We start from the raw sequence: 216,168 nt of genomic DNA, 5'->3' as shown, positions 1-216,168 counted from the left end.
ATCTTTGCGGTGCAGGCGGGGCTGGGCGACCAGCTGGGCGGGATCGCCCTGTCGATGTCCAATGCGGCGCTTTTTCTGGCGCCGCTGATGCTGCGTTTCATGCAGCGGACCTCGCTGCGGATGGCGGTGCGCACCGGGTTTGTCGTGGCGGGCGGGCTGTTTCTTCTGGCCGGGCTGGCGTCGGGGCTGCCCTGGCTGGTGGTGCTGAGCCTGATGGTCGGGTCGGCCTTTCTGATCCTGCTCGACGTGAGTGCGGGCCTGCCGTTCCTGCTGGCCGTGAAGCCGTCTGAGCGGACGGAGATGTCGGCCATCTATTCCAGTTTCCGCGACGTCTCGGGCATCGTGACGCCGGGGGTGGCCTGGCTGGTGCTCTTCGTGGCGCCGATCACCGGCGTCTTCCTTGCGGGCGGGGCAGGGCTGCTGGTGGCCTGGGGGCTGGCCGGGACCCTGCCGGCGCGGCTGGGCCGGGCCCGGATCGCGGTGGAGCCGGCGGCCGCGCCGCTCACGGCGCATGGGCGGGCCGAAGCCGTCTGACGTGAGGGCAGGCCGGGCAGGGGTTGCGCGGCGCGGCGGTTGAGGCTCCAATAGCCTTACCCGCACGTCATCCGGTGCGGCGTCAGGAGGGAGGCCTGATCATGGACGATTTCCGTATGCCGACGCTGGACGAAGCCCGGGCGGAGGCGCTTGCGACCCCGCTGGAAGAGATCAACGTCGCCCGCGCATCCAAATTCGCAACCGACACGATGTGGCCCTTCTTTGAACGGCTGCGCAACGAGGATCCGGTGCATTGGTGCGAGACCGGCAATTACGAACCGCACTGGTCGATCACCCGCTATGAAGATGTGGCCGCGGTTGATCTGGACCACCGGCGGTTTTCCTCGGCAGAGGCGATCACCCTGCGCACCCATGAGGCCATCGACTTTTCCAAGGGGGACGATCATGACGGGGTGGGGTTCATCACCATGGACCAGCCGGCGCATGGGCCACAGCGAAAGGCGGTCAGCCCCGTTGTCGCGCCGCCCAACCTGACCTTGCTGGCGGGGCTGCTGCGGCAGCGTGCGGGGGCGCTTCTGGACCGTTTGCCGGTCGGAGAGGCCTTTGACTGGGTCGATCTCGTGTCCAAGGAATTTACCGCCATGACGCTGGCGACGCTCTTTGATTTCCCCTTCGAGGACCGGCGGAAGCTGACCCATTGGTCCGACATGATCACCAATTCGCCGGGTCACGGCCCGGTGGAAAGCTGGGACCATAAGCGGGCCGAGATGGCGGCCTGTTTTGCGGCTTTCGATGCGCTCTGGACGGCGCGGGCAGAGGGGGCCGGCGGGTCCGATCTGATCTCCATGCTGGCGCTGGGGGCCGAGACGGCACAGATGCCGCGAGAGGTTTTCTACGGCAATGTCATCCTGTTGATCGTGGGCGGAAATGACACGACACGGAACACTCTGTCGGGGTCCGTCTATGCGTTGAACCGGTTTCCGGACCAGTATGCGCGGCTGCGGGCGGATCCGGCGCTGGTTCCGGGTATGGTGAGCGAAACCATCCGCTGGCAGACGCCGCTGGCACATATGGCGCGCACCGCGACGGAAGACGTGGAGATGCACGGCAAGCTGATCCGCAGGGGCGACCGGGTGGCGATGTGGTATGTCTCGGCCAATCGCGACGACCGGCATTTTGCCGATCCGGATGCCTATGACATCACCCGCGACAAGGTCCGCTCGCACCTGTCTTTCGGCTTTGGCATTCACCGGTGTTTCGGCAATCGCGTGGCGGAGATGCAGCTGCAGATTCTCTGGGAGGAGATACTGGCGCGGTTTCCAGTGATCGAGGTGCTGGAGGAACCGCCCCGCACATTCTCGGTTTTTGTGCGCGGCTATGAGCAGCTGATGGTGCGGATCCCCCGGCGGGTCTGATCCAACGGAGGCCCCTGCGGGGCCATGCGATGTTTTGCGCCCCCTGGCGGGGGCGCGGTGCGCTCCGCGCGGGAGTATTTGGGGAAAGATGAAGGGGATTTGCCGTACTGCGGCCGGGGCCGCTGTCGCGGATTCCGTGGAACTGCTGCCGGCGTGTACTCGATGGGGAAGAGGAGCTCCTGTTCGACTGCGCAAGTGAGCTGATGCTTCTGGAGGGAGAGTGTTTGAACTCTCAATGCTCTCGCGGTTTCGGTGAAACCGCTGCCGCTGTATCGCGATGTTCAGATGACATCCACCTTTCCTGCGAAAGGTGCGTGGTGCTGCTGGACAGGATTGAACTGTCGACCTCTCCCTTACCAAGGGAGTGCTCTACCACTGAGCTACAGCAGCCCGCTGTGGGCCCCATATCGGGCCGTGGCGGGTGATTAGACGGAATGCTCTGGTCATGCAAGCGCAATCTGGACGGTTTTTTCCGGTTGCACTAAGGATTGTCTATGAGCAATGAAAAGACGTCTTCCGGGCGCAGGACGCCCCCCGGATCGAGCCGCGAAGATCGGCTCAAGGCCGCGCTGAAGGCCAATCTGGGGCGGCGCAAGGCGCAGGCGAAAACCCGGGCGCAGGGGCAGGCGGCGGATCGCGATGCGCCGGGGGAAGACCGGGGTGATGACGCAGGATAATAACAAGGGGTCGTGACCCCGGTTTTCGAGAGGTAAGCAGATGGACCAGATACTTGTGACGGGCAACGGCCCGCTCAACGGCACGATTCCGATCGCAGGGGCCAAAAACGCCTGTCTGACCCTGATGCCGGCGACCCTGCTGAGCGAGGAGCCGCTGACCCTGACCAATGCGCCGCGGCTGTCGGACATCCGGACCATGTCGAGCCTGTTGCAGTCCCTCGGGGCGGAGGTCTCTCTGTTGCAGGAAGGCAAGGTGCTGGCGTTGTCGTCGCATGGGATCGACAATCACAAGGCCGATTATGATATCGTGCGGAAAATGCGCGCCTCTATCCTTGTTCTGGGGCCTTTGCTGGCGCGGTTCGGCCATGCGGTGGTCTCTCTGCCCGGTGGATGTGCCATTGGCGCGCGCCCCGTGGACCTGCATCTCAAGGCGCTGGAGGCCATGGGCGCGGAGCTGGAGCTGCGCGAAGGCTATGTGCATGCCAAGGCGCCGGGCGGGCTGAAAGGCGGGACCTTTGAATTTCCTATCGTGTCGGTCGGCGCGACGGAAAACGCCCTGATGGCGGCGACGCTGGCCCGTGGGACGACCGTTCTGAAAAACGCCGCGCGCGAGCCGGAGATCGTGGACCTGGCGGTCTGTCTGCGCCGGATGGGGGCGCAGATCGAGGGGGAGGGAAGCTCCACCATCACCATCCAGGGGGTGGACCGGCTGGGCGGGGCGACCCATCCGGTGGTGACCGACCGGATCGAACTGGGCACCTATATGCTGGTGCCGGCCATCTGCGGCGGAGAGGTGGAATGCCTGGGCGGGCGGATGGATCTGGTCGCAGCCTTTGCCGAAAAGCTCGATGAGGCCGGGGTCGATGTTCTGGAGACGCCGACCGGCCTGACCGTGCGCCGCCGGGGCGACCGCGTGAAGGCGGTGAATGTCATCACAGAGCCCTTTCCGGGGTTCCCCACTGATCTGCAGGCGCAGATGATGGCGCTCATGTGCACGGCGGAGGGGACCTCGGTTCTTGATGAGAAGATCTTTGAGAACCGGTTCATGCATGCGCCGGAGCTGATCCGGATGGGCGCGCAGATCGATGTTCATGGCGGGACAGCCACGGTCACGGGTGTGGCGCGTCTGAAAGGTGCGCCGGTGATGGCCACTGATCTGCGTGCCTCGGTCAGCCTGATCCTGGCGGGGCTCGCGGCAGAGGGAGAGACGCTGGTGAGCCGGGTCTATCACCTCGACCGCGGCTATGAGAAGGTCGAAGAGAAATTGCGGGCCTGCGGGGCCAAGATCGAACGGGTACAGGCAGCATGACGCAGGGGCGGGGCGACGCAACCTTCGAAGACGGGCGGGAGGCGCCGCTCAATCTGGGCGCGGAGGATGCGGCAGATGTGCAGATCATCTCTGCCCTGATGCAGGACAGCGTCTTTACCCTGTCAGAGGTTGCGTGGCAGTCCCGGCGCCAGCGATTTTCGCTTCTTGTGAACCGTCTGCGATGGGAAGATGCCGGCGAGGGCCGTCACGGTGTGGAACGGGTCCAATCGGTTCTGAGCATCGAAACCGTCCGCAAGGTGTCGAGCATGGGCTTCGACCGGCGCGACAGCGACCTGGTTCTGTCGATCCTGTCGGTCACGTTTGAACCGGGCGAGGCGCCGCCGGGCGGGGCGATCGTCCTGACGCTTGCCGGGGACGGCGAGATCCGTATGGAAGTGGAGGCGCCGCAGATGGTTCTGCGCGATGTCACGCGGCCCTATCTCGCGCCGTCCGGCAAACGGCCCGATCACGGCTGAGCGGCGCGCATGAGGCCATGATCCGGCCTGTCGAATTTCCGCCCTGCGGGACAGCGAGGCCGGAAAAGGCCCGTCTTCGGCAAAGTCTCTTGCATTTCTTACGTCCCTGTCGGAACCAGAGTTGCACAAAGCCAGAGAGACTTGATGACCGACGCCGCTGCCGACCCGCATTCCGATGTGCCTTCCAATCGTCTGACCGATATCCTGACCGTGGAATCCCTGGAACAGAACTTCTTCCGGGGTCGCGAGACACCGGGCGGAACGGGCCGGATGTTTGGCGGTCAGGTTCTGGGCCAGGCCCTGATGGCCGCCTCGCATACCGTGGGCGAGGATAAGGTGAACCATTCGCTGCATGCCTATTTCATGCGGCCGGGCGATGCGACCAAGCCGGTTCTTTACCGGGTCGAGCGGGACATGGACGGCAACAGCTTTGCGACCCGGAGGGTGATCGCGGTGCAGAACGGGCAGCCGATCCTCAATATGGCGGCATCCTTTCAGGTTCAGGAAGAGGGGATGAGCCATGCCGATGCCATGCCCGAAGGTATTCCCGCGCCCGAAGACCTGCGTAATGAGGCGGAGCTGGTCGAGGAATATGCCGATGATCTGCCGGAGGCGTTCAAGGCATTTGCCCGCTGGGAACGTCCGATCGAAATCAGACCCGTGCAGCTGATGCCCCCGTTTGATTTCACACCGCATAACGGGCCCAGCTATCGCTGGATCCGGGCCAAGGCAGATATGGGAGGTGATATGACGCTGCATCGGGCCGGGCTGGTCTACAGTTCCGACATGGGGCTGATCGGGGCGGCGATTGCGGTTCACGGGCTGGGATTTTTCTCCAGCGGGATGCGGGTTGCCTCGCTGGATCATGCGATCTGGATGCATGCCGATTTTCGTATGGACGACTGGCTGCTGTTCGAAATGGAGTCGCCCTGGACCGGAGGTGGCCGCGGCCTGACCCGCGGCCGGTTCTTCACGCGGGACGGGCGGCTTGTGGCCAGCGTCGTGCAGGAAGGCATGACCCGGCGAAAACCGGCCAAGTAAGCGCCCGCTGCGCCGGTCTCAGGCCCGGTTGGCCGCTGCGTCGATCCCGTCCAGAACGCGGTCATAGACCTCGACCGGGAAGTTATGGCCCATGCCCTCGATCTCGAACAGCTGGGCTGTCGGGCAGTTCGCGGCGGTGTCGCGTCCGCCTTCGACCGGGACCAGCGGATCGTCCGTGCCATGGATGACCGACACCGGCATGGTCAGCTGCCGGAGCTCCGCGCGGCGGTCGCGGGTGGCCAGGATGGCGGCGTACTGGCGCGAAAATCCGGTGGGATGATAGGACCGGTCCAGGTTCTCCTCGGCCTCGGCGCGCAGGACCGCGTCTGGCACCGGATAGGCCGGGGAGCCGATCACCCGGTCGGTTTCCATGCGGCTGCGCAGAAACCCCTCGCGGTCGGTGCGGGCATCGGGCCGGGGCGTGGTCAGGGCCTGGCGTGCCTCCGGCGTGGCGGGGGGCAGGTCGGGGTTGCCGGTGTTGGACATGATGGATGTCATCGACAGCACCCGGTCGGTATGTTCGATCGCCATGAGCTGAACGATCATGCCGCCCATGGAAAATCCGCAGATATGGGCCCGGTCGATCCCCAGATGATCCAGCAGGCCGATCCCGTCGCCAGCCATGTCGGAGAGGGTATAGGGCAGCTGCGGCACCCGTCCCGCCTGTTTGTCATCCAGTATTTGCCGGAAATCGGGGATGCCCAGATCCGTGAACTTGGTGCTGAGACCGATGTCGCGATTGTCCATCCGGATGACCCGGTAGCCGCGCGCGACCATGCGACCGACTAGGTCGGCTTTCCAGCGGATGCATTGCGTGCCGACGCCGGAGACAAGCAGCAGCGGCCTGCCATCCTCCGGGCCCGCGACGTCGTAATAAATCTGGAGACCTCCGATATCGGCCTTTGGCATCACCTGTCCTCCTCAGTTTGCCGCCCGCTGGGGCCCGCGCGATGGTACAGATGGATGCGGCCAGCGAACAGACTGTTGCCGGAGATTGGTCAGGATTGTCTGTGAGGCCAATGGGGTCTCGCGATATGATCGGGGGGAGTTTCAGGCGATTTATGGCTGTCACCGGGGCCGGCGAAAGTTCGCCGTTGTCGCGGTGCAGGGGCCATGTCGGGGAAGCGCGGGGCTGTCTCAAAAGAATTGAGGCGGCGACTGGTGGGTCACCGCCTCTTTATCCGTACTGAAATTATTCGAAGGATATGCCAAGTTTTTAACACTTTTTTGAGGGGTTTTCCGCAATTATCTGACCTTTCGGTCAGGTTTTTTTAGGAGTGCTTAAATATTATTGAATATCAACCCGTCAGCGGAACTTTGCTGATCTCTTCGAAGCGTCCGTCGGCACGTTCTCCGACAAAGCTTACGTATCTTGCAATCACAGGTTGAATAACTATGCTTGCAATCCGCGAATCGATCCAGTCGAGGACCGGGCCCGCGATTTCCGCATCCAGCGGGCCGGTCAGCGTGCAGTGGAAGCGGAATTCCTCCATGACGTAGGGGTAGCCCCATTGCATCAGCAGCTCCTCCTGGCGTGGGCTCAGGCGCTGTTTCCGCCGCCGTGCCAGTTCTTCCGGTGATGGGGGCGCGCGAAACTGATCCAGCCCACGCACCAGCTGCTCTGCCAGCGCGGCGAGTTCCGGGGTCGGTCCCTCCGGAACGAGGGCAAGGAATTTGCCGATACGGGCGGGACGAAGGCGACCAAGCGGCACGGGGGCGATGCTGGCGCAGATCAGGCGGGCGGTCTCCTCGACATCCTCGGCGCGATAGCCGGGCGCCAGCCGGAAGGGCGGCTTCAGCGTGCCGTGCATCCCGTATTTGCGCGGCACCCGGGTGAGGGTTTCGACCGGGACCGGCAGATCCGCACTGTCCGGATGCGGGCAGGGCTGGCCCGTCGCGATATCCCAGCCCAGCCAGGATGACCCGAAATCGGCCAGCGGGCCGGGCTCCGGGACAAAATAGAGGGCGACTCTGCCATAGTCCTGCATGCGCATCTTCCACCGTGTTGCGGCGCCAGATGACATGACCGTCCGGGCCGGGACCACCCTCTATTTCAGGGCGATGCATGTTTTGTGACACCGGTTGCGAGAAGAGGCGCGCCGCAGGTGCCGCGCGTCGCGGCCATCGCGTCCCGGTCCCGCCCAGGCCAGCGCCAGTCGGAAAGCTGCCTGGGTGGCCTTGCAGCCGGTCAGCCGCGTCACTAAGATTCTGTTAGAACATGATCGTTACGGATCGAAACGGTAGAACAGGCAGGGTGCGGGATGAGCGACCTTTACGAAAATTATATGAATACCCTTGTGCCCATGGTGGTTGAGCAAACCAGCCGGGGCGAACGGGCCTATGACATCTTCTCGCGCCTGCTGAAGGAGCGGATCATCTTCGTCTCCGGTCCGGTGCATGACGGGATGTCCTCGCTGATCGTGGCACAGCTGCTGCACCTTGAGGCGGAAAATCCGTCGAAAGATATCTCGATGTACATCAACTCCCCCGGCGGCGTCGTGACTTCGGGCCTGTCGATCTATGACACGATGCAGTATATCCGGCCCAAGGTCGGTACGCTGGTGATCGGGCAGGCGGCCTCCATGGGCTCCCTGCTGCTCGCGGGCGGTGAGGGGGGCATGCGCTATGCCCTGCCCAATGCAGAGGTGATGGTGCACCAGCCTTCCGGCGGCTATCGCGGTCAGGCGACGGATATCATGATCCACGCCAAACATACCGAACGGCTGAAAGAGCGGCTGAACCAGATTTATGTGAAACACACCGGTCAGGATTTCGAAACAGTTGTGGATGCGCTGGAGCGGGACAATTTCATGACCGCCCAGGAAGCCAAGGACTGGGGCCTGATCGACGAGATCTTTGAAAGCCGCCCCAAGGGCGATGATGAGGCGAAGTAATCACGCTTCTGTCACGCGGCTCGCGTGACGAATTTTTGACATTGTGGTAGCCGGGGCCCTGTCCTAGGCTACCCTCCATAGAATAAAAAGGATGCCCGCCTATGATGCGGGCGAACCTCTTCGCGGTGCAGGGCAGCGCCGCGTTCCGGATGAAGACCCCGGGCGTCGGGGCGAAAGGTGTATGATGGCGAACAACTCAGGCGGTGACAGCAAGAACACCCTCTATTGCAGCTTCTGCGGCAAAAGCCAGCACGAGGTCCGCAAACTGATCGCCGGACCGACGGTGTTCATCTGCGATGAATGCGTCGAGCTCTGCATGGACATCATCCGGGAAGAGACCAAGGCGACCGGGCTGAAAAGCTCCGAAGGGGTGCCGACACCGCAGGAAATCTGCGGCGTTCTGGATGATTACGTGATCGGTCAGAAGGTGGCCAAACGCGTCCTCTCCGTCGCCGTGCACAACCATTACAAACGTCTGAACCATTCGGCCAAGGGCGGCGATATCGAACTGGCGAAGTCGAACATCCTGCTGATCGGCCCCACCGGCTGCGGCAAGACGCTGCTGGCGCAGACGCTGGCGCGCATCCTCGATGTGCCCTTCACCATGGCCGATGCGACCACGCTGACGGAGGCCGGTTACGTGGGCGAGGATGTGGAGAACATCATCCTCAAGCTGCTGCAGGCGTCTGAGTATAACGTCGAGAAGGCGCAGCGCGGCATCGTCTATATCGACGAGGTCGACAAGATCACCCGCAAGTCGGAAAACCCGTCGATTACGCGTGACGTGTCGGGCGAAGGCGTGCAGCAGGCGCTGCTGAAGCTGATGGAGGGCACCGTGGCCTCCGTTCCGCCGCAGGGCGGGCGCAAGCATCCGCAGCAGGAATTCCTGCAGGTGGACACGACGAACATCCTCTTTATCTGCGGCGGCGCCTTCGCGGGCCTCGACCGGATCATCGCGCAGCGCGGCAAGGGTTCTGCCATGGGCTTTGGCGCAGAGGTGCGGGATAATGACGACCGCGGCGTAGGCGAGCTCTTCAAGGAGCTGGAGCCCGAGGATCTGCTGAAATTCGGTCTGATCCCGGAATTCGTCGGCCGTCTGCCGGTTCTGGCGACGCTGGAGGATCTGGACGAGGAAGCGCTGGTCACCATCCTGACCCAGCCCAAGAACGCGCTGGTCAAACAGTACCAGCGTCTGTTCGAGCTGGAGGATGCGGAACTGACCTTCACCGACGATGCGCTGACCGCCATCGCCAAGCGCGCCATCGAACGCAAGACCGGCGCGCGGGGCCTGCGCTCCATCCTCGAAGACATCCTTCTGGACACGATGTTCGACCTGCCGGGCATGGAGAATGTGACCGAGGTTGTCGTGAACGAGGAGGCCGTGACCTCCGACGCCAAGCCGCTGATGATCTACGCCGAGGCCAAGAAAGAAGGCGCGACGGCGGGCTAAGTAGCCTGCCGTGCGGCGTCTGCTTCGCTGGGGGCTGACGGCAGTTCTGGCGGCTCTGGCGCTGCTCCTGCTTGCGTTTGTGCTGCTCTGGGCCGCCTGGACCTGGCGACAGCTGCGGGAAAGCTGGTCCCTTCATCGCACCGCGTTTGGAGAGGTCGCGCCGGGCGCCGAGCGGTTGGAAAGCCGCGCCCGGCTTGGCCTATTTCAGGGCTTTGGCTGCAGCTATTCGGTTGTCGACCTGCCCGATGGCACGCCGGATCAGGCGCCAACGCGGGACATTGCCATTCCGAATGCTGTCCTGCGGGCAGGCGACTGGCGCGCCGGTCCTAGCCCGTTTTTCGCACCGGGCGCGGGATATGAACGCGACCCGCTGAGCTTTTGTGCCCATGACCACTGGTCCGACACCCTGACTGCGCGCATCCGCGATGCGGCGCATGATCCCGCCAGCTGGTGGATCGAGGGGTATGAGGAAAGCGGGCTCTACGCCCCCGCACATGGCCTTGCCCTGATTGTGCGCCGGAGCGACTGATGTGCTGCATCATGGGGCTGGAAATTCCCGCGGCCCCGGGGAATCTTGGCGCGACATGGCATAGGGGGCCCATATGCAACGTATTTCTTCCGGTGGCGAATTCGAGGCGAAGATCGGCTATTGCCGCGCCGTGGTGGCGGGCGGATTTGTTCATGTCGCGGGCACGGTCGGGCAGGGCGATACGGTCGAAGAGCAGTGCCGCGCGGCACTGGCCATCATCACAGCGGCGCTGGAAAAGGCGGGCTCGTCTCTGTCGCAGGCCGTGCGGGTCACCTATTACCTTCCGGACCGCAGGGAATTCGAACCCTGCTGGCCGATCCTGGCAGAGGCGTTCGGACAGAACCCGCCCGCCGCGACCATGATCGAATGCGGGCTGATCGACCCGAAATACCGGATCGAGATCGAGGTGACGGCGTTGGCGGGGTGACCCGCTCAGCCCAGCAGGACCGACGGATCCGGCGCCGGCGGCTGTCCGTCAAACTGCGGCAGCCCGTCAGTGATATCGCAACAGGGCGATTTCTGCCCGACAAAGGCATGACGGAAGACGGGTAGTTCTGCCGTGCCATCCAATATTCCGGCCTGCAGGATCACGATCCCGGCCTCTGCAATCACCACTGGAAGCGGCGATCCGCAGCGGTCGCAGAAACACCTGCGGTAGGCGGGCGGTTCATGCAGGATCGGGGCGTCGTACTGCCGGATAAGGCCCTCGTCGCCGACCCAGCGGAAGGCCGCAGCGGAGGCCGCGACCTCCGGCGAATATAGCGCCCCGGTGGCCTTGCGGCAGCGGCTGGCGTGGCAGGCCTGAACGGGGCTCGCCCAGCCGTCGAGCTCAAATCCGATGCCACCGCAGAGGCAGCTTCCTGTCAGATGCATATCCATCTCCTCGTTACCTCCGGCAAGGCTAAAGCGCGGCCTGAGGTTAGACAAACAATGTCCGGACCAGTGGCGGAAAGGTGATCGCGCGCGTGGCGCACTCCGGGCTGGATCTCCGGCCCCGGATCGGTCATATCAGGGATGACTTACCGGAGGCGTCTTATGGGCATTCTCAATACCTTGCTGCGTGCGGCCACCTGGTGGAACGGGGCAACCCTGAACACCATGCTCTACACCCGCCGCAAAGGCACCAAGGTGGGCGAGGATGAATATGGCAATGTCTTCTATTCCGCCAATGACGGCAAGAAACGCTGGGTGATCTACAATGGTGAGGTTGAGGCGTCGCGTATCGGGCCCGACTGGCACGGCTGGCTGCACCACACGTTTGACGAGCTGCCCTCGGACAAGCCGCTGCCCCACAAGGCCTGGGAAAAGCCGCATCTTCCGAACCTGACCGGCACGCCGGAGGCCTATGTGCCCGCCGGGTCGCTGCGCCGTCCGGAGCCTGTCGCGCGGCAGGATTATGAGGCCTGGAGCCCGGAATAACCGGTCGAAATCGGCCAGAGACGGGCGGGGGCCATGTCGCAGAATACCACAGAGGTTATTGTCGGGGGCGTCGTACTGGCGCTGGCCATTGGTTTTGGCGTCTATGCGGGCCAGGCGGCCGGCGTGGGCGGGGCATCGGCCGGCTATCCGCTGACGGCTTCCTTCCGCTCTGCCGAGGGCGTCAAGCTGGGCACGGATGTCAGGCTTGCCGGGGTCAAGGTCGGAACCGTCACAGGCATCACGCTTGACCCGCAGACGTTTCGCGCGGTGACCGAATTTACCGTGAAGAATGGTATCGAGGTGCCGGATGACAGTTCTGTCGTGGTGTCCTCGGAAGGGCTGCTCGGGGGGAATTTTTTGGAAATCCTGCCAGGCGGGTCCACCTTTCCCCTCGCAGCGGGCGATGAGGTTGTCGATACCCAGGGCGCCGTCAGCCTGATCTCTTTGCTGATGAAATTCGTGGGCGGCGGCGGAGACAGCTGATGCGGCGCCGTAGAGTTCTGAGCGGCCTGTTGTCCGCGGCCATGCTTGTTCTGCCGCTCTCCCTGACTGCGCAGGAAGATGTCAGCGTCGGCGCGGGGGCTGTGCTGCGTGGTCTCGACAAGATCAGCGGAGAGACGCTGGACGTCACGATCCCCGCCGGATCCGCGGCCATGATCGGCAAGCTTTCCGTGACCATGTGGGAATGTCGCTACCCGGAGGGGAATCCCGCAGGCGATGCATATGCCTTCATGACCATTTCGGAACCGGCAAAATCGGCGGACCCGGTTTTTTCCGGATGGATGGTCGCGTCCAGCCCGGCGCTGAACCCGCTGGACCATTTCCGTTACGATATCTGGGTATTGACCTGTACGACCGCCTGACCTGATGCCGGCAGGGGGGCGGCTCTGATGTCCGCCGGATGAGGCAGGGCGTCGGCCAGAAGCGCACGATACTGGGCCCGGCTGACCTCGATCGCGCCCAGAGAGGCGAGATGACTGGTCAGAAACTGGGTGTCGAACAGAACGAAACCGGTGGTCCGCAGATGCGCCGTCAGCCAGGCCAGCGCGATCTTCGACGCATCGCGGCGGCGTGAAAACATGCTTTCGCCAAAAAAGGCGCCGCCGAGGCTGACACCGTAAACGCCGCCGATCAGCCCGTTTTGGTCGTTCACCTCCAGTGAATGGGCGTGGCCTCTTTCATGCAGCTGGGAATAGAGGTCGGCAATGCGCGTACTGATCCAGGTTTCCTCCCGCGCGGCGCAGGCGTCGACCACGCTTTCAAAATCTCGGTTGAGGGTCACGCTATAATCGTCGCGACGCAGCGCCCTGGCGAGAGAACGAGATATCCGGAACCCGTTCAATGGGAAAACGCCCCGCCTGCGCGGCTCAACCCAGAAGATTTCGGGATCATTTCGGTGGTCGGACATGGGAAAAACGCCCGAGGTATAGGCATGCAACAGCAGTTCGGGTGAAATGTCGTCGGGGTCGTGGTCTTTCATGTCCGGCTGCTTCTGATCGCTCTCACTCAGTGTGGCATGGATCAGAATAAATGACGAGAGGGGCTGCGCCTGCGGCAGGCGGGGCGGGGGGCCAGCCCCCCGTCGCTGACGCGACTCCCCCCGGGATATTTCGGGCAAGAAAAAGAACGGGCGGGCTTTGTCAGGCCAGTCCCATAATCTGACGGGCCTCTGCTTTTTCTTGCAGAAAATATCCCGGGAGGTCTGGAGGGCAGAGCCCTCCAGCCCCGCCGTTGGCACAGGCGTCAGCCGAGCTTGCCCTGTTCCAGCCAGTGTTCCAGCCAGTGGATATTGTAATTGCCGGTATGGATATCGGGCTCATGGAGAAGCGCATCGAAAAGCGGCACGGTGTTCTCTACGCCGTCCACGATCAGCTCGCCGAGCGCGCGGTGCAGGCGGGCAAGCGCCTCGGGGCGGTCGCGGCCATGCACGATGAGCTTGGCGATCAGGCTGTCATAATAGGGCGGGATGGAATAGCCGTCGTAGAGGGCGCTGTCCATCCGGACGCCGAGGCCGCCGGGCGCGTGGAAGGCCGTGATCTTGCCCGGGCGCGGCGCGAAATCGGGCAGCTTTTCCGCGTTGATCCGGACCTCGATTGCGTGGCCGTTGATCTGCAGGTCCTCCTGTTCGAAGGACATGGGCAGGCCGGAGGCCACGCGGATCTGTTCGCGCACCAGATCGACGCCGAAGATGCCTTCGGTCACGGGATGTTCCACCTGCAGGCGGGTGTTCATCTCGATGAAGTAGAACTCGCCGTTTTCGTAGAGGAACTCGATCGTGCCGGCGCCGGCATAATTGATCTTGGCCACGGCGTCGGCGCAGGTCTTGCCGATACGGGCGCGTTCTTCCGGCGTGATGCAGGGGCCGGGGGCCTCTTCAAAGACCTTCTGGTGGCGGCGCTGGAGGGAGCAGTCGCGTTCGCCCAGGTGAACAGCGCGGCCCTTGCCGTCGCCGAAGACCTGAATCTCGATATGGCGCGGGGTGGTGAGGTATTTCTCGATATAGACTTCGTCGTTGCCGAAGGCGGCCTTGGCCTCGGACCGGGCGGTCTGGAAGGCCGATTCCATTTCGCCTTCGTTGCGGGCCACCTTCATGCCGCGGCCGCCGCCGCCGGCGGTGGCCTTGATGATGACGGGGTAGCCGAATTCGCGGCCGATCTTCTTGGCCGCGGCCAGATCCGGCACGCCGCCGTCGGAGCCTGGAACGCAGGGCACGCCCAGGTCCTTCATCGTGTCCTTGGCGGTAATCTTGTCGCCCATGATGCGGATATGTTCCGCGGTGGGGCCGATGAAGGTCAGGCCGTGATCCTCGACGATCTGCACGAAGGCCGCGTTTTCCGACAGGAAGCCGTAGCCTGGGTGGATCGCCTGGGCGCCGGTGACTTCGCAGGCGGCAATGATCGCAGGGATATGCAGGTAGCTTTCGGTGCCCGGCGGCGGGCCGATGCAGACCGACTCGTCGGCCATGCGGACATGCATGGCATCGGCATCGGCGGTGGAATGCACCGCCACCGACTGTATGCCCATCTCGCGCGCGGCGCGGATGACGCGCAGGGCGATCTCGCCACGGTTGGCAATCAGGATTTTCTCGAACATCTGGCTGGGGGCCTTATTCGATGATCATCAGGGGGGCGCCGTATTCGACGGCGGCCTTATCCTCGACGAGGATGCGCTTTACCGTGCCGGATTTGGGCGCGGGGATCTGGTTCATGGTCTTCATCGCCTCGACGATGAGCAGGGTCTGCCCCTCGCTCACCTGATCGCCGACCTTGACGAAGGCGGGGGCGGTCGGTTCGGGCTGCAGATAGACGGTGCCCACCATGGGGGAGGTCACGGCGCCGGGATGCTGGGCCGGGTCTTCCTCGGGCGCTGCGGCCGGGGCGGCAGCGGCGGCCGGGGCTGCGGCTACGGGGGTCGCGACGGGCGCGGGGGCCGCCAGGGGGGGCGCATATTCGACCTTCTTGGAGACCCGGACGTTCAGACTGTCATCCTCGCCATAGTCGCGCTTGACCTCGATCTCGGTCAGTTCATTGTCGCGCAGCAGTTCCGCCAGCGCTTTGATGAAGGCCACGTCGGCTTCGGTCGTCTTGTTGGTCATGCGTGTCTCGCCAGTGGTTGCGGGACCGGTCATGGTTGCGCCACCACCGGGTGGCCCGCTTATAGGGCATGCGGTTCCGGGTGAAAAGCATTGCCGTTGATGATGCGTTAACCCTTGAGAAAAAGGGCAAAAGCAAAGGGCCGCCCCCGGATGGAGACGGCCCCTCTGCATATAGTCGCCTTGCGCGGTGCGGGGATTACGAGTCGCCCAGCTCCACCACGGCGTCACCTTCGATATCGGTGGCAAGCTCGGCATTGTATTCGGCCATGCTCTTGAGCTGCTCACGGGTGTAGCCCATCGCGACGATGGTATTGCCGTCATACATCAGCTCGGACACGGGCAGGGCGACGTCATGTTCGCCAATCCCGAGGAAGCCGCCCACACCGACCACGGCCATCGTCTCGCCGTTGATGTCAACGATGCGGTCGATCTCACCGATGCTTTCACCGGAGGAGGCGGCGACATTCGTGCCCACAACCGTATCTACGGTCATCGGGCCGGCGTCGGCGGTCACTTCGGCGTCGGCGCTCATGCTGCTGTCGGTATCAGTGGCCATGTCGGTGGCCTCTTCAGCGGTGTTTTCCATTGCGTCACCGGCGGCATCGGCGGTGTCGGTCACGGCGTCACCGGTCTCCTCGGCGGCCTCTTCGGTCGCGTCGGCGGTTTCATCGACGGCTTCGGCGGCTGCGTCGCCTGCCTGATCCATCGTGTTTTCAACCGAGTCAGCCGCCTGACCCATTTCGGTTTTCACGGATGCGTCGGCATCCACGGAAGTGTCCTGAGCGATGGCGGGCGCGGCAATGGCCAGCGCGGCAACAGTCGTCAGCAGAGTTGTCTTCAGCGGTTTCATGAGATGTCTCCTTCTCTCTGTTTCGCTGTTTCGATCGTCTGCAGGGAGAACGGGCGGGGCGGCGATGGGTTCCCATTGGCGTCAGGCTGGCGTGCGGAAAACTGCCGGTGCGGTATTTCTTACTGGGTTTCATGGGGTTGGCGCGAATGCCCCGTGGGGTGAAACAGAAAACGCCCGGGCGAAGCCGGGCGTTCTGGAATTTTGTGACGTTACGGAAGGCGCGTCAGCGGTTCGCGCGGTTCTCGATCAGGTCGTCGACCACCGAGGGATCGGCGAGGGTCGAGGTGTCGCCAAGCGCGCCGTAATCATTCTCCGCGATCTTGCGCAGGATGCGGCGCATGATCTTGCCCGACCGCGTCTTGGGCAGGCCCGGGGCCCACTGGATCAGGTCGGGAGAGGCGATCGGCCCGATTTCCTGACGGACCCAGGTGCGGAGCTCTTTCTTCAGCTCCTCCGACGGCTCTTCGCCGTTCATCAGCGTCACGTAGCAGTAGATGCCCTGACCCTTGACCTCATGCGGGTAGCCGACCACGGCGGCCTCGGCCACCTTGGCATGGGCGACAAGCGCCGATTCGACCTCCGCCGTGCCCATACGGTGGCCGGAGACGTTGATCACGTCATCGACCCGGCCGGTAATCCAGTAATAGCCGTCCGCGTCGCGGCGGCAGCCGTCGCCGGCGAAGTAATAGCCCTTGTAGTCGGAGAAATAGGTCTTCTCGAACCGTTCATGGTCGCCCCAGACGGTGCGCATCTGGCCGGGCCAGCTGTCCTTGATGGCCAGCACGCCCTCGCATTTCACCTCATGGATTTCGTCGCCGGAGGTCGGTTCCAGCACCACAGGCTGGACGCCGAAGAAGGGCTTGGTCGCCGATCCGGGCTTGGTGGGCGTGGCGCCGGGCAGGGGGGTGATCATGTGACCGCCGGTTTCTGTCTGCCACCAGGTGTCGACGATGGGCAGACGGCCCTTGCCGATATGGTCGTTGTACCAGTTCCAGGCCTCCGGGTTGATGGGCTCCCCCACCGTGCCCAGCACCTTGAGGGACGACAGGTCATGGCCTTCGACAAAGGAGGTGCCGGCGCCCATCAGCGCCCGGATCGCGGTCGGGGCGGTGTAGAACTGGTTCACCTTGTGCTTGTCGATCACCTGCCAGAAGCGGGAGGCATCGGGGTAGGTCGGCACGCCCTCGAACATCAGCGTGGTCGCGCCATTGGCGAGCGGGCCGTAGAGGATATAGGTGTGGCCGGTGACCCAGCCGACATCCGCGCCGCACCAGAAGACATCGCCCTCGTGATAGTCGAAGGTCAGCTCCTGCGTGATGGAGGCATAAAGCAGGTAGCCGCCGGAGCTGTGCACCACGCCCTTGGGTTTTCCGGTGGAGCCGGAGGTATAGAGGATGAAGAGCGGGTCTTCGGCAGTCATCGGGCGCACCGGGCAATCGGGCGCAACCTGCTCCATCATCGCTTTCACATCGACATCGCGGTCCTCGATCCAGGTGGTCTGGTCGCCGGTATGCTTGACGACAAGGCAGCGCACCTTGTCGGAGCAATGCAGCAGCGCGGCATCGGTGTTGGATTTCAGCGCGGTGCGGCGGCCACCGCGCGGGGCGGTGTCGGCGGTGATGACGACCTTGGCCTGGCAGTCGTTGATCCGGTTGGCGAGGGCGTCCGGGGAGAAGCCCGCAAAGACGACCGAATGGATGGCCCCGATCCGGGCGCAGGCCAGCATGGCATAGGCGGCCTCCGGGATCATTGGAAGGTAGATGATGACGCGGTCGCCACGCATCACGCCCTGCGCCAGCAGGACATTGGCGAAGCGGCAGACCTTTTCATGCAGCTCTGCATAGGTGATGTGCTGGGCGGGCGTCTCCGGATCGTCGGGCTCGAAGATGATCGCGGTCTGCTCGGCGCGCGTCGCGAGGTGGCGGTCGATGCAGTTATGCGCGACGTTCAGAACGCCGTCCTCGAACCATTTGATGCTGACTTCGCCCAGATTGAAATTGGTGTCCTTCACCTTGGTAAAGGGCTCGATCCAGTCGAGCCGCTTGCGCGCCTCTTCGCCCCAGAAGGCGTCGGGGTCGGTGACGGAGGCCTGATACATCGCCTCATAGCCGGCGATGTCCACATGGGCGTTCTTCACGATATTGGCGGACGGGGGGTAGGTCTGATCGGTCATGACAGATCCTCTGGTCTTTGCTGCATGGGGTCGCCTGCGCCGCTCCTCTACGGCACAGGCTGGGCCATCGTCAGATGGCGAGGTATTCGGCGCGGAGTTCGGCGTTCGACAGAACCTCCTTGGCGGAGCCGTCGAAGACAACCGATCCGGTGTCGAGAATAACACTCCGATCCGCAAGTTCCAGAGCGCGCACGGCATTCTGTTCGACAAGGATCGTGGTGATGCCCTGTTCCTTGATGATGCGCAGCGTCTTCTCGATCTCGTCGACGATCACGGGGGCGAGGCCCTCATAGGGTTCGTCCAGCAGCAGCACCTTGATGTCACGGGCCAGCGCCCGGGCAATGGCCAGCATCTGCTGTTCGCCGCCCGAGAGGGTCACAGCCTCCTGCTTGCGGCGTTCGCCGAGGCGGGGGAAGAGGTCGTAAAGCCGGTCGAGCGACCAGCCGATGGGCGGGGCGATCTGGGCGAGCTGCAGGTTTTCCTCCACCGTCAGGCCGGGGATGATGCAGCGATCCTCCGGCACGAGGCCGATACCGGCCTGGGCGGCCTGGTAGGAGGACATCTTGTGCAGCGGCTGGTGATCGAGCCAAATCTCGCCATGTGTCACCTGCGGATTGTCCATGCGGGCGATGGAGCGCAGGGTCGAGGTCTTGCCCGCGCCATTGCGGCCGAGCAGGGCGAGGATCTCGCCCTCATGGACGTTGAAGCTGACGTTCTGGACGATGTAGCTCTCGCCGTAATAGGCCTCCATGTTCCAGACGGAGAGGAAGGCGGGCGCGGTTTCGGCCAGGTTGTGGCCCTTGGAGAAGTCGGGTTTGACGTTCATGTCCTGTCCTTTCGGTGGAGATGGGTGCAGGCACCCATCCTACGGGCGTGGAGTATTGTGGCCGGGGCGGCGGGCCATGGCGTAGGATGGGTGATCTCACCCATCCCCGGGCCAGTCGGTTTTGCCGCCACGCGCCTCATCGTTCAGGCGGCAACCTGGGTTTCGCCCAGATAGGCTTCGCGCACCTTCGGATGGCCCTTGATGTTTTCCGGCGTGTCCTCAACCAGCGGTGTGCCCTGAGCCAGCACCGTGATCCGTTCGGCCAGCGAGAAGACCACATGCATGTCATGTTCGATGATGGCGATGGTGATGTCGCGCTCTTCCTTGATCTTCTTCAGCAGGTCGATCGTGTTGTTGGTGTCGGCGCGCGCCATGCCGGCGGTCGGTTCGTCCAGCAGCAGCAGGCGCGGCTCCTGGCTGAGGCACATGGCGATCTCCATCCGGCGCTTGTCGCCGCGGGACATCGACGCGGTGTGCATGTCGCGCTTGTCGGCGAGGTTCATGCTTTCCAGCATATGCTCCGCCTTTTCCACGACCTCCTTCTCCTTCATCATGTTGCCGATGGCCTGCAGGGTGAAGGCGCCGTCGCGTTTGGCGAAACAGGCGATCATCATGTTCTCCATCACGTTCAGATCGCCGAAGATCTCGGGCGTCTGGAACACGCGGGAGATGCCCATCTGGTTGATCTCATAGGGCGAGCGGCCCAGCACCGACTGGCCGTCGAACATGACCGATCCGGTATCGGGGATCAGCTTGCCGACGAGGCAGTTCAGCAGGGTCGACTTGCCCGCGCCGTTTGGTCCGATGATCGCGTGCACGGTGTTTTCGGCGACGCTGAGGTTGACCTCGGACAGGGCCTTGAGACCACCGAACCGCTTGTTGACGTTCTTGACTTCGAGAATGCCCATTGTCGTGTTCCTTATTCTGCGGGTTCGGTCTTGGTGGCGCGGGCCTCTTCACTGCGGGATTTACGCGAGAAGAGGTTGAGAAGACGTTGTCCGCCTTCGACAAGGCCACCGGGCAGGAAGATGATCACGGCCATGAAGAGCGCGCCCATCATCAGGTGCCAGCCTTCGCCGGTGAACTTCGACACGCACCAGACCACGGTCTCCTGCAGCCAGTGGGGCAGGAAGGCGAACCAGTGCTCCAGCAGGCTCTCGTTCATCTTGGAGAAGACGTTTTCGAGGTACTTGATCGTGCCTGCGCCCAGGATCGGGCCGATCAGGGTGCCGGCGCCGCCGAGGATGGTCATGATGACGACCTCGCCGGAGGCGGTCCACTGCATCCGCTCGGCGCCGGCCAGCGGGTCCATGGAGGCCAGGAGACCACCGGCCAGCCCCGCATACATGCCGGAGATGATGAAGGCCGCCAGCGTGTAGGGTTTCGGGTTGAGGCCCGTATAGGTCATCCGGGTCTGGTTCGACTTGATCGCCCGCAGCATCAGCCCGAAGGGAGAACGAAAGATGCGGATCGACAGGTAGAAGGAGGCCAGCAGGATGATGGCGCAGAGGTAGTAGCCCACCGGGAAGGTGAAATCCCAAGGGCCCACGGAGATCGTCTCCCGCGCCCGCATCTCCAGCCCGAAGAGGTGCGGCACATTGTTGACGCCGTTCGACAGGATCTGCGGATCGTCCGTGTAGACCTGCAGGCCGGTCTCACCATTGGTGAGCGGGGTCAGCACCGAATAGGCCAGGCGGAAGGACATCTCGGCGAAGGCCAGCGTCAGGATCGAGAAGTAGATGCCCGAGCGCCGGAGCGAGATGAAGCCGATCACGGCAGAGAAGAGGCCCGCGACGATGACCGACAGGATGATCGCCGGAATGACATTGTAGCTGAGCAGCTTGAACATCCAGACCGCCGCGTAGGAGCCCACGCCGAGGAAGGCCGCATGGCCGAAGGAGAGGTAGCCGGTCAGGCCGAAGAGGATGTTGAAGCCGATGGCAAAGATCCCGAAGATCACGAAGCGCTGCATCAGGTCGGGATAGCCCGCGTTGAAGAAGGCCAGCTCCGAATTCGTCGGGAAGAGGTTGAGGATGAACGGCGCGAAGAGGGTGAGCACCGCCACCACGGCCAGGATGAGAGAGTCTTTGCGGTTGAGTCCGAGCATTGGATTAGTCCTCCATCACGCCTTTGCGGCCCATCAGGCCACGTGGCCGGGCAAGCAGGATGACGATCGCGACAAGGTAGATGATGATCTGGTCGATACCGGGCAGCAGCTGTTTCACGGCATTCATCGAGGCAAAGCTTTCGAGAACCCCCAGCAGGAAGCCCGCGGCGACAGCGCCGGGCAGGGAGCCCATGCCGCCCACCACGACGACCACGAAGGAGAGCACGAGGAAATCCATGCCCATGTGGTAGTTGGGGCTGTTGATCGGCGCGTACATGACCCCCGCCAGTCCCGCGACAGCGGCGGCGAGGCCGAACATGATGGTGAAGCGCTTGTCGATATTGATGCCGAGCAAGCCCACCGTGGCGCGGTCCGCCATGCCGGCACGGACAACCATGCCGAAGGTGGTGAACTGCAGGAAGGCGAAGACGCCGCCGATGATGATTGCCGCGAAGGCAAAGTAGACCATACGCCAGTAGGGATAGATGATGACGTTCGGGTCAAAGCCCAGCATCGTGCCGAAATCGAAGGAGCCGCGGAACATCTCGGGCGCCGGGGTCTGGATCGGATTGGCGCCGAAGTTTGACTTGATGATCTCCTGCAGCACGATGGCCAGACCGAAGGTCACGAGGATCTGGTCGGCATGGGGGCGCTTGTAGAAATGCTTGATCAGGCCGCGCTCCATGATGAAGCCGAGGGCGATCATGATCGGGATCGAGAAGAGGATGGCGAGCGGCACCGACCAGTCGATCAGCGCATGGCCAAAATCGGGGCCGAACCAGCTTTCGACATAGGGAACCTTCACCTTCAGCGGATTGCCGAGGAAGTCCTTCTTGGTCGGATCGATCACCTCGTAGGAGAGGTTGAAGATCTTGTTCAGGGTCACGGCGCAGAAGGCGCCGATCATGAAGAGCGCCCCGTGGGCGAAATTCACCACGCCGAGCGTGCCGAAGATCAGCGTCAGGCCAAGGGCGATCAGCGCATAGGCCGAACCCTTGTCGAGGCCGTTGAGTATCTGCAGGATGATGGCGTCCATTGTCCCCCCTCAGGTCTGGCTTTTGAATGAAAGGTGCCGGCCCGGCCGCTGTGGCCGGGTCCGGTTCCGTGTCCTACGGAATGGTCTGTGTGGTGTAGGATGGGTGCTTGCACCCATCCTGTGTCAGGCTCAGGCGCCCGGGTTGCACTGCCCGAGGTTGCCGCCGGCAAACATCGGGTGATCCGGCGCGTATTCGACCTGGCCGCGGGGGGTGATTTCCACCACTTCCAGAAGGTCGAATTCGGAGGTCGGGTTTTCTTTCCCGCGCACCACCAGAACGTCCTTGAAGCACTGGTGATCCTCGGCGCGGTAGAGGGTCGGGCCATTGCCCAGACCGTCGAACTCGAACCCTTCCAGCGCCGCAGCCACATCGCAGGGGTTGAAGGAGTTCGCCCGGGTCACCGCATCGGCATAGAGCAACGCCTGGACGTAGCAGGTATGCGCTGCCTGGGACGGCGGGAAGCCGTATTTGGTGCCGAAGGAGCGTACAAAGGCCTGGGAGCCCTCGTCCTGCAGCGACCAGTGCCAGTTGGTGGAACCAAGGATACCCTTGATGTTCTCGCCGGCACCGCGTGCCATGAGGCGGGAGAAGAGCGGCACGACGATCTCGAAGTTCTTGCCGTTCACCTGCTTCTCGCGCAGGCCGAACTGCACGGCGTTGGTCAGGGAGTTGACCATGTTGCCGCCGTAGTGGTTCAGCACCAGCAGGTCCGCGCCTGAGTTCAGAACCGGGGCGATGTAGGAGGAGAAGTCGGTCTGCGCCAGCGGCGTCAGCACGTTGTTGACGGTCTCCCAGCCCATGGCCTCCGTAGCGGCCTGGATCGATTCCTGCTGGGTCCAGCCCCAGGTGTAGTCGGCGGTCAGGTGGTAGGCCTTGCGGTCGCTGCCATACTGCTTTTCCAGCACCGGCGCGAGGGCCGCGGCAGACATGTAGGCGTTGAAGAAGTGGCGGAAGCCATTGGCCTTCTTGTCTTTGCCGGTCGTGTCGTTGGAATGGGTCAGGCCGGCCATGAAGATGACGCCCGCTTCCTGGCAGAGACCCTGCACGGCCACGGCCACACCGGAGGAGGAGCCGCCGGTGATCATGATGGCGCCGTCCTTTTCGATCATGGACTTGGCGGAGGCGCGGGCGGCGTCGGATTTCGTCTGGGTGTCGCCGGTCACATATTCGACCTTCTTGCCCAGGATGCCGGTGCCGTCGAGCACCTTGGAGCTGAAGGTGTTCAGCATGCCGCCATCGCCGCCACCGTTCAGGTGTTCGACAGCCAGCTCATAGGCGCGCAGTTCGTCGGCACCCTCGTCGGCATAGGCGCCGGACTGGGGCACGTTGAAGCCCAGCGTTACGGTGCTGCCGGTCGGGTTGTTGGTGAAGGCATGGGCCGAGGGTGCGGTGAAGATCGTGGGCAGTGCAAGGCCCGCGCCGGTTACGGCACCGGTCTTCAGCAGGCCACGACGCGACAGAGTCGGTTTGGTCATGAGTTTCCTCCCAAGTGGTGGTTGCAGCGCATCTCCTCACGCGCTGCGGACACGAATGTGCAAAGGGTTTATCGCCCGGTTCGTGTAAACATCGCAACAACATCTTTTACTTGTTGTATTTTTCTGTAAATATTTCCACGCTGCATCTGCGGTATTTGTAAATTAATTTTTTCGCGCTGCAGAAAGGCGTTGAAATGCTACGGAAAACCACGTGTCGCGCGGGGGGCTGACTGGCAGCCGGATCCGCGAACGCCGGATGATGTCGGGGCTGCGTCAGGCAGAGCTTGCCCGGGGTGTCGGGATCTCTGCGTCTTATCTTAATCTGATCGAACATAACCGGCGGTCCATCGGGGGCAAATTGCTGCTCGATATCGCTGCGGCTCTGGGGGTCGAACCGGTTCATCTGACCGAAGGGGCGGAGGCGGCCCTGACGTCCAGCCTGCGGGAGGCCGCCGCGGCCCGTCCTGCTGCCGGGGCCGAGCTGGACCGGACGGAGGAGCTGGCGGGACGGCTGACCGGCTGGGCGCAGCTCATCCGCGACCAGCATCACCGGATCGGGGATCTGGAGCGGTCGGTCGAGGTGCTGACGGACCGGCTGGCGCATGATCCGCTTCTGGCCGCATCCATGCACGAGGTGCTGTCGACGGTCACGGCGATCCGGGCCTCCGCCTCCATTCTGGTCGAAACGGAGGGGCTGGAGCCGGAATGGCGTGACCGCTTCCATCGCAATATCCACGAAGAAAGCGCCCGGCTGGCGCAGGGCGCCCAGCGGCTGGTGTCCGAGCTTGATGCCGCCGACAGGGCCGACCGGGCGGGGATGGCCGGGCAGATGCCGCAGGATCTGGTCGATGCGTTTTTCGAGGCGCGCGGCTATCACATGGCGACGCTGGAGGACGGCGGGGATGTGGAGCCTCTGCTGGAGGAGGCCGGTCCGGAGGCCGCAGGGCCGGGGCTGCTGCGCGCCATGTTGCTGCAGTACCGCGATGATGCGCTGGCGCTTCCCTTGCCGCGATTGCTTGAGGCCGCGTCGGATCCGGGGCCGCTGCTGGACCCCAGCCGGCTGGCGGCAGAGCTTGGTTGCGGAACGGCGCTGGTCATGCGCCGCCTGGCCTGCCTGCCGGAAGAGGCGGGGGCGCGGCTTGGCGGGCCGTTTGGCCTGATTGTCAGCGATGTCAGCGGCACGGTGCTGTTCCGCAAGGTGCCGCCGAATTTCCCGATGCCGCGGTTCGGCTCTGCCTGTCCGCTGTTGCCGCTGTTTGAGGCTGTGCAGCAGCCGCTGACCCCGATCCGGGCGCATCTGGCCTTTGCCGGCCGGGGCAATTCAAGCTTTGTGGCCCATGCCGTGGTTGATCCGCAGGGGCCGCCGATGGTGGGCCGCGCGCCGCTGCTGCGGCCTCATATGCTGTTGCAGACCGATGTCACGGAGCCCGCCGCGCCGCAGTTGGTCGGGCCAAGCTGCCGTATCTGCCCCAAGGCCGGATGCCCGGCGCGACGCGAACGGTCGATCATGGACAGGGGGGCGTGACATCTTGGTCTTTGACTTGGCTCACATCCATGTGAATAACTGCTAGAACTTACGAAGAGGTGGCCTGAACGGGAGGGGAGGACCGGATGGGCAAAGACGTTCTGGTGATCGAGGACGAACCCAATATCAGTGAAGCAATCAGTTTCATCCTGTCCCGCGACGGATGGCGCGTCAGCACGCATGCTAATGGCACGGATGCGGTCGCGGCCGTGGTCCGGCGAAGCCCGGACCTTGTAATCCTGGACGTCATGCTGCCGGGCCGGTCGGGCTATGATATCCTGCGCGATCTGCGGGCGGATGACCGGACTGCGGCATTGCCGGTGCTGGTGCTGACCGCACGCGGACAGACGAAGGACCGGGAAATGGCCGAAAGCCTGGGCGCCAGCCGCTTCATGTCCAAACCCTTTGCCAATGCCGAGATGCTGGAGGCGGTCAACGCGCTTGTCACATCCTGAAGATAGCGGTGAAAAGGTCGGAGATATGACCGGGGGTGGGCAGGACAAGGCTCCGCCGCCGACGCGCCGGCAGGGCACGTTGTTTCTGGAAAAGGGGTCTTACCGGCAACGCCGGCTGGCCGATGCGGCGCGGTTGCTGCCTGTGCTGGGGGCTGTGCTGCTGGCGATCCCGCTGCTCTGGCCCGAGGGAGAGGCCGAGGGCGCGCCGGCGACCTCGACCGCGATCATCTATGTGTTCGGGGTCTGGTTTCTGCTGGTCGGGGCGGCGGTTCTGCTGGCCCGCTGGATCGATCCGGGGGCCACGCCGGGCCCGGATAGGCGGGAGGACGAGGTGTGAGGTGCCGCCGCTCCGGCCTGCTGCCGGCCTGCCATGGTGATCCCGGGGAGCCCCGGGGACGGACGGGATGTCAGGCCTGCCGGGCCGGGCTGGCGCGGGCGCATGCGGGCGGTGCGCGCCTATGACCTCGCTCAACCTGCTGATCTTTGTCTGTCTGCTTTACGTCGCCTTCCTGTTTGCGGTGGCGTTCGGCGCGGAGCGGGCGGCGTTGCGCGGGCGGGGGAAATGGCTCCGCTCACCGCTGGTCTATACGCTGTCGCTGTCGATTTACTGCACCGCCTGGACGTTTTACGGCGCTGTCGGATATGCGGCGCGGTCCGGGATGGAGTTCATGACGATCTATCTGGGCCCCAGTCTGGTCATGGTCGGCTGGTTCTGGGCGATCCGCAAGATGGTGCGCATCGGGCGGTCGCAGAACATTACCTCGGTGGCCGATCTGATCTCGTCGCGCTACGGCAAATCCAACAGCCTGGCGGTGCTTGTCACGGTGCTGGCCGTGATCGGGACAACGCCTTACATCGCCCTTCAGCTGCAATCCGTGACCCTGTCGGTCGCCGCCTTTAGCCAGGCCGATCCGACCATACGGCCGCTGGGCGATCAGAATTCCACAGCCCTTTGGGTGGCCTGCGGGCTGGCTTTCTTTACGGTCATGTTCGGGACCCGCAACCTGGATGCCAATGAACGCCATCACGGCGTGGTCATGGCAATCGCGGTCGAGGCAGTGGTGAAGCTGGTCGCGCTGCTGGCCGTCGGGCTGTTTGTGGTCTGGGGGATCGGCGGCGGGCTGGGGGCGACGCTCGACCGGATCGATGCCTCGGCCATGGGGCAGTGGCGGATCGAGGGCGACCGCTGGCTGGCGCTGACCGGGCTGTCGGCGGCGGCGCTTCTATGTCTGCCACGGATGTTTCAGGTGCTTGTCGTGGAGAATGAGGACGAGCGGCATCTGCGCACCGCCTCCTGGGCCTTTCCGCTGTATCTGCTGCTGATGAGCCTGTTTGTCATGCCCATTGCGGTCTGGGGGCTGGCGACGCTGCCCGAAGGGTCCAATCCTGACCTCTTTGTGCTGTCGCTGCCTCTGGCCGAGGGGCGTCCGGTGCTGGCGATGCTGTCGTTTATCGGCGGGTTTTCTTCGGCCACCTCGATGGTGATCGTGGCCTCGCTGGCGCTGTCGACCATGGTGTCGAACCATATCGTCATGCCGATCTGGCTGTCGTCGCAGGTCCAGGGGGCGATTGTGTCGGGCGATGTGCGCCATATCGTGATGCTGTCGCGGCGCTTTGCCATCGTGGGGATGCTGGCGCTTGGCTATCTGTATTACCGCGTCTCGGGCGGGGGGGCTGCGCTGGCGGCCATCGGTCTGATCTCTTTCTCGGGGGTTGCGCAGTTCCTGCCGCCGCTGATCGGGGGGATGTTCTGGCGCGGCGCCAACAAGACCGGCGCGCTGACGGGGCTGGCCCTGGGCGGGGCGGTCTGGCTGTGGTGCCTGTTCCTGCCGAGTTTCGGGGCAGGGGTCGTCCTGCCCGCGTCGGTCTGGGAGGCCGGACCGCTGGGGCTGGGCTGGCTGCGGCCCTGGGCGCTCTTCGGGATCGAGGGGATGGACCCGCTGGTGCATGGCGTGTTCTGGTCGATCCTGATCAACACGCTTGGCTTTGTCGGCGTGTCGCTGTTCACCTTTCCCACCCCGATGGAGCGGTTGCAGGGCGCGCAGTTCGTCAATGTCTTTGATCACACGGGCGCCACGCGCGGATGGTCCGGCGGCATGGCGCAGAGCGAGGATCTGATGATCATGGCGCAGCGCATTCTGGGGCCGGAAGATGCGCAGGCGCTGTTCCGGCGGGCGGCTGCGGTGCAGGGGTTGCAGGGCTATCTGCCGGAGCCGACGCCGGATTTCCTGAGGCTGCTGGAACGCGAACTTTCCGGTTCGGTCGGGGCGGCGACGGCGCATGCGATGATCGGTCAGATCACCGGTGGCACGTCAGTGTCTGTCGATGACCTGATGGCGGTTGCGGATGAGGCGGCGCAGATCATGGAATATTCCAGCCAGCTGGAGGCCAAATCGCAGGAGCTGCAGCGCACCGCCCGGCAATTGCGGGCCGCCAATGACAAGCTGACGACGCTGTCGGTTCAGAAGGATGCCTTCCTGAGCCAGATCAGCCATGAGCTGCGCACGCCGATGACCTCCATCCGGGCATTTTCCGAGATCCTGCGGGATGCTGCCGTGATCGAACCGGCGGACAAGGACCGCTACGCCGGGATCATCCATGATGAGGCGATCCGCCTGACCCGGCTGCTGGACGATCTGCTGGACCTGTCGGTGCTGGAAAACGGTCAGGTCAGCCTGAACCTGCGTCAGGTGCGGCTTGGCCAGATCCTCGACCGCGCGGTCAGCGCCGCCGGCGTTGCGGAAAATGACCTTTCGATTCGGCGGGAGGGGGCAGAGGATGCGCTGCTGGTGACGGATGCGGACCGGCTCTGTCAGGTCTTCATCAACCTGATCTCCAATGCGGCAAAATACTGCGACGCGGTGCCGCCGGAGCTGGTGATTACGGCGCGGCTGCGGGCCGAGGCGCTGCAGGTCGATTTCATCGACAATGGCTCCGGTCTCGATGTGACGGCGCAGGATATGATCTTTGAAAAATTCAGCCGTGTTGGCGAACAAAAGGCGGGTGGTGCCGGTCTCGGGCTGGCCATTTGCCGCGAAATCATGACCCGTCTGGGGGGGACGATCATCTATCTGCCGGGGCAGGAAGGTGCGGCCTTTCGGGTCACGGTTCCGGTGGCCGCGCCGCGCGTGGCCGAATAACCGCGAAACCGGGCAAAGGGACCTGCCGACACAGGGCCGATCGTGTTTGCCGGGCAATTACATGCGCCGGCAGTGGTGATCGGACAGGGTTCTAAACAGGATCGTAACCATCCCTCTCCTAGTGTTGCGCAAGGGGCGGGAAGGGTTGCCTGAGGTTATGGAACAACAGGGCTCAAACGCGATATTGCGCCGCAAAGCCGGCGCCGCGAAGGACGGGGCGCAGAATCGTGCGATGTCTCCGGCAAAAGCGCTGCGTCTGGCTTTTGCGCGGACGGCAGATGCGCTCTGGGATATGCCGCTTGTCGTTTCGGGGCTGGAGCAGACTGAGGTTTCGGCCGATGACCTGATTGCCAGCCTGGAGGAAGACGGGCTGCTGATGCTGCTGGACGGCCCAGATGGGGCCATAGGTGGTGCCCGGGTTGACCATGCCATTCTGTCTGGCGTGATAGAGGCGCAGACGATGGGCGCAGTCAGCACGTTTTCACCTGAAAAGCGGCAACCGACGCGCACGGACGCGGCCATGGTTGCGCCGCTGATCGACGGCGCGATGGAACGGCTGGAGGTGCTTCTGGGCGAAGAACCCGAAGCGGCCTGGATCAACGGGTTCCGGTTCGGCTCCATGATGGAGTCGCCGCGCATGCTGTCGCTGGCGATCAAGGCGCCCAGCTTTCACATGCTGCGGTTTACGTTAGATTTGGCGGGGCGCCGGGACGGGGAGGCGATGCTCATCCTCCCGGTGGCGGAAGAGGTATCGCAACGGCCACAAAACGGTGACCCCAACACGCGCCTGCAGTCACAGGTCATGCAGGCACCGGCCGAGCTGGAGGCAATATTGCACCGGGTGAAGATGTCGCTCGCCGGTGTTTCGCGGTTGCAACCCGGCGATGAGATCCCCGTCCCGCGTACGGCAATCACGCGGATGTTTCTGGAAACCGCGTCCTCTCACCGGGTGGCAGAGGCGACGCTGGGACAGTTACGCGGTATGCGCGCGGTGCGTCTGAAACTTCCCGATGGGGCGCGGGCAGAGGCGCAGGCGGGGGGGGCAGGCGCTGCCGCCGGTTCCGGGGCGCTTGCAGCCGAAGGTGTGTCCGATGCGGTCTCCCTGCAGGATGGGGAAGACCGCGCCGGGCCGGGCGGTCAGGCGACCGCCATCACCCCCGTGTCGGTCCAGAGCGAAGCGCCCGAACCGGCAGAGCCTGCCGCCAGCGATTTCGACCGTGACGGTGAGCTCGATCTGCTGGGGGATCTTCCGTCGCTTGGCGATTTGCCCGGCATGTCGGATCTGCCGACGCTCGCGCCTGACGAGGGTGACGACGACGGGATGGCGACGCCGCTGTCCGGGCTGCCGGCAATCGAATAGGCGGGTGCGGCGGGTCAGCCCTGTTCCAGCCGGGGCCGCAGTCCGGACAGATCGTATCCCGCCTTGGCGGCCGTGGCGAGGATCTCATCCGCCGGGGCGCCTTCACCGGCCTGTTGCAGCGACCAGATGACGGTGCTGCGCGTTCCGGAGGCGCAATAGGCCAGGGTGGTCGCTGCGGCTGCGGCACTTGCCTGCAGGGCGATATTGTCCGGTGTCATCGTCTGATGGGTCAGCGGAATATAGGTGAAGGTCAGACCGGCGGCCTCGGCCGCCGCCTGCATGGCCGCGGCCTGCCATTCCGGCGGGTTCTCCGCATCGGGGCGATTGCAGATGACGGTTGTGAAACCGGCCGCCTTGATCGCAGCCATATCTTCTGGCGCGATCTGGGGGCTGACGGAATAGCGGGGGGTGATCTGTCGGATATCCATGATCAACCGTTATTCCGCCGGGACCATCCTGTCCAGCCGGGCCTTGAGCGGCGGGGCGATCAGCATGCCGGCGCCCATGGCAAGGACAAAAATCAGGCCAGGGAGCCCCCCGAAACTGAGCGAGGCGATGCTGGGCCCCGGGCAGAGCCCGGCCAGGCCCCAGCCCGCCCCGAAGAGCGTGGAGCCGAGCACAAGCCGGCGGTCGATCTCGGGTTTGGGGGGCGCCGGGAAATTGCCGCCGGCCAGTGGTTTGCGGCCGCGAGTCAGCTGCCAGGCGACGGCCATCGGAATGATTGCTCCGCCCATCACAAAGGCCAGCGTCGGGTCCCACTGACCAAAGACATCCAGCCAGCCCTGCACCTTGGTCGTATCCGTCATGCCGGAGATCAGAAGCCCGGCGCCAAACAGCCCGCCGGAGAGAAGTGCGATCAGGATGCGCATCAGATGACCCCCAGGATGTGACGGAACAGGACAACCGACAGGCCGCCCGCCAGAATGTAGAAGACCGTCGCGACAATACCGCGGAGCGAAAAGCGCGAGATGCCACAGACGCCGTGGCCGGAGGTGCAGCCATTGGCGATGCGCGTGCCGGTCCCGACCAGCAGGCCGGCGGCGATCAGGACGAACAGGTTGCCGGTGGCATGTGTCTGCGTGTCTCCCATGAGCAGGGCGATCACGGCCGGTACTCCGAAAAGCGCTGCGACAAAGGCGATCCGTTCCGTCCGGTCGGATCTGCCCGAGCCATCGACAAGGCCGCCGATGATACCGCTGGCGCCCATGATCTTGCCATTGCCCAGCAGCAGGACCGCGCCGGCCAGGCCGATCATCAGCCCTCCCAGCAGTCCCATGATCCAATCGGTTTGCATGAACGTCGTCTCCTTTGACTTTGCTGGCGCTGACATCGGCACCGTCCGGGCCGTCCGTCCGGGCGGTGCTGACCGGCCCGGATGTGTCAGAGCTTGTTGACCGGAACCTTCAGGTAGACATTGCCCTGGGGATCGGCTTCGGGCATGCGGCCGGCCCGCATGTTGACCTGCAGCGAGGGGATGATCAGCTTGGGCATGGCCAGCGTGGCGTCGCGTGCGTCCCGCATGCTGACGAAATCCTCGGCGGATTTGCCGGCACCGACGTGAATGTTCAGCGCCTTCTGCTCGCCCACCGTTGTTTCCCAGGCATAGTCATCCCGGCCCGGCGCCTTGTAGTCATGGCCCACGAAGATCCGCGTCTCATCCGGGAGGGCGAGGATTTTCTGGATCGACTTGTAGAGGTCTTCGGAGGAGCCGCCGGGAAAGTCGCAGCGTGCAGTGCCAAAATCCGGCATGAACAGCGTGTCGCCGACAAAGGCGGCATCGCCGATGACATAGGTCAGGCAGGCCGGGGTGTGTCCGGGGGTATGCAGGACATCGCCGCGAAGCTGGCCGATGTGCAGGCTGTCGCCTTCGTGGAACAGCTGGTCGAACTGGGACCCGTCGCGCTGGAATTCGGTGCCTTCGTTGAAAACCTTGCCGAAGGTATCCTGAACGATCCGGATATTGTCGCCGATGCCGATCTTGCCGCCGAGTTTCTGCTGGATATAGGGGGCGGCCGACAGGTGATCGGCATGCACATGGGTTTCCAGAAGCCACTGAACGTCCAGCTCGTGTTCCCGGACATAGGCGATAATCGCATCGGCAGAGCGGGTGTCCGTTCTGCCCGAGGAATAGTCAAAATCCAGAACGGAATCGACCACCGCGCAGGCGCTGCCAGCGGGGTCGCGAACCACGTAGGATATGGTGTTCGTCGTTTCGTCGAAAAAGGCTGTGATGTCGGGTTGCATGGGTCTGTCTCCAAACTGCGCGACATTTCATATATACAAAATGGAATGTATTGCAAGTGGCTTTGGGCCGCATTTTTTGTCCGCATTTTTGCTGGGCCCGCCACGTTGTGGGTGCGCCGATGGTAAACGGCGTCCGATTGTGCCGGAAGAAGCCGAAGAACATAAAATTTGACTTGTCTGTTTGAATTCGGGGCCGGGGGTTATATGTTGGCTCCACGGCACCCGGCCGAAGGAGGACGGCCTGGCACCGATCCCATAATATTGCCGACGGCCGTCTTGCGGTGACCGATCGGCGCCCTGTCCAGTCTCCGGCCGGAGGCGGACCCGATGCAGGAGGAGAATAAAGATATGACCGCAGATCAGCTGGATCGTGTCACGAGCACCCTGATATCCGACATTACGGCCCATACGCCTGGGTACAGGCATCAGTATCTTGACCGCGTGCATGAGGTGATGGGCGCCTATTCCCGCGCCGGACTGGCCGCACCCGGCACCATGCGTCGCCTGCTGGAAGAGCTGACGGCAGAGGCCGTCGAAACCGGTTACGACCGGATGTCCGTCTGATTTCAGACGGGGTGCGCCCTGGCTGTCCGGGGTGCTGAGGGATGTGGCGGCGCGTGTGCCACGGCCACGATTCTGTGCGAATAATTTCTGAATTGTCCGATTTTGTTGACCAATGACCGCGAATGCCGGACATTCGTTTGCAAGCAAGAGCCCCGCAACAGGGGCCGCAGGCAATCGAGAGGGCGAGCGTGGCAGAGCATATCATTCGTGGTAACCGGCGTCGGATTGCGGTCCTGCGGATCGACAACCCACCGCTGAACAAGGTCAACCGGACCGTGCGCCTTGCGCTTTTGCGCGCCTGCGAAGAGATCGAGGCGGATCGCGAGGTGGACGGCGTGGTGCTGATGGGGGGGCGGGGTGTCTTTGCCTCTCTCATGCCGGACGAGGAGCTTGATGCCGGGGCTCCGGCGCCGCGACTGGCAGAGGTGTGCCGCCGGATCGAGGGTCTGTCGAAACCGGTTGTGGCGATGCTGTCGGGGCAGGTGGCCGGGGCGGGAACCGATCTGGCGCTGGCGGCACATGCCAGAATTGCCACGGAGTCGACCAGCTTCGGATTTCCGGAAGTGAGCCTTGGATATTGTCCGTCGGGCGGGGCGACGCAGCGGCTGCCGCGGCTGATCGGATGCCGGTCGGCGCTGCATCTGCTGACAGAGGGGCGGCCGATGCGGGCGGATGCTCCGGAATGCAGCGGTCTGATCGACCGGTTTTTCGAAGGCGGGGCGCAGCTGGATGGCGCGGTCACCTTTGCAGAGGAGCTGGCGCGCACCGGCGACTGGACCCGCAGCCGCGACCGCTGGGCGGGGCTGTCGGATGTGACCGCGCATTTCGAGGCGGCGGATGACATGATCCAGCGGTCCGAGGGGCCCCGGCTTCAGGCGCGCCGGTATGTGGCAGAGCTGGTCCGCGCAAGCGTCATGCTGCCTTTCGATGCCGGCTGCGCGATGGAGGAGTCGTATTTCGATGAGCTTCTGGCACAGCCGCTGAGCCGGGGGCTGCGCCGCGCCCAGTCGAGCGAGGCCGCCGCAATGCAGGCGCCCGGGCTGGCCTCCAGGGCATCGATCTTTGGGGTGACGCCGGCGAACGGGCTGGCCGAACGGCTGGCCGGAACGATCATCCTCGCCGGGAGCCGCGTCATCGTACAGGACCCGATGCCCGAGGTTCTGACCCGGTTTGTCGAGGATCTGAGCCCCAAGGTCGAGGCGCGGGTGGAGATGCGGGTGCTGGCCAGTGGTGTGTCCTGTCCCAGCCTGGTCAGTCCCGAGCCCGCGCCAGAGGCGCTGGCGGGGGCCGATATCGTCTTTGTCGCAGCGCCGGATGATGCGACGCATATGCAGGCAGCATTGCAGCGGCTGGCGCCGTCATTGCGCGACAGCGCCACGATCCTACTGTGCCTGACCGATCATCTGGACCCTGCGCCGATGGTTCCGGACTGGCTGCGGCCGCGGGTCATGGCACTTGGGTTTGCCGACCGCAGTTACCCGGCCCGGCTTGCCGAACTCAGCGTCGGGCCGCAGGTGAATCCGGCCGTTCTGGATACGGCGCGGACGGCGCTGCGGGGGCTGGGACGGCGCGTTGTCGTCAGCCGGGCCGGACAGGGCATGATCGAGGCCGGGCTGATCGATGCGCTTGTCCGGGCGGCGGATGCGCTGGTGCGGGCGGGGCTGGACCCGGCCCGGATCGAACAGGTGCTGCGCAGCCGGGGCTATGCCCGTGGCCCCTATGGCATCGTGCTGAATGTGGGGCCCAGCTACCAGCGGCGCGCCGACCGCGATTTTCACGTGGCGGGGTTGTCGTCGGCTCTGATCGATCAGGAGCTGTCGCTGACCCTGAACGAAGGGCTTATACAGGGCATGTCGCGGCTGGGCGCGTCCTTTGGCCGGCCAGAGCTGGCAGAGCATGGCGCCGCGCTGGACGATGCGGCGATCTTCGCCGCGATCGACGCCGCGCTGGTTGTGGCCGGGGCCCGTCTGATCGAGGCGGGCACAGCCGCGCGCAGCTCTGATATCGATCTGGCGATGCTGCACGGGCTGGGCTACCCCAGAGACAGGGGCGGGCCGATGGCTGCTGCCGATATCGAGGGATTGTTCCAAACCGTCCTGCGGCTCAAATCCCTGTCGGCCATTGATGCTGATATCTGGGGCGCGGGCGGGCTGCTGCTGGATCTTCAGCGCAACGGGCGGCGGTTCGGCGATCTGGACATGAGCCAGGCGGAGAAGGTGCCGGCCTGAGTTTGCGGCCTGTTTTCTAGGGGCAGGTTGCTGACCGGTCCGGTGCGGGGACTTAGGTGCATGCTACAGGACGCGAAGCGAGGGGCCCGGCGATAGACTTAGGGTCCGGTTGCTTGGCGCTTTTGCCTTGTCCGGGCGATCAGCCCAGGAAGATGCCCATTATGACCATCATCAGCCCGATGACGGACAGGAAAAGGGCCGCCATGTTCCAGGGCACGACCTTTGCGACCGCGGCCTTCAGCGCCTCGTCATCCAGCCCGGCCCGTTTCGCGCCGAGAACGCGCAGAATGCACCAGATCAGCCCGGCCAGCCCGGCCAGCGATACGGCTGCACCTGTCCAGATGAGGAATTGCATGGTCAAGGTCTCCGGTTTGGCGTTCGGATGGGTGCCTAAGCCATCGCCGCCGGCTTGCCAAGTCCCGGCTGTGACGCTAGTCAGAACGCCAATTCGGTGTGGCCCGGCAGGCAGGGGCGGCACCCCGATCATCCCCTTCGCAGAGCAGGAGCGAGACCCATGACCGATACCCCCGACGTGATCGACCAAGGCGAGGCCAATTACCGCGTGACCGCCGGTGAACTGCGTCAGTTCGTGGAGCGGATCGAGCGGCTGGAAGCCGAGAAGAAGGATATCGCGGATCAGATCAAGGAAGTCTTCGCGGAAAGCAAATCGCGTGGTTACGACCAGAAAGCCCTGCGCGCCCTGATCAGCCTGCGGAAAAAGGACAGCGACGAGATCGCGGAGCAGGAAGCCGTGCTTCAGATGTATAAAGAAGCTCTGGGGATGAACTGAGCAGCCGCAGGCGACATCCTGCGGTGGTTCGGGGTAACAGGCCGGGTGCAAAGCTGACGTCCATCCTGTGCTGAGACATGCCTGGCCCGGCTGGGTCGCCCTTGGATGAAGTTCCATTGCCGGCCCGGATTCCGTTCAATGTCCCTGAGAGGCATCCGAGGGTCATCCGGCGTTGCTCCGCGATGTCGGGGAACGGGGCATGTTGGCCGGGCAGGCGATGTCCCGGCAATAGCTCGGGAGGGGCCGGTTCAGCGACAGTCAGCGGCGATGTCAATTGTTCCTCCCGTCGGCGGCTCGATCCATTGAGCGGCGTCTGGTGATTGGCACGTAAATGGCTGACCAACCGCAATATCGCCGCATAGCCCCCCGTGTTCGGCACGTCAGGACGCAATGGCCGACCCCGGACCCGCGTCTGCATCAGGCGGGGTGTCAAACCGACCAAAGTACCTGCCCCTTATGCCGGCGAGGGGAGTTCTTTCAAATCTCCGCTGGTTCAGCGTTTGCCAAACTGCCTTCGAGCATGATGCCGAAGCAGCCCATAGAGCAGCCGGTTTATGTTACATTCCGGCGGCGGCTTTATGGAACGGCGATATCTCTTCCTGTTCAGGTCCTGTTGAGCTTTGATGCGGCGCAGTGAAAGGGGGCTGGGGAGGAGTGTATCGGTGCCAAGTGTCGCATTCCGCATGGCGATGACGATGAGTCATCGGAAATCGCGCTCTATTGGCGATGATCCAACATGTGCGACCGGGAAAAGAGAGGCTAGGCTGTCCGAATACGCATTGAGAAGGTCATGACGTGAAACACTTGTCCGATACCGATTTTGCCCGGCTGAGAACTCTTCGTCAGTCGCTGCACAAGATCCCGGAGATGGGATTTGAAGAGATCAAGACCTCCGATCTCATCGGCCAGACACTCGCCTCCATCGGCGTGCCCTTTGAGCAGGGCATTGGGGGGACCGGCGTGGTGGCGACGCTCTCTAAGGGGGTGTCGGGCAAATCCATTGGCCTGCGGGCCGATATCGATGCCCTGCCGATCCAGGAGGCGACAAACCTGCCTTACAGGTCGACGCATGAGGGGCGGATGCATGCCTGCGGGCATGACGGGCACACAACCATGTTGCTGGGGGCGATCCGGGCACTGAAGGATGTTCCCTTCGACGGGACCGTGCATTTCATCTTTCAGCCAGCGGAAGAACACGGCAAGGGAGCCTATGCCATGATGGAGGATGGCCTGTTCGACCGCTTTCCCGTGGAAGCGGTCTATGGGCTGCACAATATGCCATGGCTTGAGGCGGGCCGGATCGCGCTGAACCCCGGGCCGATCATGGGGGCGGAGGACAATTTTGTCATCCGGGTGCGCGGGCAGGGGGGCCACGCGGCCATGCCGCATAAGACAAAGGATGCCATGGTGATCGCGGCCTCGATCGTCTGCGAGCTTCAGACCATCGTCGCGCGCAATATAGACCCGCTTCAGGGCGGGGTTGTGTCCTGCACCGAATTCCTGACGGATGGCGCGGTCAATGTCATCCCGACAGAGGTGACGATCAAGGGCGATACCCGCAGCTTTCTGCCCGAGGTGTCTGAGTTGATCGAAGACCGGATGCACCGCATTGCCAGGGGGCTCAGCGAGGCGCATGGGGCCGAGCTGGAATTCAGCTACGCGCGCGTGTTTCCCTCGACCGTCAACACGGCGACAGAGGCCGGTGTTGCCGCCACCGCTGCCGTAAAGGCCATCGGGGCGCAGAATGTCGATGCCAATTGCCCGCCGATGATGGCGTCCGAGGATTTTGGTGCCATGCTGCGCCGCCGCCCGGGCTGTTACGCCTTTATCGGCAATCGGGGTGCCGATGGCCAAGGCGGCGTGATGCTGCACAACGCCTCCTATGATTTCAACGATGCGATCATCCCCGACGGGGTGGCCTATTGGGTGTCGCTCGTCGAAACGGCGCTGCCGGTATGAGCGGGCCGTCGGACCTGCTCCGCCTCTGCCCGATCTATCGGGAAACGCCGTTGTTCGAGGTGGTGATCGACGGGCTTTCGGTTCTGGTGAAGGACGAAAGCCAGCGCATGGGGCTGGGCTCGTTCAAGGCGCTTGGCGGGATCTATGCCGTGGCGCGCCTGCTTGAGGCGGCGACGGGGATCACGCTGTCGGCCCCCCAAGACCTCGACCGACTGCGCGCCGCCGCCGGGGCACAGGCCTTTGTCTGCGCCTCTGCCGGAAACCACGGGCTGGCGGTTGCGACAGGGGCGCGGCTCTTCGGGGCGCGGGCCACCGTTGTTCTGGCCGACCCGGTGCCGGAAGGTTTCGCGCATCGCCTGCGCGACCGCGGGGCGACCGTGCTGCGCCGGGGCGCGACCTATGAGGACAGCGTGGCGGCGGCGATCGACTTGGCGGAGGAGACCGGCGCGATCCACCTCGCCGACAGTTCCTGGCCCGGCTATACCGAACCGCCCCGGCTGGTGATGGAGGGCTATTCCGTGCTGGCGGCCGAGATGCAGGCCCGGTTCGAGACAAGCGGAGACTGGCCCGACGTTGTCTACCTTCAGGCCGGTGTCGGCGGGCTGGCGGGGGCGGTCGCGCGGGACATCCGGGCGAACTGGGCGGTGCAGCCGCGCATCATCGTGGTGGAACCCGAGGCCGCGGCGTGTCTGAAACAGAGCGCGGCGGAGGGGGCCATCGTCACAGCCGGGGGGCCGGTGTCCTCCATGGGGCGGCTGGACTGCAAGACACCCTCGATGCTGGCCTTCGACATTCTCAGATCGGCAGCGGACCGGTTCGTGACGGTCACGGACGCACAGGCCGAGGCGGCGGCGGGCTGTCTCGGGGATGCGGGCCATGCGACGACCCCTTCCGGTGCGGCGGGGCTGGCTGCGCTTCTGGCGGATCGGACCCTGGGCAAGCGCCCCCTGATAATCCTCAGCGAAGGGGCCGTGGCATGACGATCCGCGCCGGCGATACCCTGGCCTTCGATGTCTACGGCACGCTCATCGATACGCAGTGCCTTGTGCCACTGTTGACGGGGGTCGGGGCACGGGACGCGATCTCTCTCTCGGCACTCTGGCGGGAGCTTCAGCTGGAGTTCAGTTTTCGCCGCGCCCTGATGCAGGACTACCAGCCCTTCACCACGATCACGCGGCAGGCCCTACGCACGGCCTGGGCGCGTTCGGAGGGCGCAGAGATCCCGGTTCCCGCGGAAGAAGCTTTGCTGGCGGCCTATCTCACGCTGGCTGCGTTCGACGAGGTGCCGCAGGCTCTCACCGATATCGGTACCACAGGTGTTTCGACTGCCGCGTTCTCTAACGGGGATCCGGCCGACCTTGATCATCTGCTGCATGCCAACGGGTTGGCGGGCAGTCTGGGCCAGGTGATCAGCGTTGCCCCTGTGAAAACCTTCAAACCCGATCCGCGCGTCTACGCCCATTTTCTGGCGCAGAGCGGGACCACGGCAGACCGGACCTGGCTTGTTTCCGGCAACCCGTTCGACATTCTGGGCGCGGCCCGGTCAGGGTGGCGGACGATCTGGGTGCAACGCGACGCCAACCGCCCGTTCGATGACTGGGGCGCCGCCCCGACGATTACCGTGTCATGCCTGCGCGAAATCTGCGCCCATATCGTGTAACATGGCCCCGAGATTCCATTGATTGCCTGCCCCGAATGAACGCGCCACTTCCGAAATCGGACCTCGACGTCACGGACCTTGCCATCTTGTCAGCGCTGGCTGGGAATGCCCGTATGCCTTTTGCCGAAATTGGCCGTCAGGTCGGCCTGTCCCAACCTGCCATGTCCGAACGGGTTAAGCGGCTTGAGGATCGCGGCATTATCTCGGGTTATCGCGTTGTGGTGGATCTGGACCGGCTTGGGCTTGGGCTGACGGCGGTCATACGGCTGGCCACGGATCACAGTCAGATCCGGCCGTGCCTGGAAACATTGCGGTCGCTGCGCGGCGTGACAGAGATCCTTCGCACGACCGGGGAAGATTGCCTGCATGTCCGCGTCAGCTTGCCCAACACCAGAGAGTTGGAGCGGGTAGTGGACGCTGTTGCGCGGTTCGGGCTCGTGCGGACGTCGGTCGTCCTCAATCGCGAGGGATTTGATTACCCGGATTTCGATATGCGGTGACACGACCTGATCCTGACCGCAGGCGCAATGGTTCAAGGCCGCCCGTTTTGTCATCTGCACGACGGCGATGGCTAAAAGGGGCGCTCTGCGGTCCACGCCGGCTCATACCGAACGGTCGGGCACCGTGAAGGCGGGCATGGCGCCAGGACCCGGTTCATGGTCAAGGTTCAAGACGTGGAGCGCGCTCGGCTTCTGCCCGGTGCCTGTCTGCCACGCGGGGTGTTCCGGGACATGACGGCGTAGAGCCTCTGCCCATTTGCCGCGCCGGGCTTGTACGGTCCCGAACCGGGCCCATATTTTTTCTGTCCGGTATCTGGAGGCGGAAATGGGCTATGTGAAGACAGCAATGCTGATGGCAGCGATGACCGCGCTTTTCATGGGCGTGGGCTATCTGATCGGCGGGGCTGGCGGGGCGGTGATCGCCCTTGTGGTCGCGGCGGCGATGAATGTTTTCACCTGGTGGAATTCGGACCGAATGGTCCTGCGCATGCATAATGCGCAGCCCGTTATGCCCGGCGATCGTATGGGATTGCATGACATGGTGGCAGAGCTGTCGCGCAATGCCGGCCTGCCGCAGCCCAAGGTCTATCTGATCGACACGGCCCAGCCCAATGCCTTTGCCACCGGGCGCAACCCGGCCAATGCCGCTGTTGCCGTCACCTCCGGCCTGATGCGGGTCCTGAGCCGGGAGGAGCTGGCGGGCGTCATCGCGCATGAGCTGGCGCATATCCGGAACCACGACACGGCGATCATGACCGTGACGGCGACCTTTGCCGGGGCAATCTCCATGCTGGCGAATTTTGCACTGTTTTTCGGCGGATCGCGCGAAAGACTGGGGCTGGTTGGCACGCTGATGATGATGTTCCTCGCGCCGATGGCGGCCGCGCTGGTGCAGATGGCGATCAGCCGGACGCGGGAATATGCGGCGGACAAGGCCGGCGCCGAGATTTGCGGACAGCCGCTCTGGCTGGCCTCCGCGCTGGAGAAAATCGCGCAGGGGGCGGCGCGGATCGACAATGACGCGGCAGAGCGGAACCCGGCCACAGCGCATATGTTCATCATCAACCCGCTGCATGCCCACAAACGCGACAACCTCTTTGCGACCCATCCGGCGACGGAAAACCGGATCGCCGCGCTGCGCGATATGGCGGGGCAGGGCAGAGGGGCGGCGCGATCCGTGCCTCAGGCCGCAACATATTCCGCCAGCCGTGTGCCCAATACGCGGCGGCGGCGGCAGACCGGGCCGTGGTCCTGAGCCGTCGCGGCCCTCAGGGTGACAGCAGCGTCACACCCGGAATGGCCTCGATCACGTCAAGGTCCTGTTCATAGGCGTCGGAGATGAAATCGAAGATCTCTGCCGGCCAGTCGGGCAGTTCGACATCATCCTCGATCGCCTCTTCGCGGGCGTATTTGTCCAGAAAGACCATCATGACCCGTCGTTTGTAGTGATCGGCCATGACGGGATGCGCCTTGAAATAGGTGCGGAAGCGTTTCATCCCCTCGGGCGACATGATGTCCTTGAGCAGATCGAACCCGCCCTTGATCTTTTCGCCGACGGGCAGGCTGGCCATGTCGCGGATGATCTCGGGCCAGATCAGCGGGCTGTCTTCACTGCACCAGACGGTGATCGGCATATCGGGCGCCACGCCCCGGATCCGGGTAATCAGATCTGACCAGCGCAGCCGGGCCGGTTCCGTCCCGTCGAGTATTTCCGACATGGAGGCGCCGGAGGCCGCATGCGTTGCGGCAATGAAGGGGCCGGGATCGCGGATCGCCATATGCAGGCTGATCTCTTCGGTCGGGAAAAGCTGGCGCAGATCGACGATGCGCTGTTCGGCCATCGGATAGAACTGATCCTCCTTCATGACCATGCGATGGGTTCCGAAAAAGCTTTCATTGGTCAGCACGACGCGATCCGCGATGTCATCCTGCAGAATGGCATCCATCAGGATTTCATGCGCCTCCGGGGCAGGGGGGCCGTCGAGCAGCGCATGCAGGGATTCGCGCAGCAGCACCTGATAGCGACGCAGCGGCGGCACGGACACGCGCCGTTCCAGAAAATCCTCGCGATTGTTCAGAAGTGTCGCGGCCAGTTTTCCGTCGTCCGTGCAATGGGCGCCGACATGGAGGGCAATCTGCATAGGCTGGCAATCCTTGTCCGGGTCATTGCGGCGTGGCGGTCCGGCCAGACTATAAGGCATCGGCTGGACAGGAAAACCCGTTTCAGGCAACAGGTTCACATGGATAGCGTTCAGAACACACCGGCCGCGCCGCGACGGCATTTGCGGCTGTCACCATGGACATTGGGGGCATGTGCCATTGCCGCGGTGGTACTGGTGCCGATCCTGTCGGTCCTGTGGATTGCCCTCAGCCCGAAGGGCGATACCAGCAGTCTCGAACTGTGGTCACATCTGTGGAGCACAACCCTGCCGCGCTATCTGCGGACGACGCTCTGGCTCATGGCGGGGGTGGGGCTGCTGACGGCGATGGTGGGAACCGGCGCCGCCTGGCTGGTGGCGCGATACCGGTTTCCCGGCTCTGGCTGGATCGCGCCGGCCCTGCTGATGCCGCTGGCCGTGCCGGCCTATATCGGCGCCTATGCGCTGGTGGATTTCCTGGAATATGCCGGCCCGGTGCAGAGCTTTCTGCGCGACCTGATGGGATGGCGGTCGATGCGCGACTACTGGTTTCCCGAGATCCGGTCGCTGGGTGCTGCGATCATCGTGCTGTCGGCCGCGCTTTACCCTTATGTCTATCTGCTGACACGCGCGGCCCTGCGTGAACAGTCGGGCGGCGGTGAAGAGGTCGCGATGTCGCTTGGCGTCGGGCCTCTGGCACGGTTCCGCCGGGTGGGGTTGCCGATGGCGCGTCCGGCCATCGCCGCGGGCGTGGCCATTGCGATGATGGAAACCGTAAACGATTTTGGCACGGTGGATTATTTCGCGGTGCAGACGCTGACCACAGGTATCTTTACGACCTGGCTGGAAAGCAATTCTGCCTCGGGCGCGGCCCAGATTGCGGCTGTGATCCTGCTGCTCATCGTCGCTCTGGTCCTGATCGAGCGGCGGTCGCGCCGCCGGTCGCGGTTCTACAACCTGTCATCCCGGCACCGGCCTGTCGCGCGACAGCAGCTGTCGGGATGGGCGGGATGGATGGCAACCCTCCTGTGCCTGATCCCCATCTGCGTGGGCTTTGTCCTGCCTGCGGGCGTGATCCTGAGCCATGCGTTGGACCATAGCGGCGCCTGGACCGATCCGGGCCTGCTGCTGGCGCTGTGGCACACGGTCGCCGTGGGCGGGATCGCGGCCGGTCTGACGGTGCTGGCGGCGGTGTTTCTGGTCTATGGCGTGCATCTGTCGGGGCAGCCGCTGCCGCGACGGCTGATGCCGGTCACGACAATCGGATATGCAGCGCCGGGCGCAGTGCTGGGCGTGGGTATCCTGCTGCCGCTGGCCCGTGTGGATCATGCGCTGGCCGACGGGGTCGAGGCGCTGACGGGGCGCGACATCGGGCTGATTCTGACGGGGTCTGCCTTTGCGCTGGTGCTGGCCTATGCGGTGCGGTTCTTTGCCATTGCGCAGGGGGCGGCGGACGGGGCGTTTGGCCGGGTCTCGCCGTCGCTGCCGATGGCGGCGCGGTCGCTGGGCCGGAGCCGGGGCGGCGTCCTGCGCGAGGTCTATGCGCCGCTGATGCGGGGCTCGCTTGCCTCCGCCATGCTGCTGGTGTTTGTCGACTGCGTGAAAGAACTGCCGGCGACCCTGCTGCTGCGGCCGTTCAATTACGATACGCTTGCCACGCGGGTGCACGATCAGGCCAGTCTTGAACAGCTGGGGCTGGCCGCGCCGGGGGCCATTCTCGTGATGCTGGTCGGGCTGATGGCCGTGGCGCTGCTGGTTCGTGCAAATGCGGAACCGAAATTCACTTGATCGCCCCGATCGAAGCGCTTAGACAGCCGCCTCAGGCATGCCCCTATAGCTCAGCTGGTAGAGCAACTGATTTGTAATCAGTAGGTCCGCGGTTCGAGTCCGTGTGGGGGCACCAACTTTCAGAACATATCGGCTCATTCTGGCACATTTCGGTGCAAAACATGTGGATATGAGCCAAAAGCTGTGCATATCGGATTGCCCCGGTGCACTGCGGTGCACTCAATTCACTCACGCATCACGCAGCGTGAGGGATTCGGTGGCCAGTATCATCAAGCACGGAAAGAAGTGGCGGGCGCTCATAGATCGGAAGGGCGTCCGAAAGTCGCGCGTATTCGCGTCTAAGCAAGAGGCCCGCGATTGGGCAAATAGCGAAGAGGCCGCGATTCTAGGCGGGGCCGGGGCGTCATCCAAGGCGGTCCTTCGGGATGTGCTGGATCGTTACGCGCGGGAGGTTTCCCCAGCGAAGAAGGGCTATCGCTGGGAGGCAATCCGGCTGGAAAAGATCGGCAAGGGCGATCTCGGCGACAAGCGCATGTGCGATATCAAGCCCGAGGATATCGCGAAGTGGCGAGAAGACCGGCTGAAAGAGGTCGCGCCCGGTTCGGTCATCCGGGAAATGACGCTGCTTTCGTCGGTGTTTTCTGTCGCGCGCCGCGAATGGGGCATGCTGGACAAAAGCCCGATGAAGGGCGTTCGGCGCCCTGCCCAGCCGCCCAGGCGCGACCGGCTTGTGACAGCGGACGAGTTGGACCGGCTGCGACTGGTGGCCGGTGACGACCTGACCCACGCACGTGCCCGGGCGTTTCACGCCTTCCTTTTTGCCATCGAGACGGGGATGCGAGCGGGCGAGATTGTCGGGCTGACGGTGGGGAATGTGGATTACTCGGCCCGTGTCGCGCATTTGCCCCGCACGAAAAACGGCGACCCGCGCGACGTGCCCTTGTCGTCTGAGGCCGTGCGGCTGCTGCGGGCGCTTCCCCCTGCCGATCCGCTCTTTGCCATCACGTCTCGCGACTTGGACGCATCATGGCGGGCTGTGAGGGATCGGGCGGGCATCGAGGGGCTAACATTTCATGATAGCCGCGCCTGTGCCGCCACTCAGTTGAGCAAGAAGCTAAACCCGTTGGAGTTGGCCCGAATGCTTGGGCATCGCGACCTAAATATGCTAATCAAACACTATTACCGAGAGACTGCCGAAAGTATTGCACGTCGCTTAGATTAGCGGGGTAGGTGCGCCCATGTCAGCCCCTTCATAATCTTTGTAATGCAGGAGGGAGACACACCAAAGCGAACAGCTACCTTTGATCTCATCCCCCCTGAATTCATTTCGGATATAATCTCCTTAACATCCTCTTCGGTGAGTTTGCTTCCGGGTCTTTCGCCATGCTTCGGCGCTTTCTTTCGTATCGGCCCTCCGCAGTGCGGCCAAAACTTTCCGATCAATATGCCTGACAATTGCGCTGAGGATATGGAGAATTTTTCCGCCAATTCACTCCGAGATTGCGCCGTTCCGTCAAAATTGTTGCGAATATACAATACATCCGATACGGTGATTTTGGCACTAGGATTCCGTTCCCCCAAAGCTGTCGTCCCGTGTCTCTTGCAGTCGGCCATGTTGGCAGCCCGATCACCGTACCTAAGGTTCTCAAGCCGGTTGTTGTGCTTATCTCCATCAATGTGGCAAACCTCTGTTCCTTCCTTCGGTTGCCCTAAGAATGTCAGCGCAACAAGCCTGTGAACAAAGGCGTTGTGCGATTTCTCTACGCTTGAAAGCACCACTTGGAAATAACCGGACCCGTTTTTGTTTTGCCTGAGCACGCGGCCCTTTAATTTCTTCCTGACCCCATGAGAGGTAACTACAGTTCTATCCAAGGATCGAACGCGACCAGTGCTGCTCACCTCGTATGCGGGCCAGCCATCTATTCCCTTCCAAGCCTCCATACGGATCATCCATCTAGTTAGACAATATGCGGTAACTATACCGCTGTGCCAGAGTGGCAGCAAGATGCTCATGACCTACTACGACGAAAGCGCGGAGGACTTGGCAAAGCGGCTGGATTAGCACGGTCGAACCCGACGCATCTTGCCGCAGCCTTTCGCCTTCCATCGTCCGTCGCGCACCCAGCGATTGACCGTGGCCGTGGATACGCCATGTGCCTCAGCGGCCTTCTGGACGGTCTGCCATTCCTCCGGCGGGGACAGGCGGCGCAGTTGTTCCTCCATGCGGGCCAGCCGGTTGGCGATGTCGCGCATGGTGGCGTCGGTGGCTATGTTGATCGGCGCACCCATCGTCAGCCCTCGAACTTCATTTCAACAGGGTTCCGCATTTCGACAGACACCGTGGGGCGTTCGCTATCTCCGGCGGCGTGGATCTGGGCGAACATGCCATGCCGGTATGTATCGGCCAGAACCTCGTTTAGATCGGCCACGGCTTTTGCCATGCGGAGCTTCAGAAGGGTTTTCTGGGTTTCGCTTAGCTGTGTCATCGTCAGCCCTCCCCCTTCCGCCCGCACTCGGGGCAATGGTGGTTTTCGAAAACGTAGCTGGCCCACGGCTCGTAGCGCTCAAGGGCGGTCTCTGCGGCTTCCAGATCGCGGCGCTGAATGGCGTCCCGAAGGTCGTCGTAGGCGTTGCGGATTTTGCCGATGCGGGTGCGTCCGTAGCGGGGTGTCATTCGATCCTCCCGAAATCCACGACGCGGCCTGTCTGCGGGCATTGCGCCCACATCGTCCGGCCCAGCGGGAAATGCCATTGCCAGTCAATGTACCGGGTCACGATCATGGCGCGCTTTTGGGCGAATTTGTCGGTCATCACACCGCCCCCTTGTCGCTGGCGAGGGGCGGGGCAAGAAGAGGCGTCCAGTGCGAGTAGTCGGACGGGCGGAAAGAGAATTCCTCCCCCTCGTAGTTAACAAAATATCCGTATTCAGTCAGATACCCACTGTCGGCCTGCCAGTAGGTAGGTCGGCCCCCGAAATCGCATATCCATGTACCGCGAATATGAGGGGTGTCGTCTTTCGGCGCGGTCTCAATTGGCTGCCACTTTTCCACGCTCGGCCCGCTGGACGTGAGGGCGGAGAGAGGCACCATTTCGATTATTTCACCGTCAGGATGTTCTTTCGCGTGAGCAAGAGCGGCGATTTTCCCATCGTCCCACATGCCGACATGAGCGCCGGTTGCGGACTGCAGCGCGAAGTATCGAGGCTTCACCCCTGGCGCACCCTCTGCGGGTTCGGGCTGGCTGTCCTCGGGGAGGCGGAGGGCCGACAAAGCAGCTTTTGCATCAACGACCCTCTCGACCGGCAGGGCGGTCTTAGTCATCAGGAAGTTGTCGATCTTGTGGATCGCCGCATCTATCGCGGCGTTGTGGGTGCGGGGGTCAGTCATAGGCATCTCCGACAAGACGGGTGTTCATCGGCTTTTTCTGGTGATAGCCAATCTCCCTGATGAGGTTGGCCGCGTCGTTCCGCAGAGGTTCGTCACTGATCCACCACCTGCGGAAAAATGAGCGCCAGCCCGTTCGCTCGACGGCCATATTGTGAAGGATGCAAAGCGCGCGCTCTTGTTGATAGCTGTTCATCCCTGCTTCTCCTGTAGGGCGGCGCGGGCGATTGCGGCCATGTGTTTTGCGGCCAATCCCGTGTCGGTGTAATGATCCTTGATCCGGCTCAAAGCCTCCTCCAGCCGCTCCACCCTTGCCGCCAGAGCATCGCGCTCGGATGGGAGGGCGTCGAAGTCCACGAGACGGACCCACGGGCCGTAACCGGCAACGGTTTCGGCGTCCATATAGTGCCAGACCGAGTTCTTTAGGCTGACGTCGGAGGGGTCATATTTCGGCATATCCGTCATGCCTTCGTCTCCTTCTGTGCGACGACATAATAGTCGCCATTCTGAGGGTCGATCACGGTCACGATCCGGAATCCCTCGACGGCTAGCCAAGATACCATCGTTTGCAGTTCGTGGACGCCTCGGGCGGTGTAGACCCCGGCCTCGCGCTCCGGCGCTGTCGTGTCGGTCATTGGTCGGTCTCCTTGCGGGCGGCGGTCAGTATTTGTAGACACCGCTATCGCCCCATTTGTCGTCGGCGGTTTCGCCAAGGTCATCCATGATGGCTTCATGCTCATCCATCTGATCCCAGAACTCTTGATCCTTGCGCTTGCGTTCTTCGCGGTTGAAATCTCGCCACATGGCTCTGGTTTCTTTTGATGCAGGCAGTCGGCCTTGCTTTTTTGCCTTGCAGGATTTGGAGCAGAATTTGCCCCATCCCCGATTTACGTCAGCAGTTCGCGCCTGAAATTCCTTGCCACACTTCTTGTTGTGGCATTTTACGGTTGTCATGCTGGGCATCACTCACCTCCCTCAGCGCGGCGGATGGCGGCGGTGAACCCAATCCAAGCACCATTTCCAGCGGCCACGATGCGCCGTTCTTCGTCTCCAAAGCGGTCGATACGGGCACGGGTCAGCATGTCATCACGCAGGGCCTTTGCTGCCTCCAGCAGCTCCGGCGCAGCCTCCCGCACAGGGTCGCGCGGGGTGGGGGTGGACTGGTAGGCGGCGAGGGCGGCTTCCAGTTCTTCCCAGACTTCAAAGACAAACTCGTAATCGTCTGGCGAGGCCGTGTCGTCTGCGGCCGATTCCGCTTGTTTGTAGCTTTCGAGATTCGATACCAACCGATCCGCCGCAGCCACCTTCGCCTCAAGCGCCTCGATCCGGTCGGCGTAGGCAAGGATGCAGGATTCCATTTCTTCAAAGCGCCCTTTGCGCCGGAACAACAAATACCCAGCCTCTTCCGAGGCCCCATCTCGGCTTGCCGCTTCGAACGTAAGCTGGTCGCGCTTGATCGCTTCAATCAGTTCATCGGTCATCACAGCGCACTCCAAAAGATCGCCGCCCAAAAGAGACAGCTGAGAAAAGCTAACGGCAGGATCCACCAACCCGAGGGCTTCACATCAGGCATCTGATAACCTCCGGGTCACGATCACGCGGCGCGTCCACCAGGGGCGGCATGGCGGGCAGGGCCGGGGGCACCTGGGCGAGGGTGACGTTCATCGGCCCGGTGCGCTCCTGTAGCAGCAGGCGACAAACCCGCTTGGCTTGGGTCAAAGCGGCCCGGCGGGTGTCGCCTTGGCCTTCGGGGGTCATGCGGATGGTCATGGGTATCTCCGGGTTTTCTTGATTTCTTTCGGCTGACCGGGCGCGGGACGGTCCGGCCAGACCTCGTGGAATGTCTCGGGGTCGGCGGCGTAGATCATTTCTCGATCCTCGTGGTCCATGTCGCAGACGTTGAGCAGGCAGTCCTCTTCGCCGCTGATGTCGCGGTCCCAGAGGATTTCACCAGCCTTCTGGCAGGCTAGGTGGGTCTTCCATGTCCACGCCTCGCCGCCGTCTACGCACCTCGCCCGGCGATATGCCGTTCCGGCTGCGATCTCGCGCAGGCAGCTATCGCAGCGGTGCGACTTTCGGGCGGTCGGTGTTGACGATCCTATGACGGTGACCATTTGGGCCTCCGGGTTAGCTTTGGTATCCGCACACCCCCGCCACCACGGCGAGGGCTACGGTCGCGACAAGCACAACGGCACGGCGGCGGGTCCAGATTTCGGTTACGGCGTCACGGCGCATCTGCGGCGCGTTGCGGGCTGTCAGGTAGCGGTGGGAGGCGGGGGTCATTTCGGAGGCCTCGGAAGAGGCATCCAGTGGGTGGGGCCGTAAGGCTTGACCCAGTAATTCAGTTCAGCGCACAGGTCGCGCATTCCTTCCTCTGGCCAAAACACATCGCCGTGGTCCCCTTCCCAGAAACACCAGTTTCCGTCGAACCAAGCGCCCATTGCGACAATGCCGCCACCGTCTGTCAGGAGAATTCCTTCTTCCTTCGGCGCGGTATCAATCGGTTGCCACTCCATCCCCTCACACTCCCCAGACATGCGCCCAGACACCCACAAGGGCGATCAGAGCGGCTACGTAGAAGACAGCGCGGGGGCTGTCGGTGAAGGCGGTGATAAGGGTCATTGGGTGGCCTCCGCTTTGGCTAGGGCGGTTCGGATGCGCTTAAGAACGTCATCCGTGACTTTACTTCTGCAGGTCGGGTCCGGCGCGTAGGACGCAAGTTCATCTTCCGCCCACTTTAGCGCGTCGTACATGTCGGGTGCGGCGGCGATCAGGCGGGCATTCGCGTGGATTTCTTCGTCACCCCTCGCGCTTCGCCAATAGGGTTGAACAAACCCATCCCAGTGAACAATTCCGCAGTCCAATTCTTCGGATGACATGACGCTCGGACGCCCGGATAGCGGGTTTCCGTCGTCGTCTATGACAACTCGCCAAGGCCCCGGTGTGTGCTTCCCACTCATTCCGCAGCCCACCCCATATCCCATGCCCGATCCGCAGCGTCCCCAGCGGGGAAGGCGGAGAGGATCAGTTCCTCCGCAACGCCTTCCTCGATCCGTTCAACGGTCGCCTTGTCCAGCGCGTCGATCATCTGCCAGCGGTACAACCTGAGCGTGCCAATCTTGACGTAAACCAGTTCGCAGAGGTCCAAGGTGCCGCCGCTCCATGCGGTGCTGTAGACTGCGGTTCCGACGATCATTTGCCCGCCGTCGCCTTCAAATTCGGCTTGCTCTTCGATGTGGAGGGTCATCTGTCTTGCTCCTTCGGTTAGGAGCGCCCCCGCAAGGGCGCGGGGGTTACCAGCGTTCGAATTCTTCCCGCGCGGCCTCAAAGGCGAGATCACGGTATTCGCGCTGCATCTCTCGGATTTCCGCGTTGTAATCGGCTTGGCTGATCAGGCCGTTTGCCAAGTCTTCGGCAAGTCGGCCCTCTTCACGTTCCATTTGGCTGGCTGCTTGGTCAGGATTCATCTCTCATTCCCCTCTTTGCCTTCCGGCGTGGTGCCGCGATCTGCTGTGCGTCTCGGCGGGTTGTAGGGGAGGCGGCTATTGCCGCTTCCCGTTTTCTTGAAAAGCCGCAAGCTTGGCGGCGAGGTAGACGAGGCCCACGACTATGAAGTCCAAAATCCAGTCCATGAATTTTGGGGCCACCATCTGCGCCAGCGTTAGGGTCGCCGCCGCAGAGGTTGTCCACGCCAGTACGTGAGCGCGGAGCCAATCCATCAGAGGTAGTTGGACGGGTTGAGGCCGAGGCGCTTGCCGATCTTGTCGATCATCGCTTTTTCGGAAGCGTCGACCTCGCCGTCCGCGTCCGCGATATCCAGCGCGGTCAGAAAGGTCATTTCGGCGTCGTCGGTATTGCCCGCGATATCGTCCAGTTCCTTCATGAGGTTCATCTGGCCGACGCGACCACCTCCAGCGCGATCGAGCATCCGCTGCATGCAACCTTCGATCTGGCGGGCGTCGAACGCGGTGTTTAGCGCCTCATTTGCGGTAACCGCTTTGATCGTGGCCTCGATTTCGCTGTCATCAACAGAGCCATCCGCAGCGGCGACGAGCGCTGCGGAGGCGCAAACAGATTCGAGAAGGTCCGTGCGGCCTTGCAGGCGGTTCGCGCCGCCAGCCATGCGTTCTTTCAGCATCTTGAGCATTCAACTCTCCATCAAGCCTAGCGGTGCGGGGTGCAGCGCTTACGGCGGCTTGTGGGGGTGAAGGTAATCCACAAAAAGTGGAGCATCAAGATAAAAATTCACAGATAGTGGATTATTTTGATATTCACAGTCTAAGCGACTGTTCTGTGACGGTTTCTTAAAGGCTGCAAACAGGTGATCGGAGGAGATATCAACATCTTGATTCCGAATCAGTGGAAAACAATATGTTGTGTCAAAAAGCCTTCATGGTTAAGAATCGTCTAAGTGTCGCGGCTTTCATTTTTTCCCCGTTCACCTTATGTTCCAGATGCTGCCAGGAGGTATTGATATGAAGGTAGTGGACCAGCGTTTGGACCGTATGATTGAAATTGCAGACACGTTGAACTGCCCGCTAGATCACGTCGTGTCCCACATGGGGCGGTGCGATCAAACTACGTTTGACGCCCTCTCAGACAACCCTGACCGCCTGCCGCGATATATAAAATCCAAATCAAGCCCGTAAGTATCCGCTAAACGCTCTGCATCATCCACAGTGATGCGCCGCGTTCCCTTTTCCCAGTTGTTGTACTGGGTAACGGAGAACCCGTGCTTGGCGGCCCAATCCTTTTGGCTGAGGTCTGAGAACCCCTCTCGGATAGCTTTAAGCCTTTGGCCTATCTCTATGTATGGCGCGTCTGTCATGGCCATATAATCCACCGGAAGTGGGTTTTTTCGCAAACCACCATTTGTGGTCTTGCAGTGATCCACCAAATGTGGATATGATGCGCTCATGACAGCCATCAGAGATATCGCAGACGCCATTGGGCGCAAGCAGATCGCAGACGCGGTTGGCGTTGGCGTAACTGCTGTGAGCAACGCTGTAGCGGACCGCAAGAGGTTCCCGGCATCGTGGGTTTCGATAGTTCGCGGCCTCGCCGCCGAGAAGGGCATTGAGTGTCCAGATGAAGTCTTTGGCATAAAGCCATACGATCCGTCTCCTTCGTCTGACAGCGCCCCCTCTGATCGGAGGGCTTCCTGATGCTCGAAGGTCGCCTCGCACAAAAACATGATCACGCCGATTTGAGCAATCAAGGTGCGGCAGTGCAGAAAAATTCGCCAGACGCCCTACCGGCGATGGTGCAGCGTGCTGCTGATGCGCTGCTGGCAGCAAAGGACAGTGCGGAGGTGCTTGAGGCCCGTGACCTTGCGCGGGTTGTCTATGACGCAGCCAAGAGCACCGCCCGAATGGCTCGCGCCAAGAAGGCGCATGATAGCCTCGTCGCGGAGGTTCACCGGGCGCAGGCGAACGCTCTGGCGATCCGCGCCCGCGCTGAAATGCGCTTGGCGGAAGAGTACGACGCGGCGCAGGAGCGGGGTGAGGTTGCGGGTCACGGAGCCACATCGGGTGGTCGCGGAAATCAGCATGGTAAGGTTGAGGACCACAACGTTAGCACTGCCGCCGACCTTGGGCTTCGCCGCGACGAAATCTACGAAGCCCGCCAATTTCGGGATGCCGAACGCGAAGAGCCCGGCACGATCCAGCGGGCTATCGACAACATGGTCGAACGCGGTGAGGAGCCGACCCGCGCCGCCTTGCGCCGGGAGGTTGCAAAACCGAAGCCGCAGAAGGTCATGGACCCAAAGGCGCTTTGGATTTGGGGCAGGCTAAAGGACTTCGAGCGCGACGGCATCTTGAGTGCCGACCCCGATCATCTGCTTTCCGAAATGACTGAACCCATGCGGGCTGACGTTAAGCGGCTGCTGCCTCTGGTCCGCGACTTCATCGAAAATATGGAGGTTCGCGCATGAACCAGCACCAGCGCATTATGTCCGAAATGGCTGTTCAGTACGGCTATTTTTCCGAAGCCGTAATTGTTGCCCCCTCCGGTCTGGCCCACCGGGTATTTGAGGCGTTCTGTGTGGGCGATGAGGAGGCGCATATCCAATATGCCAGCCTTGAGCACTTGAAGCACATGGCTCGCGTATTCCTTGCCCGTCGAAAAGATGCTGATGGTGATGAAGGCGAGGCATATGTGCGGCAAGGCGAATTTGACCTTGGCACCGCTTTCTCTGGGCAGTTGCAGGACCGCTATCCATTGCCGCGAAAGCAAGGCGAGGAACCCGTTTACAAGCTGCGCCGCGACCTGACCGCTGACGAACGCGCATGGAACGTCGCACAACTGCGCAAATCCGGCAAAGCCCGCCTTGAACACGCTGACGCTCTGGAAGCGGAAGGTCAGCTTTCGGGGGCCGCATGACCCCCACACACCACACCCCCGCTTACGCCGCCCGCGCCTATCGCGCTGGCACAGCCATTTCCCCCACCGCAAGCCCGGGCCTCTCACCGGTTACCTCCCCGTCCTCAGGCGGGTCGCTTGCGGCAACTGGAGGCACTCCCTTTTCCTCCTCCCTTGGGGGTGCCGCCTTTTTTGTTCGGGGGGTGGCATGACCTTCCTCACCCGACTTTTTCGCCCTGTCATCGCACAGCCTGACATTGCCGCCCTCACAGAGGCCCGGGAAGCCGCCCTGACGCGCCTAGCAGACGCACAGCGCCGCCGGGACAGCCGGGGCATCCACTACGCCAACAAGGCCGCTCAGCGGGCCACGTTGGCGCTTATGCGGGCATGGGGGTGAGATGCGTAGGGCTGCGAAGGTTGACGCCAATCAGCGCGAACTTGTCGAACAGCTTCGCGGCATCGGCATGTCCGTGCAGCCACTGCACTCAGTAGGGGGCGGATGCCCTGATCTTCTCTGTGGCTGGCAGGGGCAAAATTTCTTGCTGGAAGTGAAACCGGAGGGGGTGGGCGTATCGAAGCAACGCCAGAACCTGCGCGGGGACCACCAGCCGAAATGGCATGACGAATGGCGCGGCCAAGTGGCTGTTGTCCACAACGTGACCGAGGCGCTGGAAGCCTGCGGCATCCAATTTAGAGGGCAGATTTCGTGATGAAATCCTTTGTTTCTAAGGCAAAAAGTGCTATAAACGAAACGAGCCGAGGCGACGTTGGCGCGTCATCCCCGGCTCTTGACATAACGACCTACTGAGGAGGTTCGAGCTATGCCCGTTGATGGGAAATATAGCGATTCTGTGCGTCAAATCAATGACGCTGATCGCCAGCAATTCAAAGACAGTCAGGAAGCCGCGTTTCGCCGTCTTGTACGGGCCACGATCCGCAAAGGGCCGTTCACCAAGTCAGAGCGGGACGTGATTTTGGCGTTCGTGAACCACTGGTTCAAGCACCGGGCAAAGGGCGTCGTTCATCCGGGCCGCAAGAAACTTGCGAAGCGGGCAGATGTTGCCGTCATCACTGTGAAGCGGACGCTGGCGAAAATGCGTGACGCTGGTGTGATCAATGCAGAAGCACACCTGCACGGATTGCGGGGGAAAGCCACAGAATACACCGTCGATACGGTGGCCCTTTTTGCCTTCTGTGGGTCGAAAATTCCCGGCGATTTCGTAAACGGTGGGTCAAATGAGCCTACTCGCGGGTGGGTCAAAATGAGCCCCCGTATAAACAATATCATCACCTTCCCTAGCCAAGAATTGGAAGGCTGAAATGTTCGATCTCTTTTCTCAAACGGGATCGGCCCCGAAAACCCTTCGCCCCCACCAGTCCAAGGCGATCAATCTGATCCGTCAATCCTTGGTAAGGGGAAACCGCCGTGTCGTCTGCCAAGGGCCGACAGGCTTCGGTAAGACGCTCACCGCTGCCAAGATCATCGAAGGCGCTCTGGAGAAGCGTAACCGGGTGATCTTCACCGCACCGGCAATCAGCCTGATCGACCAGACCGTTTCGGCTTTCGAGAACGAGGGCATCCGCGACATTGGCGTGATGCAGGCGAAGCACCCGAGAACTGATGCTCTGGCACGGGTTCAGGTTGCATCGGTCCAAACTCTGGCACAGCGGGAAATCCCCGATGCGGCTCTGGTGATCGTGGACGAATGCCACATGCGGTCCAAGGTCATCGAAACGATGATGGATGAGCGCGAGGATGTTTATTTCATCGGCCTGTCCGCAACGCCTTGGGCAAAGGGCATGGGTCGCCGTTGGCAGGATTTGGTTATCCCCTGCACCATCGGTGATCTGATCGAAGGCGGGTATCTGTCGCAATTCCGGGCGTTCGCCCCTGACGTGCCTGATCTGTCTGGCGTGGCGTCCCGTGCCGGGGACTATGCCGAGGACGGCGCGGCTGAGGTCATGGAAGGCAAGGCGCTGATGGCGTCGGTTGTCGAGACATGGCTTGAGAAGGGCGAGAACCGGCCCACACTGCTGTTCGGCGTGAACCGCGCTCATGCCAAGGCGCTGTCCGAGGAATTTGAACGGGCGGGTGTTTCAACGGCATACGTCGATGCCTTCACCGACACGGTGGAGCGGTCCCTGATTGAACGTCAATTCCGGGCGGGCGAGGTCAAGATTGCCTGTTCCGTCCGCACCCTGACAACCGGGATCGACTGGCCGGTGTCCTGCATCATCGACGCGGCCCCGACGAAATCCGAAATGCTGCACGTCCAGAAAATCGGGCGCGGGCTTCGGATCAATCCTGGTACGGAAGATTTGCTGATCCTCGATCATGCTGGAAACAGCCTGCGTAACGGCTTGGTGACGGATATTCACCACGACACGCTGGACAAGACGGAACCGGGTGAGCGCCAGCCGCGCGAGAAGGCCGAAAAGCTGCCCAAGGAGTGCGCCAACTGCGCCGCGCTGCACACTGGCCTGACGTGTCCATTCTGCGGCCATGAGCGCAAGCCGGTGGCGGGCGTTGAAACGGTTGATGGCGAATTGGTCGAGCTGACGCCGAACAAGAAGCCTGAGGCGACGAAAGCCGAAAAGCAGCGGTTCTATTCGATGGCTCTCTGGATGGCTGATCAGCGTGGCTACAAGCCGGGTTGGGCGGCGAACCTCTACAGAAAAAGGTTCAGTTGTTGGCCTCGGGGCTTGTCTGAGGTCCGTGCCTCACCAAGCCAATCATTCCTGAATTACGAAAAGTCTAGGCGGATTGCCTACGCAAAAGCCAAAGAAAAGCAGGGGGCAGCGTGATGTTTCACAATCGCACGGCAGACGTGGCACGGGGAAAATGGCGCGGCATCCTTATGACGCTTGGGGTGCCGGAGGCATCACTCAAGAACAAGCACGGCGCATGCCCGCTTTGCAATTCCAAGGACAACTTCCGGTTCGACGACAAGGACGGTCGGGGAACGTGGATCTGCACCTGTTCCGCTGGAGACGGGATGAAGCTGGCAATCGAATACACCGGCAAATCCTTCTCCGAAGTTGCCAATATCATCGACGGCATGGTGGGCAATCTGAAGCCGGAGACGCCCCGCCCTGCGATGACGGAACAGACGAAGCGCGAGGTGCTGCGCGACACCTACAAGGCTACCCGTTCGGTTTCTCCCGGCGACTTGGTGCACGCCTATCTTGAGGCGCGTGGCGTGGACGAATTGATTTACCCTGACGCGCTGCGGTTCGCCCCGAAGCTGACTGACGGTGAAGGTGGGTTGCGGCCCTGCATGGTGGCGATGGTTCACGGGCCGGACGGCGCGCCGGTTTCCATGCATCGGACCTTTCTGCGGCCTGACGGCAAGGCTAAGGCCGAAATGGCATCGCCGCGCAAGATGATGCCGGGTGAGCTGCCCGACGGTGCCTGCATTCAGCTTTGCAAATACGTGTCTGGCGGGCCTCTCGGAATTGCCGAGGGCATCGAAACGGCAATGTCCGCATCGGCCCTGTACCAGATGCCTGTTTGGGCTGCGATCAACAGTTCAATCCTCAAAAAGTGGACGCCGCCCGAAGGATGTGAGGAGGTCGCGATTTTCGGGGACAACGATCCGAAGTTTGGCGGACAGGCGGCAGCGTGGGGCTTGGCTCACAAGCTGGCCGTAAAGGGTATCCGCGTGACGGTTCACATTCCGCCCGAGGTCGGAACGGATTGGAATGATGTTTTGCTGAAGCACGACAAGGAGAAAGCCGCATGATGCTTGCAACCTACACCAGAGAAGAAGGCCTGAGAATGCAGGCGGCACTTGCCCGGCTGATGCAGAAAGAGGCGCGCTCTGTAATCGCTAACAAGGATCACATGCCCCGTGAAGGCAGGCCAATTGCGACCATAAAAACGAGCGAGGCTCAGGCGCAAATCCACAGCCTTCTATTGGCAAGGGGGCCGATGATCGTTTCGCAGATAGCGGAGGCGCTTGGCCGCACCGGCCCTTCTGTCTCATCGCGCCTTCAGGACATGCGCCGCCAGGGATCGGTCAAGATGATCGAGCGCGGCGTGTGGGCAGTTTCCGAAATTTAACGACCGACGCGGGCTGCATCCCGCGCCAGTCACATCACCAGCCCAAAGGAGGGGCCAATGACTGACCAACGTGTAATTCAAACCGCCGGATCGGAGCAAGTGCCGTTCTACAACCCAACACAGGGCGAAATCCGCCTCGCCATCAGCACGGTGTTCCTTGAGGACCAGCGGGAGAGCGACGAGGCCCCCATTCCGGCGCGCGTGTTCCGGCTGATCCGTGAAGCCCTCGACCGGGCCAATGCAGGGGAGTTCCGCTGATGAACGTGCGTGCAGACCTGAAACTGATCGAGCGCGTCTCTGCGGAGTTGCGGGACATGCTCGGCGAGGACTTCGACGGCGAAACCTTCTGGGACAGCCTGGACGGAGAAACCGATGCCGTCGATCTGGTGGACCACCTTCTGCGGAAGGCGCTGGACGACAAAGCTTTGTCTGAGGCGGCAAAGGTGCAGGCGGCGGATATTTCTGAGAGAGCGCGACGGATTGCTGCCCGATCCGATGCCCAGAAGCGCGCAATCCTCTCCATCCTCAGGGCGACTGGCGAGAAGAAGCTGGAGCGGCCATTGGCGACTGTGTCTCGCCGTGCGGGTGGCGTGTCCCTGAAAATCACTGATGAGGCCGCAATCCCGTCGCAGCTCACGGTTACCACCACGTCGCCCGACAAGGCGGCGATCAAGAAGGCCCTGCAAGCGGGCGAAGCCATTCCCGGCGCAGAGCTGGTGACGGGTGATGAAACGATCAGCCTGAGGACGAAGTGATGGACTGGGACAAAGCAACCGCAGAGCTGTCCAAGAAGCTGGACCCCTCGCACGTTAAGAGCCGGTCGCAGGGCGGCGGGAGCGTTTCGTATGTTGAGGGCTGGCACGCCATAGCAGAGGCCAATCGCATCTTCGGCTTTGGAGAGTGGACCCGCGAAACTCTCGAACTGCGCCAGCTTGGCGATCCTCGCGAGGTAGGCGGAAAGATGCGAGTGGAGTACATGGCCCGCGTCCGCGTCACTGTCGCGGGCGTCGTCCGGGATGGCTGCGGCTTTGGGCAAGGGATCGACAAGGACGTGGGGCAGGCTCACGAAAGCGCGCTCAAGGAGGCAGAGACCGACGCGATGAAGCGGGCGCTGATGACCTTCGGCAACCCCTTCGGCCTCGCCCTCTACGACAAGAGCCGGGAGAATGTCGGCACGCCAGAAAAGCCGTTCGATCCTGCCGAAACCCGCGACCGGATCAAGAATGCGCTCTCTAAAGCCCGTGATCTGGCGGAACTGGAAAGGATCTGGAAGCACCCGGCCACCGAAGAAGCGTTCGGCAAGCTGCATCCCGCGATGCAGGGCGAGCTTACGAAAGCGCACACCGACCGGGTGGCCTTTCTCAGCCAAGCACCGGAGGGCACGCATTGAAACAGGCCGTTCTCACTGGCGATGTGCAAAGACGCTACGCTCACACCCTCATCAATGACGCTCCCGACGACGCGTTGGTCACGATCACAGAGGCCAAGGAGGCGCGGACGCAGCAGCAGAACCGCCTCCTGCACCGCTGGTTTGGCGACATAGAGCGGGCGCTGATTGGCCAGACGGCAGCGGAGGTCAAAGCCCACTGCAATCTGGCGTATGGCAGGCCCATTCTCGCCCGCGATGATCCAGAGTGGGAAAGCGCGTTCGGCTACATTTTCGACAGCCTGAACCACGCGGCCAAACTCAAGGCCGTGCGGGTTCTGGACGTACCATTCACCCGGCGGATGAGCGTCAAGCAACTGTCGGAATACATGGACCAGATGCAGCGGGATTACCGGGAGCTTGGCGTGATCCTGACGGACCCGGAGCTGCGCGGATACGAGGGGAGGGCGGCATGAGAATTCTCGTCTGCGGAAGTCGTCATTGCGACGAACGCCTATCCGAACTGGTCTGGAACAAGCTGCAAGAAATCATCCCGATGGATGAGCCGTGCACAATCATCCACGGCGCCGCAACTGGCGTTGATACTCAAGCCATGATCGTCGCCGACATGCTGCCGAACTGCAAACACCTGCCCTTCCAGGCCGACTGGAATGCGCACGGACGCGCCGCAGGGCCGATTAGGAACAAGAGAATGCTGGATGAGGGCAAGCCTGACTTGGTCGTGGCCTTTCCCGGCGGTCGTGGCACAGCGAACATGGTCAAGCAGGCCAAGGAACGCGGATTCAAGGTGATCGAGGTATCAGAATGACCTTCGCAATCAACACCGGACGCCCGATCTTCCAAAAGGGCCAGAAGCCCGCCAAGCCCAAAACGCAGCGCCACCCACTCCGGGAAAACGCACGGGGCCAGCGGTGCGCCCTACGCCTCGACTGCTGCAACCATGACCCGGAAACGACCGTCCTTGCGCACCTTCGTCATTTCGGATGGGCCGGGACCGCACAGAAGCCAAACGACATGCTGGCGGTGTTCGCCTGTTCCGCTTGTCACGATGTGATCGACGGACGGCGCAACGACGCAACCTTTGGCTATGACGACCTTCTCCGCGCACTTGGTGAAACCCTGATGGCGCAGGAAGCCGATGGAGTGATCCGCACATGACCCGCCCCCGCAACCCCGCCGAACGCCTCATCCTGGACGCCATGAAGCCGGGCCGCGAATACACACTGGACGACATGATGACCCGCATGAAGGGCCACGGGAAGTTTCAGCCCGAAGCCCTCAAGACCGTGCTGGACGGCATGGCGAAGTCCCGGCTGCTACAGCGCGACATGGTGAAGGACGGCAAAAAGGACCTGCCGACGTGGAGGGTGATATGACCGAAGATGAATTCCGCACCCGCGCACTTGTCGCCCGCTACGCATGGACCTGCGGAAGCCTGACGCTGGACCGCGTGGCGCAGGACATGGGCATATTCCCTCGCCGCGAAAGCCCGGATGCGGGGAAGCCCTATACCCCGGTAATCGCAACAGCGGAGGAAGCGCATGACTGACAACATCGTTGATATCTCACCACAGCGCAGGGTGTGGGTCTGCAACTGCGGATGCAGCTCGTTCCGCCTGTTCTCAGATGGTGTCGCTGAGTGCTGTCACTGCTGTTCACCTGTCAGCGGGGCCACGGACGGATGGCAGAGCGAAACAAAAGACGCCGGGGTCCGGGGAAACGCATCACCCGAAAAGACCAGTATCGAATTCAACAGCAATGCGGATTTCGCCCTCTATCACATCCGAAAGAGGGTATCCGCCGACGATGTGGCTTTGATCATCGTGGCAGCGGAAGACAGTCGCACATCCATTTGGGCGCAGGCGCAAAACATGGCCCAAAAGAAGTGGACGGAAGACCGTATCGCGGACGCGGTTGGCCTGCTGAATGACTGGCAATTCGAAGCCTCAGACATCGAGGGGGAGTGATGATAATCCCAGCCGAAAGATGCCCATGCTCTCACTGTTGGCCAGACTACCCATATTTTCGCGTCTGCCCTGAATGCGGCAACAAGCGATGCCCTAAGGCCAAACACCACGATCACGCCTGCACCAACTCAAATGAGCCGGGGCAGAAGGGCAGCAACTACGAATAACCACCAAGGGGACAGAGCAGATGGGCAAGGGCGACCGCAGAGGCGGACACAACCGAAAACAGGGCAAGCGGACGTCATCCGGGCAGCTATCCCGGTCAGCGACCGCGCTGGCGGAAAATCAAGACCGCGAGCAGCGCACTCAGTTCGAAGAGGGGCCGACACAAACCGTCTTGAAGGCAAGGCGAATGCATCGTACCCCGTTCAAGGAGCCTAAGAGGCCTGAAAAATGGCGCGAGAAGCACGACAAGCCCGTTTCCAAGCAAGAGGTGCGCGAAAAGCGACTTGACGCTGTAGGGTCGGTCCTAGGGCGTCTGTGGGCAGACAAGCACATCACCGACCAGCAGCTTGCCGCAGGGCAGGACTACTGCGAGAGATATCTGCGCTACTCATCCCTCAACGGACTGCCCCGCGTGACACCCAAAATCGCGAACTACGGAGAGGTCACGGGCGGCAGCAGGCCAGACCGGATCAAGGCGGCAATCGCAGCGAAGGCGGCGCACGACGCCGATCAGCGCATTCTGCGCAAGTGCAGCGCAGGAACGCTGTGGGCCATGAAGCGGGCATGTGTTGCGGATGAGGCTGCGCCGATCCACCTCATCAGGGAAGGTCTTCAAGCGCTTGTGGCGAATGGCCGTTGACAACATAGTCAGCGCACGGCAAAATATAATCGCACGCGATTTTGCGCCCCGCCGGATGGTTGGGGCGTATTGCTTATCCACCAATCACCTCTCTGAAAAAATATCAGGAGAAATCAACATGCCTGCAGGCGGTAAGCGTCCGGGCGCTGGCCGACCCAAGGGTGTGCCGAACAAGGCAACCCAAGCGCAGCGCAAAGCGATCAAGGAAAGCGGCCTGACGCCACTGGAGCACATGCTCCAAGTGATGCGTGACGAGGATAACGATCCGGCTATGAGGCTGGATGCTGCGAACAAGGCTGCGCCCTACGTGCATTCGAAGCTGGCGACCGTTGATCACAAGTCGAGTGACGGCAGCATGTCGCCTCAGATGCCAGCGGTCATCCAGATTGTCGGCGTGGATGCAGACGGCGAGGGTTGAGCTTCCGCGAAAGATCACCAAGGTTTTCGCGCAGCCACGCGGGGCTTTCCAGTATCGCTGGCTGAAAGGTGGTCGGGGGTCTGGAAAGTCATTCGGCGCGGCCAAGGTCGCGGCAATATGGGGCGCGGTGGAGCCTCTGCGAATTCTTTGCGCTCGTGAGTTCCAAGTCAGTATCGCCGAGAGCTTCCACGCGGAATTGAAAGCGGCCATCGCATCTGAGCCTTGGCTAGACGCGGCCTACGATGTGGGTGTCGACTACCTCAAGGGTAAGAACGGAACGCAGTTCATCTTTCGCGGGCTGCGGCGGAACGCGCAAAGCATCAAGTCCCTGGCTGGGATCGACCTCACAATCGTGGAAGAGGCCGAAGACGTGCCTGAGGAAAGCTGGCTGGCTCTTGAAGCCACGGTGTTCAGAAAGCCCAAGTCTGAACTGTGGGGAATCTGGAACCCGCGCGATGAAGGTAGCCCGGTTGATAGCCGGTTTGTGCAGCACCCACCTGAGAACGGCATCGGGGCGCATGTAGACTGGGCGGACAACCCTTTCTTTCCGCCGCTGATGGAAGACCTGCGGAAGCGGGAGCAAGAACGCCTTGACCCCAGCACTTACGCCCATGTTTGGGAAGGTGCTTATCTGGTCAACAGCGACCGTCAGGTGTTCGGCGACAAGGTTCACGTGCAGGAGTTTACCCCCGGCAAGGACTGGGATGGCCCATATCAAGGCGTGGACTTTGGCTTTCGCCCCGATCCTTTGGCGGCGGGTCGTGTCTGGGTTCACGATGATCGTGTCTGGATCGAATACGAGGCATACGGCGCTGGCGTGGAGATCGACGGGATGGCGGGCTTCATCGCGGATCGCATACCGGACTTTCATAGCTACGCGACGCGGGCAGACAGTGCAGAGCCGAAAACAATCAGTTATGCGCGGCGGAATGGTATGCCGCGAATTGAGCCGGTGAAGAAATGGCCGGGCAGCGTGATCGAAGGCGTTCGCTTTCTCCGTAGCTTCCGGGAAATCGTCATCCACCCCCGCTGCAAGGGCAGCATCAAGGACTTTCGCCTCTACAGTCACAAGGTCAACGCCGCAGGAGACATCCTGCCTGAGCTTGTGGATGCGGACAACCACGCGCCCGACATGGTTCGGTACGCGCTGGCACCTCTGATCAAGCACAGAGGCGAAACCAAGACAGCACACGTGGTCGGGATGTACTGATGAGCGTAGAGACGAGACACCCCAAATATACCACCGCGCGCATTGCTGACTGGCAGCTATGCGCGGATGCGTATCAGGGGGAGGGTGCGGTAAAACAGGCGGGGGAAACCTATCTGCCGAAACCTTCGGGCTACAGCACCGCAGGCGGGCACAGCGACAACGGCGAAGCGGCCTATCGAGCATATAAAGACCGCGCCCAATTTCCCGAAATCATGGCGATCACGGCCGGCGCAATGGTTGGCATCGTGCATCAGCGCGAAATCACGATAGAACTGCCGGACGCGATGACGTTCCTGCATGAGAACGCGGACGGCGACCGTACAACGCTGGTGGACTTCCACAAGGAAATCACACGCAACCTGCTTATCTCGGGCCGCTACGGTGTTCTTGCGGATGCGCCAGAGGGCGGCGGCGATCCTTACCTTGCCGGGTATTCCGGGGCCTCCGTCATTAACTGGGATCGTGACTTCTACGTGCTGGACGAGAGCGGCATGGTTCGAGATGGCTTCAACTGGACCCACCAGAGCCGCTATCGGGTGCTGTCGATGGCGGACGGGGCTTACACCCAGACGATTTATCAGGACGGCGCGGAAAACGACGTGACGCCGGGTGCGCTTGGCGGTGGCTCCCTTTCGCGCGTTCCGTTCACAGTGGCATCCGCAAAGGACATTGGCCCGGACATTGAAACGCCACCTCTGGTCGGCGTGGCGCGGGCGTCAAAGGCGATCTATCAGCTTTCGGCTGACTGGCGGCTGCAACTCTACATGAGCGGGCAGGAAACGCTTGTCGCGATCAACGGCGACGCCCCCAAGGCGGTCGGCGCGGGCGTTGTGCACGAAATGCATGGATCGGAGCAAATGCAGCCCGATCTGAAATACGTCAGCCCAACATGTGCGGGCATTGAAGCGCACCAAAGCGCAATGGAGACGAACAAGGAAACCGCCGTTCAATCCGGCGCACGGCTGTTTGAGCAATCACAGCAGGCGCAGGAGAGCGGCAACGCCCGCAAGATGCGGTTTCAGTCCGAGACGGCGAACCTGATGACAGTAGCGCAGGTATCTTGCTCCCTCTTGGAGCGGGGCCTGCGGGGTATCGCGATGATGCTGGGCCTGAATGAGGCGGAAGTCATCGTGAAGCCGCCTGCCGATCTGCTGGATCCAACTATGGATGCGGCAGAGGTATCTGCCCTGTGGGCGATTGTCGTTGATGGCGGCATGTCTTGGGAAACCTTCTACGAGCGTCTGCAAAAGGGTGGCGTTATGTCGCCCGAGCGGGACGCAGAACAGGAATACGCGCTCATCAGCGGGCGTGAATTCGCAGGGGCTGACAGCCTCTAACCCGCGCCGATGGCGCATCCCCACAAAAGGAAACTGAGCGATGCTCAAAACCGTGCTGGAAAGCCTAGACGGCCTCGATGATGCTGTCAAATCCCTCTACGCCGAAACGGATGGTAAGTTCATCCTGCAAATCGAAGGCGTGGATCATCACCCCGACGTTGCGAACCTTAAGAGCGCATATGAGCGCGTGAAAGCCGACAAGGCGACCGCTGTGCAGGAGCGCGATGCGCTCAAGGCCAAAACCGATGCCTTCCCCGATGACTTCGACGCCGACAAGTGGGCGAAGCTGAAGGACGGCAAGCCGGATGAGGCCGCGCTGATCAAGCTGCGTCAGACCCTCGAAGCCGATCGCGACGAGTGGAAAGGCAAATTCGAGGCATCGCAGGAAACGGCGCGGAAAAACGCCGTGGAGCGCGATCTGACGGACGCTCTGAACGCGGCAGGCGTGACCAAACCCCTCTATGCGAAGGCGGCGCGAGACATGCTGTCGTCGTCTGTGAAGGTAGGTGAGGACGGGAAGCCCTTCGTCGAGACAGACATGGGGCCGATGCAGCTTTCCGAACATGTCAAACGCTGGTCCGCTGGCGAGGGCAAAGACTTCGTTACCCCGCCCACTGGTGGCGATGCTCCGGGAAGCAAAGGCACGGGCAAGGGCGGAAACGCTCTGATCGACAAGGTTCCTGCACTGGCAGACCTCCCTGAAAAATAGACATGAAAGGATAACCACATGTCTCTCTCCCAAATGCAGGTCTTCAATGATTACATCATGCCTGCGACCATCGTTTCGCTCGCTCAGCAGATCGACAAGTTCAACGCTGCATCCGCTGGCGCTATCGTCCTTTCTTCGGAGGGGATGACCGGCGACTTCATGCGGGAAAGCTTCTTTGCTTCGCTGGCCTCGGCCCGGCGTCGCGTTGATCGCTACGCTGCGCAAGCGTCTGTGACCCCGACCGACCTGACCGAACTGGTCGGCTCCAAGGTCAAGATCGCGGGCGGTTTCGGCCCGGTCCGATATGAGCCGTCGCAGATGACTTGGCTGCAACGTCCGACGCAACAAGGCGTTCAGGCCGCAGCATCGGCGTTTGCTGAACTGCTGGTACAGGATCAGCTCAACACTGCAATCGCTGCGCTGGTGGCCGCAATCGAGAACAACTCGGCTGTGACCAACGACGTGTCCGGCTCCGCAGGGATCACCTACGGCGCGATCAACGGCGCACATGCCAAGTTCGGCGACATGTCGGGCCAGATCGTTGCGAACGTGATGACCGGCACCACGGCGCACAACCTGATTGGCGACAACCTCGCCAACGGTCAGCGCCTGTTTGAGGCGGGCAACGTGAACGTGATCGACATTCTCGGCAAGGCCGTGATCATCACCGATGCACCGGCCCTCTACGAGAGCGGCACGCCGAACCTGTCCAAGGTTCTGGGCCTTGTCTCTGGCGCTGCTGTCGTGGGCAACACGTCCGACATCATCACCAACGTCGAGACCACCAACGGCCAGACCCGGATCGAAACCACGTTCCAGGCGGACTACAGCTTCTCGCTTGGCCTCAAGGGTTACTCGTGGGACGAAACCAACGGCGGCAAATCCCCGACCGACGCCGAAGTCGCGACCGGCACCAACTGGGACAAGGTGGCGCAGTTCGACAAGATGACCGCTGGTGTCATCGCGGTCGGCGACGCAGACGCCTGATAAATCCGGGCGGCGGGGGCAACCTTGCCGCCTCCTTGATAACAGGAGGCCTATATGGGTCGTATTCCGAATATGGGCCGCTCCTTTGCGGCTGTCACGCCGCACGACACCAATCGGCTTGCGGGCGGATCGGCTGATGCCTTTTGGATCGGTTCGCCAGGGGACGTTGCCTTGAAGGGTGAGAACGGCGAGACCGTTACTTTCATAGATGTGGCCGGTTTGCTTCCTGTCGGAGGCAGTTTCGTCCTCTCTACCGGCACCACAGCGACGGATATCGTCGCAATCTACGGGTGAGAGATATGAAGATCATCTACGAGCCGCACCCAGTTTCCCCCGAGCGCAAAGCAGAGCTGCGGGCACAGGGTTTCAAGATCATTGATGCGCGATTTGCCCCAGATGGCGAGGAGCCGAAGGCGCTGGACGTTCCGGAAAGCCCCGAAGATATCGACGCAATCACCGACAAGGAAAAGTTGGGCGAATGGCTGGACGCGCACGGAGTCGAGTATGACGGCAGGATCGGCGTTGAAAAGCGTCAAGAGCTGCTGAAAAAGGCCATGTTCGTCTGATGGCCGTTACCGTCGAGGATGGCTCCAACGTTGCCGGGTCAAATGCTTATACCAATGAAGCGGCATACATCGCTTGGGCATCGCTGACCTTTGACGAAACGGTCACGACGAGTGATGCCCTAAGCGCAGCTATCGTGCGGGCCTGCCAGCGCCTTGACAGCCTGCCTTGGAAGGGGTGGCGCACCTATGGGCGGGCGCAAGCCATGGCTTTCCCCCGGTCCGAGATGACGGACGGCGAAGGCAACGAGATTTCGGAAGATGAAATCCCCGCAGAAGTGATCGAAGCGCAGCATTACATGACGCGGGCTGAATTGGCTTCTCCGGGAAGCCTGTCGCCGTCTATCACCCGACAGGGGCAGAAGGTTCTGAATAAGGTCGGCGATCTGGGCTGGGAAGTCACCGGCGCACCCAACACGATTGACTCTTACCGGCCTGTCATGACGGCTGTTGACGATCTTTTGGCTGGACTTCTCATAGGGGGCGGCGCAACCACGCTGTTACTGCGTGGATGAGCGGCGCTGACATTGCCGCAGAGGTTGCCGCCGCTATCGCTGAGGCTGGTGCGGAGGTCGGCAACGGAGCCCCGCGTACAGGCACCATCACCCGAACCACCGGCGCAGACGAAACGACATATCCCCCGACGCCGGGGTCTACCACGGATTACGCCTGCACCCTCATCCTGAGCGAGTACAGCGCCCGTGACCGCGACGGAGCGCAGATCACTGCCCGCGACGTGAAGGCCATGATTGCGCCGGATGCTGAGACAGACCCGCGCAACGGCGATACCTTGACCGTGGCCGGGAAGGTGTTCAGCATCGTAAACGTGGATGCGATGCAGCCGGGTGGCGTGGTGCTTTACTGGGAATGCCAATGCCGGAAAGGTGAGGACTGATGCCCCGCGACACCCGCCGCGCCTTCCTTGCCGAACTGGATAAGGTCAGCCCTCAGATCGCCCGCGCGTTTGAGGAAGCCATTCAGGACGTTCGCAGCACGGCGCAGATGCGGGTGATCGAGGAAGCAATCGAGCGGGCAATTCGGACAGGTAACATCGGGCAGGGCGTTCGAGAAGTCACAGCGGCCTTGCAGCTTGGCGCAGAGTTCTTCGCGCCTTTGGACCAGTCGATAGACGCGGCATTCAGGGCGGGGGCGGTTTACCAGCTGAGCACGCTCCCAAAGCCGTCCTCAAATACCGCGCCTTACTTGCAGGTGCGGTTCCAGGGGAGACATCCCCGGGCGGAAGCGTGGACGCGGACAGCAGCGGCCCGGTTGATCACGGAAGTCACTCTGGACACGCAAGAGGTGATCCGGGGGACGATAGCCGAAGCGGTTGAGCAGTCCCGCTCGTATCGGAAGGTCGCTCAAGACCTGATCGGTCGCACTGAGGGCAACCAGCGCAAGGGCGGGCTGATCGGCCTTCACAGCAGGCAGGCCGCAGCGGTGCGGAAGGCACGGGCTGAACTTGAGGAACTGGACAGCAGTTATTTTCGCCGGGAAAAGCGAGATCGTCGGTTTGATCCGATGATCCGCAAGGCGATCAAGGATGGCAAGTCGCTGGCGCGGGCGGACATCGACCGGATCACTGGGCGGTATTCGGACAGATTGTTGAAGGTCAGGGCCGACACCATCGCGCGGACTGAGGGCAACGGCGCAATGAACGCCGGACGCCACGAAAGCACGCAGCAGATGATTGATGACGGCAAGGTGCCGGTCGAAGCCGTGACGAAGATATGGGACGCAACACCCGGCCCGCGTACCCGCGACAGCCACCGGGCATTGAACGGGCAGGAAATCAGGTGGGGCGAAATGTTCGTCTCGCCCGTCACCGGGGCCTTGCTGGCGCATCCGCATGACGAGAACGCCCCGGCTGCAGAAACGGTCAACTGCCGGTGCTCGGAACGCATCCGCATCGACTGGGCCATGGTGGCGCGGATCGCGCGGAGGGCTGCGTGATTACATTCGCAGCGTCGGTTCGCGGCTGGACGCAAAAGGCAACTGAGAACGCCGAGCACATCATCCGTGGAGCGACCCAAGACGTCGGCGAACTGATGACCCGGCGACAGGCCAGCGTAAAGGACACGGGCGGCACCTTTCAGGTCGGCTTTGTGCCGGTCGATACCGGCGAACTGATCAACTCGCAGCAGGTCAGTATCAACGGCGGTGTGATCGGACAAGGCGATGTGTCCTATGCCGCGCTCGTGGCTGGGATGGACCTTGGCGATGTGTTCGAGGCGGTATTCACCGCGCTCCACGCCAGACCGCAGGAATACGGCGTGACCGGCAAGTTCGCAGGACGGTTTTTCGTACGTAACGCGGTGCAGCAATGGTCGGTGATCGTTGCGCAGAACGCGGCGCAGTTCAAGGACTGACCCATGAGCATCACAGCGGGCCAAGCGGCCCTGATCCGGCGGATCGTCACCATGACGGACCCGCCCAACATCGTATTGCCCAATGGACCCGGTAAGGGTTTGCCGCGCTACGTGGTGCAGGTATCCGGCGGGGCGCAGCGCACCATGGGCGTGAATGGATCCACAGAGGCCCGCCCGGAAATCGTCGTGCGCGTTGAAACCGGCACCGACTACAGCACCGAAAACGACGCCCTCGTTTCCGCACTGGTTGCCCGCTTCGCCGTTGGTGACCTCTTCGACGGCGTGAAGATCACCGCCGCACCTTCGCCCCGTGCCGCCTTGCCGGTGACTGATGGCGTCTACAGCGTCCCGGTCGTCATCCGGGGCAACTACCATTTTTGACTGCAAATAGGAGGGCGATATGCCACTAGCAGGACTTGAGAACGTCACCGGCTCGTCGGTCTATGTGGCGGTCGGTGAACCCACGGCAGAGACTGCCGCAGCCTACAAGACGCTGTTTGCCAGCGCCGAGGAAATCGTCGGCCTGGTCGAATTCGGCGAGTGGGGCGATACGGAAAACGACGTGGCCGAAGGGCTCGTTTCGGAAGGCCGTATTTACCACACCAATGGCGCATCTGATGGCGGCGAAGTCACTATCACGATCCAGCAACGCGACACCGATGCAGGCCGCGATATCATCACGGCGAATTCCGGCGGCAATACCCTGCTGACCTTCTTCAAGGTATATTCGGACAGCGGCGATTATGAATGCGCTTCCGGTGTCTGCACCTCGCCGCGCTACCGTGCGCTAACGCAAGACAGCATTCGTGGCCAGATGTGCACGGCGCGGATCAACACTGCCGTTCTGCCGATCACCGCTGCCGCGTGGGCCGCTGCATGACGGATATCAGCAATCTGAACCTGTCGGAGGCGTCCAAGGCGGGTGCCTTCGTTGACTTGGTGGCCCCGGGCACCGGCACGGACCTCGGCATCAAGATCGGCGTGATCGGCTATGACAGCGAGGCCGTGAAGGAAGCCGAGCGGGCTTATCTGCGCCAGATGCAGGACCGCAAGAAAAAGGCTGATGCATCAGAGTTCCTGACGGGCCGTCGCGTGGCCGTGGCCGCTGCTGCCGTGGCCTCCGTAGAAGGCATGGAGATCGGCAAGGAAGCCGTCACCGTGGACAAGCTGCGGTCCATGCTGGCGGAACCGGCTTGGGTCTGGATCCTTGAGCAGATCGAGGAGGTGGCCGGGGATCGCGCCTCTTTTTTCAAGAGTGCCGGGAAGCCCTGACCCTCTGGGCGAAGCATCTCGGCTTTCTGAACGGAAAGCCGCCTAGCTGGATCAACCATCGGGGGCATAAGTCGCCCGATCTGCCGCCGGTCCCGAAAGAAGCCGAATACATCGCGGCGGCTTTCAGCGACATGGGGCGAGTGCATCAAGGCGGGTTCGGCCCGGTCCCGCTGCCTTACTCTGAAATCGCTTCGGCTCTGCCTTGGGCGAACGAACGTGAACGGCACGTCATCCGGGGAATGTCAGCGGCGTATCTGCGGGGCAAGGAGATCGGGGATGACCCGCTAGGGCGGCCGCCTTGGGAGGGTTAGTCGGGATAGACGATTTTGCCGCACTTCCGGAGCCAATCCGTCGCATCCCGCAACTGTTTTAGCCGCTCCTCAGAATCCTTCGCCAGAGGGTTAACCCTCAGCGCCACTTGCGTACCTGCGACCTTTAGGCGCTCTAGGGCATCCTTTTTGCCCTTCATGAACCAAGCGTTTTCGCAGTCGGAAAACGCCTTTCTGGCGTCCTCGTAAGGCTCTGATGTCGCGCTGAAGGGCAACAATATCACGATGAATAGAAACACTTTTTTCATGGGGGTATCCTTGTGACCGATATCGCAAGCCTCGGATTTGCCGTCGATTCCTCGTCCGCTGTCAAGGCCACGTCTGACCTTGACCGGCTTGGGGACCAGGCGGCGATCACCGAAAAACAGGTGGTGAAGGCTGGGAAGAACTCAAGCCGTGCCTTCAGTTCGATGTCCGCACCGATGCGAGACATATCGAAAGCTAGCCGGTCTTTCGATAGTCGCGGCATCGCGATGCAGCTTTCGCAGGTGGCACAGCAAGCCAGCGCGACAGGGCAACCGCTGCGGGCGCTGGCGATCCAGCTTCCCGATATTGCGATGTACCTTGGCGGACCGCTGGCGATTGGTGCCGGTGTGGCCGCTGGTGCGCTTCTGCCGCTGGTCGGGAACTTCATTTCCGCAGCGTCTGGCGCAACCGATTTCGATGACGCCATGGACCAACTCGCCAGCACAGCGGAAGGACTTGAGGCTGTTCTCAGCACTCTAAAAATGGACGTGGTTGACCTATACGAGGAATATGGCAACGCCGCTGGTCGGGTCCGTGAATTTGCGCTGTTGCAGGCCGAACTGCGGGTAAATGCGGCGCAAGATGTGTTTAAACAGCAAGCCAGCATTCTGCGAGACACGGCAGGGGCATACTTTACTGCATCTCATTCTCTGCGTGATCTGAGAAATGCCCTGACAAGGATCGAGGCAGACTTTGGCCTAACCAACGCGCAAGCGAAAGAGTTCGAGGCGATCGTGCAGGCTTCCGCGACTGCCGACACATTCGACAAGCAGCAGGCTGCACTACAGGATATGGTGCGTTACCTGGACGATGCTGGCGTATCTTTGCGTGATATTCCTCCTGAATTTGCTGCTGCGCTAGACAAGACTATCGATCTGTCCAATGAGACTGACCGGCTCGCAGCTCTTGCTGATGCCGTAGTGGACGCAACAGACGGCCTAGCGCCCTCGATTGGTGCTGGTGCCAATGAGGCGTCCCGGTTGGCTGAGAACCTCGCCGTTGCCGCGATGAATGCCCAAGCTGCGCAAACTGCCCAATGGAAGGCCCTTCAAGGCCCAGTTTTGGGAGGCCGTGGCAACGTGGTTCCGGATCGCACCGACGTGGCACTGATGGGTCTCGGGGGAGTACGCGTCACCTATCCGAGCAAGGGCCGTTCCGGCGGACGCAAGGGCGGAGGCGGACGTTCCGCAGTAGACGAACAGGCCCGCGAGGCCGAACGCTGGATCAGGCGCGCCGAAACCGCGCTGGACAAATACAACCGCGAGATTGCCGACCTGAACGAGTTGCAGGAGGCCGGGTATCTATCGGCGGAACAATTTGCGCAGGCGCAGGCCCTCGTCACAGAAGAATTCGAGCGCACCGAATTTGGCCCGATCCGCGATGGCATCCAAGGGCTGACAGAGGATTTGCTACAGGCGGCGGTTGCTGGCGATAATGTCGGCAAAGCGCTTCTCAGGTTTCTTGCTGACGCTGCCATTCGATCCGCAGCGCGTGATTTGTCCAATGCGCTGTCCGGGCTTTGGGGTTCGGGATCGGGTGGCAGCTTCCTTGGCAATGTGGCTGGTTGGCTCTTTGGCGGCTTCCGCGCATCTGGCGGGCCGGTTTCCAGCGGCACAAGCTATATCGTGGGCGAGAAAGGTCCGGAGCTGTTCACGCCAACGGCCAGCGGCACTATCACGCCAAACCACGCCATGGGCGGCAATTCCAAAGTCACCGTTGAGCTTGCCGTGCCGGAGGGTGTGACCATCGGGCAAGTCCGGCAGGTGGCCGGGGACGTGGCTGTGCAGGTTGTCACCCGCAACAACCAATCGCAGGCGCGGCGCATGTCGTCTCAGCCCAAAAGTATGACGGGGATTGCATGACGAACGTTTACGCATGGCCTCCTGTCGGCTTGACCGGCTGGGAACTGACGACGGTCGATCCGGTTTCGCGGTCGGTCGAGTTGTTCAGTGGCCGCGCGCGCACATCGTCTTTCCAGCGGTCGCGGCGATACGCGACGGCGCATGTCACCGGCATTGGCAAGGATCAGAACGGCGCGGGCTATATCGAGAACCTGAAACGGCTCCTGGTAGGCGGCGAACATCTGGTGCGCATAGATGCCTTTCCGCACCTTCATCCGGTTCGGGGGCAGATATCCGCAGAGGTGCAGTCGATCCTTGAATGGACTTCGAGCGGTACGGAAATGCTCTGGACTTCGGACGGCACGTCCATGGTTTGGGGCGCCGGGGATTACGCTGTTTCCGGGACGCCTACGACAGACGGGGGCTGGCTTGCCGTTTCGTTGACGGGCTTGCCGCCGAATGTGCAAGTTGCCCGCCCGTCGCAGCGCATTGTGATATCGAACGGCACCGACACAGAGGCCAGCACGGCACTGGCGGCGGCTACGTCTGACGGTTCCGGCAATGCCGTGATCCGGCTTTTCGAGGCATTCACGATTGAGGGCCTTGTCAGCATCGGCGCGCGGGAAAGCATCGTATTTGAGGCACTGGACATGCCCCGGTCTGTCATGCCCGCCACTGGCACCTTCGGATATCAGTGGGACTTTCGCGAGGTTTTCTCCGACGAATATGAAAGCTGGACGGAGCTTAACCCATGGCCCTGACGCGCAACGCCCCCGCCGGTCTGATTTCTGCGCTGGCCGGTCACTTTCATCCGGTTATGTTGATCGAGGCGGAATGGCCGGATGGCACCGTGCGCATGCATACAGGCACGGGAACGCTGACATGGGGCGGCGAGGACTGGTCCGGCACAAGTGTCGATATCGACGGGGCGCTGGTGTCTCTGGTGCAGCTTGAAATCCCTGCGGAAACGGGCGGGCTGGCCACGGGGGACGCGGTGGCGCATGTCGCGGCGCGCCTTGAGGATGTTATGGATCAGCGTGGCAAGTCGATCCGTAATCTGCCTTTCACCGTCTGGTTCGGCGTCACGACGGAGCGGGGCGGCACGACGCTTGTGACCGATCCTGTTTCGCTTTTTACCGGGTATTTCGCCGGGCAGAGTTTCCGGTTTTCGGGGCAGGGGATGGAGTTTCTGCACGACATGACGTTGCCTCTCGGGACCGGCCCGTCTGCCCGTGCCAAGGCATCCATCACACATGGATATGAGGATCAGATTGCCGCTTATCCCGGCGATACGGCGGGGCGGCAGGTGCAGAACGCAATCAAGCGGGCGCGCAACCCGGCGGTGTGGTGATGAGCGGCAAGTTTTGGCTGAACAACGTCCCGGCCTTCGCGACGATCACCATAGCGCAGTCGGCAAACCTGCAACTGATCAGCGCCGGAGTGCGCAAGGTGACAGTGCCGCTTGACGGCGTGACGAAAGGCAGGCCCTATCTCCTACTGCCGGTGGAGGCGCTGCCTGCGGGCTATGCTCTGCATCACGCGGTTGCATCGTCGGATGACGCCTTGTCGGTCACGCTGACAGCCCCGCTTCTGTCGCTGGGCCAGTCCTACGCAATCACGGCGCGGGTCTATTCGCTGTGACGGTAATCGAGGCTGTGCGGCTGCACATGGCGGGGCCTTTTGAGTGGGTATCTGCTGACTGCTTTTCGGCCACGGATGAAGTGCTGTTTGCCCTCTTCGGAATTCGCCCGTTTGCCAGCCTCCGGGACGCATATTCGGGGCCGGTCAGCGCAGCACGGCTGGCACGCCAAAGAGGCGGATACGTGGCGGGTGTTACGGCGCTCTGCCGGGATGCGGGGATGCGTGAAACGGACGATCCGCAGCCGGGCGATCTTGTGATGATCGCACACAATGGGCCGCTTGGTGCGGTCCTGGGGATTTGTGTCGGCGGCGGATGGACGGCGACCAAAGGCAAGTCGGGAATTCGGTATCACCGGGGGCCGATTTTGGGGGCAATGACATGGGTTTCCTAGCTCCGGTGGCTCTCGGCTGGTTTTCTGGCGGCGGCTTTCTGACGGGCCTTGGTATCGGGGGCGTAACTGCGACGGGTGTGTCTTTGAGCGGTATTGCGCTCAGGATAGGCGGGTCGCTTCTGTTGAATACCGCAGTCAATGCCCTTTTGGCATCTTCTCAGCGCTCACAAGACATCGAGCGGGAGCTATCCGCCCCAACAACTGCACCGGGCTATCGGTTCGTCTATGGTGAAGCCCGCGCCACGGGGACGCCAGTCGGGACGCCGGTTCGCGATGACTACATCTGGGGGTGCTGGATCCTCAATTCCCGGCCGTCTGCGCTGCCAGACTTCACGCTGTTCTTCGACAAGCGCGAGGTCACGCTGACGGGCGATGCCTTTGACTTCGACGGCACACCGGACGGCGGCGGCACGGGGGGCGACTTCGGGGGCGCGGATGCCGATGCCGACCCGTTCGACGGCTACGCGCGCGTCTGGATCAGCCGGGGCGATCAAACATCGCCGCCGCGTCAGTTTCTGGAAGAGGCTCCTTGGGCTTCCGGTGACGATGAAGAGCTTTGGAAGGATACAGACGGCTGGCAGGGTCGAACGGTCATCTGGTGCCGCCTTGATCGGGGGCCGAACCGCAGCCGACAGGAACGCTGGCCCGCTACGCCGCCGCTTGTCGAGGTAGAGGGTAAATTCAGTCTGGTATGGGATCCACGCGACGGGGCGCAGGACGCAGACGATCCGGATACTTGGGAATGGTCGGACAACCACGCGCTCTGCACGCTGGACGCGCTGCGGCAAAACCCGATCCGGCAGTACCGCGATGCCAACCTGCATCTGGATAGCTTTATCGACGGCGCGGATATCTGCGAAGAAAGCGTTGATCTCAAATCAGGCGGAACCGAGGACCGCTATACCGCCGCCGGGACAATGCTGTTTTCGACCGGCGAAATCGAGGACCAGATTAACCCGTTGGTGGCATCCGGTGCGGCTGACCTGATCCGGATTGGCGGGCAGCTTGGCTATGCTGCCGGGGCGTATCGGGCACCCTCTGTGACGGTCACAGACTTTCTTGAAGACGGGTTTGAGGAGCAAATCCTAGCGCACGAAACCGAACTGGTGAACGTTCTGCGGGTATCCTACCTGTCACCGGCGCGCGGCTATGAGACTGCCGATCTGGAGCCATGGGAAATCCCCGGCGCACTGACAGAAGACGGCGGGGTTGAGGCGGTGCGCGATCTTGCGTTGTCGTTCTGCCCGTCAGCCACGCAGGCCATGCGGGTGCGCAAAATCTCCGGGATGCGGTTGCGGCGGCAAAACCGGATCACATGCGTATTGCCGCCGGAAGCTTTCGATCTGGTAGGCGGTGCCACCGTGACGCTGGATATCGACCACCCGGAATTTGATGCTCTGAATGGAATATTCGAGGTTGAAAGCATCACGCCGGGGATCGACCCTGTGGGCGCGACTGGTGGTGTCGCCATGCGCCTGCCCGCGACTTTGGTTAAGCACACGTCCGATATTTACGATTGGGACGAAACGACCGAAGAAGAAGAGGTTGTAAACGAGCCATACGACGGCACCCGAGAGGGTGTTGCCCCGCCCGGCGCAATCACGGCCACCACGGGCGATGCGGCGAACCAAGACACCGGCGGCTATATCTCGCCGCGCGTGCTTTACGAATTTGCGCCGTCTCCGTCGTCTGGCGTCGATCTGTACGAATGGCAAATCCGGGCAACCACGGGCGGCATTTGGGGTGAATTGCAGGGCGTCATAGATGCTGAAACGATCAACGGCTCTGGCGATGTGTTTGTCTATGTGCCGGGCGTGGCCGGGGATGCGCAGGACTTTCGGGTGCTGGCCGTGTCTGCATCCGGCAAGTCCGAACATGTGAGTATTACCGGCGTGACGCCTGTTGTCGATATTGATCTGGATATCCCGACGAACGGCGCGGCGGCAGAGACAACACCGGGAACTATCGAGGTGAGCTTCCGCGTCCCAAATGATCCGGACGTACGGGCAATCGAGATTTACGCCGGTCCAACGAGTGATCCGGACGATGCGGCCCTGCTTTCCGGGCCCGTCTATGCTTCGCAGAATGCCACCGTCACGGCGGAGGAAACCGGCCTTGGTTCCGCAGTGACGCGATACTATTTCGCCCGGTCGCGCGGGGACTATGCCAGCGCCTCCGACTTCACCGCTGCGGTCTCCGAAACCACGGCCTGACGATCCTGAACATCTGAACGAACTGCCCCGCCTGCGGGGTCTTTGAGCATGGAGGCAATATGACCATCACCGTAGGCGAACTGACCATCCCGACGACTGGCACCGATCCGAAGATCGCGACCAGAGGCGGCACAGAGAATGCGATTGAAGATCTGCTTCAAAGCGTGGTGGATCAGCTTGGCACGGCGGCGGAGGTGGATACCGGGGATTTGCCGATCTCCACCGCCCAGCAAGCCGCTCTTGATCTGAAAGCCGATGCGGACAAGGTGCCGGGACTCATTGACACCGACGCGTACGGATCGGTCTGGGTTGACGCCAATGGCTATGCGACCCGCGTCGATTTGCTGGACGGCACTACCCGCTCCGCCGGATCATGGTCCGAGACGGATGCTTATGACCGTGTGACCGTCGATGCGGCCGGCTATGCCATATCGGGCTTTCATACGGACGGTGCTGAGATCGGCGCCACCGCCGACAGCGACCTCGACCGGGCGCGTCTGACTGGCGGCACGGCGTTCCTGATCCTTTACGGGCAATCGGTGCTGCGAGGGTTTTCGACTACTCCGATCAGTACGACGCCGGTTCCAAATCTGAAAATGTTTGAATGCGGCACGGTTCCATCGTCTACCGCCTGGGCCGATCCGGAAACCTACATGGATGAGATGGTCGATCACGTCACCATCGGAACCGCCGAAGAGGCGAGCCGGGGCGTTGCGGAAAGCTTTTTGTCGGCATTTGCAGACGAGGCCGGGTTTGCGTTCAGCGCGGCATATGATCAGGTCGTGTCGATCAACTGCTGTGAAAGCGGGCGACGGGCCGATGAGCTGGGGCAGAACGGCGCCTACTGGTATCGCATCACCACGGCTATCGATGCGATCGCGGCCTATGCCGACGCGCAGGGGATCACGGTGGGCATCCTGCCGCTGGTGTACACCCAGGGCGAGGCCGACAATACCGAAAATCCTGAAATCTGGCTGCGGCGGATCGAGGACGATATCCGCCGACCCGCCGAGGCATATGCGCAAGCCGCTCTGGGCTATCCCGTGACGCTGGTCATGGTGATGACACAGGTGGCGTCGCATCAGTACTACGGAAACAGCTATCCGACACTCGCCGAGGCCGTGCTGGACCGGTGCATTTCTGACCCGAATTACGTATTCGGCGGCACGATGTATCAGTACGAATACGGCGATGGCGGCGGCGTCGGGTCGCATTTGGCCACTGCGCAGGAGGTCAAATGGTGCGGCGCGATGATCGGGCGTGCAGTGGCGCGTGTGTCGCTGGGAATGGACGGCGAGTATATTCGCCCGATCCGGGCCTGGGTGCAGGGCGCCCGGACAATCCAGATTGAATATGACGTGCCGGTCGAGCCGCTGGTGATCGACACCACGAATGTCGCGGCTCTGGCGGCGCGCGGGTATCAGGTCTATCGGCGCGACAGCAATCTGGCGCTGACCATCGCATCGGTTGCGGTGGTGGCGCGGCGGTTCGTGCAGATCACCATGTCTGCCGATCTGCCTGCCACTGACATACAGGTCCGGTATGCATGGCAGGGCGGGGCCACCGGCGTAAACGCTGGCCGCACCACAGGATCACGCGGCAACATGCGCGACAGTGATGCCGCGACATTCGGGATATCGGGTGACGATTACGCGCTCTGGCATTGGGCGCCCATCCATCATTTTGACATCGACGCCTGAGGAGGCAGCACCATGGCAATACAGACAATCATTCCCGGCGCTGACTTCAGCGAAAGCGGTATCGGATACTACGGCGAAAGCTGGCCACCGATTGGTGCTCTAAAGTGGGCGGGCATGTTTGGGCATGCGTACCCGGAGGACCCCAGCTACGATTATTCACTGCGGGGAAAGCGCGCTACCATGCACGGGCTGGTCACGCCGCTGACGGGCAGCTATGCGGAGCCGGATCAGGTTGCGTGGTGGACATTACCCTACACCGACGAGGAACTGCTGGAGTCCGGTGTGCCCGGATCACTGACCATTGCGGCGGTGGTTAAATGGCTGAACAATGGCGAGGATGGCGTGCCCGCGTCGTCGTACAACACATCGACCACGCCCGGCCTGAAGATGGAGGTCGATAAGGCCGCTGGCACCATGCAAATGCACACCTACGCCGGGGGCGTGTCTGCTGATACAGTGTCGCGGGCGCCCGGACTGTCTGCTGGCGGATGGGAGTTCATGGCTTCGGTCTGGTCTCCCTCGGGCATGGCGCTCTATCGCAAGGGAGCAGCGGACAGCGCCATGTTGGTATCGACTGGATCTTACGTCAACGGGTCTGCGCCGGGCACACAGAACCCGCGTGCTTTCCGGGTTGGTCGCGACTGGAATGGCAACGTCGCAGGTGGTTGTGCCGTGGCCGGGCTGGCGGTTTACGACATCGCCGCAAATTCCGCCCAAATCGACAAAATCTATTCCGGCATTAAATCATGGCTGGCGGCGCACGCCGGACCGGTGATTTAGAACAGGATCGGGGCGTGGATGCTGGCCAATGTCGGGCCGTCGATCACCAGCTAACCAAGCGCCGCCGCCCTATCGTGCAGGATCGGGCGACGGCTAACCGACACGCGACACTAGGAGGCCGCGCATTGGCTAAGAGATCAAATCGGCGTGAGGCTGTGATTCTGCAACGGTTGAATTCCGCCGACGAAACACCACTGGGGCAACTTTTTGCGCCGGAGGTGCGTTTTTATGGTGAGCTGTGATGGAGCCTTCGATCATTTCCCCGGTGGTGGACATGCTTCTGGGGCAGGGGCTTTCGGGATTGGTGATCCTCTGGCTCGGCTGGGACAACTACCGGAAGTCGCAGCGGATCGACGCACTGACGGACAAACTCTACGAGGTGAGCATGGCCGTGAAGGATGCAATGAACGACCTCAAGAACAGCGTGGATCGTCGGTGATGCGCTTCTTTCGTCGTGAAAGCACGGATGAGAAATTCGACCGCGCCGTGAAAGCTGCGCAGGCCGCCAAAGCATCATCCGATGAGTTGAAGGAAGCAATCGCCAAGCGCGACCGCGACCTGGACCGCCTCTTTGCGGAACTACTCCCTAAGCACCGGGACGACTAATGCTCTACCATCTGAACGAAATTGCCGCCCTTCTGGCGGTTCCTACGCTTGTCCTGTCGTTTCGGGGGTTTTGGCCGCACATGATGCGGATGCTGCGTAATCGGCAAGACTATCCGCCCCAGATTATCGCCATGGTTCTGATGATCCTTATTGTCGATATCAAGGGTGTGGCGCGAATGGCCTACTGGGATCTATGGCGGTCCTTTGTGCATGGCAGCGTCGGCAGCCTGCATGGCACGCTGGTGAATGCGTCCCTGAACATGGCGGCTTTCGCGGCTGGTTTGGCTGCTTTGGCCGCGCTGTTCTACACGATCCCGGCAGAAGATCGGAAAGGCTGGAGTTGGTTTAGCAGCCCATTCTATCCGAAGCCCTGCAAAATCTGGATTTGGCGGAAGTAGAGCGCGGCGACCGTTGCCAGCCCTTTGCGTCACGACCGGGGAAGCCCAGTCCGTTCCGCGCTCTGGTGGATGCACCCGGTAAAGCCTCGATCAGTCGTCACAAGGGCGATGCACCCGCCAGAAGGCGTTTTGAGCGCGGGCCGGGCGCTACTCCGGCTCTCAGCTTTTACGGTCGTTACACCGTCGCCCGCTTGGGTGGCGTTAACTGAGTCTAAGTTCGTCTGCGGGTCTGCTTTCCCCGCCGCCGCGCTCCCCCACACCATACCCCACATCACCCAAATAAGGGAATCCCCCATGAAAGTCTCCGACAAGGGCCTCGTGTTCATCGCGGGGCATGAAGGCATTGTGCCTGCGCCTTACTTCGACAGCGTGGGCGTCCTGACCTACGGCATCGGCCACACAGCCGCCGCAGGAGCGCCAAACCCGGCCAGCATGGCCCGTGGGATGCCCGCTGACATGGATGCAGCCCTAGCCAATGTCATGGCGGTTTTTGCGCGCGATATTGAGCGGTACGCGGCTGACGTGCTGGCGGCGGTAAAAGTGCCGATGGCGCAACACGAATTTGACGCGGCGGTCAGCTTCCATTTCAACACCGGAGCGATTGCCCGCGCATCGTGGGTCAAGCACTGGAACGCGGGCGACAGGGTGGCCGCTGGCAAGGCGATCATGAACTGGTCGAAGCCCCCCGAGATCATCCCGCGCCGTTCGGCAGAGCAAACGCTCTGGCGGTCTGGCAGCTACGGCAGCGGCAAAGCAACGGTCTGGCCCGCGACTGAGGCCGGGAAAGTCATCTGGAAGCCCGTCACGACGCTGACGCAGGCGCAGTTGATCGACCTGATGCAGCCTGCACCCCCCGCCACCGAAATCCCCGCCAAAGCCCCCGGCCTCTGGCGGCTGATCCAGCTTATCATCGAAGGCTTTCGCAAATGACCTATGCACCTTTGGCCCGCATTGCCCTGCGATATCTCTCCGGCGCTCTGGTGGCCTACGGGCTGGCAGCGGAGGGCACAGACCTTGCCGCTGATCCTGACATGGTGGCCGTGGCTGGCATGGCCCTCGCTGGCGTCGTGGAGGTGGTCTACGTGCTGGCAAAACGGCGCGGTTGGTCGACGTGATCGCCCGCTACCTCCTCCCCGGCGCGCTCCTGCTGGCCTGCCTAGCCGTTGCCACTGCCGGATACCTCGCATGGCGCAATGCCGCCCTGCGGGCCGAAAACGAGACGCTGACGATCCGCGTGAACGGATGCAGCGCCCGCCTTTCCAACATCATCAAAGACAGGGTTTCCGATGAAGAAATCGACCGCATTCCTGATGACGGCCTGCGCTCTGTGCCTCCCAGCTGGCTCCTGCCTTCGCCCTGACGTGATCGAAAGCACCGCGCCGCTGTTCTGCGACGTGGAAGAGCCGCGCCGGTTCACGCAAGCGGAGGTTGACTGGCGGGCCGCGAATGCCCCCGCGAACCTGCGCCGCGACTTCAAGACAAACACCACTTGGGACCGGGAGTGCGACGAATGATCAGCATCGGCATCAACCTCTGGTTCCCTGCACTTCACGGCGGCGGGGGTGGATCCGCCCCCCAGCTATCCAACGACAATAGCACGATTACGGCGACTGGCGGTCAGAACGCAGCGCCGACCCTCACCAATGACAATTCGAGCATCACAGCGGAGGCCGCATAATGGTCACTTTGCCCACCACTACCTATTACTGGCGCGTTCGCGGCGGCGCTGACAGCAGCTGGACAGAGGCTTCATCGGGCGACTTCGATCCGACAGACGGTGATGAGGTTGAGGTTGTCTCCGTAGGCGCGTCTGCCCCCGCCTACATCGTCGCCGACACCGTGATCGACGCAGGCACGGCCATTGCCGACCAGTCGCTGGAATACGGCGATAGCGTCAGCCTGAGCGCATCTACCGGCGTGACCGGCACCAACCCGGTATATTCGATCACTGGCGCGGATTGGCTCTCAATCGACAGCAACACGGGCGCGATCACCGGCACGGCACCGGATGCGGATGCCAGCGGCACGGCCACTGTGACTGTGCGGAACAGCAAGTACAGCGATACCAAGGCTTTCGCATACACCGTGACCGATCCGGCGTCTGTTACATTCACCGGCCTTGTCGGCTCCGGCAAAGAGGGGCAGTCGAATGCGGATGGCACTTGCGCCCTCGCCGACGTACCTGATGCCATGCAGGGCGTCTACGACCGCGCGCTTATGGCCGAATTTGACAACCTCGGGGATACTGCTCCGCTGACCGTGGTTAAGGACGGCTTCACCGTGGATGGCGTGACCGGCCCTGTCGCAGAGGCGAAAGGCGGCGGGCAGGGCATTTCCACCCTGTTTGGCTTTGCGCAGTTCATCACTGACACCGCCGCAGGTTCTCCGCTTTATCCGGGCACTGCCGGGGCGCTTCTGCAAAAGCGGGCAATTGGTGGTCAGCCGCAATCGGGCTTTGTCCCGAATGGCGCGCACTGGCGCACATCTGACAGCATCTATCGCCAGACGATTGACGTGGTTGTCCGCGCCAATGACGTGCGCTGGTCGCACTTCGATTATGCACAGGGTGAGCGGGAGGCCGAATTGGCCGTTTCGACCGCTGAAACGACCACGGGCAACAGCAACGTGGCGGAGGTTATGCCGCTTGCCCTGGCGGACGCACTTGTCACCGGATGGGCGGCAAATCACGTCGATATCATCCGCAGCAAGCGCGAGTATTTCGATACCGCCGCAACCATCCCCTATATTTTCTTGGGCTTTGTGCTGCCGGGCGACAGCGGCGACCCCTATGCAGACAACCAAGAGCGGGTGCGCGAAGCGGTGGCGGCACAGCAGAAATCGCTTGCGCGCTGGCATGTGCGTCTGAACGAGGCGGGTGATGCGATCACGGTGACGGACGCTGCCGGTGATGAGGGCTACGTCACAAGCTGGAACACGGTGGACGACGAGCCGACCTATGCCGACGCAGCCGCACCCTATCGCGACGACAACTGCTATTACATCGACATGTCGGGCTATGCGTCTTCGGACAGTCTGCACCACAACACCCTGACCCATATCGAGAAGGGCGGTGTCGCGCTCAAGCTCTTGATCGAGCATATCCACGGGACCGGCGGCATTCCATCGGCGGATTACGCGGTGGACCGGGTTCTGCCGGTCTGGATCACAGAGCCTTATGTCTCGGCATCCACGGCCACGTCTCGGACCTATACCTTCAACGCTTCTGAGACCGGCGATATCTACGTCGGTGCATGGCCCGAAAGCACGCCGCAGCCCTCTGCCGCTGACGTGAAGGCAGGGACAGGGGCGTCCGTCACGGGAACCGCTATCGCGACACGTCGCGTTGATCGGACAGTGACGCTTTCCGGACTGACGGAAGGCGCGGGCTATGAGGTTTACGCAGTCCTCGGCATGGACCCGGATGCGGAAACCTCTGTTGTGAAGCTGGCGGAGAGCATCGCTGCGGTAGAGGCCACCGTGCCGGATGCATTTGAAAGCGGCGACTGGACCCTGACGAATGCGGGCGACGGTGATGCGCTGACGGTCGGTATCAGCAGCCTTCCGGACAATGGCGGCGCGACGATAACCGATATTGAATACCGCGTTGACGGCGGCACATGGACAAGCTCCGGCGGCACCAGCGGGTTCGATATCACGGGCCTTACGGAAGACGTTGAAGTGGACGTTGAAATCCGCGCGGTGAATGCGGAGGGTGAAGGCGACCCGTCTGACACCAAGTCGGAAACCCCGTCAGTCGTGGCTGCAGCGGCCTCTACGTGGGATGCGACGTTTGAAACGTCCCAGATCACGTATTCCAGCGGAAACCTTGTGGCTACCCGTACGGCGTCCGGCGCGGATAATATCCGGGGTCAGACGCCTGTTTCTTCCGGCAAGCGGTATTTCGAGGTTTACCACAATGGTTCCGGCGCGACGGTTCGCTGCGGTATCGGCGTGACGACCGCGCCGCAGGGTACATCCGTCTCTGAGCCGACCGAGTTCGTCGGTCTGTCCGGTGGCAATGTCGTGCATGCGGGCGGGTCGACGGCAATCAGCCCGGCGCTCTCTGGTGACAACTCCGGCGGCTATGTCGTGCAGGTCTGTATTGACCCGGCGACAGAGGAGTTCTGGGTGAGGCTGCATAATATCGGCGCGGCGCTCTCCAGTAATTGGAACAGCAATGCCTCTGCCGATCCGGCAACCGGTGTAGGTGGCCTCAGCTATTCCACCCTGACGAGCGACCCGGTCCCGATGGCATCCATGAACGCGCCCGGCTCAGAGGTTACTTTGCGGGTGGCGTCTGGCGATTGGGACTATTCGGCGCCGACCGGGTTCGATCCTCTGCCGTGATCTACGGTGACAACCCCATCACCGCCTGCGCTGCGGCTTACAAGCTGACATGGGCGCAGGCGGTGGTCTTTTATACCCTGGCGGTTTCGCCGGGGCGCACCGTGACCGTGGCCACAATCGTCCGGCATCTACACCATGGTCGTAAGGTACAACATGCGCGAAGCGGGACGTACAAGCACATAAGAGACCTCGGGCGCAGGTTGCCGGAGGGGTTCGCAGTCGAGAACCTACACGGCGTGGGCTATCGGCTGACGGTGCCGGAGGGCTGGGAGCCGCCGTGGGAGTAGGCTATCGCACATAAGCCGCTGCCAGCTTCCGCCGCTGCTTTTCGCGATCACGGGCGTGTACCAGCACTGCGCCAAGAAACACCTGCACCGCTATGCAGCGGAATTTGAGTTCCGTTACAACAACCGTTCGGCCAATGGCGTTGAGGATGCGGAGCGTGGCGAGATTGCGCTGCGTGCGGTAGTCGGAAAGAGGCTGACGTATGCAGCGCCTATCGCATAAAACCATTGATCCCGCTGGCAATATAAAAATTGCCAGCGGAATCACTATATTGTATGAAGGTGGTGCGGATGACCGGGATCGAACCGGCACGGGCGTCAGAGCTGTAGGAGGCTCGCCCGGTGGCATCCAAAGCCACTGTGTCTACCTATTCCACCACATCCGCAGTGTGGCCCGCCCCTCGCCAGCATATCGCGTGGCAGGAGCGGGATGGTCCCTCCGCCGTGAGGCGGTCAGGCGATCAATTCAAGGCGGCGGCATTGGATTTACCTCCATAGCTGTTTCCTCAAGAAGAAGCGGAGGTGTCACCCTCCAAGGTATCGTCCTCCGCTTCTTCAAAATCCTCACCGGGGAAGGGGCCGGGATATTCCAACTGAAACCCCCAAAAATCACGCAAATACTTCATAAGTAATTGAAATAAATAAATATCCGGTGCCGTGTGGGGGCACCAACTTACTTTCGCGCAGCGAAAGTAAGGCGCCGGTTTCCAAGCAGAGAAGAGCGGCAGCGGTTTTGGAAAAACCGCGAGAGCCCTGCCGGTATGAGTATTGTCCGCTTAAGCGCACCACTTTTTCATGCGCTACCACTTCGTTACTTGAGCGCGATGGCGTTTGCGAACTTTGTTCGTTCAAGCGCACCAACATTCCGCAATCCCGGTAGCGGCGCAGGTCATGCAATGGATGCTTGCAGGGGTTCGTTCGCCGGAGTGGCCTGCCAACTGAATCGCAGGCGATCATATGCCGGACAGCGTCCCGCCGGATGGTTGGGGCGTATTGCTTATCCCTGAACCGCGAAGTTCACGAAGATCAAAACAATGATCGCCACTGACAGGGCGATGGACAGGTTCACTTTCCAGTTCGGCATGAGTTTACCTTTCGTATTCGTTCCAAGGCTTAAGCCCCTGAGCAATGGCTGACATGGCAAGGGACATATATGGCGCAAGGTCCAGTTCCTCACCGGCTCTTGCGGAGGCAACATACCGTGTCGCGGTGTTTCGCCCGACACCAAGTACACGCTCGACATCGCGGGCAGTTCTGCATCCCGTTCTGGTCATCCAGTCCAGAAAATCTTGAGAAGTCATGTCGCCTCCGTTATATTTGCTATGCTGTCCCCGGTTTCCCGAGACCAGCCGCCAGACTTACCATTGGTGGACGATGTTTGCGACCAAAGCCACCAAGGTAACAATCTGGAGGATCAAGGCGATATCTTCTCGCTTCATGATACCCTCCGTGCGTTGGGGCAGGGCCATCCTGCCCCTTCTTGCATGTTTAGAATGCCGCAATAGTGACGGAACGCAAAAACCAAACACCCCAAAGGGTGACTTTTGCGCCTATTGGCACTTTCCTCCATAGAACAGGTCGGGCGGTCGGGCCTCGTCATTGCCTCGTATCGGGAGAGAACGGATTGAGCCCCGCGGCCGGTTCGGGTTAACCTGAAACAATAAGACGGAGGGGACGATGAAGGGGCCTTACTACGATGCGCTCCGGGCGGAAATCCGGAAACTGGGCGGTTATCACAATGCCCATACGCATCTTGATCGCGCCAATACGCTGGCGGACGGCTATGTGGAGCATGGCGCGCTTCGGGTGCTTGAGGCATCGCATATTTCGCTGCAGCAGAAGCACAAGCTGATCGCGACGGTTCATGACGGGCCCGCCTATGATCCGGCGGATCTGGAGCGCCGGGTGCGGGAGACGCTGGATGTCATGGTCGGCTGCGGCACGGCTCGGGTCGACAGCATGGTCGATGTCACGCCGGATCGCGTCGGGACATCTGCCCTGACGCTGTTGAGATCGATCGCAGAGGCCTATTCGGGGCAGATCGACATGCGACTGGCCGCCTATACGCCCTTTGGGTTTCGCGATGACATGCCCCGGCAATGGGCGATCTTCGAAGAGGGCGTCGCGCTTGCCGATTTCATCGGCTCGCTTCCCGAAGCGGACGATACACGCGATTATCCCGGCCATATCGGGTTTGATGAACATTGCCGCCGGATGCACGATCTGGCGCGGCGCAGCGGCAAGATGCTGCATGTCCATACCGATCAGCTGAATATTCCGGAAGAGGACGGGACCGAGCGGCTGATCGAGGTCGTCCGTCAGGAGGGCGTTCTGGCTGCAGGGCAGGAGCCGCAGATCTGGGCGGTGCATGCGATCTCTCCCTCGACCTATGACGACCGGCGCTGGCAGCGCTATGTCGAGGGGCTGCTTGAGACCAATATCGGCGTGATCTGCTGCCCGTCGGCGGCCATTGGCATGCGTCAGATGCGCAGCCGGCCGGGACCGACCTACAATTCCATCGTGCGTGTGCTGGAGCTGGCCGAGGCCGGCGTTCCGGTGCGGCTGGGTTCGGACAATATCGCCGATATGTGTTCGCCGTCGACCACCGCCGATCTGGGCGATGAGGTCTTTATGCTCTCTGCCGCGATCCGCTATTACAAGGTTGAGATCCTTGCGAAACTTGCCGTGGGACAGGTGTTGACCGCCGAGGAGCGCGCGGTGGTGTCCGAGCATTTGAGGTTGAATGATGCTGAAATCGTTAAGCGGCTGGATCGCTGGTCGTCCCCGGCGAACCGGGGGGCCGCTCGCGCTCCCGTTCGATCCACTGTGTGACGCTTTCGTCTCCGACCCCGCGCCGATCTATGCACAGTTGAGGCAGGATCATCCGCTGGTTCCTCTGGCGGGGGGCGGATATCTGTTAAGCCGGGCGGCGGATGTGGAAGCTGCGTTCACCGACCGGCGGCTGGGAAACGCGCCGTCGCGGTTTTCCGTTCTGGCCGAAAAGAACCGGGGGCAGAGCGTTGCCGCCGATCTCTGTGCCAATATACCGCCGTTTCTGGATATGCCGCGCCATGCCGATCTGCGGCGACCGCTGTCTGCGGCCTTTCACGCCACCTTTGCGGGCAGCGCGGATTGGCTGGGGGCTCTGGCAGAGGAAGAGCTGGACGGGCAGGCGGCGGAATTTGATGTGGTTGCGGATTTTGCGGGCCCTTTCGCGGCGCGCGCGATGGCCCGGTTTCTGGGGCTTGCCGCTGATGCAGAGCTGATGCGCCGCAGTTCGGCGGCGCTCTTCCGGTTGTTCGCGCCCATCACCAGCCGCAGCGATCTGGCGCAGGCGGATGCGGATCTGGCCCGGGCGCGCCGCGCTATGACGCCGGTCGCGGGCGGTGCGGGGCTGATTGCGGCGATGGCGGAGACGGGCGCGATGACGGATCAGGAAATCGCCGACAATGCCATTCTGGTTCTGGCGGACGGGATCGAAAATATCGAGGCCGCCGTGGCGCTTGTTCTGCTGACCCTGGAGCGCGTGCCGCAGCTGCGCGACGACTGGCTGGGCGGCAGGCTGGGCACGGCGGAGATGCTGCCCGAGGCGCTGCGGCTGAACAGTCCGGCGCAGATCATTCCGCGGGTGGTGCGCGACGGGCATGACCGTCATGGCATCCGGCTGGAGGTCGGAACGCCGCTGTTCCTGGCGCTTGGCTCTGCCAATCTCGACCCCGATGCCTTTGACGGACCAGAGAAGTTCGATGCCACGCGGGCCGATCCGGGCCGCTATGTCTTTGGCCGTGGCCGCCACAGCTGCATCGGCGCGCCACTGGCGCGGGCCATGATCGCGGCCGCGCTGGAGGCGTTGCGACAGCGCGGTGTCGGTCTGGCCGGGCAGGCGGACCGCGTGCGGTACCACCGACGGTTCGGGCATCGCTGGCCCGAGGCGCTGCCGGTGCGGCTGGAGGGCGCGCGCGCCGCGGGTTAACGGCCCGGGGCAGGCATCACGAGGCGGCGCAGACGGCCCTGTCCGGTGCTGTCGAAATCGGCGATGCCGTCATCGACCATGCGCAGGCACAGAAACAGCGGTGCGCGCCTCTGCGTGGCCGGCCAGTGCAGCTCGATCTCGGCCGAGAGGCTTTCGCCGGGGTGCAGCGGCTCTGTCAGCTCGATAACCTGGCGGCGCGGCAGATAGGGCCGGCGATGCAGCAGGCTTTCGTATCCAAGGTTCAGGGCGATCCCGCTCAGTGCTGTGGGCGGCCATGTTTCATGGCTGGTATTGGTGACGGTGACGCGGACCCGTGCCGGGCGCCCGGCGGACAGCAGGCGGGGGATGCGGGCCCGGATGCGGGCGGAATAGCGCGCCTTTCGATCCGCCTCCTCCAGGCTTTCGGGGTGGGGTCGGCGCGGTGCCGGCAGGCCGGCCAGGACCGGCGCAATTCCGGCCCGCACGGCCTGGGTCTGTTCGGGGTCCTGCAGCAGCTTGATATGATCGGTGGGGCAATGGACATAGGCGGCGCCTTCGGGATGCAGCCAGCCGAACCTGCGCCAGGGCTCCTTGTAGAGAGCGGCGGCCGAGAATTTCGGATCGTCCGACCAGATATAGAACACAGGATAGGGCGTCGGGCGGTCCAGGATCACGTCGATGCCCACAAAATGGCTCGGCGGGCGGCCGCGGGCGGTCATTTCATCCGCGACACGCTGCATGACCAGCCCGCCGGCGCAGTAGCCCCCGAGGATGAAAGCCTCACCCGGGTCGAGGATGGACAGGATTTCCTCGACATAGATGGCGGCCAGCGCATCCGAATGCTGGTGCCGGTCGCGTCCCATGCCATGCAGCGAGCGCAGCAGAAAGACCGGGTGTTCGGCGAGGATCTTCTTTTCGAACCGGTTGGGCAGCATCAGCCCGTTGGCGCAGAAAAACACCTTTGTCCCTTTGCGGTAGGTATTCCTTGCCACGACAAGTCCACGCGCGCCCACCGGCTGGCCACGCCAGCCCGCGATGCGGCTGCGTACAAAGCGCAGATAGTCCGGCTCTGCCGGGGCGGTCGTATCCGCCATGTGCTGGTCCAGCCGTGCGGCCAGATCGTCAAAGCGCGGCGCCTCGAACAGAAGGTTGGGCGGCAACGGGCGGCCCAGGGCCTTTTCCAGCCGCATCAGAAATTCGGTGGCCGACAGGCTGTCGCCGCCATCGTCGAAAAAGTCGGACCCTGGCTCCGGGGGCTGTCCGTTCAGGGTCAGCTGCCAGATGCGGGAAACCACGGCCTCGATGGGGGATGCCGGCGCCTTTTCCGTGGCGGGTTTGACCGGCTGGGCCCGCGCGGCCAGGGCGCGCCGGTCGGTCTTGCCGCTCGGCAGGCGGGGCAGGCTGGCCTCGAAACTGACGTGGCGCGGCATCTCGTGCGGGCTCAGCCGGGGTTTCAGCACCGCCAGCACCTCTGCCTCGGTCAGCGGGCGGCTGGTCACCACCGCCAGACCGGGCTGTTCGCCAAGCGTCGGATGCGGCAGGGCAAAGGCGGTGGCCTCCAGCACGCCGGGCAGGGCACGGGCGGCGCGTTCTATGACCAGCGGAGAGATCTTTTCACCGCCGCGGTTGATCATCTCTTTCAGGCGGCCGGTCAGGTAGAGATTGCCGGAGCTGTCCAGCCGGCCAATGTCGCCTGTGCGCAGCCAGTCGCCGTAGCGCGCCGTCTGCTCTGTGCCCTCATAGCCTGCCATGACCGTGGGGCCGCGCACGCAGACCTCGCCATCCCGGCCCTGTGCCACGATCGCGCCCTCTGAATCGATCAGGGCCAGCTCCGGGCCCGCCGACACGCCGACAGAGCCCAGCGTCCGCGCCGCGCCGTCCAGCAGCTGAGAGGTGATCTGCCCTGCGGTTTCGGTCATGCCGTACATCTGGATGATCTCGGTCAGCGGCAGGCGGTTTTCGGCGTCCTGCAACAGATGTTCAGGCAGATCCGCCGACACCATACGCACCAGCCGGAGGGTTTTTGTGACCTCTGCCGCCTCTGCCGGGGTCAGGGCTTCCAGAAAATGCTGCAGCGAGGTCGGCACGAGCTGAATCCAGGTCGCCCCGAATGTCAGCACGGCGGTCCTGAGCCGCGCCGCCGCTTGACCGCCCGACACAATGGCAGAGCCGCCCGCCAGCAGCGGGGCCAGCAGCAGGTCGACCACGGCGCCGACATGGAACATCGGCAGGGCATGCACGGCACGGTCCTCTGGCGTCAGCGCCAGGTGCCCGGCGATATTGCGGGCCGAGAGCACCAGCTGATCCGGGCTGAGCGGGACGCGTTTCGGCGTTCCCGTACTGCCGGAGGTGTGCAGGACAAGGCCCGGCCCGCGCGGGCTGCGCGGCGCCTTTGCCGCCGGGCCGGTGAGATGGATGCGCGACCGCCTGCGACGCCAGGAGAGGCCCGTGGCGCCTGTCTGTTGCTCCAACTGGTCGCGCCAGTGACTGTCGCGGTCTTCGGGCCAGATGATCAGATCGGCCTCTGCGGCCTCGATCTGTTCGATCAGGCGGGCGGGGCTGGCATCTGGGCTGAGCGGCACAAGCGAGACATGGTCGATCAGCGACAGCAGGGCCGCGGCGGTGGCCGTATCGTCGGGGAGCAGCAGAACCACCCGGTGCTGCGGCGTCACCTCCAGATGGTCCAGGGCGCGGCGCCACTGGTCGCGGATCGTCAGCAGGTCCGAATAATGCAGGACATCGTTTTCAGATAACAGGGCGGGCCGGTCGCCAGCGGCCTGAAGGCCCGCCACGAAGGCATCCCATTCCGGAAAGATCTGCATGTCCTGGCTCAGGGCGGTCATAAAGGCGTGTCGCTCTCGATTGCGTGATTCCGCTCTAGTGAACACGTTTGGCCCGCCCGGAGGCAAGCCCGGCCGGATCATCCCCCTCGCGGGGTTCTATTTCTGCATGCTGGACATTTGTTCCGCAGTGGTAAACCCTGCCGGCGCGGCGGGGGGCCGCAGGAAGAGGAGGAGCCATGTCAGAGGCAGCCCTGGAGCGCGACCACGCGGTGTTGCGCTATGTTCTGGAACGCCACGCGGCAGAGCGCGGGTCCGAGACCTTCGTGCATTTCTACGGCGGGCCGGTCTGGGATTATGCAGAGGTCTGGGCGCGGGTCTGTCGTCGCGCGGCGGCGCTGAAGGCGGCGGGCGTCGGGCAGGGCGATGCGGTGCTGACCTTTCTGGGCAATGGCCCGGACTTGCTGACCACATGGTTCGCGATCAATACGCTGGGCGCGGTCTATGTGCCGCTCAACACCGCGCTGGTGGGGGGCGCGTTGGAACACATCCTGTCGGATGCGGGCGCCAAGGTCATGGTGGCGCGGCCCGATCTGGCCGTACGGCTGGGCGCCGTGAACAGCGGCACGGTGGAGACGGTGCTGATCGTCGAAGGAGAGACGCCGCCGGACCTGCCGGGGCTCGTCGTTTCGCTGCTGGTCGATCCGGCTGAGGCGGACCCGCCCGTTCTGGACCGCCCGCTGGAGCCCTGGGATACCTTCGCGATCATGTATACCTCCGGCACCACGGGCCGGTCCAAGGGGGTGCTGTCCTCCTACACCCAGATCTACACGATGGGGCCGGATGCGTTCGATTGCGTGGGGCCTGAGGATCGCTGCATGATCTCCGGCCCGATCTTTCATTGCGGATCAACGCTTTACGTCTATGCCATGCTGGCGCGGGGGCTGTCGATCGGCATGATGGCCGACTTCAAGACCGACCAGTTCTGGCCCGCGATGCGGGAGACGGGCTGCACCTATGGTCTTCTGCTGGGCGTCATGGCGGCCTTTCTGCTGAAGGTCCCGCCGTCCGACGACGACCGCAACCACCCGATGACCCATGTTTTCATCACGCCGTTCGGCGAGGATGGCCCCGCGTTTGCGGAGCGGTTCGGGGTGGAGGTCTACACGATCTACAATATGACGGAGATCGCCAGCCCGATGTATGCGGGCCCCGGCATCACCGCCAAGGGCATCGCCGGCAAGCCCCGCCCGTGGTTCGAGGCGCGGGTGGTCGATGCCAATGACATGGAGGTGCCGCGCGGCGAGGTGGGCGAGCTGATCCTGCGATCCTCGCGCCCCTGGGCCATGATGAAAGGCTATCTCAACCGGCCCGAGGCCACGGCGGAGGCGATGCAGAACGGATGGTTCCATACCGGGGACAGCTTTCGGCAGGATGAAGATGGAACGTTCTATTTCGTCGATCGCGCCAAGGATGTAATCCGGCGGCGGGGGGAGAATATCTCCTCCTTCGCATTGGAGGGCGAAGTGCTGGTGCATGAGGCGGTGCGCGAATGCGCCGCCGTTGCCGTGCCGTCGGAGGTGTCGGAGGACGAGGTGCTGATCTGCGTGACGCCGGTCGCGGGGGCGTCCATCGACCCGGCGGTGCTGATCGGCTGGCTGGCACCGCGGGTGCCGAAGTTCATGGTGCCGCGCTATGTCCGGGTGATGGAAGAGCTGCCCAAGACGGCCAGTGGCAAGGTGCAGAAACATGTCATGCGGTCCGAAGGCGTGACCCCCGACACATGGGAGCAGCCCGCGCGGCGCTGATCGGCGGGCATCAGAGGAGGTGTGAGATGGAAAGCAAGGCAATCGTGCTGCGCGAACTGGGCAAGGACGGCCCCTATGCGGAAAGCAAACCGCTGCTGATCGAGACGGTCACGCTGCTGCCGCCGAAACCCACGGATGTGGTGGTCAAGGTCATGGGCGGGGGCCTGTGCCATTCCGACCTCTCGACGATCAACGGCGCGCGGGGCCGGGTGGTGCCGATGGTGCTGGGCCATGAGGGCGCGGGCGAGGTTGTGGAGGTCGGCGCGGGCGTCGATGACGTGAAGGTTGGGGACAAGGTGGTCTTTCAATTTGCGCCCTCCTGCGGGCGGTGCTCGAATTGCCAGTCGGGGCGGCCGCAGATCTGCGAAAGCGCGTTGCAGGCGCGCAAGACGGCCGGTTTGCTCTCGGGCGGCACCCGGATCCGGGGCGCCGGGGGCGAGGAGATCTTCCACCACACCGGCGTGTCATGTTTTGCCGAATATGCGGTGGTCAACCGTGGCTCCATCGTGGTGATCGACGATCCGATCTCTGCCGTGGATGCGGCGGTCTTTGGCTGCGCGGTGATGACCGGGGCCGGGGCGGTGCTGAACACGGCGCGCATTCAGGCGGGGGAGACGGTGGCGATCTTCGGCCTGGGCGGCGTGGGCCTTTGCGGCGTCATGGGGGCGGTGTCTTCGGGCGCGGAGACGATCATCGCCGTCGATCTGACGGAGGCGAAGCGGCAGAAGGCGCTGGATCTGGGCGCAACCCATGCCTTTGACGCCGCCGATCCGGAGCTGGCGGTCAAGGTCGCCGATCTGACGCGCGGCGGCGTGGATGTGGCGGTAGAGCTGGCGGGCGCGGTCAAGGCCATGGAGGGCGCCTATTCCGTGCTGCGCTCAGGCGGGCGGCTGGTGACGGCGGGGCTGTCCCCGGCGGGGGCCAAGTTCGGCTTTGAACATGGCGATCTGGTCAGCAACGAAAAGGCCGTGATCGGCTCCTACATGGGATCCTGCGTACCGGTGCGGGATATTCCGCGCTTCCTGCGCATGTTCCATGCCGGTTCGCTGCCGGTGGACAAGCTGATCGACGGCTACCTGACGTTTGAAGAGATGAACGACGGCTTCGACAGGCTGGCCGCCGGGACCGCGCTGCGCCAGATCCTCGCGCCGCATGGGGTTCCGGCATGAGCGTGAAACTCTTCGAACCGCTCATTATCCGGGGTGTCACCCTGCCAAACCGGGTCGTGATTTCGCCCATGTGCATGTATGCGGCGGAGGAGGGGCATCTGACCCCTTTCCACCACACGCATTACGGCAAATTCGCCTTTGGCGGCGCCGGGCTGACCTTTGTGGAGGCGACGGCGGTCACGCCGGAGGGGCGGATTTCCAACGGCTGTCCCGGCATCTGGTCGGACGATCATATCGAGAGCTTCCGCCCCGTCACCCGCCAGATCCGCGAGATGGGGTTCAAATCGGCGCTGCAGCTGGCCCATGCCGGGCGCAAGGCCGCGACACAGCGGGCGTGGCAGGGCAACGGGCCGCTGACGCAGGAAAATCTGGATGCAGGTGACAAGGTGTGGGAGGTGATCGGGCCTTCGCCGGTGCCGTTTGACGCCGGCTGGCTGATCCCGCGGGAGATGACGCGCGCGGATATGGACGCGGTGCGCGATGCCTTTGTCGCGGGGGCGGGCCGGGCGATGCAGGCCGGGTTTGACCTGGTAGAGCTGCATATGGCCCATGGCTATCTGATGCAGAGCTTCCTGACGCCGCTGGCCAACCACCGGACCGACGATTACGGCGGGTCGCTGGAGAACCGGATGCGCTTCCCGCTGGAGGTGGCGCGGGCTGTCCGGGCGGTGCTGCCAGAGGACGTGCCTCTATTCGCGCGCATCTCTGCCACCGACTGGATCGACGGCGGGTTCGAACCCGAAGATGCCGTGGTTCTGGCCGCCGCGCTAAAGGCGGCGGGGGTGGACGTGGTCGATACTTCGTCGGGGGGGAACATGCTGCACGGCGCGACCAATGCGAACCTCAAGCGCGGCCCGGCCTATCAGGCGCATCTGGCGCGACAACTGCGGGCAGAGACGGGGGTGATGACCCAGACCGTTGGTCTGATCCGCACACCGGAGCTGGCGGAGGAGCTGTTGCAGGAGGGCGCGGCCGATCTGATCGCCATCGGGCGGCAGGCGCTCTTCAACCCCTACTGGGCGCATCACGCGGCGGAGCGGCTGGGCGTGACGGACTGGGATCACTGGCCCGCCCCCTATGCCTGGTGGCTGTCAAAATGGGCGCGCGGGCTGGAGCATACGGGCGAGGCGCCGCTGGCGTGACAGAGGGCGCCGTCCCTTCTGTCCCGGCAAGGCAGGGCCCCGAACCAGATACACATTTCTGTGAAGGCCAGGGCCCCGTCGCTGGCCCGGTTTCCCCGCTTTTCCGGCAATTTCCTTACAACCTTCGCTAAAGAGCGTCATATCATTTCCGCATTGCGGAACTATTTTTTGCGGTGGTAATCTGGGTATTCCTTATGCTCATCAAGGTGATGATAATATCTCCAGTTTCCTTACGCATGACGTTGACGCGTATGAGCGAAAGTGGTCTCCTTCCGGTCGAGGGGGAGGAGAATGGGACGAGGACTCCAGGCTATCTCCCGGTGACACAGGTGCCATTTGGCGCTGTCTCTGAAAAAACTGGTCTAGGGAGGATCATATGACCGAATCCAAATCTCTCAATCGCCGTGCGTTGCTGCGCGGGGCTGGCGTTGCGGCAATTGCCACGCCGGCGCTGGTCGGTAAGGGCATCGCCCAGGGCAAGGCGACGTGGCGCGTTCAGTCGCACTGGCCGAAATCGTCCAGCTCTTTCGAAGGCAGCCTGGGTGTGATTGCGAACCGTCTGGAAGAAAAAACGGACGGCGCGTTCAAGCTTGAACTTTTCGGCGCGGGTGAATTCGCCAAAGGCCCCGACATCTTTAACATCGTGCGAAAAGGCGTCGTATCGATGGGGTCCATCGCGGCCTCCTACATCCAGGACCATGCGCAGACCGCGAACTTCGTTTATGGCATCCCCGGCACGTTCCGTGAAAGCTGGGAGTTCCAGCACGCGACAAAGAACATGGGCCTTGAGGCACTGATCAACGAGGAACTGGCGGAAGACGGTATCCTCCTGATGGCCGACAAGGTTCTGCCGGTGGAGATGGTGCTGAAGAAGAAGATCGAAAGCGCAGATGATTTCCGCGGCGTGAAAATCCGTTCTTCCGGTGCGATGCTCGACTATCTGCAGGCGGCGGGTGCTGCACCGCAGTTCATTCCCGGCTCGGAAATGTATCAGGCGCTGGCCTCCGGCGTGCTGGACGGCGCGCATTGGGGGGCGGCCGTCGGCGCGAAATCCATGTCGCTTTGGGAAGTCTGCCCGTATCATTACAAGCCGCCATTGGGCTTCACCACCGACAGCTTCATCTTCAACATGTCCGAGCTGGACAAGCTCGACCCCGAGCTGCGGGATGTTCTGCTTGAGACCGTCGATGTCCGGTTCTACCAGCGTTCGGCCGAATATCAGCTGGGCGAGGTTGTGGCGCTGCAGTCCGGCATCACCGAAAATGACCTTCAGGTCATGACCCTGCCGGACGATGTGCTGGAAATCCTTGCGGCAGCTTCGACCAAGATCCTCGAAACCGAGGGTGCCAAGGGTGAGTACGCTGCAAAGGCCAAGGACATCTACCTGTCCATGATGGGCGACCTCGGCTACGTCTGAGCCCAGGCGCATAGGACTGAAACCGGGGCCGGCGCGGGGAACTGCGCCGGCGCCGCCGTCCTCCGGAAGGCCGGAGGCGAGGACATGCTCCGCGCGGTCGTGCGGAGACCTTTTCTGAGAAGGACCGGAAATGCTCAAGCTTGCGCGGGGTATCACCACGTTTAACAGGTTTATCGGGCGGTGGGTGTCACTGCTCGTCATGGTTATTTTTGTTCTGCTTCTTGCCGATGTCGTTATGCGCTACATCGTTGGGCAGCCTGCTATCTGGACATCGGAACTGGCGACGCTGATTTTTGGCGGATACGCCGTGATCGCGGGCGGTTTCCTGCTCTCCGAACGTGGACATGTGAATGTCGATATCTTTTACGGCTCGCTGTCAGCCAAGCGTAAAGCGCTGGTGGATATCATAACCTGGCCGCTGTTTTTCGTGTTTGTCGGTGTGCTGCTGTGGCAGGGCTACGATATCGCGCACGAGGCCATCGTCGATATGGAACGGTCGAATTCCATGTGGAAAGCGCCGCTCTGGCCGACGAAGTCGCTGATCCCGATTGCCGCGATACTGCTGTTGCTGCAGGGCGTTATACGGTTGTGGGGCGATATCCGCGTCTTGATGGACCTGCCCGTGGACGAGGCGACCTTCGGCAAACTGATGAAAGATGACGAAGAGGTGCACGCATGAGCGTCGAACTTCTGACCTTTCTGTTCTTCGGCTCGCTCCTGGTCTTTGTCCTGCTGGGCACGCCGCTGGCCTTTGTCCTGGGCGGTATTTCCGTCGTGTTTCTCTATTTCGAGATGGGGCCGATCGGGTTCTACCTCCTTGCCTCGAAAATGTGGGAGAGCATGGCCAATCCCACGCTCATGGCCATACCGCTTTTTGTCTACATGGCAATTCTGCTTGAGAAGTCCGGGGTGGCCAACGACCTCTATGACATGATGCATATCTGGTGGGGTGGCCTGCGTGGCGGGCTGGCGATCGGGACGGTTCTGATCTGCGTGATCTTTGCCGCAATGTCCGGGATCTCGGGCGCGGCGGTGGTCACGATGGGAACCATTGCACTGCCTAAGATGCTGGAGCGCGGATACGACAAGAAGATGGCACTTGGTGCGATCAATGCCGGCGGTGGCTGGGGGATCCTGATCCCGCCGTCGATCCTGATGGTGTTGTATTCGCTGTTGACCGAAGTGTCGGTCGGGCGGCTTTTCGCGGCCGGTGTCGGGCCGGGCCTCACGCTGTTCGTGCTGGTGTCGATCTATATCGGCGGGCGCTGCTGGCTGCAGCCCGAGATGGGACCGGCGCTGCCGCCGGAGGAACGTGGCAGCTGGGCTGACAAGTTCCGGGCACTGAAATCGGTGATTCTGCCGATCGGAATCGTGGCCTTTGTGCTGGGGTCCATCTTTGGCGGTTTCGCGACCCCGACCGAGGCTGCGGCCATCGGTGTCTTCGGGGCGCTGATTGCGGCTGGTGTGAACAGACAGCTGAACCTGCCCATGTTGCACGAGGCGGCGATCGCGACACTGAAACTGACGGCGCTGATCATGTGGATCCTGTTTGCGGCGCATGCCTTCTCAACCGCCTACACGGCGCTTGGCGCGCAGAGCTTCATCAGTGATTTGATGTCCTACATTCCGGGCGGGAAATGGGGCGCGCTGGCCTTTATGCTGCTGGTGCTCTTCTTCCTGGGCATGGTGCTGGACCCGGTGGGGATCATGCTGATCACCCTGCCGGTGTTTCTGCCGGTGGTGCGGGAGGCGGGGTTCGATCCGATCTGGTTCGGCATCCTTTTCATCATCATGATGGAGGTGGGCTATATGACGCCGCCCTTCGGGTTTAACCTGTTCTACCTCAAGGGGGTGGCCCCGCCGGGGGTGACGATGGGCGATATCTATGCCTCGGTCATTCCCTATGTGCTGGTGACGCTGCTGGGGGTGCTGCTGATCATCCTCTTCCCGGGGATCGCGCTCTATCTGCCGGGGGCGTTCTTCGACTAGCTTTGCCTTCTGGTGTGTGATTGGCCGCGTCCCTTCGGGGGCGCGGTTTTTCTTTGCGCCCCCTGTGGGGGCTGAGCTGTGTATTGCGCCCCCTGTGGGGGCTGAGCTGTGTATTGCGCCCCCTGTGGGGGCTGAGCTGTGTATTGCGCCCCCTGTGGGGGCCGAGCCTTGTATTGCGCCCCCTGTGGGGGCGCGGGGGAAGGGAGGGCGCTGCCCTCCCTCGGCGCGTGCCGCGCCTCACCCTCCCGGAGTATTTTGGGAAAGATAAAGGGGGGGGGAGGGTTTTGTCGGATATGTGTAAATGGGTCCGGGTGTTTTCCGAGATGACTAGATATTTTGCTGTCTTTGTGATGTTTTGGTTGGTGCTTTTGAGGTGGGTGCAGGGGCGCGAAGGGCGGCTGTTCAGGGGGGCTCCCTTGCTGGAGCCCCCGGATTTTGCGACCTTCCCAGACGAGTCTCGAAGAGCGGGCCATACCCATGGAGAATGCCATGCCGATCACCCAGTCGAACCGCCGGGGCCGGGTTGAAGATCATCGGCTGATCACCGGAGCCGGGCACTATACGGATGATCTGAGGGCGGAGGGCGCGCTCTGGGCGGTCTTTGTCCGCTCGCCCTATGGCATGGCGCGGATCGACGGGATTGATGTGGCAGAGGCGGCGGCCCTGCCGGGAGTGGTGGCGGTGCTGACGGCGGCGGATCTGGCGGCGGATGGCGTCGGGCCGGTGCAGGCGGCGGCGGGGCTGGCGGGGCCGGACGGGCGCAGCTGGGAGGCCACATCGCGACCGCTGCTGGCCAGGGACATCGCGCGGTTTGTCGGGGAGCCGGTCGCAATGGTCGTGGCGGAGAGCCGGATGGCGGCGCTGGACGCGGCGGAGGCGGTTCTGGCCGATCTGGAAGAGCTGCCGGCTGTGGTGAGCGTGACGGAGGCGCGGGCGCCGGGGGCGCCGCTGGTGCATGACACCCGGCCGGGCAACCTCTGTGCCGAATGGGAGCGCGGCGACGGGGCGGCGGCGCGTGCGGCGCTGGAGGCATCGGCGCACCGGGTGCGGATGGTCGCACCTGTGACGCGGGTCGCGGCGATGACGATGGAGCCGCGCACGGCGCTGGCGCGGGCGGAGCCGGGCGGGCGTATCGGGCTCTATCTGAGCCATCAGAGCCCGGCCGCGCTGCGAGATGCGCTCGCCGGGGCCTTCGGGATGGAGGCCACGCAGATCCGGGTTGTCGCCGGCGATGTCGGCGGGGCCTTCGGGATGAAATCGGGGCCTTTGCGGGAGGAGATGCTGGTTTTCTGGGCCGCGAAACGGCTGGGGCGGCCGGTGCGCTGGCGGGCGGACCGGAGCGAGGCGTTTCTGTCCGACGAAGGGGGCCGGGCGCTGGAGTTCGAGGCGGAGCTGGGGCTGGATGCCGACGGGCAGTTTACCGCGCTGAGCGTGCTGATGCGGATCGATGCCGGCGCCTATATGTCGGCGCGCAGCCTGCCGCCGGTGCTGAACATGGGCGGGATCGCCGGGGTCTACCGGACGCCGGTCATTGCAGGCCGGATCGAGGGTTATCTGACAAATACCGTGCCCGTGGCGCCCTATCGCGGGGCCGGACGGCCGGAGGCGACCTTTGTCATCGAGACGCTGATCGACAAGGCGGCGCGGGAGCTGGGGATCGACCGGGTCGCGCTGCGGCGGCGCAACCTGATCGGGGCGGATCAGATGCCCTGGCCCGCCAACTGGTATTTTGGCTATGACTGCGGGGAGTTCGAGACGGTGCTCGACCTCGGGCTGGCGCGGGCTGGCTGGGAGGGGTTCGAGGCGCGGCGCGCGGCCTCGGAGGCCAAGGGGCTAGTGCGGGGGCGCGGCCTTGCGCTCTGTATCGAGACGGCGGGCGGCATGTGGGGCCGCAAGGGGCAGGACTGGGCCAATCTGGAGCTGCAGGCGGATGGCACGATCTCTGTCGCCGCCGGGGCATTTTCCGCCGGGCAGGGCTGTGAGACGACGATGACCGATATCGCGGCGCAGATGTTTGAGGTCTCTCCGAGGCGGGTCACCTATTCTCAGGGCGATACGGATGTGCTGGCCAAGGGCGGCGGCATGGGCGGATCGGGGGCGACGATCAAGGTGGGCTCGGCCGTGCGGGGCGCGGCGGAGCGTATCCTGGTGGAGGCCAAGGCCATGGCCGGGGAGGAGCTGGAGGCCGATATCGCCGATATCGAATATCAAGGCGGGGTTTTTACGATCGCCGGGACGGATCGTTCGATTGAGCTGACGGAGATTGCCCGGATCGCCGCCGACCGGGGCACGCCGCTGCAGGCGGAGGGGAATTTTGCCCCAGATGCGCCGACCTTTCCCAATGGCTGCCATATCTGCGAGGTGGAGCTGGACCCGGGGACCGGGCAGTTCACCATCGCCTCCTATGCGGCGGTCGAAGATATCGGGACCGTATTGCAGCCGCAGATGGCGGAGGCGCAGATCCAGGGCGGGGTGGCGCAGGCTCTGGGGCAGATCTTCATGGAGGAGATGCGCTATGGCGAGGGCGATGCGCAGCTGCTGACCGGATCGCTGATGGATTACGCCATGCCGCGCGCCAAGGACCTGCCGATGTATGACTGTGGCTTTCACGAGGTGCCGACGGGGATGAACCCGCTGGGCGTCAAGGGCGTGGGCGAGGCCGGGTCGGTTGGCGGCATGGCGGCGGGGATGAGCGCCGTCATGGATGCGCTGGCGCAGCTGGGCGTGACGGAATTCACCATGCCCGCGACGCCGGGCAGGGTCTGGCAGGCGATCCGGGCGGCGGAGTAGCTCTGCCCGCGCGAAAATGGCGCCAAAGCCGTTGACGCATGACAAACGCATGGATTAGCGTGGCCTCAGCGTGCAAAATCAATTTCTGCAATGCGGAAAGGCGCGCCGGGAGGATGATATGCGATATGAGGAGGAGGACGCCCGTCGGGGCGGCCGTCCGGCTTTGTGTCTGACCGCGTCGGGGGGGAGCCCGGCCGGTCAGGGTCTGAAGCTTAATGACATGATGGCGGACTGGGGGCGGCGGCGCGCGGAGACCAGCGCACGGGAGATGGTCGCGGCCATCCGCAGCCCGGCGCGGGAGGACAGGCCATGACCCGGCTGGAGAGGCCCTGGTACAAGTGGTATGCCGAGGGCGTGGACCCGCATTTCACGCCTGTGCCGCAGACCGTGAACGACCGGCTGGCGCATAGCTTTGCCACCTGGCCCGATGTTGTCATGATCGAATATTATGGCACGGAATACACCTATACCCAGATGCATGGTCTGGTGTCGCAGGCTGGGCGGGCCTTGCTTGCGGCGGGCATCGGGCGGGGCGACCGGGTGGCGCTGCATCTGCCGAACTGTCCCTGGCATCCGATCTTTTTCTTCGGCGCCCTGTGGGTGGGGGCGACAATCACCCATCTGTCGCCGCTGGATGCAGAGCAGGAGCTTGAACACAAGCTCCGCGATAGCGGGGCCAAGCTTGTGATCTCGCTGACGACGCCGGAATTTTCCGGCCGGTTCCCGAAGCTGCTGGCGCGCGGCAGTTGTCCGCCGCTTTATCTTGCGCCCGATCCTGTGTCGGCGCGCGGGCGTGACTGTCCGGTGATTGACGGTGCGTATAGGGTCGAGGATTTGCTGGCCGGACAGAGCGTACAGCCGATGCCGCCGGCCGATGTGGCCCCGGGCGAAGTTGCACTATTACAATATACCGGTGGGACAACTGGGATTCCAAAGGCGGCAATATTGACGCATTCGAACCTTTCTGCGACGGCGCAGATGTATTCGGAAATGGGCAAGAATGAAGCGGCGTCCGCCCCGGGCAAGGCGGCTTTGGCCTATTCGCCGTTGTTTCATATCATGGGGCTGAGCTCTGGCATGATCAAACGGGTGAGCGAGGGCGGCACGCTCTGCCTGCGTCTGCGGTTCGATGCGGCCGCTGCCATTGACGAGGTCGAGCGGTTGAAGATCGTCTCGCTCAGCGGTGTGCCCACGACCTGGATTGCCATCCTCGGCTTGCCCGATATCGACCAGCGCGATCTGTCGTCGCTCGACTATGTCGGCTCTGGCGGGGCACCTCTGCCGGTGGAGGTCTATAACCGGGTGAAACAGCTGACGGGGCTGAAGATCCGGGGCGGCTGGGGCATGACCGAAACCTCACCCGCGGGCACCACGGTGCCGCGTGGTATGCCCGACGACAAGCTGGGCACCATCGGGGTGCCGGTGCCGGGGCTCGACATGAAGATCGTCGATGTCGACGATTGCGAGAAGGTGCTGGCGCCCGGCCAGTCAGGCGAGATGGCGATCAGGGGCCCCAATGTGACGGCGGGCTACTGGAACCGGTCGCCGGAGGAAAACGCGCAGAACTACAGCGCTGACGGATATTTCCTGACCGGCGATATCGGCTACATGGATGAGGATGGCTGGTTTTACATCGTGGACCGCAAGAAAGACCTGATCCTGTCGGGCGGGTTCAACGTCTATCCGCTGACCATCGAGAATGCGATCCACCAGCACCCTGACGTGTTGGAGGCGATGGTGATCGGCGTGCCCGATGCCTATCGCGGCGAAAGCGCCAAGGCTTTCGTGGTGCTGAACGCCGGCGCCCGAGAATTCACCCTGGAGCAGCTGCAGGATTTCCTGGCCGACAAGCTGGGCCGGCATGAGATCCCGCGCCATCTGGAATTTCGCAGGGACCTGCCCCGGACGGCCGTGGGCAAGGCATCGCGCAAGATGCTGAAGGACGAGGAGCTGGCGAAAGCCGCCGAAGAGACCGCGTGAGGAGCAAGCGATGGAATTGACGTTCACCCCCGAGGAAGAGGCCTTTCGTCAGGAAGTCCGCAGCTTCATCGAGGCCAATCTGCCGGCCGAGACCAAAGAGCATCTGCTGCGAGGCCATGCGCCCACCAAGGAGATGACGGTCCAGTGGCACAAGGCGCTGCATGCCAAGGGCTGGGCCACGCCGCGCTGGCCTGCGGAATGGGGCGGGCCGGGCTGGTCGGTGACGCAGATGTACATCTTCCAGCAGGAAAACCAGCGCGCGGGCGCGCCGGATCCGCAGGGGTTCAACGTGGGCATGATCGGGCCGGTGCTGATCCAGTTCGCCTCTGACGAGATGAAGAAGAAGTTCCTGCCCAAGATCGCCTCGCTCGACTACTGGTTCTGCCAGGGGTTCTCGGAGCCGGGGGCGGGGTCGGACCTTGCCTCGCTCAAGTGCAAGGCGGAATGGGACGAGGCCGGGCAGCAGTGGATCGTGAACGGCCAGAAGACCTGGACCACCTATGCCCAGCATGCCGACTGGTGTTTCCTGCTGGTGCGGACCTCGAACGAGGGCAAGAAGCAGGAAGGGATCTCCTTCCTGCTGGTGGATATGACTTCGCCGGGGGTTGAGGTGCATCCGATCCAGACGATGGACGGCGGGCATGAGATCAACTCCGTCTTCTTTACGGATGTGAAAGTGCCGGGGGAGAACCTGATCGGGGAGGTCAACAAGGGCTGGACCTATGCCAAGTTCCTGCTGGGCAATGAACGTCTGGGCGCGCCGCGTGTCGGCGCGTCGCAGCAGAAGCTGGAGCAGCTGAAGGCGATTGCCAAGGAACGGATCGTGCGGGGCAAGCCGCTCTGGGATCATCCGCGGTTCCGCGACCGCTTCGTGGAGGCGCAGGTGGAACTGAAGGCGCTGGAGATGACGGTCCTTCGCGTGCTGTCCTCGATGCAGGCGGGGGCGGATACGGGCAAGCCCGATCCCGCGACCTCTGTCATCAAGATCAAGGGGGCGCAGATGATCCAGCGGATGACGGAGCTCTATCTGGAGATGGCGGGCGAACAGGCCGTGCCATGGACGGATGGCGAGGAGGGCGACAATGCCCGGGTGGGCCCGGACTGGGCCGAACGCGCGGCGCCCAACTATTTCAACTACCGCAAGTCGTCGATCTACGGCGGGTCGGATCAGGTGCAGAAGGGCATCATCTCCAAGGCAATTCTGGGGCTGTGAGGGTAGCATGGATTTTGAACTGAATGACGAGCAGCGGATGCTGGCGGACAGCCTGAACCGGCTGCTGGCGGATCGCTATGATTTCGAAAAACGCCGCAAGTACATGGGCGGAGAGACCGGGATGGAGCCCGCGATCTGGTCCGCCTTTGCGGAGATGGGGCTGTTTGCCCTGCCGTTTGCGGAAGAGGATGGCGGGCTGGGCGGCTCTGGCGTGGAGGTGATGATCGTGGGGGAAGCCATGGGGCTGGCGCTGGCCAATGAGCCCTGGGCGGAGGCGATGGCGCTGGCGCCGTCGCTCTTGCAGGCGGCATCCCCGGAGCAGCGGACGAATATCGCGGAAGGCATCATCGCGGGCGAGGTGTTGACGACATGGGCCCATGTGGAGCCCGGCATGATCGACCGCGACGAGGGTGTGGCCACGGCAGAGGTGGGCGGCAGGCTGTCGGGCACCAAGACGGTGGTGGCCTTCGGGGCGGAGGCGGATCTGCTGTTTGTCACCGCGAAGGACGCGGGCGGTGCGCTGGCGCTCTACGTGGTGGAGAAGGGCGCGGCTGGGCTGGAAGCCCGACCCTACAAGACGCAGGACGGGCGTCGCGCGGCGGAGCTGACCTTTGACGGCACGCCGGCGGAGAAGCTTTCGGGCGGTATTGCCGCGGCGGAGGCCATTGCGCTGGCCGAGGCACGGGGGCTGGCGGCGGCAGTGGCCGAGGGTTTGGGCTGCATGGAGAAGGCGATCGATCTGACGGTTGAATATATCAAGGGGCGCGAACAGTTCGGCCGCGCCATCGGATCCTTCCAGGCGCTGCAGCATATCGCGGCGGGGGCGGTCGTGGAGAAGGAGCAGGTGCGGTCCATGGCCATGTATGCCTCTGTCATGTGCGACGATCCGGATCCGGAGGCGCGCGACCTCGCGCTGTCGGCGGCGAAGATCAAGATGATCGATGCCTCACGTCATGTCGGGCAGATGGCAATCCAGCTGCATGGCGGTGTGGGGATGACGATGGAATATGCCATCGGGCATTATTTCAAGCGGCTGACGATGCTGGAGATCGCCTATGGCGACCGCGATTACCATATGGACCGGCTTTGTGCTGCGGGCGGGCTGGCCGCCTGAGCGGCGGCCCTGCCTCCGGCGGGAGTATTTTTGCCAAGATGAAGAGGGGGGCGGCGCGTTATTGTGCTGTCTCCGCCAGGCTGCGGCGGTAGTCGCGGGGCGTGGTTTCCATCACCTCGCGGAAGGCGGCGTTGAAGGCCGAGAGGGAGCTGTAGCCGGTGTCGAGCGCGACCTGTGTCACGGGGGCATCGGTGGCGGCCAGGAGTTCGACGGCGCGGATGATGCGCAGCCGCCGCAGCGCCTCCCGCCAGGTCATGCCCATTTCGCTGGCAAAGCGGCGGGCGAGGCTGCGGGAGGACAGGCCCACGTTGCGGGCGATGGTTTCGAAATCGGGCGCCTCGGCAAGCTGAGCTTCGGTGAGGTCCATGGCGCGGATGAGGGCGGTGCTTGTCGGGCGCGGAAGGGAGCAGCGGCTGGGCGTGGCGGCGAGGCGGGTCACCTCGGCGGCCATCATGGTGAAAAGGGTTTCGGCATAGGCGGTCTGAGGCGCGTCTTCGGTCCAGGGGCGGGCGGCGGTGGTGAGTTCGCGCGCCAGCGGGGACATGTCGAAGACGGTGACCGGATGCGGGACCGTGAGCATATCGGGGGCGAAGAGGGTGGAGGCGGTGGTGAGCCGGGTGAGCAGCGTGACCTCGATCTGGGCCCCTGCGCGGATCAGCGCGGCCCGGGCGGGGGGCAGCGTCCAGCGCCGCCCCTCTGCCTCCAGCCGCATCACGCCGGAGAGGGCATAGAGAAGATAGTGCCGCTCCATCAGGAAGGGCGCGGGGGGCGCCGGGTCGAATGTGGCGTGAAAGCAGTAGGCCGGGGGTGTCATGCGGTCAGTTTATGACCTCAAGCCTCTCGGCGTGGAAGCGTTTGCTGACCGGCGGTGCGGTCATGAGGGGGCGCAGGGTGGTGCCGGAATTTTTGAAAGCGTCGGAGGCGAGGTAGGCGTTGAAGGCCTCTTCGCTGTCCCATTCATGGAGGACGCCGATTGTGGTGGCATCCTCGGGCAGGGCGAAGGGGCGGAAGGTCAGGCAGCCGGGCATGGAGCGGACCGTAGAGGCCTCTGCCAGCAGGGTGTTGACCGCCATGGCGCGCTGGTCAGGTGCGACGGTAAAGGTAAGATGGGCGATGAGCATGTCTGTCTCCTGTCGGGGGGGCATGTAGGGAGAATATGGCGGCGCGGGGTGTCCGGTCGCCCGTGGGTCTGACATTGATAGGCGCGGGCCGGACAGAATGGCCCGGGAAAGGGAGAGAGATGAAGCTGGATGAGGCAATGGCGGAGCGGCGGTCGATCCGCGGGTTTACGGATGAGCCGGTGAGCCGGGCGCTGATGGAGGAGGTGCTGGCGCTGGCCAATCTGGCGCCCTCGTCGATGAACACGCAGCCCTGGCATTTCCATGTGCTGTCGGGCCCGGTGCTGGAGGCGGTGCGCAAGGGCAATACGGAGCGGATGCTCGCCGGGGTGCCGCCCTCGCGGGAGATTGCGGCGCATGGCAAATACGAGGGCGTACACCGGGACCGGCAGGTGGAGATCGCCAAGCAGCTGTTTGCCGCCATGGGCATCGCGCGGGAGGATGCGGAGCGGCGGCAGGACTGGGTCATGCGCGGCTTCCGCCAGTTCGATGCGCCGGTGTCTGTCGTGGTGACCTATGACCGGGCGCTGGAGGAACACGGGCCCATCGGGATATTCGATGCGGGGGCGGCGACCTATGGGCTGGTGCTGGCGGCCTGGTCGCGGGGGCTGGGCGCGGTGATCAATGGGCAGGGGATCATGCAGTCGCCGGTGGTCCGCGAATGTGCGGAAATCCCGGAGGATCAGGTGATCCTGACCTGCGTGGCGCTTGGCTGGCCGGATGAGGGGTTTGCGGCGAACAATGTGAAATCGCTGCGCCGGGAGGTGGCGGAGAATACGACCTTCCAGGGGTTCGACAAAGACGGGCAGGGGCGGCGGATCAGCCGGTCGTGATGGTGACGGCGGGGGCGGAGCGGGCGGTGACCCGCTCGTCCAGCTTGGCCTCGATATTGTTGCCGTCTGGGTCGAGCAGGAAGGCGGCGTAATATCCGGGATGGTAGGGGCGCAGGCCCGGCGCGCCGTTGTCGCGGCCACCGGCGGCGAGGCCCTGCGCATGGAAAGCGTCGACGGCGGCGCGGTCACGTGCCTGAAAGCAGAGGTGCAGCCCCGTGGTCACCGGGCCGCCGGGGTTGGCGGCGGTGATGTAGACCTCGTCGAGGTTGATGGCGCCGTCGAGCACCTCGATCTCCGCGCCATGGCCGAGGGCGGTCCAGATGGCGCGGTAGAAGCGGTGGGAGGCCGGTGCATCGCCCACCCGGATATCCAGATGGTCAATGAGCCGGCCGAGGCGATAGATCACTCCGCCGCCTTGGACATGGCGGGCCAGCCGAGGGTGGCGGCGAGGCGCTGCTGCGCGGCCTCGTATTCGCTGGCAAGGCGGTCGATCATCTGGGCGGCGGGGACCACGTCGCGCACGGCGCCGATGCCCTGGCCGGAGCCCCAGATGTCCTTCCACTTCTTGGCCTTGGAGCCGTCGCCGGAGCCGAAATTCATGGTCGACGGATCGGAGCGTTCCAGCGCATCCGGATCCATGCCCGCATTGGCGATGGAGGGTTTGAGGTAATTGCCCCAGACGCCGGTGAAGAGGTTGGAATAGACGATGTCCGACGCGCCGTTTTCGGTGATCATCTTTTTGTAGCCATCGGCGGCATTGGCCTCCTCCGTCGCGATGAAGCAGGAGCCGGCATAGCCGCCATCCGCACCCATGGCCTGAGCGGCGAGGATCGAGTCGCCCTTGGCGATCGCGCCGGACAGGAAGAGCGGCCCGTCGAACCATTCGCGAATTTCCTGCACCAGCGCCAGCGGCGACAGGGCCCCGGCATGGCCACCAGCCCCGGCGGCCACGGCGATCAACCCGTCGGCGCCCTTGTCGATGGCCTTGTGGGCGAACATGTCGTTGATGATGTCGTGCAGGACGATGGCACCGACGGAATGCGCGGCCTCATAGACCCAGGGCTGCGCGCCCAGCGAGGTGATCCAGACCGGGACCTTGTGCTTGACGCAGATCTCCACGTCGCGTTCCAGCCGGGCGTTCGATTTGTGCACGATCTGGTTGACGGCATAGGGGGCGGCGGGGCGGTCGGGATTGGCCTGATTATGGGCGTCAAGCTCCTCGGCGATGCGGGTCAGCCATTTGTCCAGCTCGATCTCCTCGCCTTCCTTTTCGCGCGCGTTGAGCGCGGGGAAGGAGCCGACGATGCCCGATTTGCACTGGGCGATCACGAGGTCGGGGTTGGAGATGATGAAGAGCGGGCTTCCGATCAGGGGGATCCGCAGGTTCTGGAGTTGGGCTGGCAGCGTCATGTCTTTAGGTTCCTCCCTCAGGCGCGTTGCGGCAGTGTGCGACCGGCGGGGCCGGAATGCAATTGCCTGCATGTGCATGTTTTTGGCAGGTCTCGGTCGCGCTGTCACGGGGGGCGTTACGTAAAGGTCAGGCTTGCGCGGACCCGCGTCCGGGGGCAGCGTGGCGGTCATGAGTGAGGTGCATGTCCATTCCGTCGAAACCCCGTTCGGGCCGTTCAGTCTGCGAGAGGCGGGCGGGGCAATCACGGGTGCCGGTTGGCGGCAGATGACCGGTGCCGCCCCGACGCCGCTGCTGGAGGAGGCGGGGCGGCAGGTCGCGGCCTATTTCGACGGGCGGCTGGAAGTGTTTGACCTGCCGGTTCACATCGAGGCCTCTGCGCTGGTGCAGGCGGTCTGTGCCTGTCTGATGGCGATCCCCTTTGGCGAGACGCGAACCTATGGCGATCTGGCGAAGGAGCTGGGACAGCCTGCGCAGGCCGTGGGGCAGGCCTGTGGCGGCAATCCGATCCCGGTGATCGTGCCCTGCCACCGGGTGTTGTCCGCGACGGGGCTGGGCGGGTTTTCGGCGCCGGGCGGGGTGGAGACGAAGGTGGCGCTGCTGCGGCTGGAGAAGGCGGCGGGGCTCTTGATCTGAGGGTGCCTCAGCGGCCCTCTTTGGCCAGCCGGGAACCCAGGTTTACAACTGAATAGAACAGTCTTTGCGGGTCCTGGATCGTGTCGATCAGTGGATACAGCGTCATGCTATCGGCAAGTGTCTTGGCGTCGCGGAGGCTGTCGGTAATGCTGTCGTCGCGCCGTGGATGCGTGATCCCAGACAACATGGACAGGGCCAGGTGCATTTGGCCGCGTCGGGTGAAGGCTTTGGCAAAATGTTCCAGGTCGGATTGCGTTAGTGGCAATGACACGATGACATCCTGAAGCTTGTCCGCACGGGCGCTGTCACCGCAATTGTCGAGCTGGAATAGGAGAGTGCTGGCATTGTATCGCCAGGAACGCCCGGCCTCGACATCCTGGCCAACCTGGTTGATCGCGGCCCGCAGAAATTCGATGCCGTCCTGTTTCCGGCCCCACCGGCACAGGGTGCCTGCGATGCTGATATTGTTCTCTGCCGTTTTGGTCTTCCAGCGCCGGTTGACAAAATCTGCCGCCTCCGCGTCCCGACCGGTTTCCAGCAGCGTATCCAAGACCCATGAATAAGTATCGCTCGGGTCTTTGCCAGTCAGCCGCGCATATCTGTGGAGATAGGCCAGCGCGGGCTCCAGCCCTTCGTAGCGGTTCAGCAGATAGACGGCACGTCCTGGCCGGGCGTCTTTTGGCGGGGGGCTTTGCAGATGATAGGCGATCTCCTGATAGGCGCGCAGGGCCCCTCCTTCGGTTTCAGCCATCCGGACATAGTCGTAGCTGGCTTGAATCGCGGTTTTGCCGGTGTTGCGCTTGGCTATGGCCAGCGCGGTAGACTGCAGGTACCTGCGGACCTTGCGCGGAAAATTCGCGTATCTGCTGTCCTTGTCTGCGGACGTGAACGCCAATGAAAGTAAAGCAAAATTTCGGTCGCGGTCGTCCTTGGCGGCGGCAAAGGCAGCCTCGACGATATCCAGCCTGCCTTTGCGGGCGGCCAGTAACGCAATATTTCGCAGGGCGGAGGGACGGTCGGAGGCAGGCAGGGTGTCGCGGATATAGCGTTCGGCGCGACGCAGATCCTCGCGTCGGATCAGATGGACCAGGTAGCTGGACCTGATTGCGCGGGCCAGTTCGGCGTCACCGCGTTGCTGGGCGAGCACGGCCGTGCGCACCAGCAGATCCTCCGCTTCGTCCCGGCGCCCCATGTCGCGCAACAGGCCGGCGATGGACAGGACAAAAGATCGTGGCGTGATCCGACCGGGGTTCTGTTTGAACAGCGTGCGGGCGTATTCCAGCATGCATTGCGATGTCGGCGTCAGTGTGCAGCTGCGCACAAGGGGGCCGTCGGCAGCCGTGGTCGGGGTGGGACCGGCGGTCGCAACCGCAAAGGCGAGAAGGCAGGCAGAGAGCAGCCGAAAGGTCTTGGTCATCGGGCCCTCCGGCCGGGAAAACACTTAGGTCGTTGCAAATTGAGGATGAGAATGGCCGAAGGCCGGGCCTGTGGCAAGTTTTGCGCGGACCGGCCTGTGATCGTGAGCCGCATCATACAAAAGGCCCGGCGGTGAGGCCGGGCCTTGATCGGGCTACACTGGTCAGTGCCAACCCTTCGCGAGTTAGCCTGTCGGTTGCCCAGTTTCGGTTCAGACCGCCTTCAGGTCCGGCTTTTTGGCTGCCGTCTTGCCGCGCGAGCGGGTCTTGGCAGGGGCCTTGCCGGCATTGGCGTCGATGAAATCCAGCACCAGCGGGCGGATGTTGTTCCGCCAGGAGGAGCCGGCGAAGATGCCGTAATGGCCAGCGCCGGGTTCGAGGTGCGAGGCCTTCATGCTGTCCGGCAGGCCGGTGCAGAGATCGAGCGCGGCAACACACTGGCCGGGGGCGGAGATATCGTCATTCTCGCCTTCGACCGTCTTGACCGCGACATTGGTGATCGCCCCGATATTGACCTTGTGGCCGTCCACGACGAATTCGTTATGCGCGATCTCGTTCTTCTGGAAGATACGCTCCACCGTGGTCAGGTAGAATTCCGCCGTCATGTCCATCACGGCGAGATATTCGTCGTAGAAGCGGTTGTGCTGGTCCTGATCCGAGGCCTCTCCGCGCATCTCGCGCATGATCTGGTCCTGGAAGGCCTTGGAGTGCCGCTCTGCATTCATCGAGATGAAAGAGGTCAGCTGCAGCAGGCCCGGATAGACCCGGCGACCGATGCCCTTGTAGGACATGCCGACGCGCTGGATCATCGTCTCTTCCAGCTGGCCCATGGTGACGGAATGGCCGAAATCGGTCACTTCGGTGGGCGCGGCGGCGGTGTTGATCGGGCCGCCGATCAGGGTCAGGGTGGAGGGCTGGTTCTCAGGTTCCTTCTCTGCCAGATAGGCGGTGGCGGCGAGGGTCAGCGGCGCGGGCTGGCAGACGGCGATGACGTTCACATCCGGCCCCAGCTCCTTCATGAAATCGACGAGGTAGAGGGTGTAATCCTCCACGTCGAACTTGCCTTCGGAGACGGGGATGTCACGGGCATTGTGCCAGTCCGTAATATAGACCTCTGCATCGGGCAGCAGCGACACGACGGTCGAGCGCAGCAGCGTGGCATAGTGGCCGGACATCGGCGCGACCAGCAAAACCTTGCGTGCGACCTCTTCCCGGCCCTGGACGTTAAAGTGGATCAGGTCGCCGAAGGGGCGCTCGACCACGGTGTCTATCGACACGAGGTGGTCGCGCCCGTCTTCACAGGTGACGGAATGGATGCCCCAGCCGGGCTTCGCAATCATCCGCTCGAAGGACCGTTCCGTGACCTTGCCCCAGGCCGCGAGCCAATGCAGGGCCGGATTGGGCACCAGAGCAAAGGCGGGGTAGGAGGCCATCGACAGGGCCGTCGCGCCGAGCCACTGGTTGGTGTTGCGGATCGACTCCATTAAATCGTAAGTTGCCATATAGCGCATGAGCGTCTCCCGGCAGTGAGGTTCGGGGCAGCCGTGTGTTGATCCGTCTCCGGCGGCTATTGTCGGGTCCGACAGCGTCGCGCGGCGGATCATGCTGCGTAGCAGCGAGACTAGGGGGGAACAGCCGTTATGGCAACTGATGATGAGTCAAACGGTAAAAATTCCGATATGCGTGACACTGAAACCATGCGGGAGGAGGCGCAGGCGCTCACCCGCATGCAGGAAAATCTCGACCGGATAGATGCGCTGGTTCAGCGGCTGACCTCCGCGATGAGCAAACGCAATCCGGTCCATGCCGCGCTGAACGCCCCCGATCCGGAGGTGTTCACCAAGGCCGCCGGTGCCTGGTGGCAGGAGGCCATGCAGAATCCGGCACGCATTTTCGAACATCAGGCCACGTTCTGGACCAAATCGGTGCAGCATTATCTGGAGGCGCAGCAGGCGCTGGCCTCGGGGCGTCTGACTGCGCCCGAAGATACGACACCGGATGATCCGCGCTTTTCCAACCCTTTGTGGAAATCGCATCCCTGGTTCAATTTCATCAAACAGCAGTACATGCTGAATGCCGAGGCGATCCGCGCCGCCGTCGCCGATGCCGAAGGGCTGGACGAGACAGAGCGCAAGCGGCTCAGATATTTCTCGCAGCAGATCATCGATATGATGGCTCCGACGAATTTCCTGGCGACCAATCCGGATGCGCTGGAACGCGCGGTCGCGACCGAGGGTGAGAGCCTGGTCAAAGGGCTGGAAAATCTGGTCGCCGATATCGAGGCCGCGGATGGCGAATTGCAAATCCGGCTGGCCGATACCGATGCTTTTCACGTCGGCGATAATGTCGGGTCGGCCGAGGGGAAGGTGGTCTATCGCAACCGGATGATGGAGGTGATCCAGTATGTGCCGACAACAGAGAAGGTGCATGCCACCCCGCTGATCGTCTTTCCGCCCTGGATCAACAAATTCTATGTGCTCGACCTCAAGAAAGAGAATTCCTTCATCCGCTGGGCGGTGGATCAGGGGATCACGCTGTTTGTCGTGTCCTGGGTCAATCCGGATCGGAGTTATGCGGCAACCGGGCTCGAACAATATGTCGAAGAGGGCTATCTCACGGCTGTGCGCGAGGTCAAAGCGATCACCGGGCAAAAGCAGGTCAATGCGATCGGATACTGCATTGGCGGCACAACGCTTGCCCTGACCCTTGCGCTGATGAAAAAGCGCGGCGATCGGTCGATCAAATCCGCGACCTTCTTTACGGCGCTGACCGATTTTTCAGATCAGGGGGATTTCACGCCCTTCCTGCAGAATGATTTTGTCGACGGAATTGCGGCGGAAGTGGAAGAGCAGGGGATCCTGCGCAGCCATATCATGGCGCGCACCTTTTCATTTCTGCGGTCGAACGATCTGATCTACCGCCCTGCAATCCGCAGCTACATGATGGGCGAGGCGCCGCCGGCCTTTGACCTTCTGTATTGGAACGGCGACGGAACTAACCTGCCCGGCAAGATGTGTGTGCAATATCTGCGGCGGCTGTGTCAGGGCAATGAATTCGCAACTCAGGGCTTTGCAATGCTGGATGAGGTTCTGCACGTGTCAGACGTGACCCTGCCGGTCTTTGCCGTCACCTGCGAGACAGATCATATCGCTGCCTGGCGTGCCTCTTACAGTGGCGTGCAGAAAATGGGGTCGCGGGACAAAACGTTTATCGTGTCGCAATCCGGGCATATCGCCGGCATCGTCAATCCTCCGTCCAAAAAGAAATATGGCCATTACACCAATGAGGACCTGACGCTCGGCCAGGACGATTGGCTGGCCGGCGCGACATTCCATGATGGCAGCTGGTGGCCGCGCTGGTATGACTGGATCGCGCCGCGCTCCGGCCGGATGGTCAATGCCCGGACGCCGGGCGATGCGACTCACCCCGCGCTTTGCGATGCGCCCGGAGATTACGTTAGGGCACCTCTGCCGGCGTGAGGCACCTCAAGATCCGGGTGGCATCCATCGGAAAGCACTGAAAAATTCTGCGCTGCAGCAAAACTTCTTGATTTTCTGCGTCGCAGCATCCATATTCCTTCTCGGAGACGCAATACGGGGGCGAATGGTTGCTCCCACCCGCCAGAGAGAGGAAAGATCGATGGCTACCACTCAAGATTTTACCACCATGATGAAAGATATGATGGGCGCATTCCCCGTCGACACCAAAGCGTTTGAAGAGGGCTTCAAAACCCAGGCCGCTCTGGGCGAGAAACTGTCCGGTGTCGCGCTGTCCGCTGCCGAACAGTCCAGCGAGCTGTCCTCCAAATGGACCAAAGACACGCTGTCCAAAATGACCGAGCTGGCCAAAGTGAAATCCGAGCCCGCCGACTACGCCAAGGCGATGTCCGATTTCGCAACCGCTTCTGCTGAAATGGCTGCCGAAAACCTGGCCGCCTTTGCCGAGATCGCGAAGAAGGCCCAGACCGAAACCGTCGACCTGATGATGGCTGCCGGCAAGGACATGGCCGAAGAAGCCTCTGCCACCATGCAGAAGGCCACCAAAGAGACCACCGCCGCTGCCAAAAAGGCCGCTGCGAAGTAATTCTCGCCGCACCCGCTCCTCCCTCAGGGTGCGACAGTTAGGGCGGGTCCTTCGGGGCCCGCCCTTTTCTTTGTGTTGTGGGCCCGAATGATCGTCCGTCTGCCGGGGGATGCTCAAATCGCTGGGTGTGGGTATGACTTATGTCTCATGTGATCCGGGCGATTGCGGTGGCAAGGTATATGCTCTCGCCCAAGAAATCCGGCACGTCAGAACAATCCCTGTTGCCGCCGCGACAGGAAAAAGCCGTGGCCGCTCTGATTGCGGCAGGTCAGGCCGGTCTTTTCGGATGTGCAGCGGATGGGCCCGAAATCGGCGGATTGGCCGTAGCCTGCGATATTCGTGTAGGTCGATTTGCGGGGGCGGTAGCTGGAACAGCTCATCCGTGCCGGACCTGTGCCGTCCATTTCGAACGTATGCCCCCAGATACCATTGCAATTGCCCGGTTTCGGTTGCAGGGGGGCGCCGTTGAATTCGACAATATTGCAATCGATCGCCCCGTCGATCACGGTTCCGTTGCAGTAAATATTGCCCGAGGGCGTGCGGAAACCATAGCCATCGGCGAGGGCTGCTCCGGGCAGCAACAGAAATAGCAGTGCAATCATACGCATGAATTATTCCTTTCTGACTCTGTGGACCGCTCTGTCGGGAGCCTATCGGAAATGCTGTCCCCAGGCGGTTTTTGCAATTTTCAATGTCAGATCACGCGGGCTGTACCATTTCAGTTCAACGGTCACGCTGGTTTGATCGACGGCCGTAATCACCCCGGGCGTGCCTTTGGGCAATGAGGGCGGCGCGGCATTGGACAGGGGCTTGACGTGAATATTGCCAGTAATGCGCAGGGTCTGGGTCAGGCTGACCTTGTCGCCTTTTTTCGGCGGCAGGAAAGGCGCGCTTTTGCCGGCCTGCTGAGAGCAATAATCCCAGTGTGCGCAGATAATTTTCGGTGTGTAGCGCTCCACGGTTTTCTTGATGAACCGGGCGGCCACGCTGTCTTTGTTTCTATAGTCCAGAACGAAACTGACCGACCTGGCCTGCCACTGCCGCGTGATCCTTGCCGCACAGACCATGTCCATTTCGCCGTCGATCGACTTGCAGGCCGAGAGCAGGTCGCTTTCAAATACTTTCAGCGCACCGCTGGCCTCCGCCGCCGCATTGCCGATATCCTGCCCCGTACTTACGGCGATCTGCAGCCTGTTGATTGATTTTTTCAGCCCATCGGGGATGGTGCCGCCCATGGCTTCGATGTCTCTGAAGAACCGCTTTATGTCCCCGATCTGCCGTTGCATTTTCTGAAGATCTTGATCGGTCACAGGCATTGTCCCGCCCCCCCTAAAGCTGCGCCCCTAACGGGGCGGCAGAGGATAAAATCTGGCGGTGGCGATGGCCGGAATAGATCGGGTGCAACCGCTGCGCCGTTTGGAATCGTATTATAATATGTGTCCAACTCTGTGCGGGGCGGCGGCTTTTCACAATAGTTATTCCGTCCGCCCAGCAGGGGTGCTACCTGACTGACAAGCTGATGCGCATGTCCGTGCGCGCCTTGCAGGAGACATTGATGCAAGCGATTTCCGACATGTCCGAACTGGAGGGCCTCTACGGGGAGCCGGTCAGGCGGTCCATTGATAAGGTCTTGACCCGTCTCACACCGAGCTATCAGCGCTGGATCGCGGCCTCGCGCTTTGTGATCCTCAGCAGTGTCGGGCCGGAGGGTACCGATGCCAGCCCGCGCGGTGACGATGGCCCGGTTGTGCGGATCCTCGATGACCGCACTGTCCTCCTGCCGGACTGGATGGGGAATAACCGGATCGACAGCCTGCGCAATATCGTGCGCGATCCGCGGGTCAGTCTGATGTTCATGGTTGTGGGAAATATGAACGTGGTCCGCATCAACGGGCGGGCCATCGTGACGCGGGACAGTGCCGTCCTGGCTTCATTTGACCGGAGGGGCAAGCAGCCGCGTACGGTTGTCGCCGTCACGGTCGACGAGGTCTATTTTCAATGTGCCAAGGCGCTGATGCGCGCCGGGATCTGGGGGGGCGGGGACGATAGTGCCACCGTACCGACAGCCGGCGACTTTGTCCGCGAGGTCGATGCGGTCTTTGACGGTGAAACCTATGACAGAACCTATGCGGAATATGCCAAGCCCCGGCTGTGGTGACGGCAGCATGAGCCGACGGCCGCTGCCGTATGGTTCCGCCGCGGAAGGTGGAAAACCTTTTACAAATCAAAGCCGGGCGCCTAGGCTGTGCTGCAGTGCTGCATAGGGAGGGATGGCCTGTGGCTGACACCGACAAACCGCTGCTGATCAAACGCTACGCCTCGCGTCGACTGTATAATACCGAGACCAGCGATTACGTGACGCTGGAGGATATCGCGGGTTTTATCCGGGACGGCCGGGAGGTGCAGATCGTCGATCTCAAGTCCGGGGATGATCTGACGCGGCAATATCTGCTGCAGATTATCGCGGAACACGAAAGCCGGGGCGAAAACGTTCTGCCGCTTGGCGTTCTGACCGATCTGGTGCGCAGCTATACCACGCAGGCGCAGTCTGTGGTGCCGCAGTTCCTGGCCCAGAGCTTTGACATGCTTCGTGAAAGCCAGTCGAAGATGATGGAAAACATGACGGCGATGAACCCGATGGCGAAGATGCCGGGGTTTGAAGCGCTGCAGGCCCAGCAGGAAGCCTTCCTCAAGGCCATGACCTCGGGCATGTCCGGCTGGACCTCCGGCGGTGATGCGGGCGCGCGCCCGAAGACGTCAGAGGATGCCGACGATCTGGATACGATCAAGCGGCAGCTGGCCGAGCTGCAGGGCAAGCTCAACAAAATGAGCTGAGGGAATGCAGTCAAGCCCGGGCCGGATCACGCTCTGGGGGATCGAGGTTTTTGTCGCTGCGGTGGAGGAAAAATCGGTCACCGCGGCGGCCCGGCGGCTGGGGGCCAGCGCCTCGGCCGTATCGCAGCAGCTGACCAATCTGGAGACGGCGCTAGGCGTGACCCTTCTGGTCCGCAATTCCCGTCCCTTGACGCTGACACCCGCCGGTGAGGCGTTCCGCCGTCGTGCACAGTCCATTCTGAACGAGGCGGCGCAGGCGCGGGCCGAACTGGCGGTGGCCGGCGGGCCGCTGCGGCGGTTGCGGCTGGGGATGATCGACGATCTGGAGGCGGATGTGACGCCAAGTCTGCTGGTGCGGCTGGCGGATCGGCTTGAGGGCTGTCAGTTCCTGCTGGATACCGGGGCGTCGCACTGGCTGATCGATCAGCTGGAGGCCGAGGCGCTGGATGCGATCGTCACCGCCGAGATGGGCCCGGCGCCGTCCTGGGCCGAAGTGCATCCGATATTGTCAGAAGGCTTTATCGTCGCGGCGCCGAAAGGAATGGCCGATCCGGCGCAGCCGCTGTTGCCGCAGCTGCAGCGCCATCCGCTGATCTCCTACACGACGCGGCATCATATGGGGCGGCTGATCGCGACGCATCTTGCCCAGCAGAACCTCACGCTGACCCACCGGTTCGAGCTGGACAGTTATCATGCGATCCTGGCGCTTGTCGGGCGTGGCATGGGCTGGACGATCCTGCCGCCGCTGGCGCTGATGCGGGCGCGGCGCCTGATCGGGACACTGGATCTGATGGAGCTGCCCTTTGCGCCGCTGTCGCGCCGGATTGTCCTCATGGCGCGGGACGGTGTGCTGGAAGAAGTGCCCGGCACGATCCTTGCGGAATTGCAGTCGCTGCTGCAGGAGGTGGTGATCGCCCCGGCGGTAGAGGCCTATCCGCATCTCAGCGCCAATCTGCGTCTGCTCTGATCCGGCCATGCCAGCCGGCATTGCGTGGGCTGGCCGGCGCGCGTGGTCTCACCGGCGCAGCATCAGTCTTTCCAGCCCATGGAAGTGGTAGCTGTCGGCATAACGGGGCGTCTCGGTCAGCCGGAGCGTGGGGCAGCTCCGGAAGAGGGCCGGGAGGGCCATCCGCAGTTCCAGCCGGGCCAGTGGCGCCCCGATACAGAAATGCAGCCCGCCGCCGAAACTGGCGTTCGGACGGGCCGGCCGCGTCGGGTCGAACCGGTCCGGGTCCGCCCAGACCTCCGGGTCGCGATTGGCCGCGCCCAGCAATAGCGCCACCTGATCGCCGCGCCGGAAGGTATGCCCGTCCAGCTGCACCTCTTCATACGCCCAGCGGGTGAACATGTGCAGCGGCGGGTCATAACGCAGGATTTCCTCGACAGTGGTGTCGATGGCATCCGGCGCGGTGGCATCCAGCGGGTCCAGACCGGAGGACAGCAGGGCGGCCACCCCGTTGCCGATCGTGTGGACCGTGGCCTCGTGCCCGGCATTCAGCAAAAGCACGCAGGTCGCGATCATCTCGTCGGTAGAGAGCCGTTCGCCGTCTTCCTCGGCGGCGATGAGCTCGGTGATCAGGTCGTTTGCGGGGCGACGGCGGCGGCTGTCGATATAGCTGCGCAGGTAGTCCGAGAACTCGGTCGCGGCGCGGGCCGCCGCATCTTCGATCTGCCGGTTCCGGCGGGCCTGGTACATGGCGACCATGGTGTTGGACCAGCGCAGAAGGTCGGGCGCCATATCCTCCGGCACGCCCAGCAGGCGGGCGATGACAATGACCGGAAGCGGGGTGGCGAAGGCGGGCAGAAGATCGGTGTCGCCCTCGGGCAGGGCCTGCGCCAGCCGGGTGGCCAGCGCCTCGATCTCGGGGCCGAGGGCGGCGATGCGGCGGGAGGTGAAGGCACGCAGGACGAGGTTTCTGAGCCGCGTATGGGCGGGCGGCTCCAGCTCCAGCATGGAATGGTCGTCGATGGCGTAAAAAGGCGCCAGGTGGTCCGGCACGGGTTCGGCCAGTTCCGCCGGGACGGCGCGGCCGAACCGGCGGTCGCGCAGAATGGCCTGGACGGCGGCATGCGAGACGGCGGCGGTCATGCCGTAGTCTTCCCAGTAAAACAGGGGGCCGGTCGCGCGGGCGCGGTGGTAGAAGGGGTAGGGGTTCTGAACGAAGGCCGGATCCGTCGGCGACTGGCTGAGGCGATGCATGGGCGTTCTCTGCGCCGGCAGGCTTTCCAAGGCAAGGGGCGGGACGGTATAAGGCGGAATGAACTCAGGCGTCTGGCGGCGAACCGCCCTCATTGCGGGATATCTTGCGGTTGTGCTTGCCCTGGCGGCCGGCGTCTGGCGCATGGGCTATCTGCGGGCGCTGGAGCCGTTGCGCGACCGTGGCCTGTCGGATCTGGCGCTGACCGTGGACCGTCTGACCGGCCAGTTGCAGCGCTATCAGGACCTGGCGGTGATGATGGCGCTGCATCCGGCGCTGGCGGCCCTGGCCGAAAGCCCGGACAGCCCCGCGGATCAGAGCCAGGCGACCGGCGTTCTGGTGGCCGCGGCGGATCGCACGACCGCGCTGACCCTGGCCTTTGTCGACCGGCAAGGGCGGGTTCTGGCGGATGCGCGGGAGGTGACGGCAGGGGCCGAACCGCTGGCCGGATTTGCCAAGGGCGCGATTTTCCGGCGGGCGTTGTCCGGCGCTCTGGGCAGCGGTATCGGCCCGTTCGCGCCGGGGCTGGTGCGGAGCTACCTGTTCGCGGCGCCGGTCTTTGGGCCGGACGGCAGTGTGCGCGGGGCGCTGGTCGTGGCGGTGGATATCGATCATCTGGAACAGGCCTGGCGCGGAGAGCGTCCGGCTGTGTTCTTTACCGATGCGGGGGGGCAGGTCTTTGTGACCAACAGGTCGGAACTGCTCTATTGGCGCGCGGGCGAGGCGGCGTTCGAGGCGCCTGACGGAAGGTCTGTGGCGCTGAGCCGGATCGCGGTTGCGGGGCTCGATCTCTGGCGGGCGCCGCTGGGGGATTACGTGCCGAACCCGGCGCTGCTGCTGCACCGCAATCTGCCACAGACCGGCATGCAGGCCGTGGCCCTGATCGATGTCTCGCCGGCGCGGCGGGTGGCGCGGCTGCAGGCCGCGCTGGCCGGGTTTGTCGCGCTGGCATTTGGCACGGTTCTTTTCTGGGCCGTGGAGCGCCGCCGGGTTCTGGCCCGTGCCAATGCGCAGCTGGAACATCGGGTTGCCGCCCGGACGGCCGAATTGTCGGGGGCCAACCTGTTGCTCCGGCGGGAGGTGACAGAACGGCAGGAGGCCGAGGCGGCGCTGAAACAGGCGCAGAGCGATCTGGTTCAGGCAGGCAAGCTGTCGGCCCTGGGGCAGATGTCCGCCGGGCTGAGCCATGAGCTGAACCAGCCGCTGATGGCGATCCGGCAATTCGCCGAGAACGGGGCGCTGCTGCTGGAACGGGGCAAGCCCGATCAGGCCGCCGCCAATCTGGGGCGGATCGGGGATCTGGCGGGCCGGATGGGGCGGATCATCCGCAATCTGCGCGCCTTTGCCAAACAGGAGAGCGAACCGGCGCGCCGCATCGATCTGGGGCAGGTCGTGGCCACGGCGCTGGAGATGACGGAGGCCCGGCTGGCCAAGGACGGGGTGCGGCTGGACTGGACGGCGCCGGTGACGCCGGTGCGGGCCATGGGCGGCGAGGTGCGGCTGGCGCAGGTTCTGGTCAATCTGATCACCAATGCCGCCGATGCCATGGCGGGGCAGGAGGAGAAGGGGCTGGTGATCCGCGTGCGCGGCGGGGCCCGGCCGCAGATCACCCTGGCCGATACCGGCCCGGGCATTGCCCAGCCCGAGCGCATTTTCGATCCGTTCTATTCGACGAAGGAAGTGGGCGCGTCGGAGGGCATGGGGCTGGGCCTGTCGATCTCCTACGGGCTGGTGCAGAGTTTCGGCGGCGCGATCCGGGGCCGGAACCGGGCCGAGGGGGGCGCGGAATTCACCGTGGAGCTGGAGCCGGTGGCGGGCGATCTGGCGGCGGAATAACGGCGTGATCCAAAGGCGCGCCTGCGGCGCATTCTATCTATGAGGGGATGAGGGGCGCGGCCCCTCAAACTCCCCGGGATATTTCAGGCAAGAAAAAGTCGGGGATCGTCTATGCGCCGGGCCAGCCGCTCAAACCGCAGGCAGGAGGGCAGAGGATGTCACGGCATTTGGCCGGTTCATAAAACTTTCGTCAAAACGATACATTTCCGTCTCCGACCGGGCCTAGCACCGCCTCGACAGGTAACGGGGGTGACCTTTGCTTCGCATCGAGCAGCTGACGAAATCGTTCGGCAAAAACACGGCCGTGGATGCGGCCAATATCCATGTCGACCGGCCCATGATGATCGGCATCATCGGGCGGTCGGGGGCCGGAAAATCGACGCTTCTGCGGATGCTGAACCGGCTGACGGATCATACCTCTGGCTCGATCATGTTTGAGGGGCGCGATGTGGGCTCTCTGACCGGCCGGGACAAGCGGCGTTGGCAGGCAGATTGCGCGATGATCTTCCAGCAGTTCAACCTGGTGCCGCGGATGGATGTGGTGTCCAACGTGCTGCACGGGACGCTGAACCGGCGCTCGACCTTTGCGACGCTGTTCAATCTTTATCCGACCGAGGACATCCACAAGGCGATCGATATCCTCGACCGTCTGGGGATCGCGGAACATGCGCCCAAGCGCGCGGAGGCGCTGTCGGGCGGGCAGCAGCAGCGGGTGGCGATTGCGCGCGCGCTGATGCAGGATCCGAAGATCATCCTGGCCGATGAGCCGATCGCGAGCCTTGACCCGATGAATGCGCAGATCGTCATGGATGCGCTGCGCCGCATTCATGAGGAGGATGGGCGCACCGTCATCGCCAACCTGCATACGCTGGATACGGCGCGGCGCTATTGCGACCGCGTGATCGGCATGCTGCACGGACGGATCGTCTTTGACGGCACGCCGGAGCAGCTGACCACGGGCGTTGCCCGTGACATTTACGGGGCCGATGCCTCGTTTTCCGAAGAGGCGACCTCGACCCAGATCGACGCGATCGGTCGCGCCAAGGTCACCCCCCTTCACGCCTGAGTTTCATCTGCCCCCGCCCGATCCGAGGCGGGGTTTTACTATGGGAGCTACCACGATGAAAAAACTGATCGCCGCCGCACTGGCAACCACCGCCCTGACCTCCGCCGCCATGGCAGAGGACATCACCGAGTTCCGTCTCGGCATCCTGGGCGGGGAAAACGCCCAGGACCGTATGTCCTCCAACCAGTGTTTTGCCGACAAGATCGCCGAAGCGCTTGGCGTCGAGGTGAAGGTCTTCACCCCGGCCGATTACAACGGCGTGATGCAGGGCCTGCTGGGCGGCACCATCGACGCGGCCTGGATGGGTGCCTCCTCCTATGCCGGCACGTATATTGCCGATCCGGAGGCCGTTGAGCCCGTGCTGGTCAAGCAGAACATGGACGGCTCCATCGGCTATTACTCCATCGGGTTTGCCCGCGCCGACAGCGGTGTGACCAAACTGGAAGACCTGAAGGACAAGAAATTCGGCTTTGGTGACCCGAACTCCACCTCCGGCTACCTGATCCCGTCGATCGAGATCGCGGAAGCCGGGTTCGACATGACCCCCGGCACCTTCTTTGGTGACGTGGTCTTCACCGGCGGTCACGAGCAGACCATCGTTGCCGTGAACAATGGCGACGTCGACGGCGGCGTGACCTGGGCCGACGGCCAGGGCAACTGGGAAGACGGCTTCAACTCCGGCGCGCTGCGCAAGGCGGTTGATGCGGGCCTCGTCGACATGAACGACCTGGTGCAGATCTGGCAGTCCAAGATCATCCCCGAAGGTCCGTTCGTGCTGCGCAAGGCGCTGCCGGATGAGGTGAAAGCGAAAGTGACCGAGCTGACCGCGAACCTCTGGGAAGAAGATGCCGACTGCGCCTATGGCGTGGCTGCGGGCGAGGCAAAAGACTTCATCCCGGTGACCCATGCCGAGTACGAGTCGATCGTCGCGGCACGTCGTTCCAAGATCAACTGATCCCCGTCTGGGAGGGTCTGCCAAAGCGGCAGGCCCTCCACTTTTTCCGAGATAGCCTATGTCCGAAAGTTCCGCCTTTTTCGGCGCCAGCACGGCGCAGATCCGCGAGAATTACGTGGCGCTGACGCGCCGCCGCCGACTCTACGGCGGTATTCTCCTTGCGGTCTTTGTGGCGCTGATGGCGTCCGGCTTCATCGTGGCGGACGGGCGCAATGCGGGGGGATTCTGGAATGGCCTGCCGCAGCTTTTCGATTTTCCCGAGGCGGTGCTGTCGGAGGCGTTCGCGAAGATCGCCGAACTGCCCGCCAACCTCGTGACCTATGTTCCGGCGCTGGTGGAGACGCTGAATATCGCTGCTGTCTCGACCCTGATCGGGGCCTTTGGCGGCACGGTGCTGTCGATGCTGGCGACGCGGGGCATGGCGCTCTGGCCCGGGCTGATCCCGGTCTTTCGTCGTATCATGGATGTGATGCGCGCCGTGCCCGAGATCGTGATCGCGCTGGTGCTGATCTTTGTGCTGGGCGGCGGGCCGGTGCCGGCCATGATCGCGATTGCCTTTCATACGACCGGTGCGCTCGGCAAACTCTTTTCCGAGGTGAACGAGAATGCCTCCCTCAAGCCCGTTGAGGGGCTGACCTCCGTCGGGGCCAACTGGTCGCAGCGCATGGTGCTGGGGGTAATGCCGCAGGTGGCGCCCAACTATCTCAGCTACGCGCTCCTGCGGTTCGAGATCAATATCCGTGCCTCCGCTATCCTGGGTTTCGTCGGCGCGGGCGGCATTGGCTATGAGCTGAAGAATGCCATGGCCTGGGGGATCGGGCGATATGACGAGGCCTTTGCGATCTTCCTGCTGCTGTTCCTGACCATCGTCGCGGTGGACCAGATATCGAGCGTGTTCCGCGACCGGCTGACCCATGGCCGCAGACAGGAGATGCTGGCATGAGCCTCGCCGCAACCGATGTGAAACTGGGCGATCTGAAGGGGGGCGCGGAGCGGCTCTTTGCCACCAAGCGGCTCTGGTCCTTCGGGATGCCGGCGCTGGTGCTGGCCTATCTCGCCTATGCGGTTTTCGCCTTTGACGTGCCGGGACTGCTGGGCCGGGCCAACCCCGAAAACGCGGGCATCCTGCTGCGCGACAGCTACAGCTACAAAACCCATGTGACCCGCGACAACCGGTCGGGCGAGGTAGAGGTGGCGATCGAGGGCGAGCGCAAGGGCACCTATCCGCAGGGCGAGGCGCCCGACTGGGTGCGCCTGGGCGAGACGACCACCATCGCGCTGCGCGACGGCAGCATGGTGACCTATGCGCCGGATCAGGTGCGGCTCGAGATCCCGGATTACGGAGTGATCACCGCCGCGCCGGGACGGGGCGGCGTCGATGCGATTTTCCCTGAGGGTGATCTGCCCGACTGGATCTCTGCCTCCAAGAACCGGGTCATGGTGACCCTGCCGGATGCCCGGCTGACCATCACCCGCAACAAGACGGAGCTCTTCCGCTATCAGGCGGGGTGGGAGCTCTTCTTCTTCACGCTCGACAGCCCCTATCACGGGCTGAGCCTCGGCGCGCTTGCGACGCGCGCCATGAATGGCGAAGCGGGCGCGATCTGGCATGACTTCTGGTTCAACCCGATGTGGCACCATGCCGATACGGCCTGGGCGCTGTTTGAGACGATCCTTATGGCCTTCCTCGGCACCTTCGGCGCGGCTGTGGTGGCACTGCCGCTGGCCTTCCTCGCGGCCCGCAACTTCGCGCCGCTGATGATCGTGCGGCAGTTCTTCCGCCGCCTCTTCGACCTCTTCCGGGGGGTGGATGCGCTGATCTGGACCATCGTCCTGGCCCGCGCCTTCGGGCCGGGGCCCATGACCGGGGCGCTGGCGATCCTCGTCACCGATACCGGCAGCTTCGGCAAGATGTTCTCCGAGGCGCTGGAGAATGTTGATGGCAAGCAGATCGAAGGGCTCCAGTCCGTCGGCGCCAAGCCGGTGCAGCGCTACCGCTTTGGAGTGATCCCGCAGGTAACGCCGGTGCTGCTGAGCCAGGTGCTCTATTTCTTCGAATCCAACACCCGCTCGGCCACGATCATCGGCGCCATCACCGGCGGCGGCATCGGCCTCCTGCTTACCCAGGCGATGATCACGCAGAAGGACTGGGAGGAGGTGAGCTGGTACATCCTCCTCGTCATCCTGATGGTCTTCCTCATGGACTGGTTTTCCGGCTGGCTTCGCCGCAAACTGATCGCCGGAAACGAGTCCGGGCACTGAGCCTGCTCTTTTTCTTGCTGAAAATATCCCCGCCGGAGGCAGGCCGGGCGTTCGCGCCCGTGCTGGCGTCGCAGAAAGAGGCACCATGGCCCGCCTGAATGAAGACACCCCCACCATCCAAGACGGATGTTCGATCACCGAGACGACCTTTGGCCGATATGTCGAAATCGGGCAGGGCAGCCGGATCGCCCATTCCGAAATCGGTGACTATTCCTACTGCGACCGCTATGCCGATATCGCCAATGCGACGGTTGGCAAGTTCGCCAATATCGCGGCCTTCGTGCGGATCGGCGCGACGGATCACCCGCTGGAGACGGCGGCCTGTCACCATTTCCTCTATCGCTCAGCGGATTACTGGGAGGATGCGGAATTCGACGCGGAGTTCTTTGCCCATCGCCGGTCGCGGCGGGCCTTTGTGGGGCATGATACCTGGCTGGGGCATGGCTCGATGGTGAAGCCGGAGGTGACGGTCGGGCACGGCGCTGTTGTGGCCTCCGGCGCGGTGGTGACCCGGGATGTCGCGCCCTATACGATCGTGGCGGGGACACCTGCGAAGGTCCTGCGGCTGCGCCAGCCGGTGGAGATCGCGGAGCGGCTGGTGGCGCTGGCCTGGTGGGACTGGGACCATGCGACGCTGCGGGCGGCGCTTGCGGATTTCCGGGCGCTGAAGGCGGAGGCTTTTCTGGAGAAATACGGCGGGTAGAGGTATTTGGGCGGAGCTTTGGCTCCGCCGGATTATTGTGTTGCGCGGAGCTTTGGCTCCGCGCGGGGGGAAGGGGGACATTCTGTCCCCCTCTGCCGCCTTCAGGCGGCATTCACCCCCTGGAGGATATTTTCAGCAAGAAAAAGAGCTCGGCAGGAAGGCTGCTGAGGGTGCGTCAGAGGGGCTTTTTGAGCCATTTGCTGAGGACGCCGATGATGCCTTCTCGGAAGAGCAGCACGCCAAGGACGAAGATGATGCCCTGGATCACCGTCACCCAGGCGCCGAGATAGGCGAGGTAGTTCTGCATCGTCACCACGATGGCCGCGCCGACGATGGGGCCAAAGACCGTGCCCATGCCGCCCAGCAGCGTCATGAGAACAACCTCGCCCGACATGGACCAGTGCACATCCGTCAGGGAGGCCAGCTGGAAGACCTGGGATTTCGTGGCGCCCGCAAGGCCCGCGAAGGTGGCCGAGAGCACGAAGACCATAAGCTTGTAGCGGTTGACGTGGTAGCCCAGAGAGATGGCGCGCGGCTCGTTCTCGCGGATCGCTTTCAGCACCTGGCCGAAGGGGGAATGCACGATGCGGTAGAGGAAGAGGATGCCGCCGAAGGTCACGCCCATCACCACCCAGTAGAGCCAGCGGTTGTCGCGCATCGGCACCATTCCCAGCAGTTCGTTGCGGGGGACGGACTGGATGCCGTCCTCGCCGCCGGTGAATCCGGCCTGCAGGGCGAAGAAATAGACCATCTGGGCGAATGCCAGCGTGACCATGGCGAAGTAGATGCCCTGGCGGCGGATGGCGAGATAGCCGATGGCGAGGCCCAGAACGGCCGCAACGGCGGTGCCGGCGAGGATCGAGAGCTCCAGCGAGAGGCCCCAGACCTTGGCGGCATGGGCGGCGACATAGCTTGCCATGCCGAAATAGGCGGCATGGCCGAAGCTGAGCAGCCCGCCGAAGCCCAGCAGCAGGTTCAGCGCGCAGGCGAAGAGCGCAAAGCACATCACCTTCATCGCGAAGACCGGGTAGACGAAGAAGGGCAGGGCGGCGAGGAAGGCGAAGAGGCCAAGGAAGATCGCCTTGTGCAGCAGCGGCATGCCGGCCTTTTTCGCCTTGGGCAGCGTGTTGGGGGTGGTGTCGGTTGCGGACATCAGGCGGCCCTCCCAAAGAGCCCTTCGGGCTTGAGCATGAGGACGATGGCCATGATGACGAAGATCACCACGGCAGAGCCCTCGGGATAGAAGACACGGGTCAGCCCTTCGACAATGCCGAGGCCAAAGCCGGTGAGGATGGCGCCCATGATGGAGCCCATGCCGCCGATGACGACGACGGCGAAGACGACGATGATCAGATCCGCGCCCATATTGGGGTTGACCGAGTAGATCGGCGCGGCCAGCACGCCCGCGAAGGCCGCAAGGCCCACGCCGAAGCCATAGGTGAGCGTGATCATGCGCGGCACGTTGATGCCGAAGGCGCCGACGAGCTCGGGGTTCTCGGTCGCGGCGCGGAGATAGGCGCCGAGGCGGGTCTTTTCGATCATGAACCAGGTGCCGAAGCAGACGATAAGCGAGGCGACGACAACCCAGCCGCGATAGTTCGGCAGGAACATGAAGCCGAGGTTCTGTCCGCCCGAGAGCGAGGCGGGGATCTGATAGGGCAGGCCCGAGACGCCGTAATAATTGCGGAAGAGGCCCTGGATGATCAGCGCCAGCCCGAAGGTCAGCAGCAGCCCGTAGAGATGGTCGAGCTTGTAGAGCCGGGAGATCATCGTGCGTTCCAGCGCGACCCCGATCGCACCCACCACGATGGGCGAGAGGATCAGCGCCGGCCAGTAGCCGATACCCACGTAGTTCAGCAGCATCCAGGAGACGAAGGCCCCCATCATATACTGCGCGCCATGGGCGAAATTGATGATATTGAGCAGGCCGAAGATGACCGCGAGGCCCAGTGACAGAACGGCATAGAAGGAGCCGTTGATCAGCCCGATCAGCAATTGCCCCATCAGCACCTGTGGCGGTACGCCGAGAAGTTCGAACATGCGGTCCCCCTTGATGTCGGGGGCGCGGCAGGTCTGGCAGCCGCGCCCCGTCCAGGTCACGTGATTAGTCAGCCAGTGCGAATTCGCAGCCGCCGTCTTCCATGGGCAGGAAGGCATCCTCGCCTGCGATGGTGGCCACCGGCTTCAGCAGGTCCCAGGGGCCGGTGGATTCATCCGGCGACTTGACCTCCATCAGGTACATATTGTGGATGACGCGGCCGTCCTTGCGGATGTAGCCCTTGCCGAAGAGCGGATCGTCGGTCTCCATCTCCTTCATCTTGGCGATGATGGCTTCGGGGTTGTTCTCACCCACGGCCTCGACCGCCTTAAGGTAGTGCAGGGTGCCCGCGTAGACGCCGGCCTGCACCATGGAGGGTTTGGCGCCGATCTCTGCCTCGAACCGGTCAGAGAAGGCGCGGGTGCCGTCGTTCTGGTCCCAGTAGAAGGCCAGAGTCATTTGCAGGCCCTGCGCGGTCTGGGTGCCCAGCGAATGCACGTTGTTGATGAATAGCAGCAGGCCCGCCAGTTTCTGGCCCGCCTGGACGATGCCGAACTCGGCCGCCTGCTTGATGGAGTTCACCGTGTCGGCACCGGCATTGGCGAGGCCAATCACCTTGGCGCCGGAGGCCTGGGCCTGCAGCAGGAAGGACGAGAAGTCGTTGTTCGGGAAGGGCACGGCAGAGGCGCCCAGAACCGTGCCGCCGGAGGCTTCGACAACCGCCGTGGTGTCACGCTCCAGCGCGTGGCCGAAAGCATAATCGGCGGTCAGGAAGTACCAGGTGTCCCCGCCTGCCTCGGTCACGGCCTTGCCTGTGCCGTTGGCCAGCGAGGCGGTGTCATAGGTCCAGTGGATCGTGGTGGGCTGGCAATTGCCGCGCGTCAGGTCCGACGTAGCTGCACCCGAGTTGATGAAGATCTTGCCGAATTCGGCGGTCACATCGGCCACGGCCAGCGCAGTCGAGGAGGTCGGCACGTCGAGGATCACGTCGACGCTGTCCTGATCGTACCACTGGCGGGCGATGTTCGATGCGATGTCGGGCTTGTTCTGGTGATCGGCGGAGATGAGCTCCACGTTGATGCCCTTGTCGGCGGCGCCGAAGTCATCGATCGCCATCTGGGCGGCCACGACGGAGCCCTGGCCGGACAGGTCGGCATAGACGCCGGACTGGTCATTGAGCACGCCGAGTTTGACATCCGTGGCGAGTGCGGGCAGGGCCAGCGCGGCAAAAGCCACCGTGGACAGAGCCATTTTCTTAAACATTTTAGTCCTCCCTTGGGTTGGGTGCAGGGCCTCCCCCCGATCACCCGGTTGATCGATCAGACGCCCAGATAGGCGTGCAACTTGTCGATATTCGCGTCGAGCTCGGCATTGGGGATCATGTCGATCACCTTGCCCTGTTCGACGACGTAATGCCGGTCCGCGACGGAGGCCGCGAAACGGAAATTCTGCTCCACCAGCACGATGGTGAACCCCTCCTGCTTCAGCGCCTGGATGGTGCGGCCGATCTGCTGGACGATGACGGGGGCCAGCCCCTCTGTCGGTTCGTCCAGAAGCAGCAGCTTCGACCCGGTGCGCAGGATCCGGGCGATGGCCAGCATCTGCTGTTCGCCGCCCGACAGCTTGGTGCCCTGCGACCGGCGCCGTTCCTTCAGGTTGGGGAACAGGGTATAGATCCGGTCCAGATCCAGCCCGCCCGGCTGCAACGTGGGCGGCAGCATCAGGTTCTCCTCTACCGAGAGGGAAGAGAAGATGCCGCGTTCCTCAGGGCAGATGGCGATGCCCAGCTTGGCAATGTGGCGCGCCTGCAGGCCGATGGTTTCGGTACCGTCCATTTTTACGGACCCGGCGCGCTTGCCCAGCAGGCCCATGATGGCCTTGATCGTCGTGGTCTTGCCGGCGCCGTTGCGGCCCAGCAGGGTGACGACCTCGCCTTTTTTCACATGGAAGGTCATGCCGTGCAGGACATGGCTTTCGCCGTACCAGCCTTCCAGCCCATCGATATCGAGCAGGGCGGTGGTCGCGGCGGCGGGGGGTGTTGCTGTCGCTGTATCAGTCATGTCCGGCTCCGATATAGGCGTCGATGACCTCGGGCGATTTGGAGACGGTGTCGTAATCGCCCTCGGCCAGGACCTCTCCGCGCGCCAGAACCGTGATCCTGTCGCTGAGATTTGCCACGACCGAAAGGTTATGTTCCACCATCAGGATCGTACGGCCTTCGGAGATGCGTTTGATCAGGGCCGAGATCAGCTCCACATCCGCCTGCGCCATGCCCGCCATCGGCTCGTCGAGCAGCAGCATGGCCGGTTCCAGTGCCAGGGTGGTCGCGATTTCCAGCGCGCGCTTGCGTCCGTAGGACAGCTCGCCCGCCCGGGTATGGGCAAACTCGGTCAGGCCCACGTCCTCGACATATTTCAGCGCATCGGCGTCAAACTGGCTCAGCACGGCCTCTGACCGCCAGAAATCATAGCTGTCACCGCGCTGGCGCTGCAGGGCGATGCGCACATTCTCCAGCACGGTCAGATCGCCGAAGACGGCGGAGATCTGAAAACTGCGGACCAGACCCAGCCGCGCGATATCGGCCGCGCTCATCGCGGTGATATCCTTGCCATCATAGGTGATGGACCCGCGCGTCGGCTGCAGGAACTTGGTCAACAGATTGAAGCAAGTCGTCTTGCCCGCGCCATTGGGGCCGATCAGCGCATGGATCGTGCCCTTCTCAACGACGAGATTCACGCCGTTGACGGCAACGAACCCAGCGAATTCCTTGGTCAGGCCCCGCGCCTCCAGCATGGCACTCATGCCACAGGTTCCCGATTTGCAGATTGCAAACGTGCCAACTCAATATCCTCCCTGACAGTTTCATACTCAGCGGTATGTTCTGCTGTCTCTCGGGAGGGACCGTACGAAGGCAATATGCCCCTGTCAATCTCCTCCCATGAACCGAAACTTAATGACTTCCAAAGGTTTGTCGAGCCGTTCTATTTCCTGAAGAGAGGCGCCGAGCCACCGGATCAGGCGGGCTGAGCTGTACTTTCGGGCGATGATTGCGCGTGTGGTTTTGGGGGCGTCAAAGGCGCGTGCGCAACAAAATTTCGCGCATTGGCAAGGGGTTGCAAGCCGCTGTGCGGATTAATTTTTCGCCTATCGAAATTTGATCACGGGATCGTTGTGTGGGACAGTACGCTTAAAGCTAGCCCGTGGCGCTAAAATTTTTGCAAAGACGCGTTTGCGAATATTGTTGGTCGCTGATTGGCGACGCCGCACATGTAAGGTGCGAATGCCGCGGGGAAATTCCCGATATACGTGTACGCTATTCTGCAGCCAGGGTTGTGGCCAGACCGCCGGACCAGGCCAGCCTGTGCGCGACTTCGCCTGCCATATGGCTGATCCGGCCGCCGGAGATCGTCGCCTCGATCGCGCGGGTGCGGGCATTGACGACGATCAGGTCGGCCCTGCGGCCCGGGTCAAGCCGTCCCCGGTCGGGCATGCGCAGAATATCGGCCGGCCGCTCCGAGATCATGGCCCAGGCCTGGGGGAGCGTCATGACGCCGGTATCGGCCAGGTGAAAGGCGGCCAGGTGCAGGGCGGGGTAGTAGTAATCCGACACCAACGCATCGCAAAGCCCGAGACGCACCAGATCCTCGGCCGCGATATTTCCGGACTGCGACCCGCCGCGTACCACGTTGGGGGCGCCCATGAGGATGGGGTCGCCAACCGCACGGGCCAGCGAGGCGGCAGAGCGTGCCGTGGGGAATTCGCAGATCTTGGCGCCGATCATGGAATAGGTTTCGCGGGTCTCCCCGTCGGGATCATCGTGGCTGCCATAGCTGACCCCCATTTCGTCAAAGGCCTCGGCCAGACGGCAGAGATAGCGCGGGACTTTGGTCTTCTGCGACATGGCGGTGCGGATGGCGGCTTCGTGCTGCTCCGGTGTCCTGCCGGCATTCTTGGCCCAGCTGTACAGCTCGCCGGGATTGCTGGCGAGGATCTGTTCGGCCTCGGTCAAGTGGTTGTTGAAGACCACATAATCGATCCGGTGATGTTCGACGGCCTCCAGCAGGCGGTCGGCCGTGTCCACCGTATGCGTCTCGCATCTGATCTGCATGCGGAGATCGGTCAGGGCATGGCTGCGGTAGCGATCGAGCGCGCGCATCATGGCCAGCGCATGGTCCGGACCGCGACGGCCGCCTTCCCAGCTCCAGCTCTGGGCGAGGTAGGCGGTGGTCACGCCATTGGCCGCCGCATCGCGGTCACAGGCACGCAGCCCGATCTCTGCCGCAAAGGGGGCGGAGGGGCGCGGGGCGGTATGGCGTTCAAAGGCATCGCCGTGCAGGTCGATGATACCGGGCAGGATAAGATAGCCCGAGAGGTTCACCTCGGGCAGCGGGCCGCGGGTGATACGGCCATCGGCAATCGCAATCGAGCGCGTCTGAAGTTCGCCGTCGCGCAGGATCTCGGCGCCGGTAAAACGCAGGGCGGGGTATGCGGGTAGGGTCCGGAATGACATGGATTCGGGCTCTGCTCGGCTGAAGTTTTCCTGTGGATAAGCTGTTTCTGTATCGCTCACATGACAATTTACGGATGTATTCTTGTCGGTCCCCGATGGTGGTTCGGTCATCTCACGCCTCCAGATCGAGCGAGAGGGTCACACGGTCGCCGACAAACCAGGTATGGCCGTATTCCACCGGTAGGCCCTCTGCGTCGATATTGACCGATACGGCCCGCAGCAGCGGCGTCCCCTCCCGGCACTGTAGGTGCAGTGCCTGTGTGGCGCTCGCCAGGGTTGCGTTGAGACGGGTGTAGGCGCGGGTGTAATCGGGCACGCCGCAGGCTTTCAGCGCCATCGTGACGGAGGTCAGTTCCGCCAGATGGTCGAGGATGCCGGGCAGGCGCGCGGCGGGGAAAACGGACCGGTAGAGCGCCATTGGCACGTCATCGGCCAGCGATAGCCCTTCGGAGACATGGACCTGCGCGCCCTCGGTAAGCTGCAGCTCTGTCGCTTCGGTCGCGTCGGCAGCGCGGGTTTCGCGCAGGAAGGAGGTCCGGCTTGGCAGGCGTCCGGCCGCGCGCAGGTTCTGGTGGAAGCGCACCCGTTTGCCGATGGGATACTCGGCGGGGGTCTGGGTGACAAAGACGCCTGCACCCCGGCGGGACAGGACTAGCCCGCGGGCCGACAGGTCCTTGAGCGCATGGCGCACCGTATGGCGGTTGACGCCGAAGCGGGCCGACAGATCGGCCTCCGTCGGCAGCTTGTCCCCGGGGCCGTAACGCCCGGCGGCGAGGTCTTCGGTCAGGGCGTCCGCGATGGATTTCCAGAGCGGTGTCTTTTCGCCTGTCATCAAAGTTTCACGCATTTCGGGCTGGTCCGGGGTTGTGCGACTCGGCGCGATGTGGGTATCACTTGTCTAGTTGTATAGATGTATAGACAACTCTGCAAGGTGTCTAGATGAAAGATTTCGTAAGCGATCCGAATGGCGATCCGAACGGGGCCCGGAAGGGCTGGATGTCCACCCTGGCCAAGGCCCCGGCAGAGGCGCTGCTGGCTGCGTGGCAGGGCTACGGGCAGCAGGTGCCCTTCAGCTGGCTGCGCGCGCCGGAGGTTGGTGCTGTCATGGTGCGGGGCCGGGCCGGGGCCGTGGGGGCCGCCTTCAACCTTGGCGAGATGAGCGTGACGCGCTGTTCGCTGAAGCTGGAGGATGGCCGGGTCGGTCATGCGGTGGTGCAGGGGCGCGACCGCAAGAAAGCAGAGATCGCCGCGCTGGTCGATGCGCTGATGCAGGGGGCAGAGGGTGAGGCGGTCGAGGCGGCTGTGCTGGCGCCGCTGCGCGCGACTGCGGCGGAGAAGGCCGGGGCGCGGGCCGAGAAGGCCGCCGCCACCAAGGTCGAGTTTTTCACCATGGTCCGGGGAGAGAACTGATGGATGCGCTGATGCTCGAAGGCGGGTTCGCGGAGGCGCCGGTGCAATCGGCCCATGCCTTCCGCGCCGCGATGATGGCCATGGCCATGCCCGGCCGGATCGAGGCGATCTCCGGCGCCCGGGGCCCCGCGCCGCTGTCCGAGGCGGCCGCGACGCTGATCCTGACCCTCTGCGATCCGGAGACGCCGGTCTATCTGGCCGGTGCCCATGACACGGAGGCGGTGCGCGGCTGGATCACCTTCCATACCGGCGCGCCCTTTGCCGGGCCTGAGGCGGCGAAATTTGCCGTAGGGGACTGGGCCGCTTTGCACCCGCTGGATCGCTTCGGGATCGGGACGGATCAATACCCCGACCGTTCCGCCACGCTGATCGTGGAGATGCCGGAGCTTTTGGCCGAGGGCGCGGAGCTGACCGGGCCGGGGATCAAGGACAAAGCCGCGCTGAACCTGCCCGATGTGGCGGCCTTCCAGCGCAACCGGATGCTCTGGCCGCTTGGCTTGGATTTCTTCTTCACCTGCGGGGGGCGCGTCGCCGCCCTGCCGCGTTCGACGGAGGTGCGCTGATGTATGTGGCGGTGAAAGGTGGCGAACGGGCCATCGACAATGCGCATCGCTGGCTCGACGAGGAGCGGCGGGGCGATACCTCCGTCGCAGAGCTGTCGGTGGCGCAGATCCGCGAACAGCTGGCGCTGGCGGTGAACCGGGTAATGGCGGAGGGCTCTCTCTACGACCCCGACCTGGCCGCGCTGGCGATCAAACAGGCGCGCGGTGATCTGATCGAGGCGATCTTCCTGATCCGCGCCTATCGCACGACCCTGCCGCGCTTTGGATATTCTGAGCCGGTCGAGACTGGCGCCATGGCCTGTGACCGCCGGATCTCTGCCACCTTCAAGGATGCACCGGGCGGGCAAGTTCTGGGGCCGACCTTTGACTATACCCACCGGCTGCTGGATTTCGCGCTGGCCGCCGAGGGGCTGGAGGTTCGGGGCGCGGAGCGCGGCGCCGCGCGGGAAGAGGCCACGCCGCATGTGATGAGCTTTCTCGATCGCGAGGGGCTGGTGCAGGGCGATGCCCGGCCCGAGGTGGACGTGCCGCGCGACCTGACGCGGGAGCCGCTGGAGCTGCCTGCCGGTCGGCCGCTGCGCCTGCAGGCGCTGACGCGGGGCGACGAGGGGTTTGTGCTGGGCATGGCCTATTCGACGCAGCGCGGCTACGGGCGCAACCATCCGTTTGTGGCGGAGCTGCGGATCGGCGCTGTGCCGGTTGAGATGGAGGTGCCGGAGCTGGGCTTTGCCATAGAGATCGGCGAGGTGGTGCTGACCGAATGCGAGACGGTGAACCAGTTTGTCGGCTCGAAATCCGAGCCGCCGCAATTCACCCGGGGCTATGGGCTGGTCTTTGGCCAGACGGAGCGCAAGGCGATCTCCATGGCGCTGGTCGACCGGGCGCTGCGCTGGGAAGAGCTGGGCGAGGACAATGTCGGCGCCCCGGCGCAGGACGAGGAATTCGTGCTGTATCATTCGGATAATATCCAGGCGACCGGGTTCCTCGAACATATCAAGCTGCCGCATTACGTCGATTTCCAGTCCGAGCTGGAGCTGATCCGCAAGCTGCGCCGGGAGGCGGAAGAGGCCTCTGTGGTCAGGGAGGCGGCGGAATGATCGGCGGGACGCGCGTGGTGGGGGCGGATGCCTCCGGCGGGGATATTTTTGGCAAGAAAAAGAAGGGGGCGCGGTGATGGGTGTCGAGGCGCGGGCTTATAATTTTGCCTATCTGGACGAGCAGACCAAGCGGATGATCCGGCGGGCCATTCTGAAGGGGCTGGCAGTGCCGGGTTATCAGGTGCCCTTTGCGAGCCGCGAGATGCCGATGCCCTATGGCTGGGGTACGGGGGGCGTGCAGGTCTCCGCCGCCGTGATGGTGCCAGAGGATTGCTTCAAGGTGATCGACCAGGGGGCCGATGACACGACCAATGCCGTGTCGATCCGGAAGTTTTTCGAGAAGACCGCCGGGGTGGCGGCGACGGAGCGGACGGCGGAGGCGACGGTGATCCAGACGCGGCACCGGATCCCAGAAGAGGCTTTGGCGGAGGGACAGGTGCTGGTCTATCAGGTGCCGATCCCGGAGCCTTTGCGGTTTCTGGAGCCGTCGGAGGTGGAGACGCGGAAGATGCATGCGCTGGAAGAATACGGGCTGATGCATGTGAAGCTTTATGAGGATATCGCGCGGCACGGGCATATCGCGACCGCCTATGCCTATCCGGTGAAGGTGGAGGGGCGCTATGTGATGGATCCCTCTCCGATCCCGAAGTTCGACAATCCGAAGCTGGAAATGGCGGCGGTGCAGTTGTTCGGCGCCGGGCGGGAGCAGCGGATCTATGCTTTGCCGCCTTACAGTCAGGTGGTGTCGCTGGATTTCGAGGATCATCCGTTTGATCCCAGCAAGGCAGAGGCGCCCTGTGACCTCTGCGGGGCGGAGGACAGCTACCTCGACGAGGTGATCGTGGATGATACGGGCGGGCGGATGTTCGTCTGCTCCGACACGGATTTCTGCCGGGGACGGCGGGAGGCCGGGTTCAGAGGCCGGCTGGCGGGAGATGCGGCATGAGGGATTTCGGAACAACGGGGCCGCTGCTGCGGGTCGAGGGGCTGGCCAAATATTATGGCGCGCGTGTGGGCTGCGAGGGGGTCGGGTTTGACCTCTGGCCCGGCGAGGTCATGGGGATCGTGGGGGAGAGCGGGTCGGGCAAGACGACGCTGCTGAATTGTCTGGCCGGGCATCTGGCGCCGGATGCGGGGCGGGTTCTCTTCGATCAGGGGGGCGAGATGGTGGATACGGTCACCATGTCGGAGGTGCAGCGCCGGGTGCTGGCGCGGACCGACTGGGCCTTTGTGCATCAGCATGCGCATGAGGGGCTGCGGATGAATGTCTCGGCCGGGGGGAATGTGGGCGAGCGGTTGATGGCGGTGGGCGCGCGGAATTACGGCGATATCCGCGACAAGGCGCTGGACTGGCTGGGCCGGGTCGAGATTGCCGGCGACCGTGTGGATGACCGGCCGTCGGCGTTTTCTGGCGGGATGCGGCAGCGGCTGCAGATTGCGCGGAACCTCGTGACCGGGCCGCGGCTCGTGTTCATGGACGAGCCGACTGGGGGCCTCGATGTCTCGGTGCAGGCGCGTCTTTTGGATTTGCTGAGGGGGCTGGTGCGGGAGATGGGGCTGTCGGCCATTATCGTGACGCATGATCTGGCGGTGGTGCGTTTGCTGGCGGACCGGCTGATGGTGATGAAATCGGGCCATGTGGTGGAGCAGGGGCTGACCGATCAGGTTCTGGACGATCCGCAGCATGGCTATACCCAGCTGCTGGTGTCGAGCGTGTTGCAGGTGTGAACGCCTTTGGTGGGGGGGGGGCGGGGGGGGGGGGGGGGGGGGGGGGGGGGGGGGGGGGGGGGGGGGGGGGGGGGGGGGGGGCCCCCCCCCCCCCCAGTCCTGCGGACTTCCCCCCCGGGATATTTGAGGCAAGAAAAAACATGGGCCGGGGCGCTGGGCGGGGCCGGTCAGGAGATGGGATGATGATCCGGATCGAGAATGTGACGAAGACCTTTACCCTGCATAATCAGGGGGGCGCGGTGATCCCGGTGATGACCGGGGCGGAGCTGGTTGTGGCGCCGGGGGAATGCGTGGCGCTGACCGGCGCCTCGGGGGCCGGGAAGTCGACGCTGATGCGGATGATTTACGGCAATTACCTTGCGGCCTCCGGGCGGATCATGGTGGGCGATGTGGATGTGGCGCGGGGCGATCCGCGGGAGATCCTGCAGATGCGGCGGCATGTGCTGGGCTATGTCTCGCAGTTCCTGCGGGTGGTGCCGCGGGTGCCGACGCTTGACGTGGTGGCGGAGCCCTTGCTGGCAGTTGGTGTGCCGGGGGATCAGGCGCGGGAGCGGGCGCGGGATTTGCTGGGGCGGCTGCGCATTCCCGAGACATTATGGGGGCTGTCGCCGACGACCTTTTCGGGGGGCGAGCAGCAGCGGGTGAATATCGCGCGCGGCTTTGCCCATGAATTTCCGGCGATGCTTCTGGACGAGCCGACGGCCTCGCTCGATGCCGCCAACCGGGAGACGGTGCTGGGGCTCATTGAGGAGGCCAAGGCGCGGGGGGCGGCGATCGTGGGCATCTTCCATGACGAGGCGGCGCGGGACCGGGTCTGTGACCGGGTTGTCGATGTGACAGGCTTTTCGCCTCAGGTGGCGGCGTGACGGGACGGCTTTACGGCGTGGTCGGGCCTTCGGGTGTCGGCAAGGACACGGTCATGGCGGCGGTGGCGGCGCGGCGGCCCGGGTTGCATATCGTTCGGCGGGTCATCACGCGGGCGGCAGAGGCGGGGGGCGAGGTCTATGAGGCCGTCGACCGGGCAGAGTTCATGGCGCGGGTCGCGGCGGGGGACTTCGCGCTCTGGTGGGAGGCGCATGGGCTTTGCTATGGCGTGCCGGCCTCTGTCGGGGATGAGCTGGCGCGGGGCGGCGATGCGATGGTCAACCTCAGCCGGGCGGTGCTGGGCGAGGCGGAGGCCCGTTTTCCAGGCTTTACCGTGCTGTCGCTGACCGCAAGTCCGGAGGTGCTGGCCCGCAGGCTGGCGCAGCGCGGCCGGGAGAGCGAAGAAGAGATCGCGCGGCGGCTGGCCCGGGCGGGCTATGCGCTGCCCGAGGGGCTGGCCCGCGTGGTGGTGATTGGAAATGACGGGCCGCTGGCGCAGACGGTCGGTGCCGTGCTGGCGGCAATGGATGCAGGCCGGGTATCGGCCAAGGAAGAGGTGACGGAATGAAGGATGTGGTGAGCGGAGAGCTGGTTCTGTCGAACGCGCAGCTGGTGCTGCCGGGCGAGGTCATTGAAGGCCACATCGTTATCCGCGACGGCGTGATCGCCGAGGTCGGGCAGGGCGCCGCGCGGGGCGAGGATTGCGAGGGCGATTACCTGGGGCCGGGCCTTGTGGAGCTGCATACCGACAACCTTGAGCGTCACATGGTGCCGCGCCCCAAGGTCAACTGGCCGCATGATGCCGCCATTGTCGGCCATGACCGGGAGCTGGCGGGCTGCGGGATCACGACGGTCTTTGATGCGATCCGGGTGGGCTCTATCGTGTCGGACGGCGGCAAGAAGCGCTACGGGCGTTATGCCCGGGCCATGGCGGATGAGATCCTGTCGATGCGCGACAAGGGGGCGCTGAAGATCAGCCACCATCTGCACCTGCGGGCAGAGACCTGTTCGGAGACGCTGCTGGAGGAGCTGGCAGAGTTCGGGCCCGAAGATCGCGTGGGGATCGTGTCGCTGATGGACCATACGCCCGGCCAGCGGCAATTCCGCGATATCCAGAAGTTCGAGGATTACGTCTGCGGCAAGAACGGCCTGCCGCGCGAGGGGTTTGGCGAGTATTGCGACTTCCTGCTGGACCTGCATGCGCGGCTGGGGGCGACGCATGAGGCGGGTACGGTGGACGCAGCGCAGCGGTTTGGTGCGGTGCTGGCCAGCCATGACGATACGACCGCCGAACAGGTGGGCGTGTCGGCCGGGCATGGCATCCGGGTGGCGGAATTCCCGACAACGGTGGAGGCGGCGCGGGCCTGCCATGCGCATCACATCCAGGTGATCATGGGGGCGCCGAACCTTGTCCGGGGCGGGTCGCATTCGGGCAATGTGGCGGCGTCGGAGCTGGCAGAGCTGGGGCTGCTCGACATCCTGTCGTCAGACTATGTTCCGGCGGCGCTGCTTTACGGGGCGGTGATGCTGGGGGATCTCTGGGGCGATCTGGCGCGGGGGCTGGCGACGGTCAGCCTCAATCCGGCGCGGGCAGCGGGGCTTGATGATCGGGGCGCGCTGGAGATCGGGCAGCGGGCGGATGTGATCCGCTTCGGGCGCAGCGCGGGCGTGCCCACGCTGAACGGCGTCTGGGCGCAGGGGCGGCGGATCGGCTGATCCCCCGCCGCGGGGCTGCGCCTGCAGCATGGGAACGGTGCGTAACGCATGCTGAGAGCAGACAAATTTGTCTTTGAATTTGCGGCGTGTTTGGGTATCCGCGATATGTGTTTTGAAAAAAAACCGGCCGTGTCAGGGCCGGATATCGGGAGGATACCTATGACCAAATATCTTCAGGGTGCGGCTGTGGCTGCACTGAGCGTGGCGATTGCGGCTCCGGCCGTGGCCGAGGAATGGAATGTCTCTGTCTGGGGCAAGCGTCGCGCCTTTACCGAACATGTTGAAAAGCTGGCGGAACTCGTCTCCGAGAAGACCGGCGGCGAATTCACCATGAACATCTCCTACGGCGGTCTGTCCAAGAATACCGAAAACCTCGACGGGATCTCCATCGGCGCCTTTGAGATGGCGCAGTTCTGCGCGGGCTACCACGAGGACAAGAACCCCACGATCACCGTTCTGGAACTGCCCTTCCTGGGCGTGATGAACCTCGATGAAGAAGTGGCGGTGTCGAATGCGGTCTATGCGCATCCGGCGGTTCAGGAAGACCTCGCACGCTGGAATGCCAAGCTGCTGATGACCTCGCCCATGCCGCAGTACAACCTCGTCGGCACCGGCGATCCGCGCGAGACGGTCGAGAGCTTTGACGGCATGCGGGTCCGCGCGACCGGCGGTCTGGGCGAGGCGTTCAAGGCTGTTGGTGGCGTGCCGACCTCCGTGCCCTCGAACGAGGCTTATAACGCAATGGAAGCGAATGTCGTGGACACTGTGGCCTTTGCCCAGCATGCGCATCTGTCCTTCCGCACCATCGACCAGGCGACCTGGTGGACGGAGAACCTGAACCCCGGCACCGTGAACTGCCCGATCGTCGTGAATATCGACGCCTATGAGGGCCTGTCGGATGCGCATCGCGAGGCGCTGGACAGCTCTGTTGACGAGTCGATCCAGTACTATGTCGACAACTATCGCACCTCTGTTCTGACCAAATGGGACGAGATCCTGGCCGAGAAGAACGTGACCAAGGTCAACTTCTCCGACGAGGAGCTGCAGAAATTCCGCGACGCGACCAAGGGCATCGCCGATCAGTGGATCGAAGAGAAAACCGCGCAGGGCCTTCCCGCGCAGGAGCTTTACGATCTGGTGCAGGCCAAGCTGAAAGAGCTGCACGGCATGTGAGACCCGCAAGGGTCCGTTTCGAAGGCCCCGCATTGTGCCGGGGCCTTCGGGCTTTCCGGCCCGAGGGCCGGGCGTGCAGTCCGGTCATGAGGCCGGGGGCGCAAGACCCGGTCACATGGCCGGTGACAAAAAAACCGGCCAACCGGTCGGGGCGTATCCGGATGTGATGCCGGACAGGTAACAGGGGGCGAAAATGGCAGGATCTCAGGCCGTTCTAGAAGACGGCAGTGTACTCAGCCGGCTGGACCGGGGATTGTACCGGCTGGAGAAGGTGTTCGGCGTGATCTCGGGGCTGGCGGTGCTGGCGCTGATGATGCTGGCGGTGGTCTCTGTCGGGGGGCGGAATTTCTTCAACTCGCCGCTGCCGGGCTATGTGGACTGGATCCAGATGGTCATGCCGCTGATCGCCTTTCTGGGCATTTCCTATGCGCAGCGCGATGGCACCCATATCCGGATGGACATCCTGATCGGGCGGCTGAAGGGCCGGGGGCTGTGGTTTGCGGAATTTCTGACGACGCTGGCCACGCTGGCGCTGATCGTGCTGCTGATCTGGGGCAGCTGGTCGCATTTCGGGCGCAGCTTCGACTGGGGCGCGCCGAACTGGAGCCGGGACAGCACGATCGACATCGGCCTGCCGCTCTGGCCCGCGAAACTGCTGGTGCCCGTCGCCTTTTCGGTGATGGCGCTGCGGCTTGTGCTGCAGCTCTGGGGTTATGTGCGGGCCATAGTTGTGGGCGGGGATGAGCCCATCGGGGTGCCGCTGATGAAATCGGCCGCAGAGCTTGCGGCGGAAGAGGCCGAGCATGTCTCGTCGCTCGACAGGTAAGGGGTAGGACATGACCAGCATTGATATCGGCCTCTGGGTCACGGGCGGGCTTTTTGTCCTTGTGCTTCTGGGGATGCGGGTGGCCTTTGCCGCCGGTATGGCGGGCGTCGCCGGCCTGATCTGGATCTTCTGGGAGAAGAAGGATTACGCCTGGGACCAGCTGGGCTGGGCCCTGGGCGTGGCGGTGAAGACGGCGGGGCAGGTGCCCCATTCCAAGATCGCCAGCCAGGAGCTGTCGCTGATCCCGGTCTTCATCCTGATCGGCTATATGGCCTATTACGCGGGGCTGACGACGGCGCTGTTTGATGCGGCCAAGAAATGGCTGGGCTGGCTGCCGGGCGGCATGGCGGTGTCGACCGTCTTTGCCACGGCGGGCTTTGCGGCGGTGTCGGGTGCCTCGGTCGCGACCTCCGCCGTCTTTGCGCGGATCGCCATTCCGGAGATGCTGAAGGTGGGCTATGACAAGCGCTTTGCGGCGGGCGTCGTGGCGGCGGGTGGCACGCTGGCCTCGCTGATCCCGCCCTCGGCCATCCTCGTGATCTATGCGATCATCGTGGAACAGGACGTGGGCAAGCTGCTGTTGGCGGGGTTCATCCCGGGCGTGTTTTCGGCCGTGGTCTATGGTGCGATCATCGTCGGGCTGGCGCTGGCCATGCCGCGTCTCGGGCCGCCGGTGGGCGGGTTCGGCTGGGGCGAGCGGGTGAAGTCGATCTTCCCGGCGCTGCCGATCTTCCTTGTGGTCTTCATCATCATCTCCTTCATCTACAATCCGTTCGGGGGCGATCCGCTGGGCACGCCGACCGAAGGGGGCGCACTTGGCGCGGCGCTGATCTTTGTGATGGCGCTGGTCAAGGGGATGCGCTGGTCGGAGCTGAAGGATGCGCTGCTGGAGACGGCGAAGCTTGCCACGATGATCTTCACCATCATCTGGGGCGTGCTGGTCTATGTGCGCTTCCTGGGCTTTGCCAACCTGCCGCGGGCGTTTTCGGACTGGATCCAGGGGCTGGAACATTCGCCCATGCTGACGCTGGTGCTGATTCTGCTGGCCTATGCGGTGCTGGGGATGTTCATGGATGCGATCGGCATGCTGCTGCTGACGCTGCCGGTGGTCTATCCGGCGGTGATGGCGCTGAACGGGGGCGAGCTGGTGTCGGCGGCGGATTCGGCCTTTGGCATGTCGGGGCCGATGTGCGCGATCTGGTTCGGCATCCTGGTGGTGAAGATGGCAGAGTTCTGTCTGATCACGCCACCAATCGGTCTGAACTGTTTCGTGGTGGCGGGTGTGCGGCCGGAGCTGTCGGTGCAGGATGTGTTCCGGGGCGTGACGCCGTTTTTCATCGCGGATGCGCTGACGATTGCCGGGCTGGTGGCCTTTCCGCAGATCGTGCTCTGGCTGCCCTCGCTGGCGTGAGCTGATTGCGCGCGCTGTCGCGCGCAAGCGATGTTTTGCGCCCGCATCCGCGGGCGCGGTGCCGGAGGGCGTTGCCCTCCGGACCTCCCAGAGTATTTTAGCCAAGATGAAGCGGGAACCTGTCGGTTTCGGGCTGCGTTGCTTCGGCTCAATGGAAGGCGGTGGTTCATGCGCATTTTTCAATGTCCGGCCTGCGGGCAGCGGCTTTATTTCGAGAATTCGGTCTGTGGGGCCTGCGGTGCCGAGGTCAGCTATGACCCGGAGCGGCGCGATATGGTGGCGGGTGGTGCGGGCTGTACCAATCGCGGCGAGATCGGGTGCAACTGGGTGGCAGAGGCGCGCGGGCTCTGCCGGTCCTGCGGGATGACCGAGACGGTGCCCGACTTGCGAGCGGCGGAGAACCGGGACCTCTGGGCCTGGACGGAAGCCTCCAAACGCTGGCTTCTGGCGAATCTGTCGGAATGGGGGTGGTTCATGGCGCGGGATGCCGGGGCGCGGCCGCTCTTCCGTCTGTTGTCGGAGAAGACGGCGGCGGGGGCGGAGAACGTCGTGATGGGTCATGCCGACGGGGTGATCACCATCAATGTCTCGGAGGCCGGGGAAGCGGAGGTGACCCGGCGGCGGGAAGAGCTGGGCGAGCTCTACCGCACCATGCTGGGTCATATGCGGCACGAGATGGCGCATTTCCTGTTCCTGCGGCTGGCCGAGGATGCCGAGTTTCTGCCGGCCTTCCGGGCACTATTCGGGGATGAGCGGGCGGATTACGGGGACGCGCTGAAGCGGCATTATGCGCGGCCCGGTCAGGCCGGGTCGCATTACGTGACCAGTTATGCCAGCGCCCATCCGCATGAGGACTGGGCCGAGACGACAGCGCATCTGCTGCATCTGATCGATCTGCTGGACAGTGCCCAGGCGGTGGGACTGACCCTGGGCGCCGTGCCCGCCTATGCCGTGCGCGAGACGGAGCATCTGATCCGCCAGGCCATCGACGTGAGCATTGCCGCGAACCATGTGAACCGGGCGATGGAGGTGCCGGACCTTTATCCCTTCGTGCTGGGGCAGGGGGTGGCTGAGAAGATGGCCTTTGTCCATGGCTGGCTGCGGCGCGGGGTCAGCTGAGCCTCAGACATCGCGCCACTGACCGGTGGGCAGCTCGCCCAGATGCCAGTCGCCGATGCGGATGCGGATCAGGCGCAGGGTCGGGTGGCCGACATGGGCGGTCATGCGGCGGACCTGGCGGTTGCGGCCTTCGGTGATGGTCAGTTCGATCCAGCTGTCGGGGACGGATTTGCGGTAGCGGACCGGGGGCGTACGGGGCCAGAGCCAGGCGGGTTCGTCGACACGGCGGGCACGGGCCGGGCGGGTCGGGCCGTCCTTAAGCGTTACGCCCTCCGCCAGCGCGGTCAGCGCCTCTGGCCCGATATCGCCCTCGACCTGCGCGAGATAGCTCTTTTCGGCCTTAAATCTGGGATGCGAAACGCGCGCCTGCAGGCGCCCGTCATCGGTAAGGACCATCAGCCCTTCGCTGTCGCGGTCCAGCCGGCCCGCAGGATAGACGCCGGGCAGGGAAATGAAATCCGACAGGGTCCGACGGGCCGTGCCTTCGGTTCCCCGGTCGGTGAACTGGGACAGCACGTCAAATGGCTTGTTAAAGAGGATCGTCCGGGCCATGGCATAGCCATACCAACCTTTTCCGCCTTCGCAATAGCCGGACGAACGCGCCGCGCCCCCCTTCTCTGGGATAAAAATATCCTGGGGGGAGTCTCGGAGAGACGGGGGGCAAAGCCCCCCTCCACCCCTCAGCCTTTGCCGTCTCCGGCAAATGGGTCCCCTTCCGGCAGGATGTCCCGGATATAGTCGCGGGTTTTCCATTCCGGCGGCGGCGGGCGATGTCCGTCGCGCGGAACATTGGGAGAGGGCGCGGCCCCGGCAATATCCGGCAGGTAGCGCGGGCAGTTGGGGTAGATCTCGTCGCAGGTCACGCGGACGGCCATGTCTGTCTCTCCCACCCTGCCGGGGCCGGGACGGGACAGGATCTCGGCCCGGCCGCTGATGCGGATGCGGCGGCTCTTACCGTCGAAGCTGACGAAAAGCAGGCCGACATGGGGATTGGCAGAGATATTGCCCAGCGTCCGGTACATGGAATTGCCGTCGAATTCGGTCCATTCCAGCTGGTTTTCTCCGATCAGACGGACAAAGCCCGGATCGCCCGACCGCATCGAGCAATCGGTATAGCTGCCGTCCGTGGTTGCGATAAAGAAGAAGGGCGCGGCGGCGATCATCTCCCGCTCGTCGTCCCAGAAGCTCTGGTGCAGGCGGTGCTTTTCCAGGGCATCGGCCACGCGACGGCCGTCGCGTTCGTCCTGCAGGCGGCGCATCGGTGGGCTGTAGAAGTCGCGGGTCACGGCTCAGGCCTTTTCGGTCAGACTGGCGGAGGATACCGCGTGCTTCGGGCGGTCGTCTACCTTGAGTGAGAAGACATCTGGACGGGCGTAATGGCCCGCCACGTCGAAATCAAACTTGCCGCGCGGGATCTCCGCCAGGTCGAGATCGGCATAGAGCACCGTCTCGCCCGAAAAATCCGGGCCGGCCAGCACCTCTCCCAGCGGGCTGATGATGACAGAGCCGCCGCGCATCAGCACCGCGTCTTCATCGTCGCTGATGCGGTTCGCCATGCCGGAGGGGTAGCGGTCGCGGGTCAGGTACTGGCAGGCCGACAGGACAAAGCAGCGCCCCTCCAGCGCGATATGGCGCATGGTGGCGGCCCAGCTGTCGCGATCGTCCGCCGTGGGGGCGCAGTAGATTGCGACATCCTGCGCATACATGTTCATCCGCAGCATGGGCATGTAATTCTCCCAGCAGATCACCGCACCCATCTTGCCCCAGGGCGTGTCGACCGCCTGCATGGTCGAGCCGTCGCCAAAACCCCAGCAGAGCCGTTCGGCCGCCGTGGGCATCAGCTTGCGGTGTTTGCCCAGCAGCCCTTCGGGCCCGAAGTAAAGCGCGGTGCAGTAGAGCGTGCCGCCCTCGCGTTCGATCACGCCGACGGTGGCGTAAACGCCGGCCTCCGCCGTGGCCTCTGCCAGGCGGCGGGTTTCCTCGCCCGGGACGGGGATCGCGGCCTCAAGGTAAAGGCGGTATTCGTCGCGGCCTTTCAGCGTGCGCTGGCCGATCGCGATCTCGAAATCGGCGCCCTTGGGATAGCCGCCGATATAGGCCTCCGGAAAGACGATGATCTTGGCGCCTGCGGCGGCACAGTCGGCGATCTGGGTCAGGGCGCGATCGAGCGTCGCCTGGGTGTCGTCGCCATGGCTTCCGGCCTGGATGACGGCGGCTTTGACTTTGGTCATGTGGGTCTTCCTTTATGATCGCAGCGGGGCTCACATCCCCAGGTAGCTGCGCTTTACGTCCTGGTTGGTGGAGAGCTCTTCCGCCGTGCCCTCCATCACGATGCGGCCGGAGGAGATGACATAGCCGCGGCTGGCAATACGCAGGGCGCTTTTCAGGTTCTGCTCGACCAGCAGCACGCCGATCCCTGCGGCATTGACCTTGGCGATGGCGCCGTGCACCTCCTCCACCATGAGCGGGGCGAGGCCGTGGCTCGGCTCGTCCATCAGCAGCAGTCGGGGTTTCGCCATAAGCGCGCGGCAGACCGCGACCATCTGCTGTTCCCCGCCGGAGAGCGTCCCCGCCATCTGGCGGCGGCGTTCGCGGAGCCGCTCGAAGAGGGTGAAGCACTGCTCCATATCCTCCGTCAGATCCTCGGTCCGGCGGTGATAGGCGCCCAGCATCAGGTTCTCCTCCACGCTCATGCGGGGGAAGACGTGGCGGCCTTCGGGCACACAGGCCAGACCGGCAGCCACGCGGTCGAAGGGGGCGCTTTGCGACAGGTCCTGCTCGCCCAGCCGGACGGTGCCGCGACAGTCCGGCAGGATGCCGCAGAGCGCCCGGATGAGGGAGGTCTTGCCGGCCGTGTTCACGCCCAGCAGGGCCACTGTCTCTCCCGGATCGACATGCAGGGTGAGGTCGTGCAGGACGGGGCGGCCGCCATAGCCGCCGGTCAGCTCAGTGATGCTCAGCATGGTCTGCTCCCAGATAGGCCTCGATCACCAGCGGATCCTCGGCGACGGCCTGCGGTGTGCCGTTGGCGATGAGCTTGCCGAAATGCAGCACGAGGATGCGTTCCGACAGGGACATGACGGCCTGCATGTGGTGTTCGACCACGACAAAGGCGACGCCCTGCCGGGCCCGGATATCGCGAATGGCGTCCATCACCTCTGTCATCTCGACGGGCGTGAGGGCGGCCATGACCTCATCGAGCAGCAGCAGCTTTGGTTCGGTCGCCAGCGCCCGCGCCATCTCGCCCAGGGCGCGTTCCGGGAAGGTCAGGTCGTCGACGTCGCGGTCGGCGGCGCGGGTCAGGTCCAGCTCTGCGATGCAGCTTTCGGCCACCGCGCGCGCCTCGGTCAGGTTGCGGTGCGAGAGCGCCGCGGTGACCACGTTTTCGCGCAGGGTCATGCCGGGGAAGAGGGCGGTGTTCTGAAAGGTCTTGGTCATGCCCGCCCGCGCGATGCGATGCGGTTTCTGTCCCAGTACCTGCTGGCCCTTGAAGTGGATCGTACCGGATTGCGGCCGGTTGAGGCCCACGAGCGCCGAGAAACAGGTGGTCTTGCCCGCACCGTTCGGACCGATCAGGCCCACGATCTCTCCCGGGGCGAGGTCAAAGGTCACGTCGGAGAGGGCCTGCAAGCCGCCGAAGCGGATGGAGAGCCCCGCGACGCGGAGCAGCGGCTCAGTCATCGCTTGCCCTCCGTGTCATGAGTTTGCCGATGGACCAGAGCCCGTCGGGCCGGGCCACAACCACCACCACGAGCATCACGCCGAAGAGGAAGGGCGAGACGCCGGGCAGGGCATCGGAGAGGGTGGAATTCAGGATCTCCTCGACCGACACGACCAGCACCGCGCCCAGGATCGGCCCGCCCACCACGCCGACGCCGCCGACAATGGCGATGAGCGCCGCGCGGATGGAGATCTCCGGGATGGAAAAGACCGAATCCGGATCGATGAAATAGGTGAACTGGGCAAAGAGCGTGCCCGCCATGGCCATGAAACCCGCCGATATGACGGCCCCCGTCATCTTGACCCCGAAGGTGTTGACGCCCGCGACCTCTGCCGCCTCCTCGTTCTCGCGCACGGCGCGCAGGAGGTAGCCCATCCGCCCCGAGGCCATCAGGGTGAAGGCGGCCGAGACGGCGAAGAAGAGCAGGGCGAAGAGCGGCACATAGGCGCCCGGCTGTTTGAACTGCATCATCGCCCAGCTGTTGCCGTAGAAGGGCACGGACAGGCCCTGCGGCCCCCCGGTGACGCCCGGCATGGCGGTGGCAAGGATTCGGCATATCTCTCCGAATGCCATGGTGGCAAGGGTGAAATAGGGCCCGTGCAGGCGCATCGTGGGCAGGGAGATGGCAACAGCGGCGGCCATGGCCAGCGCGACGCCGACCCAGATGCCGACCCAGGGCGTCAGCCCGTACTGGACCTGCAGGATCGTGGTGGCATAGGCGCCGATCCCGAAGAACCCGGCATGGCCCAGCGAGATCTGGTTGGCGAGGCCGCCGACGATGTTCCAGCTCTGCCCAATCGCGGCTGCCATGAGCATCAGGCAGAGCACGCGCACCCCGTAGGAGCGCGGGTCCATCATCAGCCCGGCCGCCACGGCGGCGAGCGCGAGAAGGGCGAGGATCACAAGTGTCCGGGTCATCGCGCGATCCTCCCCAGAAGGCCCTGCGGACGGAAGGTCAGCACGGCAATGAAAATGGTGAAGAGCGCAAGGTTCTGCAGCTGGATCGGCATGATCAGCGTCGATGTCGACTGCACCACGCCCACGATCACGCCCCCGATCAGCGCGCCCAGCACATTGCCCAGCCCGCCCAGCACGACCACGGTGAACATCAGCACGACATATTGCGCGCCCACCGTCGGATAGGCGGGCGTATTGGACAGGATCACCCCGCCGCCAAAGGCCGTCAGCGCGGTGCCAAGCCCAAAGGCCACGGCATAGATGCGCGTCGTGTTGATCCCGAAGAGCCGCGCTGCGGTCTCGTTCTGCGCAGTGGCGCGGATGGCCCGGCCGGTCCAGGTCCGTGCCAGAAAGAGCCACAGCAGAACGGAGGCGACCAGAGCCGCGACAAAGGCATGGGCATTCGGGGCAGAGATGAAGATGGGCCCGGCGCGGTAGGAGATCATCTGCGCCTCTGTCCGGACCGACCGGAAGTCGGGGCCGAAGATCATCAGCGCTGCATTCTCCATCACCGCCAGCAGACCGACGGTCAGGAAAATCTGCGCCAGAGGCGAGGCGCCCATGACCCGCTGCACCAGCAGGCGCTGCGTCAGGTAGCCGATCGCGAAGCCTGCGGCCAGCGCCAGCAGCGCGCCCAGAACCGGGTCAAGGCCAAGGTAGGCCCAGGCAAAATAAGCGGTGTACATGCCGATCATCATGAATTCCGCCTGGGCGAAGTTGATGATGCCCAGCACGCCAAAGACCAGCGACAGGCCGACGGCGATCACGCCGTAGACGCCGCCGATCAGGATGCCGTCGGTGACGGCCTGCACGAGAGCGATGAACATATCTAAGTCCTGTAGGGGACCGGCCCCGCGCGGGGCCGGTCAGATCGGGGCTCGGGTGGTGGCTCAGTCGGCCTCGGGCCAAATCGGCTCTGCTTTGGCGGATTCGGGCGGATAGACCGTCACCAGCCCGTCGCCGCGCCACTGCACAAAGATGGGTGTGGCGACAGAGGTCAGGCCGGTGTCGTCAAAGGCGGTGCAGCCGCCGGGCAGGCCGGTGGCGAAGCCCTCGCAGTTCTCCAGGCTGGCGATAGCGTCCCGGATTTCCGCTGTATCATCCGTGCCCGCCTCGGAAATCGCCTTGACCAGATGTTCGAAGGCCGCGCCGTACATCAGCGCCTCATGCGCCATGAAGACGCCGTGGTCTTCCTCATAGCGCGCCGCGATATCGGGCGAGAGGTCGTAATTGGTCGGGGCGATGGAGAAGACGTCTTCGGTATATTCGCCAAGACCTTCCTTGAAGGCGGGGATGATATAGCCCGCCGCACCGCCGATCACCGGCGTCGACAGACCCTGCTGGCGCATGGTGCGGATGATCAGCAGAGAGTCGTTGAGGTAGGAGACCGGAAAGACGAGATCGGGCTCGCCGCGACGGATGGCGTTGACCAGCGGCGCGGCATCGGTGATGCCCAGTGGATAGGCCTCGTCCATGACCACTTCGATGCCGGCCTTTTCGGCGGCGGCACGCAGGCCGCCGGCCTGGGCGGTGCCATAGGCGGTGTCCTCGTAAAGGATCGCGATCTTGCTGACGGTGTCACCGGCGGCCTCGGCGATGGCCACGGCCTGATCGAGCTGGGCCGCACCATAAGTGGTGGCCTTGTTCGACACCTGGAAGATGTATTCGAAGCCACGCCCGGTAATCTGGTCGGCGAAGGAATGGGTGATCATCGGCACTTCGGCCCGTTCCGTCAGTTCGGAAGCCGCCAGCGTGATAGAGCTGGAGAAGGAGCCGATCACGCCCAGAACGCCGTCCTCGTTGATCATGCGTTGGACGGCGGCGGGGGCATCGCCGGGGGAGGGGGCATCGGCGATGACAAGCTCCACGTCATCGGCCAGGGCCGCGCCGCGTTCTTTCATCATCTCCAGCGCCAGCTCGATACCGTTCTTGCTGTTCTGGCCGAATTGCGCGGTCGGGCCGCTGAGGGGGAAGAGCAGGCCGATTTTCACCGGATCGGCCTGGGCGGCCACCGGGGCCAGAAGCGCGACGGCGAGGGTCGCTCGGATCGATATGGATGCAGTCATTGTCAGGCTCCCTGTTTTGGTGACCCCAGTTGCTGCGCTGCGGAAAGTGGAGTCAAACAATTCTGACAGTTTGATCTGAGATGATGGAAATATCCCAAAATATTAGTTGAAATTTGACAAAAATTCGAGCATCTAGTGTGTCATAAATCTACGACAGTTGATGTTTCTGGCGGATGTGGAGCGGAGAGCGATGGAAATTGCACTCGAAGCCTTCGGGCTGGGAGACAAGGAACGGCGGTTCTATGTCGCGGCGCTGGAGCTGGGTTGCGCCCCGGTATCGGCGGTGGCTGCGCGGGCGGGAATCGCGCGGACGCAGGGCTATGATGTTTTTGCACGTCTGCAGGAGCGGGGGCTGCTGTCGCAGATGGAAAGCGCGGAGGGGCGCATGGTGGCGGCGGAAGATCCGCGCCATCTGCTGGCCGAACATGACCGCGCCCGCGACAGGATCGCAGAGGTCATGCCGATGTTGCAGTCGCTTTATGCCGACAGCAGCCGCAAACCCCGCTTCCGGGTCTATGACGGCGTCGAGGGTATCCAGCGCGCCATGACGGAGGCGCTGGACTGCCCGTCGCGGCAACTGCGCGGAATTCTTTCGATGCGATCCCTGGCGCTGGTGCCGGGGTTGCAGTTCATGGACCAGTTCATCGCCGACCGTCTGCGGCGGGCGGTGCATCTGGACGTCATCCGTGCGCGCAGCAGTGAGACGGATGCGATCTGGCCCGCCTCGGATGCGGAGCGGCGGGCGCTGCGGTTTGCGCCGGGAGAGATGGATCTGAAGATGACGATGTTCGTGGCGGATACACGGGTGGTCTATGTGTCCTCTCAGAAAGAGAACTACGGCATCGTTATCGACTCGCTGGAGCTGGCGGAGTTCCAGCGCAGCCAGTTCGATTTCCTCTGGGCGCAATGTGAAGCGGGGGAGGGGTGATCGCAAGGGCGAGCGGATCGTGACCCGGCGGGTTGCCCCGTGCTCTTGGCTGACCATGAAAAAAGGCGGCGGCACTTTGGTGCCAGCCGCCTTTTTCAAGTGTTAGGTCGGCGTCACGCCACTGATTTCAGCCGCGCTTCGCCGTCAATAAAAGCGCCGTGCAGCGCCTTTATGGCGGGCTTCAGAATATCGCGTTCCATCACGAACTGGACGTCGACATTGCGGGGGCCCTGAGTGGCGCCGATCGTCTCCATCCCGGCATCGGCAATGGCGCAGAGGCCGCGCGTCAGCACCGAGAGCCCGCTCAGGTCGCGCCCGATCACCGAGGCCAGCGCCAGCGTGCGGGATTTCACCTCCGCCGCGGGGTAGAGGTCGTTCAGGTCCTTCTCCACCCGGCGCATGATCTTGAGCGAGGTGTCGAGGTAATGGGTGATCGTATTGGCATTGGACACCTTTGACACGATCCGCACGTCATGGCGTTTCAGCACGTCGAGGATCGCGGCGTCATAGCCTTTGACGCCCACCATGTCCTGTTCGAAGACCTCCAGCGCGATGATGTCGAGGCCGGTGACGATCTCCACCGCCGGGCTTTCGGCTGGCTGGTCGTCGATCAGCGTGCCGGGATCCTCGGGCTCAAAGGCATTGGTCACACGCAGCGGCACTTCGGCCTGGCGCAGGGTCTTGGCGGCCTTCGGATGGATCGCCTCCATCCCCATATTGCTCAGCTGATCGGCCACGTCGTAATTGGTCCGGCCCAGCTTGCGCACGGCCTCCTGTCCGACAAGGTTCGGGTCGGCGGAGCTCAGGTGGAATTCCTTGTGGATGATCGCCTCCCGCGCGCCGGTCAGCGCGGCGAGCTTGGAGAAGGTGACCTCGGAATAGCCGCGGTCGAACTCCTTCATCAGCCCTTCGGCACATTGGGCATAGCCGGTGACGATGGGCATTTCACTGGCGGGGTCGACGCGCGCCATGGCCGTCTCGATCCGTTCCTCCAGCGTCACATCGCCTTCGTCGCGCCAGCCGGAGAGATCGACCAGACGGGCATTCACCCCGGCGCGCTGCAGCATCAGGACGGTAGTAAAGGCGGAATGCGCTTCCCCCATGCCCGAGAGCAGCTCGCGCACCTGCAGCATGTGGGAGGCGAGGCGGAAGTGGCCGTAGGCGCAGATACGCTGCAGGTCGATCAGGGCGTTGCGCGCGTCAGACACGCGGCCGCGTACGAAATCCGTGGCGCGTTCGATATCTGCGGGATGGTCCAGCACCTCTTCATGGGCGGCGATCATCGCGTCAGCGACGCGGTCCAGCGCCTCCTGCCAGCCGGGGCCGGTGTCCGAATTGGCGAACTGGGCGTAGACGCCCGGTTCCCCGGATTTCTTGTGCTCCAGCAGCAGGTTGGTGATCCCGCCAAAGGCGGAGACCACGAAGATGCGGCCATAAAGGTCCGCCCCTTTGCGACCCCCGATAAAAAGCGTGTCGCGCAGGTCATGGACGCGGGACATCGACGTCCCACCGATTTTTTCGACTGTATGGGTCATGAGACCTCTCAGCTCCTTCAGGCGTCTTCGGTCGCCGGGGCGTAGGAGCCGTCTGCCTGATGCACTTCCGTCCCGGTGACGGGTGGGTTGAAACAGCAGGCCATGACGAGTTCCTCGTCAGCCACCAGCGTGTGTTTGTCATGTTCGTTCAGCGCATACATGACGCCGGGCGTGATCTCATGCGTCTCGCCGGTGGCGAGGTCAGTGATCCGGCCCTTACCCTGCATGCAGTACACGCTCTCGAAATGGTTCTTGTAGTGGAACGTATGCTCCGACCCGGCTTCGAGGAATGTGATGTGGAAGGAAAAGCCCATGCCGTCGTCGGCCAGCAGCATCCGGACCGAGGTCCAGTTGGCGTCCGACACGACGCGGTCTTTCTCTTCCTTAACGATCTTGTTGAAATCACGTACAATCATGGGGGTTACTCCGCTGCAATCTTTTTGGTTTCGAGTGTCTCACGCGCGGCGTCGAGCAGCAGCTCGAAGCCCTTGCGGAACGTCTCTTCGGATGTGGTGAGGGGGGCCAGCACCTTGACGACCTCGTCATGCGCGCCCGAGGTCTCGATCACGAGGCCCTTTTTGAAGGCATGCGCACAGATGTCGCCCGCAAGCTCACCGGAGCCCACATCGACGCCCTGCATCAAGCCGCGACCCTTGAGCTTTGCGCCCGGGATCAGGTCGGCCAGCTGTTGCAGGCCGGTGGTGATGAGCGTCGCCTTGTCGGCCAGTTCGCGCTGGAAATTATCGTCCTTCCAGAACTTCTCGATCGCGACGCGGCCTGTGACAAAGGCATGAGTGTTGCCACGGAAGGTGCCGTTGTGTTCGGCCGGCTTCCAAGTGTCATATTCCCGCTTGATCAGCAGGGCCGCGAAGGGCAGGCCAAAGCCCGAGAGGCTTTTTGCCTGGGTCACCATATCCGGGTGGATGCCGGCATTCTCGAAGGAGAAGTAGCTGCCGGTCCGGCCGATGCCCGCCTGAATGTCGTCGACAATCAGCAGGGCGCCGTACTTCTTGGCCAGCCGCGCAATGCCGCGCATCCAGTCGTCGGAGGCGGCGTTCAGCCCGCCTTCGCCCTGTACGGGCTCAAAGATAAAGGCCGCAGGGGCGTCGATGCCCGAGGACGGATTGTCGAGCAGCTGCTCGATCACGTCGACGGTGTTCAGATCACCCATGGAGCCCTCATAGGGCATGTGGGTCACATCCGTCAGGGCGCCGCCACCGGCACCGCCGCGCTTGCCGGCGTTCCCGGTCAGCGACAGCGAGCCCATGGTCATGCCATGGAAGCCGTTGGTAAAGGCGATGATATTGCGGCGGCCGGTATGCTTGCGGGCCAGCTTCATCGCGGCCTCAACAGCATTGGTGCCGGTCGGGCCGGTCATCATGACCTTGTAGTCAAAGCCGCGCGGCTTGAGGATGACCTCCTCAAATGCCGTCAGGAAGGTTTCCTTCGCGTCGGTATGCATGTCGAGCCCGTGGGCCACGCCATCGTTCGAGATGTGCTCGATCAGCGCCGCCTTCATGTCGGGGTCGTTGTGGCCGTAGTTCAGGGAAGAGCAGCCGGCGAGGAAATCGATGTATTCCTTGCCCTCTGCATCCCAGAGTTTGGATCCCTGCGCCTTGACGAAGGTCACGGGGAAGGAACGGCAGTAGGAGCGGGCTTCGCTCTCGCGGCGGGCATAGATATCTGGTGTCTGATTGGTCATCTGTTGGATCCTTTCAGGACAAATGAAGGCCGCGGCGGAAAGGTTCCGCCGTTCAGGCCATGTTCAAGTTCGGGGATTCAGGTCAGGCGGCTGCGCGGATGTCGGTCACATTCGCGTCGGAGGGCAGGGTGATGGTCACCATATGCTCCGTATCGTGCTTGCCGCCGAAGTGGTCGTCTTCGTGGAAATGAGGTTCATCGGTCAGTTCGCCACCGATCTTGCGGGCAAAGCTGCGGAAGAGGCCCCAGGAGGCGTCGTTATCTTCGGTGATGGTGGTCTTCAGGGCCCGGGCGTCGGCGCATTCGTCACGCTCGATCAGATGCTTGAGCATCTTGCCGCCGAGGCCGAGGCCACGTGCCTTGGGGCTCACGGCGACCTGCCAGACGAAATAGGCATCCTGACCGGGGATCATGTGGCCGGAGATCCAGCCAACAATATTGCCGTCCAGTTCGGCCACGACGCAGGTATCCGCGAAGTGATCGGCCTGGATCAGGTTGCAGTACATGGAGTTTTCGTCCAGCGGCTTGCAATCGCGCACAAGTTCCCAGATCGCAGAGCCGTCGGTGCTCCGGGGTTTGCGCAGGATCGGTGCGCGGGTTTCGGTCTGGGTCATGTCTTTCGGCATTGCTGCGTCGCCTCTTTTGTTTCCTTCGTTGATCTAACTAATGGAGCGGCGATAAAGTTTCAACCGTCTAAGTATTTTTCTTTCTTATGAGCGGAAGTGGAAAGAAATCTCAAGATTTATCGTTGAAAATCGCAAATCACCTCTCATGTCAAAGAGGGTCATGGCAAAGTAAAATGGTTTGTCGTGGCTGCATGATATAGGCTCTTCTGGCCTGTATGCTTAGCTTCTTGAACCATTTTGCAGGGAATGCGATACTATCGGACATGAGTGAAACCGACCCCGACCGCGTAGATGAAAGCCTGATCGCCCTGCGCCGCATCCTGCGGGCGACAGAGCAGTATGAGCGTGACCTTGCCCATTCGGCAGGCCTGTCACCTGCGCAGCTGCGCGTGCTGCAGATCATTGCGGGCAAGCCGGGAAAGTCGGCCACCTCGAAAGAGCTGGCGCAGCAGATGGGTGTGACCCAGGCCACAGTGACATCGGTCGTCGACAAGCTCGTCGCGCACGGCCATGTCCGGCGCGTGCCCTCCGAAACGGACCGCCGCCAGACCAATATCCTGATGACCGTCACGGGCCGGTCCGCGCTGGAAGATGCGCCAGATGCGTTGCAGCAGCGCTATGTGCGGGAATTCGTCAAACTTGCGGATTGGGAGCAGGCACAGCTTGTTGCCTCTCTCGAACGGGTGGCGTCCATGCTCGACGCCCATGATCTCGACGCCTCACCGGTGCTGACGATGGGGGAGATCGACGGGGCCGGGAAGCGCAAGTAACGCCCTTCGCCCGGTCCCGGTAAAGGGGCGTTTTTGCCGGACGCTGTTTCCCCATCCGCGCTGCGGTGGCTGATCCGGATGCCTCCGGCGGGGATATTTTCCGACCAGAGAAGACAGGGTCGCCTTATAGCCGAACGGCCCCCCTCTCTCTGGTCCGGCAAATATCCCGGGGGGAGGGCGGCGCAGCCGGCCGTGGGGGGCAGAGCCCCCCGCCCGTCGCGTCGGGAAGGCGAAAATCCGGGTCATTGTGCACCGTGGTATGCAATAAAGTGCCGCAGCTCCGGCTGTGGCTGTAGATCTCCGGCGCGCCGTAGGTTAAGCGTCGCTCAGGACAACCGGAGGCTTGGACATCAATGGCTGACAGCAACACCCCCGACATCATCTATACCAAGGTCGACGAAGCGCCGGAGCTTGCCTCCGCCTCGCTGCTGCCGATCATCCAGAAATTCGCCTCCGCCGCGGGCGTTTCGGTGGGCACGATGGATATTTCCCTCGCCGGTCGTATCATTTCAACCTTCCCCGAATACCTGACGGCAGAGCAGCAGATCCCGGACGATCTGGCGATCCTGGGCGAGCTGGTGAAGACGCCCGAAGCCAATGTGATCAAGCTGCCGAATATCTCGGCCTCCGTGCCGCAGCTGGAAGCGGCGATCAAGGAGCTGCAGGCGCAGGGTTACAAGCTGCCCGACTATCCCTATGACCCCGCCACGGACGAAGAGAAGGCCGTGCGCGCGAAATATGACGCGATCAAGGGGTCGGCTGTGAACCCGGTGCTGCGCGAGGGCAATTCCGACCGCCGCGCCGCTATCGCTGTGAAGAAATTCGCCCAGGCCAACCCGCACCGGATGGGCGAGTGGACCAAGGACAGCAAGACCCGCGTCGCCTCTATGTCTACCGGCGATTTCTGCTCCAACGAAGTCTCGGCGACGCTGGACAAGGCCGCGACCGCCAAGATCGTGCTGGAGACCGCGTCGGGCGAGACGGTTCTGAAGGATGGTGTATCCTATCCCGCGGGCACCGTGGTTGATGCGACCTTCATGTCGGCCAAGGCGCTGGATGCCTTCCTGGCCGAGGAGATCGCCAAAACGAAAGACGAAGGCGTGCTCTTCTCCCTTCATATGAAGGCGACGATGATGAAGGTCTCCGACCCGATCATCTTTGGCCATGCGGTCAAGCAGTGGCTGAAGCCCGTCTTCGATCAGTATGGTGACAAGATGGCCGAGCTGGGCGTCGATCCGAACGGCGGTATGGGCGCGCTGCTGGAGAAGGTGAAGGGCGATGCGGAGATCATGGCCGCCATCGATGCCGTCAATGCCGAACGCCCGCCGATGTATATGGTGAATTCCGACAAGGGCATCACCAACCTGCATGTGCCGTCTGACGTGATCATCGACGCCTCCATGCCCGCGCTGATCCGTGACGGCGGCAAGGGCTGGGGCCCGGACAACAAGCAGCATGACACCGTCTGCGTCATCCCCGACAATTCCTATGCGCCGGTCTATGACGAGACGATCGAGTTCTTCAAAGCCAATGGCAAGCTGAACCCGGCCACCGCCGGCACCGTGCAGAACATCGGCCTGATGGCGCAGAAGGCCGAGGAATACGGCTCCCACCCCACCACGTTCGAGATTGCCGAAGCCGGGACGGTGAAGATGATCCTCGACGATGGTGCTGTGCTGCATTCCCATGCGGTTGAGGCTGGCGACATCTGGCGCTCCGCCTCCGCGCGCAAGGCGCCGATCGAGGACTGGGTGAACCTGGCCATCGACCGTCAGAAGGCCGAGGGCTGCGAGGCGATCTTCTGGCTGGACGAGGACCGCGCCCATGATGCGGAGCTGATCGCCTATGTGAAGCCGATCCTTGAGGCCAAGGGTGTGGCGTCCAAGTTCAAGATCATGTCGCCCGCCAAGGCGACGGTCGAGACGCTGAAGACGATCACCGCTGGCAAGACCTCCATCGCGATTACCGGCAACGTGCTGCGCGACTACCTGACCGACCTCTTCCCGATCCTGGAACTGGCGACCTCTGCCAAGATGCTGTCCATTGTAAAGCTGATGCAGGGCGGCGGGCTCTTTGAGACCGGCGCCGGTGGGTCGGCCCCGAAACACGTGCAGCAGCTGCAGGAAGAGAACCACCTGCGGTGGGACTCGTTGGGCGAATTCTGCGCGCTTGGCGAGAGCTTCAAATTCCTCGCCGATGCCAAGGGCAATGAGAAGGCGCGGATCCTGGGCGAGGGCGTCGATGCCGCCACGCAGGGTATCCTCGACCATGACCGCAGCCCTTCGCGCAAGGTGGGCGAACCCGACAACCGTGACAGCCACTACTGGTTTGCCCGCTACTGGGCTGAGGCGCTGGCGCGTCAGGACAAGGATGGCGAGCTGGCCGATTTCTTTGCCCCGATCGCCGAGGCGCTGGTGGATGGAGAGGCCGATATCGTTGCGGAACTGGCGGCGGCTCAGGGGTCTGCGGCCGATCTGGGCGGCTATTACCACGGCGATCCGGAAAAGGTCGCGAAGGTGATGCGCCCCTCTGCGACGTTGAACGCGATTATCGGCTGATCTTCGGCCGTGGCGTAAGACATGACGGGCCCGTTCCCTGATCCGGGGCGGGCCCGTTATCCTGTCTGGATGGGCCGGGGCTAGCGCGGGGCAAGCCTCCGCGATACCCGGCACCCTTTGATGGCGGGGCGGACATGCGGCTCACCGCTTGTATAATGCGCTATCCGTGGCCCGCGGCCGCGCGCGGTTCGCAGCGGCGGGTCAGACGAGTTCCGTGTCGAAGATTTTCATCCCGCCATCGGGCTGGATCAGAACGGCGGAGAGGCGGTTCGTCAGATAGGCGCCGGTATCGACATTGATCCGGCCCTGTATCGGCTTCACCAGGTCGATCACGGTATGGCCATGCAGGACCCAGATGGAATCGCGCCGGATCTGCTGTTCGAACTGGGGATGGCCCCAGATCAGATGATCGCGCTCCTGTTCAAAGATCGGCAGGGTGGGGTCGCATCCCGCATGTACCACGGCGATATTGCCGTTGGCGAACACCGTCCGCATATTGCGCAGCCATTTCAGGATGTCCGGACCGATCGCCAGTGTCAGCCGGTCGCGCAGCGTATCCAGCAGCTCCTGAACGGGGGGGGTGTCCTCCGCTGGGCGTTTGGCCAGATGTGCCGGGGCCTCGATCCCGTAGCTTTCCAGCGTGGCCATCCCACCGTGCCGCAGCCAGCGCAGGCCAGCGACGGGATCGGCCAGGAACTGCAGCATCATCTCTTCGTGATTGCCCAGGATGCAGAAGGCTTTGCCGGACCGTGACAGGCTGTAGAGCCGGTCCAGCACGCCGCGGCTGTCAGGGCCCCGGTCGATCAGGTCGCCGACAAAGACAAGCTGAGCCTGCCGTGCCACCGGATTTGCATCGATTGAGGCCAGCAATCTTTCCAGCAGGTCAGCGCGGCCATGAAGGTCACCGACAACGCACAGGGGATTTTCCGGCGCAAGCGGCGCCGTGAAACGTGGCCGTCTGTCCCGAGACGGCGAAAATAATGTCTTCAGCACCCAGATACCCCAAACATCCCGGTTTCAGAATAAAACCCGGGGGGGATGGCTTCAAGCTTGGGGATAAAAAGGGTGCGTTTCGTGTCTGGCACCAATCGCGATTGCTCACGGCGCGCTCATATGGGCGCGCCGGGGGGTGAAGATCACACCTCGACGGAGACTTTGCCCATCGGGTGGGAACAGCAGGCGAGGATGTAGCCGTCCTCGATATCCTCTTCGGTGATGCCACCGTTATGGACCATATGGACCTGACCTTCGGTCTTCTTGATGCGGCAGGTGCCGCAGACGCCGAAGGTACAGCCGGAGGGGATGACGATCCCGGCGGAGCGGGCGGCGGCCAGGACGGTATCGGTCTCTGCGCATTCGACGGTGACGCCGGAGTTCGCGAATTCGAGCATCGCCTTGGCCTCTTCGTCGGGGGCCACGTCGTCTGGCACATCCTCGGTCGAGCCGACGGGGGCATGGAAGCTTTCCTGATGGTAGCGGTCCATGTCGTAGCCGAGGCCCTGAAGCGCCTCGCGCACGGCGGTCATGAAGGGCTCCGGCCCGCAGCAGAAGACCTCCCGCTCCAGGTAGTCGGGCGCGGCGAGGCCCAGCAGCAGCTGGTTCAGCTGGCCGCGATAGCCGGTCCAGGGCTGGAATTTGTCGGTGCTCTCGACCACCCAGGCCAGTTCCAGCCCTTCGATCCGGGAGGCCATATGTTCCAGCCGTTCGCGGAAGATGATCTCCGACGGGCGGCGGGCGCAGTTGATGAAGACGATGTCGGGGTTGCGGCCATGGTCATACATGTCCGTCGTCATCGACATCATCGGCGTGATGCCGGAGCCTGCGGAGATGAAGAGGAACTTCTCCGCCGGGTGATTGATGTAGGAAAAGGTGCCGCCCGGCCCGATCGCCTTGAGCCGCATGCCGGGGCGGAGGTTGTCCAGCATCCAGCGCGTCCCGATGGAGCCTTCCTGCGCCTTGACGGTGATCGACAGCGATGTCGGCCGGGAGGGCGAGGAGGAGATCGTGTAGGTCCGGTGCAGCGGCCCGCCCGTAACCGGCAGTTCGAGCGTCACGAACTGGCCGGGCTTGTAGAGGAACATGGCACCCGACGGCGCCTGAAAAGTGAAGGTCACCACATTGGGCCCTTCCGGCAGGACGCCTACGCATTCGAGCGGTTCCTTGTCGTCCCAGAAGGCGAGCGTCGGGGTCATGGCCGTCATCAGATCACTCCGCCGCGACGGCCTGGGGGCCGAGGTTGCGCAGCATGGTCTTCACGTACCAGTCCACGAACTGCTCCACGCCGTCTTCCTGCAGGGGCGAGTAGGGGCCGGGGGTATAGGCGGGGGAGTTGATGCCCCACTGATTGCCCTCGACGATCTCGCGATCCTCGTCATTGGTGGCGATCCAGACCTCGGTCAGGCGCTTCATGTCGTAATCCACGCCCTCGACCGCATCCTTGTTGACCAGCCAGAAGGTGGTGACCTCGGTCTGCATCGGGCCGATCGGGATGACTCGGAAGGTCAGGGAATGGTCGGGCAGGAAGTGGTTCCAGGTGGTTGGGTAGTGGAATTTCAGCAGCGTGCCGGCATCGGGCAGGGTGACGCGGCCCAACGGTTTGGTCACCGCCGCCTTGCCGTCCATCGTGTAGGACAGCGCGTTTTCCTGCAGCGGCATCCGGGCCAGTCGGTACTGGCCGGCATAGCCCGCCATGGCGAATTGCGAGGGCGCTCCGGCGGCTTCGCAGCGGTCGTAATGGGCCTGCAGGCGCGGCGGGACCGAGCCGTCGGCGGCAACGCCCACGACATCCGGATCCAGCGGGAAGGACCGGCAGAGCGCCGGATGGGTGCCCGCGCAATGGTAGCATTCGCGGTTGTTTTCCCAGACCAGCTTCCAGTTGCCATTCTCGATGATCGAGGAGGAATAGGCGACCTTGGCATTGCTCAGGTCGTGCACCTCCAGGTAGGGATGCGCGAGCTTGGCGAATTCCTCGAAATCCGGCGCGTCCTTGGCCAGGCAGATGTAGATCAGCCCGGCGAGGTTGCGGGTGTGGACCGGGTGCAGGTTGTGCTTGGACGGGTCGAAATCGGGGCCCATGTCGCGCGCCCACATCAGCTTGCCGTCCAGATCGTAGGTCCACTGGTGATAGGGGCAGACCAGCTTGGCCACGACGCCGTCGCGCGCCTTGCACAGGACCGACCCGCGGTGGCGGCAGGAATTGTGGAAGCCGCGGATTTCGCCGTCCGCGCCGCGCACCAGCACGATATTGTAGATGCCGATGGTCATCTGCACATAGGCGCCGGTCTTGGTCAGCTGGGCCGCCGGAATGGCGAACAGCCATTCGCGGTACCAGATCGTCTCCAGATCCTGCTGGTAGATATCGGCATCGGTGTAGAAGGGCCGGTCGAGGGACTGGCCGGGGATGCGGCGGGAAAGGAGATCGACGAGGGGCTCGGACATGTGAAGAACCTTAGAAGAGCGAGTCAGGCATTACCTTATTTGTTGCATTGCGCCCGGCGGTGTCAGGCTGCAATGTCAAATATTCTCATCTTGAGTTAGTTCATCTCAACTGTCTCCAATAACGACTCCCTTGGCAACAATTGCGACTCCATGCCCCGACCATATGACCTTCCTTCGCTTACCGCCCTTGTCTGTTTTGAAGCTGCTGCCCGGAATTTGAGCTTCAAAGCGGCCGCGGCAGAGCTGAACGTGACCCCCGCCGCCGTCAGCCATCAGATGAAAGGGCTTGAGTCGTCGCTGGGCGCCGCGCTCTTCCGGCGGCAGCATCGCGGCGTCGATCTGACGGAGACGGGGGCCTATCTTTTCGTCTCTCTCCAGCGCAGTTTCGAGAGCATTTCCGACACTGTGCGCGATATCCGGGGCGCGTCGGAGGATGTGACGGTACAGGCCACAACCGCCGTCTCGGCCTTCTGGCTGACGCCGCAGATCGCGGAGTTCTGGAAGGCTCATCCGGAGATCACGGTCAGCCAGATGGTCAGCGACGGCGCCACAGCTGGGACGCGCGCCGACCTGACGATCCGCTATGGCGACATGGGCGACGAGGAGGGCGACTGCCGCTTGCTCTTCCATGACGAGATCATCGCCGTGGCGACGCCGGATTTTGCCGCGCAATACGGTGTGGGGTCGGTGGAGGCCCTGCGCTCCGTCCCGCTCATTCACATGGAGGCGGCGGAGACGGGCTGGACCACCTGGGCCGACTGGTTCGCCGCTTTGGGGGCGGAGGGGCCGACCGGGCGTCGGGTGGCCGTGAACAACCACATGATCGCGCTGCAGCTGGCCCGCGACGGCGCCGGGGCGGTGCTGGGCTGGACCGGGCTGATCGGGCCGCTTCTGGAGCGGGGAGAGCTGGTGCGGCTTGTCCCCGACAGCATGCCGTCGCCGCATCCGTTTTATCTGCGGATGCAGCCCGGCGCCTCTGCCCGGGCGCTGGTCCTGCGGGACTGGCTGGCGCGGGGGCGGGGGTAGGGCGCCTGTCCTTGCGACTGCTCCGGGGCATCTGACCACATGGGCGTGGTTCAGGCGCGGCGGGCCAGGGCCTCTGGCCGGACCACCGCCAGCGTCTGCGCGGCGATCACCGCCTCCTCGTCGGTCTGGATGGCCAGCACCGGGACGGTGCTTGACGGAGCGGAGACGACCTCTGCCCCCGCATCATTGGCCGCCGCGTCCAGCGTCACGCCAAAGAGCGCGAGCTTCTCGCAGACCGCGGCCCGGACCGGGGCGGCGTGATGGCCGATGCCGCCGGTGAAGACGATCCCGTCGAGCCCGCCCAGCTCTACCGTCATGGCGCCGATCCCCTGGGCCACGCGGCGGACAAAGAGCGCCACGGCTTCCTCCGCTGCCGCCTCCGGCGAAGCCAGCAAGGCGCGCATGTCGGAGGAGAGGCCGGAGACGCCCAGCAGACCCGACTCGCGGTTCATCAGCTGGTCGACGGCATCGGGCGACATGCCGCGTTCGCGGATCAGGTGCAGCACCAGCCCGGGGTCAAGCGCGCCGGTCCTTGTGCCCATCATCAGACCGTCGGTGGCTGTGAAACCCATCGTAGTATCCATGCTCTGCCCGTCCCGCATCGCGCAGAGGCTGGCGCCATTGCCCAGATGGGCGGCGACGATCCGGCCCTTCGCCAGCTCGGGGTGATGGCAGCGCAGGTGGCGCGCGACATAGTCGTAGGAGAGGCCGTGGAAGCCGTAGCGCCGGATGCCTTCCTTGTAATAGTCGCGGGGCAGGGCAAAGAGTTTCGACAGGCGCGGCATGCCGTGGTGAAAGGCCGTGTCGAAACAGGCGACCTGCGGCAGGCCGGGCCGGATCGGGCTGAGCGTGCGGATCGGGTCGAGGTTATGCGGCTGGTGCAGCGGCGCCAGCGGGATCAGGTTCTCCAGCGTGGCGAGCAGGGCAGGGGTGACCTTTTCCGGCTGCCAGATATCCGGGCCGCCATGGACCACGCGATGCCCCGCCGCGATCAGTTTCTGCCCGCCCTGATGGGCATCGCACCAGTCCAGCAGAAAGGCGAGGAGGGTGTCGAACTCCTGCTCCTCCTCCCAGCGGTGCTGCTCTATGACCGTGCCGTCCGGGGCCTCGGCATGAAAGAAGGGGGCGGTGCCTAGCGTCTCGATCTCGCCATGCAGCAGACGTCTTGGCAGGCCGGTGGCGTCAGGCTCCACCCCATGCAGGGCGAATTTCAGGCTGGAGGAGCCGGCGTTGAGGACAAGGATCGCGCTCATGCGGCGGCCCCGCTGGCGCGGGCGCGGGCCAGCAGCACGGCAATGGCGCAGGAGGCGAGGCGGGCGCGTTCATTGTCGGCCCGGCTGGTCAGGATGATCGGAACGCGTGCGCCCAGAACAAGGCCCGCCGCCCGGGCACCGGCCAGGAAGGTCAGCTGTTTGGCCAGCATATTCCCGGCCTCCAGATCCGGGACCAGAAGGATATCGGGATCGCCCGCGACCTCTGACACGATGTGCTTGTCCTGCGCCGCCTCCCGGCTGATGGCATTGTCGAAGGCCAGCGGCCCGTCGACCAGCGCGCCGGTGATCTGCCCCCGGTCCGCCATCTTGCAGAGCGCGGCGGCATCGAGGGTGGAGGGGATCGCGGGGTTCACCGTCTCGACCGCCGACAGCACCGCCACCTTGGGGCGGGTCACCCCCAGCACCCGGCTGAGGTCCACGGCATTCTGCAGGATATCCCGCTTGTCGGCGAGGCCGGGCGCGATGTTGATCGCCGCATCGGTGATGAAGAGCAGCTTGTGATAGCTGCGCACATCCATCAGGTAGACATGGCTCAGCCGCCGCCCGGTCCGCAGCCCTGCGGCCGGGTCAAGGACCGCATGTATCAGCTCGTCGGTATGGAGCGAGCCTTTCATCAGCATCGTCGCTTCGCCGCTGCGCACCAGGGTCACGGCGGCGGCTGCGGCGGCTTCGGAATGGGGGGCATCGATCAGGCGGAAGGGAGAGATATCCGCCCCGGCTTCGGCCGCGGCCTTCTGTATCCTGTCTTTTGGCCCGACCAGCACGGGGTCGATCAGATGCGCGGCGGCGGCATCCACGGCGGCGGCAATGGCCGTGTGGTCGCAGGGATGGGCGACGGCGGTCACCGGCGGCTCGTGCCGCGCGGCCTGAACCAGCAGGTCGTCAAAGCGGGAGGGCAGGCCGGTGCCGGGGCGTGCGGGGGCAGGTGTCGGCATGGCGGGTCCTTTTGTCAGAAGCGAGGGGCAGGGACTTATGCGTGACGTCCGGATCAGTCCGGCAAGGCCGATGTGCCAGATCGGCAGGACACCGCGCTTTGATACCGATCAAAGGCGACAGAGACATTGCAGCGCCCCTGGCCGCGCAATTTTCGTGACATTTTCCTTGAGCCGGAGGACTGAATGCCTAACCTGACAATGGTTTTTTAACGGGTTCGATATTGATGGTGCGCTTTTTCCTGATCTTTTTCCTGTGTCTGGCCGCGCCGGTTTCGGCGGCCAATGGCAAGAAGGTCGCGCTGGTGATCGGCAATTCGGACTATGCCGACGTGCCTGTTCTGAACAATCCGCGCAATGACGCCCGCGATATCGCTGCGGCGCTGAAACGGCTGGATTTCGATGTCTCGGTCGGGTTCGATCTGAACCATCAGGCGCTGCGGCTGGCGTTGCGGGATTTCTCCAGCACCAGTGTGGATGCCGAGATCGCGCTGATCTATTTCGCCGGTCACGGGATCGAGGTGAATAACGTCAATTACGTGATCCCGACCAATGCGCGGCTGCGCCGGGGGCGGGATGTCGAATTCGAGGCGGTGCCGCTGCAGTCGCTGGTGACCGCGATCGAGGACCAGGGCGGTGTGCGGATCGTTCTGGTGGACGCCTGCCGCAACAATCCCTTTGCCGCCCGGATGGAGAGCGGGACGCGATCCATCGGGCGGGGCCTGGCGCGGGTCGATCCGGGCGGGACTCTGGTCGGCTATTCGGCGCGCGGCGGGACGCTGGCGCTGGACGGGGAGGGGCGGAACAGCCCCTATGCCAAGGCTCTTCTGGAGCAGCTGGAGGTTCCGGGGCTTGAGATCGGCAAGATGTTCCGGCTGATCCGCGACCGCGTGGTCGAGCTGACCGATGGCGCGCAGGAGCCTTTCACCTACGGCTCTCTGCCCGGGCGGGACATCTTCCTGGCGGCCGCCCCGCCACCCGGCCCGACGGGTGCACCGGGGACCGGGGGGGTGACCGGGTCCGATGATCTGGATCGCGCCCCGCTGCCGCCAGCCGAAAAAGACGATCTGATCGGCGATTTTGCAGTGGCCGACAAACGCGACACGGTCTGGAACTGGGAGAAATTCCTCGAAAAACATGGGGAACGGCAGTTCAACCAGCTTGTCGTGGTGGCGCAGCGCCGTCTGGATGATTTGCTCAAGCAGACCGCGGCGCGGCGCCTGCCGGACCGGCCCTGGATCGCGCCGGATCTGGAGACATCCGTCAGCGAATCCGATCTGACGCGGGACCAGCGGATGCTGGTTCAGGAAGCGCTGAACATGATGGGGCATGATGTCGGCGCCATCGACGGCGCCTTCGGGCCGCAGACCCGGCGCGCCATATCCTCGGCCCGTATTCAGTTTGGCATGACCTCGGGCGCGGGGGTGGATCATACCTTTCTGCGGAACCTGGTGAATGTCCCGGCGATCAAGGCGCTGCAGTCGGACAAGGCGCGGCGCTATACCAATGTGGCCCTGCCGCCCAATATGGAGCCGCGACTGGAGCGGGTCATCAACGGGATGCGGACGCGGGACATCATTTTCGGATATTTCGGCGGGCATCTCTATGTCGTCGTCAAGAAATACACATCCTCAAGCTGGCGAACCAACCAGACGGAGGCGCAGAGCGTCGGCGGCCACCTGGTGACGATCACCTCTGCCGCGGAAAACCGGTTTGTCTACGATCTCTTCCGGCAGGACGAGCGGCTGACACGGCGGGAGGGGCAATATATCTACGGTCCGATGATCGGGCTCTACCAGATCCCTGACAGCGCCGAGCCCTCCGGCGGCTGGGCCTGGGTCACCGGAGAGCCGATGACCTATAACGGCTGGGCGCGCGGGAATCCTGACAATCACAAGGGCAGACAGCATTTCGGCCGGTTTTACACAAACACGACCCACGGCGTATCCGCTCCGATCAAATGGGACGATACCTCGGAAAGGTGGGACATCGGCTTTATTATGGAAGTCGATTGATTTACAGCGGCCACTGACAGGAGGGGCTTGCCAGACAGGGCGGGCTTGCCTATACACCGCGCGTCCGGGGCTCTCCGAGTCGGCGGTCCCTCGTCATATGGCTGAAAGCGGGTCTTCTTCTGCCCGATGTGCCCGGTGACGTGGCTCACAAGGAACGGCGGCTTATCTCTGGCGGGCGCTCAGGCGGACCCGGACGAAGACCAGAGCTCTTGGACGGCATGAACGTCGCGGGCAAACCGCGGGCACAGGAGATATAGCGATGGACCTGATCGCACAGCTGGAGGCGGAACAGATTGCCGCCCTGGGGAAAACCATCCCCGATTTCAAAGCGGGTGACACCATCCGCGTCGGTTACAAAGTGACCGAAGGCACGCGGACCCGTGTGCAGATGTACGAAGGTGTCTGCATTTCGCGCAAGAACGGCTCCGGCATCGCCGGGTCTTTCACGGTGCGGAAGATTTCCTTCGGTGAGGGCGTGGAGCGTGTGTTCCCCCTCTATTCCACGAATGTCGAAAGCATCGAGGTCGTGCGCCGTGGCCGCGTCCGTCGTGCGAAGCTCTACTACCTCCGCTCGCGCCGCGGTAAGTCCGCGCGGATCGCCGAGGTGAGCAATTACAAACCCAAAGCTGAAGCCGAAGCATAAGGACCCGATGAAATGAAAAAGGATATCCATCCCGATTATCACTTCATCGAAGTGAAAATGACCGACGGCAGCGTCGTGACGATGCGCTCCACCTGGGGCAGCGAAGGCGACACGCTGTCGCTGGACATCGATCCCTCTGTGCACCCGGCCTGGACGGGCGGCTCCTCGCGTCTGCTGGACGCCGGCGGCCGTGTGTCGAAGTTCAAGAACAAATACGCAGGCCTGGGCTTCTGAGCCTTTCGGGCATTTGCCAATTCGAAAACGCCGCGCCGCAGGGTGCGGCGTTTTCATTTGGGGCGGGATGGGTGCAAAGCACCCATCCTACAGTTGTCCGTTGCCGGTAGGATGGGTGCTTTGCACCCATCGCGCCCCAGGTCATCCGCTGCGCTGTGATCCTATCGTCGGGTGGTCACCGTTTGCTCCTGGCGTTAAAGCCGTCTGATTGATGGCGGCCAGTCTGGGCCGATGTGCGCCAGACAGTTGCCGCGCAGGCGGCAAGGATTTGCGCGGGGCTGTTTGCATCCGTTGACAGAGACGCCGTCCCGGCATAAGTCACCTTTGGGTGACATTTGTCGGCGGAGGCGCGGTACCGGTGATGGCCAGTGCAGACAAGACAGTCAGGAAAGACCGTCAGGCCACGAAAGAGCGGATCATGAAAGCCGTCAGCACGGTCCTGATCCGCGACGGGTTTACGGGTCTGACGCTAAAGGCTTTGGCTGGTGAGGCAGGCGTCGACAAGGTTCTGATATACCGCTACTTCGGGCCGATGGACGCCGTTCTTGCCGCCTTTGCGGCCAGCTCTGTGTTCTGGCCGTCGGCACAGGATGTTGTTCCTGATGCAGATACGGCGCTGACGGAGTCTGACCGGCTGGCGCGGTTTCTTGACAGAACCATTACGGAATTGCGCAGCCGGCCGCTGACGCTGGAGCTGCTGGCCATGGAAATCGGGTCTCCAAACCCGCTGACAGCGGCGCTGGACGAGGCGCGCGAGGCCTGGGGCACCGATGTGGCACGCCGTCTGGGCCGGGCGCATGCAGCGGATGCCGAACACCTGAATATTGCCATTTCGCTCATACTGGCCGGTGTCCAGAACCTCGCCGTGCGGGGAAGGGGCACGCCCGTCTACAGCGGTATTCACATCGGATCGGATGACGGCTGGGACCAGATACGGGCGAGCCTCGGCTGGATCAGTTCGCGGCTGATGGGGCCGCCCGGTTCTGCCGGACCGGTTGACGAGGGCGTTTGATCCGTCGCGGCACCGGCCGCAGAACGCGTCCCCTTAAATCTGAACCTCTCTAAAATGGAGCCGGATCGCATGACGAGACTGCTGTTCGCAGACCAGGTCTGCTTGTTCTTTTATGCCTCTCCCCAGCTTCCGGAGACGCGGCAGTCAGTCGCCCCCGTCCAAGACCTGACAGCCGATGCACGGCGCAGCGCCGGGGGAGAGGGCCGATGAACCTCGCGCGGGCCGCCGAGCAGCTCATGGCCATGACCGACGGCAGTTGGGAACGCCATGCCAATCCGGCCAGCGCCTGGAGCCGGGTCTCTGTCCTGCCGCTCATTGCACTGGCTGCCTGGAGCCGCATCTGGCTTGGCTGGTGGGCGCTTGGTCCGGGTGCGATTGTGCTGGCCTGGCTGTGGATCAATCCGCGTCTCTTTCCGCCGCCGCGCGACAGGTCCTCCTGGATGACGCGGGGCGTTTACGGTGAACGGATTTGGATCGCCCGGTCGGATCGGCCAATTCCGCGATGGTATGTCATCCGGGGGCAGGCTCTGCTGGGTCTGGCCGGGGTGACCTTTCTTGCCTTTCTCTATGGGCTGGTTCAGCTGGACCCGGTATGGACTGTGGTTCCGATGATCGTCAGTACCGGGGCCAAGATGGGATTTGTCCGGCTTATGGCGCATCTCTTTGATCATCAGGGTCCTGTGCCGGATGCAGGGGCGCCGCCGTCCTGATCATGGCCATGGAGGCCATGCCCGGGCGGGTGCCATGGCCTGTATCGCGATTGGCGGCGAGGGTCCGGTCCGTGTCGGGGACGTGTTCTGCCGTCTCGGACCGGGCCCGCGCCTGCAGGCCCCGGGGTGTGATCCGCGCGGCCCGACCTGTCAGGCGGTGTCCCCGGCATGTCGCTTGGCCAGCCGTGCCGCGTAGCGCGGAATGACGTCGGGCATGATCGTCTGGCCGTCGGCCGGCCGGTCCACGCCAAAGACAAAGGACGGGAAATTCAGCTCTTTCTGGATCGCCCAGATCTCGTCATGGCGGTCGGGCGGCAGAATGACCGCCGGATCCCCGACGGCAACCCAGCCCAGAGGCACCATGGCATCGGGCGCGAGCTTCGTCCGCAGGTGGACAATCGCATTGATCCGGACTTCGCAGCGGGCGCCAATGTCGGCGCCGTTGAACACGGTTGCGCCGGTGGCGATAAAGGCCTCTTCGCCAACGGTACATCCGTTCAGGACGGCGCGGGCGCCGATCATCACGTGTTTGTCCAGGCTGAGCGCCGCGCCCCGGAGGCCACGCAGAATCGCACCATCCATGATGACGGTCTGCCCGGCAATCCGGACCGGGCCGGATTCGGCAATGATAACGGCGCCGAAACCGACCGAGGTTCCGGGTCCGATCTCGACATCGCCGCTGATCACGGCCGTTGGGGCGATGCGGGCCGAGGGGTGAATTCTGGGCTGGTGCGGGCCGTCGGGCAGGATCATCACGGGGTCTCCGATAAGGCGCGGGCGCGGGTGTCCACCGGGCAGGCGGGACCGTCGCAGAGCGCGTGGTCACTGAAGCGGCACATGTGACGTGCGGCTTCGGGGGATGGGGTCAGGGTGGTCAGCATCTTGGCCAGCAGGGGCGCCAGCTGCGCCTGTTCGGCGGCCGACAGGGCCGATGTGGCCTGTCGCAGGACGTCGTCCCGTGTGGCCACCAGATCATCCGCCCGCCGGAGCCCTTCTGGGGTCAGATCTGCGGGGCGGGTACGGCCGGTATCTGGCCAATGCACCAGCCCGTCATCGCGAAGCCGGTCCAGCGCGCGCTGCGTGGCGGGCTGGCTGAGCCCCGCGATCGCGGCCAGCCGGGTGGCGGGAAGCGGGGCGTGGAAACGCAGGGTCTCCAGCAGGGCGCGGGAGCTGTCGGACAGGGCGCTCGTCTGTGACACGGTATCCAGAAGCCGCACGGCGAGTGCGCCAAGGTGATTTGCGAGGAGTGTTTCATTCATGCATGCAGTATGCATGATATTTGAAGGCTGCCAATAGCCAAAGGGATGGCGCGCCTGTCCCCGGATGCGGTGGCGGGGAAAGTCGCGGGACGCGGGCGCGTCACCATTCCGAAGCCGGTGCCTCAGACAGACCGTCACAGCGCGCGGCGCCGGCCCTGTGGCGCCTGCGAAGAGGGCAGCCGGTCGGGCCGGTCAATCTCACGCGCCGGCAGGGCCTCAGGAGGCGATCATGCGGCGGATCTTGGCCACGGCGCGGGTAAGATCCTCCTGGTATCCGATGGGTTCAAAGAAATGGCCTTTGCGGTCGAACAGCAGGATGTTGGCGGAATGGTCCATCGTGTAGCCGCCGTTTTCCAGTGGCACCTTACGGGCATAAATCCGAAAGGCCTTGATCGCTTTCGCAATCTCTTCTGGCGGGCCGGAGACGCCCTGAACGCCGGGCGCCCAGCCGACATAATCGCGCAGCTGTTCGACCGTGTCGCGGTCCGGATCGACGGTGACAAAGAACACCCGGATTTGGTCTTCGCCCAGCTCTTCCTGAAAGGACGCGATATCGCCCAGCGTCGTGGGGCAGACTTCGGGGCAGTGGGTGAAGCCGAAAAACACCGCCGAGGGCGCACCTTTCAGGCTGTCTTCGGTGAATTCCGCCCCGTCTGTCGTGGTCAGGTGGTAATCGCCGGGGCCGATCACCTGGGCGAGCCCGGACTGGGCCGTTGGTCCGATCAGGCGGGTCCAGGCCAGGGCGATGAGGGCCAGCAGAGCCAGCCCCCACAAGACGCCAATGACCAGATGCTTTCGCTGAATGGTCATGTTGCCCTCACTCCTTCGTGCCGTGGCCGCTGTGGTCGTTATGGTCCATCGTCCCGCGGCCCTTGGCGTTCATCGCGCCGACGGCCAGCGGGACGGTCGCCGTACCGGCGGTTTCAAAGGTCAGGGTCACGGTCACCGTCTCGCCTTCGGTCAGCGGTGTCTTCAGGTCCATGAACATCAGATGAAAGCCGCCGGGCTTCAGGGTGACCGTCTCACCGGCCGGGACGGGGAGGCCCTGGCTCAGCTCGCGCATGCGCATGACATCGCCCTCCATCGCCATTTCGTGAATTTCCACATGACTGGCAATGTCGGAGGTGGCGGCGATCAGCCGGTCGTCTGCCGATCCGGTGTTGGTGATGGTCAGGAAGCCCCCGCCAACCGGTGCATTGGGCAGGGTGGCGCGCGAAAATCCTCCGGTGATTTCAAGCGATCCGGCCGTCACCGGGGCCGCCGCATGATCGTCGGCAGCGGGTGCTGCGCCATGCGCATGCTCATGCCCGGCCCCGCCCGCGACAATGGTAAGTTTGGGCGACGGGTTTGGCACATCATGCGCGCCGGATGTATCGGTCCAGTCGGCTGTGCCTGTTGCGCAGTCCTGCACGGCCGGGAAATACAGGACGGTGCCCGGCGCGATATCGGGTCCGAATGTGCCGCGCACCGTGAATTCGTCGTACCAGGCATCGTCGAGCTGCCCGCCCGACCAGATGACCTGCCGCAGGCCCTGGGTCATTTCGGTGCCGTGGTTGTCGTAGGCGGCGGCATAGGGGCCGGTTTCCGTGGTCAGCTCCCAGCCCGGTTTGGGCATGGGTTTGGCCGCATAAAAGCCGTCGGGCAGGGTCAGGCGGACGGTATGCGTCGCCTCGCCGGCACAGCCATGCGGCACGCGCAGGGTGATCTTGGCGGTCGCGCCGGCCTCTGCCTCTTTGCGGTCAAGCGTGGCATGGGCAAATGCCGATCCGGCGATGGCGGCAAAGGTGCCTGCCAAAAGAATGGTTTTCATCTGTCTCTCCATCGGGTTGCGCGCGCGGACACACCGCTGCCTGCGCAGATTTGCGGCCGTGGCCGCGACTGGTCGTTTGGCCCCGGAGGGCCGCGATCAGATGACGGAGGGGGGTGCCCGAGGTGACCGGGCGTGATCGCGCGACTGTGCGGCGCGGTGCAGGTGGCCGGCCTGATGCCAGGCGGCAGAGTCCAGAATGACCATGGCCCGGGCCTCGGGACCGGCGGGTCCCGTGCCGGAGACGAGGTGACAGAAGGGGCAGCGATGATCATGCGCGGCGTCGCCGCCACAGAGATCGTCCAGGCTGAACCCCATGACCGCGATTCGCGCCTCTTGCGCATCGTCGCGGTCCGGCGCCATCATGCCTGCCGAGATCGCGCTTCCTGCGACAAGCAGCAGCACGGCCAGGAGCGTGGTCAGGCGATGGCGGAACCCGGTGGTCATGCGCCTGTACTACAGGCTAAGCTTGGCCGGGCGCCAGTTCCAATTTGTCGCTGCCGTGGTCATGTCCGGGGCCAGAGCACCGGGCCGGCCGCATCGGGGGAGGTTGCCGAAATCAGAATTCCGGCCGACAGTTGGCCTTCGGGCCGGTTTCGACTGGCATGCGGGTGGCTTTTGGGCCTTCCGGGGCATGGCGCCGGCCCGAATTTGGAGGAAAGGGAGACTGAATGAACATCGACGGACAGGCCGCCATTGTGACCGGCGGCGCCTCGGGACTTGGGGGGGCGACCGTGGACCTGCTGGCCGCGGCCGGGGCCCGCGTCACGATCTTTGATCTGAACGAGGCAGAGGGCACGGCCAAGGCGCAATCTGTCGGCGGCAGGTTCTGCAAGGTCAACGTCACCAGCGAGAGCGAGGTCGCCGCCGCCATCGCAGAGGCGGAGGGCCTGCATGGCAAGGCGCGCATTCTGGTCAACTGCGCCGGGATCGGTCCGCCGAAAAAGGTGATCGACCGCGACGGCACCGCCAATCCGCTGACGGATTTCACCTCGATCGTGAACGTGAACCTCTTTGGCACGTTCAATGTTCTGTCGAAATTCGCCGCCGCCTTGCACAGCGCCGACCCGATCGGGGAAGAGCGGGGCGTGATCGTCAACACGGCATCGGTCGCGGCCTTTGAGGGGCAGATCGGGCAGGCGGCCTATTCGGCCTCCAAGGGCGGGATTGTCGGCATGACGCTGCCGCTTGCACGGGAATTCGCCCGGTACGGCATCCGTGTGATGACCATCGCACCCGGGCTTTTCCTGACGCCGCTGCTGGCCAGCCTGCCGCAGGAGGCGCAGGACAGCCTTGGCCGTCAGGTGCCGTTTCCGGCGCGTCTGGGCAATCCGTCGGAATATGCCCGGATGGTCGGGTCAATTGTTGAAAATCCAATGCTCAACGGCGAGACAATCCGCCTCGACGGGGCAATCCGGATGGGGCCGAAATGACATTTACGCTTGATAACAGGGGTATGAGCGACCGCGCCGTCGCGATTGCCGACAGGGTCGAAACCTTCGTGCGCGAGGTTGTGGCACCCTATGAGTCAGATCCGCGGCGGAGCTCGCACGGGCCCTCGGACGTGCTGGCCGTTCATCTGAAGGAAGAGGCGCGCAAGGCCGGCGTTCTGACACCGCATATCCCCGCGGACGGGGCGCATTTGACGCACCGGGAAACCGCCTGCGTGCTGATCCGGTCGGGCCTGTCACCGCTTGGCCCCGTGGCCTGCAACACTGCCGCGCCCGACGAGGGCAATATGTATCTGCTGGGCAAGGTGGGCTCGCCCGAGCTGAAGCGCCGGTTCCTCGATCCGATGGTGAAAGGTGCGATGCGGTCGGCGTTTTTCATGACCGAACCTTCGGAGGATGGGGGGGCCGGGTCTGACCCGTCGATGATGCAGACGACCTGCCACATGGACGGCAACCACTGGGTGATCAACGGCCGCAAGACCTATATCACCGGGGCCGACGGGGCCGGGCTGGGCATTGTCATGGCGAAATCGGCGGATGGCGCCTGCATGTTTCTGGTGGACCTGCCCGACCCGGCGATCCGGATCGAGCGTGTTCTGGATACGATCGACAGCTCCATGCCCGGCGGTCATTCCGTCGTGACCATCGACAATCTGCGCGTGCCTGCGGACCAGATGCTGGGCTTGTCCGGCGAGGGGTTCAAATACGCGCAGGTGCGGCTGTCACCGGCGCGGCTGACCCATTGCATGCGCTGGCTTGGCGCCTGTATCCGCGCCAATGAGATCGCCTCGGATTATGCCAACAGGCGGCATGCCTTTGGCAAACCTCTGGTGGATCACGAAGGTGTCGGTTTCATGCTGGCCGATAATCTGATCGACCTGAAACAGGCAGAGCTGATGATCTACTGGTGTGCCGATGTGCTGGATACCGGGGTGCTGGGAACCGCCGAAAGCTCCATGGCCAAGGTCGCGGTCTCAGAGGCGCTGATGCGTGTGGCCGATCGCTGCGTGCAGGTGATGGGCGGGCAGGGGGTGACCGCGGATACGATCGTCGAACAGGTGTTCCGCGAAATCCGCGCCTTCCGGATCTATGACGGGCCGACCGAGGTGCATAAATGGTCGCTTGCCAAAAAGATCAAGCGGGACTGGAAACAGGCGCAGCAGGGATAGGCCGCACGCGCCGGTCGGGCGGCTGACCGGCGCGCGCAGCCCATTGCGTCGTGTCCCGATACGCGGTAATCGGAACCTGCTTCGGTCCGGGCGTCTGACGTCCGGTGAAAAGGGAATGCGGTGAGGATTTCGATCCGATTCCGTGGCTGCCCCCGCAACTGTAAACGGAGAGCGAAGCCGGACCATGTCACTGTCCCCGCCATGCGGGACGGGAAGACCCGGCCAAGCCTTGACCCGCGAGCCAGGAGACCTGCCGAAGCCGATCACCTTGTCCGGACGCGGGGCGCGTTCGTGGCTGCGGACCTTTCCGTCGTGGTGGCATTTCGGGGCCGGCGGCGGGGGCATCTCCTTCCTTCGGTCAAAGCTATGGCCATGCGGGCCCGGGTACGGGCGCTGCGGGGAAGGAAAAGATATGAAACAGGTTTTCAGGGCCGCGCTTGCGGTCTCTTGCACGATTGCCGTGCCGGCACAGTCGCAAGATGTCATCGGGCTGGACCCGATCATCGTATCGGGTGGGCTGATCCCGGTCGAGGCCGCGCACTATGGCCGCGCCGCCACTGTCATCACTGGCCGGGAGATCGAAGAGCGTGGGATCCTCTCGGTACAGGAGGCGTTGCGCGCGCTGCCCGGGGTCGCCGTCAATGGCGCGGGTCACAGCAGCACTCAGGTGCGCATCCGCGGCGGCGAGGGCAATCACACCCTCATCCTGATCGACGGGGTCGAGGCCGCGGGCGGCGACGGGGAATATTTCCTGACCGGGCTGGAGACCGCCAATATCGACCGGATCGAGGTGCTGCGTGGGCCGCAGTCGGTCTATTACGGGTCCAACGCCTCTTCCGGGGTGGTCAATATCATCACCAGGAAGGCCAGCGGCGGGCTTCAGTACGGCGGCAGCGTGGAGGCCGGGTCGGGCTGGATGGCCTCCGGGTTTCTGGCCTATCGCGGCGACCGGGGCGGGGTGTCCTTCGGGCTCACCAAACGCGACGACAGGGGATATGATTATTCCGGCTCCGGCGGGGAAAAGGACGGGATCACCCGCTGGACGCTGAACCTGGCCGGCGATTACGCGCTGACAGAGGGGCTGACGCTGGGCTTCACCTATCGCAGGTCGGAGGAGCGGTTCGATTCCGATCTCAATTCCTACGTAGCGGCGACGGCAGACCAGTATGTGGTCGACGATCCGACTGCCTTTACCGACCGCGACGAGCAGACACTGCAGGTCTATGCCGACTATGCGACGCCGGGCGGCCGGCTGACGGGGCGGCTGTCTTATGAATATACACGCAATGAAGAGAGCAGCAGCCTCTACGCGCCGAGCGATACCGACAGCCGCGCGGCCAAGCTGCGGCTGAGCTACGGGCTGGACGGGGCCGTGGAGACCGCCGCGCATCTGGTGATCCTGATGGCAGAGAGGGAACGCGACAGCTCTGCCGCCAATCCGCTTTATGCCCGGTCGAACACCTCCTATGCGCTGGAATACCGGGGCAGTTTCGGCAGCGGGCTGGATGTGCAGGCCGGGGCGCGGTTCGATGACAATTCGGTCTTCGGCGACAGCGTGACATGGACCGTCGCCGGGTCCTACCAATTTGCCGGCGGGGTCCGGCTGCATGCCTCGGCCGGCACGGGCGTGGTCAATCCCAGTTATTTCGAGCTCTATGCCAACAGTTTCGGCTATGTCGGCAACCCGCGCCTCGATCCCGAGCGGAACCGGTCTTTTGACATCGGGGTGGAACTGCCCGTGGCCCAGGGGCGTGGCACGCTGGATGTGACCTATTTCAACGAAACGCTGACGGATGAGATCACGGCGATCAGCACCGGCCCCGGGACATACAGCTACATCAACCAGTCGGGCGACAGCGCCCGTCAGGGGGTAGAGGTCGCGGGCCGGATCGCGGCAGCCGAGGATCTGGATCTGCGGCTCAGCTATACCTATCTGGACGCGACGAACCCCGATGGCAGTGTCGAAATCCGGCGTCCCAGACATGAGCTCGGGCTGGGGGCGACGCTGCGCAGCTTTGGCGGGCGCGGGACGGTTTCGGCCGATGCGCGGTTCGTGTCCGGCAATTACGACAGCCAGTTCTTTGGCAGCTATGCCACGGCGCAACTGCCGGACTACTGGAAGGTGGATGTCGCGGCGACCTACCGGATCTCTTCCAATGTTCAGGTGAATGCCCGGGTCGAGAACCTGTTCGACAAGGTCTATTCGGACAGCTGGGGCTATGCCTCGCGCGGGCGGACCGTCTATGTCGGGCTGAGCTCCAGTTTCTGAGGCGACGGTGGTGGGAACAGGCAGATCGGTCAGGGTGGTGAAGGTGCGGGGGATGGGCGCAGCGATGGCCCTGACCCTGACATTGGTCATGGGTCTGACCGGGGCCGCCTCTAGCGACGGGCCGGGCGGTGCGGTGCCAGAGATTGGGCCAGAGATTGGGCCAGAGATTGAGACTGTGGCCGGACCTGTGACTGAGACTCTGACCGGGCCAGTGGATGCGGCAGTCCGTCCCGGGCGGGTGGTGTCCATCAATCTGTGCACCGATCAGCTGGCGATGATGCTGGCGGCGCCGGGGCAGCTGCTGTCGGTCAGCCATCTCGCCGCCGATCCGCAGAGCTCGGCCATGGCGGACAGGGCGGCGGGATATCAGCTGAACCGGGGCCGGGCAGAGGAGGTCTGGCTGATGCAGCCCGATCTGGTGCTGGCCGATGCCTTTACCGACCCGGCCACCGTGGCTTTGCTGCGCCGTCTGGGGCTCAACGTGGCGGTCACCGCCCCGGCCTATGGCATGGCCGATATTCCGGCGCGCCTGCGCGAGGTCGGCGTGGCGCTTGGCCGGGCGGAGGCGGCAGACCGGGCAGTGGCCGCATTCCAGACCCGGCTCGCCGCCCTGCGCGAGGAGGTGGCGCATCATCCCCGCGCCGCGCTCTACTACGCCAACGGCTATACATCCGGTGACAGCTCGCTTGCCGGAGAGATCATCGCCACCGCCGGCTTCGCCAATATAGCCGGCGAGGCGGGGGTGCCGGCGGGCGGCCATCTGCCGCTGGAGGTGCTGGCGCTGGCGGCGCCGGAGCTTGTCATCTCCGGCCGTCCCTACCCGGGCGGGTCGCGGTCGGAGGAGGTGCTGCATCATCCCGTTCTGACAGCCCTGCAGCGCCGTACTGCCGGGGCCGTGCACACCAGCGCCGACTGGGTCTGTGCCACGCCCCATGTGCTTGAGGCCATCGAAGAGATGCGGGAGACCCGCCGCCGGATGGAGCGCAGATGACCCGCCTGTTATCTGTTCTTCTGCCGCTGGTCGTCCTGCTCTGTCTGGGGTCGCTGGTCATCGGTCCGGCGCAGGTGGGCGTGTCGGAGAGCCTGCGCGCGCTGCTGGGCGGCGGCGATGGCCCGCTGGCCCTTGTGATGCGCGAAATTCGTCTGCCCCGGACGATCCTGGCTGCCAGCATAGGCGCCTCGCTGGGGCTGGCGGGGGCGGCCCTGCAGGGCTATCTGCGCAATCCGCTGGCCGAACCGGGGCTGATCGGCGTGTCGGGCGCGGCCGCTCTGGGCGCGGTGCTGGCGATCCAGACCGGGCTGGCGGCGGCGTTTTATCTGGCACTGCCACTGGCGGCGCTGGCGGGGGCGGTGCTGGCGGTTGTGCTGCTGCTGTCGCTGGCCGGACCGCGCGGCGGGGCGCTGACGCTGATCCTTGCCGGCGTCGCCCTGTCGGCCCTGACCGGGGCGCTGACCTCGCTGGTGCTGAACCTGTCGCCGAACCCCTTTGCCGCAAACGAGATCGTGTTCTGGATGATGGGATCGCTGGCGGACCGCTCGATGCTGCATGTCTGGCTGGCGCTGCCGGTCATGGCCATAGGCTGGGCATTGCTGCTGCCGCTCGCCCGCCCGCTGGAGGCGCTGACCCTGGGCGAGGATGCCGCCGCCGCCATGGGGGTCAATCTGGCGCGCCTTCGCTGGCAGGTGGTGCTGGGAACCGCCTGTGTCGTAGGCGCGGGCACCGCCGTGGCCGGTGTCATCGGCTTTATCGGGCTGGTTGTGCCGCATCTGCTGCGTCCGCTGGTGGGGGCGCGGCCCGGACCGCTGCTGATCGCCTCTGCTCTGGGCGGGGCGGCCATGCTGCTGGCGGCCGATATCGCGGTGCGCGTGGTGCTGCCCGGGCGCGATCTGAAACTGGGGGTGCTGACCGCGCTGGTGGGGGCGCCATTTTTCCTGCATCTGGTCTGGCGGACGGGGCGGATATCGGCATGAGCCTGTTTTCGGTGCAAAATCTTTCCGTGGCGCTGCGCGGCAGGGCGGTGTTGCGCGATGTCTCGCTCTCGGTCAGCGCGGGCGAAATGGTGGGGGTTATCGGGCCAAACGGGGCGGGCAAATCGACGCTGATGCGCGCGGCTCTGGGGCTGATCCCGTTCGAAGGCACCAGCCTGCTGGCCGGGATGACGGCCGCAGCGCGGGCCCGTCACGTCGCCTGGATGCCGCAATCGCGGGAGATTGCCTGGCCGGTCTCGGTGGAGGCGCTGGTCCGGCTGGGCCGCCTGCCGCATGGGCAGGGCGGAACCGTTGCCGATCGCAGGGCGGTAGAGGCTGCGCTTGATCGTATGCGCCTCGGCCCTCTGCGTCAGCGGACCGCGACCCGGCTGTCGGGCGGGGAACAGGCGCGGGCCCTGATCGCCCGGGCGCTGGCGCAGGAGACGCCGCTTCTGATGGCGGATGAGCCGACCGCAGGGCTCGACCCGGAACATCAGCTGGCCACGCTGGGCACGTTCCGGGCGCTGGCGCAGGGCGGACAGGGGGTGATCCTGTCGTTGCATGATCTGGGGCAGGCGGCGCGATTCTGCACCCGGCTGGTGCTGCTGGCAGAGGGCGGCGTCCTTGCCGACGGGCCCCCTGCAGAGGTGCTGACCCGGGATCGGATCGCCCGGGCGTTCCGCATCCGGGCCTTTCATGCCGAGACACCGGAGGGTCCGGTGTTTCAGCCCACAGGCGTGATCCGCTAGCCGCTATTCCGCCGCAACGGCATCGCTGTCGCCGGGGCGGTAGTTCAGGATCGGGGCCAGCCAGCGCTCGGCCTCCTCGATCTCCATCCCCTTGCGGGCGGCATAATCGGCGACCTGATCGCGTTCGACCTTGGCGACACCAAAGTAATATGCTTCGGGATGCGCGATATAGAGCCCGGAGACCGAGGCGCCCGGCCACATCGCCATGCTGTCCGTCAGCTCCACCCCGGTGTGGTCCGTCGCCTTCAGCAGGTCAAACAGCGTGCGTTTTTCGGTGTGGTCAGGCTGGGCGGGATAGCCCGGCGCGGGGCGGATGCCGCGATAGGGTTCGCCGATCAGCGCCTGCGGGTCGAAATCTTCTTCCGCGGCATAGCCCCAGTGATCGCGGCGGACCCGTTCATGCAGCATCTCGGCCATGGCCTCCGCCACGCGGTCGGCCAGCGCCTTGACCATGATGGCGCTGTAATCATCCCCGGCCTTTTCGAAATCTTCGGCGATCTTGATCTCTTCGGGGCCGGCCGTCACGACAAAGCCGCCCACCCAGTCGGGCGTGCCTTCCGGGGCGACGAAATCGGCCAGTGCGAGGTTGGGGCTGTCCTTGCGTTTGGCGCTCTGCTGGCGGAGCGTGTGCAGGCTGGCCAGCGGCGCCGTCCGGCTGTCATCGGCAAAGAGCCGGATGTCGTCGCCGTCACGATTGGCCGGCCAGAAGCCCACAACCGCGCGGGGGACAAACCATTTCTCCCCGATGATCCGCTGCAACATGGCCTGCGCGTCATTGTAGAGGTTGCGCGCGGCCTCGCCGTATTTTGCGTCCTCAAGAATGCGCGGATAGACGCCCTTGAGCTCCCAGGTCTGGAAGAACGGGGTCCAGTCGATATAGCGCGCGATCTCGGCCAGGTCCCAGTTGTCGATCACCTTGGGCCCGGTGAATTTGGGCGCAGGGACGGCGTAATCGGTCCAGTCGATCTGAAACGCATTGGCGCGGGCGGCGGCCAGCGGCAGGCGGCTCTTGGCACGTTCGGCGCGTTCGTGACGGTCGGACACTTCCGAGTATTCGGCGCGGATGCCGTCGATATAGCTCTGCTTGTTGGTCTTCGACAGAAGCGAGGATACAACGCCCACGGCCCGGCTGGCATCGGTGACGTAGATCGCCTGACTTTTCTGATAGCGCGGCGCGATCTTGACGGCCGTATGCACCTTGGAGGTCGTGGCGCCCCCGATCAGTAGCGGCGTGTCAAAGCCCTCCCGCTCCAGTTCCGCGGCAAGGTGCACCATTTCATCCAGCGAGGGCGTGATCAGACCCGACAGGCCGATAATATCGACCTTGTGGGCCTTCGCCTCTTCCAGGATCTTCTGCGGCGGCACCATGACGCCCAGATCGATGATTTCGTAATTGTTGCAGGCCAGGACGACGCCGACGATGTTCTTGCCGATGTCATGCACATCGCCCTTCACGGTGGCCATCAGGATGCGACCGGCGCTGTCGCGGCTGCCGGCGGCTTCGGCCTCCATATAGGGCAGCAGCACGGCGACGGCCTGTTTCATGACGCGGGCGGATTTGACCACCTGCGGCAGGAACATCTTGCCGGCGCCGAACAGATCGCCGACCACGTTCATCCCGGCCATCAACGGGCCCTCGATCACGTCGAGCGGCTTTTCGGCGGCCAGCCGCGCGGCCTCTGTATCCTCGTCGACAAATTCGGTGATGCCATTGACCAGCGCATGTTCCAGCCGCTTTTCGACGGGCCAGTCGCGCCAGGCCAGATCGCGGACCTTTGCCTCGCGCTTGTCGCCCTTGAAGCGCTCGGCGATCTCCAGCAGGTTCTCGGTCGCGTTGCCGCCATTCGCAGGCACACGGTTCAGAACGACGTCCTCACAGGCCTCGCGCAGGTCGGCGTCGATCTGATCATAGACCGCCAGCTGCCCGGCGTTGACGATCCCCATGTCCATGCCGACCTTGATCGCATGATAGAGGAACACCGCATGCATCGCCTCGCGCACGGGGTCGTTGCCGCGGAAGCTGAAGGACAGGTTGGAGACGCCGCCCGAGACATGGGCATGCGGCAGGTTTTCCCGGATCCACCGGGTCGCGTTGATGAAATCCACGCCGTAATTGTCGTGCTCTTCGATGCCGGTGGCGACGGCAAAGACATTGGGGTCAAAGATGATGTCTTCGGGCGGGAAGCCCACCTTTTCTGTCAGCACCTTATAGGCGCGTTGGCAGATCTCGATCTTGCGGTCATAGCTGTCGGCCTGACCGTCTTCGTCAAAGGCCATGACGACAACCGCCGCGCCATAGGCGAGGCAGAGAGAGGCATGGTGGATAAACGCCTCTTCTCCCTCTTTCAGAGAGATCGAGTTCACCACGGGCTTGCCCTGGACGCATTTCAGGCCCGCTTCGATCACCTCCCATTTGGAGCTGTCGATCATGACGGGCACGCGGGCGATATCGGGTTCAGCGGCGATCAGGTTCAGAAACTCGATCATCGCCTGTTTGGAATCGATCAGCCCCTCATCCATGTTGACGTCGATGATCTGGGCGCCGTTTTCCACCTGATCCCGCGCCACGTCCAGCGCGGCGGCATAGTCGCGGTTGGTGATCAGCTTGCGGAACCGGGCCGAGCCGGTGACGTTTGTCCGTTCGCCCACGTTCACAAAGGGGATGTCGGAGGTCAGAACAAATGGTTCCAGACCCGAGAGGCGCAGCAGAGGCTCAGGCATCGGCGGTCTCCTTCACCTTGCGGGGGGCGTGGCCGGACAGCCGGTCGGCAATGGCGCGGATATGGTCGGGGGTGGTGCCGCAGCACCCGCCCGCGATATTGATCAGCCCCTCTTTGGCAAAGACCTCGACCAGACCGGCGGTTTCGTCGGGGGTCTGATCGTACTGACCAAAGGCATTGGGCAGGCCGGCGTTGGGATAGGCGCAGATCAATGTCTCGGCCACGCCGGACAATTCGCTCAGATGCGGGCGCATGGCATCGGCCCCAAGCGCGCAGTTCAGCCCGACGGTAAAGGGGCGGGCATGGCGCACCGAATGCCAGAAGGCGGTTGGCGTCTGCCCCGACAGCGTCCGGCCGGAGGCATCGGTGATGGTGCCGGAAATCATGATTGGCAGGCGCTTGCCCGCGCGGGTGAAGGCCTCGAAGGCGGCAAAGATCGCCGCCTTGGCGTTCAGCGTGTCAAAGATCGTCTCGATCAGGATCAGGTCGGATCCGCCCGCAATCAGCCCGTCGATCTGCTGGCCATAGGCGGTGCGCAGGTCGTCGAAGGTCACGGCGCGAAAGCCCGGGTCATTCACATCCGGGCTGATCGAGGCGGTGCGGTTCGTCGGCCCCACGGCGCCCGCCACATATCGCGGCCGGCCGTCCTGAGCCGTGGCGCGGTCGGCGGCGCGGCGGGCGATCTGTGCTCCGGCCAGGTTCAGATCATGTACCGCGCTCTCCAGCCCATAATCCGCCTGCGCAATCGTGGTCGAGGAAAAGGTATTGGTTTCAAGGATATCCGCCCCGGCCAGGGCGAAGTCCAGCTGGATATCCTCGACCGCCTGCGGCTGGGTCAGGACCAGCAGGTCATTGTTGCCCTTCTGCGGGTGATCCGAATGATGCCGGCAGCCGGGGCCGTGGATATGCCCCCGGGCGGAAAAATCCTCTTCGGTCATGTTGAGCGTCTGGATCATCGTGCCCATGGCACCGTCGAGGATGAGGATCCTGTCGCGCGTTGCGGCCTGCAGCTCTGCGAAGCGTTCCGATACCGGAAGCGATAACGTGTTCATGTACAACCTGTGGTCTGGAGTGGCCGGGGTAGCGCATTCCGGGTGCCGTGATCAAATTCATAACTTTCGTGATGAATATGAATTTCATTCAACTCAGCGCAGTTTGATGCCTCCGGCCGGTCCTGCTATGACCGCCGGAATGAGGCGACACATCCGGGCAAGGGCCCGGCCTTGTCGTCCGCAAAGTAGCAACACCCGCGACAGGCGGCCAAGGACGGACAAGCCGGATGCGCGATCCTGCGGACATGCCAATGAAACATGGGATTTCCAGTATCCGAGCGGCGGCGCGTCTGTCCGTCGCCCCGATGATGGACTGGACCGACCGGCATTGCCGCTATCTGCACCGGCTGCTGTCGCGGGACACGCTGCTTTATACGGAAATGGTAACGGCTCCGGCGCTGGTGCGCGGGGGGGCGACCCATCTGCTCGATTTCTCGGAGGAGGAACACCCGGTCGCACTGCAGCTTGGCGGCTCGGACCCGGCGGAACTGGCACAGGCCGCCCGGATCGGCGCGGCGGCGGGGTATGACGAGATCAACCTGAACTGCGGCTGCCCGTCCGACAGGGTTCAGTCCGGCACCTTTGGCGCCATATTGATGACCGATCCGGCACGGGTGGCCGACTGCGTTGCGGCCATGCGGGCGGCGGTCGATGTCGAGGTCACGGTCAAATGCCGTATCGGTGTGGACGACCAGATCCCCGAAGCTATCCTGCCGGAGTTCCTCTCCCGGGTCGGCGCCGCCGGCTGCGAGCGGTTCACCATTCATGCGCGGAAGGCCTGGCTTCAGGGGCTCTCGCCCAAAGAGAACCGGGAAATTCCGCCATTGGATTATGCGCTTGTCCAGAAGATGCGCGGCATGTTCGGCGGGCTTCATCTGTCGGTGAACGGCGGTATCACATCGCTCGATCAGGCGGAGGCATTTCTGGATGCGGGGCTCGACGGGGTCATGGTCGGCCGCGCCGCCTATCATGATCCGGTGTCCATTCTGGCGCAGGCCGACCGGCGGATCTTCGGCCGGGCGGACCGCGGGGATGGCGATCCGGTCGCGGTCGCGCAGGCCATGCAGCCTTATATCGAGGCGCATCTGTCCGGGGGCGGCCGGCTGGGGCAGGTGACCCGCCATATGCTGGGCCTCTTTGCCGGACGTCCCGGGGCGCGGCACTGGCGCCGGGTGCTGTCCGAAGGGGCGCATCTGCCCGGGGCGGGGCCCGAACTGGTGGATCGTGCTCTGGCGGCCGTGACCGGTCAGCCCGCATGAGACTGTCGCAAATGTGCGACATGTCGCATCCCGGGGGCCGGATGGTCGCTTCCTGTCTCCGCAGGCCGGACAATTCGTGCCATGTCACACCTGCCGACGGGTGCTGCCCCGGCCTTTCCATCTGCCCGGCGCCCTGACGCCGTGCTCTCAGACCGGAGACCCCGTTTATGTCATCCTATGTCCTGACCGTTTCCTGCCCGACCGGGCGCGGCATTGTTGCCGGCGTCGCGGGCTTCCTCGCCCGGAACGGTTGCAATATCACCGCCTCCTCCCAGTTCGATGATCAGGAGACCGGGCGCTTCTTCATGCGGACCCGGTTCGTCTCGGAAGAGGGCGCCACGCAACAGGCGCTGGAAGACGGGTTTGCCGAGATCGCGGCGGCCTTCGGAATGGATTACGCCTTTCATGACGAAGCCCAGAAGATGAAGGTGCTGATCATGGTCTCGCGGTTCGGCCACTGCCTGAACGATCTGCTTTACCGCTGGCGGATCGGCGCCCTGCCGATCGATATCGTGGGCGTGGTGTCGAACCATATGGATTATCAGAAAGTGGTGGTGAACCACGACCTGCCGTTCCACCACGTGAAAGTGACGCGGGAAAACAAGCCCGAGGCCGAGGCGAAGCTGCTGGACATCGTCGAGGAGTCAGAGGCAGAGCTGGTCGTCCTCGCGCGCTACATGCAGGTGCTGTCGGATGCGCTGTGTCAGAAAATGTCGGGCCGGATCATCAATATCCACCATTCCTTCCTGCCCTCCTTTAAAGGGGCAAACCCCTATAAACAAGCCTATGAGCGTGGGGTGAAACTGATCGGGGCCACCGCACATTACGTGACCGCCGATCTGGACGAGGGCCCGATCATCGAACAGGACACGGTGCGGGTGACCCATGCGCAGAGCCCGTCGGACTATGTCTCACTCGGACGGGATGTGGAGGCGTCGGTACTGTCGCGGGCGATCCATGCCCATGCGCATCATCGCGCCTTCCTCAATGGCAATAAGACCGTGGTTTTCGAGGCCTCTCCCGGGTCCTACGTCAGCGACCGGATGGGCTGACCGGACAGGGGGGCGTTGCCCCCCACCGCCTGCGGCGGCCCCCCCAGGATATTTGACGACCAGAGAAGGGGCAGGCCGCGCCCCTGTCTTCTCTGGTCGAAAAATATCCTCGGGGGGAGACAAAGCTTGCTTTGTCGTGGGGGGCAGACAGCCCCCCTGCAACGCATCACTCCTGCGAGACCGTCCGGGCAGGGCGAAGAACGGCCCAGCCCAGGCCCGCTGTCATGAGCCCGCAGAGACCGATTGCGAGGAGCATCGGCGTTGCGGTCGCGTCGAAAAACGGACCTATCGCAACGATCATCAGCCCGCCCGTCACCATCTGGAGCGTCCCGCCCAGTGAGGAGGCAAGGCCGGCAATATCGCCGTGGTCTTCGAGCGCCAGCACCATTGTTGTCGGGATGACCAGGCCCAGGAAAGCATTGGCGATCAGCAATCCGGCCACGATCACCGGAAAACTGGCCAGCCCGGCGAGCGCGATCACGCAAAGCAGAGCGGTGGTCGCGGCGAAGCCCGTCGCTCCGATCAGCACCAGCCGGCGGATGCCGATGCGCTGGCCCAGCGGCGCGGCCGCCTGCGAGGCTCCGAAAAAACCCACAGCGTTGATCGCAAAGGCGATAGAGAACCCCGTCGGGCTGAGGCCGAACTGACGGACATAGACGAAGCTGGCAGAGGCGATGAACACAAAGAAGCTGGCCATGCCGAACCCGCCCAGAAAGGTCAGCCCCATGAAGGTCGGATCGCGCAGGAGGCGCCGGGCGGCCGCAAGGAGAGGTGTGAGCCGGGCGGGCTGGCGCTGCGTATTTGGCAGGGTTTCGGGCAGAAGGAAAAGGCACAGCGCCACCGCCGCCAGCGACACGACAAGCAGGAGGACGAATATCATCCGCCAGCCGGACAGGGCGATGACCGCAGACCCGGCCAGCGGTGCCAGCATCGGCGAGACAGATATAACCAGCATGATCATCGCCATGAGCTTTGTGGCCTCATTGCCGGTATATCTGTCGCGGATGACGGCGCGGGGCACTACCATCAGGGCGGCGCCTCCCAGCCCCTGAAGAAAGCGCCATCCGGCGAGCGACATCACCGAGCCAGCCGAGGCGGCGCCCAGCGATCCTGCCGCAAAGATCAGCAATCCGATGACAAGCGGGCGTTTGCGGCCCGCGGCATCCGCCATCGGGCCATAGATCAGCTGAGCCACCCCAAAGGCGATGAAATAGGCCGTCAGGGTGATCTGGGTGGCGGCCTCGCTCGCGCCGAGGTCCGACGCAAGGCGGGGCAGCGCCGGCAGATACATGTCGATGGCAAAAGGCCCGACTGCTGACAGCAGGCCGAGGATCAGGGCAAGGCGGAACATCGTATCTCCGGGGATGCGGCGGCCCGGTTTGGTTAGGCGCAGGGGACCAGCCGGTCAATCTGCAATGCTGCAACTGCGGGGCGTGGGTTTGCGGACAGGACTGGCCGCACAGATCGGATCAGGGCGGATTTCCGGGCATTGAGCGGGCGTGGCCGGAGATGGTTCCGTCGCCGCTTGATTGTTATTTTGCAACATTGCGGGGCGTGACGCGGCGATTGTTTCCAAAAATGTGTCAATAATCCGGCTGTTCCGCCTGAATGCGTATTTTTTCTGCCACTGCAACGTCAGGTTGCTGCCCTAACCGGGACGCAATTGCGTGCAAAACAGATTGCATCACGGAAAAAGGCCCGGATCATGATCGAACTGCTTGTTGTCATTGCCATTGCAACCATCGGCGTCGTCTACACCTCCTCTACCGGAGAGGAAGAAAGCCGGGCCATGGCGGAAAAGACCGCCAAGGATGCGTTGAACGAAGCCGAGGATCAATCGGGGCTCGGCGTTCTGGGGATCGACGTAGTCGCGCGCAAGGCAAAGGCCATCCTGCGGCTGAAGGATGGCAAGGTCAGCGCCTCTGTTCTGGCCCAGCGGCCGCGTCGCGCGCCCAAGTCCGAAGAGCAGGCGGCATCGGCGGCGGAGCCTGATCCGGAGGAGCTCAAACCCCTGCAGGATCTGTCCAAAGGTCGCCGCAATGCCCTGCGCAATGCCAGCCCGGCGGCGCAGGACCCGGTCGCGCCTGACGCGCAGGTCGAAGACGACCACGTCGCGAATGCAGAGGATCTGACACCGGAACCGGTTATCGCGGCTGCCGAGGCGGCTGCTCCGGCGGCGGCGGCTGAGGAGAGCCGTCCGCCTGCCACGGCCCCGGCGGCGGCGCACCATGAGGAGGCGTCACCAGCGCCGGTGCGTCCCCGCCGGACCGGCCCATCTGCGCCGTCTGCCGCGCGGACCGCGGCTCTCGATACATCCAAGGCGCCGGTTGTGGAGGAGTTCGACCCCGAGCTCGACGAAATCGTTATCGGCTATCGTCCGGGTGAGGCCGGCAATGGCCGGATTGGCATCATGGAAGACCCGCAGCGGCCCGGCTCTGCCGCCGTGACACTGGGCGGGCGTTGCGTGGCCGTGGTGCTGGGTGCGCATGGTAAGGTCATGGCACATCATATCGAGCTGGTCTGCGAGGAAGGCGATATCGCCGCCTGACCCGCACCCTTTCAGCTTTCCCCCGAAGACCGGCGGCCCTGCCTTCCAGCACGGCCGCCGCGTCGCTTTGCGATCTGCGGTTTGCGCGCGGGCAGCTCTGCCATGATGCTGCGGCGTTCCTCAGGCGAGAGGCGGCCCCAGGCGGTGATCTCGTCGATGGAGCGCAGGCAGCCGGTGCAGAGCCGCGCCTCCGGATGGATGACGCAGATCTTGATGCAGGGGCTTTCGGGTTCGGCCCGTGTCCAGATATCGTCGGTCATGACGCCCCTCGCAGATGGCGCAGCCGGTCCAGCGCGCCTTGCAGGATATAGCCCGCCGCGACATGGTCGATGACCTCTGCCCGGCGGCGGCGGGAGGTGTCGGCCTCCAGCAGCGCACGTTCGGCGGCCACGGTCGACAGGCGTTCGTCCCAGAAGGTGATCGGCAGATCGGCAAAGGCGGGCAGGCGGGCGAGGTTGCGGGCAAAGGCGCGGGTGGCCTGGCAGCGCGGGCCCTCTGTCCCGTCCATATTGCGCGGCAGGCCAAGGACCAGACCGCCGATCATGCGGGATTTGATCATCGCCTCCAGTGCCGTTGCATCCTGGGTGAATTTCTTGCCCCTGCGGACCGTATCTAGCGGGGTGGCTACCGACTGGAAGGTGTCGGAGACAGCGACGCCGATGGTCTTGTCGCCATAGTCGAGGCCCGCGAGCGCCTGCATCGGTTTTATCGCGGCGGCGAAATCGGCGATCTCTTCGTGGATCATTCGCTGGCCTCCGGGGCGGGCGCGTCTTGGGGGAGGGAGGCGGCGGCGTCCTCGATCTGCGCCAGCGCCTCCGGCACGGCAGCAAAGACCTGGCGCGCCTCATCGGCAATCGCGCGGGCGCGGGTGACCTCGCCCAGCACGCCATAGGCGCGGATGAGCCGCGCCCATTCCTCGGGCGATCCGCCCTGTGTCGCCAGACGTTCGGAGAGGCGGGAGACCATGCCGCGGATCATCTCCTGCCGGTCCTCCGCCGTCATGTCCTGCGCATTGGCGACATCTTCGGCCGTCGGTCCGGCAAGGCTTTCTGCGGGGCGGGGCTGTTCGTATTCCACACCGGCAAGGCGCGCCGCCTCGTCGATCTGGGCGCGGATCGGCGGGATCCAGGGGCTGTCCTCCGGCCCGGCGCGCAGCAGCTGATCCCAGAGGCGGAAAGCAATGTCGGGGCGGTCGTTCTGGCGCAGCATCAGCCCCATGTAATATTTCGCGGCGCCGTTCTCGGGGTCACGGGCGAGGGCGGCACGCAGGGCATTTTCCGCCTCCGGCGAGACATAGCCGCCAGCGGCGAGGATCTGCAGGTCGGCATAGGTGAGGTAATCGTCGGAGGTGGCCTCCGCCCCTTTGATACGCAGGATATTCTCTGCCGCCGTATAGGCCGCCTTGTAATTGCCAAGCGCGGCCTCGTTGCGGGCCAGCAGCTCCTGCCCCTGCAGATCGTCGGGGCGTTCGGCGGTGGCGTCGCGCAGGCGCTGGATCAGGGCCTCATATTCCGGGCCGGGGGTGGCGCCCTGTGGTTCGAGCAGGCCCGCAGGCACGGCATTTTCGGCCTGGGCCTGATCGGGGCGGGTTTCCCGGCGGGTTTTGGCGGCGGCCAGACGGTCCTCCAGTGCCATATCCTGATAGCCGGGCACACCGATCCGGGCATAAAGCGCGAGTGAGCCGCCGACAATCAGCAGCCCCAGCACCGCCATCAGATAGGGGCGCAGCCGGGTCGGTTCGCTGGTCGCGGCGGTGGCGGAGGCGCGGGTATCGGCAGCAATCAGGCGACGGGCGATTTCCGCGCGCAGGCGCTCGGCCTCATCCGGGGCGATGGTGCCCCGGGCGGCATCCTTTTCGACCTCACGCAGCTGGTTGCGGTAGACAAGCATGTCGGGCGCGCCGTCGGCCTCGGGCGCCGCACTGCGCGCGCGCCAGACGGCGAGGCCAATCAGGGCGGCGACGGCCAGCGACATCAGCGCGGGAATGGTCCATTCGAGCATCGTTTACTCCTCCGGACCCGTCTAGCGGGGGGCGCGGCGTCGCAAAAGGGCAAATCTCTGTGACATGGGGGCGCGGGGGCGTGCGACGTTCATTCATCGAAGCACGGAGATCTTGTCCCCGCATCGAACTGAACACCCGCCCGGCGGCACGCCGGGCTGCGCCGACCCGCCCCCACGGGGCGGCGCAGCCCTTCGTTTTGACCATCCCCCCTTGTCGCATCATGCAGGGGAGCGATCTGACAGCGCTACCCCTGACACCCCCTCCCAACCCTCTGCCTTGATTTCAGGCGCCAGCCTTGATCCATTACCGGCAATCACCAGACCCGTGCGTCTCTGCCGCACCTGCAAAATGCCGCTTGTCGTGATCGTGTCGCAAAGTGACGGTTTGCGGCGTGGATCCGGCCCACGCCTTGATATGGCTCATACCAAATCACCCCGCGCGCCAAGGAGTCGCCCCGATGAAACGCTATTCCGCCTTTGCCCTCGCCCGCGAAGCCCTGCGCGACCATTCGGGATGGAAACGGGCCTGGGAAAAGGCCCAGCCCAAGGCGCATTACGACGTCATCATCGTCGGTGCGGGGGGGCATGGGCTCGCCACGGCCTATTACCTCGGCAAGAACCACGGCATCACCAATGTCGCGGTGATCGAAAAGGGCTGGCTGGGTGGCGGCAACACCGGCCGGAACACGACGATCATCCGCTCGAACTACCTGCAGGACCCCTCGGCGGCGATCTATGAAAAGGCGCGCTCGCTCTATGAGACGCTGTCACAGGACCTGAACTATAACGTCATGTTCTCCCCCCGGGGGGTGATGATGCTGGCGCAGACCGAACATGAGGTGCGCGGCTATCTGCGCACCGCACAGGCCAATATCCTGCAGGGCGTCGCGACCGAATTCATCAGCCCCGAAAAGGTCAAGGAGCTGGTGCCGATCATACGCCTCGACGGGCCGCGTTACCCGGTTCTGGGGGCGCTCTGGCAGCCGCGCGGCGGCACGGCGCGGCATGATGCGGTGGCCTGGGGCTATGCGCGGGCCTGCTCGGCCATGGGGATGGACATCATCCAGCAGTGCGAGGTGACGGGCGTTCGGTCGGAAAATGGTAAGGTTACGGGCGTCGAGACAAGCAAGGGCGCCATTTCCTGTTCGAAAATGGGAATCGTGGTGGCCGGCCATTCCGGCGTGATGGCGGAAAAGGCGGGCTTCAAACTGCCCATCGAATCCGTGGCGCTGCAGGCGCTGGTGTCTGAGCCGATCAAGCCCTGCATGGATGTGGTCGTCATGGCCAACACGGTGCATGGCTACATGTCCCAGTCCGACAAGGGCGAGATGGTGATCGGTGGCGGCGCGGACGGCTATAACAACTACACGCAGCGCGGGTCCTTCCACCATATCGAGGAAACCGTGCGCGCCCTGATCGAGACCTTCCCGATGGTGTCGCGGCTGAAGATGCTGCGGCAATGGGGCGGGATCGTCGACATGACCGGCGACCGGTCGCCCATTATTTCCAAAACGCCGGTGGAGGGGATCTTCATCAACTGCGGCTGGGGCACCGGCGGGTTCAAGGCGATCCCGGGTTCCGGCTGGGCGATGGCGGATATGATGGCGAAGGGGGAACCGGGGCCGCTCTGTGCGGAATTCGGGCTCGACCGCTTCAGGGCCGGCCGCTTTGTCGATGAAAGCGTGGCCGCAGGCGTGGCGCACTGATCCATGGGACCGTCGCGCCATATCGAGGTGCGGACGCCGCTACTGGGCGGCGATCTTGCGGGCCTGCGCCTCTGCATGCAGCAGGGCGTTGGCGCTGTCGATTTCGGCCAGCGCCATGGCGGCGGCATTGACGGGCGCGTCCTGGGTGATGGCAAGCGCCGTCACCAGATCCTCCGCCTCCTGCCCGCCGGGCACAAAGGCAGTAGCGAAATTCACCGGGCCACGGCGGATCGCCTGGGCGAAACCGGGGTCATAGGGAACCTGGCGAAGCAGCGACCGTCCACAATGTCCGAAATAGACCGGGGCGCCGGCATCCGGGCCAGTACGGCCCATCAGAACGAAGAGCCCCGGCCGGTCCGGCAGGGCGGAGATATCGTCGTGACGGATGAAAACAACCTGCTGCCGTTCCAGGTTGTCACCGATCGAAAAGAGAATTCTGTCAGTCATGCTCTGGCCTCTTTGGTATTCGGATACGTCGAGACTTCTACTCAAACATTACCACAAAATATTGTGGTCCTGTTAGCGGAAACCCACCGCCGGGTGCCGTTCGCTGGCGTATTGCCTAAAACATGTACTCAACGCGCGGGTTTGCAGAAACGTTCCCTCCGTAACCATGAATCTTTCGTGAATGCCGGTGGAGCGATCACGGAAATGTGGAACTTTCCCCAGCCTCTGCCTGTTTCGTCATCAATCGAAACGAAACCGGAGGCTATCACATGGCCGAACAGCATCATCATTATGAGACCACGCGCTCTTCCGGCGGTGGCTCGCTCGCATTCATCGTTGGTGGCCTTGTGGTCGCCGTCGCCGTCATCGCATGGCTCATCTTCGGAGAGGGCTTCGGCTCGACCGGGGCGCGTGTCGCGCCGACCAATGTTGAAATCAACGCAACGTCCGACAGCTCGGCCGATACGGGCAGCGGCGCTGTCGCGGACACGGCTGACACCGGCAGTGCAGAAGCTGGCGCTGCAGCCGACAGCGGCTCTGCCTCCGCTGGCGCCGAAGCCACGTCCGGCAACTGATACCCTGCGCCCCCGGGGCGCGGCAGATCGTGATCAATCCCGGTCGGGGGCAGCCGCCCCGGGCCGGGATTTTTCGTGGCTGACCGGTGCGGCTGCATTCGGTGCAAACCAAGGTTTGCAAAACATCAATTCCGGAGCCGGGAACCAAACCGCCGTGGCGGGTGTTTCTTCTCCACTGCCTGGGAACGATACGGCACCCGTATTTTCCCTTGTCCCTTACCTGTCAACTGTGCCGGGCGCTTCGCGCGTCCGGCCTTTTTTTGTTGCGCAACAGCACGTTGCGCAAAAGGAGGCCCCATGCTGATCCTTACATGCCCCTATTGCGGCGTGACCGCCGAAGAGACGGAGTTCCACGGCGGCGGGGAGGCGCATCTGAAACGCGAGGGGCCCGGGTCCGACGATGCGGCGCTGGAGGGCTACCTCTTTCACCGTGAGAACCCGCGCGGCGTGCATTTCGAACGCTGGCGGCATGTCTATGGCTGCGGCAAGTGGTTCCACGCGGCGCGTGACACCGCCACGCTGGAGGTCTTCGGGGTCTACAAGGCGCAATCCACCACGCCGCCCGAGGATCTGCTGGAAAAAATCCGGGAGAAACGTCCCGGCTGGCGCTGGAGGGATTTCGCGTGACCTTCCACAACACCATGACGCGCAACATCAATCTCGATTTTGATTTCGGGGGCAGGGCATGAGCACGAGGCTTTCCACCGGCGGCAGCCGCATCGACCGTACGGCGCCCGTGCGGTTCACCTTCAACGGGCGCAGCTTCAAGGGCTATCAGGGCGATACGCTTGCCTCTGCGCTCTTGGCCAGCGACCAGATGATGCTGGGCCGGTCGTTCAAATACCACCGCCCGCGCGGGCTGGTGTCGTCGGGCACGGAAGAGCCGAATGCGCTGCTCGGCATCGGCTCCGGCGGGCGGTTCGAGCCGAACCAGCGCGCCACCATGCAGGAGGTCTTCGAGGGCGTGGAGGCGCAGTCGCAGAACCACTGGCCGTCGCTGGAGTTTGACGTCGGCGAAGTGAATGCGAAACTGTCGCGTTTCCTGCCTGCGGGCTTTTATTACAAGACCTTCCTCTGGCCGCGCGCCTTCTGGAAACATGTCTACGAGCCCTTCATCCGGCAGTCTGCCGGCCTCGGCAAGGCGCCAAAGGAAGAAGACCTCGACACCTATGAGCATTACTACCATTTCGCCGATGTCGTGGTGATCGGCGGGGGCCTTGCCGGTCTGACCGCCGCCCGCGCCGCCGCCGCCGGTGGCGCCCGCGTCACGCTGATGGAGCAGGAGGCCCATTGGGGCGGCCGTGCCCCCGTCGACGAAGGCGCGGCCGGGGCTGATGCCGTCGCCGCGCTGGTGGCAGAGCTGAAGGGGATGGAGAATGTCACCCTGCGGCTGCGCTGCATGGGGGCGGGCGTTTATGACCACGGCTATGTGCTGGGCTATGAACGGCTGACCGACCATCTGCCCGACGCCCAGAAACAGGGCCCGCGCCACCGCCTGTGGCGGGTCCGGGCGGGGCAGATCATCACCGCAACCGGCGCCATCGAACGTCCTTTGTCCTTTGCAGGCAATGACTTGCCGGGCGTGATGCTGGCGGGGGCCGTGCGCGATTACCTCGTGCAATACGGTGTGTCCGTGGGTGACCGCACCGTGGTCGTGACCAATAACGACGATGCCTATCTGACCGCGATCAAGCTGGCGGAGGCCGGTCTGTCGGTTCCCGCCATCATCGATGCCCGCGTCGGCGGCGCCGGGGATCTGGGCACCAAGGCCGAGGCGCTTGGCATCCGGGTGCTCAAGGCGCATGGCATCGCCAAGGTGAAGGGCCGCAAGCGCGTCACCGGCGTCGTCATCTGCCGTCAGGTGGGCGAGGGCGCCCCGGTGGAGGAAATCGCCTGTGATGCCGTCGCCATGTCCGGCGGCTGGTCCCCGGTGGTGCATCTCTGGTCGCATTGCGGCGGCAAACTGGTCTGGGACGACCATCAGGCCATGTTCCGCCCCGATGCCGACCGCCCGCCGACGGGTGCCGACGGGCTGGGCTTTGTCACCACGGCGGGCACGGCCAACGGGTTGCTCGACACTGGTGCCGCACTGGCCGATGCCGCCGCCGCCGGCGCGCGGGCGGCAGAGGCCGTGGGTCATCCCGGCTCCGCGCTTCCGCCGGAGGGCTTCACCTCCCGCCACGAAAACCCGATCAAGCCGGTCTGGCTGATGCCCGAATCCGCCAAGCGGGATCTGCGTGCGAAGGCCTGGCTCGATTACCAGAACGACGTGAAGGTGACCGATATCCAGCTCGCCGCGCAGGAGGGGTTCGAATCGGTCGAACATGCCAAGCGCTACACCACGCTCGGCATGGCGACGGATCAGGGGAAGCTTAGCAATATCAACGGTCTGGCTATCCTGTCGGGGGCGCTGGATACGCCCATTCCGCAGGTCGGCACGACGACCTTCCGCCCGCCCTATACGCCCATCTCCATGGGGGCGATCGGGGGGCAGGCGCGGGGCAGCGTCTTCCAGCCGCTGCGCCGCTCGCCCATCCACGCCTGGCACGAATCCAATGGCGCGGATTTCGAACCGGTTGGCGCCTGGCGTCGTCCCTATTGCTTCCCCAAGGCCGGGGAGGATCGCCATGCCGCCGTGACGCGGGAGATCAACCAGACCCGGGGCGCGCTTGGCCTGCTCGACGCCTCGACGCTGGGCAAGATCATCGTGAAGGGCCCGGATGCCGGGAAATTCATGGACATGATGTACACCAACATGATGTCCAACCTCGCCCCCGGCAAATGCCGCTACGGGCTGATGTGTTCCGAGAACGGCTTCCTGATGGATGACGGTGTTGTCGCCCGCTGGGACGAGGACACCTTCCTCTGCCATACCACCACCGGGGGCGCGGACCGTATCCATGCCCATATGGAGGAATGGCTGCAGACAGAATGGTGGGACTGGAAGGTCTACGTGGCCAATGCGACCGAACAATATGCCCAGGTCGCCGTGGTCGGCCCCAAGGCCCGCGCAGCACTGGAAAAGCTCGGCGCCTCCGGCATCTCGGATGCAGAATTCCCGTTCATGACCTTCCAGGATCATACCCTGGCCGGCATCGACGCGCGGGTCTACCGCATCTCCTTCTCCGGCGAATTGTCCTATGAAATCGCCGTGCCGGCCTCTCAGGGGCAGGCGCTGTGGGATGCGCTAATGGAGGCGGGCGCGGGCTGGAATGTCTGCCCCTATGGCACCGAGGCACTGCATGTGATGCGGGCCGAGAAGGGCTTTATCATGATCGGCGACGAGACAGACGGAACGGTTATTCCGCAGGACCTCGGCCTGAACTGGGCGATCTCCAAGAAGAAGACCGATTTCATCGGCAAGCGGGCGCAGGAACGGTCGGATATGACCCGGGCGGACCGCTGGAAACTGGTCGGTCTGGAAACGCTGGATGGCTCCGTCCTGCCCGATGGCGCGCTGGCGCTGGCGGAGGGGCAGAACAGCAACGGACAGCGGAAGACGCAGGGCCGGGTGACCTCGACCTACCATTCGCCAACCCTGAACAAGGGCATTGCCATGGGCCTCGTGCTGAACGGGCCGGACCGGATGGGCGAGACGCTGCAGTTCAATACGCTCGCGGGCGGGTCCGTGGCGGCAAGGATCGTCGACCCAGTGTTCTTCGACAAGGAAGGGGTAAAACAGAATGTCTGATCTTGCACTCCCGCTCGGCGGTGCCGTCCACAAGCGCACCGTCACCATCGAAGAGGCCGCGCCGCAAGGCATGCTGACGATCCGTGGCCGGCTGGATGACGCGGCCATCACGGGCGCCGTTGCCACGGCCACGGGGCTTTCGGTCCCGGATCAGCGTCAGGTCACGATCGACGGCGCCCGCCGCCTCGCCTGGATGAGCCCGGACGAGCTGCTGCTGATCCTGCCCCGCGCGGATCTGAGCGCGACCAGCACAGCGCTGACCGAGGCGCTTGGTACGGCACATTCGCTGGTGGCGGATATGTCCGATGCGCGCTGCCTGTTCCGGCTCTCAGGTCCCGACGCGGCGCTCCGCGACACGCTCGCCCGGCTCGCCCCGGTCGACATGTCCCGTGTCATGCCCGGAGAGATCCGCCGCACGCGGCTGGCCCAGGTCGCGGCCGCCATCTGGATGCCCGCCCCGGGGCAGCTGGAGCTGATCTCTTTCCGCTCCACCGCGCAATATACTTACGATCTGCTGGTCAATGCCGCGACGGGCCCGGCCCTGTCCTGATCCTTTTTCTTGCCGAAAATATCCTGTCTTCGGCCAACACACTAGGCGGCGCTTGTCTGCTTGGGCAGGCGTGCCAAAGGGACGGGGGGCCACGCCCCCCATCCCACCATCCCCGCCGACGGGTCCATGCGGATCAGCGGTCCTTCCAGCGGTGATAGGTCAGGGCCAGCGCGATACATTCCCGCAGCATCGCCTCTGGCAACGGGTCCGCGGTTTTCATGACGATGGCCCGGCTGCCCGAGATCTCGATCTCCGGGAACCGGGCGCGCATCCGGTCCGCAAGGACCGTACGGCAATTGACAAAAATCGCGACCTTGCCGGGCTCTTTCGGCATTCGCCCCAGTCGCAGGGTGCTGCCGCTGCCGGTGGCCTGCGTCAGATAGGCGGGCTCGCCCCATTTCAGGGTTTCGGTCAGGGGGCCGACCTCCGGCATATCCGAGGCGACCTCAAGGATCATGTCCCGTAGCCGCGACAGGGTCGCGCGCTCGGGGGGCGGAAAGGCGGCAAAGGCCGCCGCGACCTCTGCCGGTTGAGAAGAATGTCGCGTCATCGGTCCAGTGCTCCGCCTGTCCCGGCCAGTCTAACAGGTCGGCTCCCGCCGGTCTCCAGACAATGTGGGACAGCGAGAGGTGGCCACAGGCGGCCGGCGGCGGGTTCCGCGCGCTGCTGCACAGGCGGGGTGCACCCGGTTCGCCACCGGCCCCCCCTTGACCTTCGCCCGATCGGGGTAACATGTAGGGGCAGACGGAATTTCTCAGGAAAAGGAGCCTTATCATGGCCTTTGAACTCCCCGACCTCCCCTATGCCCACGACGCGCTTGCCGATCTCGGCATGTCCAAGGAAACCATGGAATATCACCACGATATCCACCACAAAGCCTATGTGGACAACGGCAACAAGGCGATTGCCGGCACCGAATGGGAAGGCAAATCCGTCGAAGAGATCATCAAGGGCACCTATGATCCCAAGGCGGTTGCGCAGAACGGCATCTTCAACAATGCCTCGCAGTACTGGAACCACAACCAGTTCTGGGAAATGATGGGCCCGGGCGAAAGCAAGATGCCCGGCGAGCTGGAAAAAGCGCTGGTCGAGGCCTTTGGCTCGGTCGACAAGTTCAAGGAAGATTTCTCCGCCGCGGGTGCGGGCCAGTTCGGCTCCGGCTGGGCCTGGCTGGTGAAAGACACCGACGGCGCGCTGAAGGTCACCAAGACCGAGAACGGCGTCAACCCGCTCTGCTTCGGCCAGACCGCGCTCCTGGGCTGCGATGTGTGGGAGCATTCCTACTACATCGACTTCCGCAACAAGCGCCCGGCCTACCTGTCGAACTTCCTCGACAAGCTGGTGAACTGGGAAAACGTCGCCTCCCGCATGTGATGCGCGGCACCTGCCATTGCGGGGCGGTCTGCTGGACACTGGCGGACCGCCCTGACTGCGCGACGGCCTGCAGCTGCAGCCTGTGCCGTCGCTACGGGACCCTCTGGGCCTACGGATACGAAGGCCATGGGGTCCGCCTCGACGGTGACGTGACCGCCTATGCGCGGGCGGATGCCAGCGATCCCATGCTCGACGTGCTCTTTTGCCGGACCTGCGGTTGCGTGGCGGCCTGGCGGGGGCGCGGCACGGATCAGGACGGGCGCCGCAGAATGGCCGTCAACCTGCGTCTGGCAGAGCCGGAGGAGGTGGCGGATATCGAGGTCGAGCACCTCAACGCACTGCATTCCTTTGAAGATTTCACCTTTGATGACCGGCGCGTCCGCGACATGTGGTTCTGACAGCGGGCCGGTTGCCAGCATGTGCGGGGCCGGACAGCCGGCCCCGGCACAATCTCACAGCGGCCAGTTCTCGATCCGCTGGACAGGCTTCGACATCAGCGCCATGACCGGGGACATACAGCCGACCATGCGGCCGGAAAAGGCCGGGCGGCCGGTTTCCGCCAGCGCCCGCAGATTGCCGCCAATGAATTTCTGCGCACCCAGCATCTGTTTTTCCAGCTTTCCGCCCGCCGGGGCGTTTTCGATGATCAGGTCGAACTGCGTGCCGCCCTCTGCCTCCGTCAGCCGGTAGGTCACGGTGGCCGGGCCCTCGTCGATATGGGTCATGCGGAAGGTGTGGGAATAAAGATGCGGCGGCTCAAACGCCAGCACCTCTCCCACGACCATGGCGATCCGGCGGTTGGGATGGACCATGCGCATCCGGGCGCCGGGTTTCAGCCCCTCCGTCGTGTCGCATACCGCGCCGAAAAAGAAGGGCAGGGCGCGATCCGTGGCGACGAGGATCGACCAGACGGTGTCCACCGGGGCCTTGATGAAGGTGCGGGTGCGGTGAACGCCGGGACCGGTGGCCGTGCGGAGATCAGTCATCATCTTGTAAGTCCTTTTTGTGCTGATGGGCGGCTTCCGCCATGGATTTTAATGTCAGGGCCTGGTCGGCCCAGTAGGCGCCATAGGAGTCGATCCAGCGCTGGTGGATGGCATGGATCGGCGCGGCGTTCAGATAGAGGTTCCGGGCGCGCCCGTGTTTTTCGCTGATCACCAGACCCGCTTCCGTCAGGGTGGCGAGGTGGTTCATCACCGTGATCCGGCTGGTGTCGAAATGACTGGCCAGCGCGCCGACGGTCAGGCCGGGCTGATCGCGGATGATGTCCAGCATGCGGCGGCGGCTGGTATGGGCCAGCGCGGCAAAGACGGCATCGGTTTCTGTATCTTCGTCATATGTAGTCATGTAGTTACATTGCTACATATGTGGATGCCGGTCAAGCGGAATTGCACCGCCGTGACGGGCCGGGCCGGAACCGCCGCACAGCCCGCGCGTTTTTCCCTCAACGCTCCGGCACAATGCCGGACAGACTGAAGGAGGACCCGAGATATGGCAGAGCGCCACAGATCACAGGACATGCGCCGGGAGACCGAGGAGATCCTCGGCCAGGCCCCCGAAACCCTCAACGCCCCGGACCATCAGGGCGCGAAGGGCGGGGAGCTGCAGCGCAAGGTTGGCTCCCGCGATGAGAAGAAGCGGCTGGACGAGACCTCGGCCGGAGCGACGCGGCCTCTGGCGCAGGATCAGGACAGCAGCGGCGACAAGGAGAAGGTGTGATGAAAGATGTACTGACCGACGGCATTCCGTTCGACGCCTGGGTGCTGATCGCCGATGGCGAAAAGGCGCTCTTCCTGCGCAACCTCACGGACGGGCAGGACCCGCATCTGGAGGTGGTGCGCAAGGAAGAACAGGACAATCCTAAAGATATCGACCAGTCCGCCAACCGGCCCGGCCGGATGAACGACACCGGGGTGGGCCAGCGCTCTGCCCTGGATGATACCGACTGGCACGAGCTGGCCAAGGAACGCTTCGCCGATGATCTGGCCGATCTGCTTTACAGGCAGGCGCACAAGGGCCGGTTCGACAGGATCGTTCTGGTCGCGCCGCCCAAGACGCTGGGCGAGCTGCGCAAGGTTCTGCACAAGGAGGTTGCCGACAAGGTGATTGCCGAGGTGCCCAAGACCCTTACAAACCACCCTCTGGACGAGATCGAGGCGGCGCTGAAAGCCGCCTGATCCCCAAAGTCAGGTCTTGACGTCTCGCCTCCATGCCGGGCGTCAGGTCAGGCGCTCCCGCAGGTACTCCAGAGCCTCGTCGGGGGCGCCCGCAACATGGATCAGCCCGCGCAGCGAGGCATCGGCAAAACCCTGTGTAATCATATGGTCGATCAGCGTCACCAGCGGATCCCAGAAACCTGTGATGTTCAAAAGAACGATGGGTTTTGCATGCAGCCCCAGCTGGGCCCAGGTCAGGACCTCGAAAAATTCATCCAGCGTGCCGGCGCCGCCGGGCAGAACCACAATCGCGTCGGAATTCATGAACATGACCTTCTTGCGTTCATGCATGTTCTCGGTCACGACGAACCGGGTCAGATCGCGTTTTCCGACTTCCATGTTCATCAGGTGAACCGGGATGACGCCGAAGGTCTCTCCGCCTGCGGTCTGGGCCGCCCGCGCGGTCAGGCCCATCAGGCCGACATCGCCGGCCCCATAGACCAGCCGCCAGCCCAGCCCGGCCAGCCCCTGGCCCAGCGTTTCGGCGGCGACGGCATAGTCGGGGCGTGATCCGGGGCGTGATCCGCAGAAAACACAGACGGAGCGGGCAGAGTCTGCTGAGGACATTCGGCAACCCTTTCTGATTGAATGCACAGGAGTTTTGACCCGTGCATAGCTTCTTTGATATACACGCTCAACCGCGGGGAAGGTGTTATGCGCCGCACCCGGCACAGGCCAGCATCGGGAGCTCGGAAAAGGTGGCATTCAAAGGCGTAGTTTCGGGCGTTTTTGCCGGCGTGGCCGTTGTCGGGCTGGCGCTGCTGGGGGAGGTCTTCTTTGGCGCGTGGCGGTCGGAGCCCGGGACGGCGGAGGGGACGGTCTCGGCCGCCTTGCCCTCGGGGTCGTCCACGGATGCGTCTGACGCGGGGACAGGTGGCGCCGGGACTGAGGCCGGGAGTACTGCGTCGGGCGGGTCCGTGACGGATTCCGCGACTGATATGGCCTCGGGGACAAGCCCGGACGCGGCGGCCGACGGACAGCAGGGCGGGTCACAGACCGCGGATGCGGCCGGCGATCTGGGTGCGGAACAGCCGGATGCCGGTGCCGTGCAGGATGCCGATGGTGGCGCGGTCGTTACGGCTGAGACTGAACCGGTGGAGCAGGGCGCCCAGAGCCCGTCTGTCGCCGATACCGGCGCTGCGGATTTGGATACAACGGATACTGCCGCGACGGATACGGATACAACGGATACTGCGGCGACGGATACGGCAGCAACAGATACCGGCGCGTCAGACACGTCTGTCGCCACAGATACGGACAGCGCTGCCGCGCCGACCGACACGACAGACACGGCAGAGGCCACGCCCGATGCCGCAGGAGATACGCCGACTTCCACCGCGCCGGGTCAGGCGCCCGGGATCGACGTGGTCCGGGTGGAACCCGATGGCTCCGGCCTGATCGCGGGGCAGGCGCAGCCTGACATGCCGGTCGATGTCCTGATCGACGGAGAGGTCGTGGCGACGGAAATCGCCGGTCCGGATGGCAAGTTCGTGGTCTTCCTCGACCTCCCGCCCAGCGATCTGCCCCGGGTCCTGACGCTCAGGACCGGCACGGAGGAGATGGCGCTTTCCTCCAACGACCAGGTTATTCTGGGGCCGACAGTCATGGCCGCCGCGCCGGAGGCGACGGGCGCGACATCGACGGGCGCGGCATCAACCGGCGCCGCACAAGAGGGCACCGCGGGCGACGCGCCTGTCACGACTGCCGCAACCTCTACAGATCCGTCGGGCTCTGCTGTTCCCGCCGATGCGACGGGGGGCAATACCACGGCCGCCGGCACTGCCGATGCGACCACCACGGCGGGCGTCGCGTCGACCTCCAGCCCGGCAACAGCCGGAGCAGAGGCCGTCGCCGCGGCCGCGGCGGATGGCGACGGAACGACAGTTCCGGAACAAAGCGCTGCAACGTCGGAGGCCGGAGCTGGCGCAGGCGGGGATGCGGATGCGGCCTCAGCTCAGATGGCGGCTGTCAGCCCGACCGTTCTGCTTCAGTCAGACGATGGCGTGACGGTGCTGCAATCCTCGGCGCCGCGCCAGTCCGATACGGTCGCGATCGACGCGATCAGCTATTCCGATCTGGGTGATGTTCAGCTCTCGGGCCGGGGCGTGACCGGGCAACTGGTGCGGATCTATCTTAACGGGGCGCCGGTCTCTGAATCCCGGATCGGCCAGGACGGCATCTGGCGCACCGCCCTGCCAGAGGTCGATACCGGGGTCTACAACCTGCGCATCGACTCGCTCGGCGCGGATGGCAAGGTCGCCAGCCGGGTCGAAACCCCCTTCAAACGCGAGGCGCCGGAGCTTGCGGCGCTTGCCTCCCAGTCGCAGGTGACGGTGCAGCCGGGCTTTACGCTCTGGGCCATTGCGACGCGGAAATACGGCGACGGTTTGCTCTATGTGAAGGTGTTCGAGGCGAACAAGGGCCTGATCCGTGATCCGGACCTGATCTATCCCGGTCAGGTGTTTGAGCTGCCGGAGCAGTGAGGCAGCACGCCATGGGCGTGACCATGCCCGTGGCCCTGCGCCTGATGGCCGGCCTGACAGCAGCCCCGCACCGTGGCATCGCCGGCGCAGCAATCGTTCAGCAAATAGTGGATCAACCCGCCGATCTGACGCCGCTCGGCCGAATAAATCACCCGCCGCCCGTCGCGCCGCGCCGCAATCAGACCGGCCTGTTCCATCGCCGACAGGTGGAACGACAGGCGGGAGGCGGAACAGGCGACCTGCGCGCCGATCTCTCCGGCCGCCATGCCGTCCCCGCCATGCGGCACCAGCAGGCGCAGGATCTGCAGCCGCGTCTCATGCGCAAGCGCGGAAAGCGCGGCAAGGGCTTGTGTCTCCTGCATGATCGGACTAGGTCTCCGTTCAACAATTCATGAAGTGTTGAACAAACAGATACGCCAGCCCGGGCGCCCGGGCAAGCCCGAAGGACCGCCGATGCGCCGCATGCCGCTGACCACGACCGAGACGCCCGACAACGGGCGGGAGATCATCCGCAAGGTGCTGCCATATCTCTGGCCCAAGGATGCGCCCTGGGTCCGCAAGCGGGTCATCTGGTCGCTGCTGATCCTGATCACGGCCAAGGCGGTCGCGGTCGGCACGCCGTTTCTCTACAAGGCCGCCGTCGATGCGCTGGCGGGCGAGGGGGACAGCGCGGAATGGCTGATGGGGCTGGGCGCGGTGGCGCTGACGGTGGCCTATGGCATGGCCCGGCTGATGAGCACGGGCTTTCAGCAGCTGCGCGACGTGGTCTTTGCCCGGGTCGGCCAGCGCGCCCTGCGCCAGCTGGCCTTTGAGACGTTCCAGCATATGCATCGCCTGTCGATGCGCTACCACATCACCCGCAAGACCGGCGCGCTGTCGCGGATCATCGAACGCGGGGTGAAGGGCGTCGATTTCCTGCTGCGCTTCCTGCTGTTTTCCATCGGGCCGCTGATTATCGAGCTTTTTATGGTCGGCGTCGTGCTCTGGCTCGCCTTCGACATCTGGTATCTGGTTGTCGTGGCCGTGGTGATCGCCGCCTATGTCGCCTTTACCTTCAAGGTCACGGAATGGCGCGTGACCCTGCGCAAGCAGATGAATGATCAGGATACCGATGCCAATCAAAAGGCCATCGACAGCCTGATCAACTTTGAGACGGTCAAGTATTTCGGCGCCGAGGGGCGGGAGGCCGCGCGCTATGACCGCGCCATGGCGGGCTATGAGACGGCGGCGCTCAAGACCGCCTATTCGCTGGCCTTCCTGAACTTCGGCCAGACCCTGCTGATCACGCTGGGGCTGGTCGGCGTGATGGTCATGGCGGCCATGGGGGTGGCCAATGGGACGCTGACCGTGGGCGACTTTGTCATGGTCAATGCCTATATGATCCAGATCTCCATGCCGCTGAACTTCCTCGGCGGGGTCTACCGCGAAATCCGTCAGGCGCTGGTCGATATGGGCGAGATGTTCGGCCTGCTGGAACAGCCGTCCGAGATCCAGGACAAGCCCGGCGCGCCCGCGCTTCTGCCCTCCGGCGGCAAGGTCGAATTCGACGATGTGGCCTTTGGCTACGACCCGGCCCGCGCCATCCTCAAAGGCGTCTCCTTCACCGTGAACCCGGGCGAAAAGCTGGCCATCGTCGGCCCCTCGGGGGCGGGCAAATCCACCATCGGCCGGCTGCTTTTCCGCTTCTACGACACGACAGGCGGCGCGGTGCGGATCGACGGGCAGGATGTGCGCGACGTCACCCAGGACAGCCTGCATGAGATGATCGGCGTGGTGCCGCAGGACACGGTGCTCTTTAACGATTCCGTGGGTTATAACATCGCCTATGGCCGCGACGGCGCCACGCAGGCAGAGATCGAGGCCGCCGCCAAGGCCGCCCGTATCCACGATTTCATCGCCGCGCTGCCGGAAGGCTATGATACCAAGGTGGGCGAGCGCGGTCTTAAGCTCTCCGGCGGCGAGAAGCAGCGCGTCGGCATCGCCCGGGCGCTGCTCAAGAACCCGCCGATCCTGCTGCTGGACGAGGCGACATCGGCGCTCGATACCGAAACCGAACGCGGCATTCAGGAGGCGCTGGAACGCGCCGGGCAGGGTCGCAGCGTGCTGATGATCGCGCATCGCCTCTCGACCGTGGCCGATGCCGACCGCATCGTCGTGCTGGAGGATGGCCGCGTGGTGGAGGAGGGCACCCATGCCCAGCTCCTGACCCTCGGCGGCCGCTACGCCGGTCTCTGGGCCCGGCAGGAGGCAGAGGCGGCCTGAGACGCGCTCCCCCTCCGCCCGCAACCGCCCCCCGGCTTCATCTTGGTAAAAATACTCACGGCGCAGCGGCCGGGCCCGCACCCGGCCCGGCAGATAAACCAGAGCGCCGTCGCGTCATTCCAAAACGAAAAGGGCTTGGAATACCGCCGAATTCCCCCATATCCTGCGAATTGGAATCCGTTTGCGTCGCCTGAACCATGTGATATAGGCGGCGCAGACCAGCCGGGCGCACGGGAACGTGAGCACGGTCTCTCGCATCTTGCGGGATCCCGCATTCCGCGGGAAGCAACCGCCCTCCGGGGCACTTTGGCACGACCCCAGGCAGGTTTGTTCGGGGCGAGGGCAGAACCGGGCGCAGGCCCACAGAGATATGAGGGGATAATCCCATGAGCGATGTCGCAGAGCGCGTGAAGAAGATCGTCGTCGAGCATCTGGGTGTGGAAGAAGACAAGGTGACCGAGAACGCCTCGTTCATCGACGACCTTGGCGCAGACAGCCTCGACACCGTCGAGCTGGTCATGGCCTTCGAAGAAGAGTTCGGCATCGAGATTCCCGATGACGCCGCCGAGAACATCCAGACCTTCGGCGACGCCGTGAAATTCATCAAGGAAGCCGCCTGATCCTTCAGGCCGCCTTGCCAGGTGACACGACAGACCCCCTGCCTCCCGGCGGGGGGTTTTCTTTTGCAACAATCCATGTGGTGTGACCCGGGCCTTATGCCGGCGGCCTCTTCGCTGGTCCCTTGTCCCGTGTCCCTCACCCTTCGGTCCGATGTCCGTCACGCCTGTGACAGGCTCTGGCGTGATGTGACCGGTCCGCATCAGAATACCCCTTGCCTCCGGCAATTATATACCCTGTTATATAACCATGAATGACTCACCTGATGCCCTCCGTGCCCTTGGTCTTCTCGTGCTCGGCTCTCGCCTGCGCCGTCTGGGCGAGCGATTGCAGGCCGACACACAGGTTCTGCTGGACGGGCTGGAGCCGCGCGTGGCCGCGGGCTGCCATCCGCTCCTCAACCTGCTGGATGAGGCGGGGGCGCAGTCGGTGGGCCAGATCAGTGCGGCGCTCGGGGTCAGCCAGCCCGGGGTGACCCGCAATCTGGCAAGCCTGTCCAAACTCGGGGTGATCGCGATAACCCCGGCGCCGGAGGATGCCCGCGTGCGCCAGGTCGCCCTGACCGCGCGGGGCTCCGCGCTGGTGGCAGAGGCGCGCGCCGGCGCTTGGCAAAGGGTCGCCGCCGCGATGGAAGAGCTCTGTCAGGGGTTCGGACCAGAGCTGCTGGATCAGCTGGCCCAAATGGAAGACCGGCTGGCCGACAGGCCGCTGTCGCAAAGAGGAGAGACCAGATGACCCCGCATCCGCTCGACATGCCCGCCCGGGCGGCGCTCAGCTCCCGGCACCGGCCCTTTGGCCTGTGGTCCGGCGAGGCGGCCTGCTACCGGCCCGATATCGTGCCCTTTGCCACCACATCCCCGGCGGAACCCGGCGCCCTTGCGCGGCTGGTCGCGCCGGGCGATCAGGTGGCTTTTCTCGAAACGGGGCTGGTGCCCGACCTGCCGGGCTTTACGGTTCTCGCCCGGGCTCAGGGTCTCCAGATGGTGGCAGAGACATCCTTCGCGCCCGCTGGTGATCCGCGCATCCGGCCGCTCACGGCGGAGGACGCGCCGGACATGCTGGCCCTGGCAGAGCTGACCAAGCCCGGGCCTTTCACCTTGGGCGCGCTGCAGCTTGGCCGGTTCTGGGGCATTCACGAGGCCGGGCGCCTCGTTGCCATGGCGGGTGAACGCATGGCCTGCGACGGCTTTACCGAGGTCAGCGGCGTCTGCGCGCATCCGGAGATGCGCGGGCGGGGGCTGGCCCGGAGCCTGTCTGCACATGTCGCCGGGGTGATCCAGTCCGAGGGTGGTACGGCCTTCCTGCATGCCTTCGCGACCAATGCGGCGGCCATTGGGCTCTACGGATCGCTGGGTTTTGTGCCGCGGGCCGAGATGCAGGTGGCCTTTATGCGGCGCCTGGAGGCGCCCGCCGACTGACCCCCTTGCCATTCCCGGCGCGCCAAGCTCATCTTGACCCGTCCCAGAGGAGGCAGCCATGGTACTATCGCTCAAGGAACTGCGCGCGCTTTACGGCAATGACAAGGGGACGGTGTTCCGGGTCCCGCATCTGAAACGGGTGGCCGATGCGGTCTTTGACGGCGGGCGGCGGGCCTGGCCCTTTGCCGGCGTCTCGACCCTGCTCGACGCCCCTTTCCGGGCGGAAGCGATGACGGCGCTGATGGAGGGGCACCCGGTCGAGGGGATCGATGTGGCGCTCATCGGGGTGCCAATGGACCTGGGCGTGACCAACCGCGCCGGATCGCGACGCGGCCCCAAAGCGGTGCGGGAGATCGAGCGGATCGGCCCCTATAACCGCGTGCTCGACTGCGCCCCCCTCCAGACGCTGCGCTTTGCCGATATCGGCGATGTGCCGATGCGGTCTCGCTATGACCTGACCTCCTGCCACGAGGATATCGAGGCCTGCTATGACAAGGTGCTGGCGGCGGGGCTGATCCCGCTCTCGGTGGGCGGGGACCATTCGATCTCCCGCCCGATCCTGGCGGCGCTTGCCAAGCAACATGGGCCCGTCGGCATGGTGCATATCGATGCCCACGCCGATACCTCGGGCGTCTATGAGGATACCAAGTTCCACCACGGCGGTCCCTTCAGGCAGGCGGTTCTGGAAGGCGCGCTGGACCCGACCCGCACGATCCAGATCGGCATCCGGGGCGGCGGCGATTTCCTGTGGGAATTCAGCTACGAAAGCGGAATGACGGTGATCCATGCAGAAGAGGTGGCCGAGATCGGCCTGCCAGGCGTGATTTCAAAAGCGCTACAGGTGATCAACGTGGGTCCCACCTATGTCAGCTTCGATGTCGACAGCCTCGATCCGGCCTATGCTCCCGGAACCGGCACGCCCGAGGTCGGCGGGCTTGAGCCGCGCGAGGTCATGACACTCCTGCGCGGGCTTAAGGGCATGAACATCGTGGGCGGCGATGTGGTCGAGGTCGCGCCCTCCTATGATCCCACCTCCAACACGGCCCAGGCGGCGGCTCAGATCCTCTTCGAGATTGCTTGCCTGATGGCTCTGAAACCGAAGATATAGAGGGGCGCTGCCCCTCGGCCTGCGGCCTCACCCCGGGATATTTAGAGCAAGAAAAAGCAAGGGGCCGGCGCTTTTTCTTGCCGGAAATATCCCGGGGGGAGCGGCCCTCCGACAGGAGGGGCGCCGGGGGGCAGCGCCCCCCGATTGAGCCAGAAGAATGCGCCCCGCAGGGGCGCGCCTCTGGGTCAGGGACGGGCGGAGATCCGCCCTGCGCCCTCTTGCCCCGTCGCAAGCGCGTGGGGTAAGAGCATCTGACGGAAATTTTGGAAGGGCAGTATCCATGCGTCGTGTCGTTGTCACCGGGCTGGGGCTCGTGACTCCGCTGGCCAGCGGGGTTGAGGAAACCTGGTCGCGTATTCTGGACGGTCAGTCGGGCGCGGGCCCGATCACACGGTTCGATCCGGAGCGGGTGACCACCAAATATGCCATGCAGGTGCCGCTGGGCGATGGCTCCGACGGGACCTTCAATTCCGACGACTGGATGGAGCCGAAAGAGCGCCGCAAGGTCGATGATTTCATCCTCTACGGGATCGCCGCCGCCACCCAGGCCGTGCGCGACGCCGGCTGGACGCCCGAGGACGAGGAAAGCCGTCTGCGCACCGGTGTCATGATCGGCTCCGGCATCGGCGGGCTGCAGTCCATTGAACAGACCACGCTGCTGATGGCCGAGAAGGGGCCGCGCCGCGTGTCGCCGTTCTTCATCCCCGGTGCGCTGATCAACCTGATCTCGGGTCAGGTGCAGATCAAGTTCGGCTTCAAGGGCCCGAACCATGCCGTCGTGACCGCCTGTTCCACCGGCGCCCATGCCATTGGCGACGCGGCGCGGCTCATTCAGTGGGGCGATGCGGATGTGATGGTTGCCGGCGGGGCCGAGGCCGCGATCTGCGAGATCGGGATCGCCGGGTTCAACGCCTGCAAGGCGCTCTCGACCAAGTTCGCAGACGACCCCAAACGCGCCAGCCGCCCCTATGACAAGGACCGCGACGGCTTTGTCATGGGCGAGGGCGCGGGGGTGGTCGTGCTGGAAGACTACGAACATGCCATGGCGCGCGGCGCCAAGATCTATGGCGAATACCTGGGCTATGGCCTCTCGGGCGATGCCTACCATATCACCGCCCCGGATGAGACGATGGATGGCGGTTACCGCTCCATGAAGGCAGCGATCGAACGCGCTGGTCTGACGCCGGCCGATATCGACTATATCAACGCCCATGGCACCTCGACCATGGCGGATACGCTGGAGCTGGGCGCGGTGGAGCGGCTGATGGGCGATGCGGCCAGGAAGGCCACCATGTCCTCCACCAAATCCGCCACCGGCCACCTGCTGGGCGCCGCTGGCGCGATCGAGGCGATTTTCGGCATCCTGGCCCTGCGCGACCAGGTGGCACCGCCCACGATCAACCTCGACAATCCGGAGGTCGCGCCGATGCTGTCGCTCGCGCCCAACGTCAAGGAAGAACGGGAGATCAACGTGGTCCTGTCGAATTCCTTCGGCTTTGGCGGCACCAATGCCTCCATCATCTTCGGAAAGGTCCGGTAAGACCCATGTGGCGCGCCATTGCCTCCAATGCCCTGACGCTGTTTGTGGTGCTAATCTTTCTGGCCGGGGGCGTTGTGCTCTGGGGCAAGGAGCAGTACCGCGCCGAGGGACCGCTGACAGAGGCGATCTGCGTCCGTGTGCCCTCGGGCGAGCGGCTGTCTGCCGTGTCGGAAGAGCTGGAGGAACGGGGCGCCGTGACCTCCGGCGCGATCCTCAGGATCGGCGCCGATTACACCGAGAAGACCGACCAGCTGAAGGCGGGCAGTTTCCTCGTTCCGCCAGGCGCCTCCATGGAGGAGATCGTCGATATCGTCACCCGGGGCGGGGCCAATACCTGCGGGACGGAGATCGTCTATCGCATCGGTGTGAACCGCGAGTCGGTACAGGTGCGCGAACTTGACCCGGCGACGGGCCGCTATGTCGAAATGGCCGAATTCGATCCGACCGAAGGCGCGGAACCGCCGGCGGAATTTACGACGATGCGGGCCCGGGGAGACACCCGGTATCGCGTAACCGTGGCCGAAGGCGTCACGTCATGGCAGGTGATCGAAGGGCTGAAGTTTGTCGATGTGCTGGAAGGCGAGGTGCCCGCGCGTCCCGCCGAAGGGACGCTGGCACCGGACAGCTACGAAGTGCGCCCGGGCGACGACCGGGCGGCACTGGTCGCGCAGATGGAAACGGCGCAGGCGGCGCTGCTGGCCAGTGCCTGGGAGAATCGCGCCTCTGATCTGCCTTACGCCTCACCGGAAGAGGTGCTCGTCATGGCGTCGATCATCGAAAAGGAGACCGGGGTTGCGGAAGAACGGGATCAGGTCGCCTCGGTCTTTGTCAACCGGCTCAATCAGGGGATGCGGCTGCAGACGGACCCGACCGTCATCTATGGGATCACAAATGGCGAAGGCGTTCTTGGCCGTGGCCTGCGCCGCTCCGAACTGGATCGCGCCACGCCCTACAATACCTATGTGATCGAAGGGCTGCCGCCGACACCAATTGCCAACCCCGGCCGCGCGTCGCTTCTGGCCGCCGTAAACCCGGCTGACACGGACTATATCTTCTTTGTGGCAGACGGCTCCGGTGGGCATGCATTCGCGACCAATCTCGAAGATCACAACCGGAATGTCGCGGCCTGGCGCGAGATCGAGGCGTCACGCCAGAACCAGTAGTCTGATCCAATTGCGCGCCTGCGGCGCATTCCGATCTTTGGGCGGGCCTTTCGGGCCCAGGGGGGCTTTGCCCCCCGCACCTCTCCCTGCGGGAGCGGCGCTCCCCCCAGGATATTTTTGTCCCGAAGAAGCCCGGGTTCATCTTCTCTGGTCCGGCAAGTATCCCGGGGGGAGCCGGCGTCAGCCGGCGGGGGGCAGAGCCCCCCTCCGTCGCGATCCGCTCGCGGAGCGCAAAATTCTTAATAATTTGTTACCTGAAAGAGCGTGCGTTAACAGGGGGTTATTTGACCCATCGCGCGGTTCAGGATAGATATACCGCTATGCTGGAACAGGCATGCGAACGGCCCCGGAGGTGTATCCTCCGGGGCCGTTTGCGTGTCTGGCTCCTGCGGGCGGTCGATCAAAACCATCTCAAGAATGGGGCAATAAAAATGACTCTGATTACCAAGGAGCGTGAGACCAGCGCACTCACCGGTCACATCGAAGAAATCGTGGGTGAGCTATGCGAGCTGAAATCCTGTCTGCGTGCAGTGCAGGATCTTGTCCGGCAGGACGATCCCGGGGCGGTGAAGGAGGCGCTGCGCCTCTCGGCCGATATCCGGGGATTTCTGAAAAACACATGGGACCTGGAGGCCCGGATCAATGAAGACAGACGCAAGGAGCTCGGCATTGCCGGAGATA

At 63.7% G+C, this 216,168-nt stretch carries 242 protein-coding genes, 3 tRNA genes, 1 pseudogene and 1 riboswitch (2 of these 247 only partly in view); of the genes and pseudogenes, 152 read left to right on the top strand and 94 right to left on the bottom strand.

The annotated features are described in order from the left end of the window. Both ACRARG_RS05040 and ACRARG_RS05035 read left to right on the top strand, forming a co-directional pair. On the top strand, window positions 1–534 hold the final stretch of the coding sequence (locus ACRARG_RS05040; protein ID WP_432688900.1) for an MFS transporter. 723 nt of this gene lie to the left of the window's left edge; the window shows 534 of its 1,257 coding nt (coding positions 724–1,257); the start codon falls outside the window, past its left edge; its stop codon occupies window positions 532–534. Between the two features lie 101 nt (window positions 535–635). Further along, a complete protein-coding gene (locus ACRARG_RS05035) occupies window positions 636–1,910 on the top strand; it encodes a cytochrome P450 (RefSeq protein ID WP_432688899.1) in 1,275 nt (424 codons plus the stop codon). 315 nt (window positions 1,911–2,225) lie between these two features. Here ACRARG_RS05035 and ACRARG_RS05030 read toward each other — a convergent pair. After that, a tRNA-Thr gene (locus tag ACRARG_RS05030) sits at window positions 2,226–2,300 on the bottom strand. A 104-nt stretch (window positions 2,301–2,404) separates the two neighbouring features. Between ACRARG_RS05030 and ACRARG_RS05025 the strand changes: the two genes are divergently transcribed. From ACRARG_RS05025 to ACRARG_RS05010, 4 genes are all read left to right on the top strand, one after another. Beyond that, window positions 2,405–2,587, top strand: a complete 183-nt coding sequence (locus ACRARG_RS05025; protein WP_432688898.1) for a hypothetical protein — start codon at window positions 2,405–2,407, stop codon at window positions 2,585–2,587. Window positions 2,588–2,627: 40 nt separating this feature from the next. After that, complete coding sequence (gene murA / locus ACRARG_RS05020) at window positions 2,628–3,896, top strand: UDP-N-acetylglucosamine 1-carboxyvinyltransferase (protein WP_432688897.1); 1,269 nt, start codon at window positions 2,628–2,630, stop codon at window positions 3,894–3,896. Next, a complete protein-coding gene (locus ACRARG_RS05015; RefSeq protein ID WP_432688896.1) occupies window positions 3,893–4,372 on the top strand; it encodes a DUF2948 family protein in 480 nt (159 codons plus the stop codon). Before murA ends, ACRARG_RS05015 begins: the two co-directional genes overlap by 4 nt. A gap of 144 nt (window positions 4,373–4,516) precedes the next feature. Continuing rightward, entirely contained in the window at window positions 4,517–5,413 is an 897-nt protein-coding gene (locus ACRARG_RS05010) for an acyl-CoA thioesterase (RefSeq protein ID WP_432688895.1), read from the top strand. An 18-nt stretch (window positions 5,414–5,431) separates the two neighbouring features. On the opposite strand, the gene ACRARG_RS05005 is transcribed toward ACRARG_RS05010, so the two are convergent. Together ACRARG_RS05005 and ACRARG_RS05000 are read right to left on the bottom strand one after the other, a co-directional pair. Next, window positions 5,432–6,322, bottom strand: coding sequence for an alpha/beta fold hydrolase (locus ACRARG_RS05005; protein ID WP_432688894.1), 891 nt, complete (start codon window positions 6,320–6,322; stop codon window positions 5,432–5,434). A 389-nt stretch (window positions 6,323–6,711) separates the two neighbouring features. Next, window positions 6,712–7,401: a DUF1045 domain-containing protein gene (locus tag ACRARG_RS05000; protein ID WP_432688893.1), complete on the bottom strand. Its 690-nt coding sequence runs from the start codon at window positions 7,399–7,401 to the stop codon at window positions 6,712–6,714. A 273-nt stretch (window positions 7,402–7,674) separates the two neighbouring features. On the opposite strand from ACRARG_RS05000, the gene ACRARG_RS04995 reads away from it, so the two are divergent. From ACRARG_RS04995 to ACRARG_RS04980, 4 genes are all read left to right on the top strand, one after another. Beyond that, window positions 7,675–8,307: an ATP-dependent Clp protease proteolytic subunit gene (locus tag ACRARG_RS04995; RefSeq protein ID WP_432688892.1), complete on the top strand. Its 633-nt coding sequence runs from the start codon at window positions 7,675–7,677 to the stop codon at window positions 8,305–8,307. Window positions 8,308–8,491: 184 nt separating this feature from the next. Beyond that, window positions 8,492–9,757, top strand: coding sequence for an ATP-dependent Clp protease ATP-binding subunit ClpX (clpX, locus tag ACRARG_RS04990; protein ID WP_432688891.1), 1,266 nt, complete (start codon window positions 8,492–8,494; stop codon window positions 9,755–9,757). A 10-nt stretch (window positions 9,758–9,767) separates the two neighbouring features. Then, entirely contained in the window at window positions 9,768–10,286 is a 519-nt protein-coding gene (locus ACRARG_RS04985) for a hypothetical protein (RefSeq protein WP_432688890.1), read from the top strand. 73 nt (window positions 10,287–10,359) lie between these two features. Continuing rightward, window positions 10,360–10,713 carry a Rid family hydrolase gene (locus ACRARG_RS04980; RefSeq protein ID WP_432688889.1) on the top strand — a complete coding sequence of 118 codons (354 nt, stop codon included), beginning with the start codon at window positions 10,360–10,362 and terminating at the stop codon, window positions 10,711–10,713. Window positions 10,714–10,718: 5 nt separating this feature from the next. On the opposite strand, the gene ACRARG_RS04975 is transcribed toward ACRARG_RS04980, so the two are convergent. Continuing rightward, complete coding sequence (locus tag ACRARG_RS04975; RefSeq protein WP_432688888.1) at window positions 10,719–11,159, bottom strand: GFA family protein; 441 nt, start codon at window positions 11,157–11,159, stop codon at window positions 10,719–10,721. 162 nt (window positions 11,160–11,321) lie between these two features. On the opposite strand from ACRARG_RS04975, the gene ACRARG_RS04970 reads away from it, so the two are divergent. Genes ACRARG_RS04970 through ACRARG_RS04960 form a run of 3 tightly spaced genes read left to right on the top strand, consistent with a single transcriptional unit; the run spans window position 11,322 to window position 12,568 of the window. Further along, window positions 11,322–11,705 carry an NADH:ubiquinone oxidoreductase subunit NDUFA12 gene (locus ACRARG_RS04970; protein ID WP_432688887.1) on the top strand — a complete coding sequence of 128 codons (384 nt, stop codon included), beginning with the start codon at window positions 11,322–11,324 and terminating at the stop codon, window positions 11,703–11,705. 33 nt (window positions 11,706–11,738) lie between these two features. After that, entirely contained in the window at window positions 11,739–12,188 is a 450-nt protein-coding gene (gene mlaD / locus ACRARG_RS04965; RefSeq protein ID WP_432688885.1) for an outer membrane lipid asymmetry maintenance protein MlaD, read from the top strand. Next, window positions 12,188–12,568, top strand: coding sequence for a DUF2155 domain-containing protein (locus ACRARG_RS04960; RefSeq protein ID WP_432688884.1), 381 nt, complete (start codon window positions 12,188–12,190; stop codon window positions 12,566–12,568). Before mlaD ends, ACRARG_RS04960 begins: the two co-directional genes overlap by 1 nt. Here the strand turns inward: ACRARG_RS04960 and aat are convergent. From aat to ACRARG_RS04910, 10 genes are all read right to left on the bottom strand, one after another. Then, entirely contained in the window at window positions 12,532–13,185 is a 654-nt protein-coding gene (aat, locus tag ACRARG_RS04955) for a leucyl/phenylalanyl-tRNA--protein transferase (protein ID WP_432688883.1), read from the bottom strand. The genes ACRARG_RS04960 and aat overlap by 37 nt on opposite strands. A gap of 263 nt (window positions 13,186–13,448) precedes the next feature. Then, window positions 13,449–14,798 (bottom strand): acetyl-CoA carboxylase biotin carboxylase subunit, encoded by a 1,350-nt coding sequence (gene accC / locus ACRARG_RS04950; RefSeq protein WP_432688882.1) that lies wholly within the window; start codon window positions 14,796–14,798, stop codon window positions 13,449–13,451. Between the two features lie 13 nt (window positions 14,799–14,811). After that, a complete protein-coding gene (gene accB / locus ACRARG_RS04945) occupies window positions 14,812–15,300 on the bottom strand; it encodes an acetyl-CoA carboxylase biotin carboxyl carrier protein (protein WP_432691316.1) in 489 nt (162 codons plus the stop codon). A 196-nt stretch (window positions 15,301–15,496) separates the two neighbouring features. Then, window positions 15,497–16,150 carry a PRC-barrel domain-containing protein gene (locus ACRARG_RS04940; RefSeq protein WP_432688881.1) on the bottom strand — a complete coding sequence of 218 codons (654 nt, stop codon included), beginning with the start codon at window positions 16,148–16,150 and terminating at the stop codon, window positions 15,497–15,499. Window positions 16,151–16,373: 223 nt separating this feature from the next. Then, complete coding sequence (gene acs, locus ACRARG_RS04935) at window positions 16,374–18,323, bottom strand: acetate--CoA ligase (protein WP_432688880.1); 1,950 nt, start codon at window positions 18,321–18,323, stop codon at window positions 16,374–16,376. A 70-nt stretch (window positions 18,324–18,393) separates the two neighbouring features. Beyond that, window positions 18,394–19,149: an ABC transporter ATP-binding protein gene (locus ACRARG_RS04930; protein ID WP_432688879.1), complete on the bottom strand. Its 756-nt coding sequence runs from the start codon at window positions 19,147–19,149 to the stop codon at window positions 18,394–18,396. A 143-nt stretch (window positions 19,150–19,292) separates the two neighbouring features. Then, window positions 19,293–20,057 carry an ABC transporter ATP-binding protein gene (locus ACRARG_RS04925; protein ID WP_432688878.1) on the bottom strand — a complete coding sequence of 255 codons (765 nt, stop codon included), beginning with the start codon at window positions 20,055–20,057 and terminating at the stop codon, window positions 19,293–19,295. An 11-nt stretch (window positions 20,058–20,068) separates the two neighbouring features. Next, the gene (locus ACRARG_RS04920) at window positions 20,069–21,256 is read right to left on the bottom strand and encodes a branched-chain amino acid ABC transporter permease (protein WP_432688877.1); all 1,188 of its coding nucleotides are present in this window, start codon (window positions 21,254–21,256) and stop codon (window positions 20,069–20,071) included. Between the two features lie 4 nt (window positions 21,257–21,260). Further along, the gene (locus tag ACRARG_RS04915; RefSeq protein ID WP_432688876.1) at window positions 21,261–22,292 is read right to left on the bottom strand and encodes a branched-chain amino acid ABC transporter permease; all 1,032 of its coding nucleotides are present in this window, start codon (window positions 22,290–22,292) and stop codon (window positions 21,261–21,263) included. Between the two features lie 129 nt (window positions 22,293–22,421). Next, window positions 22,422–23,768, bottom strand: coding sequence for a substrate-binding protein (locus tag ACRARG_RS04910; protein WP_432688875.1), 1,347 nt, complete (start codon window positions 23,766–23,768; stop codon window positions 22,422–22,424). Between the two features lie 211 nt (window positions 23,769–23,979). Here ACRARG_RS04910 and ACRARG_RS04905 point away from each other — a divergent pair, with 211 nt between their 5' ends. From ACRARG_RS04905 to ACRARG_RS04885, 5 genes are all read left to right on the top strand, one after another. Beyond that, a complete protein-coding gene (locus tag ACRARG_RS04905; RefSeq protein ID WP_432688874.1) occupies window positions 23,980–25,293 on the top strand; it encodes a helix-turn-helix domain-containing protein in 1,314 nt (437 codons plus the stop codon). Window positions 25,294–25,379: 86 nt separating this feature from the next. Further along, window positions 25,380–25,748, top strand: a complete 369-nt coding sequence (locus ACRARG_RS04900) for a response regulator transcription factor (protein WP_432688873.1) — start codon at window positions 25,380–25,382, stop codon at window positions 25,746–25,748. Between the two features lie 25 nt (window positions 25,749–25,773). Then, a complete protein-coding gene (locus tag ACRARG_RS04895) occupies window positions 25,774–26,085 on the top strand; it encodes a hypothetical protein (RefSeq protein ID WP_432688872.1) in 312 nt (103 codons plus the stop codon). Between the two features lie 121 nt (window positions 26,086–26,206). After that, a complete protein-coding gene (locus ACRARG_RS04890) occupies window positions 26,207–28,888 on the top strand; it encodes an ATP-binding protein (RefSeq protein ID WP_432688871.1) in 2,682 nt (893 codons plus the stop codon). 232 nt (window positions 28,889–29,120) lie between these two features. After that, entirely contained in the window at window positions 29,121–30,248 is a 1,128-nt protein-coding gene (locus ACRARG_RS04885) for a FliM/FliN family flagellar motor switch protein (RefSeq protein WP_432688870.1), read from the top strand. 14 nt (window positions 30,249–30,262) lie between these two features. On the opposite strand, the gene ACRARG_RS04880 is transcribed toward ACRARG_RS04885, so the two are convergent. From ACRARG_RS04880 to ACRARG_RS04865, 4 genes are all read right to left on the bottom strand, one after another. Then, complete coding sequence (locus ACRARG_RS04880) at window positions 30,263–30,676, bottom strand: TIGR01244 family sulfur transferase (protein WP_432688869.1); 414 nt, start codon at window positions 30,674–30,676, stop codon at window positions 30,263–30,265. A 9-nt stretch (window positions 30,677–30,685) separates the two neighbouring features. Next, window positions 30,686–31,117: a DUF6691 family protein gene (locus ACRARG_RS04875; protein WP_432688868.1), complete on the bottom strand. Its 432-nt coding sequence runs from the start codon at window positions 31,115–31,117 to the stop codon at window positions 30,686–30,688. After that, on the bottom strand, window positions 31,117–31,542 hold the full coding sequence (locus ACRARG_RS04870; protein ID WP_432688867.1) for a YeeE/YedE family protein: 426 nt from the start codon (window positions 31,540–31,542) through the stop codon (window positions 31,117–31,119). Before ACRARG_RS04870 ends, ACRARG_RS04875 begins: the two co-directional genes overlap by 1 nt. An 86-nt stretch (window positions 31,543–31,628) precedes the next feature. Next, the gene (locus ACRARG_RS04865) at window positions 31,629–32,492 is read right to left on the bottom strand and encodes an MBL fold metallo-hydrolase (RefSeq protein WP_432688866.1); all 864 of its coding nucleotides are present in this window, start codon (window positions 32,490–32,492) and stop codon (window positions 31,629–31,631) included. Between the two features lie 348 nt (window positions 32,493–32,840). Here ACRARG_RS04865 and ACRARG_RS04860 point away from each other — a divergent pair, with 348 nt between their 5' ends. Together ACRARG_RS04860 and ACRARG_RS04855 are read left to right on the top strand one after the other, a co-directional pair. Then, window positions 32,841–33,056, top strand: a complete 216-nt coding sequence (locus tag ACRARG_RS04860; RefSeq protein ID WP_432688865.1) for a hypothetical protein — start codon at window positions 32,841–32,843, stop codon at window positions 33,054–33,056. 188 nt (window positions 33,057–33,244) lie between these two features. Beyond that, the gene (locus ACRARG_RS04855) at window positions 33,245–35,284 is read left to right on the top strand and encodes an enoyl-CoA hydratase-related protein (protein WP_432688864.1); all 2,040 of its coding nucleotides are present in this window, start codon (window positions 33,245–33,247) and stop codon (window positions 35,282–35,284) included. A 139-nt stretch (window positions 35,285–35,423) separates the two neighbouring features. Here ACRARG_RS04855 and ACRARG_RS04850 read toward each other — a convergent pair whose 3' ends face one another. After that, a complete protein-coding gene (locus tag ACRARG_RS04850) occupies window positions 35,424–35,639 on the bottom strand; it encodes a hypothetical protein (protein WP_432688863.1) in 216 nt (71 codons plus the stop codon). A gap of 159 nt (window positions 35,640–35,798) precedes the next feature. Between ACRARG_RS04850 and ACRARG_RS04845 the strand changes: the two genes are divergently transcribed. From ACRARG_RS04845 to htpX, 6 genes are all read left to right on the top strand, one after another. Next, window positions 35,799–36,074, top strand: coding sequence for a DUF2312 domain-containing protein (locus tag ACRARG_RS04845; protein WP_432688862.1), 276 nt, complete (start codon window positions 35,799–35,801; stop codon window positions 36,072–36,074). Window positions 36,075–36,869: 795 nt separating this feature from the next. After that, complete coding sequence (locus tag ACRARG_RS04840) at window positions 36,870–38,033, top strand: M20 aminoacylase family protein (protein ID WP_432688861.1); 1,164 nt, start codon at window positions 36,870–36,872, stop codon at window positions 38,031–38,033. Continuing rightward, complete coding sequence (locus ACRARG_RS04835) at window positions 38,030–39,013, top strand: pyridoxal-phosphate dependent enzyme (RefSeq protein ID WP_432688860.1); 984 nt, start codon at window positions 38,030–38,032, stop codon at window positions 39,011–39,013. The genes ACRARG_RS04840 and ACRARG_RS04835 overlap by 4 nt, the downstream gene beginning before the upstream one ends. Beyond that, on the top strand, window positions 39,010–39,693 hold the full coding sequence (locus ACRARG_RS04830) for a haloacid dehalogenase type II (RefSeq protein ID WP_432688859.1): 684 nt from the start codon (window positions 39,010–39,012) through the stop codon (window positions 39,691–39,693). The genes ACRARG_RS04835 and ACRARG_RS04830 overlap by 4 nt, the downstream gene beginning before the upstream one ends. Window positions 39,694–39,728: 35 nt before the next feature. Beyond that, on the top strand, window positions 39,729–40,193 hold the full coding sequence (locus ACRARG_RS04825) for an Lrp/AsnC family transcriptional regulator (protein WP_432688858.1): 465 nt from the start codon (window positions 39,729–39,731) through the stop codon (window positions 40,191–40,193). 325 nt (window positions 40,194–40,518) lie between these two features. After that, window positions 40,519–41,448: a zinc metalloprotease HtpX gene (gene htpX, locus ACRARG_RS04820; RefSeq protein ID WP_432688857.1), complete on the top strand. Its 930-nt coding sequence runs from the start codon at window positions 40,519–40,521 to the stop codon at window positions 41,446–41,448. 13 nt (window positions 41,449–41,461) lie between these two features. Here the strand turns inward: htpX and ACRARG_RS04815 are convergent, their stop codons facing one another. Next, window positions 41,462–42,334, bottom strand: a complete 873-nt coding sequence (locus ACRARG_RS04815) for a hypothetical protein (protein WP_432688856.1) — start codon at window positions 42,332–42,334, stop codon at window positions 41,462–41,464. Window positions 42,335–42,433: 99 nt separating this feature from the next. Here ACRARG_RS04815 and ACRARG_RS04810 point away from each other — a divergent pair, with 99 nt between their 5' ends. The 3 genes from ACRARG_RS04810 (at window position 42,434) to ACRARG_RS04800 (ending at window position 45,341) form a co-directional block, all read left to right on the top strand. Continuing rightward, complete coding sequence (locus ACRARG_RS04810) at window positions 42,434–44,119, top strand: ABC transporter permease (protein ID WP_432688855.1); 1,686 nt, start codon at window positions 42,434–42,436, stop codon at window positions 44,117–44,119. Between the two features lie 39 nt (window positions 44,120–44,158). Then, window positions 44,159–44,234: transfer RNA gene (locus tag ACRARG_RS04805), tRNA-Thr, on the top strand. A 141-nt stretch (window positions 44,235–44,375) separates the two neighbouring features. After that, window positions 44,376–45,341, top strand: a complete 966-nt coding sequence (locus ACRARG_RS04800) for a tyrosine-type recombinase/integrase (protein ID WP_432688854.1) — start codon at window positions 44,376–44,378, stop codon at window positions 45,339–45,341. On the opposite strand, the gene ACRARG_RS04795 is transcribed toward ACRARG_RS04800, so the two are convergent. The 20 genes from ACRARG_RS04795 to ACRARG_RS04705 all read right to left on the bottom strand — a co-directional run bounded on the left by ACRARG_RS04795 (window position 45,338) and on the right by ACRARG_RS04705 (window position 52,429). After that, a complete protein-coding gene (locus tag ACRARG_RS04795) occupies window positions 45,338–46,069 on the bottom strand; it encodes an NUMOD4 domain-containing protein (RefSeq protein ID WP_432688853.1) in 732 nt (243 codons plus the stop codon). The genes ACRARG_RS04800 and ACRARG_RS04795 overlap by 4 nt on opposite strands. A gap of 108 nt (window positions 46,070–46,177) precedes the next feature. Beyond that, window positions 46,178–46,408, bottom strand: coding sequence for a helix-turn-helix domain-containing protein (locus ACRARG_RS04790; protein WP_432688852.1), 231 nt, complete (start codon window positions 46,406–46,408; stop codon window positions 46,178–46,180). Window positions 46,409–46,410: 2 nt separating this feature from the next. After that, entirely contained in the window at window positions 46,411–46,605 is a 195-nt protein-coding gene (locus ACRARG_RS04785; RefSeq protein WP_432688851.1) for a hypothetical protein, read from the bottom strand. A 2-nt stretch (window positions 46,606–46,607) separates the two neighbouring features. After that, window positions 46,608–46,793 carry a hypothetical protein gene (locus ACRARG_RS04780; protein WP_432688850.1) on the bottom strand — a complete coding sequence of 62 codons (186 nt, stop codon included), beginning with the start codon at window positions 46,791–46,793 and terminating at the stop codon, window positions 46,608–46,610. Then, window positions 46,790–46,930, bottom strand: a complete 141-nt coding sequence (locus tag ACRARG_RS04775; RefSeq protein WP_432688849.1) for a hypothetical protein — start codon at window positions 46,928–46,930, stop codon at window positions 46,790–46,792. Before ACRARG_RS04775 ends, ACRARG_RS04780 begins: the two co-directional genes overlap by 4 nt. Continuing rightward, window positions 46,930–47,505, bottom strand: coding sequence for a hypothetical protein (locus ACRARG_RS04770; RefSeq protein WP_432688848.1), 576 nt, complete (start codon window positions 47,503–47,505; stop codon window positions 46,930–46,932). The genes ACRARG_RS04775 and ACRARG_RS04770 overlap by 1 nt, the downstream gene beginning before the upstream one ends. Further along, window positions 47,498–47,698: a hypothetical protein gene (locus ACRARG_RS04765; RefSeq protein ID WP_432688847.1), complete on the bottom strand. Its 201-nt coding sequence runs from the start codon at window positions 47,696–47,698 to the stop codon at window positions 47,498–47,500. Before ACRARG_RS04765 ends, ACRARG_RS04770 begins: the two co-directional genes overlap by 8 nt. Beyond that, window positions 47,695–47,967, bottom strand: a complete 273-nt coding sequence (locus ACRARG_RS04760; RefSeq protein WP_432688846.1) for a hypothetical protein — start codon at window positions 47,965–47,967, stop codon at window positions 47,695–47,697. Before ACRARG_RS04760 ends, ACRARG_RS04765 begins: the two co-directional genes overlap by 4 nt. Continuing rightward, window positions 47,964–48,137 carry a hypothetical protein gene (locus ACRARG_RS04755; RefSeq protein WP_432688845.1) on the bottom strand — a complete coding sequence of 58 codons (174 nt, stop codon included), beginning with the start codon at window positions 48,135–48,137 and terminating at the stop codon, window positions 47,964–47,966. Before ACRARG_RS04755 ends, ACRARG_RS04760 begins: the two co-directional genes overlap by 4 nt. Before the next feature lie 25 nt (window positions 48,138–48,162). Then, the gene (locus ACRARG_RS04750) at window positions 48,163–48,465 is read right to left on the bottom strand and encodes a hypothetical protein (protein ID WP_432688844.1); all 303 of its coding nucleotides are present in this window, start codon (window positions 48,463–48,465) and stop codon (window positions 48,163–48,165) included. Further along, window positions 48,465–48,983 carry a hypothetical protein gene (locus ACRARG_RS04745; RefSeq protein WP_432688843.1) on the bottom strand — a complete coding sequence of 173 codons (519 nt, stop codon included), beginning with the start codon at window positions 48,981–48,983 and terminating at the stop codon, window positions 48,465–48,467. Before ACRARG_RS04745 ends, ACRARG_RS04750 begins: the two co-directional genes overlap by 1 nt. A gap of 79 nt (window positions 48,984–49,062) precedes the next feature. Continuing rightward, window positions 49,063–49,272: a hypothetical protein gene (locus ACRARG_RS04740; RefSeq protein WP_432688842.1), complete on the bottom strand. Its 210-nt coding sequence runs from the start codon at window positions 49,270–49,272 to the stop codon at window positions 49,063–49,065. Next, the gene (locus ACRARG_RS04735; protein ID WP_432688841.1) at window positions 49,269–49,616 is read right to left on the bottom strand and encodes a hypothetical protein; all 348 of its coding nucleotides are present in this window, start codon (window positions 49,614–49,616) and stop codon (window positions 49,269–49,271) included. Before ACRARG_RS04735 ends, ACRARG_RS04740 begins: the two co-directional genes overlap by 4 nt. 13 nt (window positions 49,617–49,629) lie before the next feature. Next, complete coding sequence (locus ACRARG_RS04730) at window positions 49,630–49,785, bottom strand: hypothetical protein (protein WP_432688840.1); 156 nt, start codon at window positions 49,783–49,785, stop codon at window positions 49,630–49,632. Continuing rightward, window positions 49,782–49,868 carry a DUF551 domain-containing protein gene (locus ACRARG_RS04725; protein WP_432691315.1) on the bottom strand — a complete coding sequence of 29 codons (87 nt, stop codon included), beginning with the start codon at window positions 49,866–49,868 and terminating at the stop codon, window positions 49,782–49,784. The genes ACRARG_RS04730 and ACRARG_RS04725 overlap by 4 nt, the downstream gene beginning before the upstream one ends. A 252-nt stretch (window positions 49,869–50,120) precedes the next feature. Then, window positions 50,121–50,462, bottom strand: coding sequence for an XkdD/Y8K6 family phage-associated protein (locus ACRARG_RS21555; protein WP_511261974.1), 342 nt, complete (start codon window positions 50,460–50,462; stop codon window positions 50,121–50,123). Further along, window positions 50,459–50,749: a hypothetical protein gene (locus ACRARG_RS04720; RefSeq protein ID WP_432688839.1), complete on the bottom strand. Its 291-nt coding sequence runs from the start codon at window positions 50,747–50,749 to the stop codon at window positions 50,459–50,461. Before ACRARG_RS04720 ends, ACRARG_RS21555 begins: the two co-directional genes overlap by 4 nt. Window positions 50,750–50,795: 46 nt before the next feature. Continuing rightward, window positions 50,796–50,942 (bottom strand): hypothetical protein, encoded by a 147-nt coding sequence (locus ACRARG_RS04715; protein WP_432688838.1) that lies wholly within the window; start codon window positions 50,940–50,942, stop codon window positions 50,796–50,798. 278 nt (window positions 50,943–51,220) lie between these two features. Then, window positions 51,221–51,649 (bottom strand): tellurite resistance TerB family protein, encoded by a 429-nt coding sequence (locus ACRARG_RS04710; RefSeq protein WP_432688837.1) that lies wholly within the window; start codon window positions 51,647–51,649, stop codon window positions 51,221–51,223. 426 nt (window positions 51,650–52,075) lie between these two features. Further along, window positions 52,076–52,429, bottom strand: a complete 354-nt coding sequence (locus ACRARG_RS04705) for a helix-turn-helix domain-containing protein (protein ID WP_432688836.1) — start codon at window positions 52,427–52,429, stop codon at window positions 52,076–52,078. Between the two features lie 237 nt (window positions 52,430–52,666). Here ACRARG_RS04705 and ACRARG_RS04700 point away from each other — a divergent pair, with 237 nt between their 5' ends. The 31 genes from ACRARG_RS04700 to ACRARG_RS04550 all read left to right on the top strand — a co-directional run bounded on the left by ACRARG_RS04700 (window position 52,667) and on the right by ACRARG_RS04550 (window position 70,952). Then, window positions 52,667–53,437, top strand: a complete 771-nt coding sequence (locus ACRARG_RS04700) for a hypothetical protein (RefSeq protein WP_432688835.1) — start codon at window positions 52,667–52,669, stop codon at window positions 53,435–53,437. Continuing rightward, window positions 53,434–53,886: a hypothetical protein gene (locus tag ACRARG_RS04695; RefSeq protein WP_432688834.1), complete on the top strand. Its 453-nt coding sequence runs from the start codon at window positions 53,434–53,436 to the stop codon at window positions 53,884–53,886. The genes ACRARG_RS04700 and ACRARG_RS04695 overlap by 4 nt, the downstream gene beginning before the upstream one ends. Window positions 53,887–54,263: 377 nt before the next feature. After that, complete coding sequence (locus ACRARG_RS04690) at window positions 54,264–54,575, top strand: hypothetical protein (RefSeq protein WP_432688833.1); 312 nt, start codon at window positions 54,264–54,266, stop codon at window positions 54,573–54,575. A 111-nt stretch (window positions 54,576–54,686) separates the two neighbouring features. Then, a complete protein-coding gene (locus ACRARG_RS04685; protein ID WP_432688832.1) occupies window positions 54,687–55,184 on the top strand; it encodes a hypothetical protein in 498 nt (165 codons plus the stop codon). A gap of 1 nt (window position 55,185) precedes the next feature. Next, window positions 55,186–56,670 carry a DEAD/DEAH box helicase gene (locus ACRARG_RS04680; protein ID WP_432688831.1) on the top strand — a complete coding sequence of 495 codons (1,485 nt, stop codon included), beginning with the start codon at window positions 55,186–55,188 and terminating at the stop codon, window positions 56,668–56,670. Window positions 56,671–56,693: 23 nt separating this feature from the next. Then, the gene (locus ACRARG_RS04675) at window positions 56,694–57,608 is read left to right on the top strand and encodes a DUF7146 domain-containing protein (protein WP_432688830.1); all 915 of its coding nucleotides are present in this window, start codon (window positions 56,694–56,696) and stop codon (window positions 57,606–57,608) included. After that, the gene (locus ACRARG_RS04670) at window positions 57,605–57,928 is read left to right on the top strand and encodes a helix-turn-helix domain-containing protein (protein WP_432688829.1); all 324 of its coding nucleotides are present in this window, start codon (window positions 57,605–57,607) and stop codon (window positions 57,926–57,928) included. Before ACRARG_RS04675 ends, ACRARG_RS04670 begins: the two co-directional genes overlap by 4 nt. A 57-nt stretch (window positions 57,929–57,985) precedes the next feature. Beyond that, window positions 57,986–58,186 (top strand): hypothetical protein, encoded by a 201-nt coding sequence (locus ACRARG_RS04665; RefSeq protein ID WP_432688828.1) that lies wholly within the window; start codon window positions 57,986–57,988, stop codon window positions 58,184–58,186. Next, the gene (locus ACRARG_RS04660) at window positions 58,186–58,683 is read left to right on the top strand and encodes a siphovirus Gp157 family protein (protein ID WP_432688827.1); all 498 of its coding nucleotides are present in this window, start codon (window positions 58,186–58,188) and stop codon (window positions 58,681–58,683) included. The genes ACRARG_RS04665 and ACRARG_RS04660 overlap by 1 nt, the downstream gene beginning before the upstream one ends. Beyond that, on the top strand, window positions 58,683–59,318 hold the full coding sequence (locus ACRARG_RS04655; RefSeq protein ID WP_432688826.1) for an RAD52 family DNA repair protein: 636 nt from the start codon (window positions 58,683–58,685) through the stop codon (window positions 59,316–59,318). The genes ACRARG_RS04660 and ACRARG_RS04655 overlap by 1 nt, the downstream gene beginning before the upstream one ends. Beyond that, on the top strand, window positions 59,315–59,770 hold the full coding sequence (locus ACRARG_RS04650; RefSeq protein WP_432688825.1) for a NinB/YbcN family protein: 456 nt from the start codon (window positions 59,315–59,317) through the stop codon (window positions 59,768–59,770). The genes ACRARG_RS04655 and ACRARG_RS04650 overlap by 4 nt, the downstream gene beginning before the upstream one ends. Next, a complete protein-coding gene (locus ACRARG_RS04645) occupies window positions 59,767–60,123 on the top strand; it encodes an SLOG family protein (RefSeq protein ID WP_432688824.1) in 357 nt (118 codons plus the stop codon). The genes ACRARG_RS04650 and ACRARG_RS04645 overlap by 4 nt, the downstream gene beginning before the upstream one ends. Next, window positions 60,120–60,473, top strand: coding sequence for a nuclease domain-containing protein (locus tag ACRARG_RS04640; RefSeq protein WP_432688823.1), 354 nt, complete (start codon window positions 60,120–60,122; stop codon window positions 60,471–60,473). Before ACRARG_RS04645 ends, ACRARG_RS04640 begins: the two co-directional genes overlap by 4 nt. After that, on the top strand, window positions 60,470–60,691 hold the full coding sequence (locus ACRARG_RS04635; RefSeq protein WP_432688822.1) for a hypothetical protein: 222 nt from the start codon (window positions 60,470–60,472) through the stop codon (window positions 60,689–60,691). Before ACRARG_RS04640 ends, ACRARG_RS04635 begins: the two co-directional genes overlap by 4 nt. Continuing rightward, entirely contained in the window at window positions 60,688–60,864 is a 177-nt protein-coding gene (locus tag ACRARG_RS04630) for a hypothetical protein (protein ID WP_432688821.1), read from the top strand. Before ACRARG_RS04635 ends, ACRARG_RS04630 begins: the two co-directional genes overlap by 4 nt. After that, on the top strand, window positions 60,857–61,282 hold the full coding sequence (locus ACRARG_RS04625) for a hypothetical protein (protein WP_432688820.1): 426 nt from the start codon (window positions 60,857–60,859) through the stop codon (window positions 61,280–61,282). The genes ACRARG_RS04630 and ACRARG_RS04625 overlap by 8 nt, the downstream gene beginning before the upstream one ends. A 187-nt stretch (window positions 61,283–61,469) precedes the next feature. Then, window positions 61,470–62,087 carry a hypothetical protein gene (locus ACRARG_RS04620; protein ID WP_432688819.1) on the top strand — a complete coding sequence of 206 codons (618 nt, stop codon included), beginning with the start codon at window positions 61,470–61,472 and terminating at the stop codon, window positions 62,085–62,087. Beyond that, the gene (locus ACRARG_RS04615) at window positions 62,077–62,505 is read left to right on the top strand and encodes a hypothetical protein (RefSeq protein WP_432688818.1); all 429 of its coding nucleotides are present in this window, start codon (window positions 62,077–62,079) and stop codon (window positions 62,503–62,505) included. Before ACRARG_RS04620 ends, ACRARG_RS04615 begins: the two co-directional genes overlap by 11 nt. Then, complete coding sequence (locus tag ACRARG_RS04610; RefSeq protein ID WP_432688817.1) at window positions 62,486–63,715, top strand: PBSX family phage terminase large subunit; 1,230 nt, start codon at window positions 62,486–62,488, stop codon at window positions 63,713–63,715. The genes ACRARG_RS04615 and ACRARG_RS04610 overlap by 20 nt, the downstream gene beginning before the upstream one ends. After that, window positions 63,715–65,052, top strand: a complete 1,338-nt coding sequence (locus tag ACRARG_RS04605) for a DUF4055 domain-containing protein (protein WP_432688816.1) — start codon at window positions 63,715–63,717, stop codon at window positions 65,050–65,052. The genes ACRARG_RS04610 and ACRARG_RS04605 overlap by 1 nt, the downstream gene beginning before the upstream one ends. A gap of 40 nt (window positions 65,053–65,092) precedes the next feature. Further along, window positions 65,093–65,761 carry a hypothetical protein gene (locus ACRARG_RS04600; RefSeq protein ID WP_432688815.1) on the top strand — a complete coding sequence of 223 codons (669 nt, stop codon included), beginning with the start codon at window positions 65,093–65,095 and terminating at the stop codon, window positions 65,759–65,761. An 18-nt stretch (window positions 65,762–65,779) separates the two neighbouring features. Then, on the top strand, window positions 65,780–66,748 hold the full coding sequence (locus ACRARG_RS04595; RefSeq protein WP_432688814.1) for a major capsid protein: 969 nt from the start codon (window positions 65,780–65,782) through the stop codon (window positions 66,746–66,748). A gap of 54 nt (window positions 66,749–66,802) precedes the next feature. Continuing rightward, the gene (locus ACRARG_RS04590; RefSeq protein WP_432688813.1) at window positions 66,803–67,042 is read left to right on the top strand and encodes a spike base protein, RCAP_Rcc01079 family; all 240 of its coding nucleotides are present in this window, start codon (window positions 66,803–66,805) and stop codon (window positions 67,040–67,042) included. Window positions 67,043–67,047: 5 nt separating this feature from the next. Next, complete coding sequence (locus tag ACRARG_RS04585) at window positions 67,048–67,314, top strand: hypothetical protein (protein WP_432688812.1); 267 nt, start codon at window positions 67,048–67,050, stop codon at window positions 67,312–67,314. Further along, window positions 67,314–67,826 (top strand): DnaT-like ssDNA-binding protein, encoded by a 513-nt coding sequence (locus ACRARG_RS04580; RefSeq protein ID WP_432688811.1) that lies wholly within the window; start codon window positions 67,314–67,316, stop codon window positions 67,824–67,826. The genes ACRARG_RS04585 and ACRARG_RS04580 overlap by 1 nt, the downstream gene beginning before the upstream one ends. Next, window positions 67,823–68,206: a hypothetical protein gene (locus tag ACRARG_RS04575; RefSeq protein ID WP_432688810.1), complete on the top strand. Its 384-nt coding sequence runs from the start codon at window positions 67,823–67,825 to the stop codon at window positions 68,204–68,206. Before ACRARG_RS04580 ends, ACRARG_RS04575 begins: the two co-directional genes overlap by 4 nt. Beyond that, window positions 68,206–69,264 carry a phage minor head protein gene (locus tag ACRARG_RS04570; protein ID WP_432688809.1) on the top strand — a complete coding sequence of 353 codons (1,059 nt, stop codon included), beginning with the start codon at window positions 68,206–68,208 and terminating at the stop codon, window positions 69,262–69,264. Before ACRARG_RS04575 ends, ACRARG_RS04570 begins: the two co-directional genes overlap by 1 nt. Continuing rightward, window positions 69,261–69,680 (top strand): hypothetical protein, encoded by a 420-nt coding sequence (locus ACRARG_RS04565; protein WP_432688808.1) that lies wholly within the window; start codon window positions 69,261–69,263, stop codon window positions 69,678–69,680. The genes ACRARG_RS04570 and ACRARG_RS04565 overlap by 4 nt, the downstream gene beginning before the upstream one ends. Before the next feature lie 3 nt (window positions 69,681–69,683). Beyond that, complete coding sequence (locus tag ACRARG_RS04560) at window positions 69,684–70,061, top strand: class I SAM-dependent methyltransferase (protein ID WP_432688807.1); 378 nt, start codon at window positions 69,684–69,686, stop codon at window positions 70,059–70,061. A gap of 19 nt (window positions 70,062–70,080) precedes the next feature. Continuing rightward, entirely contained in the window at window positions 70,081–70,560 is a 480-nt protein-coding gene (locus tag ACRARG_RS04555; RefSeq protein ID WP_432688806.1) for a hypothetical protein, read from the top strand. Beyond that, window positions 70,557–70,952, top strand: a complete 396-nt coding sequence (locus ACRARG_RS04550) for a hypothetical protein (RefSeq protein WP_432688805.1) — start codon at window positions 70,557–70,559, stop codon at window positions 70,950–70,952. The genes ACRARG_RS04555 and ACRARG_RS04550 overlap by 4 nt, the downstream gene beginning before the upstream one ends. Before the next feature lie 307 nt (window positions 70,953–71,259). Here ACRARG_RS04550 and ACRARG_RS04545 read toward each other — a convergent pair whose 3' ends face one another. After that, the gene (locus ACRARG_RS04545; protein WP_432688804.1) at window positions 71,260–71,529 is read right to left on the bottom strand and encodes a hypothetical protein; all 270 of its coding nucleotides are present in this window, start codon (window positions 71,527–71,529) and stop codon (window positions 71,260–71,262) included. A 12-nt stretch (window positions 71,530–71,541) separates the two neighbouring features. Here ACRARG_RS04545 and ACRARG_RS04540 point away from each other — a divergent pair, with 12 nt between their 5' ends. From ACRARG_RS04540 to ACRARG_RS04455, 18 genes and pseudogenes are all read left to right on the top strand, one after another. Continuing rightward, on the top strand, window positions 71,542–73,389 hold the full coding sequence (locus ACRARG_RS04540) for a hypothetical protein (RefSeq protein WP_432688803.1): 1,848 nt from the start codon (window positions 71,542–71,544) through the stop codon (window positions 73,387–73,389). Next, window positions 73,386–74,129: a hypothetical protein gene (locus tag ACRARG_RS04535; RefSeq protein ID WP_432688802.1), complete on the top strand. Its 744-nt coding sequence runs from the start codon at window positions 73,386–73,388 to the stop codon at window positions 74,127–74,129. The genes ACRARG_RS04540 and ACRARG_RS04535 overlap by 4 nt, the downstream gene beginning before the upstream one ends. After that, the gene (locus ACRARG_RS04530) at window positions 74,120–74,719 is read left to right on the top strand and encodes a hypothetical protein (protein WP_432688801.1); all 600 of its coding nucleotides are present in this window, start codon (window positions 74,120–74,122) and stop codon (window positions 74,717–74,719) included. Before ACRARG_RS04535 ends, ACRARG_RS04530 begins: the two co-directional genes overlap by 10 nt. Next, the gene (locus ACRARG_RS04525) at window positions 74,719–75,009 is read left to right on the top strand and encodes a hypothetical protein (protein ID WP_432688800.1); all 291 of its coding nucleotides are present in this window, start codon (window positions 74,719–74,721) and stop codon (window positions 75,007–75,009) included. Before ACRARG_RS04530 ends, ACRARG_RS04525 begins: the two co-directional genes overlap by 1 nt. Continuing rightward, complete coding sequence (locus tag ACRARG_RS04520; protein ID WP_432688799.1) at window positions 75,006–75,401, top strand: DUF6950 family protein; 396 nt, start codon at window positions 75,006–75,008, stop codon at window positions 75,399–75,401. Before ACRARG_RS04525 ends, ACRARG_RS04520 begins: the two co-directional genes overlap by 4 nt. A 122-nt stretch (window positions 75,402–75,523) precedes the next feature. Continuing rightward, the gene (locus ACRARG_RS04515; protein ID WP_432688798.1) at window positions 75,524–77,614 is read left to right on the top strand and encodes a phage tail protein; all 2,091 of its coding nucleotides are present in this window, start codon (window positions 75,524–75,526) and stop codon (window positions 77,612–77,614) included. 59 nt (window positions 77,615–77,673) lie between these two features. Then, window positions 77,674–79,314 carry a hypothetical protein gene (locus tag ACRARG_RS04510; RefSeq protein ID WP_432688797.1) on the top strand — a complete coding sequence of 547 codons (1,641 nt, stop codon included), beginning with the start codon at window positions 77,674–77,676 and terminating at the stop codon, window positions 79,312–79,314. A 12-nt stretch (window positions 79,315–79,326) separates the two neighbouring features. Further along, window positions 79,327–80,094 (top strand): LamG-like jellyroll fold domain-containing protein, encoded by a 768-nt coding sequence (locus ACRARG_RS04505; protein WP_432688796.1) that lies wholly within the window; start codon window positions 79,327–79,329, stop codon window positions 80,092–80,094. A 241-nt stretch (window positions 80,095–80,335) separates the two neighbouring features. Further along, a complete protein-coding gene (locus tag ACRARG_RS04500; protein WP_432688795.1) occupies window positions 80,336–80,533 on the top strand; it encodes a hypothetical protein in 198 nt (65 codons plus the stop codon). After that, window positions 80,533–80,700, top strand: coding sequence for a hypothetical protein (locus tag ACRARG_RS04495; protein ID WP_432688794.1), 168 nt, complete (start codon window positions 80,533–80,535; stop codon window positions 80,698–80,700). Before ACRARG_RS04500 ends, ACRARG_RS04495 begins: the two co-directional genes overlap by 1 nt. Further along, window positions 80,700–81,098 carry a hypothetical protein gene (locus tag ACRARG_RS04490; protein WP_432688793.1) on the top strand — a complete coding sequence of 133 codons (399 nt, stop codon included), beginning with the start codon at window positions 80,700–80,702 and terminating at the stop codon, window positions 81,096–81,098. Before ACRARG_RS04495 ends, ACRARG_RS04490 begins: the two co-directional genes overlap by 1 nt. Before the next feature lie 294 nt (window positions 81,099–81,392). Then, window positions 81,393–82,028, top strand: coding sequence for a lysozyme (locus ACRARG_RS04485; protein WP_432688792.1), 636 nt, complete (start codon window positions 81,393–81,395; stop codon window positions 82,026–82,028). Then, window positions 82,025–82,213, top strand: a complete 189-nt coding sequence (locus ACRARG_RS04480) for a hypothetical protein (RefSeq protein WP_432688791.1) — start codon at window positions 82,025–82,027, stop codon at window positions 82,211–82,213. The genes ACRARG_RS04485 and ACRARG_RS04480 overlap by 4 nt, the downstream gene beginning before the upstream one ends. Then, entirely contained in the window at window positions 82,201–82,458 is a 258-nt protein-coding gene (locus ACRARG_RS04475; protein ID WP_432688790.1) for a hypothetical protein, read from the top strand. The genes ACRARG_RS04480 and ACRARG_RS04475 overlap by 13 nt, the downstream gene beginning before the upstream one ends. A 1-nt stretch (window position 82,459) precedes the next feature. Then, the gene (locus ACRARG_RS04470; protein WP_432688789.1) at window positions 82,460–82,612 is read left to right on the top strand and encodes a hypothetical protein; all 153 of its coding nucleotides are present in this window, start codon (window positions 82,460–82,462) and stop codon (window positions 82,610–82,612) included. A 163-nt stretch (window positions 82,613–82,775) separates the two neighbouring features. Then, window positions 82,776–85,445 (top strand): hypothetical protein, encoded by a 2,670-nt coding sequence (locus ACRARG_RS04465; RefSeq protein WP_432688788.1) that lies wholly within the window; start codon window positions 82,776–82,778, stop codon window positions 85,443–85,445. Then, the gene (locus tag ACRARG_RS04460; RefSeq protein ID WP_432688787.1) at window positions 85,403–85,732 is read left to right on the top strand and encodes an AfsR/SARP family transcriptional regulator; all 330 of its coding nucleotides are present in this window, start codon (window positions 85,403–85,405) and stop codon (window positions 85,730–85,732) included. Before ACRARG_RS04465 ends, ACRARG_RS04460 begins: the two co-directional genes overlap by 43 nt. A 52-nt stretch (window positions 85,733–85,784) precedes the next feature. Further along, a pseudogene (locus ACRARG_RS04455) lies at window positions 85,785–85,952 on the top strand (IS1595 family transposase); the annotation flags it as partial. Window positions 85,953–86,012: 60 nt separating this feature from the next. Here ACRARG_RS04455 and ACRARG_RS04450 read toward each other — a convergent pair. Both ACRARG_RS04450 and ACRARG_RS04445 read right to left on the bottom strand, forming a co-directional pair. Further along, window positions 86,013–86,115 (bottom strand) — tRNA-Pro (locus tag ACRARG_RS04450). Between the two features lie 223 nt (window positions 86,116–86,338). Then, complete coding sequence (locus tag ACRARG_RS04445) at window positions 86,339–86,593, bottom strand: hypothetical protein (protein ID WP_432688786.1); 255 nt, start codon at window positions 86,591–86,593, stop codon at window positions 86,339–86,341. An 813-nt stretch (window positions 86,594–87,406) separates the two neighbouring features. Here ACRARG_RS04445 and ACRARG_RS04440 point away from each other — a divergent pair. Both ACRARG_RS04440 and ACRARG_RS04435 read left to right on the top strand, forming a co-directional pair. Next, the gene (locus ACRARG_RS04440) at window positions 87,407–88,561 is read left to right on the top strand and encodes an amidohydrolase family protein (protein ID WP_432688785.1); all 1,155 of its coding nucleotides are present in this window, start codon (window positions 87,407–87,409) and stop codon (window positions 88,559–88,561) included. Window positions 88,562–88,598: 37 nt separating this feature from the next. Further along, window positions 88,599–89,702: a cytochrome P450 gene (locus tag ACRARG_RS04435; RefSeq protein ID WP_432688784.1), complete on the top strand. Its 1,104-nt coding sequence runs from the start codon at window positions 88,599–88,601 to the stop codon at window positions 89,700–89,702. Here the strand turns inward: ACRARG_RS04435 and ACRARG_RS04430 are convergent. Further along, window positions 89,699–92,524: a non-ribosomal peptide synthetase gene (locus tag ACRARG_RS04430; RefSeq protein ID WP_432688783.1), complete on the bottom strand. Its 2,826-nt coding sequence runs from the start codon at window positions 92,522–92,524 to the stop codon at window positions 89,699–89,701. The two genes, ACRARG_RS04435 and ACRARG_RS04430, sit on opposite strands and share 4 nt — an antisense overlap. A 176-nt stretch (window positions 92,525–92,700) precedes the next feature. Between ACRARG_RS04430 and ACRARG_RS04425 the strand changes: the two genes are divergently transcribed. From ACRARG_RS04425 to ACRARG_RS04375, 11 genes are all read left to right on the top strand, one after another. Next, window positions 92,701–94,269: an AMP-binding protein gene (locus tag ACRARG_RS04425; protein WP_432688781.1), complete on the top strand. Its 1,569-nt coding sequence runs from the start codon at window positions 92,701–92,703 to the stop codon at window positions 94,267–94,269. Between the two features lie 26 nt (window positions 94,270–94,295). Beyond that, on the top strand, window positions 94,296–95,438 hold the full coding sequence (locus ACRARG_RS04420; RefSeq protein WP_432688779.1) for a zinc-binding dehydrogenase: 1,143 nt from the start codon (window positions 94,296–94,298) through the stop codon (window positions 95,436–95,438). Then, a complete protein-coding gene (locus ACRARG_RS04415) occupies window positions 95,435–96,580 on the top strand; it encodes an NADH:flavin oxidoreductase/NADH oxidase (protein WP_432688777.1) in 1,146 nt (381 codons plus the stop codon). Before ACRARG_RS04420 ends, ACRARG_RS04415 begins: the two co-directional genes overlap by 4 nt. Window positions 96,581–96,956: 376 nt before the next feature. Further along, on the top strand, window positions 96,957–97,997 hold the full coding sequence (dctP, locus tag ACRARG_RS04410) for a TRAP transporter substrate-binding protein DctP (protein ID WP_432688775.1): 1,041 nt from the start codon (window positions 96,957–96,959) through the stop codon (window positions 97,995–97,997). 130 nt (window positions 97,998–98,127) lie between these two features. After that, window positions 98,128–98,676, top strand: a complete 549-nt coding sequence (locus tag ACRARG_RS04405; RefSeq protein ID WP_432688773.1) for a TRAP transporter small permease subunit — start codon at window positions 98,128–98,130, stop codon at window positions 98,674–98,676. After that, the gene (locus ACRARG_RS04400) at window positions 98,673–99,986 is read left to right on the top strand and encodes a TRAP transporter large permease (RefSeq protein WP_432688771.1); all 1,314 of its coding nucleotides are present in this window, start codon (window positions 98,673–98,675) and stop codon (window positions 99,984–99,986) included. Before ACRARG_RS04405 ends, ACRARG_RS04400 begins: the two co-directional genes overlap by 4 nt. A gap of 489 nt (window positions 99,987–100,475) precedes the next feature. Beyond that, window positions 100,476–102,776 carry a xanthine dehydrogenase family protein molybdopterin-binding subunit gene (locus ACRARG_RS04395; RefSeq protein WP_432688769.1) on the top strand — a complete coding sequence of 767 codons (2,301 nt, stop codon included), beginning with the start codon at window positions 100,476–100,478 and terminating at the stop codon, window positions 102,774–102,776. A gap of 118 nt (window positions 102,777–102,894) precedes the next feature. Next, window positions 102,895–103,089 (top strand): hypothetical protein, encoded by a 195-nt coding sequence (locus ACRARG_RS04390; RefSeq protein WP_432688767.1) that lies wholly within the window; start codon window positions 102,895–102,897, stop codon window positions 103,087–103,089. Further along, the gene (locus ACRARG_RS04385) at window positions 103,086–104,756 is read left to right on the top strand and encodes an AMP-binding protein (protein ID WP_432688765.1); all 1,671 of its coding nucleotides are present in this window, start codon (window positions 103,086–103,088) and stop codon (window positions 104,754–104,756) included. Before ACRARG_RS04390 ends, ACRARG_RS04385 begins: the two co-directional genes overlap by 4 nt. A gap of 10 nt (window positions 104,757–104,766) precedes the next feature. Beyond that, a complete protein-coding gene (locus tag ACRARG_RS04380; RefSeq protein WP_432688764.1) occupies window positions 104,767–105,969 on the top strand; it encodes an acyl-CoA dehydrogenase family protein in 1,203 nt (400 codons plus the stop codon). Between the two features lie 7 nt (window positions 105,970–105,976). Beyond that, complete coding sequence (locus ACRARG_RS04375) at window positions 105,977–107,083, top strand: acyl-CoA dehydrogenase family protein (protein WP_432688763.1); 1,107 nt, start codon at window positions 105,977–105,979, stop codon at window positions 107,081–107,083. A gap of 58 nt (window positions 107,084–107,141) precedes the next feature. On the opposite strand, the gene ACRARG_RS04370 is transcribed toward ACRARG_RS04375, so the two are convergent. Then, entirely contained in the window at window positions 107,142–107,897 is a 756-nt protein-coding gene (locus ACRARG_RS04370; RefSeq protein WP_432688761.1) for an AraC family transcriptional regulator, read from the bottom strand. Between the two features lie 4 nt (window positions 107,898–107,901). Then, entirely contained in the window at window positions 107,902–108,204 is a 303-nt protein-coding gene (locus ACRARG_RS04365; protein ID WP_432688760.1) for a putative quinol monooxygenase, read from the bottom strand. Window positions 108,205–108,323: 119 nt separating this feature from the next. On the opposite strand from ACRARG_RS04365, the gene ACRARG_RS04360 reads away from it, so the two are divergent. Further along, complete coding sequence (locus tag ACRARG_RS04360) at window positions 108,324–109,034, top strand: nitroreductase (protein WP_432688759.1); 711 nt, start codon at window positions 108,324–108,326, stop codon at window positions 109,032–109,034. On the opposite strand, the gene ACRARG_RS04355 is transcribed toward ACRARG_RS04360, so the two are convergent. Together ACRARG_RS04355 and ACRARG_RS04350 are read right to left on the bottom strand one after the other, a co-directional pair. Further along, window positions 109,021–109,440 carry a VOC family protein gene (locus ACRARG_RS04355; protein WP_432688758.1) on the bottom strand — a complete coding sequence of 140 codons (420 nt, stop codon included), beginning with the start codon at window positions 109,438–109,440 and terminating at the stop codon, window positions 109,021–109,023. The genes ACRARG_RS04360 and ACRARG_RS04355 overlap by 14 nt on opposite strands. Further along, a complete protein-coding gene (locus tag ACRARG_RS04350) occupies window positions 109,437–110,444 on the bottom strand; it encodes an NAD(P)H-dependent flavin oxidoreductase (RefSeq protein WP_432688757.1) in 1,008 nt (335 codons plus the stop codon). Before ACRARG_RS04350 ends, ACRARG_RS04355 begins: the two co-directional genes overlap by 4 nt. A gap of 169 nt (window positions 110,445–110,613) precedes the next feature. Between ACRARG_RS04350 and ACRARG_RS04345 the strand changes: the two genes are divergently transcribed. After that, entirely contained in the window at window positions 110,614–111,078 is a 465-nt protein-coding gene (locus ACRARG_RS04345; protein ID WP_432688756.1) for a methylated-DNA--[protein]-cysteine S-methyltransferase, read from the top strand. Between the two features lie 7 nt (window positions 111,079–111,085). On the opposite strand, the gene ACRARG_RS04340 is transcribed toward ACRARG_RS04345, so the two are convergent. Then, window positions 111,086–112,279 carry a hypothetical protein gene (locus ACRARG_RS04340; protein ID WP_432688755.1) on the bottom strand — a complete coding sequence of 398 codons (1,194 nt, stop codon included), beginning with the start codon at window positions 112,277–112,279 and terminating at the stop codon, window positions 111,086–111,088. Between the two features lie 426 nt (window positions 112,280–112,705). Next, on the bottom strand, window positions 112,706–114,004 hold the full coding sequence (gene phaZ, locus ACRARG_RS04335; protein WP_432688753.1) for a polyhydroxyalkanoate depolymerase: 1,299 nt from the start codon (window positions 114,002–114,004) through the stop codon (window positions 112,706–112,708). Window positions 114,005–114,172: 168 nt separating this feature from the next. Here phaZ and ACRARG_RS04330 point away from each other — a divergent pair, with 168 nt between their 5' ends. Both ACRARG_RS04330 and ACRARG_RS04325 read left to right on the top strand, forming a co-directional pair. After that, window positions 114,173–115,972: a PHA/PHB synthase family protein gene (locus ACRARG_RS04330; RefSeq protein WP_432688751.1), complete on the top strand. Its 1,800-nt coding sequence runs from the start codon at window positions 114,173–114,175 to the stop codon at window positions 115,970–115,972. Between the two features lie 160 nt (window positions 115,973–116,132). Continuing rightward, window positions 116,133–116,576: a phasin family protein gene (locus tag ACRARG_RS04325; RefSeq protein WP_432691314.1), complete on the top strand. Its 444-nt coding sequence runs from the start codon at window positions 116,133–116,135 to the stop codon at window positions 116,574–116,576. Window positions 116,577–116,782: 206 nt separating this feature from the next. Here the strand turns inward: ACRARG_RS04325 and ACRARG_RS04320 are convergent, their stop codons facing one another. Beyond that, entirely contained in the window at window positions 116,783–117,184 is a 402-nt protein-coding gene (locus tag ACRARG_RS04320; RefSeq protein WP_432688750.1) for a DUF6636 domain-containing protein, read from the bottom strand. Between the two features lie 42 nt (window positions 117,185–117,226). Then, the gene (locus ACRARG_RS04315; RefSeq protein ID WP_432688749.1) at window positions 117,227–117,886 is read right to left on the bottom strand and encodes a hypothetical protein; all 660 of its coding nucleotides are present in this window, start codon (window positions 117,884–117,886) and stop codon (window positions 117,227–117,229) included. A gap of 245 nt (window positions 117,887–118,131) precedes the next feature. Here ACRARG_RS04315 and ACRARG_RS04310 point away from each other — a divergent pair, with 245 nt between their 5' ends. The 3 genes from ACRARG_RS04310 to ACRARG_RS04300 all read left to right on the top strand — a co-directional run bounded on the left by ACRARG_RS04310 (window position 118,132) and on the right by ACRARG_RS04300 (window position 120,378). Next, entirely contained in the window at window positions 118,132–118,734 is a 603-nt protein-coding gene (locus tag ACRARG_RS04310; protein ID WP_432688748.1) for a pyridoxamine 5'-phosphate oxidase family protein, read from the top strand. 119 nt (window positions 118,735–118,853) lie between these two features. Beyond that, window positions 118,854–119,411 (top strand): polyhydroxyalkanoate synthesis repressor PhaR, encoded by a 558-nt coding sequence (gene phaR / locus ACRARG_RS04305; RefSeq protein ID WP_432688747.1) that lies wholly within the window; start codon window positions 118,854–118,856, stop codon window positions 119,409–119,411. Between the two features lie 4 nt (window positions 119,412–119,415). Beyond that, entirely contained in the window at window positions 119,416–120,378 is a 963-nt protein-coding gene (locus ACRARG_RS04300) for a LysR family transcriptional regulator (protein ID WP_432688746.1), read from the top strand. Between the two features lie 48 nt (window positions 120,379–120,426). On the opposite strand, the gene ACRARG_RS04295 is transcribed toward ACRARG_RS04300, so the two are convergent. Beyond that, entirely contained in the window at window positions 120,427–121,611 is a 1,185-nt protein-coding gene (locus tag ACRARG_RS04295; RefSeq protein ID WP_432688745.1) for a cytochrome P450, read from the bottom strand. A gap of 58 nt (window positions 121,612–121,669) precedes the next feature. Between ACRARG_RS04295 and ACRARG_RS04290 the strand changes: the two genes are divergently transcribed. The 6 genes from ACRARG_RS04290 (at window position 121,670) to ACRARG_RS04265 (ending at window position 128,431) form a co-directional block, all read left to right on the top strand. Then, complete coding sequence (locus ACRARG_RS04290; RefSeq protein ID WP_432688744.1) at window positions 121,670–123,445, top strand: sensor histidine kinase; 1,776 nt, start codon at window positions 121,670–121,672, stop codon at window positions 123,443–123,445. A 256-nt stretch (window positions 123,446–123,701) separates the two neighbouring features. After that, window positions 123,702–124,511 (top strand): phosphonate ABC transporter ATP-binding protein, encoded by an 810-nt coding sequence (gene phnC / locus ACRARG_RS04285; protein WP_432688743.1) that lies wholly within the window; start codon window positions 123,702–123,704, stop codon window positions 124,509–124,511. Window positions 124,512–124,566: 55 nt separating this feature from the next. Next, window positions 124,567–125,466 carry a phosphonate ABC transporter substrate-binding protein gene (phnD, locus tag ACRARG_RS04280; RefSeq protein WP_432688742.1) on the top strand — a complete coding sequence of 300 codons (900 nt, stop codon included), beginning with the start codon at window positions 124,567–124,569 and terminating at the stop codon, window positions 125,464–125,466. Window positions 125,467–125,524: 58 nt separating this feature from the next. Beyond that, complete coding sequence (gene phnE / locus ACRARG_RS04275) at window positions 125,525–126,409, top strand: phosphonate ABC transporter, permease protein PhnE (RefSeq protein WP_432688741.1); 885 nt, start codon at window positions 125,525–125,527, stop codon at window positions 126,407–126,409. Next, window positions 126,406–127,728, top strand: a complete 1,323-nt coding sequence (phnE, locus tag ACRARG_RS04270) for a phosphonate ABC transporter, permease protein PhnE (protein WP_432688740.1) — start codon at window positions 126,406–126,408, stop codon at window positions 127,726–127,728. The genes phnE (ACRARG_RS04275) and phnE (ACRARG_RS04270) overlap by 4 nt, the downstream gene beginning before the upstream one ends. Before the next feature lie 85 nt (window positions 127,729–127,813). Continuing rightward, window positions 127,814–128,431: an LbetaH domain-containing protein gene (locus ACRARG_RS04265; RefSeq protein ID WP_432688738.1), complete on the top strand. Its 618-nt coding sequence runs from the start codon at window positions 127,814–127,816 to the stop codon at window positions 128,429–128,431. 175 nt (window positions 128,432–128,606) lie between these two features. Here the strand turns inward: ACRARG_RS04265 and ACRARG_RS04260 are convergent, their stop codons facing one another. The 7 genes from ACRARG_RS04260 to phnF form a co-directional block, all read right to left on the bottom strand. Then, on the bottom strand, window positions 128,607–129,584 hold the full coding sequence (locus ACRARG_RS04260; RefSeq protein WP_432688737.1) for a branched-chain amino acid ABC transporter permease: 978 nt from the start codon (window positions 129,582–129,584) through the stop codon (window positions 128,607–128,609). Beyond that, window positions 129,584–130,471 (bottom strand): branched-chain amino acid ABC transporter permease, encoded by an 888-nt coding sequence (locus tag ACRARG_RS04255; protein WP_432688736.1) that lies wholly within the window; start codon window positions 130,469–130,471, stop codon window positions 129,584–129,586. Before ACRARG_RS04255 ends, ACRARG_RS04260 begins: the two co-directional genes overlap by 1 nt. A gap of 64 nt (window positions 130,472–130,535) precedes the next feature. After that, window positions 130,536–131,732: an ABC transporter substrate-binding protein gene (locus ACRARG_RS04250; protein WP_432688735.1), complete on the bottom strand. Its 1,197-nt coding sequence runs from the start codon at window positions 131,730–131,732 to the stop codon at window positions 130,536–130,538. Window positions 131,733–131,788: 56 nt separating this feature from the next. After that, on the bottom strand, window positions 131,789–132,529 hold the full coding sequence (locus ACRARG_RS04245; RefSeq protein WP_432688734.1) for an ABC transporter ATP-binding protein: 741 nt from the start codon (window positions 132,527–132,529) through the stop codon (window positions 131,789–131,791). Continuing rightward, window positions 132,522–133,271, bottom strand: coding sequence for an ABC transporter ATP-binding protein (locus tag ACRARG_RS04240; RefSeq protein WP_432688733.1), 750 nt, complete (start codon window positions 133,269–133,271; stop codon window positions 132,522–132,524). Before ACRARG_RS04240 ends, ACRARG_RS04245 begins: the two co-directional genes overlap by 8 nt. Window positions 133,272–133,782: 511 nt before the next feature. Then, a complete protein-coding gene (locus ACRARG_RS04235) occupies window positions 133,783–134,979 on the bottom strand; it encodes an alpha-D-ribose 1-methylphosphonate 5-triphosphate diphosphatase (RefSeq protein ID WP_432688732.1) in 1,197 nt (398 codons plus the stop codon). A gap of 112 nt (window positions 134,980–135,091) precedes the next feature. Next, window positions 135,092–135,811 (bottom strand): phosphonate metabolism transcriptional regulator PhnF, encoded by a 720-nt coding sequence (gene phnF, locus ACRARG_RS04230; RefSeq protein ID WP_432688731.1) that lies wholly within the window; start codon window positions 135,809–135,811, stop codon window positions 135,092–135,094. A 107-nt stretch (window positions 135,812–135,918) separates the two neighbouring features. On the opposite strand from phnF, the gene phnG reads away from it, so the two are divergent. From phnG to ACRARG_RS04170, 12 genes are all read left to right on the top strand, one after another. After that, the gene (phnG, locus tag ACRARG_RS04225) at window positions 135,919–136,389 is read left to right on the top strand and encodes a phosphonate C-P lyase system protein PhnG (RefSeq protein ID WP_432688730.1); all 471 of its coding nucleotides are present in this window, start codon (window positions 135,919–135,921) and stop codon (window positions 136,387–136,389) included. Further along, window positions 136,389–136,952 carry a phosphonate C-P lyase system protein PhnH gene (phnH, locus tag ACRARG_RS04220; RefSeq protein ID WP_432688729.1) on the top strand — a complete coding sequence of 188 codons (564 nt, stop codon included), beginning with the start codon at window positions 136,389–136,391 and terminating at the stop codon, window positions 136,950–136,952. The genes phnG and phnH overlap by 1 nt, the downstream gene beginning before the upstream one ends. Then, window positions 136,952–138,049 (top strand): carbon-phosphorus lyase complex subunit, encoded by a 1,098-nt coding sequence (locus tag ACRARG_RS04215; protein WP_432688728.1) that lies wholly within the window; start codon window positions 136,952–136,954, stop codon window positions 138,047–138,049. The genes phnH and ACRARG_RS04215 overlap by 1 nt, the downstream gene beginning before the upstream one ends. Before the next feature lie 76 nt (window positions 138,050–138,125). Beyond that, the gene (locus ACRARG_RS04210) at window positions 138,126–138,995 is read left to right on the top strand and encodes an alpha-D-ribose 1-methylphosphonate 5-phosphate C-P-lyase PhnJ (RefSeq protein ID WP_432688727.1); all 870 of its coding nucleotides are present in this window, start codon (window positions 138,126–138,128) and stop codon (window positions 138,993–138,995) included. After that, complete coding sequence (gene phnK / locus ACRARG_RS04205) at window positions 138,992–139,777, top strand: phosphonate C-P lyase system protein PhnK (RefSeq protein WP_432688726.1); 786 nt, start codon at window positions 138,992–138,994, stop codon at window positions 139,775–139,777. Before ACRARG_RS04210 ends, phnK begins: the two co-directional genes overlap by 4 nt. Before the next feature lie 182 nt (window positions 139,778–139,959). Continuing rightward, the gene (phnL, locus tag ACRARG_RS04200) at window positions 139,960–140,643 is read left to right on the top strand and encodes a phosphonate C-P lyase system protein PhnL (protein WP_432688725.1); all 684 of its coding nucleotides are present in this window, start codon (window positions 139,960–139,962) and stop codon (window positions 140,641–140,643) included. Continuing rightward, window positions 140,640–141,209, top strand: coding sequence for a phosphonate metabolism protein/1,5-bisphosphokinase (PRPP-forming) PhnN (gene phnN / locus ACRARG_RS04195; protein ID WP_432688724.1), 570 nt, complete (start codon window positions 140,640–140,642; stop codon window positions 141,207–141,209). Before phnL ends, phnN begins: the two co-directional genes overlap by 4 nt. Continuing rightward, window positions 141,206–142,357 (top strand): alpha-D-ribose 1-methylphosphonate 5-triphosphate diphosphatase, encoded by a 1,152-nt coding sequence (locus ACRARG_RS04190; RefSeq protein WP_432688723.1) that lies wholly within the window; start codon window positions 141,206–141,208, stop codon window positions 142,355–142,357. Before phnN ends, ACRARG_RS04190 begins: the two co-directional genes overlap by 4 nt. A 159-nt stretch (window positions 142,358–142,516) precedes the next feature. Further along, on the top strand, window positions 142,517–143,530 hold the full coding sequence (locus ACRARG_RS04185; RefSeq protein WP_432688722.1) for a C4-dicarboxylate TRAP transporter substrate-binding protein: 1,014 nt from the start codon (window positions 142,517–142,519) through the stop codon (window positions 143,528–143,530). Window positions 143,531–143,723: 193 nt separating this feature from the next. Continuing rightward, on the top strand, window positions 143,724–144,356 hold the full coding sequence (locus ACRARG_RS04180; RefSeq protein WP_432688721.1) for a TRAP transporter small permease subunit: 633 nt from the start codon (window positions 143,724–143,726) through the stop codon (window positions 144,354–144,356). A gap of 10 nt (window positions 144,357–144,366) precedes the next feature. Further along, on the top strand, window positions 144,367–145,767 hold the full coding sequence (locus ACRARG_RS04175; RefSeq protein WP_432688720.1) for a TRAP transporter large permease: 1,401 nt from the start codon (window positions 144,367–144,369) through the stop codon (window positions 145,765–145,767). Between the two features lie 168 nt (window positions 145,768–145,935). Continuing rightward, on the top strand, window positions 145,936–146,886 hold the full coding sequence (locus ACRARG_RS04170) for a zinc-binding metallopeptidase family protein (protein ID WP_432688719.1): 951 nt from the start codon (window positions 145,936–145,938) through the stop codon (window positions 146,884–146,886). A 3-nt stretch (window positions 146,887–146,889) separates the two neighbouring features. Here ACRARG_RS04170 and ACRARG_RS04165 read toward each other — a convergent pair whose 3' ends face one another. The 8 genes from ACRARG_RS04165 to ACRARG_RS04130 all read right to left on the bottom strand — a co-directional run bounded on the left by ACRARG_RS04165 (window position 146,890) and on the right by ACRARG_RS04130 (window position 153,630). Beyond that, window positions 146,890–147,438 (bottom strand): pseudouridine synthase, encoded by a 549-nt coding sequence (locus tag ACRARG_RS04165; RefSeq protein ID WP_432688718.1) that lies wholly within the window; start codon window positions 147,436–147,438, stop codon window positions 146,890–146,892. Between the two features lie 128 nt (window positions 147,439–147,566). Next, complete coding sequence (locus ACRARG_RS04160) at window positions 147,567–148,172, bottom strand: pyridoxamine 5'-phosphate oxidase family protein (protein ID WP_432688717.1); 606 nt, start codon at window positions 148,170–148,172, stop codon at window positions 147,567–147,569. A 3-nt stretch (window positions 148,173–148,175) separates the two neighbouring features. Next, a complete protein-coding gene (locus ACRARG_RS04155) occupies window positions 148,176–149,117 on the bottom strand; it encodes a nitrilase-related carbon-nitrogen hydrolase (RefSeq protein WP_432688716.1) in 942 nt (313 codons plus the stop codon). Between the two features lie 30 nt (window positions 149,118–149,147). After that, on the bottom strand, window positions 149,148–149,849 hold the full coding sequence (locus ACRARG_RS04150) for an ABC transporter ATP-binding protein (RefSeq protein ID WP_432688715.1): 702 nt from the start codon (window positions 149,847–149,849) through the stop codon (window positions 149,148–149,150). After that, window positions 149,833–150,567 (bottom strand): ABC transporter ATP-binding protein, encoded by a 735-nt coding sequence (locus ACRARG_RS04145; RefSeq protein WP_432688714.1) that lies wholly within the window; start codon window positions 150,565–150,567, stop codon window positions 149,833–149,835. The genes ACRARG_RS04150 and ACRARG_RS04145 overlap by 17 nt, the downstream gene beginning before the upstream one ends. After that, the gene (locus ACRARG_RS04140) at window positions 150,560–151,525 is read right to left on the bottom strand and encodes a branched-chain amino acid ABC transporter permease (protein ID WP_432688713.1); all 966 of its coding nucleotides are present in this window, start codon (window positions 151,523–151,525) and stop codon (window positions 150,560–150,562) included. The genes ACRARG_RS04145 and ACRARG_RS04140 overlap by 8 nt, the downstream gene beginning before the upstream one ends. Then, window positions 151,522–152,391: a branched-chain amino acid ABC transporter permease gene (locus ACRARG_RS04135; RefSeq protein WP_432688712.1), complete on the bottom strand. Its 870-nt coding sequence runs from the start codon at window positions 152,389–152,391 to the stop codon at window positions 151,522–151,524. Before ACRARG_RS04135 ends, ACRARG_RS04140 begins: the two co-directional genes overlap by 4 nt. A 63-nt stretch (window positions 152,392–152,454) precedes the next feature. Then, the gene (locus ACRARG_RS04130) at window positions 152,455–153,630 is read right to left on the bottom strand and encodes an ABC transporter substrate-binding protein (RefSeq protein ID WP_432688711.1); all 1,176 of its coding nucleotides are present in this window, start codon (window positions 153,628–153,630) and stop codon (window positions 152,455–152,457) included. A gap of 190 nt (window positions 153,631–153,820) precedes the next feature. On the opposite strand from ACRARG_RS04130, the gene ACRARG_RS04125 reads away from it, so the two are divergent. Continuing rightward, complete coding sequence (locus ACRARG_RS04125) at window positions 153,821–154,558, top strand: TrmB family transcriptional regulator (protein WP_432688710.1); 738 nt, start codon at window positions 153,821–153,823, stop codon at window positions 154,556–154,558. Window positions 154,559–154,671: 113 nt separating this feature from the next. Here the strand turns inward: ACRARG_RS04125 and ACRARG_RS04120 are convergent, their stop codons facing one another. From ACRARG_RS04120 to ectA, 4 genes are all read right to left on the bottom strand, one after another. After that, on the bottom strand, window positions 154,672–156,093 hold the full coding sequence (locus tag ACRARG_RS04120) for an aspartate kinase (RefSeq protein WP_432688709.1): 1,422 nt from the start codon (window positions 156,091–156,093) through the stop codon (window positions 154,672–154,674). A 17-nt stretch (window positions 156,094–156,110) separates the two neighbouring features. Further along, entirely contained in the window at window positions 156,111–156,509 is a 399-nt protein-coding gene (locus ACRARG_RS04115; protein WP_432688707.1) for an ectoine synthase, read from the bottom strand. A gap of 5 nt (window positions 156,510–156,514) precedes the next feature. Then, on the bottom strand, window positions 156,515–157,795 hold the full coding sequence (gene ectB / locus ACRARG_RS04110; RefSeq protein ID WP_432688706.1) for a diaminobutyrate--2-oxoglutarate transaminase: 1,281 nt from the start codon (window positions 157,793–157,795) through the stop codon (window positions 156,515–156,517). A gap of 82 nt (window positions 157,796–157,877) precedes the next feature. After that, a complete protein-coding gene (gene ectA, locus ACRARG_RS04105) occupies window positions 157,878–158,420 on the bottom strand; it encodes a diaminobutyrate acetyltransferase (protein ID WP_432688705.1) in 543 nt (180 codons plus the stop codon). A 263-nt stretch (window positions 158,421–158,683) separates the two neighbouring features. Here ectA and ACRARG_RS04100 point away from each other — a divergent pair, with 263 nt between their 5' ends. Together ACRARG_RS04100 and ACRARG_RS04095 are read left to right on the top strand one after the other, a co-directional pair. After that, window positions 158,684–159,190: a MarR family winged helix-turn-helix transcriptional regulator gene (locus ACRARG_RS04100; RefSeq protein ID WP_432688704.1), complete on the top strand. Its 507-nt coding sequence runs from the start codon at window positions 158,684–158,686 to the stop codon at window positions 159,188–159,190. A 353-nt stretch (window positions 159,191–159,543) separates the two neighbouring features. Continuing rightward, a complete protein-coding gene (locus ACRARG_RS04095; RefSeq protein WP_432688703.1) occupies window positions 159,544–161,748 on the top strand; it encodes an NADP-dependent isocitrate dehydrogenase in 2,205 nt (734 codons plus the stop codon). Between the two features lie 201 nt (window positions 161,749–161,949). On the opposite strand, the gene ACRARG_RS04090 is transcribed toward ACRARG_RS04095, so the two are convergent. The 3 genes from ACRARG_RS04090 to ACRARG_RS04080 form a co-directional block, all read right to left on the bottom strand. Next, window positions 161,950–162,741 (bottom strand): metallophosphoesterase family protein, encoded by a 792-nt coding sequence (locus ACRARG_RS04090; protein ID WP_432688702.1) that lies wholly within the window; start codon window positions 162,739–162,741, stop codon window positions 161,950–161,952. 143 nt (window positions 162,742–162,884) lie between these two features. Beyond that, window positions 162,885–163,949, bottom strand: coding sequence for an FAD-binding oxidoreductase (locus tag ACRARG_RS04085; RefSeq protein ID WP_432688701.1), 1,065 nt, complete (start codon window positions 163,947–163,949; stop codon window positions 162,885–162,887). 4 nt (window positions 163,950–163,953) lie between these two features. Beyond that, on the bottom strand, window positions 163,954–165,186 hold the full coding sequence (locus ACRARG_RS04080; protein ID WP_432688700.1) for an aromatic ring-hydroxylating oxygenase subunit alpha: 1,233 nt from the start codon (window positions 165,184–165,186) through the stop codon (window positions 163,954–163,956). A gap of 150 nt (window positions 165,187–165,336) precedes the next feature. Here ACRARG_RS04080 and ACRARG_RS04075 point away from each other — a divergent pair, with 150 nt between their 5' ends. Beyond that, a complete protein-coding gene (locus ACRARG_RS04075) occupies window positions 165,337–166,212 on the top strand; it encodes a LysR substrate-binding domain-containing protein (RefSeq protein ID WP_432688699.1) in 876 nt (291 codons plus the stop codon). Window positions 166,213–166,262: 50 nt separating this feature from the next. On the opposite strand, the gene ACRARG_RS04070 is transcribed toward ACRARG_RS04075, so the two are convergent. Both ACRARG_RS04070 and ACRARG_RS04065 read right to left on the bottom strand, forming a co-directional pair. Then, window positions 166,263–167,465: an acetate/propionate family kinase gene (locus ACRARG_RS04070; RefSeq protein ID WP_432688698.1), complete on the bottom strand. Its 1,203-nt coding sequence runs from the start codon at window positions 167,463–167,465 to the stop codon at window positions 166,263–166,265. Continuing rightward, complete coding sequence (locus tag ACRARG_RS04065) at window positions 167,462–168,421, bottom strand: bifunctional enoyl-CoA hydratase/phosphate acetyltransferase (protein WP_432688697.1); 960 nt, start codon at window positions 168,419–168,421, stop codon at window positions 167,462–167,464. The genes ACRARG_RS04070 and ACRARG_RS04065 overlap by 4 nt, the downstream gene beginning before the upstream one ends. A gap of 224 nt (window positions 168,422–168,645) precedes the next feature. Between ACRARG_RS04065 and ACRARG_RS04060 the strand changes: the two genes are divergently transcribed. The 5 genes from ACRARG_RS04060 to ACRARG_RS04040 all read left to right on the top strand — a co-directional run bounded on the left by ACRARG_RS04060 (window position 168,646) and on the right by ACRARG_RS04040 (window position 173,032). Next, a complete protein-coding gene (locus tag ACRARG_RS04060) occupies window positions 168,646–170,433 on the top strand; it encodes a caspase family protein (RefSeq protein WP_432688696.1) in 1,788 nt (595 codons plus the stop codon). Between the two features lie 259 nt (window positions 170,434–170,692). Continuing rightward, window positions 170,693–171,076: a 50S ribosomal protein L19 gene (rplS, locus tag ACRARG_RS04055; protein WP_432688695.1), complete on the top strand. Its 384-nt coding sequence runs from the start codon at window positions 170,693–170,695 to the stop codon at window positions 171,074–171,076. Window positions 171,077–171,088: 12 nt separating this feature from the next. Continuing rightward, window positions 171,089–171,310, top strand: coding sequence for a 50S ribosomal protein L31 (rpmE, locus tag ACRARG_RS04050; RefSeq protein ID WP_432688694.1), 222 nt, complete (start codon window positions 171,089–171,091; stop codon window positions 171,308–171,310). A 418-nt stretch (window positions 171,311–171,728) separates the two neighbouring features. Next, window positions 171,729–172,322, top strand: coding sequence for a TetR/AcrR family transcriptional regulator (locus tag ACRARG_RS04045; protein WP_432688693.1), 594 nt, complete (start codon window positions 171,729–171,731; stop codon window positions 172,320–172,322). A 206-nt stretch (window positions 172,323–172,528) separates the two neighbouring features. Further along, window positions 172,529–173,032 (top strand): DUF6653 family protein, encoded by a 504-nt coding sequence (locus ACRARG_RS04040; RefSeq protein WP_432688692.1) that lies wholly within the window; start codon window positions 172,529–172,531, stop codon window positions 173,030–173,032. A 150-nt stretch (window positions 173,033–173,182) separates the two neighbouring features. Here the strand turns inward: ACRARG_RS04040 and ACRARG_RS04035 are convergent, their stop codons facing one another. From ACRARG_RS04035 to ACRARG_RS04015, 5 genes are all read right to left on the bottom strand, one after another. Further along, complete coding sequence (locus ACRARG_RS04035; RefSeq protein WP_432688691.1) at window positions 173,183–173,785, bottom strand: gamma carbonic anhydrase family protein; 603 nt, start codon at window positions 173,783–173,785, stop codon at window positions 173,183–173,185. After that, a complete protein-coding gene (locus ACRARG_RS04030) occupies window positions 173,785–174,291 on the bottom strand; it encodes a MarR family winged helix-turn-helix transcriptional regulator (protein ID WP_432688690.1) in 507 nt (168 codons plus the stop codon). The genes ACRARG_RS04035 and ACRARG_RS04030 overlap by 1 nt, the downstream gene beginning before the upstream one ends. 216 nt (window positions 174,292–174,507) lie before the next feature. Continuing rightward, window positions 174,508–175,101: an SCO family protein gene (locus tag ACRARG_RS04025; RefSeq protein WP_432688689.1), complete on the bottom strand. Its 594-nt coding sequence runs from the start codon at window positions 175,099–175,101 to the stop codon at window positions 174,508–174,510. A gap of 7 nt (window positions 175,102–175,108) precedes the next feature. After that, window positions 175,109–176,101, bottom strand: a complete 993-nt coding sequence (locus ACRARG_RS04020; protein ID WP_432688688.1) for a copper chaperone PCu(A)C domain-containing protein — start codon at window positions 176,099–176,101, stop codon at window positions 175,109–175,111. Window positions 176,102–176,197: 96 nt separating this feature from the next. Next, window positions 176,198–176,545, bottom strand: a complete 348-nt coding sequence (locus tag ACRARG_RS04015) for a hypothetical protein (protein ID WP_432688687.1) — start codon at window positions 176,543–176,545, stop codon at window positions 176,198–176,200. Window positions 176,546–176,769: 224 nt separating this feature from the next. Between ACRARG_RS04015 and ACRARG_RS04010 the strand changes: the two genes are divergently transcribed. The 6 genes from ACRARG_RS04010 to ACRARG_RS03985 all read left to right on the top strand — a co-directional run bounded on the left by ACRARG_RS04010 (window position 176,770) and on the right by ACRARG_RS03985 (window position 183,704). Further along, a complete protein-coding gene (locus ACRARG_RS04010; protein WP_432688686.1) occupies window positions 176,770–177,531 on the top strand; it encodes an SDR family NAD(P)-dependent oxidoreductase in 762 nt (253 codons plus the stop codon). 23 nt (window positions 177,532–177,554) lie between these two features. Next, entirely contained in the window at window positions 177,555–178,718 is a 1,164-nt protein-coding gene (locus tag ACRARG_RS04005; RefSeq protein WP_432688685.1) for an acyl-CoA dehydrogenase family protein, read from the top strand. Window positions 178,719–178,783: 65 nt separating this feature from the next. Further along, window positions 178,784–178,990: riboswitch (cobalamin riboswitch) on the top strand. A gap of 140 nt (window positions 178,991–179,130) precedes the next feature. Continuing rightward, a complete protein-coding gene (locus ACRARG_RS04000) occupies window positions 179,131–180,987 on the top strand; it encodes a TonB-dependent receptor plug domain-containing protein (RefSeq protein WP_432688684.1) in 1,857 nt (618 codons plus the stop codon). 52 nt (window positions 180,988–181,039) lie between these two features. Next, window positions 181,040–181,978: an ABC transporter substrate-binding protein gene (locus tag ACRARG_RS03995; RefSeq protein ID WP_432688683.1), complete on the top strand. Its 939-nt coding sequence runs from the start codon at window positions 181,040–181,042 to the stop codon at window positions 181,976–181,978. Next, window positions 181,975–182,958: a FecCD family ABC transporter permease gene (locus ACRARG_RS03990; RefSeq protein ID WP_432688682.1), complete on the top strand. Its 984-nt coding sequence runs from the start codon at window positions 181,975–181,977 to the stop codon at window positions 182,956–182,958. Before ACRARG_RS03995 ends, ACRARG_RS03990 begins: the two co-directional genes overlap by 4 nt. Next, window positions 182,955–183,704, top strand: coding sequence for an ABC transporter ATP-binding protein (locus tag ACRARG_RS03985; RefSeq protein WP_432688681.1), 750 nt, complete (start codon window positions 182,955–182,957; stop codon window positions 183,702–183,704). Before ACRARG_RS03990 ends, ACRARG_RS03985 begins: the two co-directional genes overlap by 4 nt. 3 nt (window positions 183,705–183,707) lie before the next feature. Here ACRARG_RS03985 and metH read toward each other — a convergent pair whose 3' ends face one another. Continuing rightward, window positions 183,708–186,425 carry a methionine synthase gene (gene metH / locus ACRARG_RS03980; RefSeq protein WP_432688680.1) on the bottom strand — a complete coding sequence of 906 codons (2,718 nt, stop codon included), beginning with the start codon at window positions 186,423–186,425 and terminating at the stop codon, window positions 183,708–183,710. Next, window positions 186,418–187,476, bottom strand: coding sequence for a homocysteine S-methyltransferase family protein (locus ACRARG_RS03975; RefSeq protein WP_432688679.1), 1,059 nt, complete (start codon window positions 187,474–187,476; stop codon window positions 186,418–186,420). Before ACRARG_RS03975 ends, metH begins: the two co-directional genes overlap by 8 nt. A 227-nt stretch (window positions 187,477–187,703) precedes the next feature. Between ACRARG_RS03975 and dusA the strand changes: the two genes are divergently transcribed. Both dusA and purU read left to right on the top strand, forming a co-directional pair. Further along, window positions 187,704–188,735, top strand: a complete 1,032-nt coding sequence (dusA, locus tag ACRARG_RS03970; RefSeq protein WP_432688678.1) for a tRNA dihydrouridine(20/20a) synthase DusA — start codon at window positions 187,704–187,706, stop codon at window positions 188,733–188,735. Window positions 188,736–188,902: 167 nt separating this feature from the next. Then, window positions 188,903–189,787 (top strand): formyltetrahydrofolate deformylase, encoded by an 885-nt coding sequence (gene purU / locus ACRARG_RS03965; protein WP_432688677.1) that lies wholly within the window; start codon window positions 188,903–188,905, stop codon window positions 189,785–189,787. A gap of 166 nt (window positions 189,788–189,953) precedes the next feature. Here purU and ACRARG_RS03960 read toward each other — a convergent pair whose 3' ends face one another. Continuing rightward, window positions 189,954–191,138, bottom strand: a complete 1,185-nt coding sequence (locus ACRARG_RS03960; RefSeq protein ID WP_432688676.1) for a multidrug effflux MFS transporter — start codon at window positions 191,136–191,138, stop codon at window positions 189,954–189,956. Between the two features lie 354 nt (window positions 191,139–191,492). On the opposite strand from ACRARG_RS03960, the gene ACRARG_RS03955 reads away from it, so the two are divergent. Continuing rightward, window positions 191,493–192,335, top strand: a complete 843-nt coding sequence (locus ACRARG_RS03955; protein WP_432688675.1) for a hypothetical protein — start codon at window positions 191,493–191,495, stop codon at window positions 192,333–192,335. An 11-nt stretch (window positions 192,336–192,346) separates the two neighbouring features. Here ACRARG_RS03955 and ACRARG_RS03950 read toward each other — a convergent pair whose 3' ends face one another. The 3 genes from ACRARG_RS03950 to ccmI are packed head-to-tail and all read right to left on the bottom strand — an operon-like array spanning window position 192,347 to window position 194,336. Next, complete coding sequence (locus ACRARG_RS03950; protein ID WP_432688674.1) at window positions 192,347–192,595, bottom strand: DUF1289 domain-containing protein; 249 nt, start codon at window positions 192,593–192,595, stop codon at window positions 192,347–192,349. Beyond that, the gene (gene ruvX / locus ACRARG_RS03945) at window positions 192,592–193,080 is read right to left on the bottom strand and encodes a Holliday junction resolvase RuvX (protein WP_432688673.1); all 489 of its coding nucleotides are present in this window, start codon (window positions 193,078–193,080) and stop codon (window positions 192,592–192,594) included. Before ruvX ends, ACRARG_RS03950 begins: the two co-directional genes overlap by 4 nt. Then, window positions 193,077–194,336 (bottom strand): c-type cytochrome biogenesis protein CcmI, encoded by a 1,260-nt coding sequence (gene ccmI, locus ACRARG_RS03940; protein WP_432688672.1) that lies wholly within the window; start codon window positions 194,334–194,336, stop codon window positions 193,077–193,079. Before ccmI ends, ruvX begins: the two co-directional genes overlap by 4 nt. Before the next feature lie 458 nt (window positions 194,337–194,794). On the opposite strand from ccmI, the gene ACRARG_RS03935 reads away from it, so the two are divergent. Next, complete coding sequence (locus ACRARG_RS03935; protein WP_432688671.1) at window positions 194,795–196,042, top strand: sarcosine oxidase subunit beta family protein; 1,248 nt, start codon at window positions 194,795–194,797, stop codon at window positions 196,040–196,042. Window positions 196,043–196,081: 39 nt separating this feature from the next. On the opposite strand, the gene ACRARG_RS03930 is transcribed toward ACRARG_RS03935, so the two are convergent. Further along, on the bottom strand, window positions 196,082–196,489 hold the full coding sequence (locus tag ACRARG_RS03930; protein ID WP_432688670.1) for a hypothetical protein: 408 nt from the start codon (window positions 196,487–196,489) through the stop codon (window positions 196,082–196,084). Window positions 196,490–196,695: 206 nt separating this feature from the next. Here ACRARG_RS03930 and ACRARG_RS03925 point away from each other — a divergent pair, with 206 nt between their 5' ends. From ACRARG_RS03925 to ACRARG_RS03910, 4 genes are all read left to right on the top strand, one after another. Continuing rightward, the gene (locus tag ACRARG_RS03925; RefSeq protein WP_432688669.1) at window positions 196,696–197,064 is read left to right on the top strand and encodes a hypothetical protein; all 369 of its coding nucleotides are present in this window, start codon (window positions 196,696–196,698) and stop codon (window positions 197,062–197,064) included. Between the two features lie 297 nt (window positions 197,065–197,361). After that, the gene (locus ACRARG_RS03920) at window positions 197,362–197,691 is read left to right on the top strand and encodes a sarcosine oxidase subunit delta (RefSeq protein WP_432688668.1); all 330 of its coding nucleotides are present in this window, start codon (window positions 197,362–197,364) and stop codon (window positions 197,689–197,691) included. 58 nt (window positions 197,692–197,749) lie between these two features. Beyond that, a complete protein-coding gene (locus ACRARG_RS03915) occupies window positions 197,750–200,755 on the top strand; it encodes a sarcosine oxidase subunit alpha family protein (RefSeq protein ID WP_432688667.1) in 3,006 nt (1,001 codons plus the stop codon). Further along, window positions 200,748–201,305: a sarcosine oxidase subunit gamma gene (locus ACRARG_RS03910; RefSeq protein WP_432688666.1), complete on the top strand. Its 558-nt coding sequence runs from the start codon at window positions 200,748–200,750 to the stop codon at window positions 201,303–201,305. The genes ACRARG_RS03915 and ACRARG_RS03910 overlap by 8 nt, the downstream gene beginning before the upstream one ends. Window positions 201,306–201,438: 133 nt before the next feature. On the opposite strand, the gene ACRARG_RS03905 is transcribed toward ACRARG_RS03910, so the two are convergent. Beyond that, window positions 201,439–201,855, bottom strand: a complete 417-nt coding sequence (locus ACRARG_RS03905) for a DUF1801 domain-containing protein (RefSeq protein ID WP_432688665.1) — start codon at window positions 201,853–201,855, stop codon at window positions 201,439–201,441. Window positions 201,856–202,079: 224 nt separating this feature from the next. On the opposite strand from ACRARG_RS03905, the gene ACRARG_RS03900 reads away from it, so the two are divergent. Both ACRARG_RS03900 and ACRARG_RS03895 read left to right on the top strand, forming a co-directional pair. Further along, window positions 202,080–202,679 carry a superoxide dismutase gene (locus ACRARG_RS03900; protein ID WP_432688664.1) on the top strand — a complete coding sequence of 200 codons (600 nt, stop codon included), beginning with the start codon at window positions 202,080–202,082 and terminating at the stop codon, window positions 202,677–202,679. Continuing rightward, complete coding sequence (locus tag ACRARG_RS03895; RefSeq protein WP_432688663.1) at window positions 202,679–203,077, top strand: GFA family protein; 399 nt, start codon at window positions 202,679–202,681, stop codon at window positions 203,075–203,077. The genes ACRARG_RS03900 and ACRARG_RS03895 overlap by 1 nt, the downstream gene beginning before the upstream one ends. A 54-nt stretch (window positions 203,078–203,131) precedes the next feature. On the opposite strand, the gene ACRARG_RS03890 is transcribed toward ACRARG_RS03895, so the two are convergent. Together ACRARG_RS03890 and ACRARG_RS03885 are read right to left on the bottom strand one after the other, a co-directional pair. Beyond that, entirely contained in the window at window positions 203,132–203,668 is a 537-nt protein-coding gene (locus ACRARG_RS03890; RefSeq protein ID WP_432688662.1) for an SRPBCC domain-containing protein, read from the bottom strand. Next, window positions 203,658–204,026 carry an ArsR/SmtB family transcription factor gene (locus ACRARG_RS03885; protein WP_432688661.1) on the bottom strand — a complete coding sequence of 123 codons (369 nt, stop codon included), beginning with the start codon at window positions 204,024–204,026 and terminating at the stop codon, window positions 203,658–203,660. Before ACRARG_RS03885 ends, ACRARG_RS03890 begins: the two co-directional genes overlap by 11 nt. 144 nt (window positions 204,027–204,170) lie before the next feature. Here ACRARG_RS03885 and ACRARG_RS03880 point away from each other — a divergent pair, with 144 nt between their 5' ends. Beyond that, window positions 204,171–204,398: a hypothetical protein gene (locus ACRARG_RS03880; RefSeq protein WP_432688660.1), complete on the top strand. Its 228-nt coding sequence runs from the start codon at window positions 204,171–204,173 to the stop codon at window positions 204,396–204,398. After that, window positions 204,398–204,856: a host attachment family protein gene (locus tag ACRARG_RS03875; RefSeq protein ID WP_432688659.1), complete on the top strand. Its 459-nt coding sequence runs from the start codon at window positions 204,398–204,400 to the stop codon at window positions 204,854–204,856. Before ACRARG_RS03880 ends, ACRARG_RS03875 begins: the two co-directional genes overlap by 1 nt. A gap of 42 nt (window positions 204,857–204,898) precedes the next feature. Here the strand turns inward: ACRARG_RS03875 and ACRARG_RS03870 are convergent, their stop codons facing one another. Then, window positions 204,899–205,462 carry an LOG family protein gene (locus ACRARG_RS03870; RefSeq protein WP_432688658.1) on the bottom strand — a complete coding sequence of 188 codons (564 nt, stop codon included), beginning with the start codon at window positions 205,460–205,462 and terminating at the stop codon, window positions 204,899–204,901. Window positions 205,463–205,593: 131 nt separating this feature from the next. Between ACRARG_RS03870 and ACRARG_RS03865 the strand changes: the two genes are divergently transcribed. After that, entirely contained in the window at window positions 205,594–207,378 is a 1,785-nt protein-coding gene (locus ACRARG_RS03865; RefSeq protein ID WP_432688657.1) for a LysM peptidoglycan-binding domain-containing protein, read from the top strand. Here the strand turns inward: ACRARG_RS03865 and ACRARG_RS03860 are convergent. Continuing rightward, window positions 207,351–207,740, bottom strand: a complete 390-nt coding sequence (locus tag ACRARG_RS03860; protein WP_432688656.1) for an ArsR/SmtB family transcription factor — start codon at window positions 207,738–207,740, stop codon at window positions 207,351–207,353. The genes ACRARG_RS03865 and ACRARG_RS03860 overlap by 28 nt on opposite strands. 91 nt (window positions 207,741–207,831) lie before the next feature. Between ACRARG_RS03860 and ACRARG_RS03855 the strand changes: the two genes are divergently transcribed. The 8 genes from ACRARG_RS03855 to ACRARG_RS03820 form a co-directional block, all read left to right on the top strand. Next, window positions 207,832–209,640, top strand: coding sequence for an ABCB family ABC transporter ATP-binding protein/permease (locus ACRARG_RS03855; protein WP_432688655.1), 1,809 nt, complete (start codon window positions 207,832–207,834; stop codon window positions 209,638–209,640). Window positions 209,641–210,026: 386 nt separating this feature from the next. Next, a complete protein-coding gene (locus ACRARG_RS03850; RefSeq protein WP_043747637.1) occupies window positions 210,027–210,260 on the top strand; it encodes an acyl carrier protein in 234 nt (77 codons plus the stop codon). 247 nt (window positions 210,261–210,507) lie between these two features. Beyond that, the gene (locus ACRARG_RS03845; protein WP_432688654.1) at window positions 210,508–210,993 is read left to right on the top strand and encodes a MarR family winged helix-turn-helix transcriptional regulator; all 486 of its coding nucleotides are present in this window, start codon (window positions 210,508–210,510) and stop codon (window positions 210,991–210,993) included. Beyond that, window positions 210,990–211,676 (top strand): GNAT family N-acetyltransferase, encoded by a 687-nt coding sequence (locus ACRARG_RS03840; RefSeq protein WP_432688653.1) that lies wholly within the window; start codon window positions 210,990–210,992, stop codon window positions 211,674–211,676. Before ACRARG_RS03845 ends, ACRARG_RS03840 begins: the two co-directional genes overlap by 4 nt. Before the next feature lie 58 nt (window positions 211,677–211,734). Further along, entirely contained in the window at window positions 211,735–212,784 is a 1,050-nt protein-coding gene (gene speB / locus ACRARG_RS03835; RefSeq protein ID WP_432688652.1) for an agmatinase, read from the top strand. 280 nt (window positions 212,785–213,064) lie between these two features. Then, a complete protein-coding gene (gene fabF / locus ACRARG_RS03830; protein ID WP_432688651.1) occupies window positions 213,065–214,324 on the top strand; it encodes a beta-ketoacyl-ACP synthase II in 1,260 nt (419 codons plus the stop codon). 5 nt (window positions 214,325–214,329) lie between these two features. Continuing rightward, the gene (gene mltG, locus ACRARG_RS03825) at window positions 214,330–215,487 is read left to right on the top strand and encodes an endolytic transglycosylase MltG (RefSeq protein ID WP_432688650.1); all 1,158 of its coding nucleotides are present in this window, start codon (window positions 214,330–214,332) and stop codon (window positions 215,485–215,487) included. 320 nt (window positions 215,488–215,807) lie between these two features. Next, window positions 215,808–216,168: the 5' portion of a hypothetical protein gene (locus tag ACRARG_RS03820; RefSeq protein ID WP_432688649.1), read on the top strand. It continues 92 nt past the right edge of the window; the window shows 361 of its 453 coding nt (coding positions 1–361); it begins with the start codon at window positions 215,808–215,810; the stop codon falls past the right edge of the window.

Source organism: Pseudooceanicola profundi (assembly GCF_050897955.1).
GTDB lineage: Bacteria > Pseudomonadota > Alphaproteobacteria > Rhodobacterales > Rhodobacteraceae > Pseudooceanicola.
Note: the sequence above shows the minus strand (reverse complement) of the source record. Positions and strands in the feature narration are given on the sequence as shown.

What these genes read in the sequence shown, in the direction of transcription:
- ACRARG_RS05035 (WP_432688899.1), top strand. Translation starts at nt 636, where the DNA reads ATGGACGATTTCCGTATGCCGACGCTGGACGAAGCCCGGGCGGAGGCG.
- ACRARG_RS05025 (WP_432688898.1), top strand. Translation starts at nt 2,405, where the DNA reads ATGAGCAATGAAAAGACGTCTTCCGGGCGCAGGACGCCCCCCGGATCG.
- murA (WP_432688897.1), top strand. Translation starts at nt 2,628, where the DNA reads ATGGACCAGATACTTGTGACGGGCAACGGCCCGCTCAACGGCACGATT.
- ACRARG_RS05015 (WP_432688896.1), top strand. Translation starts at nt 3,893, where the DNA reads ATGACGCAGGGGCGGGGCGACGCAACCTTCGAAGACGGGCGGGAGGCG.
- ACRARG_RS05010 (WP_432688895.1), top strand. Translation starts at nt 4,517, where the DNA reads ATGACCGACGCCGCTGCCGACCCGCATTCCGATGTGCCTTCCAATCGT.
- ACRARG_RS05005 (WP_432688894.1), bottom strand. Translation starts at nt 6,322, where the DNA reads ATGCCAAAGGCCGATATCGGAGGTCTCCAGATTTATTACGACGTCGCG.
- ACRARG_RS05000 (WP_432688893.1), bottom strand. Translation starts at nt 7,401, where the DNA reads ATGCAGGACTATGGCAGAGTCGCCCTCTATTTTGTCCCGGAGCCCGGC.
- ACRARG_RS04995 (WP_432688892.1), top strand. Translation starts at nt 7,675, where the DNA reads ATGAGCGACCTTTACGAAAATTATATGAATACCCTTGTGCCCATGGTG.
- clpX (WP_432688891.1), top strand. Translation starts at nt 8,492, where the DNA reads ATGGCGAACAACTCAGGCGGTGACAGCAAGAACACCCTCTATTGCAGC.
- ACRARG_RS04980 (WP_432688889.1), top strand. Translation starts at nt 10,360, where the DNA reads ATGCAACGTATTTCTTCCGGTGGCGAATTCGAGGCGAAGATCGGCTAT.
- ACRARG_RS04975 (WP_432688888.1), bottom strand. Translation starts at nt 11,159, where the DNA reads ATGCATCTGACAGGAAGCTGCCTCTGCGGTGGCATCGGATTTGAGCTC.
- ACRARG_RS04970 (WP_432688887.1), top strand. Translation starts at nt 11,322, where the DNA reads ATGGGCATTCTCAATACCTTGCTGCGTGCGGCCACCTGGTGGAACGGG.
- mlaD (WP_432688885.1), top strand. Translation starts at nt 11,739, where the DNA reads ATGTCGCAGAATACCACAGAGGTTATTGTCGGGGGCGTCGTACTGGCG.
- ACRARG_RS04960 (WP_432688884.1), top strand. Translation starts at nt 12,188, where the DNA reads ATGCGGCGCCGTAGAGTTCTGAGCGGCCTGTTGTCCGCGGCCATGCTT.
- aat (WP_432688883.1), bottom strand. Translation starts at nt 13,185, where the DNA reads ATGAAAGACCACGACCCCGACGACATTTCACCCGAACTGCTGTTGCAT.
- accC (WP_432688882.1), bottom strand. Translation starts at nt 14,798, where the DNA reads ATGTTCGAGAAAATCCTGATTGCCAACCGTGGCGAGATCGCCCTGCGC.
- accB (WP_432691316.1), bottom strand. Translation starts at nt 15,300, where the DNA reads ATGACCAACAAGACGACCGAAGCCGACGTGGCCTTCATCAAAGCGCTG.
- ACRARG_RS04940 (WP_432688881.1), bottom strand. Translation starts at nt 16,150, where the DNA reads ATGAAACCGCTGAAGACAACTCTGCTGACGACTGTTGCCGCGCTGGCC.
- acs (WP_432688880.1), bottom strand. Translation starts at nt 18,323, where the DNA reads ATGACCGATCAGACCTACCCCCCGTCCGCCAATATCGTGAAGAACGCC.
- ACRARG_RS04930 (WP_432688879.1), bottom strand. Translation starts at nt 19,149, where the DNA reads ATGAACGTCAAACCCGACTTCTCCAAGGGCCACAACCTGGCCGAAACC.
- ACRARG_RS04925 (WP_432688878.1), bottom strand. Translation starts at nt 20,057, where the DNA reads ATGGGCATTCTCGAAGTCAAGAACGTCAACAAGCGGTTCGGTGGTCTC.
- ACRARG_RS04920 (WP_432688877.1), bottom strand. Translation starts at nt 21,256, where the DNA reads ATGCTCGGACTCAACCGCAAAGACTCTCTCATCCTGGCCGTGGTGGCG.
- ACRARG_RS04915 (WP_432688876.1), bottom strand. Translation starts at nt 22,292, where the DNA reads ATGGACGCCATCATCCTGCAGATACTCAACGGCCTCGACAAGGGTTCG.
- ACRARG_RS04910 (WP_432688875.1), bottom strand. Translation starts at nt 23,768, where the DNA reads ATGACCAAACCGACTCTGTCGCGTCGTGGCCTGCTGAAGACCGGTGCC.
- ACRARG_RS04900 (WP_432688873.1), top strand. Translation starts at nt 25,380, where the DNA reads ATGGGCAAAGACGTTCTGGTGATCGAGGACGAACCCAATATCAGTGAA.
- ACRARG_RS04895 (WP_432688872.1), top strand. Translation starts at nt 25,774, where the DNA reads ATGACCGGGGGTGGGCAGGACAAGGCTCCGCCGCCGACGCGCCGGCAG.
- ACRARG_RS04890 (WP_432688871.1), top strand. Translation starts at nt 26,207, where the DNA reads ATGACCTCGCTCAACCTGCTGATCTTTGTCTGTCTGCTTTACGTCGCC.
- ACRARG_RS04885 (WP_432688870.1), top strand. Translation starts at nt 29,121, where the DNA reads ATGTCTCCGGCAAAAGCGCTGCGTCTGGCTTTTGCGCGGACGGCAGAT.
- ACRARG_RS04880 (WP_432688869.1), bottom strand. Translation starts at nt 30,676, where the DNA reads ATGGATATCCGACAGATCACCCCCCGCTATTCCGTCAGCCCCCAGATC.
- ACRARG_RS04875 (WP_432688868.1), bottom strand. Translation starts at nt 31,117, where the DNA reads ATGCGCATCCTGATCGCACTTCTCTCCGGCGGGCTGTTTGGCGCCGGG.
- ACRARG_RS04870 (WP_432688867.1), bottom strand. Translation starts at nt 31,542, where the DNA reads ATGCAAACCGATTGGATCATGGGACTGCTGGGAGGGCTGATGATCGGC.
- ACRARG_RS04865 (WP_432688866.1), bottom strand. Translation starts at nt 32,492, where the DNA reads ATGCAACCCGACATCACAGCCTTTTTCGACGAAACGACGAACACCATA.
- ACRARG_RS04860 (WP_432688865.1), top strand. Translation starts at nt 32,841, where the DNA reads ATGACCGCAGATCAGCTGGATCGTGTCACGAGCACCCTGATATCCGAC.
- ACRARG_RS04850 (WP_432688863.1), bottom strand. Translation starts at nt 35,639, where the DNA reads ATGCAATTCCTCATCTGGACAGGTGCAGCCGTATCGCTGGCCGGGCTG.
- ACRARG_RS04845 (WP_432688862.1), top strand. Translation starts at nt 35,799, where the DNA reads ATGACCGATACCCCCGACGTGATCGACCAAGGCGAGGCCAATTACCGC.
- ACRARG_RS04835 (WP_432688860.1), top strand. Translation starts at nt 38,030, where the DNA reads ATGAGCGGGCCGTCGGACCTGCTCCGCCTCTGCCCGATCTATCGGGAA.
- ACRARG_RS04830 (WP_432688859.1), top strand. Translation starts at nt 39,010, where the DNA reads ATGACGATCCGCGCCGGCGATACCCTGGCCTTCGATGTCTACGGCACG.
- ACRARG_RS04825 (WP_432688858.1), top strand. Translation starts at nt 39,729, where the DNA reads ATGAACGCGCCACTTCCGAAATCGGACCTCGACGTCACGGACCTTGCC.
- htpX (WP_432688857.1), top strand. Translation starts at nt 40,519, where the DNA reads ATGGGCTATGTGAAGACAGCAATGCTGATGGCAGCGATGACCGCGCTT.
- ACRARG_RS04815 (WP_432688856.1), bottom strand. Translation starts at nt 42,334, where the DNA reads ATGCAGATTGCCCTCCATGTCGGCGCCCATTGCACGGACGACGGAAAA.
- ACRARG_RS04810 (WP_432688855.1), top strand. Translation starts at nt 42,434, where the DNA reads ATGGATAGCGTTCAGAACACACCGGCCGCGCCGCGACGGCATTTGCGG.
- ACRARG_RS04795 (WP_432688853.1), bottom strand. Translation starts at nt 46,069, where the DNA reads ATGATCCGTATGGAGGCTTGGAAGGGAATAGATGGCTGGCCCGCATAC.
- ACRARG_RS04790 (WP_432688852.1), bottom strand. Translation starts at nt 46,408, where the DNA reads ATGGGTGCGCCGATCAACATAGCCACCGACGCCACCATGCGCGACATC.
- ACRARG_RS04785 (WP_432688851.1), bottom strand. Translation starts at nt 46,605, where the DNA reads ATGACACAGCTAAGCGAAACCCAGAAAACCCTTCTGAAGCTCCGCATG.
- ACRARG_RS04780 (WP_432688850.1), bottom strand. Translation starts at nt 46,793, where the DNA reads ATGACACCCCGCTACGGACGCACCCGCATCGGCAAAATCCGCAACGCC.
- ACRARG_RS04775 (WP_432688849.1), bottom strand. Translation starts at nt 46,930, where the DNA reads ATGACCGACAAATTCGCCCAAAAGCGCGCCATGATCGTGACCCGGTAC.
- ACRARG_RS04770 (WP_432688848.1), bottom strand. Translation starts at nt 47,505, where the DNA reads ATGACTGACCCCCGCACCCACAACGCCGCGATAGATGCGGCGATCCAC.
- ACRARG_RS04765 (WP_432688847.1), bottom strand. Translation starts at nt 47,698, where the DNA reads ATGAACAGCTATCAACAAGAGCGCGCGCTTTGCATCCTTCACAATATG.
- ACRARG_RS04760 (WP_432688846.1), bottom strand. Translation starts at nt 47,967, where the DNA reads ATGACGGATATGCCGAAATATGACCCCTCCGACGTCAGCCTAAAGAAC.
- ACRARG_RS04755 (WP_432688845.1), bottom strand. Translation starts at nt 48,137, where the DNA reads ATGACCGACACGACAGCGCCGGAGCGCGAGGCCGGGGTCTACACCGCC.
- ACRARG_RS04750 (WP_432688844.1), bottom strand. Translation starts at nt 48,465, where the DNA reads ATGCCCAGCATGACAACCGTAAAATGCCACAACAAGAAGTGTGGCAAG.
- ACRARG_RS04745 (WP_432688843.1), bottom strand. Translation starts at nt 48,983, where the DNA reads ATGACCGATGAACTGATTGAAGCGATCAAGCGCGACCAGCTTACGTTC.
- ACRARG_RS04740 (WP_432688842.1), bottom strand. Translation starts at nt 49,272, where the DNA reads ATGACCATCCGCATGACCCCCGAAGGCCAAGGCGACACCCGCCGGGCC.
- ACRARG_RS04735 (WP_432688841.1), bottom strand. Translation starts at nt 49,616, where the DNA reads ATGGTCACCGTCATAGGATCGTCAACACCGACCGCCCGAAAGTCGCAC.
- ACRARG_RS04730 (WP_432688840.1), bottom strand. Translation starts at nt 49,785, where the DNA reads ATGACCCCCGCCTCCCACCGCTACCTGACAGCCCGCAACGCGCCGCAG.
- ACRARG_RS04725 (WP_432691315.1), bottom strand. Translation starts at nt 49,868, where the DNA reads ATGCGCGACCTGTGCGCTGAACTGAATTACTGGGTCAAGCCTTACGGC.
- ACRARG_RS21555 (WP_511261974.1), bottom strand. Translation starts at nt 50,462, where the DNA reads ATGAGTGGGAAGCACACACCGGGGCCTTGGCGAGTTGTCATAGACGAC.
- ACRARG_RS04720 (WP_432688839.1), bottom strand. Translation starts at nt 50,749, where the DNA reads ATGACCCTCCACATCGAAGAGCAAGCCGAATTTGAAGGCGACGGCGGG.
- ACRARG_RS04715 (WP_432688838.1), bottom strand. Translation starts at nt 50,942, where the DNA reads ATGGAACGTGAAGAGGGCCGACTTGCCGAAGACTTGGCAAACGGCCTG.
- ACRARG_RS04710 (WP_432688837.1), bottom strand. Translation starts at nt 51,649, where the DNA reads ATGCTCAAGATGCTGAAAGAACGCATGGCTGGCGGCGCGAACCGCCTG.
- ACRARG_RS04705 (WP_432688836.1), bottom strand. Translation starts at nt 52,429, where the DNA reads ATGGCTGTCATGAGCGCATCATATCCACATTTGGTGGATCACTGCAAG.
- ACRARG_RS04700 (WP_432688835.1), top strand. Translation starts at nt 52,667, where the DNA reads ATGCTCGAAGGTCGCCTCGCACAAAAACATGATCACGCCGATTTGAGC.
- ACRARG_RS04695 (WP_432688834.1), top strand. Translation starts at nt 53,434, where the DNA reads ATGAACCAGCACCAGCGCATTATGTCCGAAATGGCTGTTCAGTACGGC.
- ACRARG_RS04690 (WP_432688833.1), top strand. Translation starts at nt 54,264, where the DNA reads ATGCGTAGGGCTGCGAAGGTTGACGCCAATCAGCGCGAACTTGTCGAA.
- ACRARG_RS04685 (WP_432688832.1), top strand. Translation starts at nt 54,687, where the DNA reads ATGCCCGTTGATGGGAAATATAGCGATTCTGTGCGTCAAATCAATGAC.
- ACRARG_RS04680 (WP_432688831.1), top strand. Translation starts at nt 55,186, where the DNA reads ATGTTCGATCTCTTTTCTCAAACGGGATCGGCCCCGAAAACCCTTCGC.
- ACRARG_RS04670 (WP_432688829.1), top strand. Translation starts at nt 57,605, where the DNA reads ATGATGCTTGCAACCTACACCAGAGAAGAAGGCCTGAGAATGCAGGCG.
- ACRARG_RS04665 (WP_432688828.1), top strand. Translation starts at nt 57,986, where the DNA reads ATGACTGACCAACGTGTAATTCAAACCGCCGGATCGGAGCAAGTGCCG.
- ACRARG_RS04660 (WP_432688827.1), top strand. Translation starts at nt 58,186, where the DNA reads ATGAACGTGCGTGCAGACCTGAAACTGATCGAGCGCGTCTCTGCGGAG.
- ACRARG_RS04655 (WP_432688826.1), top strand. Translation starts at nt 58,683, where the DNA reads ATGGACTGGGACAAAGCAACCGCAGAGCTGTCCAAGAAGCTGGACCCC.
- ACRARG_RS04645 (WP_432688824.1), top strand. Translation starts at nt 59,767, where the DNA reads ATGAGAATTCTCGTCTGCGGAAGTCGTCATTGCGACGAACGCCTATCC.
- ACRARG_RS04640 (WP_432688823.1), top strand. Translation starts at nt 60,120, where the DNA reads ATGACCTTCGCAATCAACACCGGACGCCCGATCTTCCAAAAGGGCCAG.
- ACRARG_RS04635 (WP_432688822.1), top strand. Translation starts at nt 60,470, where the DNA reads ATGACCCGCCCCCGCAACCCCGCCGAACGCCTCATCCTGGACGCCATG.
- ACRARG_RS04630 (WP_432688821.1), top strand. Translation starts at nt 60,688, where the DNA reads ATGACCGAAGATGAATTCCGCACCCGCGCACTTGTCGCCCGCTACGCA.
- ACRARG_RS04625 (WP_432688820.1), top strand. Translation starts at nt 60,857, where the DNA reads ATGACTGACAACATCGTTGATATCTCACCACAGCGCAGGGTGTGGGTC.
- ACRARG_RS04620 (WP_432688819.1), top strand. Translation starts at nt 61,470, where the DNA reads ATGGGCAAGGGCGACCGCAGAGGCGGACACAACCGAAAACAGGGCAAG.
- ACRARG_RS04615 (WP_432688818.1), top strand. Translation starts at nt 62,077, where the DNA reads ATGGCCGTTGACAACATAGTCAGCGCACGGCAAAATATAATCGCACGC.
- ACRARG_RS04610 (WP_432688817.1), top strand. Translation starts at nt 62,486, where the DNA reads ATGCAGACGGCGAGGGTTGAGCTTCCGCGAAAGATCACCAAGGTTTTC.
- ACRARG_RS04605 (WP_432688816.1), top strand. Translation starts at nt 63,715, where the DNA reads ATGAGCGTAGAGACGAGACACCCCAAATATACCACCGCGCGCATTGCT.
- ACRARG_RS04600 (WP_432688815.1), top strand. Translation starts at nt 65,093, where the DNA reads ATGCTCAAAACCGTGCTGGAAAGCCTAGACGGCCTCGATGATGCTGTC.
- ACRARG_RS04595 (WP_432688814.1), top strand. Translation starts at nt 65,780, where the DNA reads ATGTCTCTCTCCCAAATGCAGGTCTTCAATGATTACATCATGCCTGCG.
- ACRARG_RS04590 (WP_432688813.1), top strand. Translation starts at nt 66,803, where the DNA reads ATGGGTCGTATTCCGAATATGGGCCGCTCCTTTGCGGCTGTCACGCCG.
- ACRARG_RS04585 (WP_432688812.1), top strand. Translation starts at nt 67,048, where the DNA reads ATGAAGATCATCTACGAGCCGCACCCAGTTTCCCCCGAGCGCAAAGCA.
- ACRARG_RS04580 (WP_432688811.1), top strand. Translation starts at nt 67,314, where the DNA reads ATGGCCGTTACCGTCGAGGATGGCTCCAACGTTGCCGGGTCAAATGCT.
- ACRARG_RS04575 (WP_432688810.1), top strand. Translation starts at nt 67,823, where the DNA reads ATGAGCGGCGCTGACATTGCCGCAGAGGTTGCCGCCGCTATCGCTGAG.
- ACRARG_RS04570 (WP_432688809.1), top strand. Translation starts at nt 68,206, where the DNA reads ATGCCCCGCGACACCCGCCGCGCCTTCCTTGCCGAACTGGATAAGGTC.
- ACRARG_RS04560 (WP_432688807.1), top strand. Translation starts at nt 69,684, where the DNA reads ATGAGCATCACAGCGGGCCAAGCGGCCCTGATCCGGCGGATCGTCACC.
- ACRARG_RS04555 (WP_432688806.1), top strand. Translation starts at nt 70,081, where the DNA reads ATGCCACTAGCAGGACTTGAGAACGTCACCGGCTCGTCGGTCTATGTG.
- ACRARG_RS04550 (WP_432688805.1), top strand. Translation starts at nt 70,557, where the DNA reads ATGACGGATATCAGCAATCTGAACCTGTCGGAGGCGTCCAAGGCGGGT.
- ACRARG_RS04545 (WP_432688804.1), bottom strand. Translation starts at nt 71,529, where the DNA reads ATGAAAAAAGTGTTTCTATTCATCGTGATATTGTTGCCCTTCAGCGCG.
- ACRARG_RS04535 (WP_432688802.1), top strand. Translation starts at nt 73,386, where the DNA reads ATGACGAACGTTTACGCATGGCCTCCTGTCGGCTTGACCGGCTGGGAA.
- ACRARG_RS04530 (WP_432688801.1), top strand. Translation starts at nt 74,120, where the DNA reads ATGGCCCTGACGCGCAACGCCCCCGCCGGTCTGATTTCTGCGCTGGCC.
- ACRARG_RS04525 (WP_432688800.1), top strand. Translation starts at nt 74,719, where the DNA reads ATGAGCGGCAAGTTTTGGCTGAACAACGTCCCGGCCTTCGCGACGATC.
- ACRARG_RS04510 (WP_432688797.1), top strand. Translation starts at nt 77,674, where the DNA reads ATGACCATCACCGTAGGCGAACTGACCATCCCGACGACTGGCACCGAT.
- ACRARG_RS04505 (WP_432688796.1), top strand. Translation starts at nt 79,327, where the DNA reads ATGGCAATACAGACAATCATTCCCGGCGCTGACTTCAGCGAAAGCGGT.
- ACRARG_RS04500 (WP_432688795.1), top strand. Translation starts at nt 80,336, where the DNA reads ATGGAGCCTTCGATCATTTCCCCGGTGGTGGACATGCTTCTGGGGCAG.
- ACRARG_RS04495 (WP_432688794.1), top strand. Translation starts at nt 80,533, where the DNA reads ATGCGCTTCTTTCGTCGTGAAAGCACGGATGAGAAATTCGACCGCGCC.
- ACRARG_RS04490 (WP_432688793.1), top strand. Translation starts at nt 80,700, where the DNA reads ATGCTCTACCATCTGAACGAAATTGCCGCCCTTCTGGCGGTTCCTACG.
- ACRARG_RS04485 (WP_432688792.1), top strand. Translation starts at nt 81,393, where the DNA reads ATGAAAGTCTCCGACAAGGGCCTCGTGTTCATCGCGGGGCATGAAGGC.
- ACRARG_RS04480 (WP_432688791.1), top strand. Translation starts at nt 82,025, where the DNA reads ATGACCTATGCACCTTTGGCCCGCATTGCCCTGCGATATCTCTCCGGC.
- ACRARG_RS04465 (WP_432688788.1), top strand. Translation starts at nt 82,776, where the DNA reads ATGGTCACTTTGCCCACCACTACCTATTACTGGCGCGTTCGCGGCGGC.
- ACRARG_RS04445 (WP_432688786.1), bottom strand. Translation starts at nt 86,593, where the DNA reads ATGTTGGTGCGCTTGAACGAACAAAGTTCGCAAACGCCATCGCGCTCA.
- ACRARG_RS04440 (WP_432688785.1), top strand. Translation starts at nt 87,407, where the DNA reads ATGAAGGGGCCTTACTACGATGCGCTCCGGGCGGAAATCCGGAAACTG.
- ACRARG_RS04430 (WP_432688783.1), bottom strand. Translation starts at nt 92,524, where the DNA reads ATGACCGCCCTGAGCCAGGACATGCAGATCTTTCCGGAATGGGATGCC.
- ACRARG_RS04425 (WP_432688781.1), top strand. Translation starts at nt 92,701, where the DNA reads ATGTCAGAGGCAGCCCTGGAGCGCGACCACGCGGTGTTGCGCTATGTT.
- ACRARG_RS04420 (WP_432688779.1), top strand. Translation starts at nt 94,296, where the DNA reads ATGGAAAGCAAGGCAATCGTGCTGCGCGAACTGGGCAAGGACGGCCCC.
- ACRARG_RS04415 (WP_432688777.1), top strand. Translation starts at nt 95,435, where the DNA reads ATGAGCGTGAAACTCTTCGAACCGCTCATTATCCGGGGTGTCACCCTG.
- dctP (WP_432688775.1), top strand. Translation starts at nt 96,957, where the DNA reads ATGACCGAATCCAAATCTCTCAATCGCCGTGCGTTGCTGCGCGGGGCT.
- ACRARG_RS04405 (WP_432688773.1), top strand. Translation starts at nt 98,128, where the DNA reads ATGCTCAAGCTTGCGCGGGGTATCACCACGTTTAACAGGTTTATCGGG.
- ACRARG_RS04400 (WP_432688771.1), top strand. Translation starts at nt 98,673, where the DNA reads ATGAGCGTCGAACTTCTGACCTTTCTGTTCTTCGGCTCGCTCCTGGTC.
- ACRARG_RS04395 (WP_432688769.1), top strand. Translation starts at nt 100,476, where the DNA reads ATGCCGATCACCCAGTCGAACCGCCGGGGCCGGGTTGAAGATCATCGG.
- ACRARG_RS04390 (WP_432688767.1), top strand. Translation starts at nt 102,895, where the DNA reads ATGCGATATGAGGAGGAGGACGCCCGTCGGGGCGGCCGTCCGGCTTTG.
- ACRARG_RS04385 (WP_432688765.1), top strand. Translation starts at nt 103,086, where the DNA reads ATGACCCGGCTGGAGAGGCCCTGGTACAAGTGGTATGCCGAGGGCGTG.
- ACRARG_RS04380 (WP_432688764.1), top strand. Translation starts at nt 104,767, where the DNA reads ATGGAATTGACGTTCACCCCCGAGGAAGAGGCCTTTCGTCAGGAAGTC.
- ACRARG_RS04375 (WP_432688763.1), top strand. Translation starts at nt 105,977, where the DNA reads ATGGATTTTGAACTGAATGACGAGCAGCGGATGCTGGCGGACAGCCTG.
- ACRARG_RS04370 (WP_432688761.1), bottom strand. Translation starts at nt 107,897, where the DNA reads ATGACACCCCCGGCCTACTGCTTTCACGCCACATTCGACCCGGCGCCC.
- ACRARG_RS04365 (WP_432688760.1), bottom strand. Translation starts at nt 108,204, where the DNA reads ATGCTCATCGCCCATCTTACCTTTACCGTCGCACCTGACCAGCGCGCC.
- ACRARG_RS04360 (WP_432688759.1), top strand. Translation starts at nt 108,324, where the DNA reads ATGAAGCTGGATGAGGCAATGGCGGAGCGGCGGTCGATCCGCGGGTTT.
- ACRARG_RS04350 (WP_432688757.1), bottom strand. Translation starts at nt 110,444, where the DNA reads ATGACGCTGCCAGCCCAACTCCAGAACCTGCGGATCCCCCTGATCGGA.
- ACRARG_RS04345 (WP_432688756.1), top strand. Translation starts at nt 110,614, where the DNA reads ATGAGTGAGGTGCATGTCCATTCCGTCGAAACCCCGTTCGGGCCGTTC.
- phaZ (WP_432688753.1), bottom strand. Translation starts at nt 114,004, where the DNA reads ATGCGCTATATGGCAACTTACGATTTAATGGAGTCGATCCGCAACACC.
- ACRARG_RS04330 (WP_432688751.1), top strand. Translation starts at nt 114,173, where the DNA reads ATGCGTGACACTGAAACCATGCGGGAGGAGGCGCAGGCGCTCACCCGC.
- ACRARG_RS04325 (WP_432691314.1), top strand. Translation starts at nt 116,133, where the DNA reads ATGGCTACCACTCAAGATTTTACCACCATGATGAAAGATATGATGGGC.
- ACRARG_RS04320 (WP_432688750.1), bottom strand. Translation starts at nt 117,184, where the DNA reads ATGCGTATGATTGCACTGCTATTTCTGTTGCTGCCCGGAGCAGCCCTC.
- ACRARG_RS04310 (WP_432688748.1), top strand. Translation starts at nt 118,132, where the DNA reads ATGCAAGCGATTTCCGACATGTCCGAACTGGAGGGCCTCTACGGGGAG.
- ACRARG_RS04300 (WP_432688746.1), top strand. Translation starts at nt 119,416, where the DNA reads ATGCAGTCAAGCCCGGGCCGGATCACGCTCTGGGGGATCGAGGTTTTT.
- ACRARG_RS04295 (WP_432688745.1), bottom strand. Translation starts at nt 121,611, where the DNA reads ATGCATCGCCTCAGCCAGTCGCCGACGGATCCGGCCTTCGTTCAGAAC.
- ACRARG_RS04290 (WP_432688744.1), top strand. Translation starts at nt 121,670, where the DNA reads ATGAACTCAGGCGTCTGGCGGCGAACCGCCCTCATTGCGGGATATCTT.
- phnD (WP_432688742.1), top strand. Translation starts at nt 124,567, where the DNA reads ATGAAAAAACTGATCGCCGCCGCACTGGCAACCACCGCCCTGACCTCC.
- phnE (WP_432688741.1), top strand. Translation starts at nt 125,525, where the DNA reads ATGTCCGAAAGTTCCGCCTTTTTCGGCGCCAGCACGGCGCAGATCCGC.
- phnE (WP_432688740.1), top strand. Translation starts at nt 126,406, where the DNA reads ATGAGCCTCGCCGCAACCGATGTGAAACTGGGCGATCTGAAGGGGGGC.
- ACRARG_RS04265 (WP_432688738.1), top strand. Translation starts at nt 127,814, where the DNA reads ATGGCCCGCCTGAATGAAGACACCCCCACCATCCAAGACGGATGTTCG.
- ACRARG_RS04260 (WP_432688737.1), bottom strand. Translation starts at nt 129,584, where the DNA reads ATGTCCGCAACCGACACCACCCCCAACACGCTGCCCAAGGCGAAAAAG.
- ACRARG_RS04255 (WP_432688736.1), bottom strand. Translation starts at nt 130,471, where the DNA reads ATGTTCGAACTTCTCGGCGTACCGCCACAGGTGCTGATGGGGCAATTG.
- ACRARG_RS04250 (WP_432688735.1), bottom strand. Translation starts at nt 131,732, where the DNA reads ATGTTTAAGAAAATGGCTCTGTCCACGGTGGCTTTTGCCGCGCTGGCC.
- ACRARG_RS04245 (WP_432688734.1), bottom strand. Translation starts at nt 132,529, where the DNA reads ATGACTGATACAGCGACAGCAACACCCCCCGCCGCCGCGACCACCGCC.
- ACRARG_RS04240 (WP_432688733.1), bottom strand. Translation starts at nt 133,271, where the DNA reads ATGAGTGCCATGCTGGAGGCGCGGGGCCTGACCAAGGAATTCGCTGGG.
- ACRARG_RS04235 (WP_432688732.1), bottom strand. Translation starts at nt 134,979, where the DNA reads ATGTCATTCCGGACCCTACCCGCATACCCCGCCCTGCGTTTTACCGGC.
- phnF (WP_432688731.1), bottom strand. Translation starts at nt 135,811, where the DNA reads ATGACAGGCGAAAAGACACCGCTCTGGAAATCCATCGCGGACGCCCTG.
- phnG (WP_432688730.1), top strand. Translation starts at nt 135,919, where the DNA reads ATGAAAGATTTCGTAAGCGATCCGAATGGCGATCCGAACGGGGCCCGG.
- phnH (WP_432688729.1), top strand. Translation starts at nt 136,389, where the DNA reads ATGGATGCGCTGATGCTCGAAGGCGGGTTCGCGGAGGCGCCGGTGCAA.
- ACRARG_RS04215 (WP_432688728.1), top strand. Translation starts at nt 136,952, where the DNA reads ATGTATGTGGCGGTGAAAGGTGGCGAACGGGCCATCGACAATGCGCAT.
- ACRARG_RS04210 (WP_432688727.1), top strand. Translation starts at nt 138,126, where the DNA reads ATGGGTGTCGAGGCGCGGGCTTATAATTTTGCCTATCTGGACGAGCAG.
- phnK (WP_432688726.1), top strand. Translation starts at nt 138,992, where the DNA reads ATGAGGGATTTCGGAACAACGGGGCCGCTGCTGCGGGTCGAGGGGCTG.
- phnL (WP_432688725.1), top strand. Translation starts at nt 139,960, where the DNA reads ATGATCCGGATCGAGAATGTGACGAAGACCTTTACCCTGCATAATCAG.
- ACRARG_RS04190 (WP_432688723.1), top strand. Translation starts at nt 141,206, where the DNA reads ATGAAGGATGTGGTGAGCGGAGAGCTGGTTCTGTCGAACGCGCAGCTG.
- ACRARG_RS04185 (WP_432688722.1), top strand. Translation starts at nt 142,517, where the DNA reads ATGACCAAATATCTTCAGGGTGCGGCTGTGGCTGCACTGAGCGTGGCG.
- ACRARG_RS04180 (WP_432688721.1), top strand. Translation starts at nt 143,724, where the DNA reads ATGGCAGGATCTCAGGCCGTTCTAGAAGACGGCAGTGTACTCAGCCGG.
- ACRARG_RS04175 (WP_432688720.1), top strand. Translation starts at nt 144,367, where the DNA reads ATGACCAGCATTGATATCGGCCTCTGGGTCACGGGCGGGCTTTTTGTC.
- ACRARG_RS04170 (WP_432688719.1), top strand. Translation starts at nt 145,936, where the DNA reads ATGCGCATTTTTCAATGTCCGGCCTGCGGGCAGCGGCTTTATTTCGAG.
- ACRARG_RS04165 (WP_432688718.1), bottom strand. Translation starts at nt 147,438, where the DNA reads ATGGCCCGGACGATCCTCTTTAACAAGCCATTTGACGTGCTGTCCCAG.
- ACRARG_RS04155 (WP_432688716.1), bottom strand. Translation starts at nt 149,117, where the DNA reads ATGACCAAAGTCAAAGCCGCCGTCATCCAGGCCGGAAGCCATGGCGAC.
- ACRARG_RS04150 (WP_432688715.1), bottom strand. Translation starts at nt 149,849, where the DNA reads ATGCTGAGCATCACTGAGCTGACCGGCGGCTATGGCGGCCGCCCCGTC.
- ACRARG_RS04145 (WP_432688714.1), bottom strand. Translation starts at nt 150,567, where the DNA reads ATGACTGAGCCGCTGCTCCGCGTCGCGGGGCTCTCCATCCGCTTCGGC.
- ACRARG_RS04140 (WP_432688713.1), bottom strand. Translation starts at nt 151,525, where the DNA reads ATGACCCGGACACTTGTGATCCTCGCCCTTCTCGCGCTCGCCGCCGTG.
- ACRARG_RS04135 (WP_432688712.1), bottom strand. Translation starts at nt 152,391, where the DNA reads ATGTTCATCGCTCTCGTGCAGGCCGTCACCGACGGCATCCTGATCGGC.
- ACRARG_RS04130 (WP_432688711.1), bottom strand. Translation starts at nt 153,630, where the DNA reads ATGACTGCATCCATATCGATCCGAGCGACCCTCGCCGTCGCGCTTCTG.
- ACRARG_RS04125 (WP_432688710.1), top strand. Translation starts at nt 153,821, where the DNA reads ATGGAAATTGCACTCGAAGCCTTCGGGCTGGGAGACAAGGAACGGCGG.
- ACRARG_RS04120 (WP_432688709.1), bottom strand. Translation starts at nt 156,093, where the DNA reads ATGACCCATACAGTCGAAAAAATCGGTGGGACGTCGATGTCCCGCGTC.
- ACRARG_RS04115 (WP_432688707.1), bottom strand. Translation starts at nt 156,509, where the DNA reads ATGATTGTACGTGATTTCAACAAGATCGTTAAGGAAGAGAAAGACCGC.
- ectB (WP_432688706.1), bottom strand. Translation starts at nt 157,795, where the DNA reads ATGACCAATCAGACACCAGATATCTATGCCCGCCGCGAGAGCGAAGCC.
- ectA (WP_432688705.1), bottom strand. Translation starts at nt 158,420, where the DNA reads ATGCCGAAAGACATGACCCAGACCGAAACCCGCGCACCGATCCTGCGC.
- ACRARG_RS04100 (WP_432688704.1), top strand. Translation starts at nt 158,684, where the DNA reads ATGAGTGAAACCGACCCCGACCGCGTAGATGAAAGCCTGATCGCCCTG.
- ACRARG_RS04095 (WP_432688703.1), top strand. Translation starts at nt 159,544, where the DNA reads ATGGCTGACAGCAACACCCCCGACATCATCTATACCAAGGTCGACGAA.
- ACRARG_RS04085 (WP_432688701.1), bottom strand. Translation starts at nt 163,949, where the DNA reads ATGACGGCCATGACCCCGACGCTCGCCTTCTGGGACGACAAGGAACCG.
- ACRARG_RS04080 (WP_432688700.1), bottom strand. Translation starts at nt 165,186, where the DNA reads ATGTCCGAGCCCCTCGTCGATCTCCTTTCCCGCCGCATCCCCGGCCAG.
- ACRARG_RS04075 (WP_432688699.1), top strand. Translation starts at nt 165,337, where the DNA reads ATGCCCCGACCATATGACCTTCCTTCGCTTACCGCCCTTGTCTGTTTT.
- ACRARG_RS04070 (WP_432688698.1), bottom strand. Translation starts at nt 167,465, where the DNA reads ATGAGCGCGATCCTTGTCCTCAACGCCGGCTCCTCCAGCCTGAAATTC.
- ACRARG_RS04065 (WP_432688697.1), bottom strand. Translation starts at nt 168,421, where the DNA reads ATGCCGACACCTGCCCCCGCACGCCCCGGCACCGGCCTGCCCTCCCGC.
- ACRARG_RS04060 (WP_432688696.1), top strand. Translation starts at nt 168,646, where the DNA reads ATGGTGCGCTTTTTCCTGATCTTTTTCCTGTGTCTGGCCGCGCCGGTT.
- rplS (WP_432688695.1), top strand. Translation starts at nt 170,693, where the DNA reads ATGGACCTGATCGCACAGCTGGAGGCGGAACAGATTGCCGCCCTGGGG.
- rpmE (WP_432688694.1), top strand. Translation starts at nt 171,089, where the DNA reads ATGAAAAAGGATATCCATCCCGATTATCACTTCATCGAAGTGAAAATG.
- ACRARG_RS04045 (WP_432688693.1), top strand. Translation starts at nt 171,729, where the DNA reads ATGAAAGCCGTCAGCACGGTCCTGATCCGCGACGGGTTTACGGGTCTG.
- ACRARG_RS04040 (WP_432688692.1), top strand. Translation starts at nt 172,529, where the DNA reads ATGAACCTCGCGCGGGCCGCCGAGCAGCTCATGGCCATGACCGACGGC.
- ACRARG_RS04035 (WP_432688691.1), bottom strand. Translation starts at nt 173,785, where the DNA reads ATGATCCTGCCCGACGGCCCGCACCAGCCCAGAATTCACCCCTCGGCC.
- ACRARG_RS04030 (WP_432688690.1), bottom strand. Translation starts at nt 174,291, where the DNA reads ATGAATGAAACACTCCTCGCAAATCACCTTGGCGCACTCGCCGTGCGG.
- ACRARG_RS04025 (WP_432688689.1), bottom strand. Translation starts at nt 175,101, where the DNA reads ATGACCATTCAGCGAAAGCATCTGGTCATTGGCGTCTTGTGGGGGCTG.
- ACRARG_RS04020 (WP_432688688.1), bottom strand. Translation starts at nt 176,101, where the DNA reads ATGAAAACCATTCTTTTGGCAGGCACCTTTGCCGCCATCGCCGGATCG.
- ACRARG_RS04015 (WP_432688687.1), bottom strand. Translation starts at nt 176,545, where the DNA reads ATGACCACCGGGTTCCGCCATCGCCTGACCACGCTCCTGGCCGTGCTG.
- ACRARG_RS04010 (WP_432688686.1), top strand. Translation starts at nt 176,770, where the DNA reads ATGAACATCGACGGACAGGCCGCCATTGTGACCGGCGGCGCCTCGGGA.
- ACRARG_RS04005 (WP_432688685.1), top strand. Translation starts at nt 177,555, where the DNA reads ATGAGCGACCGCGCCGTCGCGATTGCCGACAGGGTCGAAACCTTCGTG.
- ACRARG_RS04000 (WP_432688684.1), top strand. Translation starts at nt 179,131, where the DNA reads ATGAAACAGGTTTTCAGGGCCGCGCTTGCGGTCTCTTGCACGATTGCC.
- ACRARG_RS03995 (WP_432688683.1), top strand. Translation starts at nt 181,040, where the DNA reads ATGGGCGCAGCGATGGCCCTGACCCTGACATTGGTCATGGGTCTGACC.
- ACRARG_RS03990 (WP_432688682.1), top strand. Translation starts at nt 181,975, where the DNA reads ATGACCCGCCTGTTATCTGTTCTTCTGCCGCTGGTCGTCCTGCTCTGT.
- ACRARG_RS03985 (WP_432688681.1), top strand. Translation starts at nt 182,955, where the DNA reads ATGAGCCTGTTTTCGGTGCAAAATCTTTCCGTGGCGCTGCGCGGCAGG.
- metH (WP_432688680.1), bottom strand. Translation starts at nt 186,425, where the DNA reads ATGCCTGAGCCTCTGCTGCGCCTCTCGGGTCTGGAACCATTTGTTCTG.
- ACRARG_RS03975 (WP_432688679.1), bottom strand. Translation starts at nt 187,476, where the DNA reads ATGAACACGTTATCGCTTCCGGTATCGGAACGCTTCGCAGAGCTGCAG.
- dusA (WP_432688678.1), top strand. Translation starts at nt 187,704, where the DNA reads ATGCGCGATCCTGCGGACATGCCAATGAAACATGGGATTTCCAGTATC.
- purU (WP_432688677.1), top strand. Translation starts at nt 188,903, where the DNA reads ATGTCATCCTATGTCCTGACCGTTTCCTGCCCGACCGGGCGCGGCATT.
- ACRARG_RS03960 (WP_432688676.1), bottom strand. Translation starts at nt 191,138, where the DNA reads ATGTTCCGCCTTGCCCTGATCCTCGGCCTGCTGTCAGCAGTCGGGCCT.
- ACRARG_RS03955 (WP_432688675.1), top strand. Translation starts at nt 191,493, where the DNA reads ATGATCGAACTGCTTGTTGTCATTGCCATTGCAACCATCGGCGTCGTC.
- ACRARG_RS03950 (WP_432688674.1), bottom strand. Translation starts at nt 192,595, where the DNA reads ATGACCGACGATATCTGGACACGGGCCGAACCCGAAAGCCCCTGCATC.
- ruvX (WP_432688673.1), bottom strand. Translation starts at nt 193,080, where the DNA reads ATGATCCACGAAGAGATCGCCGATTTCGCCGCCGCGATAAAACCGATG.
- ccmI (WP_432688672.1), bottom strand. Translation starts at nt 194,336, where the DNA reads ATGCTCGAATGGACCATTCCCGCGCTGATGTCGCTGGCCGTCGCCGCC.
- ACRARG_RS03935 (WP_432688671.1), top strand. Translation starts at nt 194,795, where the DNA reads ATGAAACGCTATTCCGCCTTTGCCCTCGCCCGCGAAGCCCTGCGCGAC.
- ACRARG_RS03930 (WP_432688670.1), bottom strand. Translation starts at nt 196,489, where the DNA reads ATGACTGACAGAATTCTCTTTTCGATCGGTGACAACCTGGAACGGCAG.
- ACRARG_RS03920 (WP_432688668.1), top strand. Translation starts at nt 197,362, where the DNA reads ATGCTGATCCTTACATGCCCCTATTGCGGCGTGACCGCCGAAGAGACG.
- ACRARG_RS03915 (WP_432688667.1), top strand. Translation starts at nt 197,750, where the DNA reads ATGAGCACGAGGCTTTCCACCGGCGGCAGCCGCATCGACCGTACGGCG.
- ACRARG_RS03910 (WP_432688666.1), top strand. Translation starts at nt 200,748, where the DNA reads ATGTCTGATCTTGCACTCCCGCTCGGCGGTGCCGTCCACAAGCGCACC.
- ACRARG_RS03905 (WP_432688665.1), bottom strand. Translation starts at nt 201,855, where the DNA reads ATGACGCGACATTCTTCTCAACCGGCAGAGGTCGCGGCGGCCTTTGCC.
- ACRARG_RS03900 (WP_432688664.1), top strand. Translation starts at nt 202,080, where the DNA reads ATGGCCTTTGAACTCCCCGACCTCCCCTATGCCCACGACGCGCTTGCC.
- ACRARG_RS03895 (WP_432688663.1), top strand. Translation starts at nt 202,679, where the DNA reads ATGCGCGGCACCTGCCATTGCGGGGCGGTCTGCTGGACACTGGCGGAC.
- ACRARG_RS03890 (WP_432688662.1), bottom strand. Translation starts at nt 203,668, where the DNA reads ATGATGACTGATCTCCGCACGGCCACCGGTCCCGGCGTTCACCGCACC.
- ACRARG_RS03885 (WP_432688661.1), bottom strand. Translation starts at nt 204,026, where the DNA reads ATGACTACATATGACGAAGATACAGAAACCGATGCCGTCTTTGCCGCG.
- ACRARG_RS03880 (WP_432688660.1), top strand. Translation starts at nt 204,171, where the DNA reads ATGGCAGAGCGCCACAGATCACAGGACATGCGCCGGGAGACCGAGGAG.
- ACRARG_RS03875 (WP_432688659.1), top strand. Translation starts at nt 204,398, where the DNA reads ATGAAAGATGTACTGACCGACGGCATTCCGTTCGACGCCTGGGTGCTG.
- ACRARG_RS03870 (WP_432688658.1), bottom strand. Translation starts at nt 205,462, where the DNA reads ATGTCCTCAGCAGACTCTGCCCGCTCCGTCTGTGTTTTCTGCGGATCA.
- ACRARG_RS03860 (WP_432688656.1), bottom strand. Translation starts at nt 207,740, where the DNA reads ATGCAGGAGACACAAGCCCTTGCCGCGCTTTCCGCGCTTGCGCATGAG.
- ACRARG_RS03855 (WP_432688655.1), top strand. Translation starts at nt 207,832, where the DNA reads ATGCGCCGCATGCCGCTGACCACGACCGAGACGCCCGACAACGGGCGG.
- ACRARG_RS03850 (WP_043747637.1), top strand. Translation starts at nt 210,027, where the DNA reads ATGAGCGATGTCGCAGAGCGCGTGAAGAAGATCGTCGTCGAGCATCTG.
- ACRARG_RS03845 (WP_432688654.1), top strand. Translation starts at nt 210,508, where the DNA reads ATGAATGACTCACCTGATGCCCTCCGTGCCCTTGGTCTTCTCGTGCTC.
- ACRARG_RS03840 (WP_432688653.1), top strand. Translation starts at nt 210,990, where the DNA reads ATGACCCCGCATCCGCTCGACATGCCCGCCCGGGCGGCGCTCAGCTCC.
- speB (WP_432688652.1), top strand. Translation starts at nt 211,735, where the DNA reads ATGGTACTATCGCTCAAGGAACTGCGCGCGCTTTACGGCAATGACAAG.
- fabF (WP_432688651.1), top strand. Translation starts at nt 213,065, where the DNA reads ATGCGTCGTGTCGTTGTCACCGGGCTGGGGCTCGTGACTCCGCTGGCC.
- mltG (WP_432688650.1), top strand. Translation starts at nt 214,330, where the DNA reads ATGTGGCGCGCCATTGCCTCCAATGCCCTGACGCTGTTTGTGGTGCTA.